The following is a 198635-nucleotide window of genomic DNA, read 5'->3' on the forward strand; positions in this document are numbered from 1 at the left end:
TCCATGTCACTTTGAGTGCCCACACAGATTGTCTGATAAATTGTTAAAGAGCAGTTGCGACGCGCTTTAGCGCTCTGTCGCGAGGTGGCGTATATTACGCTTTCCTCTTTCAGAGTCAACCCGTTTTTCAGGATTTTTCTCTTCATCCGAACCGGCTGTTTGTGTGAAGTGATTCACATCCGCCGTGTCGATGGAGGCGCATTATAGGGAGCCCGCCGGGAATGACAAGCGGAAAAATACAATTTTATTTCAACCGCTCATCTTTTATACGCAACGCTTATTTTTGCTGCTTTTTAATCGCCGCCGGCAGCTCGGTCAGGCTATTTAGCACCCAATCCGCGGCTTTTTCCGCTTCTTCAGTAACAGGCTTACCGGTACGCACCAGCACTTTAGTACCGACATCAGCGGCCGCTGCAGCCTGCATATCTTCCAGTTTGTCCCCTACCATATAGGAAGCGGCCATATCGATATGCAGATAATCGCGGGCGGAGATCAGCATCCCCGGATGCGGTTTACGGCAATCACAGGTCTGACGGTACTCCTCAACCGCACCCTGCGGGTGATGCGGGCAATAATAGATACCGTCCAGATCGACGCCACGGTCTGCCAGAGACCAGTCCATCCATTCAGTCAGCGTTTCGAACTGTGCTTCGGTAAATTTACCGCGAGCAATACCGGACTGGTTAGTGACCAGCACCAGCGCGTAGCCCATCTGTTTGAGTTCGCGCATTGCGTCAATGACGCCATCGATAAATTCAAAATTGTCGATTTCGTGGACGTAGCCATGATCGACATTAATGGTGCCGTCACGGTCGAGAAAAATTGCGGGTACTGACTTTGCCACCGGTTTGCTCCTGAAAAAGGCTAGTGCCGTTAGTATCGCATGTTTCCGCATGCAAGAAAGTGCTCATTATAAAGAGTCAGATTGATTTAGACGTCTGGATGCCTTAACATCCATTTCATTGCCAGGCATCGCCTGGATACGGCAGAAGAAAATGCCACGGCAAACGGCTAAACGATAATAAATAACTGATGATTAAACTTTCCAATATCACCAAAGTGTTCCAGCAGGGGAATCGCAGCATTCAGGCGCTGAACAATGTCAGCCTGCATGTCCCTGCCGGACAAATTTACGGCGTCATCGGTGCCTCAGGCGCCGGTAAAAGTACGCTGATTCGCTGCGTTAACCTGCTGGAGCGCCCGACCGAGGGCAGCGTACAGGTTGACGGTCAGGAACTGACTGCGCTGTCGGAAAAAGAGCTAACCCGCGCTCGCCGTCAGATTGGCATGATTTTCCAGCATTTTAACCTGCTGGCATCCCGCACCGTTTTCGGCAACGTGGCGTTACCCCTGGAGCTGGATAACACGCCACAGGCAGAAATCAAACGCCGTGTGACGGAGCTGCTGGATCTTGTCGGCCTGGGCGATAAGCACGACAGCTATCCGGCTAATCTCTCCGGCGGCCAGAAACAGCGTGTCGCCATTGCCCGCGCGCTGGCCAGTAACCCCAAGGTGCTGCTGTGCGATGAAGCCACCAGCGCCCTGGATCCGGCCACCACCCGTTCCATTCTCGAATTGCTGAAAGACATTAACCGTCGTCTGGGGCTGACCATCCTGCTGATCACCCACGAAATGGATGTGGTGAAACGCATCTGCGACTGCGTGGCGGTGATTAGCAACGGCCAGTTGATTGAACAGGACACGGTGAGCGAAGTCTTCTCCCATCCGAAGACGCCGCTGGCCCAGCAGTTTATTCAGTCGACGTTGCACCTGGATATTCCGGATGACTACCAGGCGCGCCTGAAACCTACCGCCACAGCGGATAGCGTACCGATGCTGCGCATGGAATTTACCGGCCACTCCGTCGATGCGCCGCTGCTTTCTGAAACCGCGCGTCGCTTCAACGTGAATAACAACATTATTAGCGCGCAGATGGATTATGCCGGCGGGGTGAAGTTCGGCATCATGCTGACCGAAATGCACGGTACACAGGAAGACACTCAGGCGGCTATCGCCTGGCTGCAGGAACATCATGTAAAAGTAGAGGTATTGGGTTATGTCTGAGGCAATGATGTGGCTGCTGTTGCGCGGCGTATGGGAAACGCTGGCAATGACCTTTGTCTCCGGCTTCTTCGGTTTTGTCCTTGGTCTGCCGGTGGGCGTGCTGCTGTACGTGACCCGTCCGGGGCAAATCGTCGCCAATGCTAAACTGTACCGGACGCTGTCGGCGCTGGTGAACATTTTCCGCTCCATCCCGTTCATTATCCTGCTGGTCTGGATGATCCCGTTTACCCGCGTGATCGTCGGCACCTCAATCGGCCTGCAGGCGGCGATCGTGCCGTTGACGGTGGGCGCCGCGCCGTTTATCGCTCGCATGGTGGAGAACGCCCTGCTGGAGATCCCGACCGGCCTTATCGAAGCCTCCCGGGCGATGGGCGCCACGCCGCTGCAGATCGTGCGTAAGGTTCTGCTGCCTGAAGCGCTGCCGGGTCTGGTCAACGCCGCCACCATCACCCTGATCACCCTGGTGGGCTATTCTGCCATGGGCGGCGCGGTGGGCGCCGGTGGTCTGGGGCAGATTGGTTACCAGTATGGCTATATCGGTTACAACGCCACCGTGATGAATACCGTACTGGTATTGCTGGTTATTCTGGTTTATTTAATTCAATTCTCTGGCGATCGCATCGTCCGGGCTGTGACTCATAAATAACGTTATTGGCAGACAACACTCATTCTTACAGGAAGGAAATAACATGGCCTTTAATTTCAAAACCTTTGCGGCAGTTGGTGCGTTAATCGGTTCTCTGGCGCTGGTGGGTTGCGGTCAGGATGAAAAAGATCCGAATCATATTAAAGTCGGCGTTATCGTCGGGGCGGAGCAGCAGGTCGCTGAAGTCGCGCAGAAAGTGGCAAAAGAGAAGTATGGCCTTGACGTTGAGCTGGTGACCTTCAACGATTACGTTCTGCCGAACGAAGCGCTGAGCAAAGGCGATATCGACGTCAACGCCTTCCAGCATAAACCGTATCTCGACCAGCAGATTAAAGACCGCGGCTACAAGCTGGTGGCTGTCGGCAACACCTTCGTCTACCCGATCGCGGGTTACTCGAAGAAAATTAAATCGCTGGACGAACTGCAGCCGGGCTCGCAGATCGCCGTCCCTAACGATCCGACCAACCTCGGTCGTTCTCTGCTGCTGCTGCAGCAGGTGGGCCTGATCAAACTGAAGGACGGCGTAGGCCTGCTGCCGACCTCGCTGGATATCGTCGAGAACCCGAAAAACCTGAAGATTGTTGAACTGGAAGCGCCGCAGCTGCCGCGTTCTCTTGACGACGCGCAGATTGCGCTGGCCGTTATCAACACCACTTACGCCAGCCAGATTGGCCTGACCCCGGCGAAAGACGGCATCTTTGTTGAAGGGAAAGAGTCGCCGTACGTGAACCTGATCGTGGCGCGTGAAGACAATAAAGATGCTGAGAATGTGAAAAAATTCGTTCAGGCTTACCAGAGCGATGAAGTTTACGAAGCAGCAAACAAGATCTTTAACGGCGGCGCAGTGAAAGGCTGGTAATCTTTTCTCACCGTAATATCATTCAGGACGGGCTTCACGCCCGTCTTGTCATTTATGCAAGCACCTGATTCAATAACGCCCTGTTTTTTATTCATTGAGGAAATACTATGCGTGCTTTACCGGTCTGTTTGTTAGCACTCATGTTAAGCGGTTGTTCCATGCTAAGCAGATCTCCCGTTGAACCTGTTCAAAGCACTGCAACTCCCCCGGTTAAATCGGAGCCGAGCAAACCACGCGCAACCCGTCCGGCGCCGGTACGTATTTATACCGATGCGTCAGAGCTGGTAGGTAAACCATTCCGCGATCTGGGGGAAGTGTCTGGCGAGTCCTGCCAGGCCTCGAATCAGGATTCTCCGCCGAATATCCCTACCGCCCGCAAGCGCCTGCAGATTAATGCCGCACGTATGAAAGCCAATGCTGTCCTGCTGCACCGCTGCGAAGTGACCAGCGGCACCCCAGGCTGCTACCGTCAGGCGGTTTGTCTGGGCTCGGCGCTTAACGTCTCGGCGCAATGAGTGCATTTCAGTTCGCGCAGATAGGCGTGATCCGCTCGCCGTATAAAGAGAAGTTTGCCGTACCTCGCCAGCCGGGTCTGGTCAAGCACGGCGGCGGAGAACTCCATCTGATCGCGCCCTACAACCAGGCCGACGCCGTGCGTGGTCTGGAAAGCTTCAGCCATCTGTGGATCCTGTTTGTGTTTCATCAGACCATGGAAGGCGGCTGGCGTCCGACGGTGCGCCCTCCCCGTCTCGGGGGCAACGCGCGTATGGGCGTCTTCGCCACCCGCTCCACCTTTCGCCCCAATCCCATTGGCATGTCTCTGGTTGAGCTGAAGGGCGTCCGCTGTCAGAAAGAGCAGGTGATACTGGAACTCGGCAGCCTCGATCTCGTCGACGGTACGCCGGTGGTCGACATCAAACCCTATCTGCCGTTTGCCGAAGCGCTACCCAACGCGCACGCCAGCTACGCGCAACAGGCGCCGCAGGCGGATCAGGTCGTCAGTTTTACCGCCGACGTCGAAACGCAGCTTTTGCATCTGGAGAAGCGTTATCCGCACCTGAAGGCGTTTATCCGAGAGGTGCTGGCGCAGGATCCGCGTCCGGCCTACCGTAAGGAGGAAGAGGCAGGCAAAAATTACGCCGTCTGGCTGCTGGATTTCAACGTCCGCTGGCGGGTGACTGCCTCCGGTTTTGAAGTCTTTGCCCTCGAAGCGCGCTAATTTTATTTTCCTCTCTTTTGGCATCTTTGCCACACTGGTAAACTAAACCACTTTTTTTGTTTCAGGCTGGGCAACCAGCCTGTTCCGCTCGTTTAACTGGAACCGTTACAACATGCGTACTAGCCAATATCTGCTCTCCACTCTGAAGGAGACACCTGCCGACGCCGAGGTAATCAGCCACCAGCTGATGCTGCGCGCCGGGATGATCCGCAAGCTGGCCTCCGGGTTATACACCTGGCTGCCGACCGGCGTGCGCGTCCTGAAAAAAGTCGAAAACATCGTGCGTGAAGAGATGAACAACGCCGGTGCGATCGAGGTGTTAATGCCGGTCGTTCAGCCATCTGAACTGTGGCAGGAGAGCGGTCGCTGGGAGCAGTACGGCCCGGAACTGCTGCGCATTGCCGATCGTGGCGGTCGTCCGTTCGTCCTCGGTCCAACCCACGAAGAGGTCATCACCGATCTGATCCGCAACGAGCTAAACTCCTATAAGCAGCTGCCGCTGAACTTCTATCAGATCCAGACCAAATTCCGCGACGAAGTGCGCCCGCGTTTCGGCGTGATGCGCTCCCGCGAATTCCTGATGAAAGATGCGTACTCTTTCCATACTTCCCAGGAATCGCTGCAGGAAACCTACGATGCGATGTACGCCGCTTACAGCAAAATCTTCAGCCGTATGGGGCTGGATTTCCGTGCGGTACAGGCTGATACCGGCTCCATCGGCGGCAGCGCCTCTCATGAATTCCAGGTGCTGGCGCAGAGCGGCGAAGACGATGTGATCTTCTCCGACAGCTCCGACTACGCGGCAAACATCGAGTTTGCGGAAGCCGTTGCGCCGAAAACGCCGCGCGCGGACGCCACCCAGGAGTTGACCCTGGTCGACACGCCGAACGCCAAAACCATCGCCGAGCTGGTTGAGCAGTTCAACCTGCCGATCGAAAAAACCGTGAAAACCCTGCTGGTGAAAGCGGTTGAAGATAGCGCTTCCTCACTGGTTGCCCTGCTGGTGCGCGGCGATCACGAGCTGAACGAAGTGAAAGCGGAAAAACTGCCGCAGGTCGCCAGCCCCCTGACCTTCGCCACCGAAGAAGAGATCCGCGCCCTGGTGAAAGCCGGTCCGGGCTCCCTGGGTCCGGTGAACCTGCCGGTGCCGGTTATTATTGACCGTACTGTGGCGGTGATGAGCGATTTCGCCGCCGGCGCCAACATCGACGGCAAACACTACTTTGGCATCAACTGGGACCGCGATGTCGCCACGCCGGAAGTCGCTGACATCCGTAACGTCGTTGCCGGCGATCCGAGCCCGGACGGCAAAGGTACCCTGCTTATCAAGCGCGGTATCGAAGTGGGTCATATCTTCCAGCTGGGGACGAAGTACTCCGAGGCGATGAAAGCCGCGGTTCAGGGCGAAGATGGCCGCAACCAGATCCTGACCATGGGTTGCTATGGTATCGGGGTCACTCGCGTGGTGGCGGCGGCGATTGAGCAGAACTTTGACGATCGCGGTATTGTCTGGCCAGATGCGATTGCGCCGTTCCAGGTGGCGATCCTGCCGATGAACATGCATAAATCTTACCGTGTGCAGGAGCTGGCGGAGAAACTGTACGCCGAGCTGAGCGCCCAGGGTATTGAAGTGCTGATGGACGATCGTAAAGAGCGTCCGGGCGTGATGTTCGCCGATATGGAGCTGATCGGTATCCCGCACACCATCGTGCTGGGCGATCGTAACCTCGACAACGACGATATCGAATACAAGTATCGTCGCAACGGTGAGAAGCAGCTGATCAAGACCGGGGATATTGTGGAATATCTGGTTAAAGCGATAAAAGGCTAATTACACAGCTCAGGGCCCTGAACGGATGTCAGGGCCTTTTTTTTACAAGGACTGTACCCATGACTGCACCTCTCCTCAGCAGCGGGCTGCTTACCTCCGCCCTGCTCCTGCTTACCGCCTGCACTGTAGACGTCGGCCGCAGCGCCCCTTCCGCATCCGCTACCGATGGCCGCTCACCGCCATGGGCTGTCACCCTCCAGCGTCAAAGCTCGATTGCCGGCAGCGGACTGCGCGAAATCGCCGAAAACGACCTTCGTTCCGGCGACCTGCTATTCTCCTCCAGCCTTGGCGTCACTTCGCTTGGGATCCGCGCCTTCAGCGCCTCTTCCGTGAGCCACGTCGCGCTGTATCTCGGCGAGGGTCAAATTGCGGAAGCTACCGGCGCCGGTGTGCAGGTGATATCGCTACAGCAAGCGATGGCGCACAGCGATAAACTCTTTGCCCTCAGGGTGCCCGATCTGACGCCGGACCAGGCGATGGCAATGAGAGGTTTTGCCTGGGAGGTCAAAGACAGCGGGTATAACTATCGCGGCATTATTCAGTTTATCCCTTATATGGTCACCAAACCGCTCTGCTCGCTCAACCCTTTCTCGCGTAACTTTCGCCAGCAGTGCGTAAGCGGCCTGGCCAAAGCGCAACTGGGCGATGGGGCCAGCCCCGACAAGAAAGCGTGGTTTTGCTCGGAGTTTGTCAGCGAGGCCTTTGTCAGAGCCGGGCATCCGCTGACCCTGGCGCAGGCGGCGTGGATCAGCCCTTCCGATCTGCTGCACATGCGGGAAGGAGATGTCGCCACCTTTAAACCCGAGACGCAGCTGCAGTATGTCGGGCATCTGAAACCAGGGATTTATCTTCAGGCCGGTAAACTGGTGGGGTTGAGCAAACCGAAGGCCGGTGCGGAGTAAAAGAACGATTTGCCCTTTACCCCCCGTCATGAGGCTCATGCTTCGTGCGCTATGGTTAGTGGAAAAGGGGGGACGGTAAAACCGCAATGACCCAGTTCCGCTGGCCGGCTACCGCTGAGGCGTATCCCCTGCCCGTTTCCCGGGCAGGAGCCGGACAATCAGTGTCCGCAGTCCTTCCCAGGAATAAATTTGCCAGCCTGATCCGTCATCAGCGTTTTCATCATTTCGCCGGTATCCGGGTTCGCCTCGAGGGTAAAGTGCCCCTCCACCACCAGCAGCACCGGACGTGAATCATTGCCGCGGGCAGCGGCATAATCCCGCTCAAGCTGGGCATTATTCGCCACCGCGATGCGTTTACCGGTCGCGCAATCAGTAAAGGTTGCCGCATCGGCCATATAGAAGTACATACCACGCATCGCCATCGGGGTGGTCGGCAGGCTGGCCTTCACTGGCTCCAGGGTATAGTTGAGGGGAGACTGAATGGGGCTCCCGTTGCGGTCGAGCATCTCCAGCTTGTCGCCCTTCGCGCGAAAGTACGATTTTTCGCCCTTGCTGTTGGTCAGTACCAGCTTATCCGCCGTACGCGCCCAGGTGCCGTAAGAGGCAAAGGAGGATGGTTCACGACGCGCGCCCTGGTAGTGCTCATTCATCACCCAGGTGCCGTCTTTTTCCAGGAACAGCGAGGTGTCGATGCCTTCGCAATCCGCGCAAGGCAGCACCCCGCGCCAGCTTTGCTGCATCGGCTTGAGCTCTTCCATCGCCGCCGGCTGGACCGTGTCAGTTTCGGCGCGATGGTTACAACCAAACAGCGCGAACAGCGAACAGGCCGCTATCACGGAGAATATGATTTTCTTCACTCTACTTTCCTTATGATCCATTCCACCCGTTCGCCGACGCCTTCACTGGCGAACTTTCCCACGCAGCGCCTTGACTGAGGACTTTTGCGCCTTGGAAGCAAGGCGTCGCTCTTTGGATGCCCGAGTCGGTCGCGTCTCCCGGCGACTTTTTTGCACTGCGGTCAATTCTTTGATAAGGGCCACCAGCCGGGCGATCGCCGCTTCGCGGTTCATCTCCTGACTGCGATATTCCTGAGCCTTAATGATAACCACACCGTCAGCAGAAATTAAGTGGTGGCTGGCGGCGAGCAGGCGCTCTTTGTAAAACGCCGGCAGGCTCGAGGCTTTAATATCGAAGCGCAGATGGATCGCGGTCGACGCTTTGTTCACGTGCTGGCCCCCGGCCCCCTGGGCGCGAATACCTTCCAGCGTGATCTCGTTATCGGCAATGGCCACGCTGCGGCTGATAGTAATCATGCCGGCCCTTGCCAGGTGGTAAGCTGAATTTCCAGATTATTCTGAGCGTCGGACAACCAGATGCTCCCCTCCTGCAAAGTGGCCTGCAGCGTCATCGTGCGGTCGGCAAAAGCGCTAAGCTGCGCCAGCTGGGCATCATCAAGATACCAGATGGTCAGCTTCGGGTATGCCGCAAGCTTGTTCTGATTCTGCTGCCACCAGATTTCAGCCGCCCGGCTGTTATAGGCAAACAACGCCACCGCCTGCGCCCGCGAGCAGGCTTTCTTGAGACGTTTCTCGTCCGGCAGCCCCAGCTCGATCCACAGATCAACCCCGAGATGATCGTTAAGCAGCCACAGCTCCGGCTCGTCGTCTGACGAGAGGCCGCGCGTAAACTGCAGCCGCTCATCGGCATATTTGATCCACGCCAGCAGGCGCAGCATCATGCGCTCCTGGGTTTCCGACGGGTGCTGCGCCAGCGTCAGGTTAGCATCCAGAAACTGGTTGCGATCCAGATCGGCTACATTCACCGCGGCTTTATATATCGTCGCTTTCAGCGCCATGAACAAACTCCTGAAAAAAATGGCGTACATTGTAGCGAAACTGGCGACAAAAGGCTGTCAGCAATCGCAGCAACCTGTTTCATCCTGCTGAAATTGCTTAAATGACTATGATATAGTTCCCTTGCTAAACAGAGTTTATCTTCGTAGGCTTAAACTTGCATCCCACGGTTGAGTCAGAACGCTGACAGGAGGGCATGTGGACCACTATTGTGAGTTAATACGCAAGCGTTATGCGGAAATAGCCAGCGGAGACTTAGGGTATATCCCGGATGCGCTGGGTTGCGTGTTGAAAGTATTGAATGAGATTGCGGCGGATGAGGCCCTTTCGGAGTCAGTCAGGGAAAAGGCCGCTTATGCGGCAGCAAACTTACTGGTGAGCGATTATGTCAATGAATGATACTTATCAACCCATTAACTGCGATGATTACGACAACCTGGAGCTGGCCTGCCAGCATCACCTGGTGCTGACGCTGGCGCTGAAGGATGGCGAACAGCTGCAGGCGAAGGCCAGCGATCTAATCTCGCGTAAAAATATCGAGTATCTTGTGGTCGAACTCGCCGGCAACGTCCGCGAGCTGCGCCTGGATAAAATCGCCAGCTTCAGTCACCCGGAAATCGGCACCGTGGTGGTGAGCGAATCCTGAATCAAAACGGGCTTAACCGCCCGTTTTCCTCCACGCCAGACTGACCCCTTCCCCGTCTTTGACTTCACCTTCGTTGGTCACAAACAGATCGTCCGCTGCGGCAATCGGCGTTTCGCCGTAAAACAGCAGCGGCGTGGTGTCTCGTCGCCACGGAGCAACGCCCAGCTCCTGCCAGATCTTCTTCAGCTTACGGCCGCCATGACGCCCGACGATATGCAGATGGCCGCTGGCGCGAAAGCGGACGGTGACTGGCTCATCCGCCGGGGGCGGGCGCAGCCTGCCGCCCGGCTGCAGCACCAGCTCACCAAGACCGTCCGCCAGCCGCAGCGGTTGGCGCCAGTCTGTCCAGCGCTGGACGCTGTCCGTCTGCCCGGGTACATATCTCACCCAGTACAAGCGCTGCTGAAAACGGCGGACGGTAAATTCCCCCAACCGCAGGCAGGGGCTGGCATCTTCCCGCGCCAGCGCCACCTCGTGCCAGAGGCGCTCAGGCACCTCGCGGGCCGGCATCGGCGCCTGCTGCCCGGCGAGCCAGCGACGCAGCAACGCCGCTCGGCGGGGAGAACTCATCGACGTCAGCGGCGCGATAGCCAGCGACCCGTCTTCGGCCACCAGCGACGCCAGCTCCGCCGCCAGCATCTCGTCCAGCAGCTGCTCCTGCTCGGCGCACAGGCTGGCGCTGCGGGCGACGGCCTCGCTAAAGTGCGGCCAGCGCTCACGCAGCACCGGGATCACCCGCAGGCGCAGGAAGTTGCGGTCATAGGTATCGTCCTGATTACTCTCATCTTCAATCCACGACAGCTGGTGGGCGAGCGCCCACTGGCGCAGCGATTCCCGGGTTTCATTGAGGAGAGGACGCAGCAGTCGACTGCCGGCAAAGGGAGACGATGGCGCCATCGCCGACAGGCCGGTCGGACCGCTGCCGCGTTTTAACGCCAGCAGCAGCGTTTCACACTGATCGTCCTGGTGCTGAGCGGTCACTAACACTTCGCCGGCGCGGAGCGTCTCCTGAAAGGCCTGATAGCGCGCCGCGCGGGCATGGGCTTCGACGCCCAGGCCGCCCCGGGCTAACGTCACGCGATGCACCGCCAACGGCACCTGCCACTGCTGGCAAATTTGCCGACAATGCGCCACCCAGTCGTCTGCGTGGGCGCTAAGGCCGTGATGAATATGCACCGCCCGCAGCGTCAGAGAGGGATCCTGTTCCCGCAGCAGCACCAGCTGATGCATAAGAACCGTCGAGTCCAGACCGCCGCTGAAGGCCACCAGCAGCTGGCGATGGGGATGAAGCGTATGCGCAATGTTAGCCGTCATAACCACAAACATACCGAGAAGTGATGGCCCGGCACGTTACCGGGCCAGGGTCGCGCTGGCAAGGTTTACTGCTGATATATTTCCAGCGGCAGGTCGTCCGGATCGCTAAAGAAGGTAAAGCGTTTACCGGTAAAGGGATCGACGCGAATCGCTTCGCACTCCACGCCATGCGCCGTCAGGTGCGCCACCGCAGCGTCGATATCATCCACGCTAAAGGCCAGATGACGCAGCCCGCACGCTTCCGGACGACTGGGTCGGGCCGGCGGAAACGGGAACGAGAACAGCTCAATCACATACTCGCCGTTGAGCGCCAGATCGCCCTTCCAGGAGTCACGTTCGGCGCGATAAAACTCGCTTTGCAGCGTAAACCCCAGAATATCGCAATAGAACGCTTTACTGCGGGCGTAGTCAGTCGCAATGATGGCAATATGGTGAACCCGTTTCAAACCCAGCATGGTCAAACTCCTTCTGTTAAGCCAGCCACGTTACTCGTGCGCGCCGTTAACGCGCAAGCCTTTCGTCATTTTTTAAGACTCGTACCCGATACACGCCGTCCTCATCGCGCTTCGCGCCGTGAATATCGGTCTCAAACCCCGGGTAATGACGTCCTATTGAGCAGAGCATCAGCAGGAAGTCGAGCACCGCCCGGCTCTCCTCCGTGATCATCTCTCCCGGCATCAGCAGCGGTACGCCCGGCGGATAAGGGAGGATCATGTTGGCCGAAATCCGGCCCACCAGGTTCTCCAGTTCAATGGTTTCCACCTCACCCTTGATCTGGCGCTGCCAGGCATGATGCGGCGTCATTTTCATTTCCGGCAGGACGTCAAAGGCGCTGAGCATCAGCTGCGGCAGCTGGTGCTGGCGGATCAAGCGGTGGATCCCCTGTGCCAGATCCTGGATCCGCATGTTGCGGTAGAAGTCGGGATCTTCCGCGTACAGATCCGGCAACATATTTTTCACCCGCAGATTGAGATCGTAGGCGCGCTTAAATTCGGTCAGGCCGCGCAGCAGACCCATCGCCCGGGTTTTATCGATACCGATGCTAAAGAGGAACAGCAGGTTGTAGGGGCCCGTTTTCTCCACCACCACGCCCCGCTCGTCGAGGAACTTCGCCACCAGCGCCGCCGGGATCCCCTCTTCATCCATATTCCCCTGCTCGTCCATACCCGGCGTCAGAATGGTGACTTTCACCGGATCGAGGTACATATGATCCGCATCGGCATCTTTGAAACCGTGCCAGTCATCGCCCGGCGCCACCGGCCAGCACTCGGCTTTATCCACCGCTTCCGGCTGCCAGATATCAAAGAACCAGCCGTCCGACTCCTCGCGCAGTCGCTGCACCTCTTTGCGGAAATCCAGCGCCCGCTCAATGGAGCGCTGGATCAGGCGCTTACCGGAGTTACCGCGCAGCATCGCCGCCGCGGTCTCAATCGACGCGACGATGGGATAGCTCGGCGACGTAGAGGTATGCATCATAAAGGCTTCATTAAAGGTCTCTTCATCATAGTTGCCCTTAATGTGGATCAGCGAGGCCTGCGACAGCGCGGCCAGCATCTTATGCGTCGACTGCGTCTCGAAGATGACTTTTCCGGGGATCCGCTCACCGCTCATGCCGCTTTTCCCCTGATATATCGGATGGAAATGGGTATACGGCACCCAGGCGGAATCGAAATGGATCGACGGGACGTCGAGCGTCTCTTTAAGCCAAGTGGTGTTGTAGAGCAGCCCATCGTAGGTGGAGTTGGTGATCACCGCATGCACGGGCCACTGCGCCCCGCCCGTGTCGCGCACTTTCTGCTGAATACTGTCGCGGGTAAACTCGCGCCGGGGGATACCGCCGAGGATCCCTAACGCATTGCGGGTCGGCTTCAGCCACAGGGGAACCACATCGCTCATCATCAGCAGGTGGGCCAGCGATTTGTGACAGTTACGGTCAATCAGCAGGGTACTGCCGGCGGGCGCCGAGTACATACCGACAATTTTATTGGACGTCGAGGTACCGTTGGTCACCATATAGCTTTGCTCGGCGCCAAAGGCGCGAGCGATATACTCCTCCGCCTCCAGATGCGGGCCAGTATGATCCAGCAGGGAGCCCAGCTCGGTGACCGAAATCGAGACATCCGCCTTCAGCGTATTCCCGCCAAAGAAATCATAGAACAGGCAGCCCACCGGGCTTTTCTGATAGGCGCTACCGCCCATATGACCCGGCGTACAGAAGGTATATTTCCCCTCCTGCACATAGTTAAACAGCGCGCGGGTAAATGGCGGGGTGATATTGTCCAGGTACTCGCGGGTATACTGCCCGATGCGGGTGGCGATCTCTTCGGAGAGTCCCAGCGCATATTCGAAGAACCACAGCGTCATGCGCAGATCCTGACTGCTGACGTCCATCGTCGAGTGGGCGTTAATAAAGGCGTACAGAGGCAGATATTCATTGAGCTGGTTAATATCGCTGCACAGATCGACGCTGTACTCATCCCAGTCGAAGATCACGCCGCAGATGCGCGGGTTGTGCTCGATAAACTGCAGCAGGTCGGCGCTATTTTGCGGCCAGATGGTCTGAAAGCCCTGGCGCTGCAGCGCCGCTTCCAGTTCTTTGATCGGCTCGTCTTTGTGGTAGACGCCGTGAGGCCCCATGATGGCGATGATATTCACGCTTTCCTCCTGGTATTCACCTAAGTCCAGCATCATAGCAATCCCCTGGGCGCATCGCACATAAAAAAAGGGCCGGAAAATCCGGCCCTTAGTGTTTTGCGCTAGCGGAAAACTTAGGCGTAACCGTAGCTCATCAGACGTTGATAGCGGCGGTTCAGCAGCTCTTCTTCGCTGAGAAGATCGAGATCGGCCAGGTCCGCCAGCAGCTGCGCTTTCAGGCTTGCCGCCATCGCTTCCGGGTTGCGGTGGGCGCCGCCCAGCGGTTCCGGAACGATAGAATCGATCAGCTTCAGCTCTTTCAGACGCGGGGCGATAATGCCCATCGCTTCCGCAGCCAGCGGCGCTTTATCCGCGCTCTTCCACAGAATGGAGGCGCAGCCTTCCGGCGAAATCACCGAATAGGTGCTGTACTGCAGCATATTGACCTTGTCGCCCACGCCAATCGCCAGCGCGCCGCCGGAGCCGCCTTCGCCGATCACGGTGCAGATAACCGGCACGCTCAGACGCGACATCTCACGCAGGTTGCGGGCAATCGCTTCCGACTGGCCGCGCTCTTCCGCGCCGACGCCCGGGTAGGCGCCCGGGGTGTCGATAAAGGTGATGATCGGCATTTTAAACCGCTCAGCCATCTCCATCAGGCGCAGCGCTTTGCGGTAGCCTTCCGGGGCCGGCATACCAAAGTTGCGACGAATTTTTTCTTTGGTTTCGCGACCTTTCTGGTGGCCGATGATCATCACCGGACGACCGTCAAGACGCGCGATACCGCCGACAATCGCTTTATCGTCAGCGAAGGCGCGGTCACCGGCCAGTTCGTCAAATTCGTCGAACGCCAGGCGGACATAATCCAGGGTGTAAGGACGGCGCGGGTGGCGCGCCAGTTGCGCAACCTGCCATGCACCGAGATCGGCGAAGATTTTGCGCGTCAGCTCTACGCTTTTCTCGCGCAGACGATGCACCTCTTCGTCGATGTTAATATCCAGTTTCTCATCCTGACGGCTTACCGCAGTCAGGGAATCGATTTTCGCTTCCAGCTCTGCAATCGGCTGTTCAAAATCTAGGAAATTCAGACTCATAGTATTCCTGTATTAGTCAAACTCCAGTTCCACCTGCTCCGAGCCGATAAGGCCACGCAGATCGTTGAGTAAACGATCGCTCGGAGAGACGCGCCATGTTGCGCCGAAACGCAACCGCGCGCGTGCATCCGCCCTCTGATAGTAGAGGTGCACTGGAATGGTTCCCGAACGGTGGGGTTCCAGAGACTGACGGAGTCGGTTTAAAAGCTGGTCATCAATTTGCCTGTCCGTCAGCGAGATAGCAAGCCCGCGAGCATATTTTTCCCGGGCTTCGTCAATGTCCATGACTTCACGGGCGGTCATTTTAAGCCCCCCGCTAAAGTCATCAAAGCTGACCTGTCCGCTGACGATAAGTATGCGGTCTTTTTCCAGCAACTGCTGATATTTATCCAGCGCGTCGGTGAATAACATCACTTCCAGCCGCCCGGAACGGTCATCCAGGGTACAGATGCCGATACGATTGCCGCGCTTGGTGACCATTACCCGCGCCGCAATCACCAGCCCCGCCGCCGTGGTCACTTTTCCACGATCGGTCGGATGCATGTCTTTGAGCCTCACGCCGCCGACGTAGCGCTCAATCTCTTTCAAATACTGGTTAATCGGGTGCCCGGTCAGGTACAGCCCCAGGGTCTCCCTTTCACCATCCAGCACCACCTGCTCAGGCCACGGCTGGCAGCTGGCGTAGGACTGTTCAATCTGCTCAGGCTCTTCCGCCAGCACGCCGAACATATCGGCCTGGCCGATGGCCTCGGCTTTGGCGTGCTGATCGGCGGCTTTCAGCGCATCGCCCAGTGAATTCATCAGCGCCGCGCGATGCGGACCGAGACGATCGAACGCCCCGGACATAATCAGTTTTTCCAGCACCCGACGGTTGAGCTTTTTAATATCGGTCCGCGCGCAGAGGTCGAACAGCTCGCGGAAATAACCGCCGTTGTTGCGCGCCTCAATGATCGCTTCGATCGGCCCTTCGCCGACGCCCTTGATGGCGCCGATACCGTAGACGATCTCGCCGTCGTCGTTGACGTGGAAATGGTACAGGCCGGAGTTAATATCCGGGGGCAAAATTTTCAGCCCCATACGCCAGCATTCGTCCACCAGGCCAACGACCTTTTCGGTGTTGTCCATATCGGCGGTCATTACCGCCGCCATAAACTCAGCCGGATAGTGCGCCTTAAGCCACAGCGTCTGGTAAGAAACCAGCGCGTATGCGGCGGAGTGCGATTTGTTAAACCCGTAACCGGCGAATTTCTCCACCAGGTCGAAGATTTTCATCGCCAGCTCGCCATCAACGCCGTTTTTCTTCGCCCCATCCTCAAAGATAGAACGCTGCTTGGCCATCTCCTCCGGCTTTTTCTTACCCATCGCACGACGCAGCATATCCGCGCCGCCGAGGGTATATCCGGACAGCACCTGGGCAATCTGCATGACCTGTTCCTGGTACAGGATGATGCCGTAGGTCGGCTCCAGCACCGGTTTCAGGCTTTCATGCTGCCACTGTACGTCCGGATACGAGATCTCTTCGCGGCCGTGCTTACGGTCGATAAAGTTATCTACCATCCCCGACTGCAGCGGGCCCGGGCGGAACAGGGCCACCAGCGCGATCATATCTTCGAAGCAGTCCGGCTGCAGGCGTTTAATCAGATCTTTCATGCCGCGCGATTCAAGCTGGAAGACCGCGGTGGTTTCCGAGCGCTGCAGCATGTCGAAACTTTTCTTGTCATCCAGCGGGATGGCGGCGATATCCAGCGGCCCTTCGCCGTTCTTCTCACGGCGCTTGTTAATCATCTCCAGCGCCCAGTTAATGATAGTGAGCGTACGCAGACCGAGGAAGTCGAATTTCACCAGCCCGGCGTATTCCACGTCGTTCTTGTCAAACTGGGTAACCGGATGTAGCCCCTGCTCATCGCAATACAGCGGGGCGAAGTCGGTGATTTTGGTCGGCGCGATAACCACGCCGCCCGCATGCTTACCGGCGTTTCGCGTCACCCCTTCCAGCTTACGCGCCATGTCGATCAGCGCTTTCACTTCTTCGTCCGCCTCGTAGATCTCCGGCAGCTGCGGCTCGGCCTCGAAGGCCTTCGCCAGCGTCATGCCCGGATCGGGCGGCACCAGCTTGGAGATGCGGTCGACAAAGCCGTACGGGTGACCCAGCACGCGGCCCACGTCGCGGATGACCGCCTTCGCCGCCATGGTACCGAAGGTGATGATCTGCGATACCGCGTCGCGGCCGTACATATCCGCCACGTGCTCGATAACCTGGTCGCGTTTCTCCATGCAGAAGTCGACGTCGAAGTCGGGCATCGAAACACGTTCCGGGTTGAGGAAACGTTCGAACAGCAGGTCGAATTCCAGCGGGTCAAGATCGGTGATCTTCAGCGCGTAGGCCACCAGCGAGCCGGCGCCGGAACCGCGGCCCGGGCCGACCGGCACGCCGTTATCTTTCGACCACTGGATAAACTCCATCACGATCAGGAAGTAGCCGGGGAAGCCCATCTGGTTGATCACCTGCAGCTCGATATCCAGACGCTCGTCGTATTCCGGCCGGCGCTTCGCGCGCACTTCCGGATCCGGGAAGAGGAATTCCAGCCGCTCTTCCAGACCCTCTTTCGATTTCATTACCAGGAAATCTTCCGTGGTCATATCGCCGGTCGGGAACTGCGGCAGGAAATATTCGCCAAGCCGCACGGTGACGTTGCAGCGTTTGGCGATCTCGACGCTGTTTGTCAGCGCTTCCGGAATATCGGCGAACAGCTCGCACATCTCCTCCTCGCTGCGCATATATTGCTGTGGCGAGTAGTTGCGCGGCCGTTTCGGGTCGTCGAGGGTGAAGCCGTCGTGAATAGCGACGCGGATTTCATGGGCGTCAAAGTCGCCAGTGTCGAGGAAGCGGACATCGTTGGTCGCCACCACCGGCAGACCACGCGCTTCCGCCAGCGCCACGGCGGCATGGAGATAACTCTCTTCATCCTGACGACCGGTGCGGATCAGCTCCAGAAAATAGCGATCCGGGAAATGCTCTTCATAGAAGGAGACGCACTGCTCAACCAGCGGCATGTTGCCGCGGATCAGGCTGACGCCGACGTCGCCTTTACGGCCGCCGGAGAGCAGAATCAGCCCTTCCTGATGTTCCACCAGCCAGTCGCGATCGATCCACGGCCCCAGGGCGCCGTAGCCGCGCTGATAGGCGCGGGAAATGAGCAGAGTCAGGTTCTGGTAGCCGGTGTTGTTCGCCGCCAGCACGGTCAGCTCGGTAAATTCGTCGCCGAGCAGGTCGCACTGCACGTGGAAATCGGCGCCGACAATCGGCTTAATCCCCGCGCCGTGTCCCGTCCCGTAGAACTTCACCAGCCCGCAGAGGTTGGTGAAATCGGTGATCGCCAGCGCTGGCATGCCAAGCGAGGCCGCCTTCTTGACCAGCGGCCCGGTCTTTGCCAGCCCATCGATCATGGAATAGTCGCTGTGCACCCGCAGGTGTACGAAACGTGGTTCAGCCATCTTTAGATCCCGGTGACTTAGTTGGACGCCAGGCCCAAGGCACGCTTCACCGGGCCGAAACTGCGCCGGTGATGCTCTGTTGCGCCGTGTTCCTGCAGCTTCTGCAGGTGTACAGCGGTGGGATAGCCTTTATGCTGGGCAAATCCGTAGTGGGGAAATGCGAGGTCCAGCGTGGCCATTTCGGCGTCACGAGTGACTTTTGCCAGAATAGACGCTGCGCTGATTTCTGCCACCCGGCTGTCGCCTTTCACCACCGCCAGGGAGGGCATCGGTAGCGACGGACAGCGGTTGCCATCGATCAGAACAAACTCGGGCACAATGCTCAGGCCGGCGACGGCGCGCTGCATCGCCAGCATAGTGGCATGCAGGATATTCAGCTCATCGATTTCTTGGGGCTCGGCGCGCCCAAGGCTCCAGCACAGCGCTTTCTCTTTAATCTCATCGAAGAGCGCCAGTCGACGCTTCTCGCTGAGTTTTTTGGAATCATTCAGACCCACAATCGGCTTCGCCGGATCGAGGATCACCGCCGCGGTCACCACCGCGCCAACCAGGGGGCCACGCCCGACCTCATCGACGCCGGCAACCAGATGGGTATGCGGATAGACGAACTCCATCATTGTTTTGCTAACTCCAGTACGGCGTCCGCCGCCTGCTCATCGGCGTTGCAGCGGATCTGCTGATGCAGCGCGCGGAATGTCTCATGCATCTCATGGCTGGTTTTGCCATCGGCCAGCAGCGGCTGCAGGGCGGCAGCCAGCGCCTGCGGCTCGCACTCATCTTGCAGCAGCTCTTTAACCAGCTCGCGCCCGGCCAGCAGGTTCGGCAACGAGACGTAGTCGGTTTTAACCAACCGCTTCGCCAGCCAGAAGGTGAACGGCTTCATGCGATAGCCAACCACCATCGGGCATTTCGCCAGCATACACTCCAGCGCCGCCGTCCCGGAGGCCAGCAGCGCGGCGTCGCTGGCGATCATCGCATCGCGCGCCTGGCCGTCCAGCATATGCACGATCATATCCGGCGCCGTCTCAGCTTTAATTCGCTCAAACTGCTCCCGCCGTTTAGCATTAACCAGCGGCACCACCACCTGCAGATCGGGATAGGTAGCCCGCAGAAGCTGCGCGGTTTTCAGAAAGTCCGCACTGAGCATTTCGACTTCCGCGCCGCGGCTACCGGGCAACAGCGCCAGGCAACGCACGTCGTGCGGGATCCCTAACCGGTCGCGCGCGGCGCCTTTGTCAGGATCCAGCGGCATCGCATCCGCCATGGTATGGCCGATAAAGCGGCAGGGAACGTTAAATTTGTCATAAAACGCTTTTTCGAAAGGCAGAAAGGCCAGCACCAGATCGGTTGATCTGCCGATTTTGAAAACGCGTTTTTGTCGCCAGGCCCAAACCGATGGGCTGACGTAGTGAATGGTTTTGATGCCCTGCTTTTTCAGATTCCCTTCGAGGGTAATATTGAAGTCAGGGGCGTCGATACCGACGAAAACATCGGGACGCAGCTCGCCGAAGCGGCGGGTCAAATCGGCGCGAATATGGAGTAAGCGACGCAGGCGACCGAGCACTTCAACAATACCCATCACCGCCAGCTCTTCCATTTCGTACCAGGCTTCACACCCTTCCGCCTGCATCAGCGGTCCCGCCACGCCAACAAAGCGCGCATTCGGGATGCGTGCTTTGAGGGCGCGGATGAGGCCGGCGCCAAGAATATCGCCGGAGGTTTCTCCGGCGACCAGGGCAATCGTCAGGGGACGCTGTTCAGCCATTAACGAATCAAGCCGCGGGTAGAGCGGGCGAAGAAATCGACAAACGGCTGAACTTCAGGATGCTGAGTCGCCAGTTCGGCGATCTCCGGCTTGGCTTCTTCCAGCGTCTTGCCGCTGCGGTACAGCAGTTTATACGCGTTGCGGATCGCGGTAATCGCTTCCCGGCTGAAGCCGCGGCGTTTCAGACCTTCGATGTTGACGCCGAACGGCGTCGCATGGTTGCCCTGGGCAATCACGAACGGCGGAACGTCCTGCGCCACGCCGGAGCAGCCGCCAACCATAACGTGTGAGCCAATGACGCAGAACTGGTGCACCGCAGTCATGCCGCCGATAATGACATAATCATCCAGCGAAACATGGCCAGCGAGCGTCGCGTTATTGGCCAGGATGCAGCGATCGCCAAGCGTACAATCGTGCGCCACGTGGGCGTTGATCATCAGCAGGTTATCGTTGCCCACCTTTGTTAATCCACCGCCCTGTACTGTGCCGCGATGAATGGTGACGCTTTCGCGAATGCGGTTGCGATCGCCAATTTCCACCCGGGTCGGTTCGCCAGCATATTTCAGATCCTGGTTAACTTCGCCGATGGAAGCGAACTGATAGATCTCGTTGTCACGGCCGATTTTGGTGTGGCCGTTAACGACAACGTGAGACTTCAGTACGGTGCCTTCGCCGATTTCGACGTTGGCGCCAACAATACAAAACGGACCAATGTGGACGTTAGCGCCAATCACGGCGCCTTCTTCAACAATGGCGGTAGGATGAACAAAAGCGGTTTTATCAATCACGTATCAGGCCTCCCGGCTACGCGCACACATCATCGTCGCTTCGCAAACCACTTTACCGTCAACCAGCGCAACGCCTTTGAAACGGGTCAGGCCGCGGCGGGTTTTCTCGAAAGTGACTTCCATAATCATCTGATCGCCTGGTACTACCGGGCGTTTGAAACGTGCTTCATCGATACCCGCGAAGTAATACAGCTCGCCTGGTTCCAGTTTTCCAACGCTTTTGAATGCCAGAATCCCGGTGGCCTGCGCCATTGCTTCCAGAATCAGGACGCCCGGCAAAATCGGCTTACCAGGGAAATGCCCCTGGAAAAACGGCTCGTTTACAGAAACATTTTTTACTGCGCGCAGAAAACGACCTTCTTCAAAATCCAGCACGCGGTCTACCAGCAGGAACGGGTAACGGTGAGGCAGAAGTTCCAGAATCTCTTCAATGTGCAGAGTATGAGTGTCAGTAGTCAAAATACTCTTCCTGTCTAAATGTACTAAAAGGCAATAATAACACGGCCTGCGGCAATCTTTTAGCGAATGCAACAGGCCGGAAATGTCATGTGACCAAATGATGAATTAGTCTTGTTGATTAACCTTGCGCTCAATCGCTTTCAGGCGCTTGCTCATCTCGTCAATATTCATCACCAGCGCAGCGGTTTTACGCCACGCCTTGTTCGGCTGCAGCGGAATACCGGAGGAGTATACGCCTGGTTCGCTGATAGGACGCATCACCATCCCCATCCCCGTGACGGTGACCTTATCGCAGATTTCCATATGGCCGTTAATCACGCTGGCGCCGCCAATCATGCAGTAGCGGCCGATTTTCAGGCTGCCTGCCATGATGACACCGCCGGCAACCGCGGTATTGTCGCCAATCACCACGTTATGCGCAATCTGGCACTGGTTATCAATGATAACCCCGTTGCCAATCACGGTATCGTCCAGCGCGCCGCGGTCAATTGTGGTGCAGGCGCCGATCTCCACGCGATCGCCAATAATGACGCGACCCAGCTGCGGGATCTTCACCCAGTTGCCGCGATCGTTGGCGTAGCCGAAGCCATCCGCGCCGATCACCGTGCTGGACTGGATCAGGCAATTCTCGCCGATCTCAATCTCATGGTAAACGGTCACATTGGCCCACAAACGCGAGCCGGCGCCTATTTTCGTATTTTTCCCAACGAAGCAGCCTGCGCCGATGACCACGTTATCGCCCAGCTCTACCCCGGATTCGATAACGGCGTTGGCGCCGATGGCAACGTTGCTACCCAGCTTCGCCGTCGGATCGATAACCGCGCTCGGCGCGATATCCTGTGCCGGCTGCGGCGTGGTATCCAGAATTTGAGCCATGCGCGCGTAGGTCAGGTAGGGATTACGCACTACCAGCGCGGCGCTATGGGCAAAAGGCAAATCATCCTGCGTCATCACAACGGCAGAAGCCTGGCAAGCGGCCAGGTGTTCACGGTACTTAGGGTTGACCATGAAAGTGATTTGGCCCGTTTTCGCGCTCTGCATGGACGCAACGCCGGTGATGACGATATCGCCATCACCGTGTAATTCTGCATCCAACTGCTGCGCAAGATCAGCCAGTCGAATTGAAGGCATTACTTATTTAACCTGTTTCAGCACATCAGCGGTGATGTCTTTTACATCGCTGCTGTTGTATGCAACGGCATTCGCGTCAACCACCAGATCGATGCTCTGATCTTTCGCTACGCTCTGTACGGCAGTCTGGATACGGGTCACCAGTTTACCACGCTCTTCGTTGGAACGACGAGCGCGATCCTGTTCAAACGCCTGCGCTTTCTGGGAGAAGGTCTGGCGCTGAGCCATCACGTCTTTTTCCAGTTTGGTACGATCGGCGCCCGGCTTCATGGACTGCAGACGCTGCATTTTAGACTGCAGGTCGCCTTCCATACGCTGCAGTTCGCTAGCGCGGCCTTTGAACTCGTTTTCCAGCGTGTTGGAAACGCCAGTTTTCTGGGCAACCTGTTGGAACAGGCTGTTCATGTTCACCAGGGCAATTTTATCTGCCGCCTGAGCGGAAGTTACCATTGCCAAACCCAGACCTGCAGCTAATAACCACTTTTTCACAATAAACTCCTTACCATCCCATGAGTACCCAGGGGTACCGTTATTTGCGTGGCGAGGCGATAAACGCGTTATCGCCTACGGTCAGCGCTATACTGCACTTGCATTCCATTGCCGCCAACAATTACCAGGTTTTACCAATGTTAAACTGGAACTGTTCGGCTTTGTCTCCATCGTACTTTTTGAACGGTTGGGCGTAGGAGAAGACCAACGGCCCCAACGGCGACATCCACTGCACGGCAATACCCGCAGACATACGGATGTTGCTCGGATCGCTGTAATCCGGATAACCGCCATACGCGCTCGAATCCCAGTGAGTATCCCATACGGTACCCATATCCCAGAAGAAGGAAGTCCGGACCGAGTTCGCATATTTGTCACTAATGAACGGCGTCGGGGTAATCAGCTCCAGGCTGGCCACCGCCATCGCGTTACCGCCCACCGCATCATCGGATTTACACGGTGCGGATTCGGTGCTCTTACATTCATTATCGTAGCTGTCATCATCGTCATGACGGCTGCTTGCCGGGAAATACACTGCCTTCGGACCAATGGTGTTCGACTGGAAGCCACGCACGGTGCTGGAGCCACCGGCATAGAAGTTCTCATAGAACGGCATCTCTTTGCCGCCGATACCATCGCCATAGCCAAAGCGGGTACGACCCAGCACCACCCATTCATGATCGTTGTCGATCGGCACATAGGTGGCGGTATCCAACGTCGCTTTGTAGTATTCGTTGTCCGAACCCGGAATGGTCACTTTACCGTTCAGGTTGACGCGCGAACCTTCCGTTGGGAAGAAGCCGCGGTCAAGCTTGTTATAGGTCCAACCGTAGTTGAAGGTGAAGTCATTCGCACTGAACGAGTTCCGGTCGTTGGTGTTGTCCGGATACTGGCCCATCGAGTTCAGGTAACGCCACATCGCCACCTGCGGCTGCATATTGGACAGGGAGTTATGCACATACCCGACGCCGGCGCGCAGCGTGTTGTATTCGTTGACCGGGAAGCCCAGCGTGATGTCTGTACCATAGCTTTTGTTAGTATAGTCAGACAGATCCGCATCGTTCGCATCAAAGTCATTATAGAAGACACGGCCGCCGAGGCTCACACCGTCTACGGTGAAGTACGGGTTGGTCACCGACAGCTCGGTATAGGTTTGGTAGTCGTTTTTGGTGCCGTTGATCCCGACAGCATAGCCAGTACCTAACCAGTTATCCTGCTGAACGCCCGCCTGGAAGCTGACGCCGCTCTCGGTACCGTAACCGATACCGAAGTTGAAGCTACCGGTGTTACGCTCTTTCACCTTGTAGACTACATCGACCTGGTCCGGGCTGCCCGGGACGCGCTGGGTATCGGTATCGACCGTTTCGAAGAAGCCTAAACGGTTGAGACGGTCTTTACCCTGATCGACGAGGTCGCTGCCCAGCCACGCGCCTTCCATCTGGCGCATTTCGCGGCGCAGAACGGCATCTTTGGAGGTGTCGTTGCCTTCGAAGCGAATTTTACGCACGTAATAGCGGTTGCCCGCATCGACGTTGACGTGCAGCTTAACGGTTTTATCGCTGTCGTTGATCTCCGGCTGCGACTGCACGCGCGGGTAGGCGTAACCATAACGACCCAACAGTTTCTTGATGTCGTTTTCCATCTTGGTCACTTTCGCGCCGTTATACAGTTCACCCGGCTCGACTTTGGTCAGCGCTTCGATTTCCGCGGAATGGCCGGCGAGGTTGCCCGTCACCTGCACCCCGGAAAACTTGTACTGATCGCCTTCGGTGATGTTGACGGTGATGTAGATCCCTTTCTTATCCGGCGTCAGGCTGACCTGGGTAGAATCGATGTTGAAACGGGCATAGCCGCGATCCAGGTAGTAGCTGCGCAGGGTTTCAAGGTCGCCCGCCAGCTTCTGCTTCTGGTATTTACGGTCGCCGACCACGTTCCACCACGGCACTTCATCGCGCAGCTGGAAGTGGGAGATCAGCTCATCAGTCGAAAACGCATGGTTGCCGACGATGTTGATCTGCTGAATTTTAGCGGAGACGCCTTCCTGGAAGACCAGTTTCAGGTCGACACGGTTTCGCGGCAGCGGGGTAACCACCGCTTTGACGCTGGCGCTGTATTTACCGACGCTGTAGTAGAAATCCTCGAGACCCTTCTCGATGTCCGCGATGGTCGTGCGGTCAAGCGACTCGCCCACCCGAACGCCAGAGGCCTCAAGGTTCTGCTTGAGCATGTCATCTTTCACCGACTTGTTGCCGGAGAAAGTGATGCTGGCGATCGTCGGACGCTCTTTCACCTGCACCAGCAGGGTATCACCATCGCGCAGGACGCGGACGTCCTCGAAGTTGCCAGTGGCAAACAGCGCGCGAATAGTGTTACTGATATCATCGTCGGTCACCGTATCGCCAGGACGCACTGGCATACTGAGGAGGGCCGCACCAACAGCGACACGCTGCAAGCCTTCGAAATGAATGTCCTTCACCACGAACCCTTCAGCACCGTATACAGTCGCGCTGCTAAACAGCAGCGACGCTATGAGCAACTTTTTCATCGCCATCGTTATTATGCGTTCTTCCTAACAAACTCTCTTATAACCGAGAGAAATCATTGAAAAGTGCAAGCCCCATTAACAGCACCAGCAGTATTGAGCCAATGCGATAACTAAAGTCTTGAACTCGCTCGGATACCGGCCCGCCCTTCAGCTTTTCAATCGCCAAAAACAGCAGATGTCCCCCATCCAGTACGGGTAGTGGGAACAGGTTGATGATTCCGAGGTTCACGCTAATCAGCGCAAGGAACATCAGATAATAAATCAACCCAAACTCCGCTGACATTCCAGCCCCTTGAGCGATAGAGATCGGCCCACTGAGGTTGTTCAGTTTGACATCACCGGTTATCAATTTACCCAGCATCCTGACCGTCAGCGACATCAGCTGCCAGGTTTTATCCGTGGCTTCAGCGATGGCGGCAAACGGTCCGTACTGACGTACTGTCTTGTATTCTTCAGGCAGCGGGATGACCTTTGGCACCACCCCTGCGAACCCTTCTGCCTTACCTTTCACCGTTTTTGCATCCGGCGTCAGGGTTAACGGCAGCGCACTCCCCTGCCGTTCAATCTCCAGCGCCAGCGCTTTGCCCGGATTATCGCGCACCAGATTAACAAACGTCATCCACTGCGTTAACGGTTGTCCATCGACTTTAACGATCCGGTCGCCCGCTTGCAAACCTGCTTTCTGAGCTGCCGAGCCCGCCTGGACTTCCGCCAGCACCGTATCAATCTGCGCGCTGCGCGGCTGGATCCCTAGCGACGTCACGGGATCTTGCTTGTCTGGCTCAAACGCCCAGTGCCGCAGATCGACGATTTTATCCTGGCGCTGATTGGTCCCGAAAGGGGCGACGGTAAGTATTGTTTGCGGGTTGCCGATTTTGGCCACCAGCTGCAGACGCACCGCATCCCAATCAGGCGTTTCGATACCATCTATCGCTTTAAGTTCCGTGCCTTTTGCAATTTGTGCTTGCGCGGCAACCGAATTGGGGGTTATTTCACCCACTACCGGGCGAACTCCAGGAACGCCGATGATGAAGACCAACCAGTAGGCAAAGATAGCGAAAAGGAAGTTAGCGATGGGACCGGCGGCAATCACCGCCGCACGCTGGCCGACGGTTTTATTATTGAAAGCGTAGTGGCGCATCTCCGGCGCCACCGCTTCAACACGCTCATCCAGCATCTTGACATAGCCGCCCAGCGGGATCAGGGCAATGACGAACTCCGTACCCTGCTTATCCATCCGCCGCCACAGCGCTTTGCCGAAGCCGATAGAAAAACGCTCAACCCGGATACCGCAGCGGCGCGCTACCCAAAAATGGCCAAACTCATGCACCGTAATCAGTACGCCAAGCGCAATGATAAAAGCTGCCAGATTCCAGAGCACGCTCAGCATATAACCTTCCGTCAAATCGTCCTGAAGACCAACAGTAGCAGACAGGCGAAGACCGGCACCGCCGCCGTCAGGCTGTCGATACGATCGAGAATACCGCCATGTCCGGGAATCAAGTGCCCGCTATCCTTAATGCCGGCCTCGCGCTTAAACATACTTTCCGTCAGATCGCCCAGCACCGAAGCCAGGGCTGCCACCACCGAACAGACCAGCAGCACCGTTGGCGTAACGTCAAGATGGGCCCACACCCCGTAGGCCCAGGAGATCACTGCCGCGGTCAGCAAACCGCCAAAAAAGCCCTGCCAGGTTTTCCCCGGCGAGACCTTCGGCGCCAGCTTGTGCTTGCCAAACATTTTGCCAAACATATAGGCGCCGGAGTCCGCGCCCCAGACCAGAATCATCACATACAGGAGCCACAGCGCGCCGCTGTAATGGTTATCGGTATAGTGCCAGGCGCGCAGCGCCAGCATGCCCCAGAAAAACGGGACGATGGTCAGGATACCGAAGATAAGGCGCAGCACTTTCGAGTGCCGCCAGAATGCCGCCGACGCCGGATAAGAGAGCACCAGCAGCAGCGCGACGATCCACCAGGCGAAAGAGGCCCACAGCGAGCCTTCAACCATCGGTTGATGAACGTCATAATGGTATTCCGGCAGCAAAAACAGCATCGCCGCCAGCAGAAGGCCGCACAACACCGCCAGCCAGACCCGCTGCGACGTCGAGGTGAAACCGCTCAGTTGCCCCCACTCCCACGCGGCGAGCATACAGACCACCAGGGTCACGATAGCAAACCCCATCGGCGGCAATAAAAACAGCGCCGCAATGACGACGGGGATTAAGACGAAAGCAGATATCAGGCGATACTTCAGCAAAAGTGACCCCCATCAGGCATGACTGCCACCCGGCTCAGTGCCGCCGAAACGACGCTCTCGATTAACAAAGGCATGGAGTGCACCTTCAAAGTCCTGTTCAGCAAAATCGGGCCAAAGAACATCCGTAAAGTAAAGTTCGGCATAGGCAATTTGCCAAATCAGAAAATTACTTATTCGGTGCTCTCCCCCGGTCCTAATAACTAAATCTACGGGAGCCAGTTCATGCATGCAGACCTGCTGACTCAGCATGTCTTCCGTGATCTGCTCAGGCAGCAGCGTCCCGTCCTGTACCTGTTTCGCCAGAAAACGAACGCCCTGGGTAATATCCCAGCGACCGCCGTAATTGGCCGCAATATTCAGCGTTAAGCCGGTATTGTTCGCGGTCAGCGCTTCCGCTTTGCGGATACGCTCCTGCAGGCGCGCATTGAAGCGCGTGGTGTCGCCAATAATCCGCAAACGCACATTGTGTCGGTGCAGGCTTTTGACTTCGCTATCCAGCGCCCAGACGAACAGTTCCATCAGCGCACTGACTTCCTGAGCCGGACGGTTCCAGTTTTCGCTGCTGAACGCGTATAACGTTAACGCCTCAATTCCATTATTCGCCGCGAAAGAGACCGCGCGACGCACGGATTTCGCACCGGCCTTGTGCCCGAAAGCGCGAATTTTACCTTGCCGTTTCGCCCAACGGCCGTTGCCATCCATAATAATGGCGACATGACGGCAGCCATGTGTAGGCGATATTTCGCTGACAGTTTGATTAGCAGACAACATCACGCGTTTTAAGTCCATAATAAGGATTAACTAGCCACCAAACAGAGGCCACCGGGCCGCGCTGGATACGCATTTTTATCCGGTGCCGGGGCTGCAGCCAATCGCAGAGAACAACCAAAAGCTTTACGCAAAAAAGCCGTGTTTTGCCACGGCCACCGTAATCTTCAACAACAAAATGCAACGATCGGGTGGCGCAGACTATATCACTGAAGCTTTGCGCCCACAAATATCACCGCGTTACGCCTGGGTGACCAACCGCTTCAGCTGTTGATGAGCAACCGCGCGGGCCTCAGCGTCGATAACCAGAACGTCATCAATGCTTTGCGGCTCCAGCAGGTTCATCTTATCCAGCACCGCCAGGTTAACCGCCGCAATATCGGTAAAGCGGATATCGCCCTGCAGAAACGCGGCAACCGACTCTTCATTGGCCGCATTCAGCGTGGTGGTCGCCGCCTGGCCGACGTCAAACGCCTCCATCGCCAGCTTCAGGCACGGATACCGCGTATAGTCTGGCGCGGAGAAGCTCAGATTGCTCAGCTGACAGAAGTCCAGCGGCTTAGCGCCGGAGTTCAGCCGCTGCGGCCAGCCCATGGTATGGGCGATCGGCGTGCGCATATCCGGTTCCCCAAGCTGCGCCAGCACGCTGCCGTCCTGATAGCGAACCATCGAGTGGATCACCGACTGCGGATGGATAAGGACCTCCATCTGCCGGGCCGAGGCGTTAAACAGCCAGCGCGCTTCAATATATTCCAGACCTTTGTTCATCATCGTGGCGGAGTCGACGGAGATCTTGCGTCCCATCGACCAGTTGGGATGACGGCAGGCCTGATCCGGCGTCATCGCCGCCAGTTCAGCTACCGCTGTCTCGCGGAAAGGCCCGCCCGAGCCGGTCAGCAGAATGGACGAAACGCCGTTCTGCGCCAGGTCAGCGTATCCCAGATGCTGCTGAATTGTCTCCGGCATACTCTGAAAAATCGCGTTATGTTCGCTGTCGACCGGCAGCAATCGCGCCCCCGACCGTTGAACCGCCTCCATGAACAAGCGACCGCAGGTCACCAGCGACTCTTTATTCGCTAACAACACCGTTTTTCCGGCGCGGATCGCCGCCAGCGTCGGCACCAGACCCGCCGCGCCGACGATAGCCGCCATTACCTGATCGACCTCCTCCAGCGCCGCGACCTCTGCCGCCGCCTGCTGGCCGCTCAGCACCTCGGTACGGCAGCCATGTTCCTGCAGACGGGTGCGCAACCGCTCAGCGCTTTGCGCATCGTCCATCACGGCGTAACGGGGGGTAAATTCAAGGCATTGTTCAACCATACGGTCAACGTTTTTCCCCGCGACCAGCGCGGCGACGGAAAAGCGACCGGGATTATGGCGTACCACGTCCAGCGTGCTACAGCCAATGGAGCCGGTCGAACCGAGAACGGTTAATTGCTTCATGAGACGTCCAGAAGAGTGGAAACAGAATAAAAAGCAAAACGCCGCCAGCAAGCCCCTACGCAGCAATTATCAGGGATAAGACGGCGGCATCAGGCCTTCAACTTAGCGCTAAAGGCTACAAGGCCAGCGGTCGCAACGCAATCCCGAGAATTGAGCGTACAGTCTTCTGTACGGCGTTTCGGATTTTACTCAGGCCAGACGCTGTCAGGCCCGAGTAAGGGCAGAGCATCAGAACTGCATCAGTTCCGCTTCTTTGTCTGCCAGCGCCGCGTCAACTTTCTTGATGGCGGCGTCAGTCATTTTCTGCACGTCGTCCTGAGAACGGCGATCGTCATCCTCGCTGATCTCTTTCTCTTTCAGCAGCGCTTTGACTTTGTCGTTGGCGTCGCGGCGAACGTTACGTACGGCAACGCGCGCCTGTTCAGCTTCACCACGCACGATCTTGGTCAGATCTTTACGACGCTCTTCGGTCAGCGGCGGCAGCGGAACACGAATATCGCTACCGGCAGAGCTTGGGTTCAGACCGAGGTCGGACGCCATGATCGCTTTTTCAACAGCCGCGGACATAGAACGGTCAAAGACGTTGATTTTCAGGGTACGGGAGTCTTCGACGGTGACGCTGGCCAGCTGGCGCAGCGGGGTCGGCGTACCGTAGTATTCAACAACAATCCCGTCCAGCAGGCTCGGAGAAGCACGACCCGTGCGAATTTTGCTGATTTGGTTTTTGAATGCTTCGACGCATTTTTCCATGCGGATTTCAGCATCTTTTCTGATATCGCTAATCACGTTACGAATCCTTGAAAGCTTGTCTCAGTCAGACCAGACGGGGCACCCGTCGGAAAATGAGCTAAGTATAGTCAGATTTAATGAAAATCACCGGGTAATATCCCCGCGAAAGTAAAGCGGAATCTTACCCGGATTTGGCGCTGACGGGAATTATTCCGTGATCAATGTGCCTTCTTTTTCGCCCATCACCACGCGACGCAGCGCGCCAGGTTTGTTCATGTTGAAGACGCGAATCGGCAATTTATGGTCACGCGCCAGGGTGAAGGCCGCCAGATCCATCACTTTCAGCTCTTTTTCCAGCACTTCGCTGTAGGTCAGCTGATCGTACATCGTGGCGGAAGGATCTTTGGCCGGATCGGCGGTGAATACGCCGTCAACCTTGGTGGCTTTCAGCACCACATCGGCTTCAATTTCAATCCCGCGCAGGCAGGCTGCGGAATCGGTGGTAAAGAACGGGTTGCCGGTACCCGCGGAAAGGATCACCACGCGGTTGTTGCGCAGCAGGCTGATCGCCTCTGCCCAGCTGTAGTTGTCGCACACGCCGTTCAGCGGAATGGCGGACATCAAACGAGCGTTCACATAGGCGCGGTGGAGCGCATCGCGCATCGCGAGGCCATTCATAACCGTAGCCAGCATGCCCATGTGGTCGCCCACAACGCGGTTCATACCCGCTTTCGCCAGACCAGCACCACGGAACAGGTTACCGCCACCAATTACTACGCCAACCTGAATACCCAGCTCAACCAGCTCTTTGATCTCTTGAGCCATGCGGTCAAGTATGCTTGCATCAATACCGAAGCCTTCTGAGCCCTGCAGCGCTTCGCCACTTAATTTCAGCAGAATACGTTTGTAGACGGGTTTTGCATTGGTAGCCATGTTTCTTTCCTGAGACTGTCAACGAATGAGATGTGAGAATTCCGGCGACATTGTATGTCGCATTTCAGCGCGGTCACTATAAGCAGTTGGCTGAATTTACAAAATGGGCGCAAAAAGAAGCCGCCCTCAGGCGGCTCCTTGTAAAAATTAAGACTGCTTGGACATCGCAGCAACTTCTGCTGCAAAGTCAGTCTCAACTTTCTCGATGCCTTCGCCCACTTCAAAGCGGATGAAGCCAGTCACGTCAGCGTTGTGCTCTTTCAGCAGCTGACCAACAGATTTGCTCGGCTCCATGACGAAAGGCTGACCAGTCAGAGAAACTTCGCCGGTGAATTTCTTCATGCGGCCTTCAACCATTTTCTCTGCGATTTCTTTCGGCTTACCGGACTGCATCGCGATGTCCAGCTGAACCTGGTACTCTTTCTCTACCACTTCAGCAGACACGTCTTCCGGCTTAACGAATTCCGGCTTGCTTGCGGCAACGTGCATTGCCAGCTGCTTAACCAGCTCTTCGTCAGCGCCTTTAGCGGCAACCAGAACGCCGATGCGCGCACCGTGCTGGTAGCTGCCCAGAACGTCGCCTTCCAGAACAGCGATACGACGGATGTTGATGTTCTCACCGATTTTAGCAACCAGGGCAACACGTTCTTCTTCGAACTGCGCTTTCAGAACTTCAACGTCGGAGATTTTACCCGCAACAGCGGCGTCCAGTACTTTGTCAGCAAATGCCTGGAAACCACCATCTTTAGCAACGAAGTCAGTCTGGCAGTTAACTTCCAGAATGTAACCGTAGTTGCCTTCGATTTTGGTTTTGATCACGCCGTCAGCAGCCACGTTGCCTGCTTTCTTCGCCGCTTTGATCGCGCCGGATTTACGCATGTTTTCGATTGCCAGCTCGATGTCGCCATTCGCTTCAGTCAGCGCTTTTTTGCAATCCATCATGCCTGCGCCAGTACGTTCGCGCAGCTCTTTTACCAGGGAAGCGGTAATTTCAGCCATTCTAAAATCCTCGGGAGATGTGGATACTGCCCGGCCAACGGCCAAACAGCGTAAATTGAAAAAAGGGGCCGATAATGGGCCCCTATTCATACACGGTACTAATAAGGGCTTAAACCTTATTATTCAGCTTCTACGAAGCTTTCTTCCGCCTGAGAAGCCAGGTCCTGAGAGCGACCTTCACGAACGGTAGCAGCAACAGCGCCCAGGTACAGGCTTACTGCGCGGATTGCATCGTCGTTACCCGGGATAACGAAGTCTACGCCGTCCGGATCAGAGTTGGTATCAACGATAGCAAATACCGGGATGCCCAGGTTGTTTGCTTCTTTGATAGCGATGTGCTCGTGGTCAGCGTCGATAACGAACAGTGCGTCCGGCAGGCCGCCCATGTCTTTGATACCGCCCAGGCTGTTTTCCAGCTTGTCCAGCTCACGAGTACGCATCAGCGCTTCTTTTTTGGTCAGCTTGTCGAAAGTACCGTCCTGGGACTGAGTTTCCAGGTCTTTCAGACGTTTGATGGACTGACGAACGGTTTTCCAGTTAGTCAGCATACCGCCCAGCCAGCGATGGTTCACGAAGAACTGGTCGCAGCTCAGAGCAGCGTCTTTTACCGCTTCGCTTGCAGCGCGCTTAGTACCAACGAAAAGGATTTTACCTTTACGAGCAGCGATCTTGTTCAGTTCAGCCAGAGCGTCGTTGAACATCGGTACGGTTTTCTCAAGGTTGATGATGTGAACTTTGTTACGCGCACCGAAGATGAACGGCTTCATTTTCGGGTTCCAGTAACGGGTCTGGTGACCGAAGTGAACACCAGCCTTGAGCATGTCGCGCATGGAAACAGTTGCCATGTTTAAAACCTCTATAGATTAAATTGGGGTTATGCCTCCACGTATCCCATATTACCGACCCCGAAGGGCACCCCGGAATATGTGCCGATACGTGTGTGTTATTACACAAAGTGAGCGATGTCGCTTACGTCCCATCCTTGTGTATCTGAGATGGAACGGAAGTCCGGCGCGCTTTATATCACAAAATCCATCCAGACACCAACTCTTGTTGACGTCACGTGCTGTTAATGATTCTCAGTTTGGCACCAGCCTACCCGGACTGTTACCATTGACAGGACTTACTCTATTATTGTCGAAAATATCGACACTGCTGGACATACTCCATGGCTATCTCTATTAAGACATCTGAAGATATTGAAAAAATGCGCGTTGCCGGTCGCCTGGCCGCTGAAGTGCTGGAAATGATCGAACCCTGGGTTAAGCCGGGCGTCAGCACTGGCGAACTGGACCGTATCTGTAACGACTATATCGTTAACGAGCAGAAGGCCATTTCCGCCTGTCTCGGCTATCACGGCTATCCGAAATCCGTCTGCATTTCGGTCAACGAAGTGGTCTGTCACGGTATCCCTGACGACGGCAAGCTGCTGAAAGATGGCGATATCGTGAATATCGACGTGACCGTCATTAAAGATGATTTCCATGGCGATACCTCCAAAATGTTTATCGTCGGCAAACCGACGATTCTTGGCGAGCGCCTGTGCCGCATCACTCAGGAAAGCCTGTACCTGGCGCTGAAGATGGTGAAGCCGGGCATCAACCTGCGCACCATCGGCGCGGCGATCCAGAAATATGTGGAAGCGGAAGGGTTCTCCGTGGTTCGCGAATACTGTGGTCACGGCATCGGCCGCGGCTTCCATGAAGAGCCGCAGGTGCTGCACTACGACTCGCCGGAAACCAACGTCGTGCTCAAACCAGGCATGACCTTCACCATCGAGCCGATGGTCAACGCCGGTAAAAAAGAGATCCGCAGCATGAAAGACGGCTGGACGGTGAAAACTAAAGACCGGAGCTTGTCTGCGCAGTACGAGCATACTATTGTGGTGACAGACAACGGCTGCGAAATTCTGACGCTACGTAAGGATGACACCATCCCGGCGATAATCTCGCACGATGAATGATGAAAAGCCGGCGCCCGCCGGCTTTTTTATTAGATAGTTTTTTCTTATGGTGACGCGATGAGCAACTCATTACCTGACACAGCCTCCCCCCTTCTGCCCATCCCGCCGGAACATCCGGTAAGCTGGCCGCAGGGCGATCTGAACTGTGCCGCAATTAAGGCGCACATCGATACCTTTCAGCACTGGCTGGGCGAGGCGTTTGACGCCGGTATCGCCGCGGAGCAGCTCATTGCGGCGCGCACCGAATTTATCGACCAGCTGCTGCAGCGGTTGTGGATCGCCTGCGGCTTTGAATCCGTCTGCGACCTGGCGCTGGTGGCCGTCGGCGGCTATGGCCGCGGCGAGCTGCATCCGCTCTCTGACGTCGATCTGCTGATCCTCAGCCGCAAAAAGCTGCCGGACGACCAGGCGCAAAAGGTCGGCGAACTGCTGACGCTGCTGTGGGACGTCAAACTGGAGGTAGGCCACAGCGTGCGCACTCTCGAAGAGTGTCTGCTGGAAGGGCTTTCGGATCTCACCGTCGCCACCAACTTAATCGAATCGCGCCTGCTGATCGGCGACGTCGCGCTGTTCCTTGAACTGCAAAAACATATTTTTAGCGACGGCTTCTGGCCATCAGAAAAGTTCTTCGCCGCGAAAGTCGAAGAGCAGAACGTCCGTCATCAGCGCTATCACGGCACCAGCTATAACCTCGAGCCGGACGTGAAAAGCAGCCCCGGCGGCCTGCGCGATATCCATACGCTACAGTGGGTGGCTCGCCGCCATTTCGGCGCCACCTCGATGGATGAGATGGTCGGCTTCGGCTTTCTGACCGAAGCCGAGCGCAATGAGCTCAACGAGTGTCTGCACCAGCTGTGGCGTATCCGCTTCGCGCTGCATCTCGAACTCACTCGCTATGACAACCGCCTGCTTTTCGACCGCCAGCTCAGCGTCGCCCGCCGACTCGGCTATGAAGGCGACGGCAACCAGCCGATTGAGCATATGATGAAGGACTTCTTCCGCGTCACCCGCCGGGTGAGCGAGCTGAACCAGATGCTGCTGCAGCTGTTTGAAGAGGCCATCCTCGCCCTGACCGAGGATGAAAAACCGCGCCCGATCGATGATGATTTCCAGCTGCGCGGCACGCTGATCGATCTGCGTGACGATACGCTGTTTATTCGCGAGCCGCAGGCCATTCTGCGCATGTTTTATATCATGGTGCGCAACAGCACCATCACCGGCATCTACTCCACGACGTTGCGCCATCTGCGCCACGCCCGCCGCCATCTGACCCAGCCGCTGTGCTATATCCCGGAGGCGCGCACGCTCTTTCTCAGCATGCTGCGCCATCAGGGGGCAGTGAGTCGCGGACTGCTGCCGATGCATCGTCACAGCGTGCTGTGGGCCTATATGCCGCAGTGGTCCCATATCGTCGGCCAGATGCAGTTCGACCTGTTTCACGCCTACACCGTCGATGAACACACCATCCGCGTGATGCTCAAGCTGGAGAGCTTTGCTAAAGAAGAGACCCGTAGCCGTCACCCGCTGTGCGTGGAACTGTGGCCGCGCTTAACGCACCCGGAGCTGATTTTAATCGCCGCCCTGTTCCACGACATCGCCAAAGGGCGCGGCGGCGACCACTCGATCCTCGGCGCGCAGGATGTGCTGAAATTTGCCGAACTGCACGGGCTGAACTCCCGTGAAACGCAGCTGGTCGCCTGGCTGGTGCGTCACCACCTGCTGATGTCGGTCACCGCCCAGCGGCGCGATATTCAGGATCCGGAAGTGATTAAGCAGTTCGCCGAGGAGGTGCAAACGGAAAATCGCCTGCGCTATCTGGTGTGCCTGACCGTCGCCGATATCTGCGCCACCAACGAAACCCTGTGGAACAGCTGGAAGCAGAGCCTGCTGCGCGAACTCTATTTCGCCACTGAAAAACAGCTGCGTCGCGGCATGCAAAGCACCCCGGACATGCGCGAACGGGTGCGTCACCATCAGCTGCAGGCGCTGGCCCTGCTGCGGATGGACAATATTAATGAAGAGGCGCTGCATCAAATCTGGAACCGCTGTCGCGCCAACTATTTCGTGCGACATACGCCGACGCAGCTCGCCTGGCACGCCCGCAACCTGCTGCGCCACGATCTGAATAAACCGATGATCCTCCTGAGCTCGCAGGCCACTCGCGGCGGAACGGAGATTTTTATCTGGAGCCCGGATCGCCCTTACCTGTTCGCCGCCGTGTGTGGCGAACTGGACCGTCGCAACCTCAGCGTCCACGACGCGCAGATCTTCACCACCCGCGACGGCATGGCGATGGATACCTTTATCGTCCTTGAGCCTGACGGCAGTCCGCTGTCCGCCGACCGCCACGAGGCGATCCGCCAGGGTCTGGAACAGACCATCACCCAGCGCAGTTGGGAGCCCCCGGCGCCCCGTCGTCAGGCGGCAAAGCTGCGTCATTTTTCGGTGGACACCGAGGTGAATTTCCTGCCGACCCATACCGATCGCAAATCGTTTCTCGAGCTGATTGCCCTTGACCAGCCCGGGCTGCTCGCCCGCGTCGGTCAGGTGTTCGCCGACCTCGGAATTTCGCTTCACGGGGCGCGAATTACGACAATTGGTGAGCGAGTAGAAGATTTATTTATAATCGCTACCGCCGACCGGCGTGCCCTTAATAATGAGCTGCAACAAGAAGTGCAACAACGGTTGACAGCGGCCCTCAATCCAAACGATAAAGGGTGACGTATTTTTTTTAGTGAATGGAAAGAAACAATGCAGCAGTTACAGAACGTTATTGAGTCCGCCTTCGAGCGTCGCGCCGACATCACGCCGGCCAATGTGGATACCGTGACCCGCGAAGCGGTTAACCAGGTTATTGCCCTTCTGGATTCCGGCGCGCTGCGCGTCGCTGAGAAGATCGACGGTCAGTGGGTGACGCATCAGTGGCTGAAGAAGGCGGTACTGCTCTCTTTCCGTATTAACGATAACCAGGTTATCGATGGTGCGGAAAGCCGCTACTTCGATAAAGTACCGATGAAATTCGCTGACTATGACGAAGCGCGTTTCCAGAAAGAAGGTTTCCGCGTGGTGCCGCCGGCAGCGGTGCGCCAGGGCGCGTTCATCGCCCGCAACACCGTACTGATGCCGTCCTACGTTAACATCGGCGCCTACGTTGACGAAGGCACCATGGTTGACACCTGGGCCACCGTCGGCTCCTGCGCGCAGATCGGTAAAAACGTTCACCTGTCCGGCGGTGTCGGCATCGGTGGCGTACTGGAGCCGCTGCAGGCGAACCCGACCATCATCGAAGATAACTGCTTCATCGGCGCGCGCTCTGAAGTAGTTGAAGGGGTGATTGTCGAAGAAGGCTCCGTGATCTCCATGGGCGTTTACCTGGGTCAGAGCACCAAAATCTACGATCGCGAAACCGGCGAAGTCTTCTACGGCCGCGTGCCGGCTGGCTCGGTAGTGGTGTCAGGCAACCTGCCGTCGAAAGATGGTAAATACAGTCTGTACTGCGCAGTGATCGTGAAGAAAGTCGATGCTAAAACTCGCGGCAAGGTCGGCATTAACGAACTGCTGCGCACCATCGACTAAAGCAAATAAAAAGCGGGAGATATCCCGCTTTTTTGATATTTGATGCTGGCGAGAATGGATTTTTTCGTTAATTATTCAATGGTTATGATGCTATCAAAGGTACCGTTATGTACGATAATCTGAAAAGTCTTGGCATTACCAACCCTGATGAGATCGATCGCTATAGCCTGCGGCAGGAAGCTAACAACGACATTCTGAAAATCTATTTTCAGAAAGACAAAGGCGAATTCTTCGCCAAGAGCGTGAAGTTCAAATATCCGCGTCAGCGCAAAACCGTCGTCGCCGACGGCGTCGGCCAGGGCTACAAAGAGGTCCAGGAGATCAGCCCCAATCTGCGCTACGTCATTGATGAGCTGGATCAGATCTGCCAGCGCGATCGCACTGAAATCGATCTCAAGCGTAAAATCCTCGACGATTTACGCCATCTGGAAAGCGTGGTCACCAATAAGATCAGCGAAATCGAAGCCGATCTGGAAAAGCTCACCCGTAAGTAAGCGCATCCCCGGCGGCGCGTCGCCTGACCGGGCTGGCGGTATCAAACCGCTACCGACAGCATGCATCGTCCAGGCCGGGTATGGCGAGTCGCTACCCGGCATTTTTCTACCTCCACGCCTTAGCGTTGTTCATCCAGCTGCAGCGCGATATACAGCAGCAGCCGGTCGTCAAAGCTGCCAAGATCCAGCCCCGTCAGCTCCGAGATACGATTCAACCGGTACTCCAGCGTATTGCGATGAATAAACAGCGCCTTCGACGTCGCCAGCGGCTGCACGTTATGGCGAAACCACGCCTGCAGCGTTCGCCGCAGCAGCCCGTTGTTATCCATTGTCTTGAGACGCGCCAGCGGACGGGCCAGCTCATTGGCCTGCCAGCCGCCGCGCAGGCTGTCAAGCAGCACCGGCAGCATCAGATCCTGATAGAAATAGCAGCGGCTCTCCGGCATCCGCTGCTTGCCCACCATCATCGTCGTGCGAGCGGTACGGTAAGAGCGGGCGATACTCCCGGGACCGGTGAAGAAGTTGCCCAACGCCACGCGGAAACGGAGCTGGCCATTCTCTTTCATCCTGGCGATAAGCTGCTCGACGCGCCGGACATGATCGTCGGCGTCCCAGCGGCCAAAGCTGTTCAGCGCCGGTTTCAGCACCACCATTTCCGTGAGCGAGACAATGGCCACGAGATTATGGCGATCGGGCGTGGTCAGCGCGTTCTGCAGCTGCTGTAGTTCCGCCATCGCGCTGTCTACGCCGAGCTGGCCGCTGTCCACCTCAATCATCGCCACCACGCGCGGCTGATTCAGGTCGATGCCTAATCGCTGAGCCCATTCGTTCAGCGCCGGGGTATGCTCTTCCGCCTGAATCAGGTTCATCACCAGCTCTTCGCGCAGACGGCTGTCCTGCGCCAGGAGATGCATCAGTCGCGACTGCTCCAGCATCATCTCTGCCGTCATGCACACCAGCTCGCCATATTTTCGCAGCGACTCCGGCTCGCCGGTCAGGCCGATCACCCCGACGATCTCCCCCTCCAGGCGCAGCGGCAGGTTAATGCCCTGGCGCACCCCGTGCAGATGGCGAGCCACCGCGTCGTCGATATCCACCACCCGCCCCTGAGAAAGCACCAGCAGCGCGCCTTCGTGCAATTCACCAATCCTTTCCCGATCGCCGCTGCCGATAATCCGCCCGCGGGCATCCATCACGTTGATGTTGGTATCGATGATGCGCATCGTCCGCGCCACAATATCCTGCGCCATTTTGGTATCGAGATGCCAGCCAGCCATGTAATCCTCCCCTTTGCAGGGCACCAGCATAAAAGAGTCGTCGCCCTGCCGCATTGTGCATATGCCCGAAGCCCGGATGAGATATGTGGAGTTGTGGAAGCGGTCACAGAACGAAAAAAAGCCCCTGCCCTCGGCGAGGGAAGGGGCTGGGATCAAGCGCTGACGATTACTGCAGCAGCAGGTAGATAGAGGCGTCGCCGCGCTGAATGTTCAGCGCCAGCACGGACGGTTTGGCGTCGAAGATTTTCCGCAGATCGGCGATATTTTTCACCGGCTGCTGGTTGGCCCCGACAATGATGTCGCCTTTCTTGAGGCCAATCTGCGCCGCCGGGGTGCCGGCTTTCACATTATTGACCACCACGCCTTTGTCCTGACCCTTGTTGCTCATTTCCGCCCCTTCAATCCCGTTGAAGATGGTGCTGGAGTCAACCTGGGTCTGGTTGCTCTGCTGCAGTTCGACGGTGACGGTCACCGGTTTGCCATCGCGCAGCAGGCCAAGCTCAACCTTGCTGCCGATAGGCATGGTGCCGACCTGAGCACGCAGCGCGGCGAAGCTGCTGATCGCCTTCCCGTTGAGGGAGGTGATCACGTCGCCGGCTTTAATGCCCGCTTTCGCGGCCGCCGACCCCGGCATCACCTGGCTGACGAAGGCGCCGCGCTGGGCGTCGACTTTCATCGCTTTCGCCAGCTCAGAGTTCAGTTCGGTGCCCATGATGCCGAGCTCGCCGCGTTTCACCTGGCCATATTTCACCATCTGCTCGGTCAGGTTTTTCACCATGTTACTCGGGATAGCAAAACCGATACCGATGTTGCCGCCGTCCGGCGCCAGAATGGCGGTGTTGATGCCGATCAGCTCGCCGTTGAGATTCACCAGCGCGCCGCCGGAGTTCCCGCGGTTAATCGCCGCATCGGTCTGGATAAAGTTTTCGTAGTTTTCCACGTTCAGGCCGCTACGACCCAGCGCGGAAACAATCCCGGAGGTCACGGTTTCGCCCAGACCGAACGGGTTACCGATAGCCACGGTGTAGTCGCCGACGCGCAGCGCGTCAGAGTCGGCAAGCTTAATTGCCGTCAGGTTTTTCGGATCCTGAATCTGAATCAGCGCGATATCAGAGCGCGGGTCTTTACCCACGACTTTGGCATCAAACTTACGACCATCGCTCAGCTGGACCTTAATCGTGGTGGCGTTGTCCACGACGTGGTTGTTGGTCACCACATACCCTTTGGCCGCATCAATAATCACGCCGGAGCCCAGCGCCATGAATTTCTGCTGCTGGCCGCCGTCAGGCTGACCGCCCTGTCCGCCGCCCTGGCAAAACGGCGAACTCTGGAATGGAGAACCATCCTGGCAGAACGGCGAGTTATCGCCAAAGAACTGCTGGAAGTTACGCGGCATCCGTGGGGTATTAACGGTGGTGCTACCTTCAACGTTAATGCTCACCACCGACGGCATCACTTTCTCCAGCATCGGGGCCAGGCTTGGCATCTGCTGCGCGTTAGTGGCCGAAGATGCCGTTTCCGCCGCGCTCGCAGAGAGCGGGGACAATGCCAGACCTAAACTCAGAGCCAGTGCACTCATTGCTAACGTGGTTTTTTTCATCAGTTTCAATCTCAATATCAGAAAACGAAAGTTGCTGTGTACGTGACTATCAGAGTCATTTTATAGCGCTAAGTTCCGGAATTAAGTTTCTGGAAAAAGTAAAAATTTATTGTCCATCTTTACAAAACTCCAGCCTATTCCACCGCCATCAGTCGTCGATATTCATCCCACGCATATAAATCCGTCATCCCGCTGATATAATCCTGAATCAGACGGCAGCGATAATAGTATTCCATCAGCGCAAATTCAGGCGCTGTGCGCGCGAGCTTATTTACCGCTTCCACATAGGCCAGCCGGTGGCGGGTTGAAAGTTTCTGATACAGCCGGGAGGCAATGGGTAAACGCCGTACCCGCTCCTGCGCTACTAATTCGCTGAAATCCTCCAGTGATAATTTCAGCAGCGGCTGATAGATATCCAGCAGGCCGCTGATCACCCGGTAGCCCTGCAATTCCAGTTGCTCGACATCCGGATGGCTAAACACCTGTTTAATCGCTACATTTTTATAAAGCTCCAGCAGCTGACTGCAATCGCTGTCGTCCTCGAGCAGCGCATGATTAAAGTCGCCCGTAAAGATGGCCGGCAGGTTGTCAATAAATCGGCGCGCCGCGTAGGGCACCAGCTTATTCAGCGTGTTCACCCGCAAATACATAAAAAACTGATCTTCCGCGCTCTGCTTCAGGGAATTGGCTCGTGATTTCTCCCAGGCATTTTCCACCACCTGCGAGAATAACGATCCTTTTTCATGGCTGCCCCAGGCGTCGTAAAGATGCTGATAAAGCTGCTCAGCGCTGAAAATACGTTTTTCCACCGCGTCCTCGAGATCCGCGACGCAATATGAGATGTCATCCGCGGCTTCCATAATCCAGGTTAATGGGAACCGATTGTAAGGCGCCAGATCCAGTTCTTTACGCAGGCGCGCCACATACTCCTCTTCGGCTAAATAGTAGCCAGGCTTCTTCATTAAATAACTGTGGCTGGCTGGCGTCGCCTCGGACCACCACGCCGGACGAGTATATTTCAGAATACAGCCGACCTGCGCCCAGGTCAGATTCATGCGCATCAGCGTATGGACCAGACGAATGCCCTGGGCGTTGCCCTCAAAGCAGCAGAGATCCTGGCGCACTTTGCGGCGCAGCGCGTTAAGCGACGTTTCCCCCTCCTGCAGGCGTAATGCCTGCACTTCACAGCGATCGTCGGTCAGCGGCTGCCCGAGCGCATCGCCGGGCGCCAGACGCTGGCGGAACCAGTCGTTAATCGCCGCCTCGCCAAAATGGCCAAACGGCGGGTTGCCGATATCGTGCATCAGGCAGGCCATCTCCACGACGCTCTCGAATGGCCCGGTCAGCTCTTCCAGGCCATACTCTTCCAGCAGCCTCTGCTCTTTCAGCCGGCTCAGTACCTCTTTGGCGATATAACGCCCCACCTGCTGCACCTCCAGCGAGTGGGTCAGACGGGTACGCACCGCTGCGTTGCGCTCCAGCGGGAAGACCTGAGTTTTTTGCTGTAAGCGACGGATGGCCGGCGAGTTGACGATCCGTCCCCGATCGCTTTCGAAGATCCGCAGGATGTCGCGCTCCGTCTCGACACGCGGCGGCGAACGGAAGCGTCGACGCCAGTTTATCTTGTTGCGAAAATCAATCTTTGCCATAGCCTCTCCCGCGCGAGCAATACGCTTCCCCTTAAGCGCATGATAGACTATGCAACTAAACCTGACACATCGCGAGTAAATCTATGAAAATTGGCATTATTGGCGCTATGGAAGAGGAAGTTACCCTTCTGCGCGACAAAATCGAAAACCGCCAGACTATCACTATTGGCGGGAGCGAAATCTATACCGGCCAACTTCACGGCGTTGACGTCGCGCTGCTGAAGTCTGGTATCGGGAAAGTGGCGGCGGCGATGGGCGCGACCCTGCTGCTGGAGCGTTGCCAGCCTGACGTGATCATTAATACCGGCTCAGCCGGCGGCCTGGCGTCGACGCTGAAGGTCGGCGATATCGTCGTCTCCGATGAAGCGCGCTACCACGACGCCGACGTCACCGCCTTCGGTTATGAGTACGGCCAGCTGCCTGGCTGCCCGGCGGGCTTTAAAGCGGACGAAAAACTGGTGGCCGCCGCGGAGAGCTGCATTAACGCGTTAGATCTCAATGCCGTTCGCGGCCTGATCGTCAGCGGCGATGCCTTCATTAACGGCTCTGTCGGTCTGGCGAAGATCCGCCATAATTTCCCGCAGGCGATCGCTGTGGAAATGGAAGCGACCGCTATCGCTCACGTTTGCCATAACTTTAAGGTTCCCTTCGTGGTGGTTCGCGCCATCTCCGATGTGGCCGACCAGCAGTCTCACCTCAGCTTTGAGGAGTTCCTTGCGGTCGCCGCCCGACAGTCCACCCTGATGGTGGAGAATCTGGTCCAGAACCTGGCACGTGGCTAAGTCGCTCTCCTTCGCGCTTGCCGCGCTGCTGTTACTCGCCCCGGCGTGGCTGCTGGCCGCGCCGCGGGTGATCGCCCTCTCCCCCGCCAATACCGAACTGGCCTTTGCCGCCGGGATCACGCCGGTCGGCGTCAGTAGCTATTCCGATTATCCGCCGCAGGCCAAAACGATTGAGCAGGTTGCCAGCTGGCAGGGGATGAACCTGGAGCGCATCGTAGCGTTAAAGCCAGACCTGGTGCTGGCCTGGCGCGGCGGTAATGCCGAACGTCAGGTTAACCAGCTGCAGTCGCTGGGTATCCACGTCCTCTGGGTGCAGACTTCGACCATCGAAGAGATCATCGCCACCCTGCGTCAGCTGGCGCAGTGGAGCCCGCAGCCGGAAAAAGCGCAGCAGGCGGCGCAGGCGATGCAGCAGGAATACGATGCGCTGAAAGCGCGCTATGCCAGCGCGCCGAAGAAACGCGTCTTCCTGCAGTTCGGTTCCGCCCCGCTGTTCACCAGCGGCCCCGGCTCGATTCAGGATCAGGTGCTGAGGCTGTGCGGCGGCGAGAATATCTTTGCCGCCAGCCGTGTTCCCTGGCCGCAGGTGAGCCGCGAACAGGTGCTGGCCCGTCAGCCGCAGGCGATTGTGGTGACCGGCGACGCCAGCCGCATCGCCGAGGCGCAACGCTTTTGGCAACATCAGCTCACCATTTCGTTGATTGCGTTACACAGCGACTGGTTTGAACGCGCAAGCCCACGTATTATCCTCGCCGCCAAACAACTTTGTGCGGCGCTCGACCAGGTAAAATAACCATCCGGTAAAGCGGATGTTCAGTGGGAATCAACGATGCTTGTCTATTGGCTGGATATTATTGGCACGGCCGTTTTCGCGATCTCCGGCGTTCTGCTGGCCGGAAAATTACGCATGGACCCGTTTGGCGTGCTGGTGTTAGGCGTGGTGACGGCGGTGGGCGGCGGAACCATCCGCGACATGGCGCTGGCGAATGGCCCGGTATTCTGGGTCAAAGATCCCACCGATCTGGTGGTGGCGATGGTCACCAGCATGCTGACCATCCTGCTGGTCCGCCAGCCGCGCCGGCTGCCGAAATGGATCCTGCCGGTGCTCGACGCCGTCGGTTTAGCTGTGTTTGTCGGCATCGGCGTCAATAAAGCCTTTCTCGCCGGCAGCGGCCCGCTGGTAGCGGTATGCATGGGGGTGGTGACCGGCGTTGGCGGCGGGATAATCCGCGACGTGCTGGCGCGCGAAATTCCTATGATTCTGCGCACCGAGATCTACGCCACCGCCTGTATTGTCGGCGGCATTGTCCACGCCACCGCGCACGACACCTTCCATCTCCCGCTGGAGAATTCGGCGATGATGGGGATGGTGGTGACCCTGGCGATCCGGCTGGCGGCGATCCGCTGGCACCTGAAGCTGCCGACATTTGCCCTGGACGATAACGGACGGTCATAAAAGCAAAACGGTAACCCTGAGGTTACCGTTTTTAGCGTTGGCGCCCTCTCGCTGCGAGAAAAAGCCCCCTGCCGCGCTCGCTTTAAACGCTGAACGAGGACCCGCAGCCGCAGGTGCTTTTCGCGTTCGGGTTGGTCACGATAAAGCGCGAACCTTCCAGCCCTTCGGTATAGTCGACAGAGCCGCCGACCAGGTACTGCAGGCTCATCGGGTCAACCACCAGGCCGACACCCTGTTTCTCAATGGTCATATCCCCTTCGTTCACCTGATCGTCGAAGGTGAAGCCATACTGGAAACCGCTGCAACCGCCGCCGGTGATATACACGCGCAGTTTCAGGTTCGGATTATCTTCATCCGCAATCAGGTGTTTTACTTTATTGGCTGCGGCTTCGGTAAACTCCAGCGGCAACGCTACGTCATCACTCATTTTTTGCTCCCATTGATACTTCCGGCCGGTTAAAGAATAACCGGACCTTTTGAGCCATTATCTAATACCCTGGTAAATCGTTCAAGTATTCTCCCGGGGTGCCTGCTGCGCTTTTGCCGCCTGCTCGGCCTCCTGCTTCGCCAGAGTACGTTGCAGAATGGTCGAATACAAAGGCTTACCGCCGAGGAATTGCGCCAGTAGTGTTGCGCCAAGGCAGGTAATAATCATTGGCAAAATGAGCTGATAGTTATCGGTCATCTCCAGCACCAGCACAATCCCGGTCAGCGGCGCGCGCACCGAGGCGGCGAGCAGCGCCCCCATGCCGGCGATGGCGAAGGTGCCGGCATCGAGATGGTAGGACGGAAACAGCGGAATAGCCGCCATGCCGAACGCCGTGCCCAGCAGCGTGCCAAGCGCCAGCATCGGAGCGAAAATGCCGCCCGGCGCGCCGGAAGAGAAGCAGATCAGCGTGGTCACCACGCGGGCAATAAAGATGAACAGCAGCAAACCGACGGAGAAGTTACCGGCGGCGGCGATGGGGATCAGGTTAAAGCCGCCCCCCACCGCGGAGGGCTGCATCAGCCCCAGCAGGCCGCAAAGCCCGCCGATGACCCCGCCAATTAACACCCATTTTTTGATGTGGCCGCCGTGAATGCGCTGGAACAGATCCTGGGTGCGTAGCACCAGAAAATTAAACAGCGGACCAAAGCAGCCAAACAGCATCCCCAGCACCAGGTACAGCCACAGGGTATTCACCGGGGCATTGCTCAGCTTACCCACCTCTATAATTGCCGCCTCGCCGTTGAAAATGCGAAACACAATGCTCGACATGATCACGCCGGTAAATACCGCTTTAATGGAGATCAGGTTGTAGCGGAACTGCGGGCGCATCTCTTCGATGATAAACAGGATACCGGCCAGCGGCGCGTTAAAGGCCGCTGAGAGCCCCGACGCCGCACCGGTCGCCAGCAGCGTGTGCCGCGCTTCCGGACTGCGCATGCGGAAAATATCCAGCACCATGCGTCCAATGTTGCCGCCAAGCTGCACCATCGGCCCCTCGCGTCCCAGTACCATTCCGGCGCCCAGGGTCCCCATGCCGCCGATGAATTTCACCGGCAGCACGCGCCACCAGCGCACCGGCCGCAGCTCCTCCAGCGCCCCTTCGATTTCCGGGATCCCCGATCCGCCAGCCTCCGGCGCAAAACGGCGCACGAGGAAATAGCCGACCATCGCCAGCAGCGCCGACAAGATAAACGCCAGCGGCCAGACCAGATACCAGTGGTCCGCCACCTGCGCCAGCGCGCCGATCCGCTGGTTCTGCACCCAGTTCACGCTCTTCTCAAACGCCACGCCCACCAGCCCGGCCAGCGTGCCGACCACCGCCGCCATAAACAGCACCGCCAGCGGCGTTTTATCGCGCTGAATCAACCGGCGCACCGCATCGCCGCGACGCACCCGCACGAACTGATGTGCCTCAAAAGAGGGAGTTTCTGCTTTCATGCCATTATCAATTATTGGTAATACAAATGAAGAGAGAGGCATTTTAGCCGCCCCGGCGCGCTGCGTCGTCAAAAAAATGCCCTTGCGGCACATTGTTTCAATTGGGCAAAACTTTCATAACCATCCTGGAATAACTTAGAATAGCCGATAAAACATTTTTCACGAACCAGGACCCTGGCCATGAGCAAATCTGAAAATCTGTACCACGCCGCGCGTGAACTGATCCCCGGCGGCGTTAACTCGCCGGTCCGCGCCTTCACCGGCGTCGGCGGCACCCCGCTGTTTATCGAACGCGCGGATGGCGCTTACCTCTATGACGTGGATGGGAAAGCCTATATCGATTATGTCGGCTCCTGGGGTCCGATGGTGCTGGGCCACAACCATCCGGCGATCCGCAACGCGGTGATCGAGGCGGCGTCCCGCGGCCTGAGCTTTGGCGCGCCGACCGAAATGGAAGTAAAAATGGCGGCGCTGGTGACCGAGCTGGTGCCGACCATGGATATGGTGCGCATGGTGAACTCCGGTACCGAAGCCACCATGAGCGCGATTCGCCTGGCGCGCGGCTTCACCGGCCGCGACAAGATCATCAAGTTCGAAGGCTGCTACCACGGCCATGCCGACTGCCTGCTGGTGAAAGCCGGTTCCGGCGCGCTGACTCTCGGCCAGCCGAACTCGCCGGGCGTGCCGGCTGATTTCGCCAAACATACCCTGACCTGCACCTATAACGACCTCGCCTCCGTGCGCGCGGCGTTCGAGCAGTATCCGCAGGATATCGCCTGCATCATCGTCGAGCCGGTCGCCGGGAATATGAACTGCATTCCGCCGCAGCCGGAGTTCCTGCCGGGCCTGCGCGCGCTGTGCGACGAATTTGGCGCCCTGCTGATCATCGACGAAGTGATGACCGGCTTCCGCGTGGCGCTGGCGGGCGCGCAGGCTTATTACGGCGTGGAGCCGGATCTGACCTGTCTCGGGAAAATCATCGGCGGCGGGATGCCGGTAGGCGCCTTCGGCGGCCGTCGCGAGGTGATGGACGCGCTGGCGCCCACCGGTCCGGTCTACCAGGCCGGAACCCTCTCCGGTAACCCGATCGCCATGGCCGCCGGCTTCGCCTGCTTAAGCGAAGTGGCGCAGCCGGGCGTGCATGAAACCCTCACCGAGCTGACCAACCAGCTGGCGCAAGGCCTGCTCGATGCGGCGCGTGACGCCGGGATCCCGCTGGTGGTCAATAACGTCGGCGGCATGTTCGGCATCTTCTTTACCGATGCCGAAACCGTCACCTGCTATCAGGACGTGGTGAAGTGCGATGTCGAACGCTTCAAGCGCTTCTTCCATCTGATGCTGGAGGAAGGCGTTTACCTTGCGCCGTCAGCGTTTGAGGCTGGCTTTATGTCCGTCGCCCACAGCGAAGAAGATATCGACAATACCATCGACGCCGCGCGTCGGGTATTTGCCAAACTGTAAGGTGCTTGAATGCCTGGTGACGCAGGGATTTTCCCGGATGCGGCGCATTGCGCCTTATCCGGGCTACCAAATCGCACAGCGCTGTAGCCCCGGTAAGCGATAGCGCCACCGGGGAGTTTCCCGGATGCGGCGCATTGCGCCTTATCCGGGCTACCAAATCGCACAGCACTGTAGCCCCGGTAAGCACTAGCGCCACCGGGGATGTTGAGGCCATCCGGGATCGTTAGCGGCTCTGCTTCCTCAGCAAATAGATAAAGTACGGCGCGCCGATAAAGGTCGACAGCAGCCCCGCCGGGATCTGGTACGGGAACATGATCATCCGTCCGCACCAGTCGGCGAAGACCAGCAGCAGCCCGCCAGTCAGTCCGGAGATCACCATATGCGGCAGCGTTCGGCGGAAGCCCATCATGCGCGCAATATGCGGCGCCATCAGCCCGACGAAGCTCAGCGGGCCGATGGTCAGCGTCGCCGCCGCCGTCAGGCAGGCCGCCAGCAGCAGCAGAACAATCCGCGATGACGTCAGCGCCATGCCCACCGCCCGCGCCGCCTCCCCGCCCAGCGGCAGGATGGTTAACCAGCGGCGACAGAGCGGCGCCAGCGCCAGCAGGACCAGCATCACCGCGCCGCTGCGTACCACCCTCTCCGGCGTCGCGCTGTAGGTCGACCCCGAGATCCACGTCAGGATCTGCGCCATACGCGGATCGCCGCTGGCCTGCAGCATCATCAGCAGCATAGTGAAGGCGGTACTGAGCGCCATCCCCGCCAGCAGCATCCGATGCGGCGAGAAACCGCCCCGCCCGGCGGCCAGCATAATGATCAGCAAAGTGGCCGCCGCGCCAAGGCTCCCGGCCGGCAGCAGCCAGCCAAAGGCGTCGCCAGGCACGAAGAACAGCATCAGCACCACGCCAAAGGCGGCGCCGGAGCTGATGCCCAGCACTTCCGGGCTGGCCATCGGGTTGCCGGTCAGGCGCTGGATAATACAGCCGGCGACCGCCAGCATCACCCCGGCGAACAGCGCCGACAGCACCCGCGGCCAGCGCCAGGGCAGCAGTTGCTCCAGTAGATCGCCGTGAGCCCACAGCCAACCATGGGCATCGCGACCAAAGGCCAGCGCCACGCTCATCGCCAGCAGCAGCAACGCGACGCCCCCGAGAACAAACCATTGCACGTGATAGCGCTCAGGCTGCACATTATCGCCGCCGTTCATCACCGGGGCGCTGATGCTGCGCAGCCGTGGCAGCAGCCACAGCAGCAGCGGCGCGCCGATCAGGGCGGTGACCGAGCCGGTGGAGATTTCCCGCCATACCCGGCTCAGCCAGAGGATCACCTGATCGGAAAGCCACAGGAGCAGCGCGCCGATCAGCGCCGCCAGCAGCAGCCGGGCCAGCAGTCGACGGGCGCCGAGCATTTTCGCCAGCAGCGGCGCGAACAGGCCGATAAAGCCGATAATCCCGACCGCGTTGACCAGCAGCGCGCTCATCACGATCGCCAGCGTCAGGGCGCCGAGGCGCGCCAGAGACAGCGCCAGCCCCAGGTTGCGCGCCACCCCGTCATCGAGCCCCATCAGAGTCAGCGGACGCAGCAGCAGCAGGGTGAGTATCGCCCCGCCCAGCAGCTGCGGCCACAGGCGCTGCGCCACGCTCCAGTCGGTTTGCGTCAGCGTCCCGGTGCTCCACAGGAACATGCTCTGCAGCTGGTCGTGATGGAAAATCACCATCAGCTGGTTAAGCGCCCCGCAGTAGAGGCTGACCACCAGGCCCGCCAGGATCAGCGTTACCGGCGACAGACGCTTGCCCCAGGAGACGCCAAACACCAGCGCACCCACCAGACAGGCCCCGGCCAGCGCGGCAAACTGCGACGCCAGCACGCCGGGGATGGCCCACAGCGTGGTGACCGTTATCCCCAGCTGCGCGCCGGTGGCGACGCCAAGGGTGGTCGGCTCCGCCAGCGGATTGCGCAGCACCTGCTGGAACAGTACGCCGACCAGTCCCAGCCCGGCCCCCACCAGCAGTGAAACGGCCACCCGCGGCAGCAGGCTGTAATGAAACAGCATCTGGGCAATCTGATCGCTATCCGGCTGCCGCAGCGCCTGCCGCCATTGCGCATAGGGCAAGGCGACATTGAGATTGACGATACTCAACGCGAAGGCGGCAACCAGCAGCGCGGCCAGCAGGATACTGGCTAACGGTGAAATACGCGTATTCATGCCGGACTCCCCTGGGCCTCGGCCAGCACGCGGGCAAAATGCATCGCCGACAGCGTCGCGCCATAGAACCATACGGCCGGAACGCGCTGGAAGCGCCCCGCGCGCACGAACGGCATCGCCTGCCACAGCGGGGTCGCCAGCAGCTGGGTCATCTCCCGCTCGTTACCATGATCAAAACAGATCACATCGGCCTCGTTAAACGCCGCCAGCCGGTCGATGCCAACGCTGACGCTGCCCCAGAACGCCGCTTCGCCGCGCCAGGCGTTTTTAATACCAAAGCGGTCAAGCACCTCCTGGAACAGGCAGTTTTCGCCAAACACCAGAACGTGGCGCGGATCGAGCAGGGAGATCATCAGCAGCGGACGGTCGCCGCGCCCGGCAAAACGCGGCTTCAGGCTCGCCATCAGCGCCTCAAACTCCGCCAGGTGGCGCTGAGCCTGCTGCGGTTTGCCCAGCAGGTCAGCCATCTCCAGCAGCGAGCGCTGAGCCATCGCCAGCGGGCGTTTGCCGTCGCTAAAGGTGAATCCGCGGCCGGGGGCGATACGCGCCAGCTTCTCCGGCGACGGGCCGTAGCCTGCTGACCAGACGATAAACGACGGTTTCATCTGCGTCAGCAGCTCAAGATTGGGTTCAGTGCGCAAACCGACATCGATCACCGAGTCGGGCAGCGCGGGCTCGTTCACCCACAGGCGATAGTTAGGGATATCGGCCACGCCGTAAGGCGTGACGCCCAGCGCCAGCAGCAGCTCCGCCGGCAGCCACTCCAGGGCGACCACACGCTGCGGGTCAACGTTCGCCGCCTGCGCGCCGCGCATCTGCCACAGCAGCGGCGAGAGCGCCATCGCGGTCAGCAGGCGGCGTCGGGTTATCTGAGTCGGGGTCATCATCAATAGACAAAGCTTACCGGCGCCGCGCCGGCCGGGTGCGGCAGGATCCCCATCGGGATGCCGTAGATTTGTTCCAGGGTGTCGCTGCGCATCAGTTCCGCCGGCGTCCCCTGGGCGATCATTTCCCCGCCGCGCAGGGCCACCAGATAGTCGCAGTAGCGGGCCGCCATATTAATGTCGTGCAGGACGGCGATCACCGTCAGGCCGCGCTGCTGGCTGAGACGATGCACCAGCGCGAGGACATCAACCTGATGGGCGATATCCAGCGCCGAGGTGGGTTCATCGAGCAGCAGACAGCGGCTATCCTGCGCCACCAGCATGGCGATCCACGCCCGCTGGCGTTCGCCGCCGGAGAGGCTGTCCACCAGACGATGGGCGAGCGGCTTCAGCCCTACCAGCGCAATCGCCTCTTCCACTTTCTCGCGGTCCGCCGCGCCAAAGCGACCCAGCGCGCCGTGCCACGGATAGCGGCCGATCGCCACCAGCTCGCGCACCGTCATACCTTCGGCCGGCGGCAGCTGCTGCGGCAGATAGGCCACTTTGCGGGCAAAGGCTTTGCTGCCCCAGCTCTCCAGCGGCTGGCCGTCCAGCAGCACATCGCCTGCGGAAGGCGGCTGATGGCGGCCAAGCATTTTCAGTAACGTCGACTTGCCGGAGCCATTATGGCCGATCAGGCCTGTGACTTTTCCGGCCGGGAAGGTGAGCGAGAGCGGATGGAGCAACGTGCGGCCAGGCACACGGAAAGTGACGCGATCCAGCGCGAAGGTGGTTTCTGCGTGCGGAGTCTGTTCCTGCATAGCGATAACCTGATAAAGGGCGCGGCGAACCGCGCCCGTAGGTGGTTAGAAACGGAAGGTGGCGGTGGCGACGACCTGACGTCCGGCCCCCCAGTAGCAGGCGTATTCGCTGTAGCAACTGGAGACATATTCGCGGTCGAACAGGTTGTTGACGTTGACGCCGACCGACGAGCCCGGCAGGCCAAAGCGCGCCAGATCGTATTTCACCGTCGCATCCATCAGCGCATAACCGGCCACACTAAAGGCATCATTTTTCTTACCGGTGCTGGTGTCATTTTTGTAGTAGCTGACCGTTGAACCGATATAGCGCGCCCCGGCCCCAATCGTCAGACCGCTCAGCGCGGTTTCGTGGAAGGTATAATCCGCCCACAGGGAGGCCATGTTACGCGGCACTTCCGCCGGACGTTTGCCGTTGAACACCGTATCGTGAGTGTACTCCGCATCGGTGTAGCTGTAGGCTGCGGTGACGTTAATATTGGCGTTCACCGCCGCCTTCGCCTCCAGCTCAAGGCCGCGGGAGCGGATTTCGCCGGTCTGGATGCTGAACGCCTGGTTAGCCGGATCCGCCGTCAGGTTCTTGTCTTTGGTCAGCTGATAGACCGCCGCGGTGACCACCACCGGCATATCTTTCGGCACATATTTCACGCCGGCTTCATACTGCTTACCGCGCGACGGATCGAACGGCTTACCGCTGCTGCTGGATCCCGATACCGGTTCAAACGATTCGCTGTAGCTGAAGTACGGAGAGATACCGTTATCGAACAGGTAGTTGATGCCTCCGCGCCAGCTGAACTGCTGGTCGTGGTTCTCCGCCAGGCTGTTGGTGGCGCGGGTTAACGTTGAGGTCGTGGCGTAATCGTAACGGCCGCCCAAGGTCATCACCCATTTATCCCACTCCATCTGATCCTGCGCGTACAGGCCAGTCTGCTCCATCCGGTTGAGCACCGCGTACGGGAAGGTGACCTGAATATTCGGGTTGCCGTACTGCGGATTGTTCATGCTGATGGGATCCGCCGTCCCGTAGTCGGCATCCACATCGTTACGCATCCGCGAGTAGTCCACGCCGGTCAGCAGGGTATGGCTAACCGCGCCGGTGGCGAAATCAGACTGCAGCTGAGTATCGACGGTGAAGGTGTTCAGGTGCTCGTCGGAGCGCACATAGGCGCGATTCATGTAGCCCGGCGCGACATAGCCGTTGCCGTACACCGAACGATAGAGCGTATGCACATCGGCATAGCGCAGGTTCTGCCGTACGGTAAAGGTGTCATCGAACTGATGGGAGAAGCTGTAGCCCACCATCTTCTGGCGGCGGGAGATTTTATTATCCGCCTCGCCTTCGTTGAAATCGGTCGGCAGCTTATGCGCCTTACCGTTGGCGTCGTAATACGGCACCACGGTGCCTTCGCGCGGCAGCCAGCCGTAGTAGCCCGCATCCGGATCATTCTGGAAGTTGCTCAGGAAGGTGAAGTCGGTTTTATCGTCCGGACGCCAGCTAAAGGAGGGCGCCACCGCGTAGCGGGTCGATTTCGCCATCTGCTGTTGGGCATCCTGGCTGCGGCCCAGGCCGGTCAGGCGGTAGGACCAGACGCCGGCATCATCAATGGCGTCGCTGAAGTCAAACCCGGTCTGCCACAGATTGTCGGTGCCCATCTTAAACTGCACTTCTTTCAGCGGCTCGGTGGTCGGGCGTTTGCTGACCATGCTGACGATACCGCCCGGGTTGCTGTTGCCGTACAGCACCGAGGTTGGCCCGCGCATCACTTCCACGCGCTCCAGGAAGTAAGGATCCATGGAGACTTCAGAGTAGTTATTCCCCTGCAGCTTCATGCCGTCCAGATACTGGTTGGTGTTGACGGTCGTCGAGGTGGTGAAGCCGCGAATGGTGACCACGTCATAGGTGGTCGAACTGCCGCGGGTGGAGAAGACGCTTGGCGTATAGGAGAGCGCCTCTTTTACCGTCGTCGGCTGACGCATCTCCATCTCCTGGCGCGTCACCACCGACACAGACTGCGGCGTTTTTTCTATCGGGGTATCGGTTTTCGTCGCCGTGGCGGAGCGTTTCGCCGCGATGGTCGGCGCCGGTCCCCAGGCGCTTTCCTGGGCGGCCGGGGCGGCAATGACGGTAATGGTTTCTTCTTGCTTCGGTTGTTCTGCTGCCTGTGCGTAGACAGACATGCCGCTAACCGCCGTGGCTACTACAGCTGCGACTTTACGCAGCGAGTGGTTTGGCTGAGCAGTTTTTGGACGCGCCATGGGTATATCTCTGATGAAAGTGAATGATAACGTAAACGAGAATTATTATTATGACGGGCGATATAATAGGCGAAACGTTGAAGGCAAGGCAAGCGATATGCCTGTCGCTGCGGGCTGAAGGCTGAATTAATAACCAGATAGTTATTATGGAGTTAAAGAGCCGTTAACTTTTTTACAGGCATAAAAAAACCCCTTAATACTTTCGTCTTAAGGGGTCTGGTCTTAGGGCTTAAATCAGTTACTGCCGAACATATCCTTGATCCAGCCCGCGACGCCGTCGCTCTTCTCCTGCTGCTTCGGCGGCTGCTGTTGCTGCTGCTGCTGTTGCTGTTGCTGCTGAGGCTGCTGCTGCCCGGACTGATTGAACGGGTTGTTCGCTTCCTGCTGCTGCAACTGCTGCTGCTGCATCATTTCGCCCTGGCGGCACAGCGCATCCGGCTGCGTCGTCCACACCGGCAGCGAACGCATACCGCCGCTGCAGACGAAGTTGCCGTTGCTGTCCACGCCCATGTCGACCACGTCCTCAGGCGCCGTCAGCACCAGCGGCGTTGGCGTCTGGTTCGCCAGATAACGCTGGTAGATCGACATCGCACCGCTGGCGCCGTACAGTTTGGTTGGCTGGTTATTATCGCGACCCACCCAGGTGATGGTCACCTGGCTACCGTCGATCCCGGCAAACCAGGTATCGACGTTATTGTTGGTGGTCCCTGTTTTCCCCGCCAGATGGAGGCCAGGATACTTCGCGCCCAGCTGACGCCCCGTCCCGCGCTGCACCACCTGCTGCATGGTCCACAGCGTCATGTAGGCCGCCTGGGCAGGCACCGCGCGCTCCGCCTGCGGGTAGCTCTGATACAGCACCGTGCCATCTTCCGCAATCACTGACCGCAGGGCGGAGAGTGGCGCACGGTTGCCGCCGCTGGCGATGGTCTGGAAGGCCTGGGCCACTTCAATTGGCGTCAGGTTCAGCGCGCCAAGCAGCATCGCCGGCACGGCGTTGAGCTGATTCTTCGGCGCCCCCAGTTTGGTCCAGGTATCGACCACCGCCGGCAAGCCCAGCGCCATCCCGAGGTTAACCGTCGGCACGTTCATCGAACGGGTCAGGGCATCCACCAGCATCACCTGGCCGCTGAAGCGACGATCGTCGTTCTGCGGCGACCAGGTCTGGCCGTTGGACAGGCGAATGGTCACTGGCGCATCGGCGATCCACGTATTCAGGCGATACTGGTTCGGCTGGCTCAGCGCGGTCAGATAGGTCGCCGGCTTGGCCAGAGAACCAATCGACCGGCGGGCCTGCATCGCACGGTTGTAGCCGGCGAACTGCGGCTCCGCGCCGCCGACCATCGCCCGCACTTCACCGGTAAAGCGGTCCACCACCACCATGGCGGTTTCCAGATCTGCCAGCTTGCGCTGTTTCTTCAGTACCGGGATCCCTTCAGTAGCCGCTTTTTCCGCGGCATCCTGCGCCACCGAGTCGAAGGTCGTGAAGATCTTCACGCCGGAGAGATCTTTCACTTTATCGCCCAGCTTCGCCTGCAGCTCCTGACGCACCATCTGCATAAACGCCGGCTGCGGTGAAATCACCCCGCCGCGCGGCTGCACGCCCAGCGGACGCGCGCTCAGCATGTCGTACAGCTCCTGGTCGATGACCTGCTGCTGCTGCAGCAGACGCAGCACCAGATTGCGTCGCTCAAGGGCCAGTTTCGGGTTGCGCCACGGGTTATAGACCGAGGCCCCTTTCACCATCCCCACCAGCAGCGCCTGCTGGTCGAGGCTCAGCTCTTCCACCGGACGGCCAAAGTAGTACAGGCTGGCCAGCGGGAAGCCGCGAATTTCGTTATCGCCGCTCTGACCGAGGTACACCTCGTTCATATACAGCTCAAGGATGCGATCCTTGCTGTAGCGGGCGTCGACGATCAGCGCCATGTACGCTTCGTTGGCTTTACGCCAGTAGGAGCGTTCGCTGGAGAGGAACAGGTTTTTCACCAGCTGCTGGGTCAGGGTACTTGCCCCTTGCACCGTCCGGCCTGCCGTCAGGTTCGCCAGCACCGCACGGCCGATGGAATAGAGGCTGATACCATCGTGCTCGTAGAAGTGGCGGTCTTCGGTCGCCAGCAGCGTATCCACCAGCAGGTCGGGGAAGCCGCTGCGCTTCACGAACAGACGCTGCTCGCCGTTCGGCGACTGCAGCATGGTGATAAGTCGCGGATCGAGGCGGAAGAAACCGAACTGGCGGTTGTTATCCATATTCTCGATGGTTTCCAGATGGTCGCCATCGAAGGTCAGACGCGCGCGCACCTGCCCTTCTTTACTGTCCGGGAAATCGAACGGACGGCGGATCATCTCGATGCTGTTGGCCTGCACCGTATATTCGCCGGGACGCGTCATCGCGCTGACCTGACGATACTGGGTGGCGTTCAGCAGACGCACCATCTCGTTTTTGCTGATCTGCATGTCCGGCTCAAGGTTCACCATTCGGCCATAGACCGCGGCCGGCAGCTCCCAGACTTTACCGTCAATGCGGCTGCGGATTTTCTGGTCGAGGTAGACGCCATAGGCGGCAATCAGCACCGCGAAGACAATCCCCAGCTTGACCAGCAGCCACAGCCAGCTGCGCTTACGACGAGGCTTACCACCTTTGCCTTTGCCTTTTCTCGGCACCGGTTTCTCATCCTCATAATCATCGTCATCATACTCGTCGTCGTAGTCCTCTTCCCGGACCCGGCGACGGGTGACTTTCTGTTTTGTCGGACGTGAGGGTCTTCCCTTACGTCCGATAGGCTCGCGGTCATCTCCCGCCATGCTTTTTCTCCGCAACGTTCAGGCGCAAAGGCCTGATTCTCAATACTTCCCCTGTTCAGAGGAAGAAGAAATCTCTCAAATTAACGTCCTGGCTGCTTACCCTCGGGACGACAACCTGCTGGCGGGCAGAACGCCCCGCCCACCTTTCAAAGGGTTGGTTTGCTTCGTTTCACATGATACTAACAATAAAAATTCACCATAAAATCATTGTGTTAAACGCATCACTGGCAGAATGAGTCAGAACATAGCACGTAATGTTCAGGGCATACAGGATAGCACTAAAATGCGACATTCTTAACCAGCATTTTACCTCGTGCTCACGTAACAAGATGGGAAAGAGTATGTTTTTTAATAACATAAAAAATGACGCTCGCCCTGACGCCAAATGCGGCGACATCATCTGCCGCAGAAAATATATTTTCCGGCCGCCAATATTTATTATTGAAAGAAGTAAAGGGGATTAATCGAGTTTCTGCCAATAAAAATGAGAGCCTGTTAACATTTATGCAGAATCATATTTTATGATGACACCAGGGAAATATTTGTTAAACTAGCGGCCAGTGATTCATTATTTTGATTACTCTACTATGCGCATTCCGCTTATATTTCCGCTTTGCGTGGTGGCCGTGCTCTCTGGCTGCCAACAGAAACCCGCCTCAACGCTCAGTCCGGCCATCAGTAGCCAGGCGCAGCTCGAGCAGCTCTCGTCCGTGGCGGCAGGAACGCGCTATCTCAAGAATAAATGTAATCGTAGCGATCTGCCCGCCGATGAAGCTATTTATCGCGCGGCGGTGAATGTCGGCAAAGCGCGCGGCTGGGGAAATATTGACCCGGCAACGTTAAGCCAAAATAGCGACCGGCTTTACCAACAGCTTTTACAGGACAGCACCCCGGAAGCCGCGCAGTGCAGTCAATTTAATCGCCAGCTTGCTCCCTTTATTGCCAGCCTGCGCGGCGACTAAGCAAAATATCTTCAACGCGCATTTTATTGCGCGTGCCCCTTATTCGCCTTTCGGCTCCTCGTCAATTTTCCCCCCGGGCCAGTCCTCCAGCGCCGCGAGGGTAAAGGTCGTGCCGTTGAAGCTAAAGATCGTCACATCCTGCTGGATCTGCTCCACCACCAGATTGGGCAGCGGGGAGTCGCCCTCCGTCCACGCTTTGCCATTTAACACAATGCTGCGCTTTTCCGCTAACGAGGCGTAGACATGCGCGCTATAGCGCAGAGGCGGCAGCGTATCGCTGTCCACCACCGGCGCGGCGGGCGCGCTGGGTTTTGTCGCCGGCGGCGGCGTCTTTGGCGCGGCCTCTCCGGCTGCGGTTAACGGCAGAAGCGCCGCATGCGCCACCGGCAAGGGCAGCGTTTGCGGCGGTGCCGGATGACGCCACTGCTCGCCGCCAAACCAGCCGAGCGCGAATAATAATCCGGCGTACAGCGGGATAATCCAGCCTGGGATCTGCACCATCCGGCCGCGGATCACCGGCGCGTCCGCCTGCGCGGAAGGCGGCTGATGCGCCACCAGCGGGGGGATCCCTCTTTCACTGTCATCACGAACAATCACCACGATCTCCTGTTCCCTCACGATAACGAGAAGGCGCCCTTACGGGCGCCCCAAACGGCTGACAAAGCGCAATCTTCAGGGATTGCCCGGCGGCGCTGCGCTTGCGCGGGCCTACAGCTAACTGCATAACGGTTTGATATTGCAGTCCTTCACAGGCCGGGTAAGGCGAAAGCCGCCACCCGGCAGAAAGGCGGCACAATATCAAACCAGGTTTGTCATCAGCCAGAGGCGCCCTTACGGGCGCCCCACGTCACGTTATTTACTGCTCACCGGCAGGCCGGCGCCCTGCGATTCGCCCTGCGGCAATTCGAGAACAGCAACCGACCAGGCCGGCAGCGTGACCGAGCCGTCAGCGGCAATCTGCACGCCGCTGGCCAGCGAACGGTCGCCCGCCGCCTGCTGGATGGCGCTCAGCTGGAGCGATGTGCCGGCGAAATCCTGCAGCGTCCGGCTTTCCGGAGCGGCGTTAATCGCCACCACGATGCCGTCGACGCGGCTGTCCAGACTGGCGCCAGCCTGCATCCCGTCATCGATGGTCATCACCAGCAGACCGGTCTGCTGATCGGCGCCGGTATTGCGGAAGTCCACACGCTGCATCACCGTCGCGCCGTCGCCGAGGGTAAACAGCGGAGATGACTTACGCAGCGCGGTCAGCTCCTGATAAAACGCGGTCATCTGCTTGAGCTCGGCTTCACCCGGGGTGGCCACCCAGTCCTTCACGCGGGCGATGATGTCATAGTTGCTGCCATCATCGCTGCTGCGCGGCATACCGACGTTGTAGTTGTTGTCCTGCAGGGAGTAATCCACGCGGTTAAACCAGTCGCCGGAATCATACGAGTCGCGGGTAAAGGATTTGGAGCGCAGCAGCTCCGAGCCCTGCTGGTCAAAGGCGATCCCCTGGCCGAGCATGACCGTGGCCAGCGACACCGCCTGCATCCGGACGCGGGTGTCGAGATCCGCCTCCTGAGCGGCTTTGTAGCTGATCATGTCCCACAGCGTCTGGTTGTCGTGTTTTGACACATAGTTCACGACTTCCGTCGGATCAGCCGCGTAGCCGCCAGGCGCGCCGTTATAATCAATCTCGCTGCCTCTCTTCACCGCGCCGTCTTTGTCGATCAGCACGAAGTCCGCAAGGTTACCGGCCATACCGAGACGGGTCAGATCGGCGAGATGGCGCGCCTGATCGTCGGTCAGGGTGGTCAGCTCATTCGGCAGAACGCCGGCCCCGCTGCCCACGCCCTGGTTCTGGCGCAATGCATCGCCGGAGTCGAACGGTCCGCCGCCGCGCACGGCGTCGCGCAGACGATCGGAGAACGTGCCGATCCCGGTGCCTTTGAGATTGATTTGCGAGGCAATTTCAAAGCGATCGCTCTGGTTGGAATCCCAGCCTTCGCCAAAGAAGTAGATATCCGGGTTCAGCGCTTTAATGCGCTCCCAGGCCGAGAGGATCTGCGCTTTCGGGTGGTAGCCCATCAGGTCGAAGCGGAAGCCATCGATCTTATAATCGGTGGTCCATACCGCCAGTGAATCGGCGATAAGCTTGGCGAACATCCGGTGCTCTGGCGCCGAGTCGGAGCAACAGGTGGCCGATTCCACGCTGCCGGTGGTTTCGTTCAGACGCTGATAGTACCAGGGGACGATCTTATCCAGCACCGAGGTGCGGTCGGTCGGGCCGGCGGCGTTGGTGTGGTTGTACACCACGTCCATAATGACGTTCATTCCCAGATCCTGCTTGATCGCCTGAATCATGGTGCGGAACTCTTTAATGCGCGCCGTGCCTTCCGGGTCGGTGGCGTAGGATCCTTCCGGTACTGTGTAGTGGAACGGATCGTAGCCCCAGTTATAGGAGTCGGTCTGCGCCACCAGCGTATTCAACGCCTGCACCTGCGGGTTATCCTTACTGTCGTTCTGCTTCAGCTGAGTCAGCACCTCTTCAACCGTCGAACCGCTGTCGCAATAGCCCGCGAACTCGCTGCTCTTCACCGCGCTGTTGACCTCGCACAGGCGACTGAACGGCTGCTGAATATCGGCGACTTTGTCGCTGAACTCATTGACCGTCGCCAGATCGAAGACCGGCAGCAGCTCAATATGGGTCACGCCCGAGGCCGACAGCTGTTTCAGATGCTGGACCATATTGCTCTCCTGGGCGGTGAGCGCCAGATACTTACCGCGCAGCTCCGCAGGAACGGTTTGATCCCAGGCGGAGAGATCGCGAATATGCGATTCGTGGATCGTCATTTTCGCCAGGTCGGCTTTGGTTTTCTGCGCGTGCGGCATCGTCAGCCCGTCCCAGCCTTCCGGCTTCAGCGCGCTGTCGTTCAGATCGACCACCTGGCTGTACTCCGAGTTGGTCGACAAACTATGGGCGTAGGGATCGGTCACTTCGTACTGCTCGACTTTACGCGACTGCGGGTGGTAGACCGTCATCGCGTAGCGGTAGAACGCGCCTTTCAGGTCGCTCCCTCCCTGCCAGGACCAGGCGCCGGAGGCGCTGTCGCGGGTCATCGGGTGACTGGCTATCACTTTCTTGTCCGCGCTATAGATCACCAGCTCGACCTGCTGCGCCGTGGGCGCCCAGACGCGGAAGGTCACGCCGCTATCGGTTAGCTGGGCGCCATAGCTCAGCGCCTCGGCGGCGGCGGCATAGGTATCGTCCAGTACGCCGGCGGTCTGCACCTGGGTGGCGGAGCTCAGGATCCCGTCGCTTTCGGCGGATATCGCCACCGTCTCGCCCTGCAGCAATTCATCGACGTTGACGTCATCCGGCAGCTTAAAGGCAGGATAGCTAGCGAGATGCGGGAAGCGCATGCTCACCTGCTGGCTGACGGTGGTGGGGGTCAGCTTGACATATTTATCGGTAAATTCGCCGTTACTGTCGGCAGCCACCTTACTGCTGTGGCTGTAATAGAGGCGCACAATGGGTTTATTTTCCCCGCCCGGCCACAGCAGAGTGGTCTTATCGACCCAGTGCGCATCGGCCAGCGCCACGCCAAAGGCGGCGCGGAAGGCGTCGGCGCGGGAGTCATAGACCGCGCTGTTGCCGGCGATGACCGATACCGTCCGATCGGTGAAATCGCTGAAAGAGACGCGCAGGTCGCTGTCGATAAGCTTATTGGTGCCATCGCGGACGATAACGTTGATACATCCGCTCTCTTTGGTCAACGGGATCACCCAGTAAGGGCCATATTTGTCGCTGCCGGTCGGCGTGGTGCTGACATCATTCCAGTCCGCCACCGGCGCGCTCAGCGCATCGCAGGTTTCGTTATTCCACAGATAGAGGTTTTTGCTGGCATAGTCGGCCGGCGTGCTGCTGGTGATGCCGGCGATATCGACGAGATGAATGACAGCCTGGTTGGCAGAGGCCTGTACCGCTTCGCCAGGGACGGCAACGTCCGGTAAACGGACGACGACATCCTGCGGGTCGGGCGTGCCGGGATTACCTGGGTCGCCAGGTGATCCAGAGGAAGAGGAGGAAGAGCTGTTATCACAGCCACTCAATAATACTAACGATCCAATAAATAGGGCATGACAGGTATATCTGAGCATTCGATAGTCCCTAATATGCTTATTAAATTATAAAAGGTAAGAAAGGATGAATATCTTTACAGCGCGCTAATTAGATATTTTTGCTTTCCCAGGCGCAATCATCCCCCACAAATGAGAGGGGGGCGTAGGAAGCCGGGGGAGTAAATGAATAAAGGGAATGACGACCGCAAACCGCAAACTGATTATGATTCGCCACGCTTATCGCCACTCTCCGGCAATAATTCATTCAAAAGCCAATAATCACCTACCTGTTTCGGTAGGGTATTACGCCAGCGTGCAGAAAAATAAATTAGCAAAGGAATTAAAATGCCAGTTTCTGTGATGGGGTTAACAAATATAAATAAAGGGATAATTAAATTATTACCCCAAATTGTGACGCTCATCATATTAATAACCGCCATTCCGCAGCTGGCGAAATTAACCTGGCGGGTGGTATTCCCTGTGAGTCCTGAGGATATTTCCGCCCTACCGTTAACCGCACCTCCGGCAGCGGAACCGGAATTAAAAAACGTGCGGCCCGCATTTACCCTGTTTGGCCTGGCGGCTAAAAACCCCCCCGCGCCAGCGGTGGCCACCAGCCTCAATCAGGTGCCGGTTTCCAGCCTGAAGCTACGTCTGGCCGGGCTGCTCGCCAGCAGCAACCCGGCGCGATCCATCGCGATTATTGAAAAGGGAAATCAGCAGGTTAGCCTTAGCGTCGGCGATACCACCCCGGGGTACGATGCGCAGATCGCTGCCATCCTGCCAGACCGGATCATCGTCAACTATCAGGGGCGCCAGGAGGCCATTTTATTATTTAACGATACCCGCGCGCCGTCGTCATCGCCCGCCGCCGCGCCCCGTCCGCCCCTGATGAAGCGACTCCGCGAGCAGCCGCAAAATATCCTCACGTATTTAACGATTTCGCCGGTACTCAGCGGCGACAAACTGCAGGGCTATCGACTTAACCCTGGCAAAGACCCCTCGCTGTTTCGCCAGGCCGGCCTACAGGCAAATGATTTGGCGATTGCCTTAAATGGCATCGATTTACGCGAACAGGAACAAGCGCAACAGGCGCTGCAGAATTTGGCCGACATGACCGAAATAACGCTAACCGTTGAGCGGGAAGGCCAACGACACGATATTGCTTTCGCCCTGGGGGATGAATAATTGCCAACCATGAAACGCCTGCGAAAAATGCTGCCTGCGCTGCTGATATTAACCCCGCTGCTATTTTCCCCGGCCGCCGCGGAGGAATTTTCCGCCAGTTTTAAAGGCACCGATATCCAGGAATTTATCAATACCGTCAGCAAAAACCTGAATAAAACGGTGATTATCGATCCCAGCGTACGCGGCACTATCACCGTGCGCAGTTACGATATGCTCAATGAAGAGCAATATTATCAATTCTTCCTCAGCGTGCTGGATGTATACGGCTTCGCCGTGATTAATATGAATAACGGCGTGCTGAAGGTGGTCCGCGCTAAAGACGCCAAGACCTCGGCCGTTCCGGTCGCCAGCGAGGCCGCGCCGGGCGAAGGCGATGAGGTCGTCACCCGGGTGGTGCCCCTGACCAACGTCGCCGCCCGCGATCTCGCGCCGCTGCTCCGCCAGCTGAACGATAACGCTGGCGCCGGCAGCGTGGTCCATTATGAACCCTCCAACGTCCTGCTGATGACCGGCCGCGCGGCGGTCATCAAACGCCTGCTGACTATTGTCGAACGCGTCGACAACGCCGGGGATCGCAGCGTGGTGACCGTGCCTCTCTCCTGGGCCTCCGCCGCGGAGGTGGTCAAACTGGTTACCGAACTCAATAAAGACACCAGCAAATCGGCGCTGCCGGGATCGATGGTGGCGAACGTGGTGGCCGATGAGCGTACCAACTCGGTGCTGGTGAGCGGCGAGCCAAACTCGCGCCAGCGCATTATCGCCATGATCAAACAGCTCGACCGCCAGCAGGCGGTGCAGGGCAACACCAAAGTGATCTACCTGAAGTACGCCAAAGCCGCCGATCTGGTGGAGGTCCTGACCGGGATCAGCAGCTCGTTGCAGAACGATAAGCAAAGCGCCAAACCGGTGGCCGCGATCGATAAAAATATCATTATCAAAGCCCACGGCCAGACCAACGCCCTGATCGTCACCGCCGCGCCGGACGTGATGAACGATCTGGAGCGAGTGATCGCCCAGCTGGATATCCGCCGCCCGCAGGTGCTGGTGGAGGCGATTATCGCCGAAGTGCAGGATGCCGACGGCCTCAATCTCGGTATCCAGTGGGCCAATAAAAACGCCGGCATGACCCAGTTCACCAACAGCGGTTTGCCGATATCCAGCGTCATCGCCGGCGCCAACCAGTACAACAAAGACGGCACCATCAGCAGCTCGCTGGCCAGCGCCCTCGGCTCGTTTAACGGTATCGCCGCCGGTTTCTATCAGGGGAACTGGGCGATGCTGCTGACCGCCCTCTCCAGCAGTACCAAGAACGATATTCTGGCCACCCCCAGCATCGTCACCCTCGACAATATGCAAGCCACCTTCAACGTCGGCCAGGAAGTCCCGGTGTTAACCGGCTCGCAAACCACCTCCGGCGACAACATCTTTAATACCGTCGAGCGCAAAACCGTGGGCATTAAGCTGAAGGTGAAGCCGCAGATTAACGAAGGCGATGCCGTGCTGCTGGAGATTGAGCAGGAAGTATCGAGCGTCGCCGATTCGGCCTCCAGCACCAGCAGCGATCTCGGAGCGACCTTTAATACCCGGACGGTGAATAACGCCGTGCTGGTCGGCAGCGGCGAAACGGTGGTGGTTGGCGGGCTGCTGGATAAAAGCGTCACCGATACCGCCGACAAAGTGCCGCTGCTCGGCGACATCCCGGTGATCGGCGCGCTGTTCCGCTCCGACAGCAAGAAAGTGTCGAAGCGCAACCTGATGCTGTTTATCCGCCCGACCATTATTCGCGACCGCGATGAGTACCGCCAGGCCTCTTCCGGCCAGTACACCGCCTTCAACGATGCGCAAACCAAACAGCGGGGCAAAGAGAGCAGCGAAGCATCGCTCAGCAACGATCTGTTGCACATCTACCCGCAGCAGGAGACCCAGGCCTTCCGCCAGGTCAGCGCCGCCATTGACGCTTTTAACCTCGGAGGCCGCCTATGACGCCAGCCGCCGAACGCCGTCCGCTGCTGCCCTTCGCCTGGGCCCGCGCGCACCATCTGGTGCTGCTGAGCGACGGCGAACGCTGCGAAGCGCTGTGCCGCGCGGACACCGCCGCCCGGGCGCTGCTGGAAGCGCGCCGCCTGGCGGACGGGCCGATGAGCGTCAGCCGTCTGGCGCCGGACGCGTTCGAGAAAGCGCTGGTGCTCAGCTATCAGCGCGACTCGGCGGAAGCGCACCGGATGATGGCCGACATCGGCAATGAGCTTGACCTCTATACCCTCGCCGAAGAGCTGCCGGATACCGACGATCTGCTCGACAGCGAGGACGATGCACCGATTATCCGTCTGATCAACGCCATGCTCACCGAGGCTATCAAAGAGAAAGCCTCCGATATCCATATCGAAACCTATGAGCGCCATCTGCAGATCCGCTTTCGCGTCGACGGCGTGCTGCGGGAAATTCTCCGCCCGCAGCGGCGGCTGGCCGCGCTGTTAATTTCGCGTATCAAGGTGATGGCGAGCCTGGACATTGCGGAAAAACGGGTTCCCCAGGATGGCCGCATGGCGCTGCGCATCGGCGGGCGGGCGATAGACGTGCGCGTCTCCACCCTGCCCTCCAGCCATGGGGAACGCGTGGTGCTGCGCCTGCTGGACAAAAACAGCGTCAACCTGGATCTGCTGACGCTGGGCATGCCCCCCGCCCTGCTCGACCAGGTCGACGCGCTGATCGCCCGGCCACACGGCATCATTCTGGTCACCGGGCCGACCGGATCCGGGAAAAGCACGACGCTCTACGCCGCCCTCAGCCGCCTCGACGCCCGGGAGCGCAACATCATGACCATTGAAGATCCGGTGGAATATGAGCTGGAGGGCATCGGCCAGACTCAGGTCAACGCCAAAGTCGAGATGACTTTCGCCCGCGGCCTGCGCGCCATCCTGCGCCAGGATCCGGACGTGGTGCTGGTGGGCGAAATCCGCGATGGCGAAACCGCGCAGATCGCCGTTCAGGCCTCGCTCACCGGCCACCTGGTGCTGTCGACCCTGCACACCAACAGCGCGCTGGGCGCTATTTCCCGTCTGCAGGATATGGGCGTGGAGCCTTTTTTACTCTCCACGTCGCTGCTGGCGGTGATGTCGCAGCGGCTGGTGCGCCAACTGTGCCCGCACTGCCGTCAGCCCACGCAGGCGGATGCCGACACCGCCCGGCAGATGGCGGTCCCGACCGGCACGCCGCTGTGGCGGCCAAAAGGCTGCGCCCGGTGTAATTTCACCGGCTATCGCGGACGCACCGGCATTCACGAGCTGCTGCCGATCGACGACCGCGTCCGCGCCGCCATCCACCGCGGCGAAAATGAGATCACCCTGATCCAGCAGCTGGGGCCGGCCTGGCAGACCCTGCGCCATGCCGGGCGCGATAAAGCGCTGGCGGGGATCACCAGCTGGGAGGAGGTGATGCGGGTCACCGAACAGCAAACGGCGGACAGCGTCTGAGATGGCCCTGTTTCGCTATCAGGCGCTGGACGCGCAGGGCAAAACCCGCCGCGGCGTTCAACAAGCCGACTCCGCCCGCCACGCCCGCCAGCTGCTGCGGGACAAAGGCTGGCTGGCGCTGGAAGTGGCCGCCGCCGACCCGGCGAGCCGGCTGTGGCGCGGCGGGCTCCTTACCCGGCGCACCAGCGCCGGTGATTTAGCCCTGCTCACTCGCCAGCTGGCCACCCTGGTCGCCGCCGGCATTCCGCTGGAGAAAGCGCTCGATGCCGTCGCCCAACAGTGCGAAAAGGCGCCGCTGAGAACGTTAATGGCCGGGGTGCGGAGCAAAGTGCTCGAAGGCCATTCGCTGGCGGAGGCGATGCGCGGCTATCCCGCCTGCTTCGACGGCCTGTTCTGCGCCATGGTGGCGGCTGGCGAAACCTCCGGCCATCTCGACGGCGTGCTGAATCGGCTGGCGGACTATACCGAGCAGCGCCAGCAGCTTCGCGCCCGCCTGCTGCAGGCGATGATCTACCCCATCGTGCTGACGCTGGTCGCCATCAGCGTGATCGCCATTCTGCTCTCCACCGTGGTGCCGAAAGTCGTCGAGCAGTTTGTCCATCTTAAACAGGCTCTGCCCTTCTCTACCCGGCTGCTGATGAGCCTGAGCGACATGGTGCGCAGCGCGGGCCCCTGGCTGGTGCTGCTGTCGTTACTGGCGCTGCTGGGGCTGCGCTATCTGCTGCGCCAGCCTGCCCGGCGGCTCGCCTGGGACCGGGCGCTGCTGCGCCTGCCGGTCATCGGCCGCGTGACGCGCAGCGTCAACAGCGCGCGCTACGCCCGCACCTTAAGCATTCTCAACGCCAGCGCGGTGCCGCTGCTGCTGTCGATGCGCATCAGCGCGGGCGTTCTCAGCAATGCCTGGGCGCGCAGCCAGCTGGAGACCGCCAGCGAGTCGGTGCGCGAAGGCGTCAGCCTGCATCGCGCGCTGGAGGCCACGGCGCTGTTTCCGCCGATGATGCGCTACATGATCGCCAGCGGCGAACAGAGCGGTGAGCTGACCGCCATGCTGGAGCGCGCGGCGGAGAACCAGGACCGGGAACTGAGCGCGCAGATCCAGATGTCTCTCAGCCTGTTTGAACCCCTGCTGGTGGTCACCATGGCCGGCATGGTGCTGTTTATCGTGCTGGCCATCCTGCAGCCGATCCTGCAACTGAATACCCTTATGAGTATGTGACTGTATTAATGGAGAAAACTATGCAACGGCAACGCGGCTTCACGTTACTGGAAATTATGGTGGTGATCGTCATTCTCGGTATCCTCGCCAGCCTGGTGGTACCTAACCTGATGGGCAACAAGGAGAAAGCGGACCGCCAGAAGGTGGTCAGCGATCTGGTGGCGCTCGAGGGGGCGCTGGACATGTATAAGCTGGACAACAGCCGCTACCCGAATACCGAACAGGGTCTGCAGGCGCTGGTGACCGCCCCGGCCGTCGAGCCGCATGCCCGCAACTACCCGGAAGGCGGCTATATCCGCCGCCTGCCGCAGGACCCATGGGGAAATGAGTATCAGCTGTTAAGCCCCGGTCAGCATGGTGCCATCGACGTCTTCAGCGTCGGCCCGGACGGGATGCCCGACACCAATGACGACATCGGCAACTGGACCCTCGGGAAGAAATAGTGTCTCAGCGCGGTTTCACCCTCCTGGAAATGATGCTGGTCCTGCTGCTGATCGGCGTCAGCGCCAGCATGGTGCTGCTGGCGTTTCCCTCCGCCCGCACCCAGGAGGCCACGCAGATCCTGGCGCGCTTTCAGGCGCAGCTGGATTTTGTCCGCGAGCGCGGGCAGCAAACCGGCCAGCTCTTCGGGATCGTTATCCACCCTGACCGCTGGCAGTTTATGCGCCTGCAGCCTGCCGACGAAGGCGCCCCGGCGGCGGCTGACGACCGCTGGGGCAACGCGCAGTGGCTGCCGCTGCAGGCCGGGCGCGCCACCACGGCGGAAACCCTCCCGCGTGCCAGGCTGACGCTGCGCTTTCCCAACGGCCAGGCGTGGACGCCGGGCGAGCAGCCCGACGTGATCATCTTTCCCGGCGGCGAAGTCACCCCGTTTCAGCTGCGGATTGACGCCGCGACGGGCATCAACATCGACGCCCAGGGCGACAGTCAGCCGCTGGCGGCGCGGGAGCAGCCATGAAACGCGAGAGCGGAATGACGCTTATCGAAGTGATGGTCGCGCTGGTGATTTTCGCCCTCGCCGGCCTGGCGGTGATGCAATCCACCCTGCAGCAGACGCGGCAGCTCGGGCGTATGGAAGAGAAAATCCTCGCCAGCTGGCTGGCGGATAATCAGCTGGTGCAGCTGCGGCTGGAGAAACGCTGGCCTGCCCTCAGCTGGTCTGAAACCACCGTGGAGGCCGCCGGGACGCGCTGGTTCGTCCGCTGGCAGGGGGTGGAAACCGCGCTGCCGCAGCTGCGGGCGCTGGACGTGGAGGTCCGGCGGCAAAAAAGCGATCCCGCGCCGCTGGCGACTCTGCGCACCTGGGTGACGCCGCCATGATAACGAAAATGCGCGGTTTCACCCTGATTGAAACGCTGCTGGCGTTGGCTATCCTCGCCGTCCTCAGCGCCGCCGCCGTGATGGTGCTGCAGAACGTCATCCGCGCCGATGGCCTCACCCGTGAGAAGAGCCAGCAGATCGCCGCCCTCCAGCGCGCTTTTCGCCAGATAGCCGACGATGTCACGCACATCATTCCCCGTCGCGCCAGAAACAGCGACACGCTTTTCTTTGCCGGACGTTTTCAGTTGCAGAGCGATGACTGGGGGCTGGCCTTCAGCCGCAGCGGCTGGCCGAATCCGCTGGGGATCCTCCCGCGCTCGGAGATCCAGAACGTCAGCTACCGCCTGCGCCAGCAGCAGCTTGAACGGCTGAGCTTCGATCAGCAGGATCCGCTGACCGGCAGCCAGCCGACGGTCCGGGTGCTGCTGCGCGGGGTGACGGCGTTTCGCCTGCGGTTTTATGCCGACGGCCGCTGGCAGGAGACCTGGGACCGCTCGCAGAAGCTGCCGCAGGGGCTGGAGATCACCCTGACCCTGGCGAACAGCGGGGAGATAACCCGCCTGTTTTTACTTACCCCGGGGGGCGGCCAGTGAAAAATCGGCAACGCGGCGTCGCGCTCCTGATGGTGCTGTTCATCCTCGCCCTGATGATGATCCTCGCCAGCGCCATGACCGAACGCACCTCGGTCATGTATCAACACACCGCCGTGACCCTCGATAATCTGCAGGCCAGATGGTACGCCCTGGCGGCGGAAAACATGGCCGCCGCGCTGCTGCAACGCGACGCGCTGGACTCGCCCAGTCAAACGAACCTGGCGCAAACCTGGGCGCAGGAGGGACGCCGCTTTACCCTCGACGATGGCGAAATCCTCGCCACGATCCGCGACGGGCACGCCTGCTTTAACCTCAATGCCATCAACCATCGCGCGGATGAGACCAGCGGCGAAACGCCCTACCTGACCGACGTCTTCGTCCGGCTGCTGGCGCTGCTCGGCGAGTCGCCGCTGCGCGCCAGCCAGATCGCCGCCGCCCTCGGCGACTGGACGGACAGCGACGGCCAGCCGCGACTGAACGGGGCGGAGGACGAGGTTTATATGGCGCAAACCCCGGGCTATCTCGCCGCCAACCAGCCGATGCAGGACGTCAGCGAGCTGCGCCTGCTGGCCGGTATGGACACCGCGCTCTATCAGCGCCTGCTCCCCTTCGTCTGCGTCCAGCCGGCTGACGCGCTGCAGGTCAATGTCAACACCCTGCGGCCCTCACAGGCCGCCCTGCTGGTGGCCCTCTTTCCCGGCGATCTGACGCTGCAGGAGGCGCAACAGCTGTTGCACAACCGCCCGCGAACCGGATGGAGCAGCGTCGCCGCCTTTCTCGCGCAGCCTACGCTGCAGAAAACCGATACCACGCTCGCCCGCCCCTGGCTGACGGTGCGCAGCACACGCTTTATCGCCGCCTTCACCGTGGTGACCGGCAACCTTCGCTTTCAGCTGCACAGCGTCCTGCAACAGGAGGGGCGCGCCTTTACCGTCGTCCAGCGGCGATACGGACTTTCTATGGTGGTTGATGAATAAGTTTAACGCTTCCCCCCAGGCCATGCTGATCGTGCGCTTCGCCCCCGGGCAGGCGCCGCTGCACTGGCAACTCTTCGCCCCCGGCGATCCGCATCACGAAGCCCGCGGCCGGTGGCCGGCTGACGACGCCAGCCCTTTCCCGGCGCTGGCGGCGCATTATCCAGCCTGGGTGCTGATCCCGGCCAGCGACTGCGCGTTTCACCCCCTCAGCCTGCCGGCGGGCCTGCGTAAACCGCCGCTGCAGGTGGCCCCGTTCCTGTTGGAAGAGCAGCTGGCCGACGATGTGGAAGCCACCCATTTTGCCCTGCTCCACCGCCAGCAGGCCCAGTGCGAGATCGTCGCCGTGCAGCGGCAAAAAATGCGCGACTGGATGGCGCGCTGCGAGTCGCTCTCCCTACGGCCCCTGGCGTTGACGCCCGATGTGCTCGCCCTGCCCTGGCAACCGCCGGCGTGGAGCGCGGTGCAGGTGGACGAGCAGTGGCTGATCCGCCACCAGCCATGGAGCGGCATGGCGGCAGAAAGTTCCTGGCTGGCGGAGCTGCTGCAGGGCGAGGCGGAAGAGCACGTCATCGACAGCTATTCGCCGCCGCCCGCGGCGCCGGGAGCGTGGCGCGCGCAGCCTGCGCAGACGCTGCTCTCCCTCGCCGCAAATCATCCGGCGGCGCAGAAGCTCAGTCTGCTGCAGGGAGAGTTTGCCATCCGCCGTCGGCAGCCTGCGCAGGGGAGCTGGCGTCCGGCTCGGTATGCCGCGCTGGCCCTGGCGCTGCTGGCGGCGGTGAATAGCGTTCTGGATCATCGCGATCTGGCGCGCCAGGCCGAGGCGGCCCAGCAGGCCAGCCGGGCCTACTATCATCGCTGGTTTCCTACGGAGAAAAAGGTGATTAACCCGCGACTGCAGATGCAGCAGCATCTGCAAACCCTCGCCCGTCAGGCGCAGCATGCCCCCCTCGTCGACCGCCTCAGCGCGTTGCAGAACATCATCAGCGACACGCCGGGGATCCGCCTGCGGGCGCTGAGCTGGGATGCCGCGGCCAACCGTCTGCAACTGGATATCGCCGCGGCCTCTTCCCGGGCGCTGGAGCAGTTCACCCAGCGGGCGCAGCCGCGGTTTCGCGTCCGGCCAGGCGACATGACCACGAAACCGGATGGCATTGAAGGACAACTGACGCTGGAGGAAAACGATGGCTAATCTGTTTATCTGGTGGCGGCAGCGCACGCCGTCGGAGCAGCGCCTGCTGCTCGGACTCGCGGGGCTGCTGGTGGTGTGCGCCCTCTGGTACGGGCTGTGGCAGCCCTGGCGAGCCCGCGAGGCGCAGTGGCGGCAAATCCTGGTGAAAGAACAGGCCAGCCTGCGCTGGATGACGCAGCAGGGTCCGCGCCTGCAGCAGCTCAGCCAGCAGCCCGCGCCGGCGGCAAAAGAGGCGCTCACCGCGCTGGTGATGCGCGAGGCGGCGAGCCACGGGCTGGAAGTCGTTCGTCTGCAGCCGCAGGGAAAACGTCTTCAGGTCACCCTTCAGCCCTGCGCCTTTCAGGCGCTGATGGACTGGCTGGACGCCCCGGCGATGCGCGGCGTCAACGCGGTCTCGCTATCCGTAACCGCACAGCCGTCGCGGCCGGGCTGGGTCATGGTCAACCATCTGCTGCTGGAGCGCGACGATGAAAGCTAACGGGTTCGCGGTTGGGCTACTGCTGGCGCTCTATCTGCTGTGGTTGACCGCCACCGCCCCGGCGCGTCTGTTAGTCCCGATGCTGCCGCCCGAGGTACAGGTGGCCAACCTCAGCGGCAGCATCTGGCGCGGCGCGGCGCAGTCAGTCTCCTGGAGCGGCGAACGGCTTGAGCGGCTGACGTGGTCACTCACCCTGGCTGGCTGGCAGATCGCGCTCAGCGATCCCCGCGGCGTGGAGGGTCAGGCCCGGCTGTGGGGCATCCGCGATCTGCGCCTGCAGGAGGGACGGCTCACCGCCCCCGCCAGCCTGCTCGGTCGCTGGCTAACGCCGACCATGCCCGTCAGCGCCGAGGGAGAGGTTACTTTCAGCCTGGCCGAAGCGCACTTCAGCGAGGGGCGCTGTCGGCAAATCACCGCCGGACGCGCGCAGTGGCGTCAGGCCAGGCTGCACTCTCCGGTCGGTAGCCTGGAGTTAGCCCAGGTCAGTGGCACCTTAAGCTGTACGGCGACCGGCGCCGTGGCGCTGGCCATCCGCCAGGATTCTCATCAGCTGAGCCTCAGCGGCCAGGGAACCCTGTCGCCCGATGGCCGCTATCTGTTTCACGGTACGCTACAGCCCCGGCAGGGGATACCGCCCCTGCTGGCGCTGCTGGTCACCCGCCCGATGGCCAAAAACGACCCGGGCCCGACGCCGTGGCAGCTGCAGGGAAAATGGTGATTAAAGGAGCAAAAATGACGACATTAGCCGCATTATCGCTGCATTTCCCTCTTATCTGGTATGGCTTTCTGCTGCTGTTCGGCCTGGCGCTGGGCAGCTTTTACAACGTGGTGATCTACCGTCTGCCGCGCATGCTGGCCCAGACCGCGGACGACGAGCCGCTAACCCTCAGCACGCCGGGCTCATCTTGTCCGCAGTGTCGCCAGCCGATAGCCTGGCGGGACAATATCCCGCTGGTCAGCTTCCTCTGGCTAGGCCGTCGCGCCCGCTGCTGTCAGGCGCGCATCTCGTGGAGCTATCCGCTGACCGAGCTGACCACCGGCCTGCTGTTTATCCTCGCCGGGGCGCTGCTCGCACCGGGACTGGCGCTGGCGGGCGGCCTGGTGCTGCTCTCCTTTCTGCTGATACTGGCGCGGATTGATGCCCGGACCCAGCTGCTGCCCGACCGCCTGACCCTGCCCCTGCTGTGGGCCGGACTGCTGTTCAATCTTAACGAGGTGTACATTGCGCTGCCGGACGCGGTCGCCGGGGCGATGGCTGGTTATCTGGCGCTGTGGTCGGTCTATTGGCTGTTCCGCCTGCTGACCGGCAAAGAGGCTCTGGGCTATGGCGATTTTAAGCTGCTGGCGGCGCTGGGCGCCTGGTGCGGCTGGCAGGCTCTGCCGCAGGTGCTGTTGTTCGCCTCAGCCAGCGGGCTGACGTGGACCCTGCTGCAGCGCCTGTGGACCCGGCAGTCGCTGCAGCAGCCGCTGGCCTTCGGCCCCTGGCTGGCGCTGGCGGGAGGGGGCGTTTTTCTCTGGCAGCAGATGGTCTAGCGTGAGTGGTTCGACTGGCCGGGCAGAATGCCGCCCGGCGCCTGGGGCTACGAATATTTTTTGCTGCGTCGGGTCGGAGCGGCGTTGGCCGGATCGTCCGGCCAGACGTGTTTCGGATAGCGTCCCTTCATCTCTTTCTGCACCTCACGGTAGCTCCCCTGCCAGAAGGCGCTGAGATCGCGAGTGATCTGCAGCGGACGCTGAGCGGGCGACAGCAGCTCCAGCACCAGCGGCACTCGCCCCTCGGCGATAACCGGCGTCGTGGCCTCGCCGAACATCTCCTGCATACGCACCGCCAGCGCCGGCGGGTTCTCCGCATGGTAACGGATCGCCAGACGGCTGCCGGTCGGCACGGTATAGTGCGTCGGCAGCTCGCGATCCAGCTTCTGGCGCAGCGGCCACGGCAGCCAGTCCTGGAGCGCCTGCCGCAGATCCAGCGCCTTCAGCGCCCGCAGCGAGTGAACGCCGTTCATCTGCGGCAGCAGCCATGCCTCCAGCGAGGCCAGCAGCGAAGCGTCATCCACCGCGGGCCACGCCTCTTCCGGCAGCCATTGCGCCGCACACTGCAGCCGCAGCCGCAGCTGCTCGGCCTCTGGCGTCCAGTTGAGCACACCGAGGCCTTTCTCACGAATCCCGTTGAGCATCGCCTGATGCAGCTCCGCCTCAGAGGGCTTCGCCAGCGGCTGGGTCTTAATCACCAGCTGGCCCGTCACCGTCCGCCGCCAGGCTTTCAGCGTCCCCTGCGCTTCATCCCACTCCACCGTGTCGGAACGCTGCGCCAGCTCGGGACGGGCGGCGATCAGCTCGCCGATATCCACCGGCAGAGCCAGCAGCATGCGGGCATCCGGTGAGGCGCTGCCCTGCAGCAGCAGCGGAGCGATCAGCCACTCATGGCGGCCCAGCGCGTCGTCGGCGTCCAGCATCGCGCCCATACCGTTCGCCAGCTGATAGCGTCCCTCCTGACCGCGGCGGCGGGCGATGCGGTCGGCGAAGGCCGACGCCAGGAGCGCAGCCATTCGTCCCGCGTCGGGCTGGCCGCTGCGGCAGGCCAGACGCTTCATCAGCTGCTGCGCGCGCTGCTGCCAGTTGGCCTGCTGACGGGAAAAGACGGCGCCCAAATCCACCAGCCCGCCGCGCGGCGGCTCCTCAAGGATCGCCGCCAGCCTGGCCGCCGTCGCCACCTCGTCATCGGTCTGCGCAGCGGCCAGCATCGCCGCCAGCCGGGGCTCGTTGCCGAGGGTGGCCATTTTGCGGCCAAACGCCGACAGCCGCTCGCCGTCCAGCGCCGAGAGCGCCTCCAGCAGGCGGCGCGCGGCAGCCAGGTTCACCGCCGGCGGCTGATCCAGCCAGGCCAGCGAGGCCGGATCGTGGCAACCCCACTGCAGCAGCTCCAGCAACAGCGCCGACAGATCGCTGTGCAGGATCTCCGGTTCGCTCTGCGCCGCCGCTCGTTCGGCCTGTTCTTTGCCGAGCAAATGCAGGCAGATCCCCGGGGAGAGACGACCGGCGCGTCCGGCGCGCTGGGTCATCGATGCCTGGCTGATGCGCTGCGTCACCAGCCGGGTCAGGCCGGTGCGCGGGTCAAAGCGGGCAACACGCTCCTGGGCGGTGTCGACCACCAGGCGGATGCCCTCGATGGTTAAACTGGTCTCAGCAATGTTGGTGGCCAGCACCACTTTGCGCTTCCCGGCCGGCGCCGGGAGGATCGCTTTGCGCTGCTCGCTTAGGGGCAAAGCGCCATACAGCGGGCAGAGGATGACATCCTCCGCCACGCGCTCCGTCAGCTGTTCCTGAACGCGCTGGATCTCGCCGACGCCGGGCAGAAACAGCAGCATCGATCCCTGTTCATGCCGCAGGAGCTCCGCCGCCGCTATCGCCACCGCCTCATCAAAACGCTGGTGCGCGGAGAGCGGGCTGAAGCGACGCTCCACCGGATAAGCGCGCCCCTCCGAGACCACCACCGGCGCCTCAGGCAGCAGACGCTGCAGGCGATCGTTATCAAGGGTCGCCGACATGATGAGCAGTTTGAGATCGTCACGTAACCCCTGCTGGACATCAAGCAGCAGGGCCAGCGCCAGATCCGCCTGCAGGCTGCGCTCGTGAAACTCATCGAGGATCACCAGCCCCACGCCCGTCAGCTCGGGATCGCGCTGGATCATGCGCGTCAGGATCCCCTCCGTGACCACCTCCAGGCGGGTCTGTGGCCCGACGCAGGTTTCGGCACGCATGCGGTAACCCACGGTCTCCCCTGGCTTTTCGCCGAGCAGTTCAGCCAGCCGCTGCGCGACATTGCGCGCCGCCAGACGCCTCGGCTCCAGCAGGATAATGCGTCCCGCGATGTTACCCTCAGCGAGGATCTGCAGCGGCAGCCAGGTCGACTTCCCGGCGCCGGTCGGCGCGTTGAGCAAAACCTGCGGCGCATGCTGCAGGGCGGATAACAGTTCTGGGAGGACGGCGGCAACCGGCAATGAGGACACAAAAGGCTCCGGGGGTTAACATTCAGGGGCTCGCATTGTAGCATCCCCCTAATTCATTACCGAGTCTCTATCATGTCTGAGCCGAAAAGGCTGTTTTTTGCGATTGAACTGCCGCCTGCCGTCCGCAAACAGATTGTCCAGTGGCGGGCAACGCACTTCCCTGAGGATGCCGGCAGGCCCGTCGCGGCGGATAACCTTCATCTGACGCTGGCGTTTCTCGGCGAGGTGAGCGCGGAAAAACAGCGGGCGCTGTCTGCCCTCGCCGGCCGCCTCCAGCAGCCGGGCTTTACCCTGACGCTGGACGATGCCGGACAGTGGCTGCGTTCGCGGGTGGTCTGGCTTGGGACCCGTCAGCCACCGCGCGGCCTGCTGCAGCTTGCCAGTATGCTGCGCGCTCAGGCGGCGCGCAGCGGCTGCTATCAGAGTCCGCAGCCGTTTCATCCGCACATTACCCTGTGGCGCGATGCCCGTCAGGCGGTGCCGATCCCGCCGCCCGGCTTTCGCTGGACGTTTCCGGTGAACGAGTTCGTGCTCTATGAATCCAGCTTTAGCCGCGGGCGCACGCGCTACACGGCGCTGGAACATTATCCGTTTGATAAGGAAAATTGATGCAGTTTGATCCGCCGTTGCAACCCGCCATTTTGCTTAAACGTTACAAACGTTTTCTTGCCGACGTGGTGACCCCCGATGGCCGCGAATTGACGCTCCACTGCCCAAATACCGGTGCCATGACCGGCTGCGCCGTCCCGGGCGACACCGTCTGGTATTCCACTTCTGACAATGCGAAGCGCAAATATGCCCATACCTGGGAATTAACTGAAACGCAGCAGGGTGCCGTTATTTGCGTCAACACGCTGCGCGCGAATACGCTGGCGAAAGAAGCAATTTCCGCCGGAATAATCCCTGAACTTTCAGGCTATAACCAGCTGAAAAGCGAAGTGAAATATGGCGCTGAGAATAGCCGTATCGATATTATGTTACAGGCAGATGATCGCCAAAACTGCTATATTGAAGTGAAATCGGTTACGTTGGCGGAGAAAGAATACGGTTATTTTCCTGATGCGGTGACTATGCGCGGACAGAAGCACCTGCGGGAGCTGATGGCCGTCGCGGCAAATGGCGACCGCGCGGTGATTTTATTTGCCGTCCTGCATTCGGCAATTGACCGTTTCTCTCCCGCGCATCATATTGATGCCAGATACGCACAGCTGTTAACAGAAGCCCGCGACAAGGGGGTGGAAATTCTCGCCTGGAAAGCGGAACTTTCTACGACGAGGATGACTCTGAATAAGCCGATCGCCGTGGTGTTAAACCCCGGTAAATAAGTGGCTAAATAGTGTTCGGGTCGCAAGCGCGAATACGCTTTTCTTCACAGGGTTGTCAAGTGTAACGTTTAGATAATTGCTATCCGGAAAAGCATCTGCTATTTATAGCGGCCTGATTTTCCCCCACATGGGGATCGATAGTGCGTGTTAAGGAGAAGCAACATGCAAGAAGGGCAAAACCGTAAAACATCGTCCCTGAGTATTCTCGCCATCGCTGGGGTGGAGCCGTACCAAGAGAAACCGGGCGAAGAGTATATGAACGAAGCCCAGCTGGCGCACTTCAAGCGTATTCTTGAAGCATGGCGTAATCAACTCAGGGATGAAGTGGATCGCACCGTATCGCACATGCAGGATGAAGCTGCTAACTTCCCGGACCCGGTAGACCGTGCCGCCCAGGAAGAAGAGTTCAGCCTGGAGCTGCGTAACCGCGACCGCGAACGTAAACTGATCAAAAAGATCGAGAAAACGCTGAAAAAAGTTGAAGACGAAGACTTCGGCTACTGCGAATCCTGCGGCGTGGAGATCGGCATTCGCCGTCTGGAAGCGCGTCCGACAGCGGATCTGTGCATTGACTGCAAAACCCTGGCGGAAATTCGCGAAAAACAGATGGCGGGCTAATCCCCTGCTGCCTCACTCTCTGGCGGGAGTCTCTCCCGCCTGGTTCTGTTGTCCGTACCATGACTGACTCACGCTATATAGGGCGCTTTGCTCCCTCCCCCTCCGGCGAACTCCACTTCGGCTCTCTGATCGCCGCGCTCGGCAGCTACCTGCAGGCCCGCGCGAACCAGGGTATCTGGCGCGTTCGTATTGAAGATATCGACCCGCCGCGCGAAGTCCCCGGGGCCGCCGACACCATCCTGCGCCAGCTCGACCACTACGGTCTGCACTGGGACGGCGAGGTGCTCTGGCAGTCGCAACGGCACGAAGCCTACCGCGAGGCGCTGGCCTGGCTGAGCGAGCAAGGGCTGAGCTACTACTGCACCTGCACCCGCGCGCGGATCCACGCCGTAGGCGGGATCTATGATGGTCACTGCCGCGACCTTGGGCTGGGGGCGGAAAACGCCGCGCTGCGTCTGCGCCAGACCCGTCCGGTTCTGCAGTTCACCGACCGCCTGCGCGGCACGCTGGTCGCCAACGAGCCGCTGGCGCGAGAAGATTTTATTATCCACCGTCGCGACGGACTGTTTGCCTACAACCTGGCGGTGGTGGTCGATGACCACTTTCAGGGGATCACCGAGATCGTCCGCGGCGCCGATCTGATTGAGCCGACGGTGCGGCAGATTTCGCTGTATCAGCATTTTGGCTGGCAGGCACCGGACTACCTCCATCTGCCGCTGGCCCTCAATGCCGACGGCAATAAGCTCTCTAAACAAAACCACGCGCCGGCGCTGCCGGAAGGCGATCCGCGCCCCGAAATCGTCCGGGCGCTCCGCTTTCTGAATCAGGAGATCGCCGGGGAGTGGCAGGCCCTGAGCATCGATGATTTACTCGCCCAGGCCGTCGCCAACTGGCAGCCGGCGAAAATCGAGCATTCTCAAATGGCTCCCGCTGAGCTATGATTAGCCGCTATTTTTACACTGTACAATTGATCTGAAGTCCGTCTGACACTACGAGGTGCACCATTTTTACCCGAGTCGCTAATTTTTGCCGTAAGGTGCTAAGCCGTGAGGAGCGCGAGGCAGAAGCCGCCGTCGAACCAACGCCTATGACGGTGATCCCGCGTGAGCAGCATGCTATTTCCCGCAAAGATATCAGTGAAAACGCCCTCAAGGTCATGTACCGCCTCAACAAGGCGGGCTACGAGTCCTGGCTGGTTGGCGGCGGCGTCCGCGACCTGCTGCTTGGCAAAAAGCCAAAAGATTTTGACGTCACGACCAACGCCACGCCGGATCAGGTGCGTAAGCTGTTCCGCAACTGCCGTCTGGTCGGGCGCCGTTTCCGCCTCGCGCACGTGATGTTCGGGCCGGAAATCATTGAGGTCGCTACCTTCCGTGGCCATCACGAAGGACACACTACCGATCGCGTCACCTCCCAGCGGGGCCAGAACGGCATGCTGCTGCGCGATAACATCTTCGGCTCGATCGAAGAGGACGCCCAGCGTCGCGACTTCACCATAAACAGCCTCTATTACAGCGTGGCGGACTTTACCGTGCGCGACTACGTCGGCGGCATGAAGGATCTGCAGGACGGCGTGATCCGCCTGATCGGCAATCCGGAAACCCGCTATCGCGAGGATCCGGTACGCATGCTGCGCGCGGTGCGCTTCGCCGCCAAGCTGGATATGACCATCAGCCCGGAAACGGCCGAACCGCTGCCGCGGCTGGCCGCCCTGCTCCACGACGTGCCGCCGGCGCGCCTGTTCGAAGAAGTGCTCAAGCTGCTGCAGGCCGGGCATGGCTATCAGACCTACCTGCTGCTGCGGGAATACAACCTGTTCCAGCCGCTGTTCCCGACCATCACCCGCTACTTTACCGAGCGCGGCGATAGCCCGATGGAGCGGATCATCAACCAGGTGCTGAAGAACACCGACACCCGCATTCATAACGACATGCGCGTCAATCCGGCCTTCCTCTTCTCGGTAATGTTCTGGTATCCGCTGCTGGAAACGGCGCAAAAAATCGCTCAGGAGAGCGGTCTGGCGTACTATGACGCCTTCGCGCTGGCGATGAACGACGTACTGGACGAAGCCTGCCGTACGCTGGCGATCCCTAAGCGCATCACCACCCTGATCCGCGATATCTGGCAGCTGCAGCTGCGCATGTCCCGTCGCCAGGGCAAACGCGCCTGGAAGCTGATGGAGCATCCGAAATTCCGCGCCGCCTACGATCTGCTGGAGCTACGCGCCGGCGCTGAAAACAACGGCGAACTGCAGCGTCTGACCAAATGGTGGGGCGAATTCCAGGTCGCCGCGCCGCCGGCGCAAAAAGATATGCTCAACGACCTCGGGGACGATCCGGCGCCGCGCCGTCGCCACCGCCGTCCGCGCAAGCGCGCGCCGCGCCAGGGTAACGCATGACCCTGGTCTATATCGCCCTCGGTAGTAACCTCGCTTCGCCACTGGCGCAGGTGCAGGCGGCTATCCGCGCCCTGGGCGAAATACCTTACAGCCGCGTGGTGAACGTCTCTTCGTTCTACCGCACGCCGCCGCTGGGCCCGCAGGATCAGCCGGACTATCTCAACGCCGCCGTCGCGCTGGAAACCACGCTGGCCCCCGAGGCGCTGCTCGATCACACCCAGCGCATTGAGCTGCAGCAGGGTCGGGAACGCAAAGCCGAACGCTGGGGGCCGCGCACCCTCGATCTCGATATCATGCTGTTTGGCGATGCGGTCATTAACAGCGAGCGTCTGACCGTTCCGCACTACGATATGAAAAACCGCGGCTTTATGCTCTGGCCGCTGTTCGAGATCGCCCCGGACCTCCGCTTTCCTGACGGCCCTGCGCTGCGTACCGTACTGGATGATCTCGGCGCGACAAAACCCGCTATCTGGTAATTCCCTCTCCTTTTTTAGCATTTACGGCGATCGTCGTAATCGGTTGCCCAAAATCATTGCCCCTCTAAATGCTGCTGTTAGAATGCCGGTTAATATGACTTTCATCATCAGGAAATGTTATGAAACCGACCACCATTGCCCTGCTGCAGAAATGCAAACAGGAAAAGAAGCGCTTTGCCACCATTACCGCCTACGACCATAGCTTCGCGAAGCTGTTCGCCGATGAAGGCATTAATGTGCTGCTGGTGGGCGACTCGCTGGGAATGACGGTGCAGGGTCACGACTCCACCCTGCCGGTCACCGTGGAAGATATCGCCTATCACACCCGCGCCGTCCGCCGCGGCGCGCCGAACAGCCTGCTGCTCGCCGACCTGCCGTTTATGGCCTACGCCACGCCGGAGCAGACCTTCGAAAATGCCGCCATCGTGATGCGCGCCGGCGCCAATATGGTCAAACTCGAAGGCGGCGCCTGGCTGGCCGAGACCGTGAGGATGCTGGCGGAACGCGCGGTGCCGGTTTGCGGCCACCTCGGCCTGACGCCGCAGTCGGTGAACGTATTCGGTGGCTATAAAGTGCAGGGCCGCGGCGATGCGGCGCAAACCCTGTTTGAAGACGCGTTAGCGCTGGAAGCGGCAGGCGCGCAGCTGCTGGTGCTGGAGTGCGTCCCGGTCGCCCTGGCGAAACGCATCACCGAAGCCCTGACCATTCCGGTGATCGGCATCGGCGCGGGCAACGTCACCGATGGGCAGATCCTGGTGATGCATGACGCTTTCGGCATTACCGGCGGCCACATTCCGAAATTTGCCAAGAATTTCCTTGCCGAGGCGGGCGACATCCGCGCCGCGGTGCGGCAGTATATTGCCGAAGTCGAATCCGGGGTCTATCCGGGCGAAGAACACAGTTTCCATTAAGGAGTCTTGTTGTGCTGATTATAGAATCCGTGCTGCTGCTGCGTCAGCATATCCGCCGTCTGCGTCAGGAAGGCAAGCGTATCGCGCTGGTCCCGACGATGGGCAACCTGCATGATGGTCATATGAAGCTGGTTGATGAAGCCAAAGCCAGCGCGGACGTGGTGGTGGTCAGTATTTTCGTCAATCCGATGCAGTTTGACCGCGCCGATGACCTGGCGCGCTACCCGCGCACCCTGCAGGATGATTGCGAAAAGCTGAACAAGCGTCATGTCGACTTTGTCTTCGCGCCGACGCCGGCGGAAGTCTACCCGCAGGGCACCGAAGGCCAGACCTACGTCGACGTCCCCGGCCTGTCCACTATGCTGGAAGGCGCCAGCCGTCCGGGCCATTTTCGCGGCGTGTCGACCATCGTCAGTAAGCTGTTCAACCTGGTTCAGCCAGACGTCGCCTGCTTTGGCGAGAAAGACTTCCAGCAGCTGGCGCTGATCCGCAAGATGGTTGCCGACATGGGCTACGATATCGATATTATCGGCGTGCCGATCGTCCGCGCGAAGGATGGCCTGGCGCTGAGCTCGCGTAACGGCTATCTGACCGCCGACCAGCGCAAAATCGCCCCCGGTCTGTATAAAGTGCTGAGCGCGGTGGCGGAAAAACTGGCCGCCGGCGACCGTCAGCTCGACGAGATCATCGCTATCGCCGAGCAGGAACTGAACGAGAAAGGTTTCCGTGCCGACGACATTCAGATCCGCGATGCCGACACCCTGCTTGAGCTGACCGACACCAGCCAGCGCGCGGTGATCCTGATGGCCGCCTGGCTCGGTCAGGCCCGCCTGATCGACAACCAGATCGTCACGCTCGGTCAGTAGACAGCGGGTAAAAATCGGGCAATACTTGCCCGGGCTTTTCTCAGGGCGGACGTCGTGTCCGCTCTGCTACATTAAGGTTGAAGGGTAGAAGTTATGATGCGTAATATGCTGCAGGGCAAGCTCCACCGCGTAAAAGTGACGCAGGCTGACCTGCACTATGAAGGTTCCTGCGCCATTGACCAGGATTTCCTGGATGCGGCCGGTATTCTGGAGAATGAAACCATTCACCTCTGGAACGTCACCAACGGTAACCGTTTCTCCACCTACGCCATTGCCGCCGAGCGGGGTTCCAGAATCATCTCCGTTAACGGCGCCGCCGCGCACTGCGCCAGCGTCGGCGATATCCTGATCATCGCCAGCTTCGTCACCATGTCTGACGAAGAGGCGCGCCGCTGGCAGCCCAACATCGCCTACTTCGAAGGCGACAACGAAATGAAGCGCCAGGCGAAAGCGATTCCGGTGCAGGTCGCCTGATGACCACGACGCTGCGCTCAGGCGCAGCGCCGAAGTTTACCCCTGCGGCTGGTTACTGATCAGCCGCGACATCGTCTCCAGCGAATCCGTGCGTAAGATATATAACCGCTTTAGCAGAAACGGATTGTCCCCCGGCTTCACCTTCCCACGCACTGTCGTCACCGCCATATGAAACCCGGCGTCATTCGCCGCCTGCACCGCCGTGGCGTTATAGCCGCCGAAGGGATAGGAAAGGTAGAGCACATGTGGATTAAACTGGCTCAGCGCCCGGCGCGAACGGGCAAAATCAAACAGAATATTATGGTAATTGCGGCTGAATAAGATTGGCCGCCGGCCGGCGTCCACCCGGTGCAGGAAGTGGGTATGCGACTGAATGTCAAAGACATCCTGGATCTGCCTGAGCTCAGAAATGCTCATGAACTGCAGCGATTTCGGATCCCATTGCTGCGGATGACGCTTGATGCGCGAAGAGATAATAAAGGCGGTGGCGTGGAAGCCATACTGTTTCAACACCGGATAGGCGTAGCGGTTTACCGATTTCAAACCGTCATCGAAGGTAATGGCGACTGCCCGCGCCGGAAGGTTAATTTTATTGCGCACGTAGCCTTCCAGCTGATACAGGGTCAGCGTGGTATACCCCTGATCCCGCAGCCAGGTCATCTGGTTATTGAAGGCGCGTACCGAGGTGGTGGTCGAGGTATGGCGGAAACGGGTGTTCTCTTCGTCACGCAGAATATGGTGATAGGTCAGCACGGGGATCCCGTTATCCTCCTGCGCATCCAGACTGCTGACCCACGCCAGCCGATCGCCAATGCGGATCTGAAACCAGGTCTGATTGAGGCGGTCTTTCAGCTTGCTGAGGATCGGATAGCGCAGATTATTGGCCAGCGTGCCGAACGGCGCGCTGCTCACTGAGGGAGCGTCATAGAGCGGTGTATCTTTCCAGGTGAGTAAATTCTGGTTACTCAGCGGCTTATTGAGATCCCCCAGACGGTCCTCCACCCGCTGCTTCCCCTGCACTGGCTCCAGATGGCCCTTGTCAATAAACCCGGTGCCGAAGCCGAAGCGAAACTCATAGTAATCAGCCGCCGTCGGGACAACCGCGAGGATCTGCCCGGCACGCACATTGCCCACGCTGACCACATGGTTCCCCACCTGCGCCCAGATCACCGCGTCTTCGGTGGTTTGCATATAGCGCACAGGTTTGCCCTGCTGACTAAGCAGACTGGCGGAGGCGCTGAGTGAGGTCAGTAAAAGAAGCAGAGTAAAAAATCGGACAAGCATGCGCATCGAACCGGTAAACCATCAACGGCGGTTATTGTAACAAAAGCGGCATCTGTCCCGCTGCTTAATTTCCAAAGGTATCATGACGCAACCGGAACGGGGGGTTCTTCTGCTGCTGATGCCACAGGCTGCTCACCATCGGCCCGCCCGCGCTGACGATAGCCTGGCGAAACGCCTCGCTGCTTAACGTGTCCCGCAGCAGATACATTCGCTCAAGTAATGAATAGCTGACGCCGGAGATCACTTCGCAGTGGGTATGTTTGTGACTCATCAGCGCCGCGGCCCGATAAGGCGCCGCGCCGGTTCTGTCGGTTAGGAAAATGACCCCGTCTCCGGAGTCGGTGGCATGCAGCGCATCGCACATCATCCGGCTCAACATATTGCTGCTGAGATTGCGCCAGTAATTGACCGCCCGGCACTGGGCCAGCGGACCAAATTTTTGTTCAAGACGATCCAGCATCTCCTGCGCCAGCTCATCGTGGCAGGTAATGACCCAACCAAGCATGCTTCCCTCCTTAGCCAGCCAACAATGTAGCAAGGGGAAGATGGCGTATCGGTGATGGGGGTCAAAGATAAGCGGTTAGCGCTTCGCGTATTGGCGTCCGGAAGCGCTAACCGTGATGAGTATCAGCTACGCAGGCCGCGACCGCGCTGGATTAACGACCAGCAGAGAAGATAGAAGGCGACGATGAAGACCACCAGCACCGCAAAGGTGGTCACCAGCGGCACATCGTTGATACCGAGGAAGCCGAAGCGGAAGCCGCTGATCATGTAGACGATGGGGTTCAGATGCGACAGCCCCTGCCAGAACGGCGGCAGCAGGGTCAGCGAGTAGAACACCCCGCCGAGATAGGTCAGCGGCGTCAACACAAAGGTCGGGATCAGGCTGATGTCATCGAAGGTCTTGGCAAACACCGCGTTCAGCAGTCCGGCCAGCGAGAACAGCACCGCGGTGAGGAGCAGCGTCAGGGCGACAAACAGCCAGGAGTGAACCTGGAACGGCACAAAGAACAGCGACACCGCGGTCACCAGGATACCCACGCACAGCCCGCGCGCCACCCCGCCGCCCACGTAGCCGGCGATAATCACGTGCGTCGGCACCGGCGCCACCAGCAGCTCCTCAATGTTGCGCTGAAACTTGGCGCTGAAGAACGACGAGGCGACGTTGGCGTAAGCGTTGGTGATCACCGCCATCATGATCAGGCCCGGCACGATAAACTGCATGTAGGTAAAGCCATGCATCTCGCCGATGCGCGACCCGATCAGGTTACCGAAAATCACGAAGTACAGGGTCATGGTGATCACCGGCGGCACCAGCGTCTGCACCCAGATGCGCATAAAACGGTGGATCTCTTTGGTCCAGATGCTTTTCAGCGCGACCCAATAAAGCTGCATCATGCTGACTCTCCTTTTCGCTCATGCACCAGGGTGACAAACAGCTCTTCCAGACGGTTGGCTTTGTTACGCATACTCAGTACCTGCACCCCCTGGGCGCTCAGCTGCGCAAAGACGCTGTTAATCCCCTGCTCGCGCAGGACCTCCACTTCCAGCGTCGAGGTATCGACCAGCTGATACTGGTAGCCCTCGAGCTTCGGCACCGGGCTTTTTGGCGCGAGGTCGAGAATAAAGGTCTCTGATTTCAGCTTCGACAGCAGCGCTTTCATCGAGGTGTTTTCCACCAGCGTACCGTGCTGGATGATGCCGATGTTGCGGCACAGCATTTCGGCCTCTTCCAGATAGTGGGTGGTCAGAATAATGGTGGTTCCGCGATCGTTGAGATCCTTGAGGAAGCCCCACATCGAGCGGCGTAGTTCGATATCGACGCCGGCGGTCGGCTCGTCGAGGATCAGCAGCTTCGGCTCATGCATCAACGCGCGAGCGATCATCAGGCGGCGCTTCATCCCGCCGGAGAGCATCCGCGCGCGTTCGCTACGTTTTTCCCACAGATCGAGCTGTTTTAAGTACTTTTCGCTGCGGGCGATGGCTTCTTTACGCTCAACGCCGTAGTAGCCCGCCTGGTTAACGACAATCTGCTGCACGGTCTCGAACGGGTTAAAGTTAAACTCCTGCGGCACCAGGCCAAGCTGGCGCTTGGCGTTGACGACGTCTTTCTCCAGATCGTAGCCAAAGACATTGACCTGACCGGAGGTTTTGTTCACCAGCGAGCTGATGATGCCGATCGTCGTGGATTTTCCCGCCCCGTTCGGGCCCAGCAGGGCATAGAAATCCCCCGCTTCAACCTGCAGGTCAATTCCCCGCAGCGCCTGAACCCCGCCGGGGTAGGTTTTTTTGAGCTGTTTTAATTCCAGAGCAATGGTCATTAAATATCTCTTCTCGTGTCATGACACGTCATTAACCCGCCTGACTGACGTTTGCGCTGTAGTGGCGCGGCCAGCGCATCTGCAGCCGGAAGTATCACGGGTTAAGATGGTTTTAAAAAAGGTGAGCTTACCCTATATTAGCGCAACGCACTTACTTGGTTACAGGCCGATAACGTCCATGAATGATATAGATACACTCATCAGCAACAATGCACTATGGTCAAAAATGCTGGTGGAAGAGGACCCCGGCTTTTTTGAGAAACTGTCGCAAACGCAGAAACCGCGCTTCCTGTGGATTGGCTGTTCTGACAGCCGCGTTCCCGCTGAGCGACTCACCGGCCTGGAGCCAGGCGAACTGTTTGTGCATCGTAACGTGGCGAATCTGGTGATCCACACCGACCTCAACTGCCTGTCGGTGGTGCAGTATGCCGTCGATGTTCTCGAAGTCGAGCACATTATTATCTGCGGCCACTACGGCTGCGGCGGCGTACAGGCGGCGGTGGAGAACCCGGAGCTGGGGCTCATCGACAACTGGCTGCTGCATATCCGCGATATCTGGTTTAAACACAGCTCGCTGCTGGGGGAAATGCCGGAGGAGCGCCGGCTGGATACCCTTTGTGAACTGAACGTAATGGAACAGGTGTACAACCTGGGACATTCGACGATTATGCAATCGGCGTGGAAGCGCGGACAGAAGGTGACCATCCACGGCTGGGCATATGGCATTCACGACGGACTGCTGCGCGATCTGGATGTGACCGCCGTGAGCCGGGAAACCCTTGAACAGCGCTATCGCCACGGGATCTCCAACCTCAAGATCAAGCACATCAACCACAAATAGCCTTCAGACTTAGCCACTCTGGCGCGCGCGCCAGAGTGGGATATCCCCTTACTCGTCCAGCAGGGTGACTTTGCCGATATACGGCAGATGGCGGTAGCGCTGAGCGTAGTCGATACCGTAGCCCACCACGAACTCGTCCGGAATGGCGAAACCGACGAACTCAACCGGGACATTCACTTCACGGCGGCTTGGTTTATCCAGCAGCGTACAAATGGCCAGCGACTTCGGCTCGCGCAAGCTGAGGATCTCACGCACTTTAGACAGGGTATTGCCGGAGTCGATGATATCTTCCACGATCAGAACGTCTTTACCACGGATGTCTTCGTCCAGATCTTTGAGGATTTTCACATCACGGGTGGTGGACATGCCGCTGCCGTAGCTCGAGGCGGTCATAAAATCGACTTCATGCGGCACCTGCACTTCACGGCACAGGTCGGCCATGAACATAAACGAGCCGCGCAGCAGCCCCACCAGCACCATTTCGCTGCCGCTGTTCTGATAATGTTCGTTGATTTGACGACCCAGTTCCGCGATGCGCGCTTTGATCTCGGATTCCGGGATCATCACTTCTACAGTATGTTTCATAAGACTAACCATTTGATTCTAAATATAAATCATCAAAGCCGCTGCTTTCGCCCCGACGATGACCGGCAAGCCATCCAGTATACCAGCAAAAAGAAATCTGCGGTGCAGGGATTAATAAAGCCATATTTGTGATTCCGATCACACTTGTTAAATCCTATAATTAATTGCAGTTAAAAAATTAACAAACACATGAGTAACTTTCTATGGCTGAAACAAAGTCTCAACAATCAAGGCTCCTGGTGACGCTGACTGCGCTATTTGCAGCGTTCTGCGGCCTCTATCTTTTAATCGGCGGAGCATGGCTGGTCGTGCTTGGCGGCTCCTGGTACTACCCCGTCGCCGGTCTGGTGATGCTGGGCGTGACCGTGATGCTGTTCCGCGGCAAGCGCGCTGCGCTGTGGCTGTACGCCGCGCTGCTGCTGGCGACCATGATCTGGGGCGTCTGGGAAGTCGGCTTCGACTTCTGGGCGCTGACGCCACGTAGCGACATCCTCGTCTTCTTTGGTATCTGGCTGATCCTGCCCTTTGTATGGCGTCGTCTGCCGGTGCCTTCCGCTGGCGCCGTAGGCGCGTTGGTCGTCGCCTTGCTGATCAGCGGCGGCATGCTGACCTGGGCCGGTTTTAACGACCCGCAGGAGATCAACGGCACTCTGAGCGCCGACGCCACCCCGGCGGCGCCGATCTCCAACGTTGCCGACGGCGACTGGCCGGCCTATGGCCGCAACCAGGAAGGCCAGCGCTTCTCCCCGCTGAAGCAGATTAACGCCGACAACGTGAAGAACCTGAAGGAAGCCTGGGTGTTCCGCACCGGCGACCTGAAACAGCCGAACGATCCGGGTGAAATCACTAACGAAGTGACGCCGATTAAAGTCGGCGACACGCTCTTCCTGTGTACCGCCCACCAGCGTCTGTTCGCGCTTGACGCCGCCTCCGGTAAAGAGAAGTGGCATTTTGACCCGCAGCTGAACGCCGACCCGTCGTTCCAGCACGTCACCTGCCGCGGTGTCTCGTATCACGAAGCGAAAGCGGATAACGCCCCTGCTGACGTCGTCGCCGACTGTCCGCGCCGCATTATCCTGCCGGTGAACGATGGTCGCCTGTTCGCAGTGAACGCCGACAACGGTAAGCTGTGCGAAACCTTTGCCAACAAAGGTATTCTCAACCTGCAGACCAACATGCCGGTGACCACGCCGGGCATGTATGAACCCACTTCCCCGCCGATTATCACCGATAAGACCATCGTGATTGCCGGCGCAGTTACCGATAACTTCTCTACCCGCGAGCCATCAGGCGTGATCCGCGGCTTTGATGTGAATACTGGTAAACTGCTGTGGGCCTTCGATCCGGGCGCGAAAGATCCGAACGCCATCCCAAGCGATGAGCATCACTTCACGCTCAACTCACCCAACTCCTGGGCGCCTGCCGCCTACGACGCCAAACTGGATCTGGTCTATCTGCCGATGGGCGTGACCACTCCGGATATCTGGGGCGGTAACCGCACGCCGGAGCAAGAGCGCTATGCCAGCTCGATTGTCGCGCTGAACGCCACCACCGGTAAGCTGGCCTGGAGCTACCAGACCGTCCACCACGATCTGTGGGATATGGACATGCCTTCCCAGCCGACGCTGGCTGACATTGAAGTCAACGGCAAAACCGTGCCGGTCGTCTATGCTCCGGCGAAAACCGGCAACATCTTCGTGCTGGATCGCCGTAACGGCGAGCTGGTGGTCCCGGCCCCGGAAAAACCGGTTCCGCAGGGCGCCGCCAAAGGCGATTACGTCGCCAAAACCCAGCCGTTCTCCGATCTGAGCTTCCGTCCGAAGAAAGATCTGACCGGGGCGGACATGTGGGGCGCCACCATGTTCGACCAGCTGGTGTGCCGCGTGATTTTCCATCAGATGCGCTATGAGGGTATCTTCACCCCGCCATCTGAGCAGGGCACCCTCGTCTTCCCGGGTAACCTGGGGATGTTTGAATGGGGCGGTATCTCCGTCGATCCGAACCGTCAGGTGGCTATCGCCAACCCGATGGCGCTGCCGTTCGTCTCTAAACTGATCCCACGCGGCCCGGGCAACCCAATGGAGCCGCCGAAAGATGCGAAAGGCTCAGGCACCGAGTCCGGCGTGCAGCCGCAGTACGGCGTCCCGTACGGCGTCACCCTGAACCCGTTCCTGTCGCCGTTCGGTCTGCCGTGCAAACAGCCGGCCTGGGGCTATATCTCCGCGCTGGATCTGAAAACTAACGAAGTGGTATGGAAAAAACGTATCGGTACCCCGCAGGACAGCCTGCCGTTCCCGATGCCGGTTACACTCCCATTCACCATGGGTATGCCGATGCTGGGCGGTCCGATCTCCACGGCGGGCAACGTTCTGTTCATCGGCGCGACCGCGGATAACTACCTGCGCGCGTACAATATGAGCAACGGTGAGAAGCTGTGGGAAGCCCGTCTGCCAGCCGGCGGTCAGGCCACCCCGATGACCTACGAAGTGAATGGCAAACAGTATGTTGTCATCTCTGCCGGCGGTCACGGCTCGTTCGGTACCAAAATGGGCGATTATATCGTCGCCTATGCGCTCCCGGATGAGGCGAAATAAAACGCAAAACGGCAACGAAAGTTGCCGTTTTTTTTGTCTTTATCCCCTCTCCCACGCGCCAGGGTTATACCGCCCTAAACCGTGAACCCCAACATCATCCCGGTGTCTTCATGTTCCAGCAGGTGGCAGTGGGCCATATAGGCAAACTCCTTCGGCGCCGGATGATCAAACTTCACTAATACTTCACTCACGTCCCCTTCCACACGCACGGTGTCTTTCCAGCCGCGACGATGCGCCGCTGGCGGCTTGCCGTTTTCGCTCAGGATGCGGAACTGGGTGCCGTGGATATGGAACGGATGCAGCATCATGTCGCCCTTACCCGAAATCACCCAGCGCTCATACTGGCCTCTGGCGGCGGCAAACATCGGCACATTCATGTCGAAGGCTTTGCCGTTGATGCGGTTGGCGTTATGGAAATCAAATCCCTTGCCCGACGACATGCCATGATCCATGCCGGACCCGTGGTTCATGTTGCTCATGTCGCCGTGGTGCATATTCCCCATGTCGCCCATCCCGCCGTGCCCCATCATGCCGTGATCCATTCCTGCCATCGCCTGATCGCCATATTTCTCCATCAGCGCCTGCATGCCCATCCTGTCGAGCATCGGATCCATCGACAGCTGGAGCTGACGCTGCGTCAGCCCCGTCAGAGAAGGTAGCGCCGGCATAGCGGCCAGGGTATCCAGCAGCTTGCCGGAGGCAGGAATGACCAGCGGCTGGACGCGCAGTACCGGCTGTGGTTTATCAAAAGGCGCAATGGCCATGCCCATCTGACCCACCGGCAGGGTCACCAGATCAAAAGGTTTGCCGTCGCTGGTGTCCACCAGCACCTCAAAACGCTCCCCCATCAAGACCGGCAACTCATTGACCTTCACCGGCTCTGCCAGCAGACCGCCGTCGCTGGCCACCACGTACAGCGGGCGCTTATCGCTGGTCGCAAAATTGAGGGAACGGGCATTACAGCCGTTCAGCAAGCGCAGACGTAGCCAGCCGCGCGGGGCGGCATGTTCAGGATAGAGAGCGCCATTGGTCAGCAGCGTATCGCCAAACCAGCCGACGGCAGCGCTCATCACATCCAGCTGATAATCAATTTCGCCAGCGGCGGTAAACTTCTTGTCCTGCACAATCACCGGTACATCATCGATTCCCCACTGCTTCGGCAACAGCAGGCGTCCGCTCTCTTCATCCTCGATCAGCACCAGCCCCGCCAGCCCCATCGCCACCTGCCGACCGGTGGTCCCGTGCTGATGCGGGTGAAACCAGCAGGTGGCCGCCCGCTGCGTTGGGGTGAAGCTCACCGTCCGAGTGGCGCCCGGGGCGATGACCCCCTGCGGTCCTCCGTCGACCTCGCCGGGTACCTCCAGACCATGCCAGTGCAGCGTCGTCTCCTCTGCCAGCTGGTTGGTAATGTCCACCGTGATAGCCTTCCCCTGCGTCAGCTGCAGCGCGGGACCCAGTAGCGAGCCGTTATACCCCCAGGTGGTGGCGTTCAAAGCGCCAAACTGCGTTTTGCCCGCCTGGATGGTCAGCGCGATACGGTTGCGCGCATCAGCCGTCAACAGCGGCGGTACCGGCAGGGCCGGGCGACTGGCCGCAAAGACCGCATGGCTCCAAAGCGGTAACGCGCTGGCCATGCTGACCGCGGCGGTCAGTTTGAGGAAGTCTCGACGTTGCATATTCACATCCTTTTATTCTGCGGGCGAATATTTGAGCTTAAACCCTACCGTAACGGGAAGGTCAAGCAGAAGAGTAAGAATAAAGATCGGCGCTGTGTAAAGAAGTATGCTAATTTGAAGCGTCGGTGATCTAACGGTAGAAAAAATGAAGACGCTTTTCAGAACAATGGTACTCGGCAGCCTGCTTACTCTCTCCGCCAACAGCTACGCGCTCAGCGAATCAGAAGCGGAAGACATGGCTGATTTAACCGCGGTTTTTGTGTTTCTGAAAAACGACTGTGGCTACCAGAACCTGCCCAACACGCAGATCCGTCGCGCCCTGGTGTTCTTTGCTCAGCAGAACCAATGGGACCTGAGCAACTACGACAGCTACAACATGAAAGCGCTTGGCGAAGACAGCTATCGCGATCTCAGCGGCATTAACCTTCCGACGGCGAAAAAATGTAAAGCGCTGGCCCGCGATTCACTTAGCCTGCTAGCTTACGTCAAATAATTACACGCGCGGGCGGCAACGCGCCGCGCTTCTCCCCGATTCACCCGCCTTTAATATTTACCATTATTATTTTATACAAAATAAATTTTATCTACCTCGCAATACATCAAGCCAATAAATAAATTAAACCCGTACTAACAGCCCTGGCAGATAAAAACAATAAAATATCCCTAACGATATATTGCAAAATAAAAAGCAGCCTTTTAGAATCCGTTGAAAATATATCTACTTCATGGACTGAAATTGTGAATATCTCGCTGACTCTTCGTATTATTCCACTTGCCGCTATGTTATTAGCCGGCTGTAGCAATACCGCCTCTCGCCAGCAGGTAAAACCGCTCACCACCCCGCTAACGTCGCAGCAGCAGGCAGAGCAGGAGCGAGCGGCCAGCGAACAAGCGCGCATTGAATCCTGCCGACAGGCGCTGGACTCGCTAAAAGAGGTTAACCCACAGCAGGCAACCAAACTCAGCAATGACTTCAATGCCTTAGTGCGTGCGGCGTCACAATACAACAGCGTGCGCGAGAAAGTGGCGGATCCCACCCGGCTTGGCATTGACTCCATGTATCAGTTTAAATCCATCAAATTGTGCGCCGATATTCAGAAAACGCTAATCGATAGCCTGGTACAGCGGGGTGAAAGCAAGCAGCCATGAACAGAGCCGCCACGCTGACCCTCAACGCGCCCCTGCTGATGCTCGTCGCGGCGCTGGCGCTTTCAACACCTTTCTTCGCCGGCGCCGCGCCGGCGTTTCTTGACTACGCCCAGCAGCAAACCCAGGCGCATGAAAAAAGCGATGCTGCAACCGCAAAGCAAACGTCAGGCGATCGTCAACCTGCGGATAATAAAAAAAAGACGCCCAATACCGCACAATTGCAAAAAAGAATCGTCAGCCAGCAGGCGACGATTGAGCAAAAAAATAAAACTATTCAGCAATTAAAAAAACAGCTTGCTAACACTCCGGCCACAGAAACCTCCATCGCGAATGAGCAAGCGGCCTTAAATAACAAAATAAAAGAATTACAGATCGCCTTAACCGCCGCCACCGCGAAAAATGAGGCATTAATTAAAAAAGAAGGCGCAGTCCAGAATACGACTCTGCAGCAAAGTCAGGCCGCCGTGCTGAAGCAGATCCAACAATTAACGTCACAGCTTCAGCAAGCCGCAGCTGAAAATAAACGGCTCAGCGCCAGCCTCACCGCTCTGAATACAGATAAGCAGACGCTGGCTAACCGGCTCGCCGCGGCAGAGAAGGCGCAGCAGACCACCCTCGACCAGGTCAAAACCCTTAACGCCGACAAACAGCCGCTGGTCAACCGGCTGGCGGCGACGGAAAAAGAGAAGCAGACCGCCCTCGACCAGGTCAAAACCCTTAACGCCGATAAGCAGTCTCTGGCTAACCGGCTGGCGGCGGCGGAAAAAGAGAAGCAGGCTGCTCTCGACCAGGTCAAAACTCTTAACGCTGATAAACAGCCGCTGGTCAACCGGCTGACGGCGGCCGAAAAAGAGAAACAGGCCGCCCTCGACCAGGTCAAAGCACTTAACGCCGACAAACAGCCGTTGGTCAACCGGCTGGCGGCGGCGGAAAAAGAGAAGCAGACCGCCCTCGACCAGATCAAAACCCTTAACGCCGGTAAGCAGTCGCTGGCTAACCGGCTCGCCGCGGCGGAGAAAGCGCCATCGAGCCGTGCCGATGCCGCCGTGGCGGCAAAAGATGAACCCCCCGAGATGGCGGCCATAGTGGCGGCCTATCGCCTGCAGGCGGACAAAGATAACGCCCAGCTGCGGATGAAAGAGGATGAAATCCAGCTGCTGCGGACGCAGCTGACGATCCCGCCGAGAAATACCACCGGCAAAACCGCCGCCAAACTCAGCGCGCCAGGTGAACAGCAGGCTTACGCCATCGGCGCCTCGATGGGTACAGAGGCGCTTAATGTCCTCACGACTCGTCGCACTCAGGGAGTTAACGTCGACGCTGGCCTGGTGCTGCAGGGCATCGAAGATGCTTTCAGCGGCCAGCTTCGCCTCGGCGAACAGGAGCGTAACAAAGCGCTGTTTGACATTTCACAGCAGGTTTTCCAGAACCTGAATAAAATCGAGCAGAAAAACATCAGCGCCGGTCAGAAATACCAGCAGGCGTTTGCGCGCAAAAAAGGTGTGGTCTTCAAAGAGGGCGTCTACAGCCGTATCGATTACCCGGGTAAAGGAAAAATTAGCGGCAACGATCTGGTGACCGTGGTGATCAAAGAGATGCTGACGGACGGAACGGTGATCAATGATATGGAGACGAAAGATCAGGCGCTTACCCAGAAACTGGATGCCTATCCCCCGGTATTTCGCGGGCCGCTGAAGCGCCTGCAGAACCACGGCTCCGTGACGCTGGTCGTCCCGCCCGACAAAGCCTATGGCAGTAAAGGGTTGCCACCGAAGATCCCCCCAGGCGCCACCATGGTCTATTCCGTGCGGATAGTGGATAGCCAACCCGCGCCGGTAAAATAGCCCTGTCTCCCCACCGCCCTCTCCGGGCGGTGCTGTTATTCCTACCGCATTGCTGCAATAACCGCCGTGCATCCTCATCTATAGTTGTCTATGATGTTGCACTCGTTTTACGGGTGTAACAGATGTTAACGAAGGAGGAGCCTCACCGTGGCCGATAATCCACTGTGGCATGAAACGCTGCATGACCATTTTGGTCAGTACTTTAGCGTTGATAACGTGCTGTACCACGAAAAAACCGATCATCAGGATCTGATCATCTTTGACAACCGCGCCTTTGGCCGGGTGATGGCGCTGGATGGCGTCGTGCAAACCACCGAACGCGATGAGTTTATCTATCACGAAATGATGACCCACGTGCCGCTGCTGGCTCACGGCAACGCCAAGCATGTCCTGATCATCGGCGGCGGCGATGGCGCGATGCTGCGCGAAGTCTCTCGTCATCGCAGCATCGAAAGCATCACCATGGTGGAAATCGACGCCGGGGTGGTCTCATTCTGCCGCCAGTACCTGCCCAACCATAGCGCCGGCGCCTATGACGATCCGCGCTTTACGCTGGTGATTGATGATGGCGTCAATTTTGTTAACCAGACGACGCAAACGTTTGATGTGATCATTTCGGACTGTACCGACCCTATTGGCCCGGGGGAAAGCCTCTTCACCTCGGCTTTTTATGAAGGCTGCAAACGCTGCCTGAATCCGGGAGGGATTTTCGTTGCGCAGAACGGCGTCTGCTTCCTGCAGCAGGATGAAGCGGTCGGTAGCCATCGCAAACTGAGCCACTATTTTCGCGACGTCAGCTTCTACCAGGCGGCGATTCCGACCTATTACGGCGGGATAATGACCTTTGCCTGGGCGAGCGACAACGAGGCGCTGCGCCATCTTTCCAGCGAAATCATTCAGGCGCGCTTTCACAAAGCCAACCTGACCTGCCGTTACTACAATCCGGCAATCCATACGGCGGCCTTCGCCTTACCACAATATCTGCATGATGCTCTGTCCGCACCGTGAAGCGAAATAAGGGGGTGAACTAAATTGAAAAAATTGAAGCTGCACGGCTTTAACAACCTGACCAAAAGCCTGAGTTTTTGTATCTACGATATCTGTTACGCCAAAACGGCAGAAGAGCGCGACGGCTACATCGCCTATATCGACGAACTTTATAATGCCAATCGCCTGACAGAGATCCTGAGCGAAACCTGCTCTATTATTGGCGCTAATATCCTGAATATCGCCCGCCAGGATTATGAACCCCAGGGCGCCAGCGTGACCATTCTGGTAAGCGAAGAGCCCGTCGACCCGCGGCTTATCGACCAGACCGAACACCCCGGCCCGCTGCCTGAAACCGTGGTCGCCCATCTCGATAAAAGCCATATCTGCGTGCATACCTATCCGGAGAGTCACCCGGAAGGCGGCCTGTGCACCTTCCGCGCCGATATCGAAGTCTCTACCTGCGGGGTTATTTCACCGCTCAAAGCGCTGAACTATCTGATTCACCAGCTGGAATCGGACATTGTGACCATTGACTACCGCGTGCGTGGCTTTACCCGCGACATCAATGGGATGAAGCATTTTATCGATCATGAAATCAACTCAATTCAGAACTTTATGTCTGACGATATGAAGTCGCTGTATGACATGGTCGACGTCAACGTTTATCAGGAAAATATCTTCCATACCAAAATGTTGCTTAAGGAGTTCGACCTTAAGCATTACATGTTCCATACCCGACCGGAAGAGTTGACCGCTGAAGAGCGCAAGGTCATTACCGACCTGCTGTGGAAAGAGATGCGCGAGATTTACTACGGCCGCAATATTCCTGCCGTGTAATGCCTCAAATGCCCGGCGGCGCTTTTGCTTGCCGGGCCTGGGTTCTGCGCCGGCGGGAAGCGGGGAAAGGTACTCGTCGCGACCGGAGATGTGCCCTGCGCACGCGACGCTTAGCCGGGCTACGGTTTTCCGCAGCCCGGCGCACAACGAGTCATCAACGCTGCTGCATAAACTCACGATAGGCGGCAACCACCTGCAGGAAATCCTCAACACCGCACAGAGAGAGGCTTTCTTCGTCGTAGTAGCTCATCCCCTCCTCGATTTCGTCGCCGGAAAATTCCAGCTGATTGGCGCGGATCATCACCTCTTCGCCATCCAGCCACAGCGTATATTCATGTCCGGCACGCTGCCAGGAACGTTCACTGCCTTTCACGGTGCGCGCAGCCTGCTCCACTTCGTCAAGCAGAGCCAGATTGTCTTTCACCTCCTCGTTGAACCAGTGGCCAATCGCCTCGTGATCCATCGACATTCGCACCTTTACCACTCCGGTAATATCGCGCAGAAATTCGTAGTCCATCGTCTTTTCCTCTGCAAGGGCAATGCGTCACCGCTGCACTGTACCCATGGAGTAATTATCGCAGCAGACCGAAAGAAAAAAAGCGTAACAGGCAGGAGGTTTGGAAATAAAAATGCCCGGTGATGCAATGTTCACCGGGCATTGGGGAGTTTGTAGCCAAACGGTCAGCCAGGCTGACCGACTGGTTTTACACCGCGGTCTGGAAGATCACGCCGTCAGCTTTTTCAGTGTACTGATCCAGCTGGTTGAAGTTCAGATAGCGATAGGTATCTTCCGCTGTCTTATCCACCTGCGCCACGAAGGTCTGGTACTCTTCCGGCGTCGGCAGTTTACCGAGCAGAGAAGCCACCGCTGCCAGCTCGGCAGAGGCCAGATAGACGTTAGCGCCGGTACCTAAACGGTTCGGGAAGTTACGGGTAGAGGTGGAAACCACCGTCGCACCGTCGGCGACGCGCGCCTGGTTACCCATACACAGGGAACAGCCAGGGATTTCGATACGCGCCCCGCTCTTACCAAATACGCTGTAGTAACCTTCTTCGGTCAGCTGCGCGGCGTCCATACGGGTTGGCGGCGCCACCCACAGGCGAGTCGGCAACTGGCCTTTGTGGCTGTCCAGCAGCTTACCGGCGGCACGGAAGTGGCCGATGTTGGTCATGCAGGAGCCGATGAACACTTCGTCGATTTTCTCGCCCTGTACGTCAGACAGCAGGCGGGCATCGTCCGGATCGTTCGGCGCGCACAGAATCGGCTCTTTGATATCCGCCAGATCGATGTCGATCACTGCCGCGTATTCCGCGTCAGCATCGGCTTCCAGCAGCTGCGGATCCGCCAGCCATTTCTCCATGCCCTGGATACGACGCTCCAGGGTACGGCGGTCGCCGTAGCCTTCGGCGATCATCCACTTCAGCAGGACGATGTTGGAGTTCAGATACTCAACGATCGGCTCTTTGTTCAGCTTGATGGTGCAACCTGCAGCAGAACGTTCAGCGGAGGCATCGGTCAGCTCGAACGCCTGCTCCACTTTCAGATCCGGCAGACCTTCAATCTCAAGGATGCGGCCAGAGAAGATGTTTTTCTTACCTTTCTTCTCAACGGTCAGCAGGCCCTGCTTGATGGCGTACAGCGGGATCGCGTGGACCAGGTCGCGCAGCGTAATGCCCGGCTGCATTTTACCTTTGAAACGCACCAGCACCGATTCCGGCATATCCAGCGGCATCACGCCGGTCGCGGCGGCGAAGGCCACCAGACCAGAGCCCGCCGGGAAGGAGATACCGATGGGGAAACGGGTGTGGGAGTCGCCGCCGGTGCCCACGGTATCCGGCAGCAGCATGCGGTTCAGCCAGGAGTGGATCACGCCATCGCCCGGACGCAGCGAGACGCCGCCGCGGTTCATAATGAAGTCCGGCAGAGTATGATGCGTGGTGACGTCAACCGGCTTCGGATAGGCCGCAGTGTGGCAGAAGGACTGCATCACCAGGTCAGCGGAGAAGCCCAGGCACGCCAGGTCTTTCAGTTCATCACGGGTCATTGGACCGGTGGTGTCCTGAGAACCGACGGAGGTCATTTTCGGCTCGCAGTAGGCGCCCGGGCGGATACCGGCAACGCCGCAGGCGCGGCCAACCATTTTCTGCGCCAGAGAGAAGCCGCGGGTGCTTTCCGCCACGTCTTTCGCCTGACGGAAGACATCGCTGTGCGGCAGACCCAGCGCTTCACGGGCTTTGGTGGTCAGGCCGCGACCGATGATCAGCGGGATACGGCCGCCGGCACGGACTTCGTCGATCAGCACATCGGTTTTCAGCTCGAAGCTGGCCAGCAGTTCGTTGGTCTCGTGATTACGCACTTCGCCTTTGAACGGGTAAACGTCGATGACGTCGCCCATGTTCAGGTTTGACACATCCACTTCGATAGGCAGCGCGCCCGCATCTTCCATGGTGTTGAAGAAGATTGGCGCGATTTTGCCGCCCAGGCACAGGCCGCCGCCGCGCTTGTTCGGCACGTTCGGGATATCGTCGCCCATAAACCACAGCACCGAGTTGGTGGCCGATTTACGTGAAGAGCCGGTCCCGACCACATCGCCGACGTAGGCCAGCGGGTAGCCTTTCTGCTGCAGGGCTTCGATCTGTTTGATCGGGCCAACCACGCCCGGCTGATCCGGTTCAATGCCTTCGCGGGCGTTTTTCAGCATCGCCAGGGCGTGCAGCGGGATATCCGGACGCGACCAGGCATCCGGTGCCGGAGACAGGTCATCGGTGTTCGTTTCGCCAGTGACCTTGAAAACGGTAACGGTGATTTTCTCTGCCAGCTGCGGGCGGTTCAGGAACCACTCAGCGTCGGCCCAGGATTGCATAACCTGTTTAGCGTGCTCGTTACCCGCTTTCGCTTTCTCTTCCACGTCGTAGAAGTTATCGAACATCAGCAGAGTATGGGACAGCGCTTTCGCGGCAATCGGCGCCAGTTTCGCGTCGTCCAGGGCATCGATCAGCGGGTGGATATTGTAACCGCCCTGCATGGTGCCCAGCAGTTCAACGGCTTTTTCAGGGGTAACCAGGGGGGAGGTCGTTTCGCCTTTGGCGATCGCGGCAAGGAATCCAGCTTTAACATAGGCGGCTTCGTCGACGCCCGGCGGTACACGGTTAATCAGCAGGTCTAACAGGAATTCTTCTTCGCCCGCAGGCGGGTTTTTCAGCAGTTCTACCAGCGCGGCCATTTGGGTTGCATCTAAGGGTTTGGCAACAATCCCCATGGCGGCACGCTCAGCTACGTGCTTACGGTATTCTTCTAGCACGACGGTTCTCCTCGCTTCTCATTGTCATAATGCGGCCTACACCTCTTCAATCAATCTGCTTCGGTATTGGCAGTTTGCCGCCTTGACGCATCTTGAAGGATTTAGTGGCTGGGCGATTTTCTTCACGCTCCTGTGAGACAGCAGTTTGTAGGGTAAATGCCCGATACCGCGTCGGCAGCATAGCAGGATTTTTGAAAGGTGTTAATCTGTTTACAAAAAAGCAACATTAAAATTTAGCTGAATCGTTAAGGGCAGGATATTGCAGGCTTTCTGTTCAAATCCCGCGACAAAAATTCCTTTCCACGTACAACGCCATGGGCCGATCCCAACAATCATCAATAAAAATCCATACCGCTTACTTATACTCAGCAAACGCGCCGTTTTCGCCGATACTTTAGCGAGATGGGTTACTTTTTGGGTCAGGAGCTTCTATGTCACTGCCGTTCAAACCCCATATTATCACCCTGCTCTGTAGCGCTGGCTTACTCGCGGCGGCGGGAACACTCTATGTGCAAAGCCGTACTCCAGAGACGGTCACTCAGCCGACGGCGCAGCCTGCGCCAGCCGCACCCGCCGCCGCGCAGCCGGTGGCCGCCACCTACACCCAGGCGCAGATTGACCAGTGGGTTGCCCCCATCGCGCTCTACCCGGACAGTCTGCTGTCGCAGGTGCTGATGGCTTCCACCTACCCGGACAACGTCATGCAGGCGGTGCAGTGGTCCCAGGATAACCCCACCATGAAAGGGGATCCCGCCGTTCAGGCTGTTGCCAGCCAGCCGTGGGATCCCAGCGTCAAATCGCTTGTCGCTTTCCCTGCCCTGCTGGCGATGATGGGCGAGAATCCGCCCTGGGTGGAAAATCTGGGTAATGCGTTTTTGGCCCAGCCGCATGATGTGATGGACTCGGTGCAGCGCCTGCGTGCCATCGCCCAGGAGACAGGGACGCTGAAATCCACGCCGCAGCAAAAAGTGATTGTCGCCGCAGCGGCGCCTGTGCCGGCCACCACTTCGAAAAGTAGCACCGTATCAACGTCAAGCACTACCGCGGCGGCGCCTGCGCCGACGCAGGTCATAAAAATAGAACCGACCGACCCGCAGGTGGTCTATGTTCCCAACTACAACCCCTCCACCGTCTATGGTACCTGGCCGAATAGCGCCTATCCTCCGGTCTATCTGCCGCCCCCTCCCGGGGAGCAGTTTACCGATAGCTTCGTGAAAGGATTCGGTTACAGCCTGGGCGTGGTGACCACCTGGGCGCTGTTCAGCAGCATCGACTGGGATGATGATGATGACTACCACCATCACGATGACGACTACCACCGCGGGGATTACTCGCATAATGGCGATAACATCAATATCAATGTGAATAATTTTAACCGCATTACCGGACAAAACCTGCCGGGCGACCACGTAAACTGGCAGCATAATCCCGCCTATCGCGGTCACGTGCCATACCCCGATAATACCGTCGCCCAGCGCTTTCATCAGACCAACGTATCCGGCGGACTGAGCGCGACCCAGCATGCGCCGGTCGATCGTGAGGCGCAGCGCCAGGCGGCAATGACCCAGCTTCAGCAGCGCAGCGCGTCGACCGCCACGGCAGGCAACCTGGCGGCAAACACCCCCTCGCGCGATGCCCAGCGTCAGGCGGCCTCGGCTCAGTTGAAACAAGCCACCCAGCGCAGCAACTACCGCGGTTACGACAGCGCGCCGACATCAACCCAGCAGCGTCGAGATGCGGCGAAAGCGCAGTTGAAAAACCCGACGCCGCGGCAACAGCAGCGTAGGGAAACCATTAAGAACCACGAGCAGAATGCTACACCGCAGCAGCAACAGCGCCGGCAGCAGCTCCATTCCACCACGCCCGCCCAGCGTCAGCAGACGGTCAATCATCTGCGCGCCAGCGCCCTTAGCGGCAACGAAAGCCGCGCCCCCTCCTGGCAAGCGCAGCAGGAACGGGGACGACAGAGTCGTCAGTTTTCCAGCGTAAACCGCGAGCAGCGCGACGGCGCCAGAGAGCGTCTTTCTGAACACCATGAACTACGCCGCCGCTGAGGATGAGCAGAATGAGAAACCCATTACCTATTGCCCTGTTCACGTTAATGCTGTCACCACTTGCCGCCTTCGCCCAGCAGCAATATGCCACCCCCGAGCAGGCCGCGAGCGCGCTGGCCGAGGCGATCGGCCAGCAAAATGACGCGGCGCTGAGCGAGGTGCTTGGCGATAACTGGCAGCATTTTTTACCCCCCGACGGGATCGACCCCACGGCCGTCGATCGCTTCCAGCGCGACTGGCAGGTGAAACATGTGATTGTGCAGCAGGGTGATAACGCCTGGCTCGACGTTGGTAGCGAAGCGTGGCGCCTGCCCGTCCCCATCGTCAAATCATCCCAGGGCTGGCGCTTTGATATGGCCGCTGGCGAAGAGGAGATCCTTACCCGCGCTATTGGCCGTAATGAACTGTCGGCAATAGCCGCCATGCACGCCTACGTTGACGCCCAGCAGGATTACTATCAACTGAACCACCACTGGGCGCAGAAAATCATCAGTAGCGAAGGCAAAAAAGATGGTCTGTACTGGCCCACCTCGCCGGGCGAAGCGCCAAGTCCGCTTGGGCCCGCCTTTAGCCCGACGGTACCCGGCAGCGGCTACCATGGCTACCGCTTCCGCATTATCACCGGTAGAGATGAGCAGAGCGTCGCCTTGCTGGCATGGCCGGTGGCGTGGGGGGAAACCGGCGTGATGAGCTTTATGATCGATCAGCACGATACGGTTTATCAGGCCAATCTCGGTGAAGAGAGCGCGGCAAAGGCCCAGGCGATAACGCGCTTTGCCCCCGACGCTGACGCCGGTTGGCAGGTGGTCAAGCCATAAAAAAACGCCCGGTTACGTATACGCAACCGGGCGTTTTCATTCACTTAGCCCTGGTGGGGCATCAGAGACGGATCGCCGGCAAAGGCTGGTTTCGTACTGGACAATGCCGCTTCGTCAGCGCTGATGCTGCCGGAATTCGCCGCCCATACCCCTTCACTGGTCTTCGTCACCTGCTGATGCTGGGCATTCAGATCCTGGCCCATCGCCGCGATATGGGTCGTTTCCGTGCCGCCGCTGTTATCCGCCCACGGAATCGTGGCGTCAGCCGCGCAGGCTACACCGGATAAGCACGTTGCTGCGACCAGCGCAGTGGTTAAAAAGCGTTTCATCACACACCTCATCGATATCGTTAACTTCCTATAAGTTTACTGAGTGACTATTTACAAAGTATGTATGAGGTGTAGCGGTTTATGAATAGCGACACAGTTCTAAACATCAGGCATAAAAAAAGCGGCTCCGGGAGCCGCTTATGCTTTTTGCCTGAAAAAAAAAGTTACTTTTTCTTCGCTTTGGCGTTCGGCAGGTCGGTGATGCTGCCTTCGAAGACTTCTGCCGCCAGGCCAACAGACTCGTGCAGAGTCGGGTGAGCGTGGATAGTCAGCGCGATGTCTTCAGCGTCGCAGCCCATTTCGATAGCCAGGCCGATCTCACCCAGCAGCTCGCCGCCGTTGGTGCCGACAATCGCGCCGCCGATAACACGGTGGGTCTCTTTGTCGAAGATCAGTTTGGTCATACCGTCTGCGCAGTCGGAAGCGATAGCGCGGCCGGAAGCCGCCCACGGGAAGGTGGCGGTTTCGTAGCTGATGCCTTTCTCTTTCGCTTCTTTCTCAGTCAGGCCGACCCATGCCACTTCTGGCTCGGTGTAGGCGATGGACGGGATCACTTTCGGATCGAAGTAGTGTTTCAGGCCGGAGATAACTTCAGCGGCAACGTGACCTTCGTGGACGCCTTTGTGCGCCAGCATCGGCTGACCGACGATATCGCCGATAGCAAAGATGTGCGGCACGTTGGTGCGCATTTGTTTGTCAACGCGGATGAAGCCACGATCGTCCACTTCCACGCCCGCTTTGCCTGCGTCGAGGTTTTTGCCGTTCGGTACGCGGCCGATAGCCACCAGTACGGCGTCGTAACGCTGTGCTTCCGCTGGCGCTTTTTTGCCTTCCATGGAAACGTAAATACCGTCTTCTTTCGCTTCAACGGCAGTCACTTTGGTTTCCAGCATCAGATTGAATTTCTTGCTGATGCGTTTAGTGAAGACTTTCACCACGTCTTTATCGGCCGCCGGGATAACCTGGTCGAACATTTCAACCACGTCAATCTCTGAACCCAGCGCATGGTATACGGTACCCATTTCCAGACCGATGATACCGCCGCCCATGACCAGCATGCGTTTCGGTACGGATTTCAGCTCCAGGGCGTCGGTGGAGTCCCATACGCGCGGATCTTCATGCGGGATAAATGGCAGTTGAATCGGACGGGAACCCGCCGCGATGATGGCGTTGTCGAAGTTGATCACGGTTTTGCCGTTTTCACCTTCCACTTCCAGGGTGTTAGCGCCGGTGAATTTACCCAGACCGTTAACCACCTTCACTTTACGCCCTTTGGCCATGCCAGCCAGACCACCGGTCAGCTGAGTGATGACTTTTTCTTTCCAGGTGCGGATCTTGTCAATATCAGTTTTCGGTTCGCCGAAAACGATGCCGTGTTCGGCCAGCGCTTTCGCTTCTTCGATAACTTTTGCCACGTGCAGCAGCGCTTTAGAAGGGATACAACCCACGTTCAGGCACACCCCACCGAGGGTGCTGTAACGTTCTACGATGACGGTTTCCAGACCTAAATCAGCGCAACGGAAAGCTGCAGAGTAGCCTGCAGGACCTGCCCCAAGTACCACGACCTGAGTTTTGATTTCAGTACTCATCATGACCTCTGTAATTTATATCCGGCGGGTCTGACGCTATTATTCTTACGCCCAAGTCCACCGGGACGTTCTATCCGCGTGTATTTTACAAAATTGTTAACAATTTTTAAACAACAAACGGCAAACGATTTTGTCCTTTGTTGCTGATAATCCCAAACAGCCTGAGGTTATCAGAAAAAAGCCGGCCGTCAGGCCGGCTTTTTCGATTACATCACCAGGCGGCGAATGTCGCTCAGGGTGTTGTTGATGATGGTAATGAAGCGGGCACCATCAGCACCGTCGATCACGCGGTGGTCGAAGGACAGAGAGATCGGCAGCATCAGACGCGGCACGAACTCTTTACCATTCCATACCGGCTCCATCGCGGACTTAGACACGCCGAGGATGGCCACTTCCGGCGCGTTAACAATCGGCGCGAAGTGGGTCGTACCCAGGCCGCCGATGCTGGAGATGGTGAAGCAACCGCCCTGCATTTCGCCCGCCGTCAGTTTGCCATCGCGCGCTTTCTTCGAGATGGTGGTCAGTTCGCGAGACAGCTCGGTGATGCTCTTCTTGTTCACGTCTTTAAAGACCGGAACCACCAGACCGTTCGGGGTATCAACCGCCACACCGATGTTGATGTATTTCTTCAGCGTCAGGCGCTGACCATCTTCGGAGAGCGAGCTGTTGAAGCGCGGCATCTGCTCGAGCGCAGCGGCCACGGCTTTCATGATGAAGACAACCGGGGTGAATTTCACGTCCAGTTTACGCTTCTCAGCTTCGGCGTTCTGCTGCTTACGGAACGCTTCCAGATCGGTGATATCGGTTTTATCGAAGTGGGTAACGTGCGGGATCATGACCCAGTTACGGCTCAGGTTAGCACCAGAGATTTTCTGGATACGGCCCAGCTCCACTTCTTCGATTTCGCCGAACTTGCTGAAGTCAACCTTCGGCCATGGCAGCATGCCCGGGATACCGCCGCCAGCGGCAGCCGCCGGTGCGGATTCAGCGCGTTTAACAGCTTCTTTCACGTAGGCCTGAACGTCTTCGCGCAGGATACGACCTTTACGGCCGGTGCCTTTCACTTTCGCCAGGTTAACGCCGAACTCGCGCGCCAGGCGGCGAATCAGCGGAGTCGCGTGAACGTAAGCATCGTTTTCAGCGAATTCGGTTTTGCCTTCTGCTTTCGCAGCCGGCGCCGCGGCAGGCTTAGCAGCCTGAGCCGGCGCAGCAGCCGGTGCCGGTGCAGCAGCCTGAGCCGGAGCGGCGGCAGGCGCAGCGCCTTCCACTTCGAAGACCATGATCAGGGAGCCGGTTTTGACTTTATCGCCGGTGCTGATTTTGATCTCTTTGACGGTGCCCGCGAACGGCGCCGGCACTTCCATAGACGCTTTGTCGCCTTCGACGGTGATCAGGGACTGCTCAGCAGCCACTTTATCGCCGACTTTCACCATCACTTCGGTGACTTCAACTTCGTCGCCGCCGATGTCCGGGACGTTAACGTCTTTCGCGCCGGCAGCAGCAGCCGGTGCCGCGGCAGCCGGAGCGGCAGCCTGTGCCGGAGCGGCCGCAGGCGCAGCGCCCGCGACTTCGAAGATCATGATCAGGGAGCCGGTGGACACTTTATCGCCGGTGTTGATTTTGATCTCTTTCACGGTACCCGCGAACGGCGCCGGTACTTCCATAGAGGCCTTATCGCCTTCTACGGTGATCAGGGATTGCTCAGCGGCGATGGTGTCGCCCACTTTAACCATGATCTCGGTAACTTCAACTTCATCGCCGCCGATATCCGGGACGTGCACTTCTTTCGCTGCCGCGGCGGCGGCTGGCGCAGCAGCGGCCGGAGCGGCTTCTTTCTTCTCTTCCTGCGCAGGTGCAGCGGCTGCTGCACCCTCGGCGGAATCGAAAATCATAATCAGTTTGCCAGTCTCGGTTTTGTCGCCGACGGAGACTTTAATCTCTTTCACGACGCCAGCCTGCGGAGACGGGACTTCCATAGAGGCTTTATCGCCTTCTACGGTGATCAGCGACTGTTCAGCTTCTACTTTGTCGCCAACTTTGACCAGGATCTCGGTGATTTCAACTTCATCAGCCCCGATGTCCGGTACTTTGATTTCGATAGCCATTATTCTTTTACCTCTTACGCCAGACGCGGGTTAACTTTTTCTGCATCGATGTCGAATTTCGCGATAGCGTCAGCGACCACTTTCTTATCGATTTCACCACGTTTAGCCAGTTCGCCCAGCGCTGCAACGACCACATAGGAAGCATCAACTTCGAAGTGGTGACGCAGGTTTTCACGGCTGTCGGAACGACCGAAGCCATCGGTACCCAGTACGCGGTAATCGTCAGCCGGTACGTAAGTACGAACCTGCTCGGCGAACAGTTTCATATAGTCAGTGGATGCCACAGCCGGAGCGTCGTTCATCACCTGAGCGATGTACGGCACGCGCGGGGTTTCCAGCGGGTGCAGCATGTTCCAGCGTTCGCAATCCTGGCCATCACGCGCCAGTTCGGTGAAGGAGGTGACGCTGTACACGTCAGAGCCCACGCCGTAGTCTTTCGCCAGGATCTGCGCTGCTTCACGGACGTGACGCAGGATAGAACCGGAGCCCAGCAGCTGAACTTTACCTTTGCTACCTTCGATGGTTTCGAGTTTGTAGATACCTTTACGGATACCTTCCTCGGCGCCTTCCGGCATCGCCGGCATGTGGTAGTTTTCGTTCAGGGTCGTGATGTAGTAGTAAACGTTCTCTTGTTTCTCACCGTACATACGCTCCAGGCCGTCATGCATGATGACCGCCACTTCGTATGCGTAGGACGGATCGTAAGAGATACAGTTCGGGATAGTCAGAGACTGAATATGGCTGTGGCCATCTTCGTGCTGCAGACCTTCGCCGTTCAGCGTCGTACGACCGGAAGTACCACCGATCAGGAAGCCGCGAGCCTGCTGGTCGCCTGCCTGCCAGCACAGGTCGCCGATACGCTGGAACCCGAACATCGAGTAGTAGATGTAGAACGGGATCATCGGCAGGTTGTTGGTGCTGTAAGAGGTCGCCGCAGCCAGCCAGGATGCGCCTGCGCCCAGCTCGTTGATCCCTTCCTGCAGGATCTGGCCTTTTTCGTCTTCTTTGTAGTAAGCAACCTGCTCACGGTCCTGCGGGGTGTACTGCTGACCGTTCGGGCTGTAGATACCGATCTGACGGAACAGACCTTCCATACCGAAAGTACGCGCTTCGTCGGCGATGATCGGCACGAGGCGGTCTTTGATGGATTTGTTCTTCAGCATCACGTTCAGGGCACGAACGAACGCGATAGTGGTAGAGATCTCTTTATTCTGCTCTTCCAGCAGCGGGCGGAAATCTTCCAGCGTCGGCAGCTCCAGCTTCTCAGTGAAGTTCGGCTGACGGCTCGGCAGATAGCCGTGCAGTTTCTGACGCTGAGCGTGCAGATAGGTGTGCTCTTCGGAACCTTCCGGGAAGGTTACGTACGGCAGTTTTTCCAGATCGGCATCGGCAACCGGCACGTTGAAACGATCGCGGACGTAGCGAACGCCGTCCATGTTCATTTTCTTAACCTGGTGAGCGATGTTCTTACCTTCAGCAGTATCACCCATGCCGTAACCTTTGATGGTATGGGCGAGGATGACGGTCGCTTTGCCTTTGGTTTCCTGCGCTTTTTTCAGTGCAGCGTAAACTTTCTTCGGATCGTGGCCGCCGCGGTTCAGAGCCCAAATCTGCTCGTCAGTCCAGTCGGCAACCAGCGCGGCGGTCTCCGGATATTTACCGAAGAAGTGCTCGCGCACATAAGCGCCGTCTTTGGATTTGAAGGTCTGGTAGTCACCGTCAACGGTTTCTTCCATCAGCTGAATCAGCTTACCGCTGGTGTCTTTACGCAGCAGCTCATCCCAACGACCGCCCCAGATAACCTTGATAACGTTCCAGCCAGCGCCCGCGAAGATGCCTTCCAGTTCATTAATGATTTTGCCGTTACCGGTGACCGGACCATCAAGACGCTGCAGGTTACAGTTGATAACGAAGACCAGGTTGTCCAGCTTCTCACGGGTCGCGATGGTGATCGCGCCTTTAGATTCCGGCTCGTCCATCTCACCGTCGCCCAGGAACGCGTAAACGGTTTGTTTGGAGGTGTCTTTCAGACCACGGTGTTCCAGATATTTCAGGAATTTAGCCTGATAAATCGCCCCGATTGGGCCCAGGCCCATAGAAACGGTCGGGAACTGCCAGAATTCCGGCATCAGTTTCGGGTGCGGATAAGAGGACAGACCTTTACCGTGAACTTCCTGACGGAAGTTGTTCATCTGCTCTTCAGTCAGACGACCTTCCAGGAAAGCACGCGCATAAACGCCCGGAGAGATGTGACCCTGGAAGTACACCAGGTCGCCGCCATCCTGCTCATTGCGTGCGCGGAAGAAGTGGTTGAAGCACACTTCGTAGAAGGTTGCGGAAGACTGGAAAGAAGCCATGTGGCCGCCCAGTTCGAGATCTTTTTTCGATGCGCGCAGAACGGTCATGATGGCGTTCCAGCGGATCGCAGAACGGATACGACGTTCCAGATCCAGATTACCCGGGTACTCCGGCTCATCTTCAACGGCAATAGTGTTCACGTAACCGCCGGTCGATGCGCCAGCAGCCACTTTCACCCCGCCTTTGCGGGCTTCAGAAAGGAGTTGGTCAATAAGATACTGAGCGCGCTCAACACCTTCTTCACGGATGACCGATTCGATCGCCTGTAGCCAGTCGCGAGTTTCGATCGGATCCACGTCATTTGGTAAACGTTCTGACATGGGGGGTATTCCTTATCTATCTAATCGTTGATTAATCTGGAACCTGTCCCATTGAACTCTTCGTTCTTCACCTTTGAACAACCAAAAATTCAATAAGACAGGTTCTGCGTTTAGTTGCCGCGCTCTAAAAATGGCGCTTAAGAACCGGAGTTCTCGTCCTTTCGTTGCTGTAAACGACGCAGCGAGCGTTCTCTACGACTCTGCTCACGGCTACGGTCCAGCAAAATTTCCTCAATGAACGCCAGGTGACGGTGCGACGCCTCACGCGCCTGCTCCGGCTCCCCGGCCATTATCGCCTCGAAAATGCGAGTGCGATGGTTGCTGACCAACGGGAGCATTTCCCGGCGGGCATACAGCAATTCAAAGTTCTGACGCACGTTTTGCGCCAGCATCGGCTCCATACACCTTAGCAGATGGAGCAAAACCACATTGTGTGCCGCCTCGGTGACGGCGATTTGGTACTGGACGACGGCGCCGGACTCGGCGTCCAGATCGCCCGACTGCTGAGCCCGCTCAATAGCCTGATGCAGCTCGCGGATACGGTCGCGATCTTCATCATTGCTGCGCAGCGCCGCGTAATAGGCCGCAATGCCTTCCAGCGCGTGACGGGTCTCAAGCAGATCGAATTGGGATTCAGGGTGATCGGACAGCAGCTCGACCAGCGGATCGCTGAAGCTCTGCCACAGGCGGCTCTGTACAAACGTTCCACCTCCCTGACGACGAAGCAACAGGCCCTTGGCTTCGAGGCGTTGAATCGCCTCACGCAGCGAGGGGCGGGAAACGTCGAACTGTTTAGCCAGTTCGCGTTCAGGCGGGAGTTTTTCGCCGGGGCGCAAGGTCCCCTCAAGGATCAGAAACTCCAGCTGCTGCTCTATCACATCGGATAATTTTGGTTGGCGGATTTTGCTGTAGGCCATATTCCCTGTCTCTGCCATTAGCCCGGAGTCAATTGGTCTTACCAATTTAAAGTTCGTAGCGCTAAAGTAACAAAGTATTCACCTTCTGTCCATACAGGTTTTGATTGAAATCAGTAAACCACGGACATTTTAACAACCTTACAGAAATAACATTTCAGAAATGTAACCTTGCACAAATGTTACGTTTACTCATAAAGAGGTAGCATTAACTTAATGGAAACGAAAAATTACGCTATCTGAACCGATTCAACGACCAGATAAGTGAATATAAAGGCAGTAAATACGAATAAATAACCAAATGAGAACAATGCGTCGGAATAATACTGAATGTGTCTATTGATGTCTTTTTAAACACATGGTCATCATCCCTTCATAAAGCAGGTGCATTCAAGCGCGCTTACCACTATTCTCCCTGAGACGAAAGGCCTTTTTCTGAATTACTGCACCGCCTTCCGTAAACAAAACAATACAGAAACGGAAGTCGAAAAATACACAAACACAACAATATGTGCGCGCCATCACTCAGGTAAAAAGCGGGCCACTTCGCCCAAATTTTCGCTGGCTATGCTTTCTGGCAGGGACAGCAGTGAAGCAGCAACCTGACGGATGACGTACACAAAAAATAACCACACACGAGGTTTCATATGGAAGGTCAACAGCACGGCGATCGGCTGAAGCGCGGCCTCAAAAACCGCCATATCCAGCTCATCGCGCTGGGCGGGGCTATCGGCACCGGCCTGTTTCTGGGGAGCGCGTCCGTCATTCAGTCCGCCGGCCCGGGTATCATTCTTGGTTATGCGATTGCCGGTTTTATCGCCTTTCTGATCATGCGTCAGCTGGGCGAAATGGTGGTGGAAGAGCCGGTAGCCGGTTCGTTTAGCCACTTTGCTTATAAATACTGGGGCGGCTTTGCCGGCTTCGCCTCCGGCTGGAACTACTGGGTGCTGTATGTCCTGGTGGCCATGGCGGAACTGACCGCCGTCGGCAAATATATCCAGTTCTGGTGGCCGGAAATCCCGACCTGGGCCTCAGCGGCGGTTTTCTTCATCGCCATCAACGCCATTAACCTGACCAACGTGAAAGTGTTCGGTGAAATGGAGTTCTGGTTTGCCATTATCAAAGTGGTCGCCGTCGTGGCGATGATTTTGTTCGGCGGCTGGCTGCTGTTCAGCGGCAACGGCGGCCCGCAGGCGACGGTACGTAACCTGTGGGATCAAGGCGGGTTCCTGCCGCACGGCTTTACCGGGCTGGTGATGATGATGGCGATCATTATGTTCTCCTTCGGCGGTCTCGAGCTGGTGGGTATCACCGCGGCGGAAGCGGATAACCCGGAGCAAAGCATTCCGAAAGCCACCAACCAGGTTATCTACCGTATCCTGATCTTCTATGTTGGCTCGCTGGCGGTCCTGCTCTCGCTGCTGCCGTGGACGCGCGTGACCGCGGACACCAGTCCGTTCGTCCTGATTTTCCATGAGCTTGGCGATACGCTGGTGGCAAACGCCCTCAACGTGGTGGTGCTGACGGCGGCCCTGTCGGTGTATAACAGCTGCGTCTACTGCAACAGCCGTATGCTGTTCGGCCTTGCCCAGCAGGGGAACGCGCCGAAAGCGCTGCTCAGCGTCGACAAACGCGGCGTGCCGGTCAATACCATTCTCGTCTCCGCCGTGGTCACCGCCCTGTGTGTGCTGATCAACTACCTGGCGCCGGAATCCGCATTTGGCCTGCTGATGGCACTGGTGGTATCCGCCCTGGTGATCAACTGGGCGATGATCAGCCTCGCGCATATCAAATTCCGTCGCGCCAAACAGCAGCAGGGCGTCACCACCCGCTTCCCCGCCCTCTTCTACCCGCTGGGTAACTGGGTGTGCCTGCTGTTTATGGCCGCGGTGCTGATCATTATGCTGATGACCCCGGGGATGGCGATTTCCGTTTGGCTGATCCCGGTATGGATCGCAGTGCTGGGCGTGGGTTATCTGTTTAAACAGAAAGCCGCCGCCACCGTAAAAGCACAATAATACATCTCATCAATAATTCTCTTTGCTCTGCGCCCTCCCTTAATAACGGGCGCAGAGCATTGTTATCTGCTTCACACTTTCCCTTCCATAGCTTATTTATCCATATCGTCAACGCGTTCCTGCAACGTAATTCTCTCGATAGCAGCCAATAATTCTCTCCATACTGCAACGGAGAGACCGCACATGGCAGACAATAGACTTTCAATAAAAGAAAAGATTGGTTATGGGATGGGGGATGCCGGATGCAATATCATCTTTGGCGCCATCATGCTGTTTGTTAACTATTTTTATACCGATATCTTCGGCCTGGCGCCGGCGCTGGTGGGCGTACTGCTGCTGTCGGTGCGCGTCATCGATGCGGTGACCGACCCGATCATGGGCGCCCTCGCCGACCGCACCCGCAGTAAATATGGCCGCTTTCGTCCATGGCTGCTGTGGATTGCCTTCCCCTACGCCCTGTTCAGCGTGCTGATGTTCACTACTCCTGAGTGGACCTATAACAGCAAAGTCATCTATGCGTTTGTCACCTACTTTCTGCTGTCGATTACCTATACCGCGATTAATATACCCTACTGCTCGCTGGGAACGGTGATGACCGCCGACCCGAAAGAACGTGTTGCCTGCCAGTCCTATCGTTTCGTGATGGTGGGTATCGCCACGCTGCTGCTGTCATTGACGCTGTTGCCCATGGCCGACTGGTTCGGCGGCGCCGATAAAGCGAAAGGCTATCAAATGGCGATGACCGTGCTGGCCTTTATCGGCATGTGTATGTTCCTGTTCTGCTTCGCCACCGTGCGCGAACGCATCCACCCGGCGGTGCAGACCAATGATGAACTGAAAAAAGATCTCAAAGACGTATGGAAAAATGACCAGTGGGTACGCATCCTGCTGCTCACGCTATGCAACGTCTGTCCGGGCTTTATCCGCATGGCCGCCACCATGTACTACGTCACCTGGGTGATGGGGCAAAGCACCCATTTTGCCACGCTGTTTATCAGCCTCGGCGTGGTCGGGATGATGATTGGCAGCATGCTGGCAAAAGTCCTCACCGACCGCTGGTGCAAACTGCAGGTCTTCTTCTGGACCAACATCGTGCTGGCGATCTTCTCCTGCGCCTTCTATTTCTTTAATCCGCACGCCACCACGCTGATTATGGTGCTCTACTTCCTGCTCAATATCCTGCATCAGATCCCCTCCCCGCTGCACTGGTCGCTGATGTCCGATGTTGACGACTACGGCGAGTGGAAAACCGGCAAGCGCATCACCGGTATTAGCTTCTCCGGCAACCTGTTTTTCCTTAAAGTCGGCCTGGCGGTCGCCGGGGCGATGGTCGGATTCCTGCTGTCATGGTACGGCTACGACGCCGGCGCCAAAGCGCAAAGCGCCTCGGCCCTCAACGGCATCGTGCTGCTGTTCTCGGTCATCCCCGGCGTCGGCTACCTGATCACCGCCGGCGTGGTGCGCCTGCTTAAAGTTGACCGCACCCTGATGCGCCAGATTCAGAGCGATTTAGAGAAGCGCCGCAGCAACTACAGCGAGCTGAATGAATACCAGGAACTGAAAACCAGTGAACACGTAAGGAAAGCCTGATGAACAACTGGCCAAACCCCTTTATTGAGCAGCGCGCAGATCCCTTTATTCTGCGCCACCTGAATCATTACTACTTTATTGCCTCAGTGCCGGAATACGACCGGCTGGAGATCCGGCGCGCGGCAACCCTTGAGGGGTTGCGCGATGCTGAGCCGGTAGTGGTGTGGCGCGCACCGCAAAGCGGGCCGATGAGCCAGCTGATTTGGGCGCCGGAGCTACATGAGATAGACGGTAAGTGGTATATCTATTTTGCCGCCACCCATACCCACGATCTGGATGCGCTGGGCATGTTCCAGCATCGCATGTTCGTTATCGAGTGCGCCGACAGCGATCCGCTGACCGGCCGCTGGCAGGAAAAAGGCCAGGTGGTGACGCCTTTCGATACCTTCGCCCTCGATGCCACCACCTTTATCCATCAGGGCAAACGCTGGTACCTGTGGGCGCAAAAATCTCCGCATATCGAGGGCAACTCAAACCTGTATCTCGCTGAAATGGCCAACCCGTGGACGCTAAAAGGCGAGCCGGTCATGCTGAGCAAGCCGGAGTTCGACTGGGAGTGCCGGGGATTTAAGGTCAATGAAGGACCCGCGGTGCTGGTGCATGGCGATAAGCTTTTCATCAGCTATTCCGCCAGCGCCACCGATGAAAACTACTGCATGGGATTGCTCTGGATCGACCGGGAGGCCGATCCGCTGCAGCCGGAAAACTGGCATAAAGCCCCGCAGCCAGTGTTCCGGACCAGCTATGAAAACCGCCAGTATGGCCCGGGCCATAACAGTTTTACCCAAACGCCGGCGGGGGAAGATGTGCTGGTATATCACGCGCGGAATTACACCGAGATTGAAGGCGACCCGCTGTATGATCCCAATCGTCATACGCGGCTAAAACTCGTCGCCTGGAGAGAGGACGGCATGCCCGACTTCGGCATCCCGCCGGCGGATACGCTGTAGCGGTTCGGTATGCTGCCCGCGGGCGCGGGTTTTCCTGGCCGGGTCAGGCGAAGCCGCCCCCCCGGCAACATGACAAGCGCGGCGTCAGATATAGCGCCCGGCGGCGCTGTTGCTTGCCGGCCTGCGTGGTGTGAGCCCCAGGCCGGATAAGCGCAGCGCCATCCGGCAATCAAAGCCCCGCAGGTGGGGTATCCTGACAGATAGAGTACGGGTGCAGGCCGTTACACCAGGGTGCCGTAAATCGTCAGCAGCGCCATGATCACCACCACCACCAGCGAGGTTTTCTTGGCCATCGACACCGCGGCCTTTGGGGTCGCCACTTTATCCACGTGCGGTTCACGGGCCAGGGAATACTGCGCCAGGCGGGTCAATACCTGATACTGCGACGAATGGCGGTCGCCTAACGATGCAAACCACGCCGGAAGCGCTTTCTCTCCATGCCCCACCAGGGCATAGACAACCCCCACCAGACGCACCGGCAGCCAGTCGACAATATGCAGGATACCATCGATTCCAGACTGCAAACGGTGATGCGGCGTCTGGTAGCGCGCCAGCCACGTCTGCCAGGCGCGCAGAACGCAATAAGCGATAAGCGTCAGCGGCCCCCACGCCCCCCCCACCACAAACCAAAAGAGTGGCGCCAGGTAGTAACGATAGTTAATCCATAACAGCGCATTTTGCAGTTCGCTAAGGTACTCGCGCTCATCACAGCCCGGCGGGACGCCATGGATCAACGTCAGCTCGCTGGCCATCGCATCGCAGGCGCGGCTGTCATTGCGCGACGCCGCTTTCAGATAGGCATGATAGTGCAGCCGAACCTTGCCGGCGCCGATGCACAGCAGACCCAGCAAGATCCAGAACACCAGCAGCGGTACGTTGAACAGCTGCCCCTGCAGCAAGCGCTGAATGAGGTAGACCACCGCGACGGCGACCAGGGTCATCAGCAGCGTTCCCGGCAACGAGAAATGTTTTATCCGGCGGAACACCACCTCCAGCCGATGATCAAGCTGCCAGTGTTCGCTCAGTTTAAACAGGCGTTCAGCGATAAGCACCAGCAGCGTAGTAAACAGCGTCATGAGGTCTCCTTTTCTGACGGCGCGCTGAGCAGCGCACGAAATTTTTTCCAGTCAAAGGCCGGTCCCGGGTCTGTCTTGCGCACGGGCGCGATATCGCTATGGCCCGTGATGTTTGTGGCGATGGCAGGATAAATCGTGATAAGCAGATCCGTCACCGCCGCCAGCTGCTGGTACTGCGCATCGGTATACGCCAGGGTATCCGTGCCTTCCAGCTCTATGCCGATGGAAAAGTCATTGCAGCGTTCGCGCCCCTGATAGCAGGAGACCCCCGCATGCCACGCACGCTTATCGAAAGGCACATACTGCACGATTTCACCATCACGCCGAATCAGACAATGCGCCGAAACGCGCAGATGAGCGATCTCGGCAAAGAAAGGATGCGCGTGCGGATCCAGGGTGCCGGTGAACAGCGCGTCAATCCATGGACCACCAAATTCACCTGGTGGCAGGCTAATGTTATGCACCACCAGTAAGGAAGGGGCTTCTTCATCCGGACGGCAGTCATGGTGCGGCGAGGGAACCCGACGCGCGCCGACCAGCCATCCCTCGTTCAACTGCATGCGGGATCTCCTTTCGCGAACTCATGCTTCCGGGCCACACGCCGGCCCAAAGGATGAAGTGTGTATGGTACTGAAACGTCGTTCAGGTTAGCATGTTTCCCACTTCTGAATCTTATCTATCTGGAGCTTTATCATGTCGCCTCGTCGTTACAACCCCGACCGCCGCCGTGACGTGCTGCTGGAACGAATTAATCTCGATATTACCGATGCTGTCGCACACTCCCTGCGGGAAGATTTGGGCGGCGAAGTCGACGCCAGCAACGATATTAGCGCACAATTATTGCCGCAGGATGCACGCTCCCATGCGGTGGTCATTACCCGCGAAGATGGCGTCTTCTGTGGTAAACGCTGGGTGGAAGAGGTCTTCATTCAGCTCGCCGGTGACGACGTGACTATCACCTGGCACGTCGCCGATGGCGACGCGGTCAAAGCCGATCAACCCCTGTTCGAGCTGGAAGGCCCATCGCGCATTCTGCTCACTGGCGAACGTACGGCGCTGAACTTTGTGCAAACCCTCTCCGGCGTCGCCAGCGTCGTCCGCCGCTATGTCGACCTGCTGGCCGGCACCAAAACCCAACTCCTGGATACGCGTAAAACGCTGCCAGGGCTGCGTACCGCGCTGAAATACGCGGTTCTCTGCGGCGGCGGCGCCAACCACCGTCTGGGGCTGTTCGACGCTTTCCTGATTAAAGAAAACCACATCATCGCCTCCGGCTCGATCCGTCAGGCGGTGGAAAAGGCGTTCTGGCTGCATCCTGATGTGCCGGTGGAAGTGGAAGTGGAAACGCTGGATGAGCTGGAGCAGGCGTTAAAAGCCGGGGCCGATATCATTATGCTCGATAACTTCACCACCGACCTGATGCGCGAGGCGGTGAAAATCACCGCTGGCCAGGCGGCGCTGGAGGTCTCCGGCAACGTCACCTTTGACACCATCCGCGAATTTGCCGAGACCGGGGTCGACTATATCTCCGTCGGGGCCCTGACCAAACATGTGCAGGCGCTCGACCTGTCGATGCGTTTCCGCTGAGGATTTGGCCTTCACGCTTCCGGGCGTGAAGGCCTGAATTTGCGACCCGACTCGCAGTCGCTCTTGCGCGCCATGCAATACCGGTAAAAACCCTGGAACCCGGTTTCCCGGATCGTTTTCGTCTCCTCGCCTGCCCCCCAGAATCCCGTCACAGTGCTCCTGTCACAACAAGGAGCGACTTATGGATAAACAACAAGGTTTTACCCTGATTGAACTGATGGTGGTCATCGGCATCATCGCCATTCTCAGCGCCATCGGCATCCCGGCCTACCAGAACTACCTGCGTAAAGCCGCCCTCACCGACCTGCTGCAGACCTTTGTCCCCTACCGGACGGCAATCGAACTTTGCGCGCTCGATCATGGCGGCCTGACGACATGCGACGGCGGCAGCAATGGCATCCCCTCGCCAACAACCACGCGCTACCTCTCCGCCATGAGCGTGGCCAAAGGCGTCGTTACCCTCACCGGCCAGGAAAGTCTCAACGGACTGGGCGTCACCCTGACCCCGACCTGGGATAACGCCGAAGGCGTCACCGGTTGGCAGCGGGTCTGCACTATCACCGACAACAGCGCACTTCAGCAGGCCTGCGAAGACGTCTTCCGGGTGAAGTGAGGGCGACAACATGAAAACAGAACAGCTGATCCCTCTCTGTCGTCGCCATCACGCCCTGCTGCTGCACAGCGATGAGCAGACGATATCCATTGCGGTGGTCGATACCCCACCGACGGAGCTAATGGAGGCGCTGCGTTTCGCGACGCAAAAACGGATCGATATTGAATGCTGGAGCCAGGAGCAGATGGATAAGCGCCTGCAAGTCCAGGAAAAGCAGGCGCTGCTGGCGCAAAATGCAGGGCCGGAAAACATCGCCGAGCGGGTCAACCAGATCCTCGAGCAGGCCCTGCGTCAGCGGGCGTCCGATATTCATATCGAGCCCACGGAAGCGCACTTAAGGATCCGCCTGCGTGTCGATGGCGTGCTACACGCGCTGCCGCTGCTGGCGCCCGAGCTGGCCGCGCCGGTTATCGCACGACTCAAGGTGATGGCCAATCTCGATATCGCCGAGCATCGTTTGCCGCAGGATGGTCAGTTCGCGCTGAACCTCGCCGGACGGCCGCTCTCCTTTCGCATCGCCACCCTGCCCTGCCGCTATGGCGAGAAAATTGTCCTGCGCCTTCTGCATCAGGTTGACCAGGCGCTGGATCTGGAGGCTCTCGGCCTCTCATCCTCTCAGCTGGCGGCCTTTCGCCAGGCGCTGAATCAGCCGCAGGGGCTGCTGCTGGTCACTGGCCCAACCGGAAGCGGGAAAACGGTGACCCTCTACAGCGCCCTGCAGGCCCGAAACCGGGAGCAAGTGAACATCTGTAGCGTCGAGGATCCTCTGGAGATCCCTATCGCCGGGATGAACCAGACGCAAATCAATCCGCGCGCCGGGCTGACCTTTCACAGCGTGCTGCGCGCCCTGTTACGCCAGGACCCGGATATTGTGATGGTGGGTGAAATCCGCGATGCCGAAACCGCTGAAATCGCGCTGAAAGCCGCTCAAACGGGCCATCTGGTGCTCTCTACCCTGCACACCAATTCCACCAGCGAAACCCTCACTCGCCTGCAGCAAATGGGCATCGCCCGCTGGATGATCTCTTCTGCGCTCTCGCTGGTTATCGCCCAGCGTCTGGTCCGCAAGCTGTGCCCCCACTGCCGGCGCAATGCCGGCAGCGCCGCCGACCTGCCGCACAGTCTGTGGCCCCGCCCGCTGCCGCGCTGGCAGGCAGCAGGCTGCGAAAACTGTTATCACGGGTATCATGGCCGTCTGGCGCTGTTTGAGGTCTTGCCTGTCACCCCGGGGCTACGTCAGGGGATAGTCCAGGGACTCAACGCCCTTGAGATCGAATCTCTGGCGCGAGCCGCGGGCATGATGACGCTTTTTGAAAGCGGATGTCAGGCTATCGAACAGGGGTTGACGAGCCTCGAAGAGGTGGTGCGGGTGCTGGGGATCCCCCATGGCGACTAAGCGTCTCTGGCGCTGGCGAGGCGTCGATGCACAAGGCGCTCCTTGTCAGGGGATGCTATGGCAAGCCAGTCGTCCGGAGGTGCTGCATCACCTCCAGCAGCAGCGCATCATGCCGCTGGCTATACGCCGCTGTTCGGTGAAGCAAAGCCTGTGGCACCCGCGCTACAGCAGCGAAACCATCCGCCAGTTGGCAACCCTGCTGCAGGCCGGGCTACCGCTGGCGGAAGGGTTATCGCTGTTGGCGGAGCAGCAACCGCATGCGCAGTGGCAGGCGCTGCTTGAGGCGCTGGGCCGCGAACTGGCCCAGGGCGTAGCCTTCTCTGCCGCACTGGCGCAGTGGCCGCAGGCTTTTCCGCCACTGTATCTGGCGATGATTAGCACCGGCGAACTGACGGGCAAGCTCGATATTTGCTGCCAGCAGCTGGCCAACCAGCAGCAGGAGCAGCAGCGGCTTGCCGGCAAGGTCAAAAAGGCGCTGCGCTACCCGCTAATCGTGCTCACTCTGGCGTTGCTGGTGGTGCTTGGAATGCTCTATTTTGTCCTTCCCGAATTCACCGCCATCTACCAGACGTTCAATACGCCGCTGCCGTTGTTGACGCGAATGGTTATTGCGGCAGGCGACATGCTGAGCCGCGGCTGGCCGTTGCTGTTGGCCTTTCTGCTGAGCCCGCTGCTGCTCAACCAGCTGGTCCGGCAGCGCGCCGACTGGCTGCTGCGTCGCCAGCAGTTGCTTAACGCGCTCCCTCTCGTCGGCCCCCTGATCGGCGGCCAACAGCTGAGCCTGATATTCACCGTTCTGGCGTTAACCCAAAGCGCCGGTATCAGCTTTCTGCAGGGGCTGCAAAGCGTTGAAGAGACCCTGTCGTGCCCGCTGTGGCGCCAGCGCCTGGCGCAGGCCCGCTCGCTGATCGTTCAGGGGGATCCGATCTGGCAGGCGTTAAGCCGCTGCGGCGGTTTTACACCGCTGTGTCTGCAGCTCATCCGTACGGGGGAAAGCGCGGGGGCGCTGGATCAGATGCTGGAAAACCTGGCGCATCATCATCGTGAGCAGACCCATCAGCGAGCCGACAGTCTGGCTGCGCATCTGGAACCCCTGATGCTGGTAATAACCGGCTCGCTGGTTGGGATCCTGGTGGTGGCGATGTATTTGCCCGTTTTTCACCTGGGCGATGCCATTGGCGGGGCGGGAGGATGAGAAACGCTGGCACCGCGCAGGCGCCAGCGCAGCCGGTTACAGGCTGTTGAATACCCGGTTCTCTTGTTCCTGAACGCGGATAAAGGTGGTGCGTTTGGTCAGCTCTTTCAGTCGCGAGGCGCCAACGTAGGTGCAGGCTGAACGCAGGCCGCCGAGAATGTCGCGCGCGGTATTGTCCACCGGGCCACGCAGCGGCAGCTTCACGGTTTTCCCTTCCGCCGCGCGGTATTTCGCGACACCGCCCACATGGCGGGTCATCGCCGACTCGGAGCTCATACCGTAAAACAGCATGAATTTTTCACCGTTCTCTTCAACCACAGTACCGCCGCTCTCTTCGTGGCCCGCCAGCATACCGCCGAGCATCACGAAATCAGCGCCGCCGCCGAAGGCTTTCGCCACATCGCCCGGCATGGTGCAACCGCCATCGCTGATGATCTGGCCGCCAAGGCCGTGTGCAGCATCAGCACACTCGATCACGGCGGAGAGCTGCGGGTAGCCGACCCCGGTTTTGACACGGGTGGTGCAAACGGACCCCGGGCCAATACCAACTTTGACGATATCGGCGCCGGAGAGGATCAGCTCTTCGCACATTTCACCGGTGACCACGTTCCCGGCGATAATGGTTTTTTGCGGCCAGGCTTCGCGCGCCTTCGCCACAAACTGAACGAAGTGTTCAGAGTAGCCATTGGCGACGTCAATGCACACAAAATTCAACTGTGGGTTCTCAGAGAGGATCTGTTGCGTTTTATCGAAATCCGCGTCGGAAGTACCGGTGGAAACCATCACATGCTTGAGAACGTCTGCGGATACGCTCTGGACAAACGCCTGCCATTCTTCTGCGGTGTAGTGCTTGTGTACTGCGGTCAGAATGCCAAAAGTGGCCAGCGCTTTCGCCATGCTGAAGGTGCCGACGGTATCCATGTTTGCCGCAATAATCGGCACGCCGGACCAGGTCAGGCCTGAATGTTTAAAGGTGAATTCACGTTCCAGCTCAACATCAGAACGGCTTTTGAGGGTAGAGCGTTTCGGGCGGATAAGAACGTCTTTGAAACCAAGCTTCAGATCTTCTTCAATACGCATGTGCGAATTCCTGGGGTTAATGGCATTAATGTGAGAGCACAACTCCAGTGACGTTATCATACGCACGAATCAGGCCCGCGCAAGACTGCGATTTTCACTTTTTTTACGCTACAATCGTATAAATTTACCTGGTGAATGGAGAAAAAAGCGCTTATGTCTCCACCCGCCAGCGTATTATTTTTAACCATTTGATTTGCTTGATTAAAATAAACAGAATAGCGGACGGCGCTCCCGGTTGGCACGGGGCCATCACGACAAGATCGCTGTCGCCTCCCCGGCATACTGCCCGTCCTCGCTGTCTGAATACCAAAAAATACGAGCAATCCGTTTCAGGGTCAGAAGATATGGGGTACACAGTCGCGTTAACAGGCGGGATTGGCAGCGGTAAAAGTACGGTTGCCGACGCCTTCGCGCAGCTTGGGATTAACGTTATCGATGCCGATGTTATCGCCCGCCAGGTAGTCGAACCCGGCACCCCGGCGCTCCAGGCCATTGCCGGCCACTTCGGGCCACAGATGATCGCGCCCGACGGCACGCTAAACCGCCGTCTGCTGCGGGAAAAAATTTTTGCTCAGGTGGAGGAAAAAGCCTGGCTCAACGCGCTGTTGCATCCGCTAATTCAGCAGGAAACGCGCCGCCAGATGCAGGCCGTCACCTCCCCTTATCTCCTCTGGGTCGTACCTTTGCTGGTCGAAAACCGCCTGTCCAGCCAGGCCGATCGCGTCCTGGTCGTCGATGTGCCAAAAGAGACGCAAATCGAACGCACCATGCTGCGCGATAAGGTCAGCCGCGAACATGCTGAACATATTCTTGCCGCCCAGGCCACGCGCGAGCAGCGCCTGGCCGTCGCGGACGATGTTATTGAAAACACTGGCACACCGGATGCAGTGGCATCGGATGTTGCCCGCCTGCACGAAAAGTACTTAACGCTGGCATCGCAGGCCGCCTCACAGGAAAACTCGTAATGCATACCCCCGTTCTGTTTGAACATCCTCTTAATGAGAAAATGCGCACCTGGCTGCGCATCGAATTTCTGATCCAGCAGATGGCTTTCCATCCGATGATTGCCAGCCATGCCGATGCGCTCCATTTTTTCCGTAACGCCGGCGATCTGCTGGATGTCCTGGAGCGCGGCGAGGTGCGTACCGATCTGGTCAAAGAGCTGGAGCGCCAGCAGCGTAAGCTCCAGTCCTGGGCAGAAGTGCCGGGAGTCGATCAGGAGCGCATTAACGCGCTGCGCCAGCAGCTCAAGCAGTCTTCCAGCACCCTGATGGCCGCGCCGCGCATTGGTCAGTTTCTGCGTGAAGATCGCCTGATTGCGCTAGTGCGTCAGCGTCTGAGTATCCCTGGAGGCTGCTGCAGCTTCGATTTACCGACCCTGCATATCTGGCTCCATATGCCGCAGGCGCATCGTGACGAGCAGGTGGCCAGCTGGCTTGCCAGCCTCGATCCTTTGGTCCAGTCCCTGAGCCTGATCCTCGATCTGATCCGTAACTCCGGGCAGTTTCGCAAACAGACCAGCCTCAATGGCTTTTATCAGGATAATGGCGAAGATGCCGATCTGCTGCGCCTGCGTCTCGATCTGGCCCACCAGCTTTATCCACAGATCTCCGGCCATAAGAGCCGTTTCGCCATCCGCTTCCTGCCGCTGGACAGTGAGTATGGGATCGTGCCGGAGCGCTTTGATTTTGAACTGGCCTGCTGTTAAGGAGATAACATGTCAGAAGAGACTATCGTCAATTGTCCGACCTGCGGCAAAAATGTGGTATGGGGCGAACAAAGCCCCTATCGTCCGTTCTGCAGCAAGCGCTGCCAGCTGATCGATTTGGGAGAATGGGCAGCAGAGGAGAAGCGCATCCCCAGCGCGGGCGATCTCTCCGATAGCGATGACTGGAGCGAGCAGCAGCCCTGATTTGACGGCACGCTAACCCACGCCTGTCGGGTTAGCCTCCCGGCCCGGGGCTCAGCCCTGGGCGATAAGTTTGCGGATAACCGGTTCATTAGCCGGGGGAAACGCCGCCGGATCCAGCGCCTGCCGCGCCATCCACTGTCCAGGCTGCCCCTCTTTGCCCCAGGGCTCGCCTTCCCAGCTTTCCACGAGGAAAAACCACAGCGTAATGTGGCGATCGGGGAACTTATACTCCAGCTTATCAAATAGTGAAAACGTGGTGACCGTAATCCCCACCTCTTCCTGTAGCTCGCGGATCAACGCCTGCTCTGGCGTTTCAGCAGATTCAATCTTCCCGCCCGGGAACTCCAGTTTATTCGCCATATGGGCATCGGCGGCGCGCTGGGTAATAAAGATGTCGCCTTCTGGATTGCGAATTATCCCTACGGCGATTTGCAGTTTTTTCATTGAATCAGCTCCATAAAAAAGGCGCAGAACTCTGCGCCTTTGTTTTTTTATCAGCCCTTAGCTCAGACGTCCATGGCACTGTTTGTATTTTTTACCGGAACCGCACGGGCAGGGATCGTTACGCCCCACTTTACGTTCGCCGGTTTGCGCCGCCAGATCCTGTGCAGCGGCTTCATCATCGCTCTGATGGCTGAGCTGCTGCATCTGCGCCAGGCGCTCGGCCTCTTCACGACGCTGCTGCTCCATCGCCTCGACTTCTTCCGGCATCCGCACCTGCACTTTGCTCAGGGTGCTGATCACTTCATACTTCAGTGACTCCAGCATCGCGGCAAACATAGAGAACGATTCGCGCTTGTACTCTTGCTTCGGATCTTTCTGCGCATAGCCGCGCAGGTGGATACCCTGGCGCAGGTAGTCCATCGCCGCCAGATGTTCTTTCCACAGCGAATCCAGGGTCTGCAGCATCACGCCTTTCTCGAAGTGGCGCATCATTTCGGCGCCGACCACTTCTTCTTTACGCTGGTAGGTTTCTACCGCGCTCTGCAGAATACGTTCGCGCAGGGTCTCTTCATGCAGCTCCGGCTCTTTATCCAGCCACTCTTTGATTGGCAGGTCGAGGTCGAAGTCGTTTTTCAGACGCTCCTGCAGGCCTTCGATATCCCACATTTCCTCCAGCGACTGCGGCGGAATATGGGCATCGATAGTCGCCTTAAACACGTCTTCGCGGATGCTGTTGATGGTTTCGCTGACGTCAGACACGTCCAGCAGTTCGTTACGCTGGGTGTAAATTGCCCGGCGCTGGTCGTTGGCCACATCATCATATTCCAGCAGCTGCTTACGAATATCGAAGTTACGGCTCTCGACTTTACGCTGTGCGTTGGCGATAGCCTTGGTGACCCACGGGTGCTCAATGGCTTCGCCGGGTTTCATCCCCAGTTTACGCATCATGCCGGATACGCGATCGGAGGCGAAGATACGCATCAGGGCATCTTCCATCGACAGGTAGAAGCGGGAAGAACCGGCATCCCCCTGACGACCGGCACGGCCGCGCAGCTGGTTATCGATACGGCGTGATTCATGACGCTCGGTACCGATGATGTGCAGGCCGCCTGCGGCCAGTACCGCATCGTGGCGCACCTGCCAGTCGGCTTTGATTTGTTCAATCTGCTCAGGCGTTGGGTTTTCCAGCGCCGCGACTTCCGCCTGCCAGCTACCGCCGAGCATAATATCGGTACCACGGCCCGCCATGTTGGTAGCGATGGTCACCGCGGAAGGATAGCCTGCCTGGGCGACGATGTCCGCTTCGCTGGCGTGGAACTTGGCGTTCAGAACGTTGTGCTTAATGCCGGCTTTGGTCAGCTCACGGGAAACCACTTCCGATTTCTCGATCGAGATTGTCCCCACCAACACCGGCTGACCGGCTGCGGTACGGGTTTTAATATCTTCGATAATCGCCTGAATTTTTTCCGCTTCGGTCATATAGACCAGATCCGCCATGTCTTTACGGATCATCGGACGGTTGGTCGGGACGACCACGGTATCCAGCTTATAGATGGAGCTGAATTCAAAGGCTTCAGTATCGGCGGTACCGGTCATCCCCGCCAGTTTCTCATACAGACGGAAATAGTTCTGGAAGGTGATAGAGGCCAGGGTCTGGTTCTCGTTCTGGATCTCCACGCCCTCTTTGGCCTCAACGGCCTGGTGCAGGCCATCGGACCAGCGGCGGCCCTGCATCGTACGGCCAGTGTGCTCATCAACGATGATAACTTCGCCATCTTTAACGATGTAGTCAACGTCGCGGGTGAACAGCGCATGGGCGCGCAGCGCGGCGGTGACGTGGTGCATCAGCATAATGTTGGTCGGGGAGTACAGGGACTCACCTTCATCCATAATGCCTTCCTGTACCAGCAGCTCTTCAATCAGCACCAGACCGCGTTCGGTCAGGTTAACCTGACGCGCTTTTTCATCCACCGAGAAGTGGCCTTCGCCGGTGAAGGTGTCCGAATCCTCTTTTTCCTGACGAATCAGGTGTGGAATGATCTTGTTGACCTTGCGGTACATTTCAGAGCTGTCTTCTGCCGGGCCGGAAATGATCAGCGGGGTACGCGCCTCATCGATCAGGATGGAGTCCACCTCATCCACCAGCGCATAGTGCAGTTTACGCTGAACGCGCTCTTCCGGGCTGAAGGCCATGTTGTCGCGCAGGTAATCGAAGCCGTATTCGTTGTTGGTGCCATAGGTGATATCGGCAGCGTAGGCTTCACGCTTCGCCGGCGCCGGCAGGCCGGACATGTTGATGCCAACGGTCATGCCGAGGAATTCGAACAGCGGGCGGTTATTTTCGGCGTCACGCTGGGCCAGATAATCGTTGACGGTCACCACGTGAACGCCTTTGCCGGTCAGCGCGTTGAGGTAGGCCGGCAGGGTCGCGGTCAGGGTTTTACCTTCACCGGTACGCATCTCGGCGATGCAGCGATCGTTAAGCACCATACCGCCCAGCAGCTGGACGTCGAAGTGACGCATGCCGAACACGCGCTTACTGGCTTCGCGAACGACGGCGAAAGCTTCAGGGATCAGGTTTTCCAGCACTTCGCCTTTTTCCAGGCGCGCGCGGAATTCAGCGGTTTTCGCTTTCAGCTCGTCATCAGAGAGTTTTTCCATCGCCGGTTCCATACCGTTGATGATATTGACGACTTTGCGCATACGACGCAGCGTACGGTCGTTACGGCTGCCGAAAACCTTGGTTAACATTTTAATAAGCATAATAAAATCTCAAACGCCCCGCGGTGCGGAGTCACAAAAAATAGGATAGTCCGTGGTTATTTTCAGCTGAGACGTTGAGGCCCTGCGCGGATCCCCGCTACCTGGCTTATCCAGGCGCCGACGCGGAAGGCAGAATATGAGGAAGGGATATACGCCGCCTGGCGGAACACCACCGGCGGCGTGCTGTCCTGCGTCAGCAGCGCGCTGAGCGTGTCGAGCAGCGCCAGATGCTGCGCCTGCAGCGGGGACGCTTCTTCCGCCACCGGCAAGGCCTGCGGCGCCATGGCGAAAGAGAGATGACGAATAACGGTGCGAATGGCGTGCTGATGCCAGTAGTCGACGGTAAAGTTTGGCCGGCGATTCGTCTCCAGCAGCGCCAGCTGGGAGAAATTAACTTTGCTCGGATTATGGTTGCTGGCGGTCGCCTTCGCTGGCGTCGCGGTCTCATGGCCGTTGCTTAGCGCAGGCAGGCCGAGGCTGGCCGCGACCATCCCCAACAGGAGATGCGGCCAAAAATACCGTCTGCCAAACTGTCGCCAGCGCGTCAGCAATCCACTCACGTTCATTACCTTTCTTTGGTATACCCGTTGTCGTTCAGGCTGTCTCTTTATTAACGTTTTTCGCAGGACAACCTGATGTCCACGGGGTAAAGCAACCCGGAGAAATAATTTTGCGCTCAAATACTAACATTAATAGCGCGCTGAGGCAGCATGAATGAAGGCTGTTGCCCGGGGAAAACGCTTAATAAAGCAGCGAACGCGCGCTAATTATTACCCAGAAATCGCAGCGAAAAATAACGGGAAGAGGCTATAAAAGAAAAACGACTGGTTCCCTGGTCGGAGAGAGTACCAGGTTACCAGTCGAATTTACTGAATGGTCAGGCTTACGCCAAAACCATCGACGGTGCGCGGAACGCCATTGGCAGTTTTGCGTCGTCTTCGAAGGTCACATACTCCCAGGCTTCCTGTTTTGCCAGAACAGCCTGCAGCAGTTTGTTATTCAACGCGTGACCCGATTTGTACGCCGTGAATGCGCCGATAATGTTGTGACCACACATAAACAGGTCACCGATCGCATCCAGCATTTTGTGGCGAACAAATTCGTCTTCAAAGCGCAGACCGTCTTCGTTCAGTACGCGATAATCGTCAACAACGATGGCACAATCGAAGCTGCCGCCCAGGCACAGGCCGCGGGACTGCAGATATTCGATATCGCGCATGAAACCGAAGGTACGCGCACGACTAATCTGACGCATGAACGCATCGGCCGAGAAGTTCAGCGTATAGCGCTGGGTGCTGGCATCAATCGCCGGATGGTTAAAATCGATGGTGAAGTCCAGCGAAAAACCATTGTACGGTTTGAATTCAGCCCATTTGTCGCCATCTTCGACGCGAACCGTCTCTTTGATACGTACAAATTTCTTGGCGCAGTTCAGTTCATCGATGCCGGCGTCCAGCAACAAATAAACGAACGGAGCCGCACTGCCGTCCATAATCGGGATTTCCGGTGCATCGACTTCAACAATAATGTTGTCGATACCCAGGCCAGCCAATGCGGCGTTCAGGTGTTCAACCGTAGAAATCCGCACGTCATGCTCATTAACCAGGCAAGTACAGAGCATGGTATCACGCACAGATTTGGCATCAGCCGGAAAATCTACCGGTGGATTCAAGTCGGTGCGACGATAGATGACCCCGGTATTTGCCGGCGCAGGGCGTAACGTCAGTGTGACTTTCTTGCCGGTATGCAAACCGACACCAGTCGCCTGAACGATACGTTTAAGAGTCCTTTGTTTGATCATCGTATAATCTCGCCAATTTACCTATCCAACCGAAGTATACACCACTATCGGGAGGCCAGTTTAGCACAAAGAGCGCAGATGCCCAACTTCCAGTCGATTCTTAATCGGCTTGCTTACGCAGGAAGGCTGGGATATCCAGATAATCCGGCTCTTTCGCGGTTTGCGGCGTATTGTCGTTCACCACTTTTGCCGCCGGCTTCTGCTCTTGCGTCAGCGGGGACATGCCGTGCTGCTGGTAGCGATCCATCACCGGCTGCTGAACCTGTTTGTTGGTCACCAGGGTAATTTCCGGACGCTTGTCCATGCCGATACCGGTCGCCACTACGGTGACGCGCAGTTCGTCGTTCATATCCGGGTCCAGAGAGGTACCGATAACCACGGTGGCGTTATCCGAAGCAAATGCGCGGATGGTGTTACCCACGGTTTCGAACTCATCCAGACGCAGGTCGAAGCCCGCAGTGATGTTAACCAGCACGCCGCGCGCGCCGGACAGGTCGATATCTTCCAGCAGCGGAGAAGAGATAGCCATTTCAGCCGCTTCTTCCGCACGGTCTTCACCGCTCGCCACGCCGGAGCCCATCATCGCGTAGCCCATTTCTGACATCACGGTACGGACGTCCGCGAAGTCGACGTTCATCAGGCCCGGACGGGTAATCAGTTCGGCGATACCCTGCACCGCGCCTTTGAGGACGTCGTTTGCCGCGCCGAACGCGTCAAGCAGAGAAATGCCGCGGCCAAGTACTTTCAGCAGCTTGTCGTTCGGGATGGTGATCAGTGAGTCAACGTGCTTGGACAGCTCGGTGATCCCCTGCTCAGCAAACGCCATGCGCTTCTTGCCTTCAAAATTAAACGGCTTAGTGACCACCGCCACGGTGAGGATCCCCAGATCCTTAGCCACTTCGGCAACAACAGGCGCCGCGCCGGTACCGGTACCGCCGCCCATGCCTGCCGCGATGAACACCATGTCTGCGCCATCAAGGGCCGCGCGCAGCGCTTCACGGTCTTCGTCCGCCGCATTACGGCCGACTTCAGGGTTCGCGCCAGCGCCCAGACCTTTGGTAATACCGCTACCGATCTGGATAGTCTGGCCAACAGCCGTTTTGCGCAGCGCCTGCGCATCGGTGTTCACCGCGAAGAATTCAACACCTTCAATGCGCTCGCGCACCATGTGTTCAACGGCATTACCGCCGCCGCCACCGACGCCGATGACTTTAATCACCGCGTCGTTGGTCAGTTCCATAGGTTCAAACATAGTTTCTCTCCGTTTTGTGCCTGTCGCCTGAGAACGCTAATTGTCTGCGTTCTCTTAAAAAATTAAAACTCTTTTCGCAGCCAGCTGTTGAGTCGCTTAATCCACGAGCCCACCGACGCCGTCACGCGTTTTTCGACTTCCGCTTCACCACTCAGATGTGACTCTTTTCCGTAGTGCAGCAGCCCCACCGCCGTCGAATAATACGGCTCCTGGGCATAGTCCGTTAAACCGGTGATGTTCAGCGGCGCGCCAATGCGCACCTGAGTATGGAACACGCGCTGCGCACAGGCCGCCAGACCTTCAATTTGCGCCGCGCCGCCGGTTAACACAATCCCCGCCGCCAGATGGTGTTTAACCCCCTGCTGGCGGAGCTGTTCCTGCAGCTGCAGGATCTCTTCATTGACCAGATTAAGCAGTTCGGTATAGCGCGGTTCAATCACCTCAGCCAGCGTCTGACGCTGCAGGCTACGCGGCGGCCGTCCGCCTACGCTCGGTACTTCGACGTTTTCGTCTTTACCGACGATGGAACCCAACGCGCAACCGTGACGAACCTTAATGGCTTCGGCGTCGCTCGGCGGCGTACCGAAGGCATAGGCGATATCGCTGGTCACCACGTTGCCCGCGTACGGGATCACTTTGGTGTGACGCAGCGCGCCGCCGGTATAGACGGCGATATCCATTGTACCACCGCCAATATCCACCACGCAGACGCCCAGCTCACGTTCGTCTTCTGTTAATACGGAATAACTGGCCGCTAAACCGGCGAAAATAAGTTGGTCAACTTTCAGACCACAACGTTCCACCGCTTTAACAATGTTTTTCGCCATATCGTTATGGCAGGTAATCAGATGTACCTTCGCCTGCATACGCACGCCGGACAGCCCTACCGGGTTTTTTATCCCTTCCTGGTAGTCAATGGCGTATTCCTGCGGAATCACGTGCAGGACGCGGTGCTCATCGCGTACGCGAACCGACTTCGCGGTATGGACCACGTTCTCGACGTCGTCCAGCGTCACTTCTTCTTCCGAAATCGGTACCATCCCGATTTCATTCTGACAGCTTATATGTTTACCCGAAAGAGCCAAATAAACTGATGAAATCTGGCAATCCGCCATCAGTTCGGCCTGGTCGATGGCGCGCTGTACGCATTTCACCACCGACTCGAGGTCGTTCACACCACCTTTATCCATACCACGCGATGGGCAACTGCCCACGCCGATGATATTAATCATGCCGTCGGGCAGAACTTCCCCTACTAAAGCGGCCACCTTGGCGGTGCCAATCTCCAGTCCAACTACCAGTTTTCTGTCCGTCGCCTTGATCATTGTTGTTCTGCCTGTGCCTGATTCTGTTGTTGATTAGTTTCCTCTGCGGGAGCAGGTACCCAGCCCACTGCCGCACCCGAGTCATAACGCAAATCAACGTAGCTAATCCGTTTGCCGTCGGTCTGCGCCTGCTGCTGAAGAACCGGGTAGAGTTCCATAAAGCGCTGAAGCCGTTTCATGGTGTCGCCACGGCCAAGGTTGAGCTTAATGTCATTATTAAGCGTCAACTGCCAGGAACGACGGGCGGTCATTGCCGCCACTTTCAACGTGAATTTATCCTTTGCCAGCACCTGCCCCATGTCACGGTACCCTTGCAGCACTTCGTTCTCGCTGCCTTCCGGGCCATATAACATCGGTAAATTCTGTTTGCTGGTGCGATCCGCCGGCACGCTGAAGGCATTTCCTTCTGCATCCACCATATGTTGATCATTCCAGCGTGCAATCGGCACATATTCAACCAGATGAATCTTCAATTCATCAGGCCACTGCTTTCGGACGCTCGCCTGCTTAATCCATGGCAGACGTTCAATCTGACTCTGAATGATGTTCACATCCTGAGTCATAAAGGTGCCCGGCGAACCCAGCGCCAGGATCGCCTGGCGGATGTCATCATTGCGCGTATAGTGACGCTCGCCGGTCACCACCATCTTCGACAGCGGTAAACGCTGCGCGTCTTCCATCCAGCCAAGAACCATCCACCCGCTGACCAGCACGGTAAACAGCACCGCCAGCAGGAAAACGATCCCTGCCAGCCGCGTTCCATTACTCCGACGCGAAGAAGAAACGTCCTCTTCATGGTTCCGCGTATTCAGCGCAGCCTGCGACATATCACCCCGCCAGGTCCAGAATTCGTACAACAAGCTGGGAGAAGCTCATTCCTGCCTGACGCGCCGCCATCGGTACAAGGCTATGGCTGGTCATGCCCGGGGAAGTATTCGCTTCCAGCAGATAAAACTGGCCATCGCTGTCCAGCATCACGTCAATACGGCCCCAGCCTTTGCAACCCAGAACATTCCAGGCTTTAAGCACCAGGCTCTGAATGACTGACTCACGCGCTGGATCTTCCAATCCTGGGCAGAAATATTGCGTCTCATCAGAGAGATACTTCGCCTCATAATCATAGAAGGTTCCAGCCGCCTGGATACGTATTGACGGTAAAATTTCTTCACCGACGATGGCGACGGTAAATTCCGGCCCACTGAGCCATTTTTCGACCAAAACTTCATCATCATGCTGAAAAGCCAGCGCGAGTGCACTCGCTAAATCACAGCTTTCGCTGACTTTCGACATCCCAACGCTGGAGCCTTCGCGGCTGGGCTTGATGATGAGCGGCAGACCCAGCGCCGCAATCTGCTGTTCGACATCAGCAGATAATCCGGCGCTAAACTGGGCGCGGGTCAGCGCCACCCACGGCGCGACCGGTAATCCGGCCCCCTGCCACAGCCATTTGCTGCGCAGTTTATCCATTGAAATCGCCGAAGCCATCACGCCGCTGCCGGTATAAGGCAGCTGGATCAGATCCAACAGCCCCTGCAGCGTGCCATCTTCCCCGCCGCGGCCGTGGAGTGCAATAAACGCTTTCTTAAAGCCCAGCTTTTTCAACTGGGTAATATCGACATCGCGCGGGTCAACCGGATGGGCATCCACCCCGGCTTCACGCAGCCCGGCCAGCACCGCGGCGCCTGAATTCAGCGACACTTCACGTTCAGCGGAGGTTCCACCGAAAAGCACCGCGATTTTATCAGCCATGGTGCTCCTCCTCCGTTTTTTGCGGGATCAGTTTGATTTCAGCCAGGTGACGGGCGATTTTTCCAATGTTTCCGGCACCTTGCACCAGCACTAAATCGTTGCCGGTCAGCACCGACGCCAGCATCGCCGCGGCCTGCGCCGGGTCGGATACCAGAATCGGGTCGACTTTACCGCGACCACGGATCGTACGGCACAGCGAGCGGCTGTCGGCGCCCGGGATCGGCGCTTCGCCTGCCGGGTAGACATCGAGCATCAGCAGCGCATCGACCTGGGTCAGCACGTTGGCGAAATCATCGTACAGATCGCGAGTACGGGTATAACGGTGCGGCTGGAATACCATCACCAGATTTTTATCCGGCCAGCCGGCACGCGCCGCTTTGATAGTGGCGTCGACTTCCGTCGGGTGGTGACCGTAGTCATCGATCAGCATCGCGCTGCCCGCTTTGCCGTTGACTTCCGTCAGCGGATATTCGCCAAGAAAGTCGAAGCGACGACCGGTACCCTGGAAGCTTTCCAGCGCGCGCAGGATCGCCTGATCGTCAATCCCCTCTTCCGTCGCCACGGCGACCGCCGCCGCCGCGTTCAGCGCGTTATGGCGTCCCGGGGCATTGAGTGTCACCTGCAGCAGTTCTTTATCCTGACGCACCAGGCGGAAATGCCCCTGCGCCCCAACCTGACGGTAGTCTTCTACGCGAACGTCGGCGTCGTCGCTGAAACCGTAGGTGGTGATCTGCCGGCCAACGCGCGGCAGCAGTTCACGAATAACCGGATCGTCCACGCACATTACCGCGCGTCCGTAGAACGGCAGGTTGTGCAGGAAATTAATAAAGGTCTGCTTCAGATTTTCGAAGTCGCCATGGTAGGTATCCATATGGTCGGCTTCGATGTTGGTCACAATCGCGACCATCGGCTGCAGATGCAGGAACGACGCATCGCTCTCATCCGCTTCCGCAATCAGGTAACGGCTATGGCCGAGACGGGCATGCACGCCCGCCGCTTTCACCAGCCCGCCGTTGACGAAGGTCGGATCCAGCCCGGCTTCGGCGTAAATACTGGACACCATCGCGGTGGTGGTGGTTTTGCCGTGAGTTCCGGCAATCGCGATCCCGTGACGGAAGCGCATCAGCTCCGCCAGCATTTCCGCACGACGGATCACCGGGATACGCGCCTCGTGCGCGGCGACGATTTCCGGGTTATCCGCAGAAATCGCGCTGGAAACGACCACAACGCTGGCATCGCGCACGTTTTCCGGGCGATGGTTGAAATAAATGGTGGCGCCAAGCTGCGACAGCTGCTGGGTTACCGGATTCGGCGCCAGGTCGGAGCCGCTGATCTGATAACCTTCGTTAGCCAACACTTCGGCAATACCGCCCATACCGGCACCGCCGATGCCGACAAAGTGAATGTGCCGGACGCGACGCATCTCGGGCACTATGGAACGCAGTTTTGCCAAATCTTGTGTATTCATTCTTTACGCCATCAACTTCTGTATTCGGGCGGTGAAAATCACCGCAATTAGCGCGCCAAAGCTACGGCGCTGACCTCTTCTGCTACCCGCTCGGTAGCGTCCGGAATCGAAGCGCCACGCGCTCGTTCCGCCATGTCCAGCAAGGTTTCCCGATCCCAGCTCGCCAGAGTAGAGGCTACCGCCTCTACCGTGAACGCCGGCTGTTCGAGAATTTTCGCCGCGCCGGCTTTCTCCAGCGGCAGCGCATTCCAGTACTGCTGACGATCTTTGTGCTGGAACGGTACAAACAGCGCCGGTAAGCCCGCGGCCGCGATTTCGCTAACCGTCAGCGCGCCGGAACGGCAAACCACGACATCTGCCCAGGCATACGCCGCGGCCATATCATCAATAAATTCCGTCACTTTATGCTGCGGCTGCCCCGCGGCGGCATAGGCCTGCTGCACGGTTTGCTGGCCGCCTTTACCGCTCTGATGCCAGATGGTCACCGTATCGCCGAGCTTCGCCGCCACCTGCGGCATGGTCTGGTTCAGGACGCGCGCGCCCTGAGAGCCACCGACCACCAGCACGCGAATCGGCCCCTGACGGCCCACCAGACGCTGCCCCGGCAGCGGCAGCGCCAGCACATCGGTGCGCACCGGATTCCCGACCACGTCCGCATGCGGAAAGGCGCCGGGAAACGCCTGCATCACTTTCTTCGCAATCTTCGCCAGCCACTTGTTGGTCAGGCCGGCAATGCCGTTTTGCTCGTGGAGGACCACCGGGATCCCCAGCGACCACGCCGCCAGACCGCCAGGCCCGGACACATAGCCGCCCATGCCCAGCACCACGTCCGGCTGGAAACGCTTCATGATCGCCCGCGCCTGACGCCAGGCGTTGAAGATCCGCACCGGCGCCAGCAGCTGTGCTTTAATCCCTTTGCCACGCAGGCCGGAGATACGGATAAAATCAATCTCGATGCCGTTTTTCGGCACTAAATCCGCTTCCATACGATCGGCGGTACCCAGCCAGCGAACCTGCCAGCCCTGGTCCATTAGATGGTGCGCGACCGCCAGTCCCGGGAACACATGCCCGCCGGTACCGCCCGCCATCACCATCAACCGCTTTTCCTGACCGCTCATCGAACACCCCGTGTAAACGCCTGGGCTTTTTCCAGACGCGTTTCATAATCAATTCGCAACAACAACATGATGGCCGTCGACATAATCAGCAGACTGGAACCACCATAACTGATCAGCGGCAGCGTCAGACCTTTCGTCGGCAGCATCCCCGCCGCCGCACCGACGTTAACTAACGCCTGGAAGCTAAACCAGATACCAATCGCACAGGCGAGGAAGCCGGAGAAGCGATGATCGATCTCCAGCGCTTTTCGGCCAATCGACATGGCGCGGAAAGCGACGAAGAATACCATTAAAAGCGCCAGTACCACACCGATATAACCGAGTTCTTCGCCGATGATGGCGAAGATAAAGTCAGTGTGCGCTTCCGGCAAATACTCCAGTTTTTGCACCGAGTTTCCGAGTCCCTGCCCCCACATCTCGCCGCGGCCAAAGGCCATCAGCGACTGGGTCAGCTGGTAGCCGCTGCCGAACGGGTCTTCCCACGGGTTCCAGAAGGAGGTCACGCGGCGAATACGGTACGGTTCGGCGAGGATCAACAGGACCACCGCCGAGATGCCCATGCCGATAATGGCGATGAACTGCCACAGCTTGGCGCCGGCGAGGAACAGCATCGCCAGCGTGGTAACGAACAGCACCACCACCGTACCGAGGTCAGGCTGCGCCAGCAGCAGGATCGCCAGCACGAAAATCACGCCCATCGGTTTTAAGAAGCCGCGCAGGTTGTTGCGCACTTCGTCAGCTTTACGCACCAGATAGTTGGCGATGTAGCAGAACAGCGACAGCTTGGTGAACTCCGCCGGCTGAATGCGCAGCGGACCGAGGGCGATCCAGCGCGATGCACCGTTTACCGAGCTACCCACCACCAGCACGATCAGCAGCATGACGATCGAGGCGATCAGCATCGCGGTACTGTGGCGCTGCCAGAAATCCATCGGCAGTCGCAGCGTCACCAGCGCGAGGACAAAGGCCAGCACAATGTACAGGCCGTCACGCTTGGCGAAGAGGAAAGGATCGTTCGCCAGACGCTGCCCCACCGGCATTGACGCCGAGGTCACCATAATAAAGCCGATCGCCGCCAGGCCGAAGGTCAGCCACAGCAGCATCCGGTCATACATCACCAGACTGTCGTTATCTTTTGGGCGCGAGCCCATCACCCAGCCTTTCAGCGCGGCGAACAGCCAGGCGAAGATAAACATCCCCGGCAGTCGCGGCAGTCTCAACCGAGGCAAGCTCAGTTGCGGCATTCTCAGGCGTGGGAGAGAGAAACGCATCAACCTAACTCCTTCGCCAGGCGGGCAAACATCTCGCCCCGTTGTTCAAAGTTCTTAAACTGATCCAGGCTGGCGCAGGCCGGCGACAGGAGAACCATGTCGCCCGCTTTCACCAGGGGCGCAATCTGACGCATCGCCTGTTCCATGGTTTCAGTTTGTACCGCCACCTCAGGACGCAGCTCGGCGAGCTCGGCGCCGTCGCGACCAAAGCAGTACAGGCGGATACGATCGCCGCCAAGGTAGCGCTTCAGCGGGGTGAAATCAGCGGACTTGCCGTCGCCGCCCAGCAGCAGATACAGCGTGCCATCAAGCTGCAGGCCGTTCAGCGCCGCCTCGGTACTGCCGACGTTGGTTGCCTTCGAGTCGTTAATCCAGCGCACACCGTTGTGATCCAGCACCAGCTGGAAGCGATGCGCCAGGCCGGTAAAGGTGGTCAGCGCCTTCAGGCTGCTGGCACGCGGCAGGCCCGCGGCATCGGCCAGCGCCAGCGCCGCCAGGGCGTTGCTGTAGTTATGCTGACCCGTGATAGACATCTCTTTTACATTGAGGACTTTCTCACCTTTAACGCGCAGCCAGGTCTCGCCCTGCTGACGGTTAAGGTGGTAGTCACCGACATCGACGCCAAAGCTGATGCAGCGATCGTCCGCGCCGCGTACCGGCATGGTGAGCGCATCGTCCGCGTTGACCACGCAGGTCTTTGCATTCTCGTAAATCCGCAGCTTCGCCGCGCGATACTGCTGCAGCCCCAGCGGGTAGCGGTCCATATGGTCCTCAGTCACGTTGAGGATGGTTGCCGCCACCGCCTGCAGGCTGGAGGTGGTTTCCAGCTGGAAGCTGGAGAGCTCCAGGACATACAGCTCACGATCGGTATCCAGCAGCATCAGCGCCGGCAGGCCGATATTGCCGCCCACGCCGACGTTAACCCCGGCCGCTTTCGCCATCTCGCCCACCAGGGTGGTGACGGTGCTTTTGCCGTTCGAGCCGGTAATGGCGATGATCGGCGCCTGCGCTTCGCGGCAGAACAGTTCGATATCGCCAACGATCTCGACGCCAGCGTCTGCCGCCGCACTCAACGAAGGATGAGCCAGCGCGATGCCGGGACTGGCGACAATCAGATCCGCCGCCAGCAGCCAGGTGTCATTGAGGCCGCCGACATGGCATTCGACTGATTCAGGCAATTTATCCAGCCCAGGAGGCGCGACGCGGGTGTCCATCACGCGCGGGGTTACGCCGCGCGCCATGAAAAAGTCCACGCATGACAGGCCGGTCATGCCCAGCCCAATAATGACGACTTTTTTACCCTGATAATCTGCCATGATTAACGTACCTTCAGCGTCGCCAGGCCAATCAGCACCAGCATCAGCGAAATAATCCAGAAGCGCACGATAACGCGCGGCTCCGGCCAGCCTTTCAGTTCATAGTGGTGGTGGATCGGCGCCATGCGGAAGATACGCTGACCGCGCAGCTTAAAGGAGCCAACCTGCAGGATCACCGACAGGGTCTCCACCACGAAAACGCCGCCCATAATCACCAGCAGGAATTCCTGACGCAGCAGCACGGCGATAATGCCCAGCGCGCCGCCGAGCGCCAGCGAACCGACGTCGCCCATAAAGACCTGCGCCGGGTAGGTGTTAAACCACAGAAAGCCCAGCCCCGCGCCGACGATCGCCGTACAGACGATCACCAGTTCGCCGGCGTGGCGCAGATAAGGAATGTGCAGGTAGTTGGCGAAATTCATGTTACCGGTCGCCCACGCCACCAGCGCAAAACCCGCCGCGACGAAGACGGTGGGCATGATCGCCAGGCCGTCGAGACCGTCGGTCAGGTTAACCGCGTTGCCGGTGCCGACGATCACGAAGTAGGCCAGCACGATATAGAACAGCCCCAGCTGCGGCATGACGTCTTTAAAGAACGGCACCACCAGCTCGGTCGCCGGGGTGTCTTTCCCCGCCAGATACAGGGCAAAGGCGACCCCAAGGGCAATCACCGACATCCAGAAGTACTTCCAGCGGGCGATCAGACCTTTGGTGTCTTTGCGCACCACTTTACGGTAATCATCAACGAAGCCGATGATGCCGTAGCCGATCAACACCGTCAGCACGCACCAGACGTACGGGTTGGACGGGTAAGCCCACAGCAGCACCGACACAGTGATCGCGGTGAGGATCATGATCCCCCCCATGGTCGGGGTACCGCGCTTACTGAAATGAGACTCCGGACCGTCGTTACGAACCACCTGGCCGAAGGAGAGTTTTTGCAGACGGGCGATCATGCGCGGGCCCATCCACAGAGAGATGAACAGCGCGGTCAGCAGGCTGACGATGGCGCGAAACGTCAAATACGAAAAGACGTTAAAGCCGGAATAATATTTGACCAAATGTTCGGCCAGCCATACTAACATGTCCCAGTCTCCTGTAATGCGCGTACTACCTCTTCCATGGCGGCACTACGTGAACCCTTCACTAAAATGGTCATTATCTTATGCTCCGCCAGCAGCTCGCGCAGGCGAGCCACCACGGCGGCTTTATCGTTAAAATGTTCGCCCACGCCGCTGGCGCGGCTGATATCCGCGCTCAAGACGCCGACGCTGAGAACGCAATCCAGCCCTGCCGCTTTCGCCGCTTCGCCGACTTCACGGTGGCAAGCCGCGCTTTCCGCGCCAAGTTCGGCCATATCGCCGACCACCATCGTCCGGAAGCCCGGCATCTCTGACAGGACCTGCACCGCTGCGGTCATCGAACCGACGTTAGCGTTATAGGAGTCATCCAGCAGCAGCTGGCTCTCGGTCAGGCGGATCGGGAACAGACGTCCCGGAACGGCCTGCAGCTGCGCCAGACCGGCTTTCACCGCCGCCAGATCGGCGCCTACCGCCATCGCCAGCGAGGTCGCCGCCAGCGCGTTAGCGATGTTGTGGCGTCCCGGCAGCGGCAGCAGTACATCAACGTTACCGGTTGGAGTCTGCAGCGTAAATTCGGTGCCGTGGCTGGTGATCTGCACGTTAGTCGCAGTGAAATCGCTGTTGGCCGCATTCGGTGAGAAGCGCCACACTTTGCGATCGCCAATCACTGCCTGCCAGTTCAGCCAGTCGTTGTTGTCGGCATTGAGAATGGCGATGCCGTTTTCCGGCAGACCGGTATAGATTTCGCCCTTCGCCTTCGCCACGCCCGCCAGCGAGCCGAAACCTTCAAGGTGCGCGGCGGCAAGGTTGTTGACCAGCGCCGCTTCAGGACGCGTCAGGCTGACGGTCCAGGCGATTTCGCCCTGGTGGTTGGCGCCGAGCTCAATCACCGCGTACTGATGTTCTTTGGTCAGACGCAGCAGAGTCATCGGTACGCCGATATCGTTGTTCAGGTTGCCGGCGGTATACAGCGTGTTGCCGCACTGGCTGAGGATCGCCGCGGTCATCTCTTTGACCGAGGTTTTACCTGACGAGCCGGTTAGGGCGACGACGCGGGTCGGCACCTGCTGACGGACCCAGGCGGCTAACTCGCCGAAAGCCTGCCGGGTATCTTTCACGATCACCTGCGGGAGATCGCAGGCCAGCGGACGGCTCACCAGCAGCGCGCCGGCGCCTGCCGCTTTTGCCTGTTCGGCAAAATCATGGGCGTCGAAACGCTCGCCTTTTAGCGCCACAAACAGGCAGCCCGCTGTGACTTTACGGGTGTCGGTGGTCACCTCGTCGATAGCGATATCGCTACCCTGCCGTTCGCCATGGGCGATCGCGGCGAGCTGGCTTAACGTAAAGCGAATCATGCTACCGCTCCCAGCAGACGCGCGACGGTGACGCGGTCGGAATAATCCAGACGACGGTTACCGACGATCTGGTAATCTTCATGGCCTTTACCCGCCACCAGCACCACGTCGTTCTCCTGCGCCTGCATCACGGCGTTGGTCACCGCTTCCGCACGGCCTTCCATCACTTTTGCATGACCTGCATCGAGCATGCCGGCCAGAATATCGTTGATAATCGCCCGCGGTTCTTCGGTACGCGGGTTGTCGTCAGTGACGACCACAATATCGGCGAACTCTTCTGCAATCGCCCCCATCAGCGGACGCTTGCCTTTGTCACGGTCGCCGCCGCAGCCGAAGACGCACCACAGCTTGCCGCTGCAGTGCAGGCGCGCGGCCTGCAGTGCTTTTTCCAGCGCGTCAGGGGTATGGGCATAATCCACCACCACCGCCGGTTTACCGGGCGCGCTGAACACTTCCATACGGCCGCATACCGGCTGCAAACGCGCCGCAGTTTTCAGCAGATCGGCCAGCGGATAGCCCAGCGCCAGCAGCGTGGCCAGCGCCAACAGGAGGTTGCTAACGTTAAAGGCGCCCATCAGGCGGCTTTCGATTTCACCGTTGCCCCAGCTGGAGTCAAACTGGATGGTGGCGCCGCTGTCGTGATAGTTGACCGCGGTGGCCTTCAGCCAGCGGCCGTGGCAGTTCGGATTGATATGATCTTCCATCGACACCGCCACCGCGTCCGGCAGCTTCGCCAGCCAGCGACGACCGACTTCATCGTCAGCGTTGACGATGGCCTGGCCGCAATGGTGGGTGGAGTACAGCAGCCATTTCGCCGCTTCGTAGTGCGCCATGTCGCCATGGTAGTCGAGGTGGTCGCGGCTCAGGTTGGTAAATACCGAGGCAGCAAACTGCAGGGCCGCCACGCGGTGCTGCACCAGCCCGTGGGAAGAGACTTCCATCGCGCCGAAGGTTGCCCCCTGCTCGACCAGACCGGAAAGCACGTGCTGAACATCGACCGCAGAACCGGTGGTGTTTTCGCTCGGCACCACTTTATCCAGCAGGCCGTTGCCGACGGTCCCCATCACCGCGCTGGTTTCGCCGAGCAGTTTCGCCCATTGCGCCAGAAGCTGGGTGGTGGTGGTTTTGCCGTTGGTACCGGTCACGCCCACCAGACGCAGCTGCTGCGACGGCTGATGATAAAAACGCCCGGCCAGCGCCGATAAGCGTTCGTTAAGCTGGCTCAGGTAGATAACCGGCACGCCGTGCATTTCACGGATCTCACCGTCTTTAGCTTCGCCCTGGGCTTCAGCAATAATGGCAGCCACACCTTGCGCTATCGCCTGCGGGATATAACGACGCCCGTCCGCCTGATGACCCTGTACCGCGATAAAGAGATCGCCGGAAGCAGCCACCCGGCTGTCCAGCGTCATCTCTCGCAGAATGCGCTCCGGTGCGTTTGGCACCCATGGAGCGAGAAGGTCGCGCAAATTACGATCTGCCACCTGTTCCCTCGCCTTGATTAATTACAAATTCACTTTTTTCGCCCGTTGCCAGCGCATCCGGCTCGATGTTCATGGTGCGCAATACACCGCCCATGATGGCACCGAACACCGGCGCGGAAACGGCGCCACCGTAGTATTTACCTGCCTGCGGGTCGTTGATCACCACCACCAGCGCAAAGCGCGGATGGCTGGCGGGCGCAACGCCTGCGGTGTAAGCAATATATTTGTTGATGTAGCGGCCATCCGGCCCCACTTTTTTCGCCGTACCGGTTTTAATCGCGATGCGATAGCCTTTGATCGCCGCCTTCACGCCGCCGCCGCCAGGCAGCGCCACGCTTTCCATCATATGAACGACGGTACGAACGAGTGATTCCGGGAAGACACGTTCGCCCGGAACCGGTGGATCAACTTTGGTAATCGACAGCGGGCGATAGATGCCGTAGCTGCCAATCGTTGCGTAGACTCGCGCTAACTGTAACGGGGTTACCATTAGCCCGTAGCCGAAAGAAAAGGTGGCCCTCTCTATGTCAGACCACCGTTGTTTTTGAGGATATAAGCCACTGCGTTCTCCGACCAACCCCAAATTGGTCGCCTTTCCAAGCCCAAAACGTGAGTAAGTATCTACTAACGCTGAGGACGGCATCGCTAACGCCAGCTTAGAAACACCGACGTTACTCGACTTCTGTAGTACCCCGGTCAGGGTCAATTCGCTGTAGCGCGCCACGTCTTTAATTTCGTGGCCGTTAATTCGATAAGGCACGGTATTGAGCACGGTATTTTCGTTGACGATACCGCGCTGCAGCGCCGTCATCACCACCATCGGCTTCACCGTCGAACCCGGTTCGAACACGTCGGTGATGGCGCGGTTACGCATGGTGTCTTTCGCCGTGCCGGCAAAGTTGTTTGGGTTGTAGGACGGGCTGTTGGCCATCGCCAGCACTTCGCCGGTGTTCACGTCCACTAACACCGCGCTGCCGGACTCGGCTTTGTTAAAGGCCACGGCGTTGTTCAGCTCACGATAGACGAGCGCCTGCAGACGCTCGTCGATGCTCAGCGCCAGGTTGTGCGCCGCCTGGCTGTCGGTGGAAGAGATGTCTTCAATTACCCGGCCATAGCGGTCTTTACGCACGATACGCTCGCCCGGCTGGCCGGTAAGCCATTTATCAAAGCTCTTTTCGACCCCTTCAATCCCCTGGCTGTCGACGTTGGTAAAGCCGATGAGGTGAGCGGTCACTTCTCCGGAAGGGTAGTAACGACGGGATTCTTCACGCAGATGAATGCCCGGCAGCTTCAGTTTTTTGATGTAGTCGGCCATGTCAGGGTTAACCTGACGCGCCAGATAGATGAAACGCATCCGCGGATTGGTATTGATGCGCGTCGCCAGCTGATCCAGCGGCATATTGAGGGCATCCGCCAGCGCCTTCCAGCGCGTATCCAGGGTTACCCCGCCGGCATCATGAAGTTCTTTTGGATCGGCCCAGATAGCCTTCACCGGCACGCTGACCGCAAGCGGACGACCGGAGCGGTCGGTAATCATCCCGCGCGCGGTGGATACTTCCTGTACGCGCAGAGAACGCATATCGCCCTGGCGCACCAGCATGTCCGGGCTGACTACCTGTAGCCAGGCAACCCGCCCCAGCAGAAAAGCCAGCGCCAGTAGAATACAGCCGCACAGCAACGCAAAACGCCAACTGATAAAGTTGGCCTGTTCTTCCTGACGTTTTGCTTTAGGCGTTTTTGGCGCTGCTTTCATCCGTCGCAATAATCCTTATTTCTGTACAACGATATTTTCTTGGGATGGATCGACGTGCTGCATCTGCAACTTCTCGGTCGCGATCCGCTCAACCCGACTGTGATCGCCGAGCGCGTTCTCTTCGAGGATCAGGTTGCGCCATTCAATGTCCAGGGCGTCGCGTTCCAGAACCAGTTGTTCACGCTGCGCGGTCAGCAGGCGCGTGTGGTGCGCGGTGGTGACCACGGTAATCGCCGTAATAATGATGCAAATGAACAGGCAGAGTGGCAGTTTCCCAAACCGCAGAAGGTCGTCCCCGATCACGCCAGGCAAAGCATGGCGCTCGTTGCTTCCAATCGACCCTTTAACCTTGCTTAAGGCCTCTGTCACTCTGACGATCATGCGTTCGTCCTCTCTGCAATACGCAGCACTGAACTACGGGCGCGTGGATTCTCTGCCACCTCTTCTTCGCCCGGCATCAACTTGCCTAGTGCTCGTAACTCACGGCCGCCCAGTTTTTTGAGCTGCGATTCGGTCATCGGTATTCCCGCCGGAACCTGCGGACCGCGGCTTTGCTCGCGCATAAAGCGCTTTACAATGCGATCTTCCAGCGAATGAAAACTAATGATCGACAGCCGCCCGCCTGGGGCCAGCACGCTGAGCGAGCTTTTTAGCGCCTGCTCTATCTCCTCCAGTTCACTGTTTACCCAAATGCGCACCGCCTGGAAGGTACGGGTCGCGGGATGTTTGTGCTTATCTTTTACCGGCATAGCCGCGGCGATGACCTCCGCCAGCTCTTTGGTGCGAGTCATCGGTGCAATGCGATTACGTTCGACGATCGCGCGGGCGATCCGTTTGCCGAAACGCTCTTCGCCGAAGGTTTTAATCACCCAGGCGATATCCGCTTCTTCAGCGGTCTGCAACCATTCGGCCGCAGACTGACCGCGCGTCGGATCCATGCGCATATCCAGCGGTCCGTCGCGCATAAAGGAAAAACCGCGTTCCGCATCGTCAAGCTGCGGGGAAGAGACGCCAAGATCGAGCAGAATGCCGTCGATCTTACCGGTAAGATTGCGCTCGCCGACGTACTCAGCAAGCTGTGAAAATGGACCATGTACGATGGAAAAGCGGGGATCATCGATGGTTTGCGCGACGGCAATCGCCTGAGGATCGCGATCGATTGCCAGCAAGCGTCCTTCCGCTCCCAGTTGGGAGAGGATCAGGCGCGAGTGACCGCCGCGACCAAAGGTACCATCAATATAGATACCGTCTGGACGAATATTGAGGCCGTTGACGGCTTCATCCAGAAGTACCGTAGTGTGTTTAAAATTTTCCATCATTTTTATAAAGACAAATCCTGCAGGCGCTCCGACAGTTCACCGGTCGCGGACTGCTCAGCGTCGATATCTTCCTTGACCCGTTGATACCAGGTCGTTTCGTCCCACAGTTCAAATTTATTAAACTGCCCGACCAGCATCACTTCTTTTGTCAGCCCGGCATGCTGCCGTAACACCGGCGCTATCAGCAAGCGACCGGCATTATCCATCTGACATTCGCTGGCATGACCCAGAAGCAAACGCTGTACGCGCCGCTCAACGGGATTCATGCTCGATAAACGCGACAATTTCTGCTCGATGACTTCCCATTCAGGCAATGGATAAAGCAGCAGGCACGGGTGATGAATGTCAATGGTGCATACCAATTGACCGGCAGCGTCCTCGATCAGCCCATCGCGATAGCGCGTTGGCACGGCCAGGCGGCCTTTGCTGTCGAGATTGACTAACGTTGCTCCACGGAACATGCCAGCCTCACCCCTTTTCGCCACTTTATCCCACAAATTCCCACCACAAGGAGTTTACGGAGCGGAGGAAAAGCTTGTCAAGCCAGCACGAATGCCAACGGAGCTCAAAAACCCATTATTTACAGCCGACATTAGCCCTGATGAAAAAATCATCAACAGGCGAGGCAAATTAACGTTATGAATACGTGTAAGAAAATAACCAACAAACTCGTAACAGTTATAAACATCAAAATATCTTCGGCGGGAAAATATAAAGTGTCAGTTTGCGACGCGAGCGGCATTTTAGGCCATTATGCCGGCCGTTAACAGTACCTGTTGCTGGCTGAAGGGCTGACCAGGCGCGGGATAAGGCAGGAGAGAAAGGTTGGGGCTAACAAAATGGGTGTTAATTCAGCAATTAACCTGGTGAATGTAACAAAATAATACAATTAAAGCCGGCACAATCATTTTTGTGTCCCGTTTTGAGTCGCAAAACGATTGCCAGCGAATAAAACAAAATAACGCGTAAAGAAGTTTAGGGATTTGTCTGAAATATATTCAGTTTTGCAATCTGGACGTCAGTTGCCTGATTTATCGCCAGCGGCCTGCTCTCTGGCAGGCCTGCCAGGATTAATCCTGGGTGCTGACGATATTGCGCCCTTAACGGCGATTCAGGCTGCCGCGGCGATAAAGATTACGACGAATACGGCTGAGGCCCGGCTTCGGCTTGCGCGGTTCATCGAGGCTGGCGAGGACGATCTCGAGCACCCGCTCAGCGACATCGCGATGGCGCTGGGCCACGGCCAGTACCGGACACTGCAGGAAATCGAGCAGCTCATTATCGCCGAAGGTGGCGATCGCCAGCTCGGAAGGCAGTTTACCCTCACGGCGCAGCGTCACATCCATGACGCCCTGCAGCAACGGGAAAGAGGTGGTGAACAGCGCCTGCGGCATCGGATGGGTTTCAAGCCATTTCTCAAACAGCTGGGCCGCCGCTTCTCGCTCGTAGCTGTTGGCATAGAGATAATGCACCTCACGCGGATCGTCCTGCCAGGCTTTACGGAAGCCTTGCTCGCGCAGGAAGCTCACCGACAGTTCCGGCAGCGCGCCCAGATAAAGCACCGTTTCGCCGGGAAAAGTCCGCAACTCGGCGGCGAGCATCTCGGCATCATCCTGGTCAGCGCCGACGACGCTGGTGAAGTGCTCGCGGTCAAGGGCGCGGTCGAGGGCGACAATCGGAAACGGATCGTTAGCCCAGCGCTGATAAAAAGGGTGCTCCGGCGGCAGCGAGGTGGAAACAATGATGGCGTCCACCTGGCGCTGTAGCAGATGCTCGATACAGCGCATTTCGTTATCGGGCTGATCCTCCGAGCAGGCAATCAGCAACTGATAGCCGCGCTGGCGCGCCTGCCGCTCCAGATAATTTGCAATGCGGGTATAGCTGGTGTTCTCCAGATCCGGGATCACCAGACCGATAGAGCGTGTGCGTCCTGCACGCAGGCCAGCAGCGACCGCATTCGGGTGATAGTTGTGCTCTCGCACGACAGCCATCACTTTTTCGACCGTTTTGTCGCTTACGCGGTACTGCTTCGCTTTGCCATTAATCACATAGCTCGCGGTGGTTCTTGAAACACCGGCCAGCCGGGCGATTTCATCCAGTTTCACAATTGCCCCTTGGGTAAGAAGTGCCAAACATAACCATTATTCAGGTATGGAACCCTTTTTATAACATCTAAGCGCAGAATAGTTAGCGCAGCAACCGCTTTCGCTTACAGTTCCTACTGATTTCGCAAAAAAAAAGCCCGACAGTCGCTGCCGGGCTATTTTTGCATCAGTTCCCGATCCTCAGCGCATGATTTTATCACCGCGAGACAGGCCGACCACGCCGGAGCGAGCCACTTCCACGATCCGAGCGACATCGCGCAGGGAGGCCAGGAAAGCGTCGAGCTTATCGCTGGTGCCGGCGAGTTGAACGGTATAGATAGAAGGCGTCACGTCGATAATCTGTCCACGAAAGATTTCGGTGTTGCGCTTCACTTCTTCACGGCCGTAACCGCTGGCCTGGACCTTCACCAGCATGATTTCGCGTTCGACATGAGCCCCCTGCCCCAGCTCGCTGACCCGCAGGACATCCACCAGCTTGTGCAGCTGCTTTTCAATCTGCTCGATCGCTTTTTCATCGCCCACGGTCTGGATGGTCATCCTGGAGAGGGTCGGATCGTCCGTCGGGGCGACAGTCAGGCTTTCTATATTATAGCCGCGCTGGGAAAAGAGGCCGATAACGCGGGACAATGCGCCCGATTCGTTTTCCAGTAATACCGATAATATCCGGCGCATAATCAGGTCCTCTCCGTTTTGCTCAACCACATTTCATCCATGCCGCCGCCGCGGATCTGCATGGGGTACACATGCTCACTGCCGTCGACGGTGACATCGACAAACACCAGCCGGCGCTGTCGCACCTGCTCCAGGGCTTCTGCAAGCTTCGTCTCCAGCTCCTGCGGCTCGCTGATGCGGATCCCAACGTGGCCGTAGGCTTCCGCCAGACGAACGAAGTCCGGCAGCGACTCCATATAGGACTGCGAGTGGCGCCCGGAATAGAGCATATCCTGCCACTGCTTCACCATCCCCAGATAGCGGTTGTTGAGGTTAAGCACCAGGACCGGCAGCTCATACTGCAGCGCAGTAGAGAGTTCCTGAATGTTCATCTGGATACTGCCGTCACCGGTCACGCAGACGACCATTTCGTCCGGCAGAGCCATTTTGACCCCCAGCGCAGCCGGTAGGCCAAAGCCCATGGTGCCGAGGCCACCGGAGTTAATCCAGCGCCGCGGCTTGTCGAAGGGGTAATAGAGGGCGGCGAACATCTGGTGCTGACCCACATCGGAAGTGACATAGGCATCGCCCTGAGTCAGGCGCCAGATCGTTTCTATCACCGCCTGCGGTTTGATCTTGTCGCTCTGGTCGTCGTAGCGCAGGCAATGGCGGGCGCGCCACTGCTCAATCTGCTGCCACCAGTCGCGAATGTCGTCCAGCGGCTGCTGCGCCTCTTCCTGCTCCAGCAGCTCCAGCATCTGCTCCAGCACCAGCCGGGCATCGCCGACGATCGGCACATCTGCTGGCACGGTTTTCGAGATTGAGGTCGGATCGATATCAATATGCAGCACAGTCGCGTTCGGACAGTATTTGGCCAGGTTATTGGTGGTCCGATCGTCAAAGCGAACGCCGACGGCAAAAATCACGTCTGAATGGTGCATGGTCATGTTGGCTTCATAGGTGCCGTGCATGCCCAGCATCCCCAACGCCTGCGAGTGCGTCGCCGGGAAAGCGCCCAGCCCCATCAGGGAGGAGGCCACCGGCAGCTTCAGCTTTTCCACCAGTTCGCGCAGCTGTGGTTCGCATTGCGCACTGATCGCCCCGCCGCCGACGTAGACGACCGGCTTGCTCGCCGCCACCAGGGTCTGCAGGGCGCGTTTAATCTGGCCTTTATGGCCGCTGGTCGTCGGGTTATACGAGCGCATGCTGACCGCGTCTGGCCAGACGTACGGCAGTTTCTTCGCCGGATTGAGTATATCCTTCGGCAGATCGACCACCACCGGCCCGGGGCGACCGCTGGCCGCTAACCAGAAGGCTTTCTTCAGCACGCCGGGAATATCTTCGGTCTGCTTCACCAGGAAACTGTGCTTCACCACCGGTCGGGAAATCCCCACCATGTCGCACTCCTGGAAGGCATCGTAGCCGATAAGCGATGTCGCCACTTGCCCTGAGAGGATCACCAGCGGGATAGAGTCCATATAGGCCGTCGCGATACCGGTGATGGCGTTCGTCGCCCCAGGCCCTGAGGTCACCAGCACCACACCGACCTCCCCGGTCGCTCGCGCCAGACCATCCGCCATATGCACCGCCGCCTGCTCGTGGCGAACCAGCACATGATCGATACCGCCAAGGGTATGTAACGCATCATAGATATCGAGGACTGCGCCTCCGGGATAGCCGAATACTTGCTTGACGCCCTGATCGACAAGCGATTGGACGACCATCTCGGCTCCTGACAACATCTCCATGGTTTGCCTCCAGGCTTATTGTTTTACGACAGCGGAACTCAATTTCCGCGCGCTCGCACGATGCGAAGGGGTACCCCTCCGCACTGAGGTGAATGGACTGCATGCCACTACCATAACTGCTCGCCAGCAGGCAGGCAATTCGCCACGACAGGGGCTTTCTAAGTGGAATAAGAAGAAAAACAAGCGGAGAGAGGAAAATATGGTGGAATGCTTCAGAGATAAGAAAAGAGAATAGTAAATACTCGGAGAAAAGGCGCGATAGCAGGAATTGATCCATTTTTTGTTAACGGGCGGAGAGCAACTGAAAGAGTAAACAGCATAAAATTCTGCATTCTTGTAATTCAATCATATAAAAAAAGGAGCCGAAGCCCCTTTCATGATCATTGCCATCGGCTCAGCGCTGACAAATATCCACCAGCAGCTCTTCCATCCATTGATGGCCTTTATCGCGACCCGCCGCTTCGTGCCAGGAGAGATAGCAGGTCCGGCTATTCACCTTCAGCGGTAGAGGTAATATTTGCAGCGCTAACTTATCGGCAAACTCATTTGCCAACCAGCGCGGCGCAATGGCCACCATCTGTGTTTGTGACACCACGTTTAATACGCTGACCATCGCATTACCTTGATATGCGATGCGCGCTTGTTTATCGGCCGTGTCATACCACGGCAGACTGAATGAGGCATACCGATCGAGAGCCACCGCGGCATGCTCCTCGCGATAAATATCAGCCTCCATCACCGGTCCGGAGATACGCGGATGGTTGCGACTGGCCACCAGAACCATTTCATCTTTGAATAGCGGCACACAGGCAAACTCAGGGCGACGGAACTCTTCATAACCGATCACAAATTCCGTTTCCTGATAACGTAACTGATGTTCCGTATTTTGATTAAGCGCTGATTTAAAGACTAAATGAATATTGGGCGCGATTTCAGCGACTTTATTAAATATCACCGACGTCAGGATGTTATCCAGCGGGCTACAGACGCACAGATTGAAAACACGCTCACTGCTCAGTGGTTCAAAACCGGAGCCTGGCAATTCGTTTTGCACCAGCTGCAGCGCCTGGCGCACTGAGCCAAACAGCTGATAGGCCCGCGCCGTCGGCTGAATACCGCGGCCATAGCGCACAAACAGTTCATCATTAAACATCACTTTCAGACGTGAAACCGCGTTGCTCACCGCCGGTTGAGACATGCCGAGCATATGGGCGGCACGGGTAATATTCTGTTCCTGCATAACCGCATCAAAAACGGTAAGCAGATTGAGATCAACCATCCGTAGTTGAGGTTTTACGACTTCCTGTCCGGGGGCTGATTTATATTCTGGACTTTCAATTAACATATCTAGTTCCGCCGTCACGATGAATTCCCTTTACTAAACCGCTATGATTAGCGGCGAAAATATCATTTATCATGCTAATGACATTTGCAAAATAGCAAAGGTGTATTTTAGGAATATATCAAGGCTATGAGTGGCAGTGTCAAACCGGTACCACCGGAATAAATAAACTGCTCAAACAATATGAGTTACTTAATGAAGATGAGTCTAACCATAATCCAGGAAAATAAAAACAACACCAATGGTTAACTGTAACTTAAGCAATAATAAAGTATTTTATTTTCCACCCCATAAAATTAACAACTATTTATCATTGAAAAAAGATCCGCTAAGGGGTAGACATATTCACACGAAAAATAAATATAATTATTTCATTCAGATAGCGATTTTTGACCGCTTCGCTCGCGGCGCATCGTGAGCGAGGCCTTTAATGCAAAGTACATTTTCAAATGAAACATATCCCTGTGCGCCCCCGCAGGTCCAAAATAGGATCTTCGGCAAAAAAGGGCTAACATCAGCACAATTAGCTAATTCACGCTGCGGACCAAAAACGCTTTTTCCATGCCAGGGGTTGACTTTGAAACGGCTATCCAGTAACTCTAAAAGCATAACGATTTCATCTGGAGTTTGACGCAATGATTCGCACCACTCGCATCACCAGCCTACTACTACTAAACGCATGCTATTTGCGCGGTAGGCTGTTGGGCGACGTTCAGCGTTAAGTCATCTTCCAGCAAGACTATAAAACCCGCGCCTTGGCGCGGGTTTTTTTATGCTCGTCAACAAGGCGCCAGGACAAAGACTAAGGATCCAAACCATGAGCCAGCAAGTCATTATTTTCGATACGACCTTACGTGATGGCGAACAAGCGTTACAGGCAAGCCTGAGTGTCAAAGAGAAGCTGCAGATCGCTCTGGCCCTCGAGCGCATGGGTGTTGACGTGATGGAAGTCGGTTTCCCGGTTTCTTCTCCGGGCGATTTTGAATCCGTGCAGACCATCGCGCGCACCATCAAAAACAGCCGCGTATGCGCCCTGGCGCGCTGCGTCGAGAAAGATATCGACGTAGCGGCGGAATCCTTAAAGGTGGCCGAAGCGTTCCGTATCCACACCTTCATCGCCACCTCGCCGATGCATATCGCCACCAAACTGCGCAGCACCCTGGATGAGGTCATTGAGCGTGCGGTTTATATGGTGAAGCGGGCGCGCAACTACACTAACGATGTCGAGTTCTCCTGTGAAGACGCCGGCCGTACGCCGATTGCTGACCTGGCTCGCGTCGTGGAAGCCGCGATTAACGCTGGCGCCACCACCATTAATATTCCGGATACCGTCGGCTACACCATGCCGTTCGAATACGCCAACATTATCAGCGGCCTGTATGAGCGCGTACCGAATATCGACAAAGCCATTATCTCCGTCCATACCCATGATGACCTGGGTATTGCCGTCGGCAACGCCCTCGCCGCGGTCCACGCCGGAGCCCGCCAGGTAGAAGGCGCGATGAACGGTATCGGCGAGCGCGCCGGCAACTGCGCGCTGGAAGAGGTCATCATGGCGATTAAAGTGCGCAAAGACATCATGAACGTGCACACCAATATCAACCACCATGAAATCTGGCGCACCAGCCAGACCGTCAGCCAGATCTGCAACATGCCGATCCCGGCGAACAAAGCCATCGTCGGCACCGGCGCCTTCGCCCACTCCTCCGGTATCCACCAGGACGGCGTGTTGAAGAACCGCGAAAACTACGAAATCATGACCCCGGAATCCATCGGCCTGAACCAGGTACAGCTGAACCTGACTTCCCGCTCCGGCCGCGCGGCGGTGAAACACCGGATGGAAGAGATGGGCTACCAGGAGAGCGATTACAACCTGGATCACCTGTACGACGCGTTCCTGAAGCTGGCGGACAAAAAAGGCCAGGTCTTCGATTACGATCTGGAAGCGCTGGCCTTTATCAACAAGCAGCAGGAAGAGCCGGAGCATTTCCGCCTGGATTACTTCAACGTTCAGTCCGGCTCCAGCGATATCGCGACCGCCTCGATCAAACTGGTCTGCGGGGATGAGATCAAAACGGAAGCCGCCAACGGCAACGGTCCGGTTGATGCTATCTACCAGGCGATTAACCGCGTCACCGATTACAACATTGAATTAGTGAAATATGGCTTAAGCGCGAAAGGCCACGGCAAAGACGCCCTGGGCCAGGTGGATATCGTCGTTGACTACAACGGCCGCCGTTTCCACGGCGTTGGTCTGGCAACGGATATCGTAGAGTCGTCAGCCAAAGCGATGGTTCACGTGCTGAACAACATCTGGCGCGCCGCCGAAGTCGAAAAAGAATTGCAACGCAAAGCTCAGAATAAAGAGAACAATAAGGAAACCGTGTAATGTCGAAGAATTACCATATTGCCGTTTTGCCGGGTGATGGCATTGGCCCGGAAGTGATGAACCAGGCGATGAAAGTACTGGAAGCCGTGCGCCAACGTTTTGCCATGCACATTACCACCAGCCAGTACGACGTCGGCGGCGCGGCCATCGACCGTCAGGGAACTCCCCTGCCGCAGGCGACCGTCGCCGGATGCGAGCAGGCGGACGCGATCCTGTTCGGCTCCGTCGGCGGCCCGAAGTGGGAACACCTGCCGCCCGCAGAACAGCCAGAGCGCGGCGCCCTGCTGCCGCTGCGTAAACACTTTAAACTGTTCAGCAACCTGCGCCCGGCCAAACTGTATCAGGGGCTGGAAGAGTTCTGCCCGCTGCGCGCCGACATCGCCGCCAACGGCTTCGACATTCTCTGCGTTCGCGAACTGACCGGCGGCATCTACTTCGGTCAGCCGAAAGGTCGCGAAGGCAGCGGTCAGCATGAGAAAGCTTTTGATACCGAGGTGTATCACCGCTTTGAAATCGAACGTATCGCGCGCATCGCGTTTGAATCCGCCCGTAAACGTCGTCACAAAGTGACCTCCATCGATAAGGCCAACGTCCTGCAGTCGTCCATTCTGTGGCGCGAAATCGTCACCGAGATCGGCAAGGAGTATCCGGACGTTGAGCTGGCGCATATGTATATCGATAACGCCACCATGCAGCTGATTAAAGATCCGTCCCAGTTCGACGTGCTGCTGTGCTCCAACCTGTTCGGCGACATCCTCTCCGACGAGTGCGCAATGATCACCGGCTCGATGGGTATGCTGCCGTCCGCCAGCCTCAACGAACAAGGTTTCGGCCTGTACGAGCCAGCAGGCGGCTCGGCGCCGGATATCGCCGGCAAAAATATCGCTAACCCGATCGCGCAGATCCTCTCCCTGGCGCTGCTGCTGCGCTATAGCCTCGACGCTGACGAGGCGGCGAGCGCGATTGAAAGCGCGATTAACCGCGCTCTGGAGGAAGGCGTTCGTACCGGCGATTTAGCGCGCGGCACGGCAGCGGTCAGCACTGATGAAATGGGCGATATCATTGCCCGCTATGTCGCAGAAGGGGTGTAATCATGGCGAAGACGTTATACGAAAAATTGTTTGATGCGCACGTGGTGTATGAGGCGCAAAACGAAACTCCGCTGTTGTATATCGACCGCCATCTGGTGCATGAAGTCACCTCCCCGCAGGCCTTTGACGGCCTGCGCGCCCACGGCCGCCAGGTGCGCCAGCCGGGTAAAACCTTCGCCACCATGGATCACAACGTCTCGACGCAGACCAAAGATATTAACGCGTCCGGCGAGATGGCCCGCATTCAGATGCAGGAGCTGATTAAGAACTGTAAAGAGTTCGGCGTTGAGCTGTACGACCTGAATCACCCGTACCAGGGCATCGTTCACGTAATGGGCCCGGAACAAGGGGTGACCTTGCCGGGGATGACCATTGTATGCGGCGACTCCCATACCGCCACCCACGGCGCGTTCGGCGCGCTGGCCTTCGGCATCGGCACTTCCGAAGTGGAACATGTGCTGGCGACCCAGACCCTGAAACAGGGTCGTGCGAAAACCATGAAAATCGAAGTGCAAGGCAAAGCGGCGCCGGGCATCACCGCCAAAGATATCGTGTTGGCGATCATTGGTAAAACCGGCAGCGCCGGCGGCACCGGCCACGTGGTGGAATTCTGCGGCGAAGCGATCCGCGATCTGAGCATGGAAGGTCGCATGACCCTGTGCAACATGGCGATCGAGATGGGCGCCAAAGCGGGCCTGGTCGCGCCGGATGAAACCACCTTCAATTACGTACGCGGCCGTCTGCACGCGCCGAAAGGCAAAGATTTTGACGATGCGGTGGCGTACTGGAAAACCCTGAAAACCGACGACGGCGCCACATTTGACACCGTGGTGACGCTGCAGGCGGCTGAGATTGCTCCGCAGGTGACCTGGGGCACCAACCCAGGCCAGGTGATTTCGGTCACCGATAATATCCCCGATCCTGCGTCATTCAGCGACCCGGTGGAACGCGCCAGCGCTGAGAAAGCGCTGGCCTATATGGGACTGAAATCCGGCATCCCGCTGACGGAAGTGGCTATCGATAAAGTGTTCATCGGCTCCTGTACCAACTCGCGTATCGAAGATTTGCGCGCCGCGGCGGAAATCGCCAAAGGGCGTAAAGTGGCGCCGGGCGTCCAGGCGTTGGTGGTACCAGGTTCCGGTCCGGTGAAAGCGCAAGCGGAAGCGGAAGGCCTGGATAAGATCTTTATCGAAGCCGGCTTTGAGTGGCGCTTACCGGGCTGCTCGATGTGTCTGGCGATGAACAACGACCGCCTGAACCCGGGCGAGCGCTGCGCCTCCACCAGCAACCGTAATTTTGAAGGCCGTCAGGGCCGCGGCGGACGCACGCACCTGGTGAGCCCGGCAATGGCCGCGGCGGCGGCTGTGACCGGCCATTTCGCCGATATCCGTAATCTGAAGTAAGGAGACCATCATGGCAGAGAAATTTACCCAACATACCGGCCTGGTGGTTCCGCTGGATGCTGCAAACGTCGATACCGACGCGATCATTCCCAAGCAGTTTCTGCAGAAAGTGACCCGCACCGGCTTTGGCGCGCACCTGTTCAACGACTGGCGCTTCCTCGATGATAAAGGTCAACAGCCGAACCCGGAGTTCGTGCTGAACTTTCCTGAGTACAAAGGCGCCTCTATCCTGCTGGCGCGGGAAAACTTCGGCTGCGGCTCCTCCCGCGAGCATGCGCCGTGGGCGCTGACCGATTACGGTTTTAAAGTCGTTATCGCCCCAAGCTTTGCCGATATTTTCTACGGCAACAGCTTCAACAACCAGCTGCTGCCGGTGACGCTGAGCGATGAGCAGGTCGACGAGCTGTTCAGACTGGTGCAGGCCAACCCGGGCATTACGTTTGAAGTGGACCTGGAAGCGCAGGTGGTGAAAGCGGGGGATAAAACCTACAGCTTTAAGATCGACGATTTCCGTCGCCACTGCATGCTTAATGGCCTGGATAGCATCGGCCTGACGCTGCAACATGAAGCGGCGATTTCCGACTATGAGCACAAGCTGCCGGCGTTTATGAATTAAGCTTCGCGCCCGGTCATTTGGCCGGGCTTTTTAATTTACTGCAGCAGAAAATTGAGATCTCACGCACAAAAAACAATATTAATTCTTCGAACGTCAGCCCTTGACGTTGGCCTGCCCCACGCGATAAAGACGAATGATTTCGCTTTCTTCCCCCTGACCTGCGCGGTTTATGTATTAACCCTTCACTGCAAGTAAAAATAAGGTATGAGTGTTTAATATAAAAATATAACAATGTGAAAGAAGCGTTAATCTCATAGAGAACCCCTATAGCTCACAGCAAAAAAAAGCATTATTTTTCAATTTTTCCCCTCGTTATCTTTTCCCACAGAGAAATATTAACTAAGGACACGCCCGGGCCCCCGCATAGCGGCCTCCCGGCCTCCTGTGGAGAGAAGAGATGAGCCACTATCCGCACCTTTTCAGTCCGTTGACCATCAACGGCATGACGCTAAAAAACCGCATTATTATGCCCCCGATGGGCACCAATATGGCTACGCTCAATGGCGAGGTCTCGCAGGAACAGCTGGAATACTACGAACTGCGGGCCAAAGGCGGCACCGGTCTTATCACCATCGAAAATATCTGTATTGATTTCCCTTTCGCTTCCAACGGCACCACCCAGCTGCGCATCGATAACGATCAATATATTCCACGGCTGTTTAAATTAACCGAGACCCTGCATAAACACGGCGCCTGCGTATCCATTCAGTTAAATCACGCTGGCGCTTCCGCTTATGCCTACCGCCTCGAGGGTCAGACACCGCTCTCCTCCTCGACGACGCCCTCGAAAAAGCACGGTAATATTCCGCGGCCAATGACCCATGAGGAAATTTATCACGCGGTGGAAAAATTCGGGGACGCCGCAGAGCGCGTTCGTCGCGCGGGTTTTGACTGCGTCGAAATTCATGCCGGCCACTCCTATTTAATTAGCCAGTTTTTATCGCCGTTATTTAACAAACGCACCGATGAATTTGGCGGCAGCGTCGAAAACCGCACTCGAATATTAGGTCTGATTGTCGATAAAGTTCGCGCCTGCGTCGGGCCACGTTTTCCGGTCAGCCTGCGCATCAGCGCCGACGACTTCCTCAAAGGCGGCAATACCCTCGAAGATTCCTTGCGCATCCTTGAGCTCTGTCAGGAGAAGGTCGATATCATCAACGTCTCGGCGGCGCAGAACGACAACCTGAATCTGCAAATCGACCAGATGTCGCTGGAGGACGGCTGGAAGCGTTACCTCTCCCGCGCGGTGCGCGATAAATTCCATAAGCCCACGGTCATCGCCGGCAATATCCGTACCCCGCAGGTGGCCGAGGATATCCTCGCCAGCGGCGATGCCGATCTCATTGCCATTGGTCGCGGTCTGATTGCCGAGCCGGAGTGGGTGCAGAAGGTGCAAAGCGGTAAAGAGCGCCTGATGCGCAAATGCATCTCCTGCAACATCGGCTGCGCCGACCATCGCATCGCCCGCTCGCGTCCGCTGCGCTGTTCAATTAACCCGGACATCATTCACGGCGATGCCTACAAAACGCGGCGCGTTAATCGCGAAACGAACGTGGTCGTCATCGGCGCCGGCACTGCCGGGATGGAGGCCGCCTGCACCGCGGCGGAAGTCGGCTGCCACACCTGGCTGCTGGAGGCGAAAAATCACGTCGGCGGTCTCGCCAGCGATATCGCCCGTCTGCCGGAGAAAAAACGCATCGCGGATTTCCCGCAGTTTATGAAAAACCGCATCGCCGCGCTGGACAACCTGATGCTGCAGGTCGGCAAACGGGCAGACGTGGCCTCGGTTTCCGCCCTGCGTCCACATCTGATCGTCAATGCCACCGGCTCAACCCCCCTGCTGCCGCCCATTGCTGGACTGCGGGAGAATATTGACGCCGCGGAAGGCAAAGTCTTCTCCATTACCGGCATGATCGACAATCTGGCGAAATTTACCCATGTCGAGGGCAAACGCATCGCCGTTGTCGGCGCGGGCGCCGTTGGCCTCGACGTCATCGAATACTTTACCGCTCGCGGCGCGCAGGCGGTCTTAATCGAAATGCAGGACGCCGCCGGTCGCGATCTCGACATCATTACCAAGAATGCCATGTTGACCATGCTCGACGAGCACCAGGTCGAACAGCACATGAATACGCAACTGATGGCGGTGGCTGCCGACCATTTCCAGGTGAAAAATACACAGCACACCTTCGATATCCCCTTCGACTACGGCTTTGTCTGTCTGGGGATGCGCGCCAACCGGACGGGGCTCGACGAGATCGAACGCTGGGCCAATGCCAATAACGTCAAAATCATGAATATCGGCGACAGCGTGATGGCGCGACGCATTATCGACGGCATCCGCGAAGGCCGCAACGTGCTGGACACCCTCGAAGACATGGGTGCGCTGGGCAGCCGCGAAGCACAACGAATTCCCTTTCTAACTTATTGAGGATTTTTGTCATGGCAGAACGTATTACTGGACACACTGAGCTGATTGGTCTGATCGCCACCCCGATTCGCCACAGCATGTCGCCCACCATGCACAACGAGGCTTTCGCCCATCTCGGGCTGGACTACGTCTACCTGGCTTTTGAAGTCGGTAATCAGGAGCTGAAAGACGTTGTGCAGGGCTTCCGGGCTTTGAAGCTGCGCGGCTTTAACGTCTCTATGCCGAACAAAACCGAGATTTGCCAGTATCTCGATAAGCTGTCGCCGGCGGCGCAGCTGGTCGGGGCGGTGAATACCGTGGTCAATGACGACGGCGTCCTGACCGGGCATATCACCGACGGCACCGGCTATATGCGCGCCCTTAGCGAAGCGGGTATCGATATCATTGGCAAGAAGATGACCGTGCTCGGTGCCGGCGGCGCGGCGACCGCACTCTGCGTCCAGGCGGCACTGGATGGCGTGAAGGCGATCTCCATCTTCAACCGTCGCGATAAATTCTTCGCCAACGCCGAAGAAACGGTCGCCAAGATCCGCAACAACACGCGCTGTGAGATCCATCTGTTCGATCTTGACGATCATGACAAACTGCGTGCCGAAATCGATAGCAGCGTGATCCTGACCAATGCCACCGGGGTCGGCATGAAGCCGTTCGAAGGCCAGATGCTGCTGCCGGACGACAGCTTCCTGCGTCCGGATCTGATCGTCTCCGACGTCGTATACAACCCGCGCAAAACCCACCTGCTGGAAGTGGCTGAGAAAAAAGGCTGCCGCACGCTAAACGGCCTCGGGATGATGCTGTGGCAAGGCGCGCGCGCGTTCGAAATCTGGACGGGTAAACAGATGCCGGTTGATTACATCAAAAGCATCCTGTTCTAAGGGGCAAGCGATGAAAAATAAATACGTCCCTACCGCGGCAGGGCTGTACCTCAACTACCTGATCCACGGCATGGGGGTGCTGTTAATCACCCTCAACATGGCCCATCTTCAGGAACAGTGGGGAACAGATAAAGCCGGCGTATCGATCGTTATCTCCTCGTTAGGTATTGGTAAGTTAGCGACCATCGTGACCGGATTTCTCTCGGATCGCTTCGGTCGCAAGCCCTTTATCTATCTTGGGATCCTGAGCTACCTGATCTTTTTCGTCGGCATTCTGCTGACCAAAAATATCTATCTGGCCTATGTCTTCGGCATTATGGCGGGCCTGGCGAACAGCTTCCTCGACTCCGGCACCTATCCGGCGCTGATGGAATCTTTCCCGCACTCCGCCAGCCGGGCCAACGTGCTGATCAAAGCCTTCGTTTCCGCCGGGCAGTTCCTGCTGCCGTTCATTATCAGCTTCCTGATCTGGGCGAATCTATGGTTCGGCTGGTCGTTCGTGATTGCGGCGGCGCTCTTTGTACTGAGCGGGATTTACCTGCTTAAAATGCCATTCCCTGACAGCCAGGCAGCGAAAAAAGAGGAATCTCCTGAGCCACAGGCGGAAACGTTCGCCCATCCGCAGGCCAACAAACTGGATATGATGATCTTCACGCTGTACGGCTATATCGGCATGGCGACGTTCTATCTGGTCAGCCAGTGGCTGGCGCAGTACGGCCAGTTCGTGGTCGGGCTGCCCTATGCCTCGGCGATTAAGCTGCTCAGCATCTATACCGTTGGGTCGTTGGTCTGCGTCTTCGTGACTGCTGCCTTCGTCAAAGAGGTGTTCAGCTCCGCCGTCGCCATGATCATCTATACTGGCCTGTCGATGGTCTCGCTGCTGCTGGTGTGCCTGTTCCCGACGCCGATGATGGTTACCGGCTTCGCCTTTGTCATCGGCTTTGCCGCCGCGGGCGGAGTGCTACAGCTGGGAGCGACGATCATGGCGATGAGCTTCCCGAACGGGAAAGGCAAGGCAACCGGGATCTTCTACACCGCCGGCAGTATCGCCAGCTTCACGATCCCGCTGATCACCGCCAAACTTTCGCAGATCAGTATTGCCAGCATTATGTGGTTTGATTTTGCGATCGCCGTGATCGGCTTTGTGATCGCCCTGTACATCGGCTATCGTCAACTGCAGGCTCGGGCGGCGCAAAAAGTATCACCCACCGCAGTCACCGCCTGAGGTTCAACGCGAATAATAATGGATGCCTACATGACAAATGCAGTTACCGTAAAGAACATCACCTTCCAGGAAGGGGAAACCTTAATTTGTGTACCGCTGATCGGCAAAACGCTGGATGAAATACTGGGTAACGCCCACGGCCTGGTCGACGCCGGCGCCGATATCATCGAATGGCGCGTTGATCACTTTACGCAGGTCAGAGAGATGGCCCAGGTGATGGCCGCGCTGGCGGAAATCCGTGGTGCGCTGAAAGCCCTGCCGTTGCTGTTCACCTTCCGCAGCAAGAAAGAAGGCGGCGAGACCGAGCTCAGCGACGATGCCTACTTCGCGCTCAACCGCGAAGCGGCGCGCAGTGGACTGGTTGATGTCATCGATGTCGAGCTGTTCAATGATGAAGCGCAGATCCGCGCGCTGGTTGACGATGCGCATGCCGCGGGCGTCAAAGTGATCATGAGTAACCATGATTTTCATAAAACCCCCGCCCAGGAAGATATCATCTATCGCCTGCGCCGCATGCAGGATCTGGGTGCCGATCTGCCGAAGATCGCGGTGATGCCGCAATCGCCGCAGGACGTTCTGACCCTGCTCGCCGCCACGCTGACCATGAAAGAGAAGTATGCCACCCGCCCGCTGATCACCATGTCGATGGGAAAATCAGGCGGCGTCAGCCGGGTGACCGGGCGTCTTTTTGGCTCAGCCATGACCTTCGGTACCGTGGGTCAAGCTTCCGCGCCGGGACAGATAGCCATCAATAAGCTGCGTGAAGTAATGGATATTCTCTCCTGATAACCCCTTAGCCCGGAGGACCACTCCGGGCTATTCGCTAACAGATCTTCTGGCTGTCGTGGATGACCACATTTTTAAACGACTGCAGCGCCGGGGAAAGTCCCCGGTCTTTCATGGTCGCCAGATAGATATAGCGCGGAGGGAGGGTGTTTTTAATCTTCAGGATATGGACGTTGTAATGGGAGAGCGCCGAGATCCGCGGCATGATCGCGATCCCGTAGTCAATGCTGACCAGCCCGGCCATCGCGGTATCCTCTTCCACGTAGCAGGCAATCTCCGGCACCAGCTTTTGCTGCATAAATACATTATCGATAAACGGACGTAAGCCGCTATTTTCTGAAAAATAGATATAGGGATAATGAATCGTCTCCACGAGGTCGACTTCATGTTCATACAGACGGGCCAGCGGATGATCCCTGGCGGTCACCACCACCAGCTCCTGCTGAATAACCGGAATAAAATCGATATCGGGCTCATCGGCAATATAAGAGCAGATCGCCAGATCGACTTTTCCCGCTTTCAGCTCCTGCAACAGCGTCAGCGAGGTCCCTTGAGTAAAAGAAAAAGTCACATTGTGAAACTCAGGTGAAAGAGAATATTTATTAATTAACTGCGGAACAACATATTCGCCCATCGTGTAAATAAAGGCGATACGAATGTTTTCTTTATTTTCAGCGCCGTTTTTTTGCAAAACTGTGCGGCCATTTTCCAGTGAGGCCAGGGCATCTTCGACATACGGCAGAAAACGCTTGCCGTTTTGCGTAATTTTAACGTTCCGTCCCTGTCTGGCGAACAGTGCGACCCCTAACTCCTTCTCCAGCTCTGATATCGCATGGCTTAGCGAAGGCTGGGTGATGCACAGACTGGAGGCCGCTTCGGTATAATGTTCAGTTTCAGACAGACGTTTAAAATAATAAAGTTGCTTTAGGTTCATTATTTTTGCCCGTATAATATAAGAATAAATCCACTGATGCTAATATACCATGCAAGCCACCAATAATGTGCATGAGCGGGTAAATATCGGCGGTGTATCAAATATTATTTTCTGAAGCGTATGAATGTGCCACAAAGCGTTGCCATTCATAGATACTACCTATAGTTCCCGGAGATATTTTTGCATATACAAATATATGCAAAAATATTTTAAACTTTAAAGGAACTCGCTATGAGTATGTCAAACTCTCAGGAAGTCCTCACTTCCTCATCAGGGACGAAAAAAAGAAGCCGCGTTCGGATAGTTATTTTACTGCTGTTGTCCGTCGGAACGATGATCAATTATCTCGACCGCACCATCCTCGGTATCGTTGCCCCACAGTTAACCCAGGAAATTCATATCGATCCGGCGATGATGGGCATCATTTTCTCCGCCTTTGCCTGGACCTATGCCCTGGCGCAGATCCCCGGCGGCATGTTTTTAGACCGCTTCGGCAACAAACTGACCTATGCCCTGTCAATTTTCTTCTGGTCGCTGTTTACCCTGCTGCAAAGTTTCACCCTCGGGCTTAAATCTCTGCTGCTTCTGCGCCTGGGACTTGGCGTCAGTGAAGCGCCCTGCTTCCCGGCCAACAGCCGCATCGTCAGCACCTGGTTCCCGCAGCATGAGCGCGCACGGGCGACGGCAACATATACGGTTGGTGAATATATAGGACTGGCGGCCTTCTCACCGCTGTTATTTTTAATCCTCGAACATCACGGCTGGAGAACGCTTTTTTTCCTCACCGGAGGATTAGGTATTTTATTTACTTTGGTGTGGTGGCGTTTTTATCACGAACCCCATGAATCGCGCACGGCTAATCAAGCGGAGCTGGATTATATCGGCGCAAACGGTATTAACAATAAAATCCAGAACGTTCCATTTAACTGGCGTGACGCCAGGCGCCTGCTGGGCTGTCGCCAGATCCTCGGCGCCAGTCTGGGTCAGTTTGCGGGCAACACCACGCTGGTGTTTTTCCTGACGTGGTTTCCCAGCTATCTGGCCAACGAGCGCCATCTTCCCTGGCTGCACGTTGGCTTCTTCGCCACCTGGCCGTTTCTCGCCGCCGCCATCGGCATCCTCTTCGGCGGCTGGATCTCGGACCGACTGCTGAAGCGAACCGGCTCCGTCAATATCAGTCGGAAGTTACCAATAATTTCCGGATTATTACTCTCCAGCTGTATTATTGCGGCGAACTGGGTGAGCGCCAACAGCACCGTTATTATTATTATGTCAGTGGCATTTTTTGGTCAGGGAATGGTTGGTCTGGGCTGGACGTTAATTTCTGATATTGCCCCGGAAAATATGGCAGGCCTGACCGGCGGGATATTTAATTTCTGCGCTAATATGGCGTCGATTATAGCCCCACTGATAATTGGCGTGATTATCTCCGCAACGGGTAACTTCTTTTACGCACTGATCTACGTCGGCCTGACGGCGCTGATCGGCGTGATTGCCTACATTTTTATCATCGGCGACATCAAGCGAATCGAACTGAAGTAAAGACGGCGGCCCCGGCGAATTGCACGCCGGGGCGAAGAGGACGGTCAGATATCTTTCACCTTGCTGGTTAAAAACAGCGTCACCAGCGAAATCGCGGCGATCGTCCAGTAGACGCTGGCGTGGCCATAGCTCTGCGACAGCGCCCCCTGCATCACGCCGGCGAGGATCACGCCAGTGGAAATACTGTTGGTAAACAGGGTGGTCGCCGCCCCCGCGCGTCCCGGCATTAAATCCTGGAACCACAGCATGCCGATCCCGGCGATTATGCCGATAAAAATGGCGTTGAACAGCTGCAGGGCCAGCAGCGCCGTTCGGCCATGAAACAGGATCAACCCCAGATAAAACAGCACACCGGCCGCCACCGCCGCTACCATCATTTTACGTTTACCAAAGCGCTTCACGTAGTAGCCGGCGAGGATCATCGCCGGAATCTCCAGGCCGGCGGCGGTGCCCATCAGGATCCCGGCCAGACTGTCGGGAAGCCCGAGATCGCTGCTGATCCACAGCGGCATATCAATGATATACATGGTGTTGCAGGTCCACATCAGGGTGGAGGCGATAAACAGCATCCGCACATTCTTGTCCTGCCAGCCGCCGGCCTGCGCCAGCGCCTCCGCCTCTTCCGAGGGCTGTTCCACGCGCGGAACCGAGGGCAGTTTGACCGCAATCAGCGCCAGGCTGATCGCAAAGATGCCCGCCGCAATAGAGAACATGGTGGTAAAGCCATAGTTGAGCGCCAGCATAAAGGCCAGCGGCGGGCCAATCACCCACGCCAGAGACAGCTGGGCACGCATGACCGAGCTGAACATCACCACTTCCCGCGCCGAGCTGTCGGCATATTCCCGCGCCAGGGCAAAGAGCTGCGGCATGGCGGCGTTAGCGATGGATGCCAGCATCACCCCACAGGTGATCAGCGTCAGATAGTGGCGGTTGAAGGCAAACAGCAGCGCATTGCCTACCGCCATCAGACAGCAGAACATAATTAACCGCCGCCGGTCGCCGCGGCTATCGGAGCGCTTGGCCAGCGCCAGGCTCACCAGGATCCCGGCTATCGCATTCACGGTGTAGAACAGGCCCACCCAGAACGGCTGCGCCCCCACTTCGCGGCTGAGAAACAAACTCAACGTCGGCGCCTGCAATGCGCCCGCCACGCCCATCATAAAAGCAACCAGCATAAAGGCGGCATAGACGCCGTTTAGCCGTCGTCCCATCGTCATCAACCACAGCATGAAATGTCCTTAACACACGCGAAGTAAACGAAAAAAGCCAGCAGAGGCTTTCTGCTGGCGGGTGATTCTATACTCTGTGGATTTCACGTTGCAGGACAAACGGTTAACCGTTTTGCGCAGCGCTTACGCTGGCTCCGAAAGGGTGAGTCCCGTAGGGGCGATTCACGCGGCCAGAACATAGGCTCTGGGAGCATCGACAGCGATAGACCCGGGCAAGCGCGCGCACCTGCAGCTTGAAAAACGACGAGTATAACACCAATACTCAGTCACACATGATGTCTGCAAGTCAATGATCAGAGGTCTTTGACGTCACTCCCCACTGCATCAGTTCGCCCAGGATTTCCTGCTGTCGTCCTGCCATCAGGCGGGCCAGCCAGGACGCTTCCTGCGTCGCAGAAAAGTAGCGCTGGTAGAACGATTTTGCGGTAGACCTCATCATATTCACCTCCTCGCTTCATCGGGATTCATTATTGGCTTAATATGGGGAGTAATAAATTGCTGAGTTTTGCGCAGGAGTTCCCCTTTTATGTCTTCCGGCCGTCTGCAACAACAGTTCATCCGTCTATGGCAGTGCTGCGACGGCAAGTCGCAGGAGACCACCCTCAACGAACTGGCGGAAATGCTGAGCTGCTCGCGCCGCCACATGCGCACCTTGCTCAATATGATGGAGTCCCGCGGCTGGCTGACCTGGGAGGCGGAGGCTGGCCGCGGGAAACGCTCGCGGCTGACCTTTCTCTATACCGGCCTCGCCCTGCAGCAGCAGCGTGCCGAAGATCTGCTTGAACAGGATCGCATCGATCAGCTGGTGCAGCTGGTCGGCGATAAAGCCGCCGTCCGTCAGATGCTGGTCTCGCATCTCGGGCGCAGCTTCCGCCAGGGGCGGCACATCCTGCGCGTGCTCTACTACCGGCCGATGAAGAATTTACTGCCCGGCAGCGCGCTGCGACGTTCGGAAACCCATATCGCCCGGCAAATATTCAGCGCGCTGACGCGGGTAAATGAGGAAAATGGGGAACTGGAAGCTGATATTGCCCACCACTGGCAGCAGTTGACGCCCACCCACTGGCGCTTTTTCCTCCGGCCAGGCATCCATTTTCACCATGGCCGTGAGCTGGAGATGAGCGATGTGATCGCTTCTCTGCAGCGCAGCAATGCCCTGCCGCTCTATTCGCATATCGAACGCATCGAGTCGCCCACCGCCTGGACCCTGGATATTCATCTGCGCCAGCCCGACCGCTGGCTGCCCTGGCTGCTGGGCCAGGTGCCAGCGATGGTGCTGCCGCAGGAGTGGCAGACCATGAACCACTTTTCTTCGATGCCGGTCGGCACCGGCCCGTATGCCGTGGTGCGTAACAATCAGAACCAGCTCAAGATCCACGCCTTTGAGGACTATTTTGGCTACCGGGCGCTGATCGATGAGGTGAACGTCTGGGTGCTACCGGAAATTAGCGAAGAGCCCAACGGCGGCCTGACGCTGCAGGGCAATACCGAAAGCGAAAAGGCGGTGGAGAGTCGTCTGGAAGAGGGGTGCTACTATCTGCTGTTCGACTCGCGAAGCCCGCTGGGCGCCAACGACGCGGTGCGTCGCTGGTTAAGCTATCTGTTCCAGCCCGCGAACCTGCTCTACCATGCGGGCGAACACTACCAGGGCAACTGGTTTCCCGCCTACGGCCTGCTGCCGCGCTGGCATCACGCCAGCAACCACGCCAGCGACAAGCCGGCGGGGCTGGAGACGGTCACCCTCACCTATTACCGCGATCACGTCGAACACCGGGTGATCGGCGGGATCATGCGCGACCTGCTGGCCGCGCATCAGGTGAAGCTGGAGATCCAGGAGCTGGAGTACGATGCCTGGCATCGCGGCGAGGTAGTCAGCGATATCTGGCTCAACAGCGTTAACTTCACCTTGCCAATCGAATTCTCGCTATTCGCCTATCTGTACGAAGTCCCGCTGATTCAGCGCTGCATCCCCATCGACTGGCAGGAAGACGCCAGCCGCTGGCGCGCGGGAGAGTTTAATCCGGCCACCTGGAGTCAGCGTCTGCTGGCCAGCCAGCATATCGTGCCGCTGATCCATCACTGGCTGATGATTCAGGGCCAGCGCAGTATGCGCGGCGTGCGGATGAACACCCTCGGCTGGTTCGATTTTAAATCCGCATGGTTTGCGCCGCCGGAGCCGTAAGCCTTTCCGTCATCTGACAAAATCATTACACTAAGGCCGTTCTCAACGGGGTGCTAATAAACATACGCAATATCATTCAAGTTGCATCAAGGCAGCAAGCGGGTGAATCCCCTGGAGCATAGATAACTATGTGACTGGGGTGAACGCGCGAAGCTAACGCAGATGCGGCTTGAAGGATGAAGCGTATGGGCTGAGAAAATACCCGTCGAACCTGATCCGGATAACGCCGGCGAAGGGATTTGAGGCTCACTCAAAATCCTTTGCCCCCCCTTTTTTCTGAGGTGCAAAGTGTTGAAAAAATTACTCCCGCTGCTGGCGCTGGTCGCCATGCCCGCTCTGGCGAAGCCTGTCCTCACCGTCTATACCTATGACTCCTTCTCTGCCGACTGGGGCCCCGGCCCGGCGGTCAAAAAAGCGTTTGAAGCGGACTGCGGCTGCGAGCTGAAGTTCGTCGCGCTGGAAGATGGCGTTTCGCTGCTAAATCGCCTGCGCATGGAAGGCAAAAACAGCAAGGCCGACGTCGTGCTGGGCCTTGATAACAACCTGCTGGAAGCCGCGGCGCAGAGTAAACTGTTTGCCAAAAGCAACGTACCCGCCAGCGCGGTCAGCGTGCCGGGCGGCTGGGATAACGACACCTTTGTCCCCTACGATTACGGCTATTTCGCCTTCGTCTATGACAAAAACAAACTGGCCAACCCGCCGAAGAGCCTGAAAGAGCTGGTCGAGAGCCCGCAAAAATGGCGGGTCATCTATGAAGATCCGCGCACCAGCACCCCGGGGCTGGGGCTGCTGCTGTGGATGCAAAAGGTCTATGGCGATAAAGCGCCCGAGGCCTGGCAGAAGCTGGCGGCGAAAACCGTTACCGTCACCAAGGGCTGGAGCGAAGCCTACGGTCTGTTCCTGAAAGGGGAAAGCGACCTGGTCTTGAGCTACACCACCTCGCCGGCCTACCACATGATTGAAGAGAAGAAAGACCACTATGCGGCGGCGAACTTCGCGGAAGGCCACTATCTGCAGGTCGAAGTTGCCGCCCGCACCGCCGCCAGCAAGCAGCCGGAACTGGCGGAAAAATTCCTCAAATTCATGGTCTCGCCCGGCTTCCAGAACGCTATCCCCACCGGCAACTGGATGTATCCGGTGACCCAGGTCGCGCTGCCGGCCGGTTTTGCAAGCCTGGTAAAACCGCAGACCACGCTGACGTTTACCCCGCAGCAGGTCGCCAGCGAGCGTCAGACCTGGATTAGCGCATGGCAACGCGCCGTCAGCCGCTAAACCTGAGCGGGCTGCTGCCGGGCCTGTTCGCCGCTACGCTGCTCTGCGCCGTCGCGCTGGCGGCGTTTCTGGCGCTGTGGTTCAGCGCGCCCGGCGCGGGCTGGCGGACGGTCTTCAGCGATAGCTACCTCTGGCATGTGGTGCGCTTCTCCTTCTGGCAGGCGTCGCTGTCAGCGCTGCTCTCGGTGGGGCCGGCTATCTTTCTCGCCCGCGCGCTTTATCGGCGTCGCTTCCCCGGCCGCACGTTGCTGCTGCGCCTGTGCGCGATGACCCTGATCCTGCCGGTGCTGGTGGCGGTGTTCGGCATCCTCAGCGTCTATGGCCGCCAGGGCTGGCTGGCCTCGCTGTTTCACACTTTTGGCTGGCAGTGGGATTTCTCACCTTACGGCCTGCAGGGCATCCTGTTGGCGCACGTCTTTTTCAATATGCCGATGGCCACCCGCCTGCTGCTGCAGGCGCTGGAGAACATTCCCGGCGAGCAGCGGCAAATTGCCGCCCAGCTTGGCATGCGCGGCTATGCCTTCTTCCGCCTCGTCGAATGGCCATGGATGCGCCGGCACATTCCCGCCGTCGCCGCGCTGATTTTTATGCTCTGCTTTGCCAGCTTCGCCACCGTGCTGTCACTGGGCGGCGGCCCGAAGGCCACCACGATTGAGCTGGCTATCTACCAGGCGCTGAGCTTTGACTACGATCCGGCGCGAGCGGCAATGCTGGCGTTGATTCAGATGCTCTGCTGCCTCGGGCTGGTGCTGCTCAGCCAGCGCCTCAGTAAAGCGGTGGCTATCGGCGTCAGCCATGTCCGCGGCTGGCGTGACCCTGACGATCGCCTGCATAGCCGGCTGAGCGATGGGTTGCTGATCGGCGCCGCCCTGCTGCTGCTGCTCCCGCCGCTGCTGGCGGTCATCGTCGACGGGGTCAACCGCAATATGCTGGACGTGCTGGCGCAGCCCGCCCTCTGGCAGGCATTAACGACTTCCCTGCGCATCGCCATCGCCGCCGGGCTGTTGAGCGTGACCCTGACAATGATGCTGCTATGGAGCAGTCGAGAGCTGCGCGCCCGCCAGCGGCCGCTGGCCGGGCAGGCGATGGAGCTGAGCGGCATGCTGATCCTTGCCATGCCGGGCATCGTGCTGGCTACCGGCTTCTTTCTGCTGCTCAATAACAGCATCGGCCTGCCGGAGTCCGCCGACGGCATCGTCATCTTTACCAACGCTCTGATGGCGATCCCCTACGCGCTTAAAGTGCTGGAAAACCCGATGCGCGACATTGCCGTCCGCTACAATATGCTGTGCCAGTCGCTGGGGATCGAAGGCCTGACGCGACTGCGGGTCATCGAACTTCGCGCGCTCCGGCGCCCCCTAGCCCAGGCGTTAGCCTTCGCCTGCGTGCTGTCGATTGGCGACTTCGGCGTGGTGGCGCTGTTCGGCAACGAGGCGTTCCGCACCCTGCCTTTCTATCTCTACCAGCAGATAGGCGCCTACCGCAGCCAGGACGGCGCCGTCACCGCTCTGCTTCTGCTGCTGCTCTGTTTCTTACTATTTACGCTGATTGAAAAACTTCCGGGGCGTGATGCTAAAACTCAATGATGTGACCTGGCTGTACCAACATCTGCCGATGCGCTTTACTCTCGACGTCGCGCGCGGCGAGCGCATCGCGGTGCTCGGCCCCAGCGGCGCCGGAAAGAGCACCCTGCTGAATCTGATCGCCGGTTTTCTGCCGCCCGCCAGCGGCAGCCTGCAGATTAACGGCGAGACGCATCACGCGACGCCGCCGGCGCAGCGTCCGGTCTCGATGCTGTTCCAGGAGAATAACCTGTTTAACCATCTGACCATTCGGCAGAATATCAGCCTCGGGATCCACCCTGGCCTGAAACTGAGCCGCGAACAGCAGCAGAAAGTCACGGCGATTGCCGTCCAGATGGGAATTGATGCCCTGCTTGACCGCCTGCCGGGAGCGCTCTCCGGCGGTCAACGGCAGCGCGCGGCGCTGGCCCGCTGTCTGGTGCGCCAGCAGCCGGTGCTGCTGCTGGATGAACCCTTCTCGGCGCTCGACCCGGCGCTGCGTCAGGAGATGCTGGCGCTGGTGGCGGATGTCTGTGAACAGCAGCAGCTCACCCTGCTGATGGTTTCGCACAGCGTGGAAGATGCCGCGCGCATCGCGCCGCGCTCGATTGTGGTCGCCGAAGGGCGCATTGTCTGGGATGGCGCTACCGCCGAGCTGTTAAGCGGCCGCAGCAGCGCCTCGCATCTGATGGGGATCAGCGCGCGATAACCTTGTGCAGGATCGCCAGATAGACCGGCATCAGCGGATGGCGGAAGACAAATGTTAACGCCGTTGCCGCCAGCGCGACCATACACGGCGCCAGCCACAGCAGACGCCCGCGCGGCAGCCAGCGGGACAGCCGATCGCCAGACGTTTTCGCGCTCCGCCACAGCCGCCAGCACAGCCACCCCGCCAGCCAGGCCAGCAGCGCCGCCCCCAGCAGCAGCCATTGAAAGCTGGCGCTGTTTTCATCGGCCGGAATATCAATCGCCGCGCCGGCGAGAATCCCCGGCAGGAAATAGAGCGGCGGCCAGAGCAGGCAGCCGATAATATTCGGGAGCACGAATTTGGCCACCGGCAGGTCGAGCATCCCGGCAACCATCGGCACCAGCGGACGCGTCGGCCCGACAAAGCGGCCAATCAGGATGGTGATCATGCTGTGCTGGTGCAGCGCATGCTCGGTTTTTTCCAGCAGGGCGCGGTTTTTCTTCATGAACGACCAGCGGTGCAGCGGCTTTTTAAAGCGCCAGCCGAGCCAGAATGAGATCCAGTCGCCCAGCAGACAGCCCACGATCCCCGCCAGCCACGCCTGCCAGAAATTAACCTCACCGCCGCCAATCAGCGCCCCAAGGCCGGCCATCATCACCGTTCCGGGTAAAATAAGCCCCACCAGCGCCAGCGACTCGAGAAAGGCCACCAGCATCACGGCTAACAACGAGTAGACCGTGGATTGGGTAATAAAGTGTTCGAGCAATGCTTGCATAATGTACCCGGTTAAAAAACGAAGCCCGGATTCTCCGAAGCCATCGCGCCGTCGTCAAGCCAACAATTGTCTTAATAGTTTACTGGCTGTGACATTTAAGCGGGTCATCATTTCACTTTCTTTACTTTTTATTCACATCCCGCGCGGAATTCGCTCGGGCTGGCGCCGGTGCATTTTTTGAATACGCGGGAAAAATAAAGCTGATCTTCAAAGCCGACGTTGCGCCCGACGGTGGCGATCGGCATCCGCGTGGTGCTCAGCAACAGTTTGGCCTGGCTGATGCGCTGATCTTCACGCCAGCCGAGCACGCTGATCCCTAACTGCTGGCGGAACAGGTGCGACAGACGCGAGGGCGACAGGCAGACGTGCTGGGCGACGCTGGCGATATCAAAATGGCTGTCCGCCAGATGGTCGCTGATGTACTGGCAGGCGTCGCGCACCCGGTTATCCAGCGGCGGATGCAGCGATTCGTTGATCGCCTCCATCCGCCGCAGCAGGAGCTGTTCCAGCAGATTAATCGCCAGCAGTTCGGAATAGCGCCCCGCCCCCTGTCCGGCATCGACTATCTGGCCGAACAGCTCGCCAAAGCGCGCCTGCCACTGCTCGTCCGGACGGAAAAAGCCGGTCTGGGCGAAGATGGTCGGCCAGTTGAGCCACTCGTGCCAGTAGGCGCGCGGGCGGAAGTAGACCCACTGGTGATACCACTCGCTGGCGTCGGGATGGCGGCCGTAGTGATGGATCTCCCCCGGCGGGAACAGCAGCATATCGCCCGGCCGGCAGACAAACTGCTCGCCGTGGTTGTTGATCACCCCCTCGCCGCGGATCGTCAGGTTGAGGATATAGCCTTTCATACCCAGCGGGCGGTCGATAAAAAAATCCAGGTATCCCTGCGCCTCAATCGGCGTCAGACCGGTGACCAGATGAGCGTTAAAAGAGTAGCCCGGCAGCAGCGGATCGTTTTGCGTTTCGGCCATACGCGTGGTTCTCCCCGAAGGTATTAGTGACACCAATTGTCCATATTCATCATTTTATCGCTCTCGGCCCTGTCACGACTGCGACGGCAGTGGGAATTTCGCTAAAAAGCCGCACAGCAAGCGAAAAAAGCGCCAGCGGCGTGCATTCCACCGTGATATGCCGGGTAACAAAAGTGTCTATAAATACGGCAGGAAAGTCCACATCGAATATTTGCACGGCGTCACACTTTGCGAGGTGACAGCAAAATAATCCATAAGATTAGCGAATCCGGCCTGACGGATTTTGCCGGGGATATCTACTGTTGCTGCATGAATGATTTCTGCATGGAGTAACAAGATGGCAATTGCGATTGGCCTCGACTTTGGTAGTGACTCAGTCCGCGCCCTGGCGGTGGAATGCGCCTCCGGCGCAGAACTGGCGGCAAGCGTGGAGTGGTATCCGCGCTGGCGGGAAGGACAGTATTGCGATGGCGCTAACAACCGGTTCCGCCACCACCCGCGAGATTACATCGAGTCCATGGAAGCGGCGCTGAAAAGCGTACTTGCCTCCCTGAGCGCCGAACAGCGCGCCGACGTCGTGGGCATTGGCGTCGACAGCACCGGCTCAACCCCGGCTCCCGTTGATGCCGAGGGCAACGTGCTGGCGCTGCGCGAAGAATTCGCTGACAACCCTAACGCCATGTTTGTCCTGTGGAAGGATCACACCGCAGTCGAGGAAGCCGAGGCGATCACCCGCCTGTGCCACCAGCCGGGCAAAGAGGATTACTCGCGCTATATTGGCGGGATCTACTCCAGCGAATGGTTCTGGGCCAAAATCCTCCACGTCACCCGGGAAGATAGCGCCGTCGCCCAGGCAGCCGCCTCGTGGGTGGAGCTTTGCGACTGGGTACCCGCCCTGCTCTCCGGCACCACCCGTCCGCAGGATCTGCGCCGCGGCCGCTGCAGCGCCGGGCATAAATCCCTGTGGCATGAGAGCTGGGGCGGTCTGCCGCCGGCCAGCTTCTTCGATGAGCTTGATCCCATCATTAACCAGCATCTGGCCTGGCCGCTGTTCACCGATACCTGGACGGCCGATGTGCCGGTCGGCACGCTGAGCGCAGAGTGGGCCCAGCGCCTGGGCCTGTCGCAGACCGTGGCCATCTCCGGCGGCGCCTTCGACTGCCATATGGGCGCCGTGGGCGCCGGCGCGCAGCCTAACGCGCTGGTGAAAGTCATCGGCACCTCCACCTGCGACATTCTGATTGCCGATAAAGAGAGCGTCGGCGACCGCACGGTCAAAGGCATCTGCGGCCAGGTCGACGGCAGCGTGGTCCCGCACTTTATCGGTATGGAGGCAGGCCAGTCCGCCTTCGGCGATATTTACGCCTGGTTTGGTCGCATTCTCGGCTGGCCGCTGGAGCAGCTAGCCCAGCAGCAGCCAGCGTTGCGGGAGCAAATCAAAGCCAGCCAAAAACAGTTACTGCCGGCGCTCACCGAAGCCTGGGCCAACAATCCATCGCTGGAGCATCTGCCGGTGGTGCTTGACTGGTTCAACGGCCGTCGCACGCCGAATGCCAACCAGCGCCTGAAAGGGGTGATCACCGACCTTAACCTGGCCACCGACGCGCCGGCGCTATTCGGCGGTCTGATCGCCGCCACCGCCTTCGGCGCCCGCGCCATTATGGAGTGCTTCACCGAGCAGGGGATCCCGGTTAACAACGTCATGGCGCTCGGCGGTATCGCGCGGAAAAACCAGGTCATCATGCAGGCCTGCTGCGACGTGCTGAACCGTCCGCTGCAAATTGTCGCCTCCGATCAGTGCTGCGCGCTGGGGGCGGCTATCTTCGCCGCCGTCGCCGCCGGTGTCTATGAGGATATTCCAGCCGCCCAGCAGCGGATGGCAAGCCAGGTGGAAACCACCCTGCAGCCGCGCCCGGCGCAGGCACAGCGTTTCGAACAACTCTATCAGCGCTACCAACAGTGGTCGGTCAGCGCCGAACAACACTATCTCCCTTCGGCTGCAAAGGCGGAAAAAGCCCCGCAATCTCAGGCAGCGCTCACCCATTAAGGATACGAAAATGACGATTTTTGATAACTATGAAATATGGTTCGTTATTGGCAGCCAACATCTGTACGGCCCGGAAGCCCTGCGCCAGGTGACGAAGCATGCCGAACATGTGGTGAACAGCCTGAATGCGGAAGCCAAACTGCCGTGCAAACTGGTCCTTAAGCCGCTGGGCACCACCCCGGACGAAATCACTCACATCTGCCGCGACGCTAACTACGATGACAAATGCGCCGGGTTAGTGGTCTGGCTGCACACCTTCTCGCCGGCAAAAATGTGGATCAACGGCCTGACCATTCTCAACAAGCCGCTGCTACAGTTCCATACGCAGTACAATGCCGCGCTGCCCTGGGACAGCATCGATATGGACTTTATGAACCTGAACCAGACCGCGCATGGCGGCCGCGAGTTCGGCTTCATCGGCGCCCGTATGCGCCAGCAGCACAGCGTGGTGACCGGCCACTGGCAGGATAAAGAGGCCCACCAGCGCATCGGCGGCTGGATGCGCCAGGCGGTCTCCAGACAGGATACCCGTCATCTTAAAGTGTGCCGTTTCGGCGATAACATGCGCGAAGTGGCGGTGACCGACGGCGATAAAGTCGCGGCGCAGATCAAGTTTGGCTTCTCGGTGAACACCTGGGCGGTCGGCGATCTGGTGCAAGTGGTCAACAGCGTCAGCGACGGCGATATCAGCGCCCTGGTCGATGAATACGAGAGCAGCTATCGTCTGACCCCGGCGGCGCAGGTTCACGGCGACAAGCGTCAGAACGTGCTGGACGCCGCGCGCATTGAGCTGGGGATGAAACGCTTCCTCGAACAGGGCGGTTTCCACGCCTTTACCACCACCTTTGAAGATCTCCACGGCCTGAAACAGCTCCCGGGGCTCGCCGTACAGCGCCTGATGCAGCAGGGCTACGGCTTTGCCGGCGAGGGCGACTGGAAAACCGCCGCTCTGCTTCGCATCATGAAGGTGATGTCAACTGGTCTGCAGGGCGGCACCTCCTTTATGGAGGATTACACCTACCACTTCGACAACGGCAACGATCTGGTGCTCGGCTCGCACATGCTGGAAGTGTGCCCGACGATCGCCACCGCCGAGAAACCGATCCTCGACGTCCAGCCGCTGGGCATCGGCGGCAAAGCGGATCCGGCGCGCCTGATCTTCAATACTCAGACCGGCCCGGCGATTGTCGCCAGCCTGATCGACCTGGGAGACCGCTTCCGTCTGCTGGTCAATACCATCGAAACCGTCCCGACCCCGCACGACCTGCCGAAGCTGCCGGTGGCCAACGCCCTGTGGAAAGCGCAACCGGATCTGCGTACCGCTTCGGAAGCCTGGATCATCGCCGGCGGCGCGCACCATACCGTCTTCAGCCATGCGCTGAACCTCGACGATATGCGCCAGTTCGCCGAACTGAATGATATCGAGCTGACGGTCATCGACAACGACACCCGTCTGCCGGCCTTCAAAGACGCGCTGCGCTGGAATGAGGTGTATTACGGTTCAAAACGCTAAGAGGCCGTCCCCTCACCCTCCCCTCTCCCCGCCGGGGAGAGGGTACCGGCCTGGCGCGATGCCGCCTTTCTCCCTCTCCCGCCAGGAGAGGGTCGGGGTGAGGGATACCCGACTCGCCTGCTATTCGGAGCACACTATGTTAGAAGATCTTAAAAGCCAGGTGCTGGAAGCCAACTTAGCGCTGCCGCAGCATAATCTGGTGACCTTAACCTGGGGCAACGTCAGCGCCGTCGACCGCGACCAGGGCGTTCTGGTTATCAAACCCTCCGGCGTGGATTACCGCGTGATGACCGCCGACGATATGGTGGTGGTCAGTCTGGAGAGCGGCGAAGTGGTGGAGGGTAAGAAGAAACCCTCGTCGGATACCCCGACCCATCGCCTGCTGTATCAGGCCTTCCCGACGCTGGGCGGCATTGTGCATACCCATTCGCGCCACGCCACCATCTGGGCGCAGGCCGGGCAAGCTATTCCGGCGACCGGCACCACCCACGCCGACTATTTCTATGGTCCGGTGCCCTGCACCCGGCTGATGACCGATGCGGAGATCAACGGCGAATACGAATGGGAAACCGGCAAGGTGATTGTCGAAACCTTCCGCCAGCGCGAGATCGACCCGGCGCAGATGCCCGGCGTGCTGGTGCATTCCCACGGCCCGTTCGCGTGGGGTAAAAACGCCGAAGACGCGGTGCATAACGCCATCGTGCTGGAAGAGATCGCCTATATGGGCATCTTCTGCCGCCAGCTGGCGCCGCAGCTGCCGGATATGCAGCAGACGCTGCTGGATAAACACTATCTGCGTAAGCATGGGGCCAAAGCCTACTACGGCCAATAATCACCCTGCTCGCGCTGCGTTTAGCAGGGCTACGGCTCTGCACCGTCTGGCAGACCGGATAAGGCGCAAGCCGAAATCCGGGGCCACCTCAGCGCCGAATACCTGTATAAAATCCCAGCACCCATTGAGAAACCAGGCTATAATCAGGCCTGGTTTTTTATCATCGAGAGCACCCGTGACCCAGCCACGAGCAGGTTTTCTACTCACCCGTCACTGGCGGGACACTCCGCAAGGCACCGAGCTTTCCTTCTGGCTGGCCACCGACGACGGCCCGCTGCAGGTCACGCTGCCGCCGCAGGAGTCCGTCGCCTTTATCCCCGAAGCGCAGCGGGCGCAGGCTGAGCGACTGTTGCAGGGTGAGAAAGGCTTCCGCTTCGCCCCGCTGGCCCTGAAAGATTTCCACCGCCAGCCGGTTGTCGGCCTCTACTGCCGCGCCCATCGTCAACTGATGCGTCTGGAGAAGATGCTCCGCGACAGCGGCGTCACCCTCTATGAGGGCGATATCCGTCCGCCGGAGCGCTACCTGATGGAGCGCTTTATTACCGCCCCGGTGTGGATGGAAGGCGAAACGCGCGGCCCACAGCTGGTTAACGCGCGCATGAAACCTAATCCTGACTATCGCCCGCCGCTGAAATGGGTGTCGCTGGATATCGAAACCAGCCGCCACGGCGAGCTGTACTGCATCGGCCTGCAAGGCTGCGGTCAGCGGGTGGTCTACATGCTGGGCCCCGAACCGGAAACGCCGCCAGACGTCGATTTCGATCTGGTCTACGTCGCCAGTCGCCCCCTGCTGCTGGAAAAACTCAACGCCTGGTTTGCCGATCACGACCCCGACGTGCTGATCGGCTGGAACGTGGTGCAGTTCGATCTGCGCGTCCTGCAAAAGCATGCCGAACGCTACCGCATCCCGCTAAGGCTCGGCCGCGGCAACAGCGAGCTGGAGTGGCGCGAGCACGGTTTTAAGAACGGTGTCTTCTTCGCCCAGGCCCACGGCCGGCTGATTATTGACGGCATCGACGCGCTGAAATCGGCGTTCTGGAATTTCTCCTCCTTTTCGCTGGAGGCGGTGGCCCGCGAGCTGCTGGGCGAAGGCAAAGCCATCGACAACCCATGGGATCGGATGGACGAGATCGATCGCCGCTTCCATGAAGATAAACCGGCGCTGGCCATCTATAACCTACAGGACTGCGAGCTGGTGACGCGGATCTTCCACAAAACGGAGATCATGCCATTTCTGCTCGAGCGGGCGACGGTCAACGGCCTGCCCGCCGATCGCCACGGCGGCTCGGTCGCCGCCTTCAGTCACCTCTATTTTCCGCGCATGCACCGCCTGGGCTACGTGGCGCCGAACCTCGGCGACGTGCCGCCCCAGGCGAGCCCCGGCGGCTATGTGATGGACTCCCGCCCCGGCCTGTATGACTCGGTGCTGGTGCTGGACTACAAGAGCCTGTATCCGTCGATCATTCGCACCTTTTTAATCGATCCTGTCGGCCTGGTGGAGGGCCTGGCGCAGCCCGATGACCAGCACAGCATTGAGGGCTTCCTCGGCGCCCGCTTCTCGCGAGACAAGCACTGCCTGCCGGGGATTGTCAGCCAGATCTGGCACGGCCGCGATGAAGCCAAGCGCCAGCACAATAAGCCGCTCTCCCAGGCGCTGAAGATCATCATGAACGCTTTTTACGGCGTGCTGGGCACCAGCGCCTGCCGCTTCTTCGACCCACGTCTCGCCTCGTCGATCACCATGCGCGGCCACGCGATCATGCGTCAGACTAAAGCGTTAATTGAAGCCAATGGTTATGACGTCATCTACGGCGATACCGACTCCACCTTCGTCTGGCTTAAGCGCCCGCACAGCGAAGCGCAGGCGGCGGAGATCGGCCGGACGCTGGTGAACGACGTCAACGCCTGGTGGGCGCAGGAGCTTGGCAAACTCCAGCTAACCAGCGCCCTGGAGCTGGAATACGAAACCCACTTCTGCCGCTTTTTGATGCCGACGATCCGCGGCGCCGATACCGGCAGCAAGAAGCGTTACGCCGGCATGATTCAGGAGGGCGACGGCCAGCGCATGGTTTTCAAGGGTCTGGAAACAGTGCGCACCGACTGGACGCCGCTGGCCCAGCAGTTTCAGCAGGAGCTGTACCTGCGCATCTTCCGAAACCAGCCCTATCAGGATTATGTGCGGGAGACTATCGCCAGGCTGATGAACGGCGAGCTCGATGAGCAGCTGGTTTATCGCAAACGCCTGCGTCGGCCGCTGGCGGAGTATCAGCGCAACGTGCCGCCGCATGTGCGCGCCGCGAGGCTTGCCGATGAGCACAACCTGAAGCGGGGTCGGGCGCAGCAGTATCAGCAACGCGGCACCATCAAATACGTCTGGACCACCGGCGGTCCGGAACCGGTGGATTATCAGCAGTCGCCACTCGATTACGACCACTATTTGTCAAAGCAGCTGCAGCCGGTAGCGGAAGGGATCCTGCCCTTCGTCAACGACGACTTTGCTACAATAGTGACAGGACAGCTGGGGCTATTTTGATTTTTTCTCACCCATTCCGCGGGCGCAGAAGCCTGAAAATGAACCGTGAGGAGGACGTGACGAACGTTCTGCCATCCAGTAATATAGCGCCCTTTCCATTCCTGGCCCCAATTTTGACGCATCTCCGGTTGTACATGGAGATGATCAACTATTGCCTGCAATTAAAGAACTAAAGAGCCGAACATATATGCCTTTTACACTTGGTCAACGCTGGATTAGCGACACAGAGAGCGAACTAGGATTAGGGACGGTGGTAGCGCTGGATGCGCGCATGGTCACTCTCCTTTTCCCCGCCATCGGCGAAAACCGTCTGTACTCACGCAACGATTCCCCGATCACTCGCGTGATGTTTAACCCGGGCGACACCATTACCAGCCACGAAGGCTGGCAGCTCCACGTTGACAAAGTGCATGAAGAGAATGGGCTGCTGTCCTACACCGGCACCCGCCTCGATACCCAGGAAGCGAACGTCACCCTGCGTGAAGTGCTGCTCGACAGCAAACTGGTGTTCAGCAAGCCGCAGGACCGTCTGTTCGCCGGCCAAATCGACCGCATGGACCGCTTTGCCCTGCGCTACCGCGCGCGCAAGTTCCAGAGCGAGCAGTACCGCATGCCGTGGAGCGGCCTGCGCGGCCAGCGCACCAGCCTGATCCCGCATCAGCTGAACATCGCCCACGACGTGGGCCGTCGTCACGCGCCACGCGTCCTGCTGGCCGATGAAGTGGGCTTAGGTAAAACCATCGAAGCCGGGATGATCCTGCACCAGCAGCTGCTCTCCGGCGCCGCCGAGCGCGTACTGATTGTGGTCCCTGAAACTCTCCAGCACCAGTGGCTGGTGGAGATGCTGCGCCGCTTCAACCTGCGCTTCTCGCTGTTTGACGACGAGCGCTACGCCGAAGCGCAGCATGACGCCTACAACCCGTTCGAAACCGAACAGCTGGTGATCTGCTCTTTAGACTTCGTGCGCCGCAGCAAGCAGCGTCTGGAGCACCTGTGCGACGCCGAGTGGGACCTGATGGTGGTCGATGAAGCGCACCATTTGGTGTGGAGCGAAGACGCCCCGAGCCGCGAATATCAAGCTATTGAACAGCTGGCCGAGCGCGTGCCGGGCATTCTGCTGCTGACCGCGACGCCGGAACAGCTGGGGATGGAGAGCCACTTTGCGCGCCTGCGCCTGCTGGATCCGAACCGCTTCCACGATTTCGCGCAGTTTGTCGAAGAACAGCAGAACTACCGTCCGGTGGCCGACGCCGTCGCCCTGCTGCTGGCGGGCAACAAGCTGAGCGATAACGAACTCAATACCCTCGGCGATCTGATCGGCGAGCAGGATATCGAGCCGCTGCTGCAGGCCGCCAACAGCGATCGCGAAGACGCCCAGGCCGCGCGCCAGGAGCTGGTCTCGATGCTGATGGACCGCCACGGCACCAGCCGCGTGCTGTTCCGTAACACCCGTAACGGCGTCAAAGGTTTCCCGAAACGCGAGCTGCACACCATTCGCCTGCCGCTGCCGACCCAGTACCAGACGGCCATCAAAGTGTCCGGCATCATGGGCGCCCGCAAAACCGCGGAAGAGCGCGCGCGCGACATGCTCTATCCGGAGCAGATCTATCAGGAATTTGAAGGCGATACCGGCACCTGGTGGAACTTCGACCCGCGCGTCGAGTGGCTGATGGGCTACCTGACCAGCCACCGTTCGCAGAAGGTGCTGGTGATCTGCGCCAAGGCCGCCACCGCGCTGCAGCTGGAGCAGGTGCTGCGCGAGCGCGAAGGTATCCGCGCCGCCGTGTTCCATGAAGGAATGTCGATTATAGAACGCGACCGCGCCGCGGCGTGGTTTGCCGAAGAAGACACCGGCGCCCAGGTGCTGCTGTGCTCTGAGATCGGTTCCGAAGGACGCAACTTCCAGTTCGCCAGCAATCTGGTGATGTTCGATCTGCCGTTTAACCCGGATCTGCTGGAGCAGCGTATCGGCCGCCTCGACCGTATCGGCCAGGCGCACGATATCCAGATCCACGTCCCGTACCTGGAAAAGACCGCGCAGTCGGTGCTGGTGCGCTGGTACCACGAAGGTCTCGACGCCTTCGAGCATACCTGCCCGACCGGACGGACCGTTTACGACAGCGTCCATGACGAGCTGATCAACTACCTTGCGGCGCCGGAATCCACCGACGGCTTTGACGATCTGATCAAGTCCTGCCGCCAGCAGCATGACGCCCTGAAAGCGCAGCTGGAGCAGGGCCGCGACCGTCTGCTGGAGATCCACTCCAACGGCGGCGAGAAAGCTCAGGCCCTGGCGGAGAGCATCGAAGAGCAGGATGACGACACCAGCCTGATCGCCTTCTCGATGAACCTGTTCGATATCGTCGGCATCAACCAGGACGACCGCGGCGAAAACCTGATCGTCCTCACCCCTTCCGACCATATGCTGGTCCCGGACTTCCCGGGTCTGCCGGAGGACGGCTGCACCATCACCTTCGAGCGTGACGTGGCGCTGTCCCGTGAAGACGCGCAGTTCATCACCTGGGAGCACCCGCTGATCCGCAATGGCCTCGACCTGATCCTCTCCGGCGATACCGGCAGCAGCACCATTTCCCTGCTGAAGAACAAGGCGCTGCCGGTCGGCACTCTGCTGCTGGAGCTGATCTACGTGGTCGAAGCGCAGGCGCCGAAGCAGCTGCAGCTCAACCGCTTCCTGCCGGCGACCCCGGTTCGCATGCTGCTGGATAAAAACGGCAACAACCTCGCCGGCCAGGTGGAGTTTGAAAGCTTCAACCGCCAGCTGAGCGCGGTCAATCGCCACACCGGCAGCAAGCTGGTCAACGCGGTTCAACAGGACGTTCACGCCATTCTGCAGCAGGGCGAAGCGCAGATCGCCAAGGCGGCGCAGGGGCTGATCGACGCGGCGCGTAGCGAAGCCGACGATAAGCTGACGGCGGAGCTCTCCCGTCTGGAAGCGCTGAAGGCGGTCAACCCGAACATCCGTGACGACGAACTGGCGGCGATTGAAAGTAACCGCCAGCAGGTGCTGGAGGCGCTGGGACAGGCCGGATGGCGTCTGGACGCGCTGCGTCTGATCGTCGTCACTCACCAGTAACGGAACGCAAAATGGCGATGGAAAACTACAATCCGCCGCAGGATCCCTGGCTGGTGATCCTGTATCAGGATGAGCACATCATGGTGGTCAACAAGCCGAGCGGCTTGTTGTCCGTGCCGGGTCGTCTTGATGAACATAAAGACAGCGTGATGACGCGCATTCAGCGCGACTTCCCGCAGGCCGAATCGGTGCATCGCCTTGATATGGCCACCAGCGGCGTGATTGTGGTGGCGCTGAATAAGGCGGCGGAACGCGAACTGAAGCGTCAGTTCCGCGAGCGCGAGCCGAAGAAGCAGTACATCGCCCGCGTCTGGGGCCATCCGCAGCCGGCGGAGGGCCTGGTGGATTTACCGCTGATTTGCGACTGGCCGAACCGGCCAAAGCAGAAGGTGTGTTATGAAACCGGCAAAGCGGCGCAGACCGAGTATGAGGTGCTGGAGTACGCGGAAGATAACACCGCCCGCGTGCGCCTGAAGCCGATTACCGGACGGTCGCACCAGCTGCGCGTGCATATGCTAGCGCTGGGGCATCCGATCCTTGGCGACCGCTTTTACGCCACGCCTGAGGCGCTGGCGATGGCCCCGCGCCTGCTGCTGCACGCCGAGACGCTCACCATTACCCACCCCGCCTACGGCAACGCGATGACCTTCCGCGCGCCGATCGACTTTTAGGACCTACCCGGCGGCGCTTTGCCGCCGGGGAATACTGACCCGTTAATCGCGGGCAAACCACGCGTCAATCATCTGCTCAACGCGGGCAACGACGAGATCGGTGTCGTGACGACGGCTGCGCGCGCAGGCGTGCGCCGGCTCATCGCACAGCAGGCAGCGGCGCTGCGACTCGCCCAGCGACTGGCGTCCCACCTGCCCGCTCTGCGGACAGATCACATCGATATCCCACAAGCGTCCCAGCGGATGGCTCTGCTCCAGCGTACTGCACATCGCTTTGATTTCGCTGGCCGGGTGCGCCACGCACCACAGCGCTTCAGGCCCGGTCGGCAGCCACAGCACTTGACGATCCAGCGTTTGCCAGCGGTGCTTCCACAGCAGTTGATCGCAGGCCTGGAGGGCTACGCCCATCATGTTGCGATAGCGAATGCTGTCCTTCACCGCCCCGGGGGTCACCAGGGTCAGGGAAATAACAGGCTGCTGATAATGGGCCAACCAGTCGGCCTGGCGGGCTGCACGCTGCTCTTTCGCCGCCAGCAATGCGTCGATGCTGACGCCCGCCTGGGCGGGAGTATCCACTGACATTAATTCCTCTCCTACATATGATAAATGCGACAGCGCCTGGACTGTCATGATGATGGTTGCGATAGCCGATCGCGCGCTGATTGTAACGCTAAATGCGGAGCATTTAGGATACAGAACGCAGATATTTTCGGCGTTCTGTAGCGGAAAATAGCAGGTTTATCGCTGAGCGTAGCGTTATATCACGCCAGATAGTGGCTGAGGAACAGCAACCCCAGCGAGACATTTATCGCCCCGCCAATCCGGGTAGCGATCTGCGCGAACGGCATCAGGCTCATGCGGTTGCCGGCGGTCAGGATCGCCACATCGCCGGTGCCGCCCTGCCCGCTCTGGCAACAGGAGACAATCGCCACATCGACCGGGTGCATCCCTATCTTTTTACCGACCAGGAAACCGGTCGCCACCAGCGCGGAGACGGTGCTGACGATCACCAGCAGGTTGGTGAAGGTGAAGGCGTTCACCAGCTCCTGCCACGGGGTGATCGCCACGCCGACGGCAAAGAGGATCGGGTAGGTGACCGCGGTGCGGAAGAATTTATACACCATCTGCGATCCCTCCTGCAGGCGCGGAGAAACCACATTAGCCAGCTTTAACAGCACCGCGAGAAACAGCATGCCCACCGGCGCCGGCAGACCAATCAGTTTGTGGCCGAGCATCCCCATCATATACAGCAGCACCGCCAGCAGCGCACCGGAGGCCAGCGTCCCGACGTCGGTTTTGCCGCTCACGCCTTCGCTCTCGCCGAGGCTGCGGGTTTCATGGCTGCGGTTCGGCATCAGCTGCCCTTCGCCGGTCAGATGCGGGAAGCGCTTGCCGAGCTGGTTGAGGCAGCCGGAAATGACGATCGCCGTCAGGCTGCCGAGCATCACCATCGGCAACACCCGGCCCAGGGCCACTCCCTGCTCCATATGCATCAGCGCGGCGTAGCCCATCGACAGCGGGATCGCCCCTTCCCCTACGCCGCCGGCCATGATCGGCAGCACGATAAAGAAGAACACCTGGAACGGCTCCATGCCCAGCAGCGTGCCGACGCCGATGCCCACCAGCATGCCGACCACCTCGCCGCACAGCATTGGGAAGAAGATCTTCAGGAAGCCCTGAATCAGGGTGGTGCGGTTCATACTCATGATGCTGCCGACGATAATGCAGCAGATATAGAGATAGAGGATGTTGGTGGATTTATAGAATTTGGTGGTGGATTCAACGACCACGTCCGGCAGCAGGCCGTAATGGACCAGCGCGGAAGGAATAAAAGTGGCGCAGATCGCCGCCGCGCCGAGTTTTCCCAGCACCGGCAGACGTTTGCCAAACTCGCCGCAGGCGAAGCCAAAGAAAGCCAGCGTAGCCACCATCACCACGATATCGCTCGGCAGTTTACCGCCAAGGCAGTCGAGAGCGATCAGCCCCCCGGCCAGCAGAAACAGCGGCAGCGGGACGATCCCTACCTTCCAGTTATCCATGATGTGCCACCAGCGCTGCCTGAGCGTGGTTTTCGGCGTATTGATCGGTTCAAGGGTTGCAGAGAATGCGTTGTCTGTGGTGCTCATAAATTCAGCCCTGTCGTTATTATTCATTTTCAGCGTAAAGGGACAGCGGCGTCGTTAATGTGAAGCTCCCCGAATTAAAAAAGAAGTTTTAATGGTCACTATGGTTTTTATGGTTTCTATTCGCTGATCCGCGCAGGGGTGATATATCTCTGATTTATTATCGTGGTTTTTATGGTTTTTATTTCCCGCCACGCGTTATTTCCGCCGCGACCACTGGCGGTAGCCGGCGCCTGCGCCGCTGATCACAACTTTCCCTTAACATTTACGTCACGTGACAGAAAAATGATAGAGTGCCGGTATGGTGAATACGTCGTCCGGGACCTATGAAATTATCTTTTCAATATAAGCTGTTTATTTCGCTGGTCGCTTTTTTCTCAGTCCTGTTTATCGCGCTGGGTATTTATTATTACTTTGACGCCAGCCGCCAGCTTTATCAGGAAATGAGCGCCCGGGCCAAAATTCAGGCCGAAGAGATAGCCCTGATGCCAAATTTACGTCAGCAGGTCAGCCGGCATGACCCACAGGCGATTCAGGCATTTATGCAGCAAATCGCCGCCCATAGCGACGCCAGCTTTATCGTCATCGGCGACCGCCAGGGGATGCATCTGTTTCATTCCGTCCATCCGGAGTGGGTCGGCACGCGGCTGGTCGGCGGCGACAACCAGGCGGTACTGGAGGGAAAGTCCATTACCACCATTCGCAAAGGCGGCCTGGGCGTCTCGCTGCGCAGTAAAACGCCCATCATCGATGACGCGGGGCGGGTGATCGGCATTGTCTCCGTCGGCTACCTCACCAGCTATCTCGACAGCATTACCCTGAGCAAAGTGATCAATATTTTTATCGCCGCCGTCCTGCTGCTCACCGCCCTGTTTATCTTCTCCTGGTACTTTACCCGCAGCATCAAGAAACAGATTTTTTCGCTCGAGCCGCGGGAGATAGGCCTGCTGGTGCGCCAGCAAAAGGCGATGATGGAGTCGATCTTTGAGGGGGTGATCGTCATCGATCGCCAGCGGCGCATTGAGGTGATTAACCATGCCGCCCGCAGCCTGCTGGGACTCAGCCAGCCCGCCCGTCAGCTGCGCGGCCAGTCCATCGACAGCGTGATTTCCCCGCAGCCCTTTTTCGCCAGCGGCGACATGCTTGAGCGCGACACCCATGATGAGCTGTGCCGCTTCAACCAGTTGACCGTGCTCGCCAGTCGGGTGCGCATTATGCTGGAGAATACCCTGCAGGGCTGGGTGATTACCTTCCGAGACCGCAATGAAATCAATGCCCTCACCGCCCAGCTGAGCCAGGTGAAGCGCTATGTCGACAATCTTCGCATCATGCGCCACGAGCAGCTCAACCGGATGACCACCCTCTCCGGCCTGCTGCATATGGGCCATTATGACGAAGCGATCCGCTATATTCAGGCCCAGTCGGAGCATGCTCAGGAGTTACTGGACTTTATCTCCTCGCACTTCCACTCGCCGACGCTGTGCGGTCTGCTGCTCGGCAAAGCCACTCGCGCCCGCGAAAAAGGCGTGGCGCTGAGCTTCGACCCGGCCTGCCGCATTGACCGTCCGCTGCCGTCGCTGATGGAATCCGAACTGATCTCCATCATCGGCAACCTGCTGGATAACGCCATCGAAGCCACGCAGCGCGCCGAGCTTCCGCATGAGCCGGTGGAAGTCCTGATCCAGCTCAACGCCCGGGAGCTGATTATCGAAGTGGCCGACCGCGGCGTCGGCATCCGCCCCGATATCCGCGAGCGCATTTTTGAACGCGGCGTCACCACCAAAACCCGTGGCGATCACGGCATTGGTCTGTATCTTATTGAACATTATGTCACTCAGGCGGGCGGCACCATCGAAGTCGCCGATAACGCGCCGCGGGGAACGATCTTCACCCTGTTTATCCCGGCCGACGCGCCCGCCTGTCCGCAACCGGAGGCCCACGATGCATCATGACCTGGTCGATGTGCTAATCATTGAAGATGAGAGCGAGCTGGCGCGCCTGCACGCCGAGCTTGTGCAGAAACACCCGCGCCTGCGGCTGGCGGGCATGGCGGCCTCCCTCGCTCAGGCCCGTCAATTGCTCCACGCCACGCCGCCGCAGCTGGTGCTGCTGGATAACTATTTGCCGGACGGCAAAGGGGTAACGCTGATGACCGACCCGGCGCTGGCGACCAGCCAATGCTCGGTGATCTTTATCACCGCCGCCAGCGATATGGAAACCTGCAGCCAGGCCATCCGCAACGGCGCCTTCGACTATATTCTTAAGCCGGTATCATGGAAGCGGCTGAGCCAGTCGCTGGAGCGTTTTATCCAGTTCTACGATCAGCAGCGGGAGTGGAAAATCGTCGATCAGCAGAACGTCGATTCCCTCTATCAATTGCAGGCGAAGAACTATCGTATGGATAGTGGCAGCAAAGGGATTGAAGAGAAAACGCTGGCGCTGGTGCAGGGTCTGTTTAGCGGCCGGGAAGCGCACTGCTTTTCCGTTGATGAGGTGGTCAGCGCCGCCGGGCTCAGCAAAACCACCGCCCGCCGCTATCTTGAACACGGCGTTGAGACCGGTTTTCTGGAGGTGGAGATGCTGTACGGAAAAATCGGCCATCCGCGGCGGCTGTATCGCCGCGCACAGGCCAAACGCTAACCCCCTCGCCGGGCGGGAGGGGCTGGAAAACTCAGAAACCGCGCTGCTCTTTAATCAGCTCCCAGGCCTTCTGGATCTCCTGGGCTTTCTGTTTGGCCATCTCCATCATCTCCGGCGGCAGCCCTTTCGCCACCAGCTTGTCCGGATGGTGCTCGTTCATCAGCTTACGATAGGCGCGCTTCACCGTCGCCGCGTCGTCAGTCGGTTTCACCCCCAGCACGTTGCAGGCGTCCTCCAGCGTTGGACCGCGCTGCGCCTGCTGCCAGCCGGCGTTGCCGCCGTGCTGACCATAAGATTGCTGCTGCGAACCGCCGCCGAACTGGGCGCCGCCCTGCATCATTCGCAGGAATTGATCGAACTGGGCGCGGGAGATGCCAAGCTCATCGGCGATGACGAACAGCACTTCACGTTCGTTAGGGTGCAGTTCGCCGTCAGCGAACGCCGCCTGCAGCTGAATTTCCAGAAACATCCGAATCAGATCGAAGCGGCCAAAGCAGACGCTGCGCAGCTGGCGCATCTTCTCGCGCAGCGGATAATTGTCGGCCTTGCCGTCGCGAAACGCCTGCTGCGCCGCGGTGCGCGAAGCGCCGTGCAGATTCATGCGATCCATCAGCACATTGGCGACGTGAATATCCGCTTCGGTAACGCGGCCCTTGGACTTGGTCAGATGACCCATCACTTCAAAGGTGGTGGAAAAGAAGAGCGACTGACGCTCCTGCTGATTGGCGAAGAGATTCAACCGGCGGCTGCGCGCCCGGTCAAACATATGGCCGACCAGGAAGCCGAGCACCACGCCCCAGAACCCACCGCCCATCAGCAAAGCCACTGCCACGCCAATCACTTTACCCAAATACTGCATAGACTCCCCAACTGTTTGTCGCCGTTAAGCACGAATATGACCGCACGTTACCCGGCACTCGCGCCTCGGTCAATTGTGGGACATAGCCTATAATTTGCTTTATCATACTCGTCATTCAACAGGGTGCCTAACGCTCGGGCTCGAAACGGGCAGGATTAACACTAGCGTGATAAAGTTGAGTAAGTTAGGCTCTGACCGTTTGCAAGCCGCTGCCACAAGATGATGGAACAATAAATACAACGTATGAAAAAACGTATTCCCAGCCTCCTGGCTACGATGATTGCCAGCGCCTTGTATAGCCAACAAGGCCTCGCTGCCGATCTCGCAACGCAATGTATGCTTGGCGTGCCAAGCTATGATCGTCCGCTCGTGGAAGGTCAGCCTGGCGATCTGCCGGTAACGATTAACGCCGATCATGCGAAGGGCAACTACCCGGACAACGCCGTCTTTACCGGCAACGTCGATATTAACCAGGGGAATAGCCGCCTCCGCGCCGACGAAGTTCAGCTGCATCAGCAGCAGGCCGCGGGCCAGGCGCAGCCGGTGCGCACAGTGGACGCGCTGGGCAACGTGCACTACGACGATAACCAGGTGATCCTCAAAGGGCCAAAAGCCTGGTCGAATCTGAATACCAAAGATACCAACGTCTGGCAGGGCGATTATCAAATGGTCGGACGCCAGGGACGCGGCACCGCTGACCTGATGAAACAGCGCGGCGAAAACCGCTATACCATTCTGGAAAACGGCAGCTTTACCTCCTGTCTGCCGGGCTCCGACACCTGGAGCGTCGTGGGCAGCGAAGTCATCCACGATCGCGAAGAGCAAGTTGCCGAGATCTGGAACGCCCGCTTCAAGCTTGGCTCCGTGCCGATTTTCTATAGCCCCTACCTGCAACTGCCGGTGGGCGATAAGCGTCGTTCAGGCTTCCTGATCCCGAACGCGAAATACAGCACCAAAAACGGCGTGGAATTCTCCCTGCCGTACTACTGGAACATCGCGCCAAACTTCGATGCCACTATCACCCCGCACTATATGAACAAGCGCGGCGGCGTGATGTGGGAAAACGAATTCCGCTATCTGACCCAGCTCGGCAGCGGCTTAACGGAGTTTGACTACCTGCCGTCGGATAAAGTCTACGAAGACGACCACTCCAGCGACAGCAACAGCCGCCGCTGGCTGTTCTACTGGAACCACTCCGGGGTTATCGATCAGGTGTGGCGTCTGAACGCTGACTACACCAAGGTCAGCGATCCTGACTACTTCAACGATTTCAGCTCGAAGTATGGTTCCAGTACCGACGGCTATGCGACGCAGAAATTCAGCGCCGGGTATGTCAATCAGAACTTTGACGCCACGGTCTCAACCAAGCAGTTCCAGGTCTTCGATCGAGAGTCGAGCAACTCCTACTCGGCTGAGCCGCAGCTCGACATCAATTACTACCAGAACGATGTCGGTCCGTTCGATACCCATCTGTACGGCCAGGTCGCCCATTTTGTTAACTCGAACAACAACATGCCGGAAGCGACCCGCGTTCACTTCGAACCGACGATCAACCTGCCGCTGTCCAACGGCTGGGGGAGTCTGAATACCGAAGCCAAGCTGCTGGCGACCCACTACCAGCAGAGCAATCTTGATAAGTACAACGCCGCCAACGGTACGGACTACAAAGAGTCCGTTAGCCGCGTGATGCCGCAGTTTAAAATCGACGGCAAAATGGTCTTTGAGCGCGACCTGCAGGAGGGATTCACCCAAACGCTGGAACCGCGCATGCAGTATCTGTACGTGCCGTACCGCGATCAGAGTGAAATCGGCAGCTACGACTCCACGCTGTTGCAGTCGGACTACACCGGCCTGTTCCGCGACCGTACCTATAGCGGTCTGGACCGCATCGCGTCGGCCAATCAGGTCACTACCGGTATCACCTCGCGCGTGTATGACGCCGCCGCGGTGGAACGTTTTAACATTTCCGTTGGTCAAATCTACTATTTCACCGAGTCACGCACCGGTGATGACAATATCAACTGGGAGAACAACGACACCACGGGTTCACTGGTATGGGCAGGCGACACCTACTGGCGCATTGCCGATAACTGGGGTCTGCGCGGCGGGATCCAGTATGATACGCGTCTGGATAACGTTGCAACCGGCAACGGCACCATTGAATACCGTCGCGATGAAAACCGCTTAGTCCAGCTTAACTATCGTTACGCCAGCCCGGAATATATTCAGGCCACGCTGCCGTCATATTCCACTGCGGCGCAATATAAAGAGGGTATTTCGCAGGTCGGGATGACCGCCAGCTGGCCGATCGTCGATCGCTGGTCCGTGGTCGGGGCCTACTACTACGATACCAATACCCGGAAAGCAGCAAACCAGATGTTGGGTGTCCAGTATAACTCCTGCTGCTACGCCATCCGTCTTGGCTACGAACGTAAAGTCAACGGTTGGGATAGCAACAACAATGGCGGCGAGAGCAAATACGACAACACCTTCGGAATCAATATCGAATTGCGCGGTCTGAGCTCTAATTACGGCCTCGGCACCCAGCAGATGCTGCGTTCGAACATTTTACCGTACCAGAGCTCCCTGTGATGCGGCTGGTTTACAACATCATCCGCATTTGCGGTTAATCGAAATGGAAAAAGTATGAAGAACTGGAAAACGCTGCTTCTCGGTATCGCCATGATCGCGAATACCAGTTTCGCTGCCCCCCAGGTGGTCGATAAAGTAGCGGCCGTCGTCAATAATGGCGTCGTACTGGAAAGCGACGTCGATGGTTTGATGCAATCGGTTAAGCTCAATGCTGGTCAGGCTGGCCAACAGCTACCGGATGACGCGACCCTGCGCCATCAGATCCTCGAAAGACTGATCATGGACCAGATCGTGTTACAGATGGGGCAGAAGATGGGCGTGAAGGTCTCTGACGACCAGCTCGATCAGGCCATCGCCAACATCGCCAAACAAAACAATATGACCATGGATCAGATGCGCAGCCGTCTGGCCTATGAAGGCATCAACTACAACACCTACCGTAACCAGATCCGTAAAGAGATGCTGATTTCGGAAGTGCGTAACAATGAAGTGCGTCGTCGCATCACCGTGCTGCCGCAGGAAGTGGAAGCGCTGGCCAAACAGATCGGCGACCAGAACGACGCCAGCACCGAGCTTAACCTGAGCCACATCCTGCTCCCGCTGCCGGAGAACCCGACCTCTGATGAAGTCGCCGCAGCTCAGGAGCAAGCGAATGCCATCGTTGAGCAAGCGCGCAACGGCGCCAACTTCGGTAAACTGGCGATCACCTATTCCGCCGACCAACAGGCGCTGAAGGGCGGCCAGATGGGTTGGGGTCGTATCCAGGAGCTGCCGGGCATTTTCGCCCAGGCGTTAAGCACCGCGAAAAAAGGGGATATCGTCGGTCCGATCCGTTCCGGCGTCGGCTTCCACATTCTGAAAGTGAATGACCTGCGCGGTGGGACCCAGAACATCTCCGTCACCGAAGTGCATGCCCGTCATATTCTGCTGAAGCCATCGCCAATCATGAACGATGCGCAGGCTCAGGCTAAGCTGGAGCAGATTGCCGCCGACATTAAGAGCGGGAAAACCACCTTCGCTAAAGCGGCGAAAGCGTATTCTGAAGATCCAGGCTCGGCGAACCAGGGCGGTGATTTAGGCTGGGCCACGCCGGATATCTTCGACCCGGCGTTCCGCGATGCGCTGATGCGTCTGAACAAAGGGCAGACCAGCGGACCGGTGCACTCCTCCTTCGGCTGGCATCTGATCGAACTGCTGGATAGCCGTCAGGTCGACAGAACCGACGCCGCGCAGAAAGATCGTGCTTACCGTATGCTGATGAACCGCAAATTCTCTGAAGAAGCGGCAACCTGGATGCAGGAACAGCGCGCCAGTGCGTATGTTAAAATTCTGAGCAACTAATATCGATGCCTGAAACCCGTAAAGTTGTTATCACTCCCGGCGAACCCGCCGGGATTGGCCCTGACCTGGTCGTGCAGCTTGCCCAGCGCGACTGGCCAGTTGAGCTGGTGATCTGCGCCGACGGCGCCCTGTTAACTGACCGAGCCCAGAGGCTCGGTCTTCCTTTATCTCTCCTGCCATATGATGCTGCGCAACCGCCCGTTCCGCAGCGTGCCGGTACGCTGACGCTGCTTAACGTACCGCTGAGCGTCCCGGCCGAGCCCGGCGTGCTGAACGTACAAAACGGCGCCTACGTAGTCGAGACGCTGGCGCGCGCCTGCGACGGCTGCCTGAGCGGCGAATTTGCGGCGTTAGTGACCGGCCCGGTGCACAAAGGCAACATCAACGACGCCGGCATCGCCTTCACCGGTCATACCGAGTTCTTCGAAGAGCGCGCGCAGGCCAGCAAAGTGGTGATGATGCTGGCGACCGAGGAGCTGCGGGTGGCGCTGGTGACGACCCATCTGCCGTTGAAAGCCATCAGCGAGGCGATAACGCCAGACCTGCTGCGCGAGATCATCACGATTCTCGATCACGACCTGCGCACGAAATTTGGCATTGCCCAGCCGCATGTGCTGGTTTGCGGGCTTAACCCGCACGCTGGCGAAGGCGGTCATATGGGAACGGAAGAGATAGACACCATCATTCCGGTGCTGGAAGAGATGCGCGCGAAGGGGATGCACCTCAGCGGTCCGCTGCCGGCTGACACCCTTTTTCAGCCCAAATACCTTGACCATGCCGATGCGGTACTCGCGATGTACCACGATCAGGGCCTGCCCGTGCTAAAATACCAGGGCTTTGGCCGCGGCGTGAACATTACGCTCGGTTTACCTTTTATTCGTACCTCCGTCGACCACGGCACCGCGCTGGAATTAGCGGGCCAGGGAACAGCGGACGTCGGCAGTTTTATCACGGCGCTTAATCTCGCCATCAAAATGATTGTTAATACCCAATGAATAATCGAGTCCATCAGGGCCATTTAGCCCGTAAACGCTTCGGGCAGAACTTCCTCAACGATCAGTTTGTGATCGACAGCATCGTCTCGGCGATTAATCCGCAGAAAGGCCAGGCGATGGTTGAAATAGGCCCCGGTCTCGCCGCGCTGACCGAGCCGGTCGGTGAACGCCTTGACCAGCTGACCGTTATCGAGCTGGACCGCGATCTGGCGGCCCGCCTGCATACGCATCCGTTCCTCGGGCCGAAGCTGACCATCTATCAGCAGGATGCGATGACCATGAACTTCGGCGAACTGGCGGAGAAAATGGGTCAGCCGCTGCGCGTCTTCGGCAACCTGCCGTACAATATTTCGACCCCGCTGATGTTCCATCTGTTCAGCTATACTGATGCCATTGCCGATATGCACTTTATGCTGCAGAAGGAAGTAGTGAATCGTCTGGTTGCCGGACCGAACAGTAAGGCGTATGGTCGGTTAAGCGTGATGGCGCAATATTATTGCCAGGTGATCCCGGTACTCGAAGTGCCGCCGAGCGCGTTTACCCCGCCGCCTAAGGTCGATTCCGCGGTGGTCCGCCTGGTGCCGCACAGCACGATGCCATATCCGGTCAAAGAGATCCGGGTGCTGAGCCGCATCACCACCGAAGCGTTCAACCAGCGCCGCAAGACCATCCGCAACAGTCTCGGCAATCTGTTCAGCGTGGACGTGCTGACCGAGCTGGGCATCGACCCGGCCATGCGTGCAGAAAATATTTCCGTGGCGCAGTACTGCCAGATGGCCAACTGGCTGTCTGACAATCTGCCATCGAAGGAGAGCTAACCATGATCAATTCGCCTCGTGTTTGCGTTCAGGTGCAAAGCGTCTATATCGAATCGCAGTCTTCTCCGGAAGAAGAGCGCTACGTCTTCGCTTATACCGTCACCATTCGCAATCTGGGGCGGAGTCAGGTTCAGCTGCTTGGCCGCTACTGGCTCATCACTAACGGCCACGGTCGTGAGACTGAAGTTCAGGGTGAAGGGGTGGTCGGCGAGCAACCGCATATTCCCGCCGGCGGTGAATATCAATATACCAGCGGCGCGGTCATTGAAACGCCGCTGGGAACCATGCAGGGTCATTATGAGATGATCGATATCGACGGCGCGCCGTTCCGTATCGAGATCCCTGTTTTCCGTCTCGCAGTTCCAACGCTCATTCATTAAAACAATGTCAACATACCTTATTGGCGACGTTCATGGTTGCTACGATGAACTGATCGCATTATTAGCGCAGGTTGAATTCGACCCGGCGATCGATACACTGTGGCTGACCGGCGATCTGGTGGCCCGTGGCCCGGGGTCGCTGGAGGTTCTGCGCTATGTCAAATCTCTGGGCGACAGCGTGCGACTGGTGCTGGGCAATCATGATTTACACCTGCTGGCGGTCTTCGCCGGCATCAGCCGCAACAAGCCGAAGGATCGTCTGAAATCACTGCTGGAAGCGCCGGATGCCGATGAGCTGCTCAACTGGCTGCGTCGTCAGCCGCTGCTCCAGGTGGACGAAGAGAAAAAGCTGGTGATGGCCCACGCCGGCATCACCCCGCAGTGGGATCTGGAGACTGCCCAGCAGTGCGCGCGCGATGTAGAAGCGGTGCTCTCCAGCGACTCCTACCCTTTCTTCCTCGATGCCATGTACGGCGACATGCCGAATCACTGGAGCAACGAGCTGAGCGGCCTGGCGCGCCTGCGCTTTATCTCTAACGCCTTCACCCGCATGCGCTACTGCTTCCCGAACGGCCAGCTGGATATGTACTCGAAAGAAGCGCCCGAGGACGCCCCGGCGCCGCTGAAGCCGTGGTTTGCCATTCCGGGACCGGTCAGCAGTGCCTACAGCATTGCCTTTGGCCACTGGGCGTCGCTGGAGGGACGCGGTACGCCGGAGGGCATTTACGCGCTGGATACCGGCTGCTGCTGGGGGGGGGAACTCACCTGCCTGCGCTGGGAGGATAAGCAGTACTTTACCCAGCCGTCGAACCGGCAGAAAAGCCTCGACGAAGGCGAAGCCGTCGCGTCCTGAAGAAACAGGCGCCGGCCCCCCAGGCCCACGCAAGCGCAGCGCCGCCGGGCAAGAACTGCGGGCGTGGAGCCACGTTTGTGTCGGGTGGCGGCTAACGCCTTACCCGACCTACGTTTACGTGCCATTT

General features: G+C 58.4%; 174 protein-coding genes and 1 riboswitch. Of the genes, 89 read left to right on the top strand and 85 right to left on the bottom strand.

Annotated elements, in window-relative coordinates:
* Positions 1-277 precede the first annotated feature (277 nt).
* The gene (gene gmhB / locus ABLV54_RS24920; RefSeq protein ID WP_177337326.1) at positions 278-844 is read right to left on the bottom strand and encodes a D-glycero-beta-D-manno-heptose 1,7-bisphosphate 7-phosphatase; all 567 of its coding nucleotides are present in this window, start codon (positions 842-844) and stop codon (positions 278-280) included.
* Positions 845-1032: 188 nt separating this feature from the next.
* Between gmhB and metN the strand changes: the two genes are divergently transcribed.
* The 7 genes from metN (at position 1033) to ABLV54_RS24955 (ending at position 7521) form a co-directional block, all read left to right on the top strand.
* The gene (metN, locus tag ABLV54_RS24925; RefSeq protein ID WP_002889450.1) at positions 1033-2064 is read left to right on the top strand and encodes a methionine ABC transporter ATP-binding protein MetN; all 1032 of its coding nucleotides are present in this window, start codon (positions 1033-1035) and stop codon (positions 2062-2064) included.
* On the top strand, positions 2057-2710 hold the full coding sequence (locus ABLV54_RS24930; RefSeq protein ID WP_004204478.1) for a methionine ABC transporter permease MetI: 654 nt from the start codon (positions 2057-2059) through the stop codon (positions 2708-2710). The genes metN and ABLV54_RS24930 overlap by 8 nt, the downstream gene beginning before the upstream one ends.
* A gap of 43 nt (positions 2711-2753) precedes the next feature.
* Positions 2754-3569 carry a methionine ABC transporter substrate-binding lipoprotein MetQ gene (metQ, locus tag ABLV54_RS24935; protein ID WP_002889445.1) on the top strand — a complete coding sequence of 272 codons (816 nt, stop codon included), beginning with the start codon at positions 2754-2756 and terminating at the stop codon, positions 3567-3569.
* 107 nt (positions 3570-3676) lie between these two features.
* Positions 3677-4084, top strand: a complete 408-nt coding sequence (gene rcsF / locus ABLV54_RS24940) for an Rcs stress response system protein RcsF (protein WP_023292059.1) — start codon at positions 3677-3679, stop codon at positions 4082-4084.
* Complete coding sequence (tsaA, locus tag ABLV54_RS24945) at positions 4081-4788, top strand: tRNA (N6-threonylcarbamoyladenosine(37)-N6)-methyltransferase TrmO (protein WP_032452991.1); 708 nt, start codon at positions 4081-4083, stop codon at positions 4786-4788. Before rcsF ends, tsaA begins: the two co-directional genes overlap by 4 nt.
* A gap of 112 nt (positions 4789-4900) precedes the next feature.
* On the top strand, positions 4901-6619 hold the full coding sequence (gene proS, locus ABLV54_RS24950; RefSeq protein WP_050533862.1) for a proline--tRNA ligase: 1719 nt from the start codon (positions 4901-4903) through the stop codon (positions 6617-6619).
* A 59-nt stretch (positions 6620-6678) separates the two neighbouring features.
* On the top strand, positions 6679-7521 hold the full coding sequence (locus ABLV54_RS24955; RefSeq protein ID WP_050533863.1) for a YaeF family permuted papain-like enzyme: 843 nt from the start codon (positions 6679-6681) through the stop codon (positions 7519-7521).
* A gap of 158 nt (positions 7522-7679) precedes the next feature.
* Here ABLV54_RS24955 and nlpE read toward each other — a convergent pair whose 3' ends face one another.
* From nlpE to ABLV54_RS24970, 3 genes are read right to left on the bottom strand one after another with little or no spacing between them, the layout of a single operon-like run.
* The gene (gene nlpE / locus ABLV54_RS24960; RefSeq protein WP_086075002.1) at positions 7680-8378 is read right to left on the bottom strand and encodes an envelope stress response activation lipoprotein NlpE; all 699 of its coding nucleotides are present in this window, start codon (positions 8376-8378) and stop codon (positions 7680-7682) included.
* A 42-nt stretch (positions 8379-8420) separates the two neighbouring features.
* On the bottom strand, positions 8421-8834 hold the full coding sequence (gene arfB / locus ABLV54_RS24965) for an alternative ribosome rescue aminoacyl-tRNA hydrolase ArfB (protein ID WP_004204468.1): 414 nt from the start codon (positions 8832-8834) through the stop codon (positions 8421-8423).
* Positions 8831-9376 (bottom strand): YaeQ family protein, encoded by a 546-nt coding sequence (locus tag ABLV54_RS24970; RefSeq protein ID WP_048296744.1) that lies wholly within the window; start codon positions 9374-9376, stop codon positions 8831-8833. The genes arfB and ABLV54_RS24970 overlap by 4 nt, the downstream gene beginning before the upstream one ends.
* A gap of 196 nt (positions 9377-9572) precedes the next feature.
* Here ABLV54_RS24970 and ABLV54_RS24975 point away from each other — a divergent pair, with 196 nt between their 5' ends.
* A complete protein-coding gene (locus tag ABLV54_RS24975; RefSeq protein ID WP_002889429.1) occupies positions 9573-9773 on the top strand; it encodes a YaeP family protein in 201 nt (66 codons plus the stop codon).
* Complete coding sequence (rof, locus tag ABLV54_RS24980) at positions 9760-10020, top strand: Rho-binding antiterminator (protein WP_002889424.1); 261 nt, start codon at positions 9760-9762, stop codon at positions 10018-10020. Before ABLV54_RS24975 ends, rof begins: the two co-directional genes overlap by 14 nt.
* A 12-nt stretch (positions 10021-10032) precedes the next feature.
* Here the strand turns inward: rof and tilS are convergent, their stop codons facing one another.
* The 20 genes from tilS to rpsB all read right to left on the bottom strand — a co-directional run bounded on the left by tilS (position 10033) and on the right by rpsB (position 33710).
* Positions 10033-11346 (bottom strand): tRNA lysidine(34) synthetase TilS, encoded by a 1314-nt coding sequence (tilS, locus tag ABLV54_RS24985; RefSeq protein WP_044521086.1) that lies wholly within the window; start codon positions 11344-11346, stop codon positions 10033-10035.
* 53 nt (positions 11347-11399) lie between these two features.
* Complete coding sequence (locus ABLV54_RS24990; protein ID WP_002889387.1) at positions 11400-11789, bottom strand: VOC family protein; 390 nt, start codon at positions 11787-11789, stop codon at positions 11400-11402.
* Positions 11790-11835: 46 nt separating this feature from the next.
* Positions 11836-13989 (bottom strand): lysine decarboxylase LdcC, encoded by a 2154-nt coding sequence (locus ABLV54_RS24995; protein WP_032429283.1) that lies wholly within the window; start codon positions 13987-13989, stop codon positions 11836-11838.
* A 113-nt stretch (positions 13990-14102) separates the two neighbouring features.
* On the bottom strand, positions 14103-15062 hold the full coding sequence (gene accA / locus ABLV54_RS25000) for an acetyl-CoA carboxylase carboxyl transferase subunit alpha (protein ID WP_004145855.1): 960 nt from the start codon (positions 15060-15062) through the stop codon (positions 14103-14105).
* 12 nt (positions 15063-15074) lie between these two features.
* The gene (gene dnaE / locus ABLV54_RS25005) at positions 15075-18557 is read right to left on the bottom strand and encodes a DNA polymerase III subunit alpha (RefSeq protein WP_048336426.1); all 3483 of its coding nucleotides are present in this window, start codon (positions 18555-18557) and stop codon (positions 15075-15077) included.
* Between the two features lie 17 nt (positions 18558-18574).
* Positions 18575-19174 carry a ribonuclease HII gene (gene rnhB, locus ABLV54_RS25010; protein WP_050533864.1) on the bottom strand — a complete coding sequence of 200 codons (600 nt, stop codon included), beginning with the start codon at positions 19172-19174 and terminating at the stop codon, positions 18575-18577.
* Positions 19171-20322, bottom strand: a complete 1152-nt coding sequence (gene lpxB, locus ABLV54_RS25015; RefSeq protein ID WP_023292050.1) for a lipid-A-disaccharide synthase — start codon at positions 20320-20322, stop codon at positions 19171-19173. The genes rnhB and lpxB overlap by 4 nt, the downstream gene beginning before the upstream one ends.
* Positions 20322-21110 (bottom strand): acyl-ACP--UDP-N-acetylglucosamine O-acyltransferase, encoded by a 789-nt coding sequence (gene lpxA / locus ABLV54_RS25020; RefSeq protein WP_004204455.1) that lies wholly within the window; start codon positions 21108-21110, stop codon positions 20322-20324. The genes lpxB and lpxA overlap by 1 nt, the downstream gene beginning before the upstream one ends.
* A 3-nt stretch (positions 21111-21113) precedes the next feature.
* The gene (fabZ, locus tag ABLV54_RS25025) at positions 21114-21569 is read right to left on the bottom strand and encodes a 3-hydroxyacyl-ACP dehydratase FabZ (protein ID WP_004145858.1); all 456 of its coding nucleotides are present in this window, start codon (positions 21567-21569) and stop codon (positions 21114-21116) included.
* A gap of 105 nt (positions 21570-21674) precedes the next feature.
* Positions 21675-22700, bottom strand: a complete 1026-nt coding sequence (lpxD, locus tag ABLV54_RS25030; RefSeq protein WP_032452898.1) for a UDP-3-O-(3-hydroxymyristoyl)glucosamine N-acyltransferase — start codon at positions 22698-22700, stop codon at positions 21675-21677.
* A 3-nt stretch (positions 22701-22703) separates the two neighbouring features.
* Positions 22704-23189, bottom strand: a complete 486-nt coding sequence (skp, locus tag ABLV54_RS25035) for a molecular chaperone Skp (RefSeq protein ID WP_002889325.1) — start codon at positions 23187-23189, stop codon at positions 22704-22706.
* Between the two features lie 121 nt (positions 23190-23310).
* Positions 23311-25740, bottom strand: a complete 2430-nt coding sequence (gene bamA, locus ABLV54_RS25040) for an outer membrane protein assembly factor BamA (RefSeq protein ID WP_023292048.1) — start codon at positions 25738-25740, stop codon at positions 23311-23313.
* Between the two features lie 31 nt (positions 25741-25771).
* A complete protein-coding gene (rseP, locus tag ABLV54_RS25045; RefSeq protein WP_004204451.1) occupies positions 25772-27124 on the bottom strand; it encodes a sigma E protease regulator RseP in 1353 nt (450 codons plus the stop codon).
* Between the two features lie 11 nt (positions 27125-27135).
* Positions 27136-27993, bottom strand: coding sequence for a phosphatidate cytidylyltransferase (gene cdsA, locus ABLV54_RS25050; RefSeq protein ID WP_023292047.1), 858 nt, complete (start codon positions 27991-27993; stop codon positions 27136-27138).
* A gap of 12 nt (positions 27994-28005) precedes the next feature.
* The gene (gene ispU / locus ABLV54_RS25055) at positions 28006-28764 is read right to left on the bottom strand and encodes a (2E,6E)-farnesyl-diphosphate-specific ditrans,polycis-undecaprenyl-diphosphate synthase (protein WP_032429282.1); all 759 of its coding nucleotides are present in this window, start codon (positions 28762-28764) and stop codon (positions 28006-28008) included.
* A gap of 237 nt (positions 28765-29001) precedes the next feature.
* Complete coding sequence (ispC, locus tag ABLV54_RS25060) at positions 29002-30204, bottom strand: 1-deoxy-D-xylulose-5-phosphate reductoisomerase (RefSeq protein WP_044521082.1); 1203 nt, start codon at positions 30202-30204, stop codon at positions 29002-29004.
* A gap of 228 nt (positions 30205-30432) precedes the next feature.
* A complete protein-coding gene (gene frr / locus ABLV54_RS25065; RefSeq protein WP_002889308.1) occupies positions 30433-30990 on the bottom strand; it encodes a ribosome recycling factor in 558 nt (185 codons plus the stop codon).
* A gap of 150 nt (positions 30991-31140) precedes the next feature.
* Positions 31141-31866, bottom strand: coding sequence for a UMP kinase (pyrH, locus tag ABLV54_RS25070; protein ID WP_002889306.1), 726 nt, complete (start codon positions 31864-31866; stop codon positions 31141-31143).
* A 147-nt stretch (positions 31867-32013) separates the two neighbouring features.
* Positions 32014-32865 (bottom strand): translation elongation factor Ts, encoded by an 852-nt coding sequence (gene tsf / locus ABLV54_RS25075; RefSeq protein ID WP_004151930.1) that lies wholly within the window; start codon positions 32863-32865, stop codon positions 32014-32016.
* 119 nt (positions 32866-32984) lie between these two features.
* A complete protein-coding gene (gene rpsB, locus ABLV54_RS25080) occupies positions 32985-33710 on the bottom strand; it encodes a 30S ribosomal protein S2 (RefSeq protein WP_004204447.1) in 726 nt (241 codons plus the stop codon).
* 323 nt (positions 33711-34033) lie between these two features.
* Between rpsB and map the strand changes: the two genes are divergently transcribed.
* The 4 genes from map to ABLV54_RS25100 all read left to right on the top strand — a co-directional run bounded on the left by map (position 34034) and on the right by ABLV54_RS25100 (position 38898).
* Complete coding sequence (gene map / locus ABLV54_RS25085; protein WP_004204446.1) at positions 34034-34828, top strand: type I methionyl aminopeptidase; 795 nt, start codon at positions 34034-34036, stop codon at positions 34826-34828.
* Positions 34829-34885: 57 nt separating this feature from the next.
* A complete protein-coding gene (gene glnD / locus ABLV54_RS25090; RefSeq protein ID WP_023292044.1) occupies positions 34886-37549 on the top strand; it encodes a bifunctional uridylyltransferase/uridylyl-removing protein GlnD in 2664 nt (887 codons plus the stop codon).
* Positions 37550-37579: 30 nt separating this feature from the next.
* A complete protein-coding gene (gene dapD / locus ABLV54_RS25095) occupies positions 37580-38404 on the top strand; it encodes a 2,3,4,5-tetrahydropyridine-2,6-dicarboxylate N-succinyltransferase (protein ID WP_002889295.1) in 825 nt (274 codons plus the stop codon).
* A 107-nt stretch (positions 38405-38511) separates the two neighbouring features.
* A complete protein-coding gene (locus tag ABLV54_RS25100; RefSeq protein WP_002889292.1) occupies positions 38512-38898 on the top strand; it encodes a DUF3461 family protein in 387 nt (128 codons plus the stop codon).
* Positions 38899-39017: 119 nt separating this feature from the next.
* Here ABLV54_RS25100 and cdaR read toward each other — a convergent pair whose 3' ends face one another.
* The 3 genes from cdaR to dgt all read right to left on the bottom strand — a co-directional run bounded on the left by cdaR (position 39018) and on the right by dgt (position 43424).
* Positions 39018-40175 (bottom strand): DNA-binding transcriptional regulator CdaR, encoded by a 1158-nt coding sequence (cdaR, locus tag ABLV54_RS25105; RefSeq protein WP_050533898.1) that lies wholly within the window; start codon positions 40173-40175, stop codon positions 39018-39020.
* Between the two features lie 166 nt (positions 40176-40341).
* Positions 40342-41775: a serine endoprotease DegP gene (gene degP, locus ABLV54_RS25110; RefSeq protein WP_023292042.1), complete on the bottom strand. Its 1434-nt coding sequence runs from the start codon at positions 41773-41775 to the stop codon at positions 40342-40344.
* A 134-nt stretch (positions 41776-41909) separates the two neighbouring features.
* Positions 41910-43424, bottom strand: coding sequence for a dGTPase (gene dgt / locus ABLV54_RS25115; RefSeq protein WP_023292041.1), 1515 nt, complete (start codon positions 43422-43424; stop codon positions 41910-41912).
* 83 nt (positions 43425-43507) lie between these two features.
* Here dgt and mtnN point away from each other — a divergent pair, with 83 nt between their 5' ends.
* From mtnN to ABLV54_RS25130, 3 genes are read left to right on the top strand one after another with little or no spacing between them, the layout of a single operon-like run.
* Positions 43508-44206, top strand: a complete 699-nt coding sequence (gene mtnN / locus ABLV54_RS25120) for a 5'-methylthioadenosine/S-adenosylhomocysteine nucleosidase (RefSeq protein ID WP_023292040.1) — start codon at positions 43508-43510, stop codon at positions 44204-44206.
* Entirely contained in the window at positions 44199-44999 is an 801-nt protein-coding gene (gene btuF, locus ABLV54_RS25125) for a vitamin B12 ABC transporter substrate-binding protein BtuF (protein ID WP_050533865.1), read from the top strand. Before mtnN ends, btuF begins: the two co-directional genes overlap by 8 nt.
* Before the next feature lie 36 nt (positions 45000-45035).
* A complete protein-coding gene (locus ABLV54_RS25130) occupies positions 45036-45662 on the top strand; it encodes a TRIC cation channel family protein (protein WP_023292038.1) in 627 nt (208 codons plus the stop codon).
* Positions 45663-45744: 82 nt separating this feature from the next.
* On the opposite strand, the gene erpA is transcribed toward ABLV54_RS25130, so the two are convergent.
* A complete protein-coding gene (gene erpA / locus ABLV54_RS25135) occupies positions 45745-46089 on the bottom strand; it encodes an iron-sulfur cluster insertion protein ErpA (RefSeq protein ID WP_002889275.1) in 345 nt (114 codons plus the stop codon).
* Positions 46090-46170: 81 nt separating this feature from the next.
* Positions 46171-47589 carry a H(+)/Cl(-) exchange transporter ClcA gene (gene clcA / locus ABLV54_RS25140; RefSeq protein ID WP_032452788.1) on the bottom strand — a complete coding sequence of 473 codons (1419 nt, stop codon included), beginning with the start codon at positions 47587-47589 and terminating at the stop codon, positions 46171-46173.
* 180 nt (positions 47590-47769) lie between these two features.
* On the opposite strand from clcA, the gene hemL reads away from it, so the two are divergent.
* A complete protein-coding gene (gene hemL / locus ABLV54_RS25145; RefSeq protein ID WP_017900647.1) occupies positions 47770-49050 on the top strand; it encodes a glutamate-1-semialdehyde 2,1-aminomutase in 1281 nt (426 codons plus the stop codon).
* Positions 49051-49273: 223 nt separating this feature from the next.
* Here hemL and fhuB read toward each other — a convergent pair whose 3' ends face one another.
* The 5 genes from fhuB to mrcB all read right to left on the bottom strand — a co-directional run bounded on the left by fhuB (position 49274) and on the right by mrcB (position 57992).
* On the bottom strand, positions 49274-51256 hold the full coding sequence (fhuB, locus tag ABLV54_RS25150; RefSeq protein WP_050533866.1) for a Fe(3+)-hydroxamate ABC transporter permease FhuB: 1983 nt from the start codon (positions 51254-51256) through the stop codon (positions 49274-49276).
* Complete coding sequence (gene fhuD, locus ABLV54_RS25155) at positions 51253-52143, bottom strand: Fe(3+)-hydroxamate ABC transporter substrate-binding protein FhuD (RefSeq protein ID WP_032452786.1); 891 nt, start codon at positions 52141-52143, stop codon at positions 51253-51255. Before fhuD ends, fhuB begins: the two co-directional genes overlap by 4 nt.
* Positions 52143-52940, bottom strand: a complete 798-nt coding sequence (gene fhuC, locus ABLV54_RS25160) for a Fe3+-hydroxamate ABC transporter ATP-binding protein FhuC (protein WP_004204431.1) — start codon at positions 52938-52940, stop codon at positions 52143-52145. Before fhuC ends, fhuD begins: the two co-directional genes overlap by 1 nt.
* 45 nt (positions 52941-52985) lie before the next feature.
* Positions 52986-55193 carry a ferrichrome porin FhuA gene (fhuA, locus tag ABLV54_RS25165; RefSeq protein ID WP_050533867.1) on the bottom strand — a complete coding sequence of 736 codons (2208 nt, stop codon included), beginning with the start codon at positions 55191-55193 and terminating at the stop codon, positions 52986-52988.
* Between the two features lie 234 nt (positions 55194-55427).
* Entirely contained in the window at positions 55428-57992 is a 2565-nt protein-coding gene (gene mrcB / locus ABLV54_RS25170; RefSeq protein ID WP_050533868.1) for a bifunctional glycosyl transferase/transpeptidase, read from the bottom strand.
* Between the two features lie 363 nt (positions 57993-58355).
* Between mrcB and ABLV54_RS25175 the strand changes: the two genes are divergently transcribed.
* Both ABLV54_RS25175 and gspS read left to right on the top strand, forming a co-directional pair.
* Positions 58356-58517: a hypothetical protein gene (locus ABLV54_RS25175; RefSeq protein WP_072096638.1), complete on the top strand. Its 162-nt coding sequence runs from the start codon at positions 58356-58358 to the stop codon at positions 58515-58517.
* Positions 58518-58579: 62 nt separating this feature from the next.
* Positions 58580-58954 carry a type II secretion system pilot lipoprotein GspS gene (gene gspS, locus ABLV54_RS25180; RefSeq protein WP_023292031.1) on the top strand — a complete coding sequence of 125 codons (375 nt, stop codon included), beginning with the start codon at positions 58580-58582 and terminating at the stop codon, positions 58952-58954.
* 39 nt (positions 58955-58993) lie between these two features.
* Here the strand turns inward: gspS and gspB are convergent, their stop codons facing one another.
* Both gspB and pulA read right to left on the bottom strand, forming a co-directional pair.
* The gene (gspB, locus tag ABLV54_RS25185; protein ID WP_044521071.1) at positions 58994-59551 is read right to left on the bottom strand and encodes a type II secretion system assembly factor GspB; all 558 of its coding nucleotides are present in this window, start codon (positions 59549-59551) and stop codon (positions 58994-58996) included.
* 255 nt (positions 59552-59806) lie between these two features.
* Positions 59807-63097: a pullulanase-type alpha-1,6-glucosidase gene (gene pulA / locus ABLV54_RS25190; RefSeq protein ID WP_050533869.1), complete on the bottom strand. Its 3291-nt coding sequence runs from the start codon at positions 63095-63097 to the stop codon at positions 59807-59809.
* Positions 63098-63281: 184 nt separating this feature from the next.
* On the opposite strand from pulA, the gene ABLV54_RS25195 reads away from it, so the two are divergent.
* The 14 genes from ABLV54_RS25195 to ABLV54_RS25260 are packed head-to-tail and all read left to right on the top strand — an operon-like array spanning position 63282 to position 75025.
* Positions 63282-63419 carry a hypothetical protein gene (locus ABLV54_RS25195; RefSeq protein WP_032426032.1) on the top strand — a complete coding sequence of 46 codons (138 nt, stop codon included), beginning with the start codon at positions 63282-63284 and terminating at the stop codon, positions 63417-63419.
* Complete coding sequence (gene gspC / locus ABLV54_RS25200; RefSeq protein ID WP_050533870.1) at positions 63404-64246, top strand: type II secretion system protein GspC; 843 nt, start codon at positions 63404-63406, stop codon at positions 64244-64246. The genes ABLV54_RS25195 and gspC overlap by 16 nt, the downstream gene beginning before the upstream one ends.
* 9 nt (positions 64247-64255) lie before the next feature.
* Complete coding sequence (gene pulD, locus ABLV54_RS25205; RefSeq protein ID WP_004204420.1) at positions 64256-66229, top strand: GspD family T2SS secretin variant PulD; 1974 nt, start codon at positions 64256-64258, stop codon at positions 66227-66229.
* Positions 66226-67719 (top strand): type II secretion system ATPase GspE, encoded by a 1494-nt coding sequence (gspE, locus tag ABLV54_RS25210; protein ID WP_017901153.1) that lies wholly within the window; start codon positions 66226-66228, stop codon positions 67717-67719. Before pulD ends, gspE (ABLV54_RS25210) begins: the two co-directional genes overlap by 4 nt.
* A 1-nt stretch (position 67720) precedes the next feature.
* Positions 67721-68935, top strand: a complete 1215-nt coding sequence (gene gspF / locus ABLV54_RS25215) for a type II secretion system inner membrane protein GspF (protein ID WP_004204418.1) — start codon at positions 67721-67723, stop codon at positions 68933-68935.
* Between the two features lie 20 nt (positions 68936-68955).
* Positions 68956-69378, top strand: coding sequence for a type II secretion system major pseudopilin GspG (gene gspG, locus ABLV54_RS25220; protein ID WP_004204417.1), 423 nt, complete (start codon positions 68956-68958; stop codon positions 69376-69378).
* A complete protein-coding gene (gene gspH, locus ABLV54_RS25225; RefSeq protein ID WP_004204416.1) occupies positions 69378-69893 on the top strand; it encodes a type II secretion system minor pseudopilin GspH in 516 nt (171 codons plus the stop codon). Before gspG ends, gspH begins: the two co-directional genes overlap by 1 nt.
* Entirely contained in the window at positions 69890-70255 is a 366-nt protein-coding gene (gene gspI, locus ABLV54_RS25230; RefSeq protein ID WP_004204415.1) for a type II secretion system minor pseudopilin GspI, read from the top strand. The genes gspH and gspI overlap by 4 nt, the downstream gene beginning before the upstream one ends.
* Positions 70252-70848: a type II secretion system minor pseudopilin GspJ gene (gspJ, locus tag ABLV54_RS25235; protein ID WP_032455570.1), complete on the top strand. Its 597-nt coding sequence runs from the start codon at positions 70252-70254 to the stop codon at positions 70846-70848. Before gspI ends, gspJ begins: the two co-directional genes overlap by 4 nt.
* Positions 70845-71825 carry a type II secretion system minor pseudopilin GspK gene (gspK, locus tag ABLV54_RS25240; RefSeq protein WP_077258883.1) on the top strand — a complete coding sequence of 327 codons (981 nt, stop codon included), beginning with the start codon at positions 70845-70847 and terminating at the stop codon, positions 71823-71825. Before gspJ ends, gspK begins: the two co-directional genes overlap by 4 nt.
* On the top strand, positions 71818-73014 hold the full coding sequence (gene gspL, locus ABLV54_RS25245) for a type II secretion system protein GspL (protein WP_050533872.1): 1197 nt from the start codon (positions 71818-71820) through the stop codon (positions 73012-73014). The genes gspK and gspL overlap by 8 nt, the downstream gene beginning before the upstream one ends.
* Positions 73007-73492 carry a type II secretion system protein M gene (locus tag ABLV54_RS25250; protein ID WP_049116594.1) on the top strand — a complete coding sequence of 162 codons (486 nt, stop codon included), beginning with the start codon at positions 73007-73009 and terminating at the stop codon, positions 73490-73492. Before gspL ends, ABLV54_RS25250 begins: the two co-directional genes overlap by 8 nt.
* Positions 73482-74210: a type II secretion system protein N gene (locus ABLV54_RS25255; RefSeq protein ID WP_050533873.1), complete on the top strand. Its 729-nt coding sequence runs from the start codon at positions 73482-73484 to the stop codon at positions 74208-74210. The genes ABLV54_RS25250 and ABLV54_RS25255 overlap by 11 nt, the downstream gene beginning before the upstream one ends.
* A gap of 14 nt (positions 74211-74224) precedes the next feature.
* Positions 74225-75025 (top strand): A24 family peptidase, encoded by an 801-nt coding sequence (locus ABLV54_RS25260; protein WP_043521992.1) that lies wholly within the window; start codon positions 74225-74227, stop codon positions 75023-75025.
* Positions 75026-75072: 47 nt separating this feature from the next.
* On the opposite strand, the gene hrpB is transcribed toward ABLV54_RS25260, so the two are convergent.
* A complete protein-coding gene (gene hrpB, locus ABLV54_RS25265; protein ID WP_032455567.1) occupies positions 75073-77502 on the bottom strand; it encodes an ATP-dependent helicase HrpB in 2430 nt (809 codons plus the stop codon).
* Between the two features lie 72 nt (positions 77503-77574).
* On the opposite strand from hrpB, the gene thpR reads away from it, so the two are divergent.
* The 9 genes from thpR (at position 77575) to panD (ending at position 84570) form a co-directional block, all read left to right on the top strand.
* On the top strand, positions 77575-78111 hold the full coding sequence (gene thpR / locus ABLV54_RS25270) for an RNA 2',3'-cyclic phosphodiesterase (RefSeq protein WP_004204405.1): 537 nt from the start codon (positions 77575-77577) through the stop codon (positions 78109-78111).
* On the top strand, positions 78111-78827 hold the full coding sequence (sfsA, locus tag ABLV54_RS25275; RefSeq protein WP_004204404.1) for a DNA/RNA nuclease SfsA: 717 nt from the start codon (positions 78111-78113) through the stop codon (positions 78825-78827). The genes thpR and sfsA overlap by 1 nt, the downstream gene beginning before the upstream one ends.
* A 162-nt stretch (positions 78828-78989) precedes the next feature.
* Entirely contained in the window at positions 78990-79445 is a 456-nt protein-coding gene (gene dksA, locus ABLV54_RS25280) for an RNA polymerase-binding protein DksA (protein WP_002888845.1), read from the top strand.
* A 59-nt stretch (positions 79446-79504) separates the two neighbouring features.
* A complete protein-coding gene (gluQRS, locus tag ABLV54_RS25285) occupies positions 79505-80386 on the top strand; it encodes a tRNA glutamyl-Q(34) synthetase GluQRS (RefSeq protein ID WP_004204403.1) in 882 nt (293 codons plus the stop codon).
* 62 nt (positions 80387-80448) lie between these two features.
* Entirely contained in the window at positions 80449-81843 is a 1395-nt protein-coding gene (gene pcnB / locus ABLV54_RS25290; protein ID WP_071787251.1) for a polynucleotide adenylyltransferase PcnB, read from the top strand.
* Positions 81840-82319, top strand: coding sequence for a 2-amino-4-hydroxy-6-hydroxymethyldihydropteridine diphosphokinase (gene folK, locus ABLV54_RS25295; protein ID WP_050533874.1), 480 nt, complete (start codon positions 81840-81842; stop codon positions 82317-82319). The genes pcnB and folK overlap by 4 nt, the downstream gene beginning before the upstream one ends.
* Positions 82320-82438: 119 nt before the next feature.
* Positions 82439-83230, top strand: a complete 792-nt coding sequence (panB, locus tag ABLV54_RS25300) for a 3-methyl-2-oxobutanoate hydroxymethyltransferase (protein ID WP_023292010.1) — start codon at positions 82439-82441, stop codon at positions 83228-83230.
* 11 nt (positions 83231-83241) lie between these two features.
* Positions 83242-84096 carry a pantoate--beta-alanine ligase gene (gene panC / locus ABLV54_RS25305; protein WP_050533875.1) on the top strand — a complete coding sequence of 285 codons (855 nt, stop codon included), beginning with the start codon at positions 83242-83244 and terminating at the stop codon, positions 84094-84096.
* 93 nt (positions 84097-84189) lie between these two features.
* Positions 84190-84570: an aspartate 1-decarboxylase gene (panD, locus tag ABLV54_RS25310; protein WP_004204397.1), complete on the top strand. Its 381-nt coding sequence runs from the start codon at positions 84190-84192 to the stop codon at positions 84568-84570.
* 36 nt (positions 84571-84606) lie between these two features.
* Here panD and ABLV54_RS25315 read toward each other — a convergent pair whose 3' ends face one another.
* The 4 genes from ABLV54_RS25315 to ABLV54_RS25330 form a co-directional block, all read right to left on the bottom strand.
* Positions 84607-85860: a polysaccharide deacetylase family protein gene (locus ABLV54_RS25315; RefSeq protein ID WP_023292008.1), complete on the bottom strand. Its 1254-nt coding sequence runs from the start codon at positions 85858-85860 to the stop codon at positions 84607-84609.
* Between the two features lie 58 nt (positions 85861-85918).
* Positions 85919-86359: a PTS sugar transporter subunit IIA gene (locus ABLV54_RS25320; protein WP_023292007.1), complete on the bottom strand. Its 441-nt coding sequence runs from the start codon at positions 86357-86359 to the stop codon at positions 85919-85921.
* 122 nt (positions 86360-86481) lie between these two features.
* A complete protein-coding gene (locus ABLV54_RS25325; protein ID WP_004204389.1) occupies positions 86482-87252 on the bottom strand; it encodes an ABC transporter permease in 771 nt (256 codons plus the stop codon).
* Entirely contained in the window at positions 87249-88175 is a 927-nt protein-coding gene (locus ABLV54_RS25330) for an ABC transporter ATP-binding protein (protein WP_004204387.1), read from the bottom strand. Before ABLV54_RS25330 ends, ABLV54_RS25325 begins: the two co-directional genes overlap by 4 nt.
* Positions 88176-88353: 178 nt before the next feature.
* Between ABLV54_RS25330 and can the strand changes: the two genes are divergently transcribed.
* Positions 88354-89016 carry a carbonate dehydratase gene (can, locus tag ABLV54_RS25335; protein ID WP_004204385.1) on the top strand — a complete coding sequence of 221 codons (663 nt, stop codon included), beginning with the start codon at positions 88354-88356 and terminating at the stop codon, positions 89014-89016.
* A 48-nt stretch (positions 89017-89064) separates the two neighbouring features.
* Here the strand turns inward: can and hpt are convergent, their stop codons facing one another.
* Both hpt and ABLV54_RS25345 read right to left on the bottom strand, forming a co-directional pair.
* Positions 89065-89601: a hypoxanthine phosphoribosyltransferase gene (gene hpt, locus ABLV54_RS25340; protein WP_023292006.1), complete on the bottom strand. Its 537-nt coding sequence runs from the start codon at positions 89599-89601 to the stop codon at positions 89065-89067.
* A 4-nt stretch (positions 89602-89605) separates the two neighbouring features.
* Positions 89606-89725, bottom strand: coding sequence for a hypothetical protein (locus ABLV54_RS25345; protein WP_032426021.1), 120 nt, complete (start codon positions 89723-89725; stop codon positions 89606-89608).
* Between the two features lie 79 nt (positions 89726-89804).
* On the opposite strand from ABLV54_RS25345, the gene ABLV54_RS25350 reads away from it, so the two are divergent.
* Positions 89805-92195 (top strand): glucose/quinate/shikimate family membrane-bound PQQ-dependent dehydrogenase, encoded by a 2391-nt coding sequence (locus ABLV54_RS25350; RefSeq protein ID WP_050533876.1) that lies wholly within the window; start codon positions 89805-89807, stop codon positions 92193-92195.
* A 74-nt stretch (positions 92196-92269) separates the two neighbouring features.
* On the opposite strand, the gene cueO is transcribed toward ABLV54_RS25350, so the two are convergent.
* Positions 92270-93871 (bottom strand): multicopper oxidase CueO, encoded by a 1602-nt coding sequence (cueO, locus tag ABLV54_RS25355; protein WP_348814247.1) that lies wholly within the window; start codon positions 93869-93871, stop codon positions 92270-92272.
* 145 nt (positions 93872-94016) lie between these two features.
* Between cueO and ABLV54_RS25360 the strand changes: the two genes are divergently transcribed.
* The 5 genes from ABLV54_RS25360 (at position 94017) to speD (ending at position 98691) form a co-directional block, all read left to right on the top strand.
* Positions 94017-94364, top strand: coding sequence for a YacC family pilotin-like protein (locus ABLV54_RS25360; protein ID WP_004204381.1), 348 nt, complete (start codon positions 94017-94019; stop codon positions 94362-94364).
* Positions 94365-94609: 245 nt separating this feature from the next.
* Entirely contained in the window at positions 94610-95020 is a 411-nt protein-coding gene (locus ABLV54_RS25365) for a hypothetical protein (RefSeq protein WP_004204380.1), read from the top strand.
* A 653-nt stretch (positions 95021-95673) separates the two neighbouring features.
* The gene (locus ABLV54_RS25370; protein WP_162489986.1) at positions 95674-96864 is read left to right on the top strand and encodes an FKBP-type peptidyl-prolyl cis-trans isomerase N-terminal domain-containing protein; all 1191 of its coding nucleotides are present in this window, start codon (positions 95674-95676) and stop codon (positions 96862-96864) included.
* A gap of 147 nt (positions 96865-97011) precedes the next feature.
* Positions 97012-97872: a polyamine aminopropyltransferase gene (gene speE, locus ABLV54_RS25375; protein WP_004204376.1), complete on the top strand. Its 861-nt coding sequence runs from the start codon at positions 97012-97014 to the stop codon at positions 97870-97872.
* A gap of 24 nt (positions 97873-97896) precedes the next feature.
* The gene (gene speD, locus ABLV54_RS25380; RefSeq protein ID WP_004204375.1) at positions 97897-98691 is read left to right on the top strand and encodes an adenosylmethionine decarboxylase; all 795 of its coding nucleotides are present in this window, start codon (positions 97897-97899) and stop codon (positions 98689-98691) included.
* A gap of 154 nt (positions 98692-98845) precedes the next feature.
* Here the strand turns inward: speD and yacL are convergent, their stop codons facing one another.
* Complete coding sequence (gene yacL, locus ABLV54_RS25385; protein ID WP_004204373.1) at positions 98846-99208, bottom strand: protein YacL; 363 nt, start codon at positions 99206-99208, stop codon at positions 98846-98848.
* A gap of 187 nt (positions 99209-99395) precedes the next feature.
* Positions 99396-101993 carry a bifunctional aconitate hydratase 2/2-methylisocitrate dehydratase gene (gene acnB / locus ABLV54_RS25390; protein ID WP_004204372.1) on the bottom strand — a complete coding sequence of 866 codons (2598 nt, stop codon included), beginning with the start codon at positions 101991-101993 and terminating at the stop codon, positions 99396-99398.
* A 431-nt stretch (positions 101994-102424) separates the two neighbouring features.
* On the opposite strand from acnB, the gene ABLV54_RS25395 reads away from it, so the two are divergent.
* Together ABLV54_RS25395 and ABLV54_RS25400 are read left to right on the top strand one after the other, a co-directional pair.
* On the top strand, positions 102425-104047 hold the full coding sequence (locus ABLV54_RS25395) for a DUF3300 domain-containing protein (RefSeq protein ID WP_050533879.1): 1623 nt from the start codon (positions 102425-102427) through the stop codon (positions 104045-104047).
* Positions 104048-104058: 11 nt separating this feature from the next.
* Positions 104059-104865, top strand: a complete 807-nt coding sequence (locus ABLV54_RS25400; RefSeq protein ID WP_050533880.1) for a DUF2950 family protein — start codon at positions 104059-104061, stop codon at positions 104863-104865.
* Between the two features lie 44 nt (positions 104866-104909).
* Here ABLV54_RS25400 and ABLV54_RS25405 read toward each other — a convergent pair whose 3' ends face one another.
* The 5 genes from ABLV54_RS25405 to pdhR all read right to left on the bottom strand — a co-directional run bounded on the left by ABLV54_RS25405 (position 104910) and on the right by pdhR (position 112483).
* Entirely contained in the window at positions 104910-105194 is a 285-nt protein-coding gene (locus tag ABLV54_RS25405; protein ID WP_023291998.1) for a hypothetical protein, read from the bottom strand.
* A gap of 164 nt (positions 105195-105358) precedes the next feature.
* Positions 105359-106783, bottom strand: a complete 1425-nt coding sequence (gene lpdA, locus ABLV54_RS25410) for a dihydrolipoyl dehydrogenase (RefSeq protein WP_002888731.1) — start codon at positions 106781-106783, stop codon at positions 105359-105361.
* Positions 106784-106989: 206 nt separating this feature from the next.
* Positions 106990-108888: a pyruvate dehydrogenase complex dihydrolipoyllysine-residue acetyltransferase gene (gene aceF, locus ABLV54_RS25415; protein WP_023291997.1), complete on the bottom strand. Its 1899-nt coding sequence runs from the start codon at positions 108886-108888 to the stop codon at positions 106990-106992.
* 14 nt (positions 108889-108902) lie between these two features.
* The gene (gene aceE / locus ABLV54_RS25420) at positions 108903-111566 is read right to left on the bottom strand and encodes a pyruvate dehydrogenase (acetyl-transferring), homodimeric type (RefSeq protein ID WP_023291996.1); all 2664 of its coding nucleotides are present in this window, start codon (positions 111564-111566) and stop codon (positions 108903-108905) included.
* A gap of 137 nt (positions 111567-111703) precedes the next feature.
* Positions 111704-112483 (bottom strand): pyruvate dehydrogenase complex transcriptional repressor PdhR, encoded by a 780-nt coding sequence (gene pdhR, locus ABLV54_RS25425; protein WP_002888699.1) that lies wholly within the window; start codon positions 112481-112483, stop codon positions 111704-111706.
* Positions 112484-113127: 644 nt separating this feature from the next.
* On the opposite strand from pdhR, the gene aroP reads away from it, so the two are divergent.
* From aroP to ABLV54_RS25440, 3 genes are all read left to right on the top strand, one after another.
* Positions 113128-114498 carry an aromatic amino acid transporter AroP gene (gene aroP / locus ABLV54_RS25430; RefSeq protein WP_023291995.1) on the top strand — a complete coding sequence of 457 codons (1371 nt, stop codon included), beginning with the start codon at positions 113128-113130 and terminating at the stop codon, positions 114496-114498.
* A gap of 183 nt (positions 114499-114681) precedes the next feature.
* On the top strand, positions 114682-116088 hold the full coding sequence (locus ABLV54_RS25435; protein WP_017901173.1) for an MFS transporter: 1407 nt from the start codon (positions 114682-114684) through the stop codon (positions 116086-116088).
* A complete protein-coding gene (locus ABLV54_RS25440) occupies positions 116088-117038 on the top strand; it encodes a family 43 glycosylhydrolase (protein ID WP_048296696.1) in 951 nt (316 codons plus the stop codon). Before ABLV54_RS25435 ends, ABLV54_RS25440 begins: the two co-directional genes overlap by 1 nt.
* Before the next feature lie 221 nt (positions 117039-117259).
* Here ABLV54_RS25440 and ampE read toward each other — a convergent pair whose 3' ends face one another.
* Entirely contained in the window at positions 117260-118114 is an 855-nt protein-coding gene (gene ampE, locus ABLV54_RS25445; protein WP_050533881.1) for a beta-lactamase regulator AmpE, read from the bottom strand.
* The gene (gene ampD, locus ABLV54_RS25450; RefSeq protein WP_023291992.1) at positions 118111-118674 is read right to left on the bottom strand and encodes a 1,6-anhydro-N-acetylmuramyl-L-alanine amidase AmpD; all 564 of its coding nucleotides are present in this window, start codon (positions 118672-118674) and stop codon (positions 118111-118113) included. The genes ampE and ampD overlap by 4 nt, the downstream gene beginning before the upstream one ends.
* 133 nt (positions 118675-118807) lie before the next feature.
* Between ampD and nadC the strand changes: the two genes are divergently transcribed.
* The 4 genes from nadC to hofC all read left to right on the top strand — a co-directional run bounded on the left by nadC (position 118808) and on the right by hofC (position 122905).
* Complete coding sequence (nadC, locus tag ABLV54_RS25455; RefSeq protein WP_023291991.1) at positions 118808-119701, top strand: carboxylating nicotinate-nucleotide diphosphorylase; 894 nt, start codon at positions 118808-118810, stop codon at positions 119699-119701.
* 181 nt (positions 119702-119882) lie between these two features.
* A complete protein-coding gene (gene ppdD, locus ABLV54_RS25460; RefSeq protein WP_044521029.1) occupies positions 119883-120314 on the top strand; it encodes a prepilin peptidase-dependent pilin in 432 nt (143 codons plus the stop codon).
* Positions 120315-120324: 10 nt separating this feature from the next.
* A complete protein-coding gene (gspE, locus tag ABLV54_RS25465) occupies positions 120325-121710 on the top strand; it encodes a type II secretion system protein GspE (protein WP_023291990.1) in 1386 nt (461 codons plus the stop codon).
* Complete coding sequence (gene hofC / locus ABLV54_RS25470; RefSeq protein WP_050533882.1) at positions 121700-122905, top strand: protein transport protein HofC; 1206 nt, start codon at positions 121700-121702, stop codon at positions 122903-122905. Before gspE (ABLV54_RS25465) ends, hofC begins: the two co-directional genes overlap by 11 nt.
* Before the next feature lie 36 nt (positions 122906-122941).
* Here hofC and ABLV54_RS25475 read toward each other — a convergent pair whose 3' ends face one another.
* The gene (locus tag ABLV54_RS25475; protein ID WP_023291988.1) at positions 122942-123985 is read right to left on the bottom strand and encodes a GMP reductase; all 1044 of its coding nucleotides are present in this window, start codon (positions 123983-123985) and stop codon (positions 122942-122944) included.
* Positions 123986-124329: 344 nt separating this feature from the next.
* Between ABLV54_RS25475 and coaE the strand changes: the two genes are divergently transcribed.
* The 3 genes from coaE to yacG are packed head-to-tail and all read left to right on the top strand — an operon-like array spanning position 124330 to position 125897.
* On the top strand, positions 124330-124950 hold the full coding sequence (coaE, locus tag ABLV54_RS25480; RefSeq protein WP_023291987.1) for a dephospho-CoA kinase: 621 nt from the start codon (positions 124330-124332) through the stop codon (positions 124948-124950).
* Positions 124950-125693: a cell division protein ZapD gene (zapD, locus tag ABLV54_RS25485; RefSeq protein WP_017901182.1), complete on the top strand. Its 744-nt coding sequence runs from the start codon at positions 124950-124952 to the stop codon at positions 125691-125693. The genes coaE and zapD overlap by 1 nt, the downstream gene beginning before the upstream one ends.
* A gap of 9 nt (positions 125694-125702) precedes the next feature.
* Positions 125703-125897, top strand: coding sequence for a DNA gyrase inhibitor YacG (gene yacG, locus ABLV54_RS25490; protein WP_004204348.1), 195 nt, complete (start codon positions 125703-125705; stop codon positions 125895-125897).
* Between the two features lie 51 nt (positions 125898-125948).
* On the opposite strand, the gene mutT is transcribed toward yacG, so the two are convergent.
* The 23 genes from mutT to leuO form a co-directional block, all read right to left on the bottom strand.
* Positions 125949-126341, bottom strand: a complete 393-nt coding sequence (gene mutT / locus ABLV54_RS25495) for an 8-oxo-dGTP diphosphatase MutT (protein WP_050533883.1) — start codon at positions 126339-126341, stop codon at positions 125949-125951.
* 57 nt (positions 126342-126398) lie between these two features.
* A complete protein-coding gene (gene secA / locus ABLV54_RS25500; protein WP_023291985.1) occupies positions 126399-129104 on the bottom strand; it encodes a preprotein translocase subunit SecA in 2706 nt (901 codons plus the stop codon).
* A gap of 62 nt (positions 129105-129166) precedes the next feature.
* Positions 129167-129664, bottom strand: a complete 498-nt coding sequence (gene secM / locus ABLV54_RS25505) for a secA translation cis-regulator SecM (protein WP_197970852.1) — start codon at positions 129662-129664, stop codon at positions 129167-129169.
* Positions 129665-129987: 323 nt separating this feature from the next.
* The gene (gene lpxC, locus ABLV54_RS25510; protein ID WP_002888632.1) at positions 129988-130905 is read right to left on the bottom strand and encodes a UDP-3-O-acyl-N-acetylglucosamine deacetylase; all 918 of its coding nucleotides are present in this window, start codon (positions 130903-130905) and stop codon (positions 129988-129990) included.
* A 100-nt stretch (positions 130906-131005) separates the two neighbouring features.
* A complete protein-coding gene (ftsZ, locus tag ABLV54_RS25515) occupies positions 131006-132157 on the bottom strand; it encodes a cell division protein FtsZ (RefSeq protein ID WP_002888628.1) in 1152 nt (383 codons plus the stop codon).
* A 62-nt stretch (positions 132158-132219) separates the two neighbouring features.
* Positions 132220-133482, bottom strand: a complete 1263-nt coding sequence (gene ftsA, locus ABLV54_RS25520; protein WP_004204343.1) for a cell division protein FtsA — start codon at positions 133480-133482, stop codon at positions 132220-132222.
* Positions 133479-134309: a cell division protein FtsQ gene (gene ftsQ, locus ABLV54_RS25525; protein WP_004204342.1), complete on the bottom strand. Its 831-nt coding sequence runs from the start codon at positions 134307-134309 to the stop codon at positions 133479-133481. The genes ftsA and ftsQ overlap by 4 nt, the downstream gene beginning before the upstream one ends.
* Position 134310: 1 nt before the next feature.
* A complete protein-coding gene (locus ABLV54_RS25530) occupies positions 134311-135231 on the bottom strand; it encodes a D-alanine--D-alanine ligase (protein ID WP_023291983.1) in 921 nt (306 codons plus the stop codon).
* Positions 135224-136699, bottom strand: a complete 1476-nt coding sequence (gene murC / locus ABLV54_RS25535; RefSeq protein ID WP_050533884.1) for a UDP-N-acetylmuramate--L-alanine ligase — start codon at positions 136697-136699, stop codon at positions 135224-135226. The genes ABLV54_RS25530 and murC overlap by 8 nt, the downstream gene beginning before the upstream one ends.
* A 47-nt stretch (positions 136700-136746) precedes the next feature.
* A complete protein-coding gene (gene murG, locus ABLV54_RS25540) occupies positions 136747-137817 on the bottom strand; it encodes an undecaprenyldiphospho-muramoylpentapeptide beta-N-acetylglucosaminyltransferase (protein WP_032429099.1) in 1071 nt (356 codons plus the stop codon).
* Positions 137814-139088, bottom strand: coding sequence for a cell division protein FtsW (gene ftsW / locus ABLV54_RS25545; protein ID WP_004204337.1), 1275 nt, complete (start codon positions 139086-139088; stop codon positions 137814-137816). The genes murG and ftsW overlap by 4 nt, the downstream gene beginning before the upstream one ends.
* Positions 139088-140404, bottom strand: coding sequence for a UDP-N-acetylmuramoyl-L-alanine--D-glutamate ligase (gene murD, locus ABLV54_RS25550; RefSeq protein ID WP_023291980.1), 1317 nt, complete (start codon positions 140402-140404; stop codon positions 139088-139090). The genes ftsW and murD overlap by 1 nt, the downstream gene beginning before the upstream one ends.
* A 2-nt stretch (positions 140405-140406) precedes the next feature.
* Positions 140407-141489, bottom strand: a complete 1083-nt coding sequence (mraY, locus tag ABLV54_RS25555) for a phospho-N-acetylmuramoyl-pentapeptide-transferase (protein ID WP_050533885.1) — start codon at positions 141487-141489, stop codon at positions 140407-140409.
* Positions 141483-142841: a UDP-N-acetylmuramoyl-tripeptide--D-alanyl-D-alanine ligase gene (gene murF / locus ABLV54_RS25560; RefSeq protein WP_049004286.1), complete on the bottom strand. Its 1359-nt coding sequence runs from the start codon at positions 142839-142841 to the stop codon at positions 141483-141485. Before murF ends, mraY begins: the two co-directional genes overlap by 7 nt.
* A complete protein-coding gene (gene murE / locus ABLV54_RS25565) occupies positions 142838-144325 on the bottom strand; it encodes a UDP-N-acetylmuramoyl-L-alanyl-D-glutamate--2,6-diaminopimelate ligase (RefSeq protein ID WP_017901188.1) in 1488 nt (495 codons plus the stop codon). Before murE ends, murF begins: the two co-directional genes overlap by 4 nt.
* On the bottom strand, positions 144312-146078 hold the full coding sequence (locus tag ABLV54_RS25570; protein ID WP_004204330.1) for a peptidoglycan glycosyltransferase FtsI: 1767 nt from the start codon (positions 146076-146078) through the stop codon (positions 144312-144314). The genes murE and ABLV54_RS25570 overlap by 14 nt, the downstream gene beginning before the upstream one ends.
* A 15-nt stretch (positions 146079-146093) precedes the next feature.
* A complete protein-coding gene (gene ftsL, locus ABLV54_RS25575) occupies positions 146094-146459 on the bottom strand; it encodes a cell division protein FtsL (protein WP_348814248.1) in 366 nt (121 codons plus the stop codon).
* Positions 146456-147397: a 16S rRNA (cytosine(1402)-N(4))-methyltransferase RsmH gene (gene rsmH, locus ABLV54_RS25580; protein WP_004204328.1), complete on the bottom strand. Its 942-nt coding sequence runs from the start codon at positions 147395-147397 to the stop codon at positions 146456-146458. The genes ftsL and rsmH overlap by 4 nt, the downstream gene beginning before the upstream one ends.
* Positions 147398-147399: 2 nt before the next feature.
* Complete coding sequence (mraZ, locus tag ABLV54_RS25585) at positions 147400-147858, bottom strand: division/cell wall cluster transcriptional repressor MraZ (RefSeq protein WP_004204327.1); 459 nt, start codon at positions 147856-147858, stop codon at positions 147400-147402.
* 639 nt (positions 147859-148497) lie between these two features.
* A complete protein-coding gene (gene cra, locus ABLV54_RS25590; RefSeq protein WP_004145952.1) occupies positions 148498-149502 on the bottom strand; it encodes a catabolite repressor/activator in 1005 nt (334 codons plus the stop codon).
* 180 nt (positions 149503-149682) lie between these two features.
* On the bottom strand, positions 149683-150174 hold the full coding sequence (gene ilvN / locus ABLV54_RS25595) for an acetolactate synthase small subunit (protein WP_002888536.1): 492 nt from the start codon (positions 150172-150174) through the stop codon (positions 149683-149685).
* A gap of 2 nt (positions 150175-150176) precedes the next feature.
* Complete coding sequence (gene ilvI, locus ABLV54_RS25600) at positions 150177-151901, bottom strand: acetolactate synthase 3 large subunit (protein ID WP_050533886.1); 1725 nt, start codon at positions 151899-151901, stop codon at positions 150177-150179.
* 394 nt (positions 151902-152295) lie between these two features.
* On the bottom strand, positions 152296-153264 hold the full coding sequence (gene leuO / locus ABLV54_RS25605) for a transcriptional regulator LeuO (RefSeq protein WP_072096641.1): 969 nt from the start codon (positions 153262-153264) through the stop codon (positions 152296-152298).
* 614 nt (positions 153265-153878) lie between these two features.
* On the opposite strand from leuO, the gene leuL reads away from it, so the two are divergent.
* From leuL to aroD, 9 genes are all read left to right on the top strand, one after another.
* Positions 153879-153965, top strand: coding sequence for a leu operon leader peptide (leuL, locus tag ABLV54_RS25610; protein ID WP_072013397.1), 87 nt, complete (start codon positions 153879-153881; stop codon positions 153963-153965).
* A 95-nt stretch (positions 153966-154060) separates the two neighbouring features.
* The gene (gene leuA / locus ABLV54_RS25615; RefSeq protein WP_023291975.1) at positions 154061-155632 is read left to right on the top strand and encodes a 2-isopropylmalate synthase; all 1572 of its coding nucleotides are present in this window, start codon (positions 154061-154063) and stop codon (positions 155630-155632) included.
* Positions 155632-156723, top strand: coding sequence for a 3-isopropylmalate dehydrogenase (leuB, locus tag ABLV54_RS25620; protein WP_023291974.1), 1092 nt, complete (start codon positions 155632-155634; stop codon positions 156721-156723). Before leuA ends, leuB begins: the two co-directional genes overlap by 1 nt.
* Before the next feature lie 2 nt (positions 156724-156725).
* Positions 156726-158126, top strand: a complete 1401-nt coding sequence (leuC, locus tag ABLV54_RS25625; protein ID WP_004177417.1) for a 3-isopropylmalate dehydratase large subunit — start codon at positions 156726-156728, stop codon at positions 158124-158126.
* A gap of 10 nt (positions 158127-158136) precedes the next feature.
* Positions 158137-158742 (top strand): 3-isopropylmalate dehydratase small subunit, encoded by a 606-nt coding sequence (gene leuD, locus ABLV54_RS25630; RefSeq protein ID WP_004204321.1) that lies wholly within the window; start codon positions 158137-158139, stop codon positions 158740-158742.
* Positions 158743-159139: 397 nt separating this feature from the next.
* A complete protein-coding gene (locus ABLV54_RS25635; RefSeq protein ID WP_048294153.1) occupies positions 159140-161173 on the top strand; it encodes an FAD-dependent oxidoreductase in 2034 nt (677 codons plus the stop codon).
* An 11-nt stretch (positions 161174-161184) separates the two neighbouring features.
* A complete protein-coding gene (locus ABLV54_RS25640) occupies positions 161185-162048 on the top strand; it encodes a shikimate dehydrogenase (protein ID WP_017901194.1) in 864 nt (287 codons plus the stop codon).
* A 10-nt stretch (positions 162049-162058) separates the two neighbouring features.
* On the top strand, positions 162059-163273 hold the full coding sequence (locus ABLV54_RS25645) for an MFS transporter (RefSeq protein ID WP_050533887.1): 1215 nt from the start codon (positions 162059-162061) through the stop codon (positions 163271-163273).
* Between the two features lie 30 nt (positions 163274-163303).
* Positions 163304-164059 carry a type I 3-dehydroquinate dehydratase gene (gene aroD / locus ABLV54_RS25650; RefSeq protein WP_004204316.1) on the top strand — a complete coding sequence of 252 codons (756 nt, stop codon included), beginning with the start codon at positions 163304-163306 and terminating at the stop codon, positions 164057-164059.
* Between the two features lie 37 nt (positions 164060-164096).
* Here the strand turns inward: aroD and ABLV54_RS25655 are convergent, their stop codons facing one another.
* Positions 164097-164993 (bottom strand): LysR family transcriptional regulator, encoded by an 897-nt coding sequence (locus tag ABLV54_RS25655; protein ID WP_004204315.1) that lies wholly within the window; start codon positions 164991-164993, stop codon positions 164097-164099.
* A gap of 231 nt (positions 164994-165224) precedes the next feature.
* Between ABLV54_RS25655 and ABLV54_RS25660 the strand changes: the two genes are divergently transcribed.
* On the top strand, positions 165225-166535 hold the full coding sequence (locus tag ABLV54_RS25660; RefSeq protein ID WP_004204313.1) for an MFS transporter: 1311 nt from the start codon (positions 165225-165227) through the stop codon (positions 166533-166535).
* A gap of 44 nt (positions 166536-166579) precedes the next feature.
* Here the strand turns inward: ABLV54_RS25660 and ABLV54_RS25665 are convergent, their stop codons facing one another.
* Together ABLV54_RS25665 and sgrT are read right to left on the bottom strand one after the other, a co-directional pair.
* A complete protein-coding gene (locus tag ABLV54_RS25665) occupies positions 166580-167764 on the bottom strand; it encodes a sugar efflux transporter (RefSeq protein WP_023319717.1) in 1185 nt (394 codons plus the stop codon).
* Between the two features lie 286 nt (positions 167765-168050).
* Positions 168051-168203 (bottom strand): glucose uptake inhibitor SgrT, encoded by a 153-nt coding sequence (gene sgrT, locus ABLV54_RS25670; protein WP_004204309.1) that lies wholly within the window; start codon positions 168201-168203, stop codon positions 168051-168053.
* Between the two features lie 87 nt (positions 168204-168290).
* Between sgrT and sgrR the strand changes: the two genes are divergently transcribed.
* The 4 genes from sgrR to thiQ all read left to right on the top strand — a co-directional run bounded on the left by sgrR (position 168291) and on the right by thiQ (position 173489).
* Complete coding sequence (gene sgrR / locus ABLV54_RS25675; RefSeq protein WP_049116636.1) at positions 168291-169946, top strand: HTH-type transcriptional regulator SgrR; 1656 nt, start codon at positions 168291-168293, stop codon at positions 169944-169946.
* A 36-nt stretch (positions 169947-169982) separates the two neighbouring features.
* Positions 169983-170202, top strand: a riboswitch (TPP riboswitch).
* 32 nt (positions 170203-170234) lie between these two features.
* Positions 170235-171218 carry a thiamine ABC transporter substrate binding subunit gene (gene thiB / locus ABLV54_RS25680; protein ID WP_004204306.1) on the top strand — a complete coding sequence of 328 codons (984 nt, stop codon included), beginning with the start codon at positions 170235-170237 and terminating at the stop codon, positions 171216-171218.
* Positions 171194-172804, top strand: coding sequence for a thiamine/thiamine pyrophosphate ABC transporter permease ThiP (gene thiP, locus ABLV54_RS25685; RefSeq protein ID WP_004204304.1), 1611 nt, complete (start codon positions 171194-171196; stop codon positions 172802-172804). The genes thiB and thiP overlap by 25 nt, the downstream gene beginning before the upstream one ends.
* Entirely contained in the window at positions 172788-173489 is a 702-nt protein-coding gene (thiQ, locus tag ABLV54_RS25690; protein WP_004204303.1) for a thiamine ABC transporter ATP-binding protein ThiQ, read from the top strand. Before thiP ends, thiQ begins: the two co-directional genes overlap by 17 nt.
* On the opposite strand, the gene ABLV54_RS25695 is transcribed toward thiQ, so the two are convergent.
* On the bottom strand, positions 173476-174243 hold the full coding sequence (locus ABLV54_RS25695; protein WP_004204302.1) for a DedA family protein: 768 nt from the start codon (positions 174241-174243) through the stop codon (positions 173476-173478). The two genes, thiQ and ABLV54_RS25695, sit on opposite strands and share 14 nt — an antisense overlap.
* Positions 174244-174371: 128 nt before the next feature.
* Entirely contained in the window at positions 174372-175217 is an 846-nt protein-coding gene (gene araC, locus ABLV54_RS25700) for an arabinose operon transcriptional regulator AraC (RefSeq protein WP_004204301.1), read from the bottom strand.
* A gap of 337 nt (positions 175218-175554) precedes the next feature.
* On the opposite strand from araC, the gene araB reads away from it, so the two are divergent.
* From araB to rluA, 6 genes are all read left to right on the top strand, one after another.
* The gene (gene araB / locus ABLV54_RS25705) at positions 175555-177264 is read left to right on the top strand and encodes a ribulokinase (RefSeq protein WP_017901200.1); all 1710 of its coding nucleotides are present in this window, start codon (positions 175555-175557) and stop codon (positions 177262-177264) included.
* 10 nt (positions 177265-177274) lie between these two features.
* Positions 177275-178777, top strand: coding sequence for an L-arabinose isomerase (gene araA / locus ABLV54_RS25710; RefSeq protein ID WP_004204297.1), 1503 nt, complete (start codon positions 177275-177277; stop codon positions 178775-178777).
* Positions 178778-178913: 136 nt separating this feature from the next.
* A complete protein-coding gene (gene araD, locus ABLV54_RS25715; RefSeq protein ID WP_049004281.1) occupies positions 178914-179609 on the top strand; it encodes an L-ribulose-5-phosphate 4-epimerase in 696 nt (231 codons plus the stop codon).
* 175 nt (positions 179610-179784) lie between these two features.
* On the top strand, positions 179785-182142 hold the full coding sequence (polB, locus tag ABLV54_RS25720; protein WP_050533889.1) for a DNA polymerase II: 2358 nt from the start codon (positions 179785-179787) through the stop codon (positions 182140-182142).
* Positions 182143-182329: 187 nt separating this feature from the next.
* Positions 182330-185236 (top strand): RNA polymerase-associated protein RapA, encoded by a 2907-nt coding sequence (gene rapA, locus ABLV54_RS25725; RefSeq protein WP_050533890.1) that lies wholly within the window; start codon positions 182330-182332, stop codon positions 185234-185236.
* Positions 185237-185247: 11 nt separating this feature from the next.
* Positions 185248-185907 (top strand): bifunctional tRNA pseudouridine(32) synthase/23S rRNA pseudouridine(746) synthase RluA, encoded by a 660-nt coding sequence (gene rluA, locus ABLV54_RS25730; protein WP_023291957.1) that lies wholly within the window; start codon positions 185248-185250, stop codon positions 185905-185907.
* 42 nt (positions 185908-185949) lie between these two features.
* Here rluA and citX read toward each other — a convergent pair whose 3' ends face one another.
* Together citX and ABLV54_RS25740 are read right to left on the bottom strand one after the other, a co-directional pair.
* Positions 185950-186489: a citrate lyase holo-[acyl-carrier protein] synthase gene (citX, locus tag ABLV54_RS25735; protein WP_004204286.1), complete on the bottom strand. Its 540-nt coding sequence runs from the start codon at positions 186487-186489 to the stop codon at positions 185950-185952.
* A gap of 179 nt (positions 186490-186668) precedes the next feature.
* On the bottom strand, positions 186669-188033 hold the full coding sequence (locus ABLV54_RS25740; protein WP_044520990.1) for a 2-hydroxycarboxylate transporter family protein: 1365 nt from the start codon (positions 188031-188033) through the stop codon (positions 186669-186671).
* 323 nt (positions 188034-188356) lie between these two features.
* Between ABLV54_RS25740 and ABLV54_RS25745 the strand changes: the two genes are divergently transcribed.
* Both ABLV54_RS25745 and ABLV54_RS25750 read left to right on the top strand, forming a co-directional pair.
* Entirely contained in the window at positions 188357-189982 is a 1626-nt protein-coding gene (locus ABLV54_RS25745) for a sensor histidine kinase (protein ID WP_048336386.1), read from the top strand.
* Positions 189972-190670 (top strand): response regulator, encoded by a 699-nt coding sequence (locus ABLV54_RS25750; protein WP_023291954.1) that lies wholly within the window; start codon positions 189972-189974, stop codon positions 190668-190670. The genes ABLV54_RS25745 and ABLV54_RS25750 overlap by 11 nt, the downstream gene beginning before the upstream one ends.
* A gap of 31 nt (positions 190671-190701) precedes the next feature.
* On the opposite strand, the gene djlA is transcribed toward ABLV54_RS25750, so the two are convergent.
* Positions 190702-191529, bottom strand: coding sequence for a co-chaperone DjlA (gene djlA / locus ABLV54_RS25755; RefSeq protein ID WP_008807470.1), 828 nt, complete (start codon positions 191527-191529; stop codon positions 190702-190704).
* A gap of 243 nt (positions 191530-191772) precedes the next feature.
* On the opposite strand from djlA, the gene lptD reads away from it, so the two are divergent.
* From lptD to apaH, 6 genes are read left to right on the top strand one after another with little or no spacing between them, the layout of a single operon-like run.
* Positions 191773-194121 carry an LPS assembly protein LptD gene (lptD, locus tag ABLV54_RS25760; RefSeq protein WP_050533891.1) on the top strand — a complete coding sequence of 783 codons (2349 nt, stop codon included), beginning with the start codon at positions 191773-191775 and terminating at the stop codon, positions 194119-194121.
* 54 nt (positions 194122-194175) lie between these two features.
* The gene (gene surA / locus ABLV54_RS25765) at positions 194176-195462 is read left to right on the top strand and encodes a peptidylprolyl isomerase SurA (protein ID WP_023291952.1); all 1287 of its coding nucleotides are present in this window, start codon (positions 194176-194178) and stop codon (positions 195460-195462) included.
* 5 nt (positions 195463-195467) lie between these two features.
* A complete protein-coding gene (gene pdxA / locus ABLV54_RS25770; protein ID WP_023291951.1) occupies positions 195468-196457 on the top strand; it encodes a 4-hydroxythreonine-4-phosphate dehydrogenase PdxA in 990 nt (329 codons plus the stop codon).
* Complete coding sequence (rsmA, locus tag ABLV54_RS25775) at positions 196454-197275, top strand: 16S rRNA (adenine(1518)-N(6)/adenine(1519)-N(6))-dimethyltransferase RsmA (RefSeq protein ID WP_044520987.1); 822 nt, start codon at positions 196454-196456, stop codon at positions 197273-197275. Before pdxA ends, rsmA begins: the two co-directional genes overlap by 4 nt.
* Before the next feature lie 2 nt (positions 197276-197277).
* The gene (apaG, locus tag ABLV54_RS25780) at positions 197278-197655 is read left to right on the top strand and encodes a Co2+/Mg2+ efflux protein ApaG (protein ID WP_004204274.1); all 378 of its coding nucleotides are present in this window, start codon (positions 197278-197280) and stop codon (positions 197653-197655) included.
* A 4-nt stretch (positions 197656-197659) separates the two neighbouring features.
* Complete coding sequence (gene apaH / locus ABLV54_RS25785) at positions 197660-198508, top strand: bis(5'-nucleosyl)-tetraphosphatase (symmetrical) ApaH (protein ID WP_023291949.1); 849 nt, start codon at positions 197660-197662, stop codon at positions 198506-198508.
* Positions 198509-198635: the final 127 nt, after the last annotated feature.

The sequence above is a fragment of the Klebsiella sp. JB_Kp042 genome (assembly GCF_040065275.1).
GTDB classification, from domain to species: domain Bacteria; phylum Pseudomonadota; class Gammaproteobacteria; order Enterobacterales; family Enterobacteriaceae; genus Klebsiella; species Klebsiella quasipneumoniae.

Excerpts from the sequence above, each read along its gene's own strand:
- metN (WP_002889450.1), top strand. The coding sequence starts at position 1,033 with ATGATTAAACTTTCCAATATCACCAAAGTGTTCCAGCAGGGGAATCGC.
- ABLV54_RS24930 (WP_004204478.1), top strand. The coding sequence starts at position 2,057 with ATGTCTGAGGCAATGATGTGGCTGCTGTTGCGCGGCGTATGGGAAACG.
- metQ (WP_002889445.1), top strand. The coding sequence starts at position 2,754 with ATGGCCTTTAATTTCAAAACCTTTGCGGCAGTTGGTGCGTTAATCGGT.
- rcsF (WP_023292059.1), top strand. The coding sequence starts at position 3,677 with ATGCGTGCTTTACCGGTCTGTTTGTTAGCACTCATGTTAAGCGGTTGT.
- tsaA (WP_032452991.1), top strand. The coding sequence starts at position 4,081 with ATGAGTGCATTTCAGTTCGCGCAGATAGGCGTGATCCGCTCGCCGTAT.
- proS (WP_050533862.1), top strand. The coding sequence starts at position 4,901 with ATGCGTACTAGCCAATATCTGCTCTCCACTCTGAAGGAGACACCTGCC.
- ABLV54_RS24955 (WP_050533863.1), top strand. The coding sequence starts at position 6,679 with ATGACTGCACCTCTCCTCAGCAGCGGGCTGCTTACCTCCGCCCTGCTC.
- arfB (WP_004204468.1), bottom strand. The coding sequence starts at position 8,834 with ATGATTACTATCAGCCGCAGCGTGGCCATTGCCGATAACGAGATCACG.
- ABLV54_RS24970 (WP_048296744.1), bottom strand. The coding sequence starts at position 9,376 with ATGGCGCTGAAAGCGACGATATATAAAGCCGCGGTGAATGTAGCCGAT.
- rof (WP_002889424.1), top strand. The coding sequence starts at position 9,760 with ATGTCAATGAATGATACTTATCAACCCATTAACTGCGATGATTACGAC.
- tilS (WP_044521086.1), bottom strand. The coding sequence starts at position 11,346 with ATGTTTGTGGTTATGACGGCTAACATTGCGCATACGCTTCATCCCCAT.
- ABLV54_RS24990 (WP_002889387.1), bottom strand. The coding sequence starts at position 11,789 with ATGCTGGGTTTGAAACGGGTTCACCATATTGCCATCATTGCGACTGAC.
- accA (WP_004145855.1), bottom strand. The coding sequence starts at position 15,062 with ATGAGTCTGAATTTCCTAGATTTTGAACAGCCGATTGCAGAGCTGGAA.
- dnaE (WP_048336426.1), bottom strand. The coding sequence starts at position 18,557 with ATGGCTGAACCACGTTTCGTACACCTGCGGGTGCACAGCGACTATTCC.
- rnhB (WP_050533864.1), bottom strand. The coding sequence starts at position 19,174 with ATGATGGAGTTCGTCTATCCGCATACCCATCTGGTTGCCGGCGTCGAT.
- lpxB (WP_023292050.1), bottom strand. The coding sequence starts at position 20,322 with ATGGCTGAACAGCGTCCCCTGACGATTGCCCTGGTCGCCGGAGAAACC.
- lpxD (WP_032452898.1), bottom strand. The coding sequence starts at position 22,700 with ATGCCTTCAATTCGACTGGCTGATCTTGCGCAGCAGTTGGATGCAGAA.
- bamA (WP_023292048.1), bottom strand. The coding sequence starts at position 25,740 with ATGGCGATGAAAAAGTTGCTCATAGCGTCGCTGCTGTTTAGCAGCGCG.
- rseP (WP_004204451.1), bottom strand. The coding sequence starts at position 27,124 with ATGCTGAGCGTGCTCTGGAATCTGGCAGCTTTTATCATTGCGCTTGGC.
- ispU (WP_032429282.1), bottom strand. The coding sequence starts at position 28,764 with ATGTTGTCTGCTAATCAAACTGTCAGCGAAATATCGCCTACACATGGC.
- ispC (WP_044521082.1), bottom strand. The coding sequence starts at position 30,204 with ATGAAGCAATTAACCGTTCTCGGTTCGACCGGCTCCATTGGCTGTAGC.
- pyrH (WP_002889306.1), bottom strand. The coding sequence starts at position 31,866 with ATGGCTACCAATGCAAAACCCGTCTACAAACGTATTCTGCTGAAATTA.
- tsf (WP_004151930.1), bottom strand. The coding sequence starts at position 32,865 with ATGGCTGAAATTACCGCTTCCCTGGTAAAAGAGCTGCGCGAACGTACT.
- rpsB (WP_004204447.1), bottom strand. The coding sequence starts at position 33,710 with ATGGCAACTGTTTCCATGCGCGACATGCTCAAGGCTGGTGTTCACTTC.
- map (WP_004204446.1), top strand. The coding sequence starts at position 34,034 with ATGGCTATCTCTATTAAGACATCTGAAGATATTGAAAAAATGCGCGTT.
- glnD (WP_023292044.1), top strand. The coding sequence starts at position 34,886 with ATGAGCAACTCATTACCTGACACAGCCTCCCCCCTTCTGCCCATCCCG.
- dapD (WP_002889295.1), top strand. The coding sequence starts at position 37,580 with ATGCAGCAGTTACAGAACGTTATTGAGTCCGCCTTCGAGCGTCGCGCC.
- ABLV54_RS25100 (WP_002889292.1), top strand. The coding sequence starts at position 38,512 with ATGTACGATAATCTGAAAAGTCTTGGCATTACCAACCCTGATGAGATC.
- cdaR (WP_050533898.1), bottom strand. The coding sequence starts at position 40,175 with ATGGCTGGCTGGCATCTCGATACCAAAATGGCGCAGGATATTGTGGCG.
- degP (WP_023292042.1), bottom strand. The coding sequence starts at position 41,775 with ATGAAAAAAACCACGTTAGCAATGAGTGCACTGGCTCTGAGTTTAGGT.
- dgt (WP_023292041.1), bottom strand. The coding sequence starts at position 43,424 with ATGGCAAAGATTGATTTTCGCAACAAGATAAACTGGCGTCGACGCTTC.
- mtnN (WP_023292040.1), top strand. The coding sequence starts at position 43,508 with ATGAAAATTGGCATTATTGGCGCTATGGAAGAGGAAGTTACCCTTCTG.
- ABLV54_RS25130 (WP_023292038.1), top strand. The coding sequence starts at position 45,036 with ATGCTTGTCTATTGGCTGGATATTATTGGCACGGCCGTTTTCGCGATC.
- erpA (WP_002889275.1), bottom strand. The coding sequence starts at position 46,089 with ATGAGTGATGACGTAGCGTTGCCGCTGGAGTTTACCGAAGCCGCAGCC.
- clcA (WP_032452788.1), bottom strand. The coding sequence starts at position 47,589 with ATGAAAGCAGAAACTCCCTCTTTTGAGGCACATCAGTTCGTGCGGGTG.
- hemL (WP_017900647.1), top strand. The coding sequence starts at position 47,770 with ATGAGCAAATCTGAAAATCTGTACCACGCCGCGCGTGAACTGATCCCC.
- fhuB (WP_050533866.1), bottom strand. The coding sequence starts at position 51,256 with ATGAATACGCGTATTTCACCGTTAGCCAGTATCCTGCTGGCCGCGCTG.
- fhuD (WP_032452786.1), bottom strand. The coding sequence starts at position 52,143 with ATGATGACCCCGACTCAGATAACCCGACGCCGCCTGCTGACCGCGATG.
- fhuC (WP_004204431.1), bottom strand. The coding sequence starts at position 52,940 with ATGCAGGAACAGACTCCGCACGCAGAAACCACCTTCGCGCTGGATCGC.
- fhuA (WP_050533867.1), bottom strand. The coding sequence starts at position 55,193 with ATGGCGCGTCCAAAAACTGCTCAGCCAAACCACTCGCTGCGTAAAGTC.
- mrcB (WP_050533868.1), bottom strand. The coding sequence starts at position 57,992 with ATGGCGGGAGATGACCGCGAGCCTATCGGACGTAAGGGAAGACCCTCA.
- ABLV54_RS25175 (WP_072096638.1), top strand. The coding sequence starts at position 58,356 with ATGACGCTCGCCCTGACGCCAAATGCGGCGACATCATCTGCCGCAGAA.
- gspS (WP_023292031.1), top strand. The coding sequence starts at position 58,580 with ATGCGCATTCCGCTTATATTTCCGCTTTGCGTGGTGGCCGTGCTCTCT.
- pulA (WP_050533869.1), bottom strand. The coding sequence starts at position 63,097 with ATGCTCAGATATACCTGTCATGCCCTATTTATTGGATCGTTAGTATTA.
- ABLV54_RS25195 (WP_032426032.1), top strand. The coding sequence starts at position 63,282 with ATGATTCGCCACGCTTATCGCCACTCTCCGGCAATAATTCATTCAAAA.
- gspC (WP_050533870.1), top strand. The coding sequence starts at position 63,404 with ATGCCAGTTTCTGTGATGGGGTTAACAAATATAAATAAAGGGATAATT.
- pulD (WP_004204420.1), top strand. The coding sequence starts at position 64,256 with ATGAAACGCCTGCGAAAAATGCTGCCTGCGCTGCTGATATTAACCCCG.
- gspE (WP_017901153.1), top strand. The coding sequence starts at position 66,226 with ATGACGCCAGCCGCCGAACGCCGTCCGCTGCTGCCCTTCGCCTGGGCC.
- gspF (WP_004204418.1), top strand. The coding sequence starts at position 67,721 with ATGGCCCTGTTTCGCTATCAGGCGCTGGACGCGCAGGGCAAAACCCGC.
- gspG (WP_004204417.1), top strand. The coding sequence starts at position 68,956 with ATGCAACGGCAACGCGGCTTCACGTTACTGGAAATTATGGTGGTGATC.
- gspI (WP_004204415.1), top strand. The coding sequence starts at position 69,890 with ATGAAACGCGAGAGCGGAATGACGCTTATCGAAGTGATGGTCGCGCTG.
- gspJ (WP_032455570.1), top strand. The coding sequence starts at position 70,252 with ATGATAACGAAAATGCGCGGTTTCACCCTGATTGAAACGCTGCTGGCG.
- gspL (WP_050533872.1), top strand. The coding sequence starts at position 71,818 with ATGAATAAGTTTAACGCTTCCCCCCAGGCCATGCTGATCGTGCGCTTC.
- ABLV54_RS25250 (WP_049116594.1), top strand. The coding sequence starts at position 73,007 with ATGGCTAATCTGTTTATCTGGTGGCGGCAGCGCACGCCGTCGGAGCAG.
- ABLV54_RS25255 (WP_050533873.1), top strand. The coding sequence starts at position 73,482 with ATGAAAGCTAACGGGTTCGCGGTTGGGCTACTGCTGGCGCTCTATCTG.
- ABLV54_RS25260 (WP_043521992.1), top strand. The coding sequence starts at position 74,225 with ATGACGACATTAGCCGCATTATCGCTGCATTTCCCTCTTATCTGGTAT.
- thpR (WP_004204405.1), top strand. The coding sequence starts at position 77,575 with ATGTCTGAGCCGAAAAGGCTGTTTTTTGCGATTGAACTGCCGCCTGCC.
- sfsA (WP_004204404.1), top strand. The coding sequence starts at position 78,111 with ATGCAGTTTGATCCGCCGTTGCAACCCGCCATTTTGCTTAAACGTTAC.
- dksA (WP_002888845.1), top strand. The coding sequence starts at position 78,990 with ATGCAAGAAGGGCAAAACCGTAAAACATCGTCCCTGAGTATTCTCGCC.
- gluQRS (WP_004204403.1), top strand. The coding sequence starts at position 79,505 with ATGACTGACTCACGCTATATAGGGCGCTTTGCTCCCTCCCCCTCCGGC.
- folK (WP_050533874.1), top strand. The coding sequence starts at position 81,840 with ATGACCCTGGTCTATATCGCCCTCGGTAGTAACCTCGCTTCGCCACTG.
- panB (WP_023292010.1), top strand. The coding sequence starts at position 82,439 with ATGAAACCGACCACCATTGCCCTGCTGCAGAAATGCAAACAGGAAAAG.
- panD (WP_004204397.1), top strand. The coding sequence starts at position 84,190 with ATGATGCGTAATATGCTGCAGGGCAAGCTCCACCGCGTAAAAGTGACG.
- ABLV54_RS25315 (WP_023292008.1), bottom strand. The coding sequence starts at position 85,860 with ATGCGCATGCTTGTCCGATTTTTTACTCTGCTTCTTTTACTGACCTCA.
- ABLV54_RS25320 (WP_023292007.1), bottom strand. The coding sequence starts at position 86,359 with ATGCTTGGTTGGGTCATTACCTGCCACGATGAGCTGGCGCAGGAGATG.
- ABLV54_RS25325 (WP_004204389.1), bottom strand. The coding sequence starts at position 87,252 with ATGATGCAGCTTTATTGGGTCGCGCTGAAAAGCATCTGGACCAAAGAG.
- ABLV54_RS25330 (WP_004204387.1), bottom strand. The coding sequence starts at position 88,175 with ATGACCATTGCTCTGGAATTAAAACAGCTCAAAAAAACCTACCCCGGC.
- can (WP_004204385.1), top strand. The coding sequence starts at position 88,354 with ATGAATGATATAGATACACTCATCAGCAACAATGCACTATGGTCAAAA.
- hpt (WP_023292006.1), bottom strand. The coding sequence starts at position 89,601 with ATGAAACATACTGTAGAAGTGATGATCCCGGAATCCGAGATCAAAGCG.
- ABLV54_RS25345 (WP_032426021.1), bottom strand. The coding sequence starts at position 89,725 with ATGGCTTTATTAATCCCTGCACCGCAGATTTCTTTTTGCTGGTATACT.
- ABLV54_RS25350 (WP_050533876.1), top strand. The coding sequence starts at position 89,805 with ATGGCTGAAACAAAGTCTCAACAATCAAGGCTCCTGGTGACGCTGACT.
- cueO (WP_348814247.1), bottom strand. The coding sequence starts at position 93,871 with ATGCAACGTCGAGACTTCCTCAAACTGACCGCCGCGGTCAGCATGGCC.
- ABLV54_RS25360 (WP_004204381.1), top strand. The coding sequence starts at position 94,017 with ATGAAGACGCTTTTCAGAACAATGGTACTCGGCAGCCTGCTTACTCTC.
- yacL (WP_004204373.1), bottom strand. The coding sequence starts at position 99,208 with ATGGACTACGAATTTCTGCGCGATATTACCGGAGTGGTAAAGGTGCGA.
- ABLV54_RS25395 (WP_050533879.1), top strand. The coding sequence starts at position 102,425 with ATGTCACTGCCGTTCAAACCCCATATTATCACCCTGCTCTGTAGCGCT.
- ABLV54_RS25400 (WP_050533880.1), top strand. The coding sequence starts at position 104,059 with ATGAGAAACCCATTACCTATTGCCCTGTTCACGTTAATGCTGTCACCA.
- ABLV54_RS25405 (WP_023291998.1), bottom strand. The coding sequence starts at position 105,194 with ATGAAACGCTTTTTAACCACTGCGCTGGTCGCAGCAACGTGCTTATCC.
- lpdA (WP_002888731.1), bottom strand. The coding sequence starts at position 106,783 with ATGAGTACTGAAATCAAAACTCAGGTCGTGGTACTTGGGGCAGGTCCT.
- aceF (WP_023291997.1), bottom strand. The coding sequence starts at position 108,888 with ATGGCTATCGAAATCAAAGTACCGGACATCGGGGCTGATGAAGTTGAA.
- aceE (WP_023291996.1), bottom strand. The coding sequence starts at position 111,566 with ATGTCAGAACGTTTACCAAATGACGTGGATCCGATCGAAACTCGCGAC.
- pdhR (WP_002888699.1), bottom strand. The coding sequence starts at position 112,483 with ATGGCCTACAGCAAAATCCGCCAACCAAAATTATCCGATGTGATAGAG.
- aroP (WP_023291995.1), top strand. The coding sequence starts at position 113,128 with ATGGAAGGTCAACAGCACGGCGATCGGCTGAAGCGCGGCCTCAAAAAC.
- ABLV54_RS25435 (WP_017901173.1), top strand. The coding sequence starts at position 114,682 with ATGGCAGACAATAGACTTTCAATAAAAGAAAAGATTGGTTATGGGATG.
- ABLV54_RS25440 (WP_048296696.1), top strand. The coding sequence starts at position 116,088 with ATGAACAACTGGCCAAACCCCTTTATTGAGCAGCGCGCAGATCCCTTT.
- ampE (WP_050533881.1), bottom strand. The coding sequence starts at position 118,114 with ATGACGCTGTTTACTACGCTGCTGGTGCTTATCGCTGAACGCCTGTTT.
- ampD (WP_023291992.1), bottom strand. The coding sequence starts at position 118,674 with ATGCAGTTGAACGAGGGATGGCTGGTCGGCGCGCGTCGGGTTCCCTCG.
- nadC (WP_023291991.1), top strand. The coding sequence starts at position 118,808 with ATGTCGCCTCGTCGTTACAACCCCGACCGCCGCCGTGACGTGCTGCTG.
- ppdD (WP_044521029.1), top strand. The coding sequence starts at position 119,883 with ATGGATAAACAACAAGGTTTTACCCTGATTGAACTGATGGTGGTCATC.
- gspE (WP_023291990.1), top strand. The coding sequence starts at position 120,325 with ATGAAAACAGAACAGCTGATCCCTCTCTGTCGTCGCCATCACGCCCTG.
- hofC (WP_050533882.1), top strand. The coding sequence starts at position 121,700 with ATGGCGACTAAGCGTCTCTGGCGCTGGCGAGGCGTCGATGCACAAGGC.
- ABLV54_RS25475 (WP_023291988.1), bottom strand. The coding sequence starts at position 123,985 with ATGCGTATTGAAGAAGATCTGAAGCTTGGTTTCAAAGACGTTCTTATC.
- coaE (WP_023291987.1), top strand. The coding sequence starts at position 124,330 with ATGGGGTACACAGTCGCGTTAACAGGCGGGATTGGCAGCGGTAAAAGT.
- zapD (WP_017901182.1), top strand. The coding sequence starts at position 124,950 with ATGCATACCCCCGTTCTGTTTGAACATCCTCTTAATGAGAAAATGCGC.
- yacG (WP_004204348.1), top strand. The coding sequence starts at position 125,703 with ATGTCAGAAGAGACTATCGTCAATTGTCCGACCTGCGGCAAAAATGTG.
- mutT (WP_050533883.1), bottom strand. The coding sequence starts at position 126,341 with ATGAAAAAACTGCAAATCGCCGTAGGGATAATTCGCAATCCAGAAGGC.
- secA (WP_023291985.1), bottom strand. The coding sequence starts at position 129,104 with ATGCTTATTAAAATGTTAACCAAGGTTTTCGGCAGCCGTAACGACCGT.
- lpxC (WP_002888632.1), bottom strand. The coding sequence starts at position 130,905 with ATGATCAAACAAAGGACTCTTAAACGTATCGTTCAGGCGACTGGTGTC.
- ftsZ (WP_002888628.1), bottom strand. The coding sequence starts at position 132,157 with ATGTTTGAACCTATGGAACTGACCAACGACGCGGTGATTAAAGTCATC.
- ftsA (WP_004204343.1), bottom strand. The coding sequence starts at position 133,482 with ATGATCAAGGCGACGGACAGAAAACTGGTAGTTGGACTGGAGATTGGC.
- ftsQ (WP_004204342.1), bottom strand. The coding sequence starts at position 134,309 with ATGTCGCAGGCTGCGCTGAATACGCGGAACCATGAAGAGGACGTTTCT.
- ABLV54_RS25530 (WP_023291983.1), bottom strand. The coding sequence starts at position 135,231 with ATGGCTGATAAAATCGCGGTGCTTTTCGGTGGAACCTCCGCTGAACGT.
- murC (WP_050533884.1), bottom strand. The coding sequence starts at position 136,699 with ATGAATACACAAGATTTGGCAAAACTGCGTTCCATAGTGCCCGAGATG.
- murG (WP_032429099.1), bottom strand. The coding sequence starts at position 137,817 with ATGAGCGGTCAGGAAAAGCGGTTGATGGTGATGGCGGGCGGTACCGGC.
- ftsW (WP_004204337.1), bottom strand. The coding sequence starts at position 139,088 with ATGCGTTTCTCTCTCCCACGCCTGAGAATGCCGCAACTGAGCTTGCCT.
- murD (WP_023291980.1), bottom strand. The coding sequence starts at position 140,404 with ATGGCAGATTATCAGGGTAAAAAAGTCGTCATTATTGGGCTGGGCATG.
- mraY (WP_050533885.1), bottom strand. The coding sequence starts at position 141,489 with ATGTTAGTATGGCTGGCCGAACATTTGGTCAAATATTATTCCGGCTTT.
- murF (WP_049004286.1), bottom strand. The coding sequence starts at position 142,841 with ATGATTCGCTTTACGTTAAGCCAGCTCGCCGCGATCGCCCATGGCGAA.
- ABLV54_RS25570 (WP_004204330.1), bottom strand. The coding sequence starts at position 146,078 with ATGAAAGCAGCGCCAAAAACGCCTAAAGCAAAACGTCAGGAAGAACAG.
- ftsL (WP_348814248.1), bottom strand. The coding sequence starts at position 146,459 with ATGATCGTCAGAGTGACAGAGGCCTTAAGCAAGGTTAAAGGGTCGATT.
- rsmH (WP_004204328.1), bottom strand. The coding sequence starts at position 147,397 with ATGATGGAAAATTTTAAACACACTACGGTACTTCTGGATGAAGCCGTC.
- mraZ (WP_004204327.1), bottom strand. The coding sequence starts at position 147,858 with ATGTTCCGTGGAGCAACGTTAGTCAATCTCGACAGCAAAGGCCGCCTG.
- ilvN (WP_002888536.1), bottom strand. The coding sequence starts at position 150,174 with ATGCGCCGGATATTATCGGTATTACTGGAAAACGAATCGGGCGCATTG.
- ilvI (WP_050533886.1), bottom strand. The coding sequence starts at position 151,901 with ATGGAGATGTTGTCAGGAGCCGAGATGGTCGTCCAATCGCTTGTCGAT.
- leuL (WP_072013397.1), top strand. The coding sequence starts at position 153,879 with ATGATTCGCACCACTCGCATCACCAGCCTACTACTACTAAACGCATGC.
- leuA (WP_023291975.1), top strand. The coding sequence starts at position 154,061 with ATGAGCCAGCAAGTCATTATTTTCGATACGACCTTACGTGATGGCGAA.
- leuB (WP_023291974.1), top strand. The coding sequence starts at position 155,632 with ATGTCGAAGAATTACCATATTGCCGTTTTGCCGGGTGATGGCATTGGC.
- leuC (WP_004177417.1), top strand. The coding sequence starts at position 156,726 with ATGGCGAAGACGTTATACGAAAAATTGTTTGATGCGCACGTGGTGTAT.
- leuD (WP_004204321.1), top strand. The coding sequence starts at position 158,137 with ATGGCAGAGAAATTTACCCAACATACCGGCCTGGTGGTTCCGCTGGAT.
- ABLV54_RS25635 (WP_048294153.1), top strand. The coding sequence starts at position 159,140 with ATGAGCCACTATCCGCACCTTTTCAGTCCGTTGACCATCAACGGCATG.
- ABLV54_RS25640 (WP_017901194.1), top strand. The coding sequence starts at position 161,185 with ATGGCAGAACGTATTACTGGACACACTGAGCTGATTGGTCTGATCGCC.
- ABLV54_RS25645 (WP_050533887.1), top strand. The coding sequence starts at position 162,059 with ATGAAAAATAAATACGTCCCTACCGCGGCAGGGCTGTACCTCAACTAC.
- aroD (WP_004204316.1), top strand. The coding sequence starts at position 163,304 with ATGACAAATGCAGTTACCGTAAAGAACATCACCTTCCAGGAAGGGGAA.
- ABLV54_RS25655 (WP_004204315.1), bottom strand. The coding sequence starts at position 164,993 with ATGAACCTAAAGCAACTTTATTATTTTAAACGTCTGTCTGAAACTGAA.
- ABLV54_RS25660 (WP_004204313.1), top strand. The coding sequence starts at position 165,225 with ATGAGTATGTCAAACTCTCAGGAAGTCCTCACTTCCTCATCAGGGACG.
- ABLV54_RS25665 (WP_023319717.1), bottom strand. The coding sequence starts at position 167,764 with ATGCTGTGGTTGATGACGATGGGACGACGGCTAAACGGCGTCTATGCC.
- sgrT (WP_004204309.1), bottom strand. The coding sequence starts at position 168,203 with ATGATGAGGTCTACCGCAAAATCGTTCTACCAGCGCTACTTTTCTGCG.
- sgrR (WP_049116636.1), top strand. The coding sequence starts at position 168,291 with ATGTCTTCCGGCCGTCTGCAACAACAGTTCATCCGTCTATGGCAGTGC.
- thiP (WP_004204304.1), top strand. The coding sequence starts at position 171,194 with ATGGCAACGCGCCGTCAGCCGCTAAACCTGAGCGGGCTGCTGCCGGGC.
- thiQ (WP_004204303.1), top strand. The coding sequence starts at position 172,788 with ATGCTAAAACTCAATGATGTGACCTGGCTGTACCAACATCTGCCGATG.
- ABLV54_RS25695 (WP_004204302.1), bottom strand. The coding sequence starts at position 174,243 with ATGCAAGCATTGCTCGAACACTTTATTACCCAATCCACGGTCTACTCG.
- araC (WP_004204301.1), bottom strand. The coding sequence starts at position 175,217 with ATGGCCGAAACGCAAAACGATCCGCTGCTGCCGGGCTACTCTTTTAAC.
- araB (WP_017901200.1), top strand. The coding sequence starts at position 175,555 with ATGGCAATTGCGATTGGCCTCGACTTTGGTAGTGACTCAGTCCGCGCC.
- araA (WP_004204297.1), top strand. The coding sequence starts at position 177,275 with ATGACGATTTTTGATAACTATGAAATATGGTTCGTTATTGGCAGCCAA.
- araD (WP_049004281.1), top strand. The coding sequence starts at position 178,914 with ATGTTAGAAGATCTTAAAAGCCAGGTGCTGGAAGCCAACTTAGCGCTG.
- rapA (WP_050533890.1), top strand. The coding sequence starts at position 182,330 with ATGCCTTTTACACTTGGTCAACGCTGGATTAGCGACACAGAGAGCGAA.
- rluA (WP_023291957.1), top strand. The coding sequence starts at position 185,248 with ATGGCGATGGAAAACTACAATCCGCCGCAGGATCCCTGGCTGGTGATC.
- citX (WP_004204286.1), bottom strand. The coding sequence starts at position 186,489 with ATGTCAGTGGATACTCCCGCCCAGGCGGGCGTCAGCATCGACGCATTG.
- ABLV54_RS25740 (WP_044520990.1), bottom strand. The coding sequence starts at position 188,033 with ATGAGCACCACAGACAACGCATTCTCTGCAACCCTTGAACCGATCAAT.
- ABLV54_RS25745 (WP_048336386.1), top strand. The coding sequence starts at position 188,357 with ATGAAATTATCTTTTCAATATAAGCTGTTTATTTCGCTGGTCGCTTTT.
- ABLV54_RS25750 (WP_023291954.1), top strand. The coding sequence starts at position 189,972 with ATGCATCATGACCTGGTCGATGTGCTAATCATTGAAGATGAGAGCGAG.
- djlA (WP_008807470.1), bottom strand. The coding sequence starts at position 191,529 with ATGCAGTATTTGGGTAAAGTGATTGGCGTGGCAGTGGCTTTGCTGATG.
- lptD (WP_050533891.1), top strand. The coding sequence starts at position 191,773 with ATGAAAAAACGTATTCCCAGCCTCCTGGCTACGATGATTGCCAGCGCC.
- surA (WP_023291952.1), top strand. The coding sequence starts at position 194,176 with ATGAAGAACTGGAAAACGCTGCTTCTCGGTATCGCCATGATCGCGAAT.
- pdxA (WP_023291951.1), top strand. The coding sequence starts at position 195,468 with ATGCCTGAAACCCGTAAAGTTGTTATCACTCCCGGCGAACCCGCCGGG.
- rsmA (WP_044520987.1), top strand. The coding sequence starts at position 196,454 with ATGAATAATCGAGTCCATCAGGGCCATTTAGCCCGTAAACGCTTCGGG.
- apaG (WP_004204274.1), top strand. The coding sequence starts at position 197,278 with ATGATCAATTCGCCTCGTGTTTGCGTTCAGGTGCAAAGCGTCTATATC.
- apaH (WP_023291949.1), top strand. The coding sequence starts at position 197,660 with ATGTCAACATACCTTATTGGCGACGTTCATGGTTGCTACGATGAACTG.